The sequence below is a fragment of the Staphylococcus sp. URHA0057 genome (genome assembly GCF_000620265.1).
In the GTDB taxonomy this organism is placed as follows: Bacteria; Bacillota; Bacilli; order Staphylococcales; family Staphylococcaceae; genus Staphylococcus; species Staphylococcus pasteuri.
Window position 1 is genome coordinate 57672 of record NZ_JHVS01000001.1, and the last position, 230686, is coordinate 288357.

At 31.5% G+C, this 230686-nt stretch carries 196 protein-coding genes, 1 other RNA gene, 2 pseudogenes and 1 riboswitch (1 of these 200 running past the window's edge); of the genes and pseudogenes, 87 read left to right on the forward strand and 112 right to left on the reverse strand.

What is annotated here, in order from left to right:
• From N524_RS0100300 to N524_RS0100385, 18 genes are all read left to right on the forward strand, one after another.
• Positions 1-166, forward strand: partial view of a polyprenyl synthetase family protein gene (locus N524_RS0100300; protein WP_037536644.1) — the final stretch only. It extends 794 nt beyond the left edge of the window; 166 of the gene's 960 nt are visible here — the last part of the coding sequence; the start codon falls outside the window, past its left edge; the stop codon is at positions 164-166.
• 133 nt (positions 167-299) lie between these two features.
• Positions 300-749: a nucleoside-diphosphate kinase gene (gene ndk / locus N524_RS0100305; protein WP_029055328.1), complete on the forward strand. Its 450-nt coding sequence runs from the start codon at positions 300-302 to the stop codon at positions 747-749.
• 420 nt (positions 750-1169) lie between these two features.
• Positions 1170-2336: a chorismate synthase gene (gene aroC / locus N524_RS0100310; RefSeq protein WP_029055329.1), complete on the forward strand. Its 1167-nt coding sequence runs from the start codon at positions 1170-1172 to the stop codon at positions 2334-2336.
• 24 nt (positions 2337-2360) lie between these two features.
• Positions 2361-3425, forward strand: a complete 1065-nt coding sequence (gene aroB / locus N524_RS0100315; RefSeq protein WP_029055330.1) for a 3-dehydroquinate synthase — start codon at positions 2361-2363, stop codon at positions 3423-3425.
• An 11-nt stretch (positions 3426-3436) separates the two neighbouring features.
• Complete coding sequence (aroA, locus tag N524_RS0100320; RefSeq protein ID WP_029055331.1) at positions 3437-4738, forward strand: 3-phosphoshikimate 1-carboxyvinyltransferase; 1302 nt, start codon at positions 3437-3439, stop codon at positions 4736-4738.
• 2 nt (positions 4739-4740) lie between these two features.
• Positions 4741-5985 carry a tetratricopeptide repeat protein gene (locus tag N524_RS0100325; protein WP_029055332.1) on the forward strand — a complete coding sequence of 415 codons (1245 nt, stop codon included), beginning with the start codon at positions 4741-4743 and terminating at the stop codon, positions 5983-5985.
• A gap of 15 nt (positions 5986-6000) precedes the next feature.
• Positions 6001-6576, forward strand: a complete 576-nt coding sequence (locus N524_RS0100330) for a YpiB family protein (RefSeq protein WP_029055333.1) — start codon at positions 6001-6003, stop codon at positions 6574-6576.
• The gene (locus tag N524_RS0100335) at positions 6566-7162 is read left to right on the forward strand and encodes a DUF1405 domain-containing protein (RefSeq protein WP_029055334.1); all 597 of its coding nucleotides are present in this window, start codon (positions 6566-6568) and stop codon (positions 7160-7162) included. Before N524_RS0100330 ends, N524_RS0100335 begins: the two co-directional genes overlap by 11 nt.
• Positions 7163-7206: 44 nt before the next feature.
• Complete coding sequence (locus N524_RS0100340) at positions 7207-7902, forward strand: zinc metallopeptidase (RefSeq protein ID WP_017637971.1); 696 nt, start codon at positions 7207-7209, stop codon at positions 7900-7902.
• Between the two features lie 217 nt (positions 7903-8119).
• On the forward strand, positions 8120-8437 hold the full coding sequence (locus tag N524_RS0100345; RefSeq protein ID WP_017637972.1) for a nucleotide pyrophosphohydrolase: 318 nt from the start codon (positions 8120-8122) through the stop codon (positions 8435-8437).
• 38 nt (positions 8438-8475) lie between these two features.
• On the forward strand, positions 8476-9615 hold the full coding sequence (gene bshA / locus N524_RS0100350; RefSeq protein ID WP_029055335.1) for an N-acetyl-alpha-D-glucosaminyl L-malate synthase BshA: 1140 nt from the start codon (positions 8476-8478) through the stop codon (positions 9613-9615).
• Complete coding sequence (locus tag N524_RS0100355; RefSeq protein WP_029055336.1) at positions 9608-10810, forward strand: CCA tRNA nucleotidyltransferase; 1203 nt, start codon at positions 9608-9610, stop codon at positions 10808-10810. Before bshA ends, N524_RS0100355 begins: the two co-directional genes overlap by 8 nt.
• Positions 10797-11768 (forward strand): biotin--[acetyl-CoA-carboxylase] ligase, encoded by a 972-nt coding sequence (locus N524_RS0100360; protein WP_029055337.1) that lies wholly within the window; start codon positions 10797-10799, stop codon positions 11766-11768. Before N524_RS0100355 ends, N524_RS0100360 begins: the two co-directional genes overlap by 14 nt.
• A 24-nt stretch (positions 11769-11792) precedes the next feature.
• Positions 11793-14489: a helicase C-terminal domain-containing protein gene (locus N524_RS0100365; protein WP_029055338.1), complete on the forward strand. Its 2697-nt coding sequence runs from the start codon at positions 11793-11795 to the stop codon at positions 14487-14489.
• A gap of 110 nt (positions 14490-14599) precedes the next feature.
• Entirely contained in the window at positions 14600-15892 is a 1293-nt protein-coding gene (gene asnS, locus N524_RS0100370) for an asparagine--tRNA ligase (RefSeq protein ID WP_029055339.1), read from the forward strand.
• A gap of 186 nt (positions 15893-16078) precedes the next feature.
• Positions 16079-16762 (forward strand): DnaD domain-containing protein, encoded by a 684-nt coding sequence (locus N524_RS0100375; RefSeq protein ID WP_017637978.1) that lies wholly within the window; start codon positions 16079-16081, stop codon positions 16760-16762.
• Complete coding sequence (nth, locus tag N524_RS0100380) at positions 16755-17414, forward strand: endonuclease III (RefSeq protein ID WP_017637979.1); 660 nt, start codon at positions 16755-16757, stop codon at positions 17412-17414. Before N524_RS0100375 ends, nth begins: the two co-directional genes overlap by 8 nt.
• 5 nt (positions 17415-17419) lie before the next feature.
• The gene (locus N524_RS0100385; protein WP_026083522.1) at positions 17420-17749 is read left to right on the forward strand and encodes a YpoC family protein; all 330 of its coding nucleotides are present in this window, start codon (positions 17420-17422) and stop codon (positions 17747-17749) included.
• A gap of 141 nt (positions 17750-17890) precedes the next feature.
• Here the strand turns inward: N524_RS0100385 and N524_RS0100390 are convergent, their stop codons facing one another.
• Positions 17891-20149, reverse strand: coding sequence for a transglycosylase domain-containing protein (locus N524_RS0100390; RefSeq protein ID WP_029055340.1), 2259 nt, complete (start codon positions 20147-20149; stop codon positions 17891-17893).
• Positions 20146-20772: a Holliday junction resolvase RecU gene (gene recU, locus N524_RS0100395; RefSeq protein WP_017637982.1), complete on the reverse strand. Its 627-nt coding sequence runs from the start codon at positions 20770-20772 to the stop codon at positions 20146-20148. The genes N524_RS0100390 and recU overlap by 4 nt, the downstream gene beginning before the upstream one ends.
• 322 nt (positions 20773-21094) lie before the next feature.
• On the opposite strand from recU, the gene N524_RS0100400 reads away from it, so the two are divergent.
• The 9 genes from N524_RS0100400 to ebh all read left to right on the forward strand — a co-directional run bounded on the left by N524_RS0100400 (position 21095) and on the right by ebh (position 55574).
• A complete protein-coding gene (locus N524_RS0100400; protein WP_029055341.1) occupies positions 21095-21427 on the forward strand; it encodes a DUF1798 family protein in 333 nt (110 codons plus the stop codon).
• A gap of 11 nt (positions 21428-21438) precedes the next feature.
• A complete protein-coding gene (locus N524_RS0100405) occupies positions 21439-22005 on the forward strand; it encodes a DUF1273 domain-containing protein (RefSeq protein ID WP_017637984.1) in 567 nt (188 codons plus the stop codon).
• Between the two features lie 10 nt (positions 22006-22015).
• Positions 22016-22360 (forward strand): cell division regulator GpsB, encoded by a 345-nt coding sequence (gene gpsB, locus N524_RS0100410; RefSeq protein WP_017637985.1) that lies wholly within the window; start codon positions 22016-22018, stop codon positions 22358-22360.
• 127 nt (positions 22361-22487) lie between these two features.
• An RNA gene (gene rnpB, locus N524_RS13075) (RNase P RNA component class B) lies at positions 22488-22868 on the forward strand.
• 186 nt (positions 22869-23054) lie between these two features.
• Complete coding sequence (locus N524_RS0100415) at positions 23055-24191, forward strand: THUMP domain-containing class I SAM-dependent RNA methyltransferase (RefSeq protein WP_017637986.1); 1137 nt, start codon at positions 23055-23057, stop codon at positions 24189-24191.
• Positions 24192-24316: 125 nt separating this feature from the next.
• Positions 24317-24955: an SDR family oxidoreductase gene (locus N524_RS0100420; RefSeq protein WP_017637987.1), complete on the forward strand. Its 639-nt coding sequence runs from the start codon at positions 24317-24319 to the stop codon at positions 24953-24955.
• A gap of 193 nt (positions 24956-25148) precedes the next feature.
• On the forward strand, positions 25149-28595 hold the full coding sequence (locus N524_RS0100425) for a dynamin family protein (RefSeq protein ID WP_029055342.1): 3447 nt from the start codon (positions 25149-25151) through the stop codon (positions 28593-28595).
• A gap of 18 nt (positions 28596-28613) precedes the next feature.
• Positions 28614-29492: a 5'-3' exonuclease gene (locus N524_RS0100430; protein WP_029055343.1), complete on the forward strand. Its 879-nt coding sequence runs from the start codon at positions 28614-28616 to the stop codon at positions 29490-29492.
• 363 nt (positions 29493-29855) lie between these two features.
• Positions 29856-55574 carry a hyperosmolarity resistance protein Ebh gene (gene ebh / locus N524_RS0100435; protein ID WP_029055344.1) on the forward strand — a complete coding sequence of 8573 codons (25719 nt, stop codon included), beginning with the start codon at positions 29856-29858 and terminating at the stop codon, positions 55572-55574.
• 78 nt (positions 55575-55652) lie between these two features.
• Here the strand turns inward: ebh and N524_RS0100440 are convergent, their stop codons facing one another.
• Positions 55653-56051, reverse strand: a complete 399-nt coding sequence (locus N524_RS0100440) for a ribonuclease HI family protein (RefSeq protein ID WP_029055345.1) — start codon at positions 56049-56051, stop codon at positions 55653-55655.
• A 175-nt stretch (positions 56052-56226) separates the two neighbouring features.
• Positions 56227-56931 carry a queuosine precursor transporter gene (locus N524_RS0100445; RefSeq protein WP_017638021.1) on the reverse strand — a complete coding sequence of 235 codons (705 nt, stop codon included), beginning with the start codon at positions 56929-56931 and terminating at the stop codon, positions 56227-56229.
• A 260-nt stretch (positions 56932-57191) separates the two neighbouring features.
• Here N524_RS0100445 and N524_RS13080 point away from each other — a divergent pair, with 260 nt between their 5' ends.
• The 17 genes from N524_RS13080 to N524_RS0100525 all read left to right on the forward strand — a co-directional run bounded on the left by N524_RS13080 (position 57192) and on the right by N524_RS0100525 (position 68809).
• A complete protein-coding gene (locus N524_RS13080; RefSeq protein WP_081581220.1) occupies positions 57192-57377 on the forward strand; it encodes a zinc-finger domain-containing protein in 186 nt (61 codons plus the stop codon).
• Between the two features lie 12 nt (positions 57378-57389).
• Positions 57390-57644, forward strand: a complete 255-nt coding sequence (locus N524_RS0100450; RefSeq protein ID WP_017638020.1) for a NifU N-terminal domain-containing protein — start codon at positions 57390-57392, stop codon at positions 57642-57644.
• A 30-nt stretch (positions 57645-57674) separates the two neighbouring features.
• Positions 57675-58790, forward strand: a complete 1116-nt coding sequence (locus N524_RS0100455) for a conserved virulence factor C family protein (protein ID WP_029055346.1) — start codon at positions 57675-57677, stop codon at positions 58788-58790.
• Positions 58791-58815: 25 nt separating this feature from the next.
• Positions 58816-59259, forward strand: a complete 444-nt coding sequence (gene brxA, locus N524_RS0100460) for a bacilliredoxin BrxA (RefSeq protein ID WP_029055347.1) — start codon at positions 58816-58818, stop codon at positions 59257-59259.
• A 216-nt stretch (positions 59260-59475) separates the two neighbouring features.
• The gene (locus tag N524_RS0100465; RefSeq protein ID WP_017638017.1) at positions 59476-60432 is read left to right on the forward strand and encodes a thymidylate synthase; all 957 of its coding nucleotides are present in this window, start codon (positions 59476-59478) and stop codon (positions 60430-60432) included.
• A 166-nt stretch (positions 60433-60598) separates the two neighbouring features.
• The gene (locus N524_RS0100470) at positions 60599-61081 is read left to right on the forward strand and encodes a dihydrofolate reductase (RefSeq protein WP_017638016.1); all 483 of its coding nucleotides are present in this window, start codon (positions 60599-60601) and stop codon (positions 61079-61081) included.
• Between the two features lie 11 nt (positions 61082-61092).
• Entirely contained in the window at positions 61093-61935 is an 843-nt protein-coding gene (locus N524_RS0100475; protein WP_017638015.1) for a DegV family protein, read from the forward strand.
• A 96-nt stretch (positions 61936-62031) separates the two neighbouring features.
• Positions 62032-62559 carry a peptide-methionine (S)-S-oxide reductase MsrA gene (msrA, locus tag N524_RS0100480; protein ID WP_029055348.1) on the forward strand — a complete coding sequence of 176 codons (528 nt, stop codon included), beginning with the start codon at positions 62032-62034 and terminating at the stop codon, positions 62557-62559.
• Positions 62552-62980 carry a peptide-methionine (R)-S-oxide reductase MsrB gene (msrB, locus tag N524_RS0100485; protein ID WP_017638013.1) on the forward strand — a complete coding sequence of 143 codons (429 nt, stop codon included), beginning with the start codon at positions 62552-62554 and terminating at the stop codon, positions 62978-62980. The genes msrA (N524_RS0100480) and msrB overlap by 8 nt, the downstream gene beginning before the upstream one ends.
• 12 nt (positions 62981-62992) lie before the next feature.
• Positions 62993-63493: a PTS sugar transporter subunit IIA gene (locus N524_RS0100490; RefSeq protein ID WP_017638012.1), complete on the forward strand. Its 501-nt coding sequence runs from the start codon at positions 62993-62995 to the stop codon at positions 63491-63493.
• Positions 63493-63714: a YozE family protein gene (locus N524_RS0100495; protein WP_017638011.1), complete on the forward strand. Its 222-nt coding sequence runs from the start codon at positions 63493-63495 to the stop codon at positions 63712-63714. The genes N524_RS0100490 and N524_RS0100495 overlap by 1 nt, the downstream gene beginning before the upstream one ends.
• A gap of 294 nt (positions 63715-64008) precedes the next feature.
• Positions 64009-65442, forward strand: a complete 1434-nt coding sequence (locus N524_RS0100500; RefSeq protein ID WP_231460172.1) for a S41 family peptidase — start codon at positions 64009-64011, stop codon at positions 65440-65442.
• 82 nt (positions 65443-65524) lie between these two features.
• Positions 65525-66028 carry a GNAT family N-acetyltransferase gene (locus tag N524_RS0100505; RefSeq protein WP_017638009.1) on the forward strand — a complete coding sequence of 168 codons (504 nt, stop codon included), beginning with the start codon at positions 65525-65527 and terminating at the stop codon, positions 66026-66028.
• A gap of 17 nt (positions 66029-66045) precedes the next feature.
• Complete coding sequence (locus N524_RS0100510; RefSeq protein WP_029055350.1) at positions 66046-67119, forward strand: undecaprenyldiphospho-muramoylpentapeptide beta-N-acetylglucosaminyltransferase; 1074 nt, start codon at positions 66046-66048, stop codon at positions 67117-67119.
• 13 nt (positions 67120-67132) lie between these two features.
• Positions 67133-67741 (forward strand): phosphatase PAP2 family protein, encoded by a 609-nt coding sequence (locus N524_RS0100515; protein ID WP_029055351.1) that lies wholly within the window; start codon positions 67133-67135, stop codon positions 67739-67741.
• A gap of 116 nt (positions 67742-67857) precedes the next feature.
• Positions 67858-68196 (forward strand): winged helix-turn-helix transcriptional regulator, encoded by a 339-nt coding sequence (locus tag N524_RS0100520; protein WP_029055352.1) that lies wholly within the window; start codon positions 67858-67860, stop codon positions 68194-68196.
• 115 nt (positions 68197-68311) lie between these two features.
• Complete coding sequence (locus tag N524_RS0100525) at positions 68312-68809, forward strand: hypothetical protein (RefSeq protein ID WP_029055353.1); 498 nt, start codon at positions 68312-68314, stop codon at positions 68807-68809.
• Between the two features lie 89 nt (positions 68810-68898).
• Here N524_RS0100525 and N524_RS0100530 read toward each other — a convergent pair whose 3' ends face one another.
• Positions 68899-69219 carry an antibiotic biosynthesis monooxygenase family protein gene (locus tag N524_RS0100530; protein WP_017638004.1) on the reverse strand — a complete coding sequence of 107 codons (321 nt, stop codon included), beginning with the start codon at positions 69217-69219 and terminating at the stop codon, positions 68899-68901.
• 534 nt (positions 69220-69753) lie between these two features.
• Between N524_RS0100530 and N524_RS13630 the strand changes: the two are divergent.
• From N524_RS13630 to sucB, 5 genes and pseudogenes are all read left to right on the forward strand, one after another.
• Positions 69754-69837: pseudogene (locus tag N524_RS13630) on the forward strand (hypothetical protein); the annotation flags it as partial.
• A 393-nt stretch (positions 69838-70230) separates the two neighbouring features.
• Positions 70231-70890 carry a response regulator transcription factor gene (locus N524_RS0100540; protein ID WP_017638002.1) on the forward strand — a complete coding sequence of 220 codons (660 nt, stop codon included), beginning with the start codon at positions 70231-70233 and terminating at the stop codon, positions 70888-70890.
• Entirely contained in the window at positions 70887-72245 is a 1359-nt protein-coding gene (locus N524_RS0100545; RefSeq protein ID WP_017638001.1) for a HAMP domain-containing sensor histidine kinase, read from the forward strand. Before N524_RS0100540 ends, N524_RS0100545 begins: the two co-directional genes overlap by 4 nt.
• 235 nt (positions 72246-72480) lie before the next feature.
• Positions 72481-75285, forward strand: a complete 2805-nt coding sequence (locus N524_RS0100550) for a 2-oxoglutarate dehydrogenase E1 component (RefSeq protein WP_029055354.1) — start codon at positions 72481-72483, stop codon at positions 75283-75285.
• A gap of 17 nt (positions 75286-75302) precedes the next feature.
• The gene (sucB, locus tag N524_RS0100555) at positions 75303-76589 is read left to right on the forward strand and encodes a dihydrolipoyllysine-residue succinyltransferase (protein ID WP_029055355.1); all 1287 of its coding nucleotides are present in this window, start codon (positions 75303-75305) and stop codon (positions 76587-76589) included.
• Between the two features lie 510 nt (positions 76590-77099).
• Here sucB and N524_RS0100560 read toward each other — a convergent pair.
• Complete coding sequence (locus tag N524_RS0100560) at positions 77100-77270, reverse strand: hypothetical protein (RefSeq protein ID WP_029055356.1); 171 nt, start codon at positions 77268-77270, stop codon at positions 77100-77102.
• A gap of 235 nt (positions 77271-77505) precedes the next feature.
• Between N524_RS0100560 and N524_RS0100565 the strand changes: the two genes are divergently transcribed.
• The 5 genes from N524_RS0100565 to brnQ3 all read left to right on the forward strand — a co-directional run bounded on the left by N524_RS0100565 (position 77506) and on the right by brnQ3 (position 82840).
• Entirely contained in the window at positions 77506-78315 is an 810-nt protein-coding gene (locus N524_RS0100565) for a VOC family protein (protein ID WP_029055357.1), read from the forward strand.
• A 31-nt stretch (positions 78316-78346) separates the two neighbouring features.
• The gene (locus N524_RS0100570) at positions 78347-78550 is read left to right on the forward strand and encodes a DUF6501 family protein (protein WP_002451189.1); all 204 of its coding nucleotides are present in this window, start codon (positions 78347-78349) and stop codon (positions 78548-78550) included.
• Between the two features lie 126 nt (positions 78551-78676).
• A complete protein-coding gene (locus N524_RS0100575; RefSeq protein WP_029055358.1) occupies positions 78677-79468 on the forward strand; it encodes an ATP-binding protein in 792 nt (263 codons plus the stop codon).
• A 12-nt stretch (positions 79469-79480) separates the two neighbouring features.
• Positions 79481-81370, forward strand: a complete 1890-nt coding sequence (locus N524_RS0100580; protein ID WP_029055359.1) for a vWA domain-containing protein — start codon at positions 79481-79483, stop codon at positions 81368-81370.
• A 126-nt stretch (positions 81371-81496) separates the two neighbouring features.
• Positions 81497-82840 carry a branched-chain amino acid-like transporter carrier protein BrnQ3 gene (brnQ3, locus tag N524_RS0100585; protein WP_029055360.1) on the forward strand — a complete coding sequence of 448 codons (1344 nt, stop codon included), beginning with the start codon at positions 81497-81499 and terminating at the stop codon, positions 82838-82840.
• Positions 82841-82916: 76 nt separating this feature from the next.
• On the opposite strand, the gene N524_RS0100590 is transcribed toward brnQ3, so the two are convergent.
• Genes N524_RS0100590 through N524_RS0100600 form a run of 3 tightly spaced genes read right to left on the reverse strand, consistent with a single transcriptional unit; the run spans position 82917 to position 84992 of the window.
• A complete protein-coding gene (locus N524_RS0100590) occupies positions 82917-84050 on the reverse strand; it encodes a toxic anion resistance protein (protein ID WP_029055361.1) in 1134 nt (377 codons plus the stop codon).
• Positions 84051-84073: 23 nt separating this feature from the next.
• Positions 84074-84697, reverse strand: a complete 624-nt coding sequence (locus N524_RS0100595) for a 5-bromo-4-chloroindolyl phosphate hydrolysis family protein (protein WP_017636527.1) — start codon at positions 84695-84697, stop codon at positions 84074-84076.
• A gap of 25 nt (positions 84698-84722) precedes the next feature.
• Positions 84723-84992 carry an acylphosphatase gene (locus N524_RS0100600; protein WP_026083438.1) on the reverse strand — a complete coding sequence of 90 codons (270 nt, stop codon included), beginning with the start codon at positions 84990-84992 and terminating at the stop codon, positions 84723-84725.
• A 156-nt stretch (positions 84993-85148) separates the two neighbouring features.
• Between N524_RS0100600 and msaA the strand changes: the two genes are divergently transcribed.
• From msaA to N524_RS0100635, 6 genes are all read left to right on the forward strand, one after another.
• Positions 85149-85457 carry a regulatory protein MsaA gene (msaA, locus tag N524_RS0100605; protein ID WP_017636529.1) on the forward strand — a complete coding sequence of 103 codons (309 nt, stop codon included), beginning with the start codon at positions 85149-85151 and terminating at the stop codon, positions 85455-85457.
• Positions 85458-85643: 186 nt separating this feature from the next.
• Entirely contained in the window at positions 85644-85844 is a 201-nt protein-coding gene (gene cspA / locus N524_RS0100610; RefSeq protein WP_002433901.1) for a cold shock protein CspA, read from the forward strand.
• 567 nt (positions 85845-86411) lie between these two features.
• Complete coding sequence (locus tag N524_RS13845) at positions 86412-86717, forward strand: CPBP family intramembrane glutamic endopeptidase (protein WP_225880642.1); 306 nt, start codon at positions 86412-86414, stop codon at positions 86715-86717.
• A 4-nt stretch (positions 86718-86721) separates the two neighbouring features.
• Complete coding sequence (locus N524_RS13850) at positions 86722-87123, forward strand: Msa family membrane protein (protein ID WP_029055363.1); 402 nt, start codon at positions 86722-86724, stop codon at positions 87121-87123.
• The gene (locus tag N524_RS0100630) at positions 87117-87971 is read left to right on the forward strand and encodes an ABC transporter ATP-binding protein (RefSeq protein ID WP_029055364.1); all 855 of its coding nucleotides are present in this window, start codon (positions 87117-87119) and stop codon (positions 87969-87971) included. Before N524_RS13850 ends, N524_RS0100630 begins: the two co-directional genes overlap by 7 nt.
• Before the next feature lie 15 nt (positions 87972-87986).
• On the forward strand, positions 87987-88736 hold the full coding sequence (locus N524_RS0100635) for a hypothetical protein (protein WP_051522831.1): 750 nt from the start codon (positions 87987-87989) through the stop codon (positions 88734-88736).
• 67 nt (positions 88737-88803) lie between these two features.
• On the opposite strand, the gene lysA is transcribed toward N524_RS0100635, so the two are convergent.
• The 9 genes from lysA to N524_RS0100685 form a co-directional block, all read right to left on the reverse strand.
• Positions 88804-90069: a diaminopimelate decarboxylase gene (gene lysA, locus N524_RS0100640; protein ID WP_029055366.1), complete on the reverse strand. Its 1266-nt coding sequence runs from the start codon at positions 90067-90069 to the stop codon at positions 88804-88806.
• A 2-nt stretch (positions 90070-90071) separates the two neighbouring features.
• Entirely contained in the window at positions 90072-91148 is a 1077-nt protein-coding gene (locus N524_RS0100645) for an alanine racemase (protein ID WP_017636966.1), read from the reverse strand.
• Between the two features lie 3 nt (positions 91149-91151).
• Positions 91152-92303, reverse strand: coding sequence for an amidohydrolase (locus N524_RS0100650; protein WP_017636967.1), 1152 nt, complete (start codon positions 92301-92303; stop codon positions 91152-91154).
• A gap of 169 nt (positions 92304-92472) precedes the next feature.
• Positions 92473-93192 carry a 2,3,4,5-tetrahydropyridine-2,6-dicarboxylate N-acetyltransferase gene (gene dapD / locus N524_RS0100655; protein WP_029055367.1) on the reverse strand — a complete coding sequence of 240 codons (720 nt, stop codon included), beginning with the start codon at positions 93190-93192 and terminating at the stop codon, positions 92473-92475.
• Positions 93193-93213: 21 nt separating this feature from the next.
• Positions 93214-93936 carry a 4-hydroxy-tetrahydrodipicolinate reductase gene (dapB, locus tag N524_RS0100660; protein ID WP_017636969.1) on the reverse strand — a complete coding sequence of 241 codons (723 nt, stop codon included), beginning with the start codon at positions 93934-93936 and terminating at the stop codon, positions 93214-93216.
• Positions 93936-94820, reverse strand: coding sequence for a 4-hydroxy-tetrahydrodipicolinate synthase (gene dapA / locus N524_RS0100665; RefSeq protein ID WP_029055368.1), 885 nt, complete (start codon positions 94818-94820; stop codon positions 93936-93938). The genes dapB and dapA overlap by 1 nt, the downstream gene beginning before the upstream one ends.
• A 1-nt stretch (position 94821) precedes the next feature.
• On the reverse strand, positions 94822-95811 hold the full coding sequence (locus N524_RS0100670; RefSeq protein ID WP_029055369.1) for an aspartate-semialdehyde dehydrogenase: 990 nt from the start codon (positions 95809-95811) through the stop codon (positions 94822-94824).
• 57 nt (positions 95812-95868) lie between these two features.
• Positions 95869-97074: an aspartate kinase gene (locus tag N524_RS0100675; RefSeq protein ID WP_026083466.1), complete on the reverse strand. Its 1206-nt coding sequence runs from the start codon at positions 97072-97074 to the stop codon at positions 95869-95871.
• Between the two features lie 82 nt (positions 97075-97156).
• A riboswitch (Lysine riboswitch) is annotated at positions 97157-97333 on the reverse strand.
• A 296-nt stretch (positions 97334-97629) separates the two neighbouring features.
• Positions 97630-99231: an ABC-F family ATP-binding cassette domain-containing protein gene (locus tag N524_RS0100685; protein WP_029055370.1), complete on the reverse strand. Its 1602-nt coding sequence runs from the start codon at positions 99229-99231 to the stop codon at positions 97630-97632.
• Positions 99232-99375: 144 nt separating this feature from the next.
• Between N524_RS0100685 and cvfB the strand changes: the two genes are divergently transcribed.
• The 6 genes from cvfB to phoU all read left to right on the forward strand — a co-directional run bounded on the left by cvfB (position 99376) and on the right by phoU (position 105245).
• Positions 99376-100284 carry an RNA-binding virulence regulatory protein CvfB gene (gene cvfB, locus N524_RS0100690; RefSeq protein ID WP_017636974.1) on the forward strand — a complete coding sequence of 303 codons (909 nt, stop codon included), beginning with the start codon at positions 99376-99378 and terminating at the stop codon, positions 100282-100284.
• Positions 100285-100630: 346 nt separating this feature from the next.
• Positions 100631-101596 carry a PstS family phosphate ABC transporter substrate-binding protein gene (locus tag N524_RS0100695; RefSeq protein ID WP_029055371.1) on the forward strand — a complete coding sequence of 322 codons (966 nt, stop codon included), beginning with the start codon at positions 100631-100633 and terminating at the stop codon, positions 101594-101596.
• Positions 101597-101772: 176 nt separating this feature from the next.
• Positions 101773-102699 carry a phosphate ABC transporter permease subunit PstC gene (gene pstC / locus N524_RS0100700; RefSeq protein WP_017636976.1) on the forward strand — a complete coding sequence of 309 codons (927 nt, stop codon included), beginning with the start codon at positions 101773-101775 and terminating at the stop codon, positions 102697-102699.
• Between the two features lies 1 nt (position 102700).
• Positions 102701-103630, forward strand: coding sequence for a phosphate ABC transporter permease PstA (pstA, locus tag N524_RS0100705; RefSeq protein WP_029055372.1), 930 nt, complete (start codon positions 102701-102703; stop codon positions 103628-103630).
• Between the two features lie 88 nt (positions 103631-103718).
• Positions 103719-104594, forward strand: a complete 876-nt coding sequence (gene pstB / locus N524_RS0100710) for a phosphate ABC transporter ATP-binding protein PstB (protein ID WP_029055373.1) — start codon at positions 103719-103721, stop codon at positions 104592-104594.
• Positions 104595-104597: 3 nt separating this feature from the next.
• Complete coding sequence (gene phoU / locus N524_RS0100715; RefSeq protein ID WP_017636979.1) at positions 104598-105245, forward strand: phosphate signaling complex protein PhoU; 648 nt, start codon at positions 104598-104600, stop codon at positions 105243-105245.
• 89 nt (positions 105246-105334) lie between these two features.
• Here the strand turns inward: phoU and pepF are convergent, their stop codons facing one another.
• Entirely contained in the window at positions 105335-107149 is a 1815-nt protein-coding gene (pepF, locus tag N524_RS0100720) for an oligoendopeptidase F (protein WP_029055374.1), read from the reverse strand.
• 195 nt (positions 107150-107344) lie between these two features.
• Between pepF and N524_RS0100725 the strand changes: the two genes are divergently transcribed.
• From N524_RS0100725 to N524_RS0100745, 5 genes are all read left to right on the forward strand, one after another.
• A complete protein-coding gene (locus N524_RS0100725) occupies positions 107345-107701 on the forward strand; it encodes a hypothetical protein (protein WP_029055375.1) in 357 nt (118 codons plus the stop codon).
• Positions 107702-107850: 149 nt separating this feature from the next.
• Positions 107851-108852, forward strand: a complete 1002-nt coding sequence (nikB, locus tag N524_RS0100730; protein ID WP_037555466.1) for a nickel ABC transporter permease — start codon at positions 107851-107853, stop codon at positions 108850-108852.
• Positions 108842-109657 (forward strand): nickel transporter permease, encoded by an 816-nt coding sequence (gene nikC / locus N524_RS0100735; RefSeq protein WP_029055377.1) that lies wholly within the window; start codon positions 108842-108844, stop codon positions 109655-109657. Before nikB ends, nikC begins: the two co-directional genes overlap by 11 nt.
• The gene (locus N524_RS0100740) at positions 109658-110431 is read left to right on the forward strand and encodes an ATP-binding cassette domain-containing protein (protein WP_029055378.1); all 774 of its coding nucleotides are present in this window, start codon (positions 109658-109660) and stop codon (positions 110429-110431) included.
• A complete protein-coding gene (locus N524_RS0100745; protein ID WP_029055379.1) occupies positions 110424-111119 on the forward strand; it encodes an ABC transporter ATP-binding protein in 696 nt (231 codons plus the stop codon). Before N524_RS0100740 ends, N524_RS0100745 begins: the two co-directional genes overlap by 8 nt.
• A 72-nt stretch (positions 111120-111191) precedes the next feature.
• Here the strand turns inward: N524_RS0100745 and N524_RS0100750 are convergent, their stop codons facing one another.
• The 12 genes and pseudogenes from N524_RS0100750 to N524_RS0100805 all read right to left on the reverse strand — a co-directional run bounded on the left by N524_RS0100750 (position 111192) and on the right by N524_RS0100805 (position 124934).
• Positions 111192-112208 (reverse strand): siderophore ABC transporter substrate-binding protein, encoded by a 1017-nt coding sequence (locus tag N524_RS0100750; RefSeq protein ID WP_029055380.1) that lies wholly within the window; start codon positions 112206-112208, stop codon positions 111192-111194.
• Between the two features lie 66 nt (positions 112209-112274).
• Positions 112275-113039 carry an HAD-IIB family hydrolase gene (locus N524_RS0100755; RefSeq protein ID WP_029055381.1) on the reverse strand — a complete coding sequence of 255 codons (765 nt, stop codon included), beginning with the start codon at positions 113037-113039 and terminating at the stop codon, positions 112275-112277.
• A 915-nt stretch (positions 113040-113954) separates the two neighbouring features.
• A complete protein-coding gene (locus N524_RS0100760; protein WP_029055382.1) occupies positions 113955-115214 on the reverse strand; it encodes an aminoacyltransferase in 1260 nt (419 codons plus the stop codon).
• Between the two features lie 42 nt (positions 115215-115256).
• On the reverse strand, positions 115257-116513 hold the full coding sequence (locus N524_RS0100765; RefSeq protein WP_029055383.1) for an aminoacyltransferase: 1257 nt from the start codon (positions 116511-116513) through the stop codon (positions 115257-115259).
• Between the two features lie 476 nt (positions 116514-116989).
• The gene (trpA, locus tag N524_RS0100770) at positions 116990-117718 is read right to left on the reverse strand and encodes a tryptophan synthase subunit alpha (RefSeq protein WP_029055384.1); all 729 of its coding nucleotides are present in this window, start codon (positions 117716-117718) and stop codon (positions 116990-116992) included.
• Positions 117711-118925: a tryptophan synthase subunit beta gene (trpB, locus tag N524_RS0100775; protein WP_017636409.1), complete on the reverse strand. Its 1215-nt coding sequence runs from the start codon at positions 118923-118925 to the stop codon at positions 117711-117713. Before trpB ends, trpA begins: the two co-directional genes overlap by 8 nt.
• A gap of 3 nt (positions 118926-118928) precedes the next feature.
• A complete protein-coding gene (locus N524_RS0100780) occupies positions 118929-119549 on the reverse strand; it encodes a phosphoribosylanthranilate isomerase (RefSeq protein WP_037555468.1) in 621 nt (206 codons plus the stop codon).
• Positions 119540-120343, reverse strand: a complete 804-nt coding sequence (gene trpC / locus N524_RS0100785) for an indole-3-glycerol phosphate synthase TrpC (RefSeq protein ID WP_029055386.1) — start codon at positions 120341-120343, stop codon at positions 119540-119542. The genes N524_RS0100780 and trpC overlap by 10 nt, the downstream gene beginning before the upstream one ends.
• Complete coding sequence (gene trpD / locus N524_RS0100790; RefSeq protein WP_017636412.1) at positions 120344-121342, reverse strand: anthranilate phosphoribosyltransferase; 999 nt, start codon at positions 121340-121342, stop codon at positions 120344-120346.
• Positions 121343-121918, reverse strand: a complete 576-nt coding sequence (locus N524_RS0100795; RefSeq protein WP_029055387.1) for an anthranilate synthase component II — start codon at positions 121916-121918, stop codon at positions 121343-121345. It abuts the gene before it with no gap.
• Positions 121915-123310: pseudogene (locus tag N524_RS12675) on the reverse strand (anthranilate synthase component I). The gene N524_RS0100795 and the pseudogene N524_RS12675 overlap by 4 nt, the downstream one beginning before the upstream one ends.
• Positions 123311-123899: 589 nt before the next feature.
• Positions 123900-124934, reverse strand: a complete 1035-nt coding sequence (locus N524_RS0100805; protein WP_017636415.1) for a M42 family metallopeptidase — start codon at positions 124932-124934, stop codon at positions 123900-123902.
• Positions 124935-125078: 144 nt separating this feature from the next.
• Between N524_RS0100805 and N524_RS0100810 the strand changes: the two genes are divergently transcribed.
• Complete coding sequence (locus N524_RS0100810) at positions 125079-126170, forward strand: prephenate dehydrogenase (RefSeq protein WP_029055388.1); 1092 nt, start codon at positions 125079-125081, stop codon at positions 126168-126170.
• A 101-nt stretch (positions 126171-126271) separates the two neighbouring features.
• Here N524_RS0100810 and N524_RS0100815 read toward each other — a convergent pair whose 3' ends face one another.
• Positions 126272-127534, reverse strand: coding sequence for a Y-family DNA polymerase (locus N524_RS0100815; protein ID WP_017636417.1), 1263 nt, complete (start codon positions 127532-127534; stop codon positions 126272-126274).
• 150 nt (positions 127535-127684) lie between these two features.
• Here N524_RS0100815 and N524_RS0100820 point away from each other — a divergent pair, with 150 nt between their 5' ends.
• Positions 127685-127870, forward strand: coding sequence for a 2-hydroxymuconate tautomerase (locus N524_RS0100820; protein ID WP_017636418.1), 186 nt, complete (start codon positions 127685-127687; stop codon positions 127868-127870).
• 56 nt (positions 127871-127926) lie between these two features.
• Here N524_RS0100820 and N524_RS0100825 read toward each other — a convergent pair whose 3' ends face one another.
• Positions 127927-128931 carry an LCP family protein gene (locus N524_RS0100825; protein ID WP_017636419.1) on the reverse strand — a complete coding sequence of 335 codons (1005 nt, stop codon included), beginning with the start codon at positions 128929-128931 and terminating at the stop codon, positions 127927-127929.
• A 136-nt stretch (positions 128932-129067) separates the two neighbouring features.
• On the opposite strand from N524_RS0100825, the gene msrA (N524_RS0100830) reads away from it, so the two are divergent.
• On the forward strand, positions 129068-129574 hold the full coding sequence (gene msrA, locus N524_RS0100830; protein WP_029055389.1) for a peptide-methionine (S)-S-oxide reductase MsrA: 507 nt from the start codon (positions 129068-129070) through the stop codon (positions 129572-129574).
• Between the two features lie 83 nt (positions 129575-129657).
• On the opposite strand, the gene mprF is transcribed toward msrA (N524_RS0100830), so the two are convergent.
• The 6 genes from mprF to parE form a co-directional block, all read right to left on the reverse strand.
• Positions 129658-132180: a bifunctional lysylphosphatidylglycerol flippase/synthetase MprF gene (gene mprF, locus N524_RS0100835; protein WP_029055390.1), complete on the reverse strand. Its 2523-nt coding sequence runs from the start codon at positions 132178-132180 to the stop codon at positions 129658-129660.
• Between the two features lie 261 nt (positions 132181-132441).
• Positions 132442-133650 carry an AI-2E family transporter gene (locus tag N524_RS0100840; RefSeq protein WP_176745265.1) on the reverse strand — a complete coding sequence of 403 codons (1209 nt, stop codon included), beginning with the start codon at positions 133648-133650 and terminating at the stop codon, positions 132442-132444.
• A gap of 175 nt (positions 133651-133825) precedes the next feature.
• Positions 133826-134674: a glucose PTS transporter transcription antiterminator GlcT gene (gene glcT / locus N524_RS0100845; RefSeq protein WP_017638431.1), complete on the reverse strand. Its 849-nt coding sequence runs from the start codon at positions 134672-134674 to the stop codon at positions 133826-133828.
• A gap of 205 nt (positions 134675-134879) precedes the next feature.
• Positions 134880-136346 carry an alanine/glycine:cation symporter family protein gene (locus tag N524_RS0100850; RefSeq protein ID WP_017638430.1) on the reverse strand — a complete coding sequence of 489 codons (1467 nt, stop codon included), beginning with the start codon at positions 136344-136346 and terminating at the stop codon, positions 134880-134882.
• Between the two features lie 203 nt (positions 136347-136549).
• The gene (parC, locus tag N524_RS0100855; protein WP_029055391.1) at positions 136550-138955 is read right to left on the reverse strand and encodes a DNA topoisomerase IV subunit A; all 2406 of its coding nucleotides are present in this window, start codon (positions 138953-138955) and stop codon (positions 136550-136552) included.
• Positions 138952-140946 carry a DNA topoisomerase IV subunit B gene (gene parE, locus N524_RS0100860; RefSeq protein WP_037555492.1) on the reverse strand — a complete coding sequence of 665 codons (1995 nt, stop codon included), beginning with the start codon at positions 140944-140946 and terminating at the stop codon, positions 138952-138954. The genes parC and parE overlap by 4 nt, the downstream gene beginning before the upstream one ends.
• A 208-nt stretch (positions 140947-141154) precedes the next feature.
• Here parE and plsY point away from each other — a divergent pair, with 208 nt between their 5' ends.
• Entirely contained in the window at positions 141155-141763 is a 609-nt protein-coding gene (gene plsY, locus N524_RS0100865) for a glycerol-3-phosphate 1-O-acyltransferase PlsY (RefSeq protein ID WP_017638427.1), read from the forward strand.
• Between the two features lie 283 nt (positions 141764-142046).
• A complete protein-coding gene (locus N524_RS0100870; RefSeq protein WP_029055393.1) occupies positions 142047-142343 on the forward strand; it encodes a HesB/YadR/YfhF family protein in 297 nt (98 codons plus the stop codon).
• A 72-nt stretch (positions 142344-142415) separates the two neighbouring features.
• Here N524_RS0100870 and menI read toward each other — a convergent pair whose 3' ends face one another.
• From menI to N524_RS0100885, 3 genes are all read right to left on the reverse strand, one after another.
• The gene (gene menI / locus N524_RS0100875) at positions 142416-142883 is read right to left on the reverse strand and encodes a 1,4-dihydroxy-2-naphthoyl-CoA hydrolase MenI (protein WP_017638425.1); all 468 of its coding nucleotides are present in this window, start codon (positions 142881-142883) and stop codon (positions 142416-142418) included.
• A 92-nt stretch (positions 142884-142975) separates the two neighbouring features.
• The gene (gene acnA, locus N524_RS0100880; RefSeq protein WP_029055394.1) at positions 142976-145681 is read right to left on the reverse strand and encodes an aconitate hydratase AcnA; all 2706 of its coding nucleotides are present in this window, start codon (positions 145679-145681) and stop codon (positions 142976-142978) included.
• A 297-nt stretch (positions 145682-145978) separates the two neighbouring features.
• On the reverse strand, positions 145979-147619 hold the full coding sequence (locus tag N524_RS0100885; protein ID WP_029055395.1) for a BCCT family transporter: 1641 nt from the start codon (positions 147617-147619) through the stop codon (positions 145979-145981).
• Between the two features lie 208 nt (positions 147620-147827).
• Between N524_RS0100885 and mscL the strand changes: the two genes are divergently transcribed.
• Positions 147828-148184, forward strand: a complete 357-nt coding sequence (gene mscL / locus N524_RS0100890) for a large conductance mechanosensitive channel protein MscL (protein ID WP_017638422.1) — start codon at positions 147828-147830, stop codon at positions 148182-148184.
• 75 nt (positions 148185-148259) lie between these two features.
• Here mscL and sbcC read toward each other — a convergent pair whose 3' ends face one another.
• From sbcC to sosA, 7 genes are all read right to left on the reverse strand, one after another.
• The gene (gene sbcC, locus N524_RS0100895) at positions 148260-151289 is read right to left on the reverse strand and encodes an exonuclease subunit SbcC (protein ID WP_029055396.1); all 3030 of its coding nucleotides are present in this window, start codon (positions 151287-151289) and stop codon (positions 148260-148262) included.
• A 5-nt stretch (positions 151290-151294) separates the two neighbouring features.
• Positions 151295-152419 carry an exonuclease subunit SbcD gene (sbcD, locus tag N524_RS0100900; RefSeq protein ID WP_029055397.1) on the reverse strand — a complete coding sequence of 375 codons (1125 nt, stop codon included), beginning with the start codon at positions 152417-152419 and terminating at the stop codon, positions 151295-151297.
• A 106-nt stretch (positions 152420-152525) separates the two neighbouring features.
• Positions 152526-152993 carry a CcdC family protein gene (locus N524_RS0100905; protein ID WP_029055398.1) on the reverse strand — a complete coding sequence of 156 codons (468 nt, stop codon included), beginning with the start codon at positions 152991-152993 and terminating at the stop codon, positions 152526-152528.
• 196 nt (positions 152994-153189) lie between these two features.
• On the reverse strand, positions 153190-153432 hold the full coding sequence (locus tag N524_RS0100910) for a YneF family protein (protein WP_029055399.1): 243 nt from the start codon (positions 153430-153432) through the stop codon (positions 153190-153192).
• A gap of 213 nt (positions 153433-153645) precedes the next feature.
• Entirely contained in the window at positions 153646-155634 is a 1989-nt protein-coding gene (gene tkt / locus N524_RS0100915) for a transketolase (RefSeq protein WP_029055400.1), read from the reverse strand.
• Between the two features lie 133 nt (positions 155635-155767).
• Positions 155768-156001 carry a DUF896 domain-containing protein gene (locus tag N524_RS0100920; protein WP_029055401.1) on the reverse strand — a complete coding sequence of 78 codons (234 nt, stop codon included), beginning with the start codon at positions 155999-156001 and terminating at the stop codon, positions 155768-155770.
• 178 nt (positions 156002-156179) lie between these two features.
• Positions 156180-156413, reverse strand: coding sequence for a DNA damage-induced cell division inhibitor SosA (sosA, locus tag N524_RS0100925; RefSeq protein ID WP_017637359.1), 234 nt, complete (start codon positions 156411-156413; stop codon positions 156180-156182).
• Between the two features lie 143 nt (positions 156414-156556).
• On the opposite strand from sosA, the gene lexA reads away from it, so the two are divergent.
• Positions 156557-157180, forward strand: coding sequence for a transcriptional repressor LexA (lexA, locus tag N524_RS0100930; RefSeq protein WP_017637358.1), 624 nt, complete (start codon positions 156557-156559; stop codon positions 157178-157180).
• A gap of 191 nt (positions 157181-157371) precedes the next feature.
• On the opposite strand, the gene N524_RS0100940 is transcribed toward lexA, so the two are convergent.
• The 5 genes from N524_RS0100940 to N524_RS0100955 form a co-directional block, all read right to left on the reverse strand.
• Positions 157372-158397 carry a CAP domain-containing protein gene (locus N524_RS0100940; protein ID WP_081772603.1) on the reverse strand — a complete coding sequence of 342 codons (1026 nt, stop codon included), beginning with the start codon at positions 158395-158397 and terminating at the stop codon, positions 157372-157374.
• 13 nt (positions 158398-158410) lie between these two features.
• Entirely contained in the window at positions 158411-159388 is a 978-nt protein-coding gene (guaC, locus tag N524_RS0100945; RefSeq protein ID WP_029055403.1) for a GMP reductase, read from the reverse strand.
• A gap of 157 nt (positions 159389-159545) precedes the next feature.
• Positions 159546-159815: a 30S ribosomal protein S14 gene (rpsN, locus tag N524_RS0100950; RefSeq protein ID WP_029055404.1), complete on the reverse strand. Its 270-nt coding sequence runs from the start codon at positions 159813-159815 to the stop codon at positions 159546-159548.
• Positions 159816-160016: 201 nt separating this feature from the next.
• Positions 160017-160166, reverse strand: coding sequence for a 50S ribosomal protein L33 (rpmG, locus tag N524_RS13090; protein WP_001831295.1), 150 nt, complete (start codon positions 160164-160166; stop codon positions 160017-160019).
• Positions 160167-160244: 78 nt separating this feature from the next.
• A complete protein-coding gene (locus N524_RS0100955; RefSeq protein WP_017637354.1) occupies positions 160245-161762 on the reverse strand; it encodes a catalase in 1518 nt (505 codons plus the stop codon).
• Positions 161763-161972: 210 nt separating this feature from the next.
• On the opposite strand from N524_RS0100955, the gene N524_RS0100960 reads away from it, so the two are divergent.
• Both N524_RS0100960 and N524_RS0100965 read left to right on the forward strand, forming a co-directional pair.
• Complete coding sequence (locus N524_RS0100960; RefSeq protein ID WP_029055405.1) at positions 161973-163424, forward strand: amino acid permease; 1452 nt, start codon at positions 161973-161975, stop codon at positions 163422-163424.
• Positions 163425-163621: 197 nt separating this feature from the next.
• Positions 163622-163936 carry a hypothetical protein gene (locus N524_RS0100965; protein WP_029055406.1) on the forward strand — a complete coding sequence of 105 codons (315 nt, stop codon included), beginning with the start codon at positions 163622-163624 and terminating at the stop codon, positions 163934-163936.
• A 111-nt stretch (positions 163937-164047) separates the two neighbouring features.
• Here N524_RS0100965 and N524_RS0100970 read toward each other — a convergent pair whose 3' ends face one another.
• Genes N524_RS0100970 through N524_RS0100985 form a run of 4 tightly spaced genes read right to left on the reverse strand, consistent with a single transcriptional unit; the run spans position 164048 to position 168168 of the window.
• A complete protein-coding gene (locus N524_RS0100970; protein ID WP_029055407.1) occupies positions 164048-164851 on the reverse strand; it encodes a Cof-type HAD-IIB family hydrolase in 804 nt (267 codons plus the stop codon).
• A gap of 53 nt (positions 164852-164904) precedes the next feature.
• Positions 164905-165819 carry a homoserine kinase gene (gene thrB / locus N524_RS0100975; RefSeq protein ID WP_029055408.1) on the reverse strand — a complete coding sequence of 305 codons (915 nt, stop codon included), beginning with the start codon at positions 165817-165819 and terminating at the stop codon, positions 164905-164907.
• Between the two features lies 1 nt (position 165820).
• Entirely contained in the window at positions 165821-166882 is a 1062-nt protein-coding gene (gene thrC, locus N524_RS0100980) for a threonine synthase (protein WP_029055409.1), read from the reverse strand.
• A gap of 5 nt (positions 166883-166887) precedes the next feature.
• The gene (locus N524_RS0100985; protein WP_029055410.1) at positions 166888-168168 is read right to left on the reverse strand and encodes a homoserine dehydrogenase; all 1281 of its coding nucleotides are present in this window, start codon (positions 168166-168168) and stop codon (positions 166888-166890) included.
• A 188-nt stretch (positions 168169-168356) separates the two neighbouring features.
• Between N524_RS0100985 and N524_RS0100990 the strand changes: the two genes are divergently transcribed.
• Positions 168357-169724: an aspartate kinase gene (locus N524_RS0100990; protein WP_017637347.1), complete on the forward strand. Its 1368-nt coding sequence runs from the start codon at positions 168357-168359 to the stop codon at positions 169722-169724.
• Between the two features lie 60 nt (positions 169725-169784).
• Here the strand turns inward: N524_RS0100990 and N524_RS0100995 are convergent, their stop codons facing one another.
• Entirely contained in the window at positions 169785-170378 is a 594-nt protein-coding gene (locus N524_RS0100995; RefSeq protein WP_029055411.1) for a hypothetical protein, read from the reverse strand.
• 395 nt (positions 170379-170773) lie between these two features.
• Here N524_RS0100995 and N524_RS0101000 point away from each other — a divergent pair, with 395 nt between their 5' ends.
• The gene (locus tag N524_RS0101000) at positions 170774-171634 is read left to right on the forward strand and encodes a hypothetical protein (RefSeq protein WP_037555472.1); all 861 of its coding nucleotides are present in this window, start codon (positions 170774-170776) and stop codon (positions 171632-171634) included.
• A 74-nt stretch (positions 171635-171708) separates the two neighbouring features.
• On the opposite strand, the gene nucI is transcribed toward N524_RS0101000, so the two are convergent.
• Positions 171709-172239 (reverse strand): thermonuclease NucI, encoded by a 531-nt coding sequence (gene nucI / locus N524_RS0101005; protein WP_017636439.1) that lies wholly within the window; start codon positions 172237-172239, stop codon positions 171709-171711.
• 133 nt (positions 172240-172372) lie between these two features.
• Here nucI and N524_RS0101010 point away from each other — a divergent pair, with 133 nt between their 5' ends.
• Together N524_RS0101010 and N524_RS0101015 are read left to right on the forward strand one after the other, a co-directional pair.
• Positions 172373-172555, forward strand: coding sequence for a hypothetical protein (locus N524_RS0101010; RefSeq protein WP_017636440.1), 183 nt, complete (start codon positions 172373-172375; stop codon positions 172553-172555).
• Between the two features lie 203 nt (positions 172556-172758).
• Positions 172759-172947, forward strand: coding sequence for a hypothetical protein (locus tag N524_RS0101015; RefSeq protein ID WP_029055413.1), 189 nt, complete (start codon positions 172759-172761; stop codon positions 172945-172947).
• A 77-nt stretch (positions 172948-173024) separates the two neighbouring features.
• Here N524_RS0101015 and cls read toward each other — a convergent pair whose 3' ends face one another.
• Entirely contained in the window at positions 173025-174506 is a 1482-nt protein-coding gene (cls, locus tag N524_RS0101020; protein WP_037555474.1) for a cardiolipin synthase, read from the reverse strand.
• Between the two features lie 30 nt (positions 174507-174536).
• A complete protein-coding gene (locus tag N524_RS0101025; protein ID WP_029055415.1) occupies positions 174537-174740 on the reverse strand; it encodes a hypothetical protein in 204 nt (67 codons plus the stop codon).
• A gap of 229 nt (positions 174741-174969) precedes the next feature.
• Between N524_RS0101025 and N524_RS0101030 the strand changes: the two genes are divergently transcribed.
• Entirely contained in the window at positions 174970-175995 is a 1026-nt protein-coding gene (locus tag N524_RS0101030; protein WP_029055416.1) for a threonine aldolase family protein, read from the forward strand.
• Between the two features lie 367 nt (positions 175996-176362).
• Here N524_RS0101030 and N524_RS0101035 read toward each other — a convergent pair whose 3' ends face one another.
• From N524_RS0101035 to hflX, 11 genes are all read right to left on the reverse strand, one after another.
• Positions 176363-176560: a hypothetical protein gene (locus N524_RS0101035; protein ID WP_017637898.1), complete on the reverse strand. Its 198-nt coding sequence runs from the start codon at positions 176558-176560 to the stop codon at positions 176363-176365.
• A gap of 176 nt (positions 176561-176736) precedes the next feature.
• Complete coding sequence (locus tag N524_RS0101045) at positions 176737-176988, reverse strand: hypothetical protein (protein ID WP_029055417.1); 252 nt, start codon at positions 176986-176988, stop codon at positions 176737-176739.
• Positions 176989-177042: 54 nt separating this feature from the next.
• Entirely contained in the window at positions 177043-177291 is a 249-nt protein-coding gene (locus N524_RS0101050) for a hypothetical protein (protein ID WP_029055418.1), read from the reverse strand.
• Positions 177292-177360: 69 nt separating this feature from the next.
• Entirely contained in the window at positions 177361-177519 is a 159-nt protein-coding gene (locus N524_RS13335; RefSeq protein WP_155979877.1) for a hypothetical protein, read from the reverse strand.
• Between the two features lie 367 nt (positions 177520-177886).
• Positions 177887-178084, reverse strand: coding sequence for an LSM domain protein (locus N524_RS0101065; RefSeq protein WP_029055419.1), 198 nt, complete (start codon positions 178082-178084; stop codon positions 177887-177889).
• Positions 178081-179400, reverse strand: a complete 1320-nt coding sequence (locus N524_RS0101070; RefSeq protein ID WP_051522833.1) for a minor capsid protein — start codon at positions 179398-179400, stop codon at positions 178081-178083. The genes N524_RS0101065 and N524_RS0101070 overlap by 4 nt, the downstream gene beginning before the upstream one ends.
• A gap of 612 nt (positions 179401-180012) precedes the next feature.
• Complete coding sequence (locus N524_RS13635) at positions 180013-180135, reverse strand: hypothetical protein (protein ID WP_225880629.1); 123 nt, start codon at positions 180133-180135, stop codon at positions 180013-180015.
• 561 nt (positions 180136-180696) lie between these two features.
• Positions 180697-182037 (reverse strand): type I glutamate--ammonia ligase, encoded by a 1341-nt coding sequence (gene glnA / locus N524_RS0101080; RefSeq protein WP_029055421.1) that lies wholly within the window; start codon positions 182035-182037, stop codon positions 180697-180699.
• Positions 182038-182056: 19 nt separating this feature from the next.
• Entirely contained in the window at positions 182057-182425 is a 369-nt protein-coding gene (locus tag N524_RS0101085; protein ID WP_026083534.1) for a MerR family transcriptional regulator, read from the reverse strand.
• Positions 182426-182660: 235 nt separating this feature from the next.
• Complete coding sequence (locus N524_RS0101090) at positions 182661-183899, reverse strand: methionine gamma-lyase family protein (protein WP_029055422.1); 1239 nt, start codon at positions 183897-183899, stop codon at positions 182661-182663.
• 14 nt (positions 183900-183913) lie between these two features.
• The gene (gene hflX, locus N524_RS0101095; protein WP_029055423.1) at positions 183914-185155 is read right to left on the reverse strand and encodes a GTPase HflX; all 1242 of its coding nucleotides are present in this window, start codon (positions 185153-185155) and stop codon (positions 183914-183916) included.
• A gap of 109 nt (positions 185156-185264) precedes the next feature.
• On the opposite strand from hflX, the gene N524_RS0101100 reads away from it, so the two are divergent.
• Positions 185265-185741, forward strand: a complete 477-nt coding sequence (locus N524_RS0101100) for a glutathione peroxidase (protein WP_029055424.1) — start codon at positions 185265-185267, stop codon at positions 185739-185741.
• Between the two features lie 246 nt (positions 185742-185987).
• On the opposite strand, the gene hfq is transcribed toward N524_RS0101100, so the two are convergent.
• From hfq to N524_RS0101185, 17 genes are all read right to left on the reverse strand, one after another.
• Positions 185988-186215, reverse strand: coding sequence for an RNA chaperone Hfq (gene hfq, locus N524_RS0101105; RefSeq protein ID WP_017638332.1), 228 nt, complete (start codon positions 186213-186215; stop codon positions 185988-185990).
• Positions 186169-187167 (reverse strand): tRNA (adenosine(37)-N6)-dimethylallyltransferase MiaA, encoded by a 999-nt coding sequence (gene miaA / locus N524_RS0101110; protein ID WP_029055425.1) that lies wholly within the window; start codon positions 187165-187167, stop codon positions 186169-186171. Before miaA ends, hfq begins: the two co-directional genes overlap by 47 nt.
• A 1-nt stretch (position 187168) precedes the next feature.
• On the reverse strand, positions 187169-188104 hold the full coding sequence (locus N524_RS0101115) for an alpha/beta hydrolase (RefSeq protein ID WP_017638333.1): 936 nt from the start codon (positions 188102-188104) through the stop codon (positions 187169-187171).
• A 238-nt stretch (positions 188105-188342) separates the two neighbouring features.
• Positions 188343-190016: a glycerol-3-phosphate dehydrogenase/oxidase gene (locus tag N524_RS0101120; RefSeq protein WP_029055426.1), complete on the reverse strand. Its 1674-nt coding sequence runs from the start codon at positions 190014-190016 to the stop codon at positions 188343-188345.
• Positions 190017-190188: 172 nt separating this feature from the next.
• On the reverse strand, positions 190189-191688 hold the full coding sequence (gene glpK, locus N524_RS0101125) for a glycerol kinase GlpK (protein WP_017638335.1): 1500 nt from the start codon (positions 191686-191688) through the stop codon (positions 190189-190191).
• A 142-nt stretch (positions 191689-191830) separates the two neighbouring features.
• Positions 191831-192649, reverse strand: coding sequence for an MIP/aquaporin family protein (locus N524_RS0101130; protein WP_017638336.1), 819 nt, complete (start codon positions 192647-192649; stop codon positions 191831-191833).
• Between the two features lie 269 nt (positions 192650-192918).
• Entirely contained in the window at positions 192919-193452 is a 534-nt protein-coding gene (locus N524_RS0101135) for a glycerol-3-phosphate responsive antiterminator (protein WP_029055427.1), read from the reverse strand.
• A 14-nt stretch (positions 193453-193466) separates the two neighbouring features.
• Positions 193467-195431 (reverse strand): DNA mismatch repair endonuclease MutL, encoded by a 1965-nt coding sequence (mutL, locus tag N524_RS0101140; protein WP_029055428.1) that lies wholly within the window; start codon positions 195429-195431, stop codon positions 193467-193469.
• 11 nt (positions 195432-195442) lie between these two features.
• Positions 195443-198070, reverse strand: coding sequence for a DNA mismatch repair protein MutS (gene mutS / locus N524_RS0101145; RefSeq protein WP_026083535.1), 2628 nt, complete (start codon positions 198068-198070; stop codon positions 195443-195445).
• A gap of 204 nt (positions 198071-198274) precedes the next feature.
• A complete protein-coding gene (gene thiW / locus N524_RS0101150) occupies positions 198275-198766 on the reverse strand; it encodes an energy coupling factor transporter S component ThiW (RefSeq protein WP_017638340.1) in 492 nt (163 codons plus the stop codon).
• Positions 198767-198787: 21 nt separating this feature from the next.
• Positions 198788-199153 (reverse strand): RicAFT regulatory complex protein RicA family protein, encoded by a 366-nt coding sequence (locus N524_RS0101155; protein WP_017638341.1) that lies wholly within the window; start codon positions 199151-199153, stop codon positions 198788-198790.
• A gap of 2 nt (positions 199154-199155) precedes the next feature.
• On the reverse strand, positions 199156-200700 hold the full coding sequence (miaB, locus tag N524_RS0101160) for a tRNA (N6-isopentenyl adenosine(37)-C2)-methylthiotransferase MiaB (RefSeq protein ID WP_017638342.1): 1545 nt from the start codon (positions 200698-200700) through the stop codon (positions 199156-199158).
• Between the two features lie 199 nt (positions 200701-200899).
• On the reverse strand, positions 200900-201196 hold the full coding sequence (locus N524_RS0101165) for a thiamine-binding protein (protein ID WP_017638343.1): 297 nt from the start codon (positions 201194-201196) through the stop codon (positions 200900-200902).
• Between the two features lie 57 nt (positions 201197-201253).
• A complete protein-coding gene (locus tag N524_RS0101170; protein ID WP_017638344.1) occupies positions 201254-201877 on the reverse strand; it encodes a poly-gamma-glutamate hydrolase family protein in 624 nt (207 codons plus the stop codon).
• Between the two features lie 174 nt (positions 201878-202051).
• Complete coding sequence (locus N524_RS0101175; protein WP_029055429.1) at positions 202052-202918, reverse strand: 2-oxoacid:ferredoxin oxidoreductase subunit beta; 867 nt, start codon at positions 202916-202918, stop codon at positions 202052-202054.
• Positions 202919-204679, reverse strand: a complete 1761-nt coding sequence (locus N524_RS0101180; RefSeq protein ID WP_029055430.1) for a 2-oxoacid:acceptor oxidoreductase subunit alpha — start codon at positions 204677-204679, stop codon at positions 202919-202921.
• A 142-nt stretch (positions 204680-204821) separates the two neighbouring features.
• Complete coding sequence (locus N524_RS0101185) at positions 204822-205616, reverse strand: TIGR00282 family metallophosphoesterase (RefSeq protein ID WP_017638347.1); 795 nt, start codon at positions 205614-205616, stop codon at positions 204822-204824.
• 163 nt (positions 205617-205779) lie between these two features.
• On the opposite strand from N524_RS0101185, the gene N524_RS0101190 reads away from it, so the two are divergent.
• A complete protein-coding gene (locus tag N524_RS0101190; protein WP_017638348.1) occupies positions 205780-205995 on the forward strand; it encodes a hypothetical protein in 216 nt (71 codons plus the stop codon).
• A 139-nt stretch (positions 205996-206134) separates the two neighbouring features.
• On the opposite strand, the gene rny is transcribed toward N524_RS0101190, so the two are convergent.
• The 22 genes from rny to rimP form a co-directional block, all read right to left on the reverse strand.
• The gene (gene rny, locus N524_RS0101195) at positions 206135-207694 is read right to left on the reverse strand and encodes a ribonuclease Y (protein WP_017638349.1); all 1560 of its coding nucleotides are present in this window, start codon (positions 207692-207694) and stop codon (positions 206135-206137) included.
• A 260-nt stretch (positions 207695-207954) separates the two neighbouring features.
• Positions 207955-209001 (reverse strand): recombinase RecA, encoded by a 1047-nt coding sequence (gene recA / locus N524_RS0101200; RefSeq protein ID WP_017638350.1) that lies wholly within the window; start codon positions 208999-209001, stop codon positions 207955-207957.
• 172 nt (positions 209002-209173) lie between these two features.
• Positions 209174-210319: a CinA family nicotinamide mononucleotide deamidase-related protein gene (locus N524_RS0101205; protein ID WP_029055431.1), complete on the reverse strand. Its 1146-nt coding sequence runs from the start codon at positions 210317-210319 to the stop codon at positions 209174-209176.
• Between the two features lie 165 nt (positions 210320-210484).
• Positions 210485-211060, reverse strand: a complete 576-nt coding sequence (pgsA, locus tag N524_RS0101210; protein WP_017638352.1) for a CDP-diacylglycerol--glycerol-3-phosphate 3-phosphatidyltransferase — start codon at positions 211058-211060, stop codon at positions 210485-210487.
• Positions 211061-211091: 31 nt separating this feature from the next.
• Entirely contained in the window at positions 211092-211484 is a 393-nt protein-coding gene (locus tag N524_RS0101215) for a helix-turn-helix domain-containing protein (protein WP_017638353.1), read from the reverse strand.
• A 19-nt stretch (positions 211485-211503) separates the two neighbouring features.
• Positions 211504-212340: a YmfK family protein gene (locus tag N524_RS0101220; protein ID WP_017638354.1), complete on the reverse strand. Its 837-nt coding sequence runs from the start codon at positions 212338-212340 to the stop codon at positions 211504-211506.
• A 133-nt stretch (positions 212341-212473) separates the two neighbouring features.
• Positions 212474-213178 carry an elongation factor P 5-aminopentanone reductase gene (gene ymfI, locus N524_RS0101225; RefSeq protein WP_017638355.1) on the reverse strand — a complete coding sequence of 235 codons (705 nt, stop codon included), beginning with the start codon at positions 213176-213178 and terminating at the stop codon, positions 212474-212476.
• On the reverse strand, positions 213178-214464 hold the full coding sequence (gene yfmH, locus N524_RS0101230; protein ID WP_029055432.1) for an EF-P 5-aminopentanol modification-associated protein YfmH: 1287 nt from the start codon (positions 214462-214464) through the stop codon (positions 213178-213180). Before yfmH ends, ymfI begins: the two co-directional genes overlap by 1 nt.
• Positions 214464-215741, reverse strand: a complete 1278-nt coding sequence (yfmF, locus tag N524_RS0101235; protein WP_029055433.1) for an EF-P 5-aminopentanol modification-associated protein YfmF — start codon at positions 215739-215741, stop codon at positions 214464-214466. The genes yfmH and yfmF overlap by 1 nt, the downstream gene beginning before the upstream one ends.
• Before the next feature lie 26 nt (positions 215742-215767).
• Positions 215768-216481, reverse strand: a complete 714-nt coding sequence (locus tag N524_RS0101240; RefSeq protein WP_029055434.1) for a GntR family transcriptional regulator — start codon at positions 216479-216481, stop codon at positions 215768-215770.
• Between the two features lie 2 nt (positions 216482-216483).
• On the reverse strand, positions 216484-218886 hold the full coding sequence (locus N524_RS0101245; RefSeq protein ID WP_029055435.1) for a DNA translocase FtsK: 2403 nt from the start codon (positions 218884-218886) through the stop codon (positions 216484-216486).
• 254 nt (positions 218887-219140) lie between these two features.
• A complete protein-coding gene (rnjB, locus tag N524_RS0101250) occupies positions 219141-220814 on the reverse strand; it encodes a ribonuclease J2 (protein ID WP_029055436.1) in 1674 nt (557 codons plus the stop codon).
• A gap of 173 nt (positions 220815-220987) precedes the next feature.
• A complete protein-coding gene (gene pnp / locus N524_RS0101255; protein ID WP_029055437.1) occupies positions 220988-223087 on the reverse strand; it encodes a polyribonucleotide nucleotidyltransferase in 2100 nt (699 codons plus the stop codon).
• Positions 223088-223222: 135 nt separating this feature from the next.
• A complete protein-coding gene (gene rpsO, locus N524_RS0101260; RefSeq protein WP_017638362.1) occupies positions 223223-223492 on the reverse strand; it encodes a 30S ribosomal protein S15 in 270 nt (89 codons plus the stop codon).
• 112 nt (positions 223493-223604) lie between these two features.
• Entirely contained in the window at positions 223605-224576 is a 972-nt protein-coding gene (ribF, locus tag N524_RS0101265) for a riboflavin biosynthesis protein RibF (protein WP_029055438.1), read from the reverse strand.
• A gap of 12 nt (positions 224577-224588) precedes the next feature.
• A complete protein-coding gene (gene truB / locus N524_RS0101270) occupies positions 224589-225506 on the reverse strand; it encodes a tRNA pseudouridine(55) synthase TruB (protein WP_029055439.1) in 918 nt (305 codons plus the stop codon).
• A gap of 163 nt (positions 225507-225669) precedes the next feature.
• Positions 225670-226020, reverse strand: a complete 351-nt coding sequence (gene rbfA / locus N524_RS0101275; protein ID WP_017638365.1) for a 30S ribosome-binding factor RbfA — start codon at positions 226018-226020, stop codon at positions 225670-225672.
• A gap of 131 nt (positions 226021-226151) precedes the next feature.
• The gene (gene infB / locus N524_RS0101280) at positions 226152-228326 is read right to left on the reverse strand and encodes a translation initiation factor IF-2 (protein ID WP_029055440.1); all 2175 of its coding nucleotides are present in this window, start codon (positions 228324-228326) and stop codon (positions 226152-226154) included.
• Positions 228327-228330: 4 nt separating this feature from the next.
• Positions 228331-228645 (reverse strand): L7Ae/L30e/S12e/Gadd45 family ribosomal protein, encoded by a 315-nt coding sequence (locus tag N524_RS0101285; RefSeq protein ID WP_017638367.1) that lies wholly within the window; start codon positions 228643-228645, stop codon positions 228331-228333.
• Positions 228645-228929, reverse strand: coding sequence for an RNase P modulator RnpM (rnpM, locus tag N524_RS0101290; RefSeq protein ID WP_017638368.1), 285 nt, complete (start codon positions 228927-228929; stop codon positions 228645-228647). Before rnpM ends, N524_RS0101285 begins: the two co-directional genes overlap by 1 nt.
• A gap of 19 nt (positions 228930-228948) precedes the next feature.
• Positions 228949-230181 (reverse strand): transcription termination factor NusA, encoded by a 1233-nt coding sequence (gene nusA / locus N524_RS0101295; RefSeq protein ID WP_017638369.1) that lies wholly within the window; start codon positions 230179-230181, stop codon positions 228949-228951.
• Between the two features lie 20 nt (positions 230182-230201).
• Complete coding sequence (gene rimP, locus N524_RS0101300; protein WP_017638370.1) at positions 230202-230669, reverse strand: ribosome maturation factor RimP; 468 nt, start codon at positions 230667-230669, stop codon at positions 230202-230204.
• Positions 230670-230686 lie beyond the last annotated feature (17 nt).

Sequence of the window (230686 nt, forward strand, 5' to 3'; positions counted from 1 at the left end):
AAAATGTATAGATATTATACGCAATTCAAATAATATTCAAGTTTCAAAAGATATAAGTGAAAAATACTTGAATAAAGCGCTCAATCTAATTGATGAATTAGATGATAATCAAGCCCGAAACTTATTTAAAAAGTTAATTAAAAAAATGGGTTCTAGAAATGTGTAAATCATGTAAATCAGCTTGAAAGCGCTTTAATTAATTGGTAGTATATAAGTTAGCTACTTTATAATTAGCGGACAAGTTAATTTATACATACTTCAGAAGCTTGTTATTTTAAATTACAGGGGGACAACACAAAGTGGAACGTACATTTTTAATGATTAAACCAGATGCAGTACAAAGAAATCTTATCGGAGAAATAATTTCTCGTATTGAGAACAAAGGATTAAAACTTGTAGGTGGCAAATTAATGCAAGTACCACAAGAATTAGCTGAAAAGCATTATAGCGAACATGAAGGTAAACCTTTCTACAACAATTTAATTTCTTTCATTACTTCTGCACCAGTTTTTGCAATGGTTGTTGAAGGTGAAGATGCTGTAGCGGTTTCTCGTCATATCATCGGAAGCACAAACCCATCTGATGCTACTCCTGGATCTATTAGAGGAGATTTAGGTTTAACAGTTGGTAGAAATATCATTCATGGTTCTGATTCAGTGGAATCTGCTCAAAGAGAAATTAGTTTATGGTTTAATGATGAAGAAGTAAATAGTTATGAATCTCCTAGAGATGCTTGGTTATACGAATAAAAAAATAAAATTTAAAAAGTAATTCATTTTATCCATAGAGCCTGAGACATAAATCAATGTCTCGGGCTTCAATTATATATTAGCAGTTGTTGCATTAGTTATAACTTATTGAATACCTTAACTAAAACTAATGCATAAGTACCACTAACCTAATTTAGGGATTGGTACTTTATCACTTTTTTATTTGGTTGGTTAACGAAATAATATGTAAGTATTTATAATTCAATCAAAACTTGTTCAAAATAATATCATCTGTGATCAATCAATTAATTCCATTTAGAAATAACTCTTAAACTCATATTTTTGATTTGTAATAAAAATGACGGTAGCTCGATAAACTTATATTGATTTATTGATTGTGATATTATTAAACACATATAATAATTCATAAAAGAACTAAAGAGAAAGGAGTGTGCTTTAGTGAGATATTTAACTTCAGGAGAATCACATGGCCCACAACTAACAGTAATAATTGAAGGTGTTCCAGCTAATTTAGAAATTAAAGCTGAAGATATTAATAAAGAAATGTTTAAACGACAAGGCGGATATGGTAGAGGTCGTCGTATGCAAATTGAAAAAGACGCTATCGAGATTGTTTCAGGTGTAAGAAATGGCTATACACTAGGTAGTCCGATTACATTAGTCGTTACGAACGATGATTTTACTCATTGGAGAAATATCATGGGTATTAAACCGATTAGTGAAGAAGAACGAAAAAATATGAAACGTACTATTTCTAAACCAAGACCAGGACATGCTGATCTTGTTGGCGGAATGAAATATAACCATAGAGATTTACGCAACGTCTTAGAACGTTCTTCAGCTAGAGAAACAGCTGCTCGTGTAGCAGTAGGTGCTGTTTCTAAAATATTATTAGCTCAATTAGATATTCATATATATAGTAGAGTTGTAGAAATCGGTGGCATAAAAGATGAAGGCCTTTATGATGCAGAGACATTTAAATCTAATATCGATAAAAATGACGTTCGAGTTATTAATGAAGATATTGCTCAACAAATGAGAGATAAAATTGATGCAGCTAAAAAAGAAGGCGATTCAATAGGTGGCGTGGTTCAAGTAATGGCAGAAAACATGCCAGTAGGAATCGGAAGCTATGTTCATTATGATCGTAAACTAGATGGTCGTATAGCTCAAGGTGTAGTAAGTATTAATGCATTTAAAGGAGTTAGCTTTGGCGAAGGATTTAAAGCCGCTGAAAAGCCTGGTAGCGAAATTCAAGACGAAATTATGTATAACGAAACTCAAGGATACTATAGAGCTTCAAACCACTTAGGTGGATTTGAAGGTGGTATGTCAAACGGAATGCCTATCATTGTTAATGGTGTAATGAAACCTATTCCTACATTATACAAACCATTAAACTCAGTAGATATCAACACAAAAGAAGATTTCAAAGCAACGATTGAACGCTCTGATAGTTGTGCTGTTCCAGCAGCAAGCGTTGTTTGCGAACATGCAGTCGCTTTTGAATTAGCTAAAGCATTATTAGAAGAATTCCAAGCTAATCACATTGACCAACTAAAAGCACAAATCGCAGAACGTCGACAGTTAAATATCGAATTCTAATCCTCATAAATCAGGTGAATAAATATGAAATTAAATACAACTTATCAAGATAATAATTATCCAATTATTGTTGAGCATGGTGCTATTAATCAACTACAAGATTTCACTCAATCTTATGATCAGTCATTTTTTATCATTGATGAAACAGTGTATCAACATTTCAAAGATAAAATAGATCACTTTATTAGTGTGAATCACGCTCATAAAATAATCATTCCATCGGGTGAACAAACGAAATCTTTTAATTACTTCCATGAAATTGCCGAACATATTTTAAGCTTTCAAATTACGAGAAATACAGCAATTATTGCTATTGGTGGAGGCGCAACAGGTGACTTTGCAGGATTTATAGCTGCAAGTGTATTAAGAGGCGTGTCATTTATACAAGTCCCAACAACTATCTTAGCCCATGATTCAAGTATTGGTGGTAAAGTTGGAATTAATTCTCAACATGGTAAAAACTTAATCGGTGCATTTTATCGACCTAAAGCTGTTATTTATGATTTAGATTTCTTAACAACATTACCTTATAGTGAAGTACTAAGTGGTTATGCAGAAGTCTATAAACATGCATTACTAAATGGTCAAGAAGACACTAGCAATATTGAACAACATTTTCCTAATAAAGAAGTATTAGCGTCATTAGATGATATTGAAACATATATTTATAAAGGTATCGAAACAAAGCTAAATATCGTTGTGAATGATGAAAAAGAGCAAGGTATTCGTAAGTTTTTAAATTTAGGGCATACATTTGGCCATGCTATTGAATATAAATATAAAATTCCACATGGTCATGCTGTGATGATAGGTATTGTTTATCAATTTATCGTGTCTAATCAAATATTAAAAACCACATATGATATTGATCATTATCTTAATTATTTAGACTCACTAGGATATCCAATTAACATTATAAAAGAGTTAGAATTCGATGATATTTATCAATATATGCTTTTAGATAAAAAGAATAACCAAGATGGCATTCAAATGGTTCTAATGAAATCATTAGGTCATGCAGTTGTAGAACACGTAAACAAATCTACACACTTAGCTGCATTTAACGAACTTCAATCAAAAATAAAGTAGGTGAATAAATGATGTCGATTACACAAACAATTGATATTAATGGTCCTTTAACAGGGAACATTGAGGTGCCTGGTGACAAATCCATCACGCACAGAGCAATTATGCTCGCATCATTAGCAACAGGACAAACAACTATATATAAACCATTATTAGGTGAAGATTGTAAAAGAACGATGGCCATCTTTGAACTTTTAGGTGTAACAATCACCGAAGAAGAAGATCGTATTATTGTTGATTCACCTGGTTATCAAAATTTTAAAACGCCACATCAAGTTCTGTATACAGGTAATTCAGGCACAACAACACGTTTATTAGCCGGATTGTTAAGTGGTGTTGGTCTGGAAAGTGTATTATCGGGAGATGTTTCAATCGGTAAACGTCCAATGGATAGAGTATTAAAACCATTACTAAAAATGAACGCACAAATTAGTGGCGTGGATGGTAATTACACACCCTTAATTATTAAGCCTTCAAACATTAAAGGCATGCAATATACTATGGAAGTAGCTAGTGCCCAAGTAAAAAGCGCTATATTATTTGCTAGTATCTTTTCTAAAGAATCTTCTAGCATCACAGAAATAGATGTTAGCCGTAATCATACAGAAACTATGTTTGAACATTTTAATATTCCTATTTCAGTTAATGATAAAACGATTACTACCAAACCATTAGCAGTACAACATATACAACCACGTGATTTTCATGTTCCAGGCGATATTTCTTCTGCTGCATTTTTCATCGTTGCAGCCTTAATCACACCTGGCAGTGATGTTACAATTCATAATGTTGGCATTAACCCAACTCGTTCAGGTATCATAGACATCGTTAAACAAATGGGTGGTCATATTGAACTTAGTGACATAACAGAAGAATCGGAACCGACTGCATCTTTACGTGTGCGTTATACACCAAATTTAAAACCCATTCAAATATATGGAGAACTTGTACCGAGAGCAATTGATGAATTACCCGTCATTGCATTACTTTGTACACAAGCGTCAGGTACGAGTGTGATTAAAGATGCAGAAGAATTAAAGGTTAAAGAAACAAACAGAATTGATACGACAGCAGATATGCTAAATCAATTAGGTTTTGAATTGCAACCAACAAATGATGGTCTTATAATCCATCCTTCTGAATTTAAAACTAGTGTCACAGTTGATAGTCAGACCGATCACCGTATAGGAATGATGTTAGCTGTTGCATCACTACTCAGCTCAGAACCTTTATCCATAGAACAATTTGATGCAGTTAATGTTTCATTTCCAGGTTTCTTACCAAAATTCAAGCTTTTAGAAAATGAGGGAAAATAGTAATGGAAGATATCTACAAATTAATAGACGATATCAATTTACAAAAATTAACAAATTTAGATACTCGTGTAAATGAAGTGCTGAGTTCAAATAACGATGATGCATTATTCATTTTAGGTGAAACACTTTACAACTTTGGTTTAACACCACAAGGTTTAGAAGTATTCCGAACGCTTTATCACAGATATCCAGACGAAAGTGAATTACTTATTTACTTTATTGAAGGGCTAATGTCAGAGAACCAAACTGACGAAGCGTTAGAGTATTTAAGTCAAGTTGAAGAATCTACAGAAAAATTAATGCTCGAAGCAGATTTATATCAACAAATTAATATGCTTGAAGTCGCTATCGATAAAATTCAAGCCGCGATTCAATTAGAACCTAATGATCCAATTCTACATTTCGCTTTAGCAGAATTACTATATTTCGATGGGCAATATTTACGTGCTAGCACTGAATATGAAACAGTACTTGAAACTGGTGAATATGAAGTCAATGGTATTAACTTATTCTCTAGACAAGCAGATTGTAGCTTACAAAGCGGAAATTATAGTGATGCTATTCGCCTATATGATGAAATTAATGAAACTGAGATGAATTCTGAAGATTATTTCAAAAAAGCAATTGCTTATGAAAAAAATGACATAACACAAGAAGCCATTAAAATAATGAAAACGTTATTAACGAAAGACCCTGATTTCTTACAAGGTTATTTCTATTTACAATCATTATACGAAAACGAAAAAAATTATCCGGATGCTATTGAAATTGGTAAAGAAGGATTACGTTTAAGTCAATTTTATAAAGAATTAATGGTTTCAACAGGTAGTATAGAAATTGAACATGGCGATGCGAATGAAGGTGTCACTTTATTAAAACAAGCACTAGAAGTAGATAATGCATATCATGAGCCATTATTGATTTTAAGTGATTTATATAGAAGTGAAGAAGATTATGAAGCACTTATCGACTTGCTCACATATGTAGATGAAGAAGATTTAGACCCTGTGTTTATGTGGCATTTAGCCTATGCCTACGGACAAGAAGAACGTGACAAAGAAGCACAACATTTCTTTGAATTAGCTTATCCAACTTTAAAAACACAATCTGAATTCTTAAGCGACTACTATTTCTATCTCGTAGAAATAGGGCAAAAAGAACAAGCTAAATCTATTCTTGATCAACTACTTGAAATGGATCCAAGCAATGAAACATGGCATGATGAAGCAATGCGTTTACAATCTTAAAAGGAATGGTACGAAATGAATAGCTCCCTTACAAAAATGAAACAAAGTTTTATCGAATATTTGCTATTCCATTATGAATTTAAATCTCGTATTTCAGTATGGGTATTAAATTATTTAAAAGCTAGTCCAAAAAAACTACAACGTATACATTTCGTCGAGGAAAAAATACAACAACATATGACATTACAAATTGCAGAAGTAAATTCAGATGCTTCTGCAATTCAATTTAACGACCATCAACAAGCACTCGTTAACACAAATGAAATTTTCGAAGTTATTGCAAATAACGATATGACTTTTGATATCCAATTGCATTTTTCTTCTGAACATCAACGTGAAAGTCGATTAGACGATTTAATTTTAGCGCAATTAATCCATTCGCCACATTATACATCGTATGTTCAAGATTTGTATTCAATCTCTATGAGTGATCGTAAACAAACAACCTTAATTGAAACACTTCAAGATAATATAGATTTAAGTCTACAGATGAAAGAACAAGAAAGATTTTACCAACTTACACAAATACTTAATATTTTAAAAGCTAAGAAAACTAAACATGATATCGGAGATAACAATAATGACTATTAAACAATACTGGGAAGTTTCATTATATTATCGACCGTTTTTAATATTTTTACTTGTATGTAATGCGATAGGTACAATATATGGCTATGACTGGTATAGTGGTCAGTTGTATATAACACCATCTTATTTTGTTCCTTTTGTTCCAGATAGCCCAACCGCTTCGTTATTTTTAACTATATCCATTGCATTATTGTTATTAAATAAATCATCATCCATAATTGAAGCTTTAGCATTCGTAACTTTAATAAAATATGGTGTTTGGGCAGTGATTATGAACTTGATTATGTTTGTAATAGATGGAGAGGTAACTATTAATGGATTAATGCTTTTGATATCACATGGCATTATGGCATTACAAGCATTTTACTTTTATCCTCGCTTTAAAATAACTATTTTGGGTTTTTTAATTTCATTAATTTGGGTGTTTTTAAACGATTATATGGACTATGTTAAAATGCAATTTCCTTATTATAAGTTTATTGCTTCCCATGTTATTGAAATTGGGGTATTATCTATTTGTCTAAGTATCATTTCGCTATTTTTATATTTATTTCTTAAACAAGTATTGAAAGTTAAATCATTTGATTAAAGTGCATTTTGACAGTAAAATATGATTAAAGGAGAGTGAGTTTATTGTCTTTAATATCAATGATTATTTATTTTGTAATATTAATGGTCATTCCAATGTGGGCTCAACATAAAGTTAAATCTAACTATGAAAAATACTCACAAGTTAGATCCACAAGTGGTAAGACTGGTCGTGAAGTAGCTGAAGAAATCCTACATGCAAACGGCATTTATGATGTCGATGTAGTTAAAGGTGATGGTTTCTTAACAGACCACTATGACCCAAATAAAAAAGTTGTTTGTTTATCTCCTGCAAACTACGATAGACCTTCTGTTGCTGGTACAGCCATTGCAGCCCACGAAGTTGGTCACGCAATTCAACACCAACAAGGTTATGTATTCTTGAGATTCAGATCAGCATTAGTACCTGTAGCTAACTTAGGTAGTTCATTAAGTTACATTGTTATTATGTTAGGTATTGTGTTAACTGCATTAGGTAGTGCCTTTGGATCTACTGCATTATGGATTGGTGCTGGATTAATGTCACTAGCAGTTTTATTCTCAATCGTGACATTACCCGTTGAATTTGATGCCAGTTCACGTGCAATGAAACAAATTACAGCATTGAATATCGTAAATGAGAAAGAGTACAAACACGCTAAAAAAGTATTATCAGCTGCAGCAATGACTTATGTTGCATCAACAGCAGTTGCATTAGCTGAATTAGCACGTATTATTTTAATCGCTAGATCAAGTGATTAATAACTATATGATTTAAATTTAGACACATCCACTGGTTGATATTGTCATACAGACATTATTAACCAGTTTTTTTTATGCTTTTTCATATTAATCATCATTAATCACCATCCCAATAAGCAATAAAAATAAATTACCAACCTTAAATTGCACTAAGAATGCATATCACTTTATTTTGATATATACTATATTAGAAATGCATTCAAAGGAGAGAATTTAATTGAAATCAATGACTCAAATGCAAAAAGAAGTAGATGATTATATTAGTCAATTTAAAGCAGGTTATTTTTCTCCCTTAGCTAATCTCGCTAGACTAACAGAAGAAGTTGGAGAACTTTCTCGAGAAATTAATCATCATTACGGTGAGAAGAAAAAGAAAGATACTGAAGAAGATAATACGATTAAAGCAGAGTTAGGCGATAACTTATTTGTATTACTATGTATTGCCAATTCATTAGGAATCGATATGACTGAAAGTTTTGATGAAACTATGCAAAAATTCAATACACGTGATTATAATCGATTCGAGAGAAAGTAACTATTTTATAAATTGATAATAGAAAGGATGGGACATAAATGAAGATAGGAATAACGTGTTACCCGTCCATGGGTGGCTCAGGTATCATTGCCACAGAATTAGGTATTAAAATGGCTGAGCGAGGTCATGAAGTTCATTTTATTACATCAAACATACCATTTAGAATCCGCAAACCATTACCTAATATCATTTTCCATCAAGTTGAAGTAAACCAATATGCCGTTTTCCAATATCCACCATATGATATTACGTTAAGTACTAAAATTTCAGAAGTGATAAAAGAGTATGACTTAGATATTTTACATATGCATTATGCTGTGCCACATGCGATTTGTGGTATTTTAGCAAAACAAATGTCAGGTAAAGATATTAAAATTATGACGACACTTCATGGTACTGATATAACAGTTCTTGGCTATGACCATTCACTTAAAGGTGCTATTAAATTCGGTATTGAAGAGAGCGATATCGTTACAAGTGTCAGTCATTCATTAGCAGAACAAACTAAAGAAATTATTCATACTGAAAAAGAAATCATACCTATATATAACTTCGTTAGAGAAAATGAATTTCCTACTCGTCATGACGAAAGCTTCAAATCTGATTATGGTATTGAACCACATGAAAAGGTATTGATTCATGTTTCTAACTTTAGATCAGTAAAACGAATTGATACAGTCATTGAAACATTTGCTAAAGTTCATCAACAAATCCCAAGTAAATTAATTTTACTAGGTGATGGCCCAGAACTCATTGATATGCGTCAAAAAACACGAGATCTTGGTGTAGAAGAGAATGTTCTCTTTTTAGGCAAGCAAGATAACGTTAGTGCATTCTATCAATTATCAGACTTAGTTTTATTATTAAGTGAAAAAGAGAGCTTTGGATTAACGCTTTTAGAAGCTATGAAAACAGGTGTCGTTCCTATTGGTTCAAATGCAGGTGGTATTAAAGAAGTCATTAAACACGGTGAAACTGGATTTATTGTCGATGTAGGTGACAGTGACAAAGCGGCTGAATATGCACTTAAACTATTACAAGACAATGAGCTTTATCAACAATTACAATCACAAATGTTATTAGATATAGAACAACGATTTGGCTCAGAATTGATTACAGATCAATATGAACATTATTACCGTCAAATGTTAAATAAAGGTGAGAACTTGCATGAGTAATGAACTATTTGAAAAAGCCAAACCCATATTAACTCAAATACAACAACAAGGATTTCAAGCTTATTTTGTAGGTGGCTCTGTAAGAGATTATCTCATGCATAGAGAAATTCACGATATAGATATTACTACAAGTGCAACACCAGATGAGATTGAATCCATTTTCAGCCATACTATCCCAGTAGGAAAAGAACATGGTACGATTAATGTAGTATTCAATCATGAAAATTATGAAGTAACAACATTTCGTGCTGAAGAGGAATATATTGATCACCGTCGCCCAAGTGATGTTCATTTCGTAAGAGATTTATACGAAGATGTTCAAAGACGTGATTTTACAATAAATGCAATTGCAATGGACACTGAGTATAAGACATTTGACTATTTTAATGGTGAAAGTGATATTCATCAAGCCATTATAAGAACAGTGGGTAATCCTTCTGAAAGATTTGCCGAAGATGCACTTCGTATATTAAGAGGTTTACGTTTTCAATCTCAGCTTAACTTTTCAATAGAAGATAACACGTTCCAAGCTATGGTAAATCAAATTGAAGATATCAAATATTTATCCATTGAACGTATTATCGTTGAACTCAAGAAATTAATCAGTGGTCAAAATGTTGCTACTAGCTATCATCATTTAATTCAATTAGATGCTTTTAAATATATTCCATATTTTGAAAAATTAGACATGCAAAATTTAATAATTGATGAACCTATGCAGTTTGATGTATGGATTGCTATACTTAATGCGAAAATGAATAATGAAGAACCATTATCAAAACTTAAAATAAGTAATAAAGAGCAATCACATATTAAGCATCTGGTTTCAATCATCAATCAATTACCGGAAGTCAATTCAAAATCAGATTTAACAATGATGGTGTATGATTATGATATTAATGATATTTTAACTATTATTAAGCATACGCCAACTCTTTCTAAAAATCACATTAAAACTGCAAGTCCACTGATTATAAATCAACAGACAATTAAAGATTCATATCAACAATTACCTATTAATCAACGACAACAACTAGCTATAAACGGGAATGATTTGATGCAACATTTAAATCAACAAGGTGGTCCTTGGGTCAAAGATGTCTTAAGAAAAGTAGAAGTTGCCGTCGTAACTAACAAAGTAAGCAATACGTATAATGAAATAATGAAATGGGTGGATAGTCATGTCAAAATATAGTCAAGATGTTGTAAGAATGCTATATGAACATCAACCTGAATATATTTCAGGTCAATACATAGCAGATCAACTTAATATTTCAAGAGCAGCTGTTAAAAAAGTCATTGATCAATTAAAATTAGATGGTTGTGATATTGAATCTATTAATCATAAAGGGCATTTACTAAAAACACTCCCAGATCATTGGTATAGTGGTATTGTTAATCCGATTATCGAGCAACGTGATTTATTTGATCAAATAGAAGTAATGAGTACAGTAGATTCAACACAATTAAAAGCGAAACAAGCGTTAGTAGGTAATCATGATACCTTTTTAATATTGAGTGATGAACAAACAAAAGGGCGAGGTCGCTTTAATCGAAATTGGGCTTCTAGTAAAGGCAAAGGTCTTTGGATGTCACTAGTACTTCGTCCTGATGTACCGTACGCAATGATTCCGAAATTCAATTTATTTATGGCATTAGGAATTAAAGATGCGATTCAACAATTTTCAACTGATGATGTTACGATTAAATGGCCTAATGATATATACATAGATGGCAAAAAAGTGTGTGGTTTCCTAACAGAAATGGTTGCCAATTACGATGCGATTGAAGCAATTATTTGTGGTATCGGTATTAATATGAATCATCAAGAAACTGATTTTGATGAAGAGATAAGACATAGAGCAACAAGTATGCGTATACATTCAGAATACGATTTTAATCGTTATGAATTTTTAGATATATTAATTAAAGAAATTGAAAAGCGATATAATCAATTCTTAAAAGTACCTTTTGAAGATATTCGTGAGGAATATATTGCAGCTACAAACATGTGGCAAAGACCATTACGTTTCACAGAAAATAATGAACAATTTATCGGTGAAGCCATTGATATTGATCATGATGGTTTCTTAATGGTTAAGGACAATCAAGGACAACTTAGAAGGTTAATTAGTGCAGATATAGAATTATAACAATGTAAACTAGGAGAGATAGCTATGGGAATAGCAACATATGCAGTTGTTGATTTAGAAACTACAGGTAATCAACTTGATTACGATGATATTATTCAAATCGGCATTACTTTCGTTCGACAAAACAAAATAATAGGCACATATCATTCAATGATTCGAACTGATTTAGAAATACCTCCGTTTATTCAAGCACTTACTTCAATTGAAGAGACAATGCTTGAACAAGCACCGTATTTCAAAGATATTGCTAATGATATTTATCAACAACTTAAAGACTGTGTATTCGTTGCTCATAATGTCGCGTTTGATTTAAACTTCATTAAAAAAGCATTTAAAAATTGCAATATCAAATACCGACCTAAACGTGTTATGGATACGTTAGAATTATTTAAAGTTGCCTTCCCAACAGATAAAAGCTATCAATTAAGTGAACTAGCCGAAGCACATAATATTCCTCTAACAAACGCACATAGAGCGGATGAAGATGCTACAACCACAGCTCACTTAATGATTAAAACCTTTGAAAAGTTTGAACAATTACCGCTTGATACATTGAAACAATTATATTATTTAAGTAAAGACTTAAAATATGATTTATATCACATTTTATTCGAAATGGTAAGACAACATAAATCCGCAACATTAGATCAACAATTTGGTCAATTTGAGCAAATTATTTATAAAAAGCAAGTAGATTTAAAAGGACCTGTGACTGAATTTAATGGCACATTAAAGACGCTATATAAAAAAGCAACTAAACAATTAGATCTAACATATCGACCACAACAACTTTATTTATCAGAAATTATTTTAGAACAACTTATGCATGGTGAAAAAGCCATGATAGAAGCACCACTTGGAAGTGGCAAGTCTCTAGCATACCTTTTAGCTGCGTTAATGTATAATATCGAAACTGGTCGACATGTTATGATTTCAACAAATACAAAGTTATTACAAAGTCAATTATTAGAAAAAGATATACCGGCTTTAAATAACGCACTCAATTTCAAAGTCAACGCAACACTTATTAAAAGTAAAAATGACTATATTTCACTTGGACTTATAAGCCAAATTTTAAAAGAAGAAACTAACAATTACGAAGTTAGTATACTTAAAATGCAATTATTGATTTGGATTACAGAAACGGATACAGGTGATATTCAAGAATTGAACTTAAAAGGCGGACAAAAAATGTATTTCGATCAGAAGATTGAAACTTATGTTCCAGTTCGTCATGATATTCATTACTATAATTACCTCAAACGCAATGCTCAAAATATCCAAATTGGCGTTACGAACCACGCTCATTTAATTCATTCTGATGCTGAAAATTCAATTTACCAGCTATTTGACGATTGTATTATTGATGAAGCACATCGCTTACCTGATTATGCACTTAATCAAGTTACAAATGAATTAAACTATGCAGATATTAAATATCAGTTAGGGCTTATCGGTAAAAATGAAAATGAAAAATTATTAAAAGCCATAGATCATTTAGAACAACAACGTATTTTAGAGAAATTAGATATAGCTCCAATAGATGTGTTTGGTCTGAAATCAAATATTAACGATATTCATGAACTTAATGAACAGTTGTTCAATAATATTTACAATATTGTACAAAACGCAGACGTATATGACGATGACATACACAAATATCATTATGTTTACGAATTTGACAATGATCAGATTATCAAAGATTTACATCGTTTAATACACAAATTAAACAAAACATTAGAAGTGTTTAATGGCATGAGTCACAAAACTATAAAGACTATGAGAAAGCAATTATTATACCTAAAAGAGCGTTTTAGACAAACAGAACAAAGTTTGAAAGATAATCATACAAGCTTTATTTCAATTAAAAATTTAAGCCAAAAATCAACGATTCGTTTACTTGTAAAAGATTATGCTGTTAAAGATATTTTGACACAACAAGTCTTAGATAAATTCAAATCCTTAACATTTATTTCAGGAACATTAACGTTTAATCAGTCGTTTGACTCCTTTAAAAATTGGTTTAACAAAGATTTTAAATTTAATACGTACGAAGTGGCATCAGCATTACAAAATACTAAAAACACTAATGTATTTATTCCGTCGGATGTCGCACCATACAACTATAAGAATGTCGACGATTATGTAGCATCAATTGTTAATTATGTTATTGAATATACAACGACAACAGAATCTAAATGTTTAATCCTTTTTACAAGTTATAAAATGATGCATATGGTTCAAGATATGCTTAATGAACTGCCTGAATTTGAGGATTATGTCATATTAACGCAACAACAAAATCAAAATTATAAAATTGTTCAACAGTTTAACCACTTTGATAAGTCTATTCTTTTAGGTACTTCAACATTCTTTGAAGGTTTTGATTTTCAAGCTAATGGTATTAAATGCGTCATGATTGCGAAATTACCGTTTATGAATAAAAACAATGCTAAATATTGGTTAATGAATTCTGAATTTACATCAACTTTTAAAGATTATGTATTACCTGATGCTGTGACACGTTTCAGACAAGGTTTAGGACGCTTAATACGACATGAAAATGATAAAGGATTAATTGTGTCATTCGATGATCGTCTCATCAATAGTAATTACAAAAGTTTCTTTGAACAAACATTAGAACATTACCGCCAGAAAAAAGGTGACATTAATCAATTTAGTAAATTATTATCACAAATCCAAAAATCAGTGGATAAATAAAAGTTGTGTGATAGGATACACATACTTTTAATTCAACTTGTAGAAGTTGGTAATATATTTTGTTAAAATAAATAAGTATTGAAAAAAGATAAAATAATAGGAGACTGGTTATGAATACAACGATTAAACAAGCAAAACAACATCTTAACCAAGAAGTGACAATTGGCGCTTGGTTAACTAACAAACGTTCTAGTGGTAAAATTGCGTTCTTACAATTACGTGATGGCACTGGATTTATGCAAGGTGTAGTAGTGAAATCAGAAGTAGACGAAGATGTTTTTAATTTATCTAAAGAAATTACACAAGAGTCTTCTTTATATGTAACTGGTACAATCACTGAAGATAACCGCTCAGATTTAGGCTACGAAATGCAAGTTAAATCTATCGAGGTTATCCATGAGGCTCATGATTACCCAATTACACCAAAAAATCACGGTACTGAATTCCTTATGGATCACCGTCATTTATGGTTACGTTCTAAGAAACAACATGCTGTTATGAAAATTAGAAATGAAATTATTAGAGCAACTTATGAATTCTTTAATGACAATGGTTATACAAAAATTGATTCACCAATTTTAACTGCAAGTGCTCCAGAAGGCACAAGTGAATTATTCCATACTAAATACTTTGATGAAGATGCATTCTTATCACAAAGTGGGCAACTATACCTAGAAGCTGCAGCTATGGCTCACGGATATGTATTTTCTTTCGGACCAACTTTCCGTGCAGAAAAATCAAAAACAAGACGTCATTTAATTGAGTTTTGGATGATTGAAGCAGAAATGGCATTTACTGAACATGCAAGAAGTTTAGAAATTCAAGAACAATTTGTTGCACACGTCGTACAATCAGTACTTAAAAACTGTAAATTAGAATTAAAAACATTAGATAGAGACACATCAAAACTTGAAAAGGTTGCTACGCCATTCCCTAGAATTTCTTATGACGATGCAGTTAAATTCTTAAAAGAAGAAGGATTTGATGATATTGAATGGGGCGAAGATTTCGGTGCACCACACGAAACTGCTATCGCTAATCATTATGATTTACCAGTATTTATCACTAATTATCCTACAAAAATTAAACCATTCTATATGGAACCTAACCCTGAAAATGAAGACACAGTATTGTGTGCTGATTTAATTGCTCCAGAAGGTTATGGTGAAATTATCGGTGGATCAGAACGTATCAATGATTTAGAGTTACTTGAACAACGTATTAATGAACATGAATTAGATTCAGAAGCTTATAGCTATTACTTAGATTTACGTCGTTATGGTAGTGTACCTCACAGTGGCTTCGGTTTAGGATTAGAACGTACGGTTGCTTGGATTTCAGGCGTAGAACATGTACGTGAAACTGCACCATTCCCACGTTTATTAAATCGTTTATACCCATAAGCATCATTCATTTAAATTTAAGTTATTATATTACATGTCGTCCAGTCGTATAAATAGACTGGGCGTTCATTTTTATCTTATACTAATTTATAATGATGCATTGCATTTTATTAAGGGCATCCATAAAAATCCTTCTATTTAATCAAATATAATGAAGGTCTAAATTTTAATGATAGGAGGGGTACAATGGACAAGTTTCAATTAAAAACTCGACCTGTTGTGATTCGTCGTGAATTATTAGATCATTACAGTGAACTAGGTATAGATGAACAAGATTTAATCATTTTAATCAAACTTATTTATGCATCAGAAACATCAAATAAACAACCATCCATTGAATCACTTCAACAGGGATCTACGATGCAACCACGTGAAGTTACTGCAGTCATTCAAAATTTAATTCAACGAGAATTATTAGAATTAAACGTTAATAAAGATGAAGAAGGTCGCTTCACAGAATATATGAATTTAGATCCTTTTTATGAAAAACTAAGTCAATTGCTTAAAAAGCAAACAATTGATACCAATGAACAAAGTGATAAAGAAAAGTTTAAAACATTATTCCAAATGATAGAACAAACATTTGCTAGACCATTGTCACCTTATGAAATTGAAACGTTGAACCAATGGATTGATGTTGATAAACATGATATATCAATTATTCAAGCTGCTCTTGATGAAGCAAATAGCCAAAATAAATTAAGTTTTAAATATATGGATAGAATATTGTTAAATTGGAAGAAAAATAATGTCAAAACAATTGATGACTCAAAAGAAATTAGAAAGCAATTTAATAAACCAAAAATGAAACACACTGTTAAGAAAGTACCAAAATTTGATTGGTTAAATGGAGAGAAATCAGATGATTAGTAAGAAAAAAGCACTTGAAATGATTGATGTAATTGCCGATATGTTTCCAGATGCAGAATGTGAACTAAAACATGATAATGCATTCGAATTAACAATTGCAGTACTTTTATCTGCGCAATGCACCGATATATTAGTTAATAAAGTTACTCGTTCATTATTTGCCAAATATAAAACACCAGAAGATTATCTAAATGTAAGTGATGAAGAATTACAACAGGATATTCGTTCCATTGGATTATATAGAAATAAAGCTAAAAATATCAAAAAACTTTGCCAATCTTTACTTGATCAATTTGATGGAAAGATTCCACAAACACATCAAGAACTAGAAAGTTTAGCTGGTGTTGGACGTAAAACTGCAAATGTCGTAATGAGTGTCGCTTTTAATGAACCTTCACTCGCTGTAGACACACATGTGGAACGTGTTTCTAAACGTTTAGGTATTAATCGCTGGAAAGATAATGTAAGACAAGTTGAAGATAGACTTTGTTCTGTCATACCAAAAGACCGTTGGAATAAAAGCCATCATCAACTTATTTTCTTTGGTCGATATCATTGTCTCGCTCGTAAGCCAAAATGTGATATTTGTCCATTGTTCAAAGATTGTAGAGAAGGTCAGAAAAGATACAAAGCAAGTTTGAAAGAAGCGTGAAACATTTGATAACTAAACAAGACTTTGAAGAGTTAGAACAACAACTCGATCAATTCGCAAGCCAAAAACAATTAAAATCAGCAGAAGCAAAACCAGTTATAGATGCTTATTTCGAAATGATTATAAGTTATTTTAAACAAATAAATGAAATCAATGAGTTAAATCTAAATGAGCTTGATAACTATCCAGTTGTTCCTATGAATTTTGGTGAGCGCTATCAATACATGTTAGCAAGAAAATATCATTTTATGGGTTATAGACAAATGAAAACATTAAAATCCGAGTTAATAAAAATGAATGCTTCGTACCAAATTCGTAAAAAAAGAAACCAATAAATGTATTGTGATTCACTAATCATTTCATACTTATAATAAAGTTGAAGTACCCACTGGTTAAATCTAGTAGGTACTTTTTAATTTATATAAAAACAAAAAAACGCCCAAATCCTATTTTAGGATTTGGGCGTTTCGTCTATATTATGAAGCTTTATTATTAAATATTGAATTAAAGCTGAATAGACTAGTTAGGGCATTTCCGTTTTGTTGGGAACTACTATTTGAACTATTTGAGCTGTTAGAGCTTGATGAACCATTTGATGATGATCCATTACTTCCATTGCTGTTACCGCTATTAGAAGATGTTGATGAATCACTATCACCATGTGTGCTCTTATTAGTTGTATTACTATCTGAATGTCCTTTTACTGATAATGAATCAGGGTCACTACCTTCAACTGAGCTTGGTTTTTTAAAGTCTTTACCATCTCTTGAAGAAATGTCTGACATGACTTCTTCAAATAGATATTGTGGATATTCTTGTTCAGAATGTCCTACGAAAGAGTTAGTTCCGTATTCTTTAACTTTGTTGAAGCCCATCCACACTGACATAGTGTATTGAGGTGAGAATCCGTTGATCCAAACATCTTTGGCTGCATTATCAGGTAAGTTATATTGACTATAAACTTCAGCACCGTAAGTACCAGTACCTGTTTTAGCACCCATATTAACACCAGATACGCCGTGACCATAAGCTGAACCATAGGCTTTAAATGTACCTTTAAGCATTTCAGCTAACATATAGGCTGTAGAATCTTTCATTGCTTTATGGCTAGTATGATCATATTCAATAGTGTCACCATCGTGAGTAACAACTTTTTGAATTGAATGAGCATTGTTATAAGTACCACCATTTGCTAATGAAGCAAATGCAGATGCTAATTGAGTTGGTGAGAATTCTGATGAAGAACCACCAAGTACTTCAGATGGTCCAATTTTACCATCGTAATCTAAACCAACTTTAGATGCGAATTTCTTAGGTGCATCGTTACCTGCGCTAGATTTAGTTTGTTGCCAAGTTTTAAGGGCAGGGATGTTGAAACTTTGTCTTAATGCATCATATGCAGAGACAGTTCCGTGACTCTTCGTATCATAGTTTCGGAATGTTGAACCGTCTACTTGATATGAAGATTCGTCTTGAATAGCATGATTAGTTGCCCAATTCATGTTTTCAATAGCTGGACCATAAGCTAAGAATGGTTTTAATGATGAACCAGTAGGATGTGGATCTGTAGCTTGGTTTCTGTCAACGACGTCTTTATAATTACGTCCACCAGAAATGGCTACTAAACCACCAGTTTTACTATCTAAGATAGTAGCACCAACTTGTTGGTCATCGTTTTTGTAGAAGCTACCATTGTTAATCTTATCTTGAAGCGTTTGTTGAACATCTTTATCCATATTTGTATAGATCTTAATACCACTTTGAAGAACGTTACCTAAGTTTTCTTTCTTGAAGTGTTTGTTATTCATTAATTCTGATTTAACAAAGTTCACATAAGATGCTAACTCTGGGTTTTTATCTTCTGTAGTATTTTGACGTTCTTTATCACTTCTTTGAACTAAGTTAGCTTTAACATCGATTTTCTTAGCTTTCTCATATTCTTTATCGCTTATTCTATGATGATAATGCATTAAGTATAATACAGTGTCTTTACGATCTTCAGCTTGTTTAGGATGATCGTAAATATTGTAATTATTTGGTACTTGAGGTAAGCCGGCTAGGTAAGCTTCTTCAGCTAAGTTTAAATCTTTAAGGTCTTTATTAAAGTAATACTTAGCAGCAGCTTTAACACCAGTTACACCATCAGAGTAGTAAATTTTATTCAAGTAAACTTGGAATATTTCATCTTTACTGTACTCTTGTTCTAATCGGTATGAAAGGTAAGCTTCTTGAGCTTTACGACCGATAGATTTTTGTTGTGATAAGAATGAATCTTTAACAACTTGTTGAGTTAAGGTAGAAGCACCTTGAGCCCCAAATCCACCAGTTAAGTTTTTACCTATTGCACCGAATAGACGTTTATAGTCCAAAGCACCGTGATCATAGAAGCGATTATCTTCTGTAGCTAAGACGGCATCTTTCATACTTTGTGGTACATCTTTGATATTCACATGTTCATGACGTTGACCATAATCTAACGTCTTAACTAAGTCACCGTTTTTATCATAAATCTTAGCAGGGATAGGATCCTCTAACTTAGATTCAGTGAATGCAGGTGCTTTCCATGCGTAATATGCAAATAGTAAGATACCGAGTAACAATAGAACAATAAAGGCAATAAACATAAAGCCAATAATCTTAATAATCGTTCTCTTCACATTTCTATTCTTTTTTTCGTCGGACTTCCCATTATTGCCTTTATTTTTAGGCTGAGAAGACCCTTTGTTTTCCGTCATACGCGGTCCTCACTTTCATCTAATATCAACTTATCAACTGCTTTGAGGTAATTCAATCTAGGTTGATACTGATAAGGAATATGGTAACCATTTTTTCGTATTTCTTCAACTGTTATCGATTTTTTAATATCTTTTTTGTATCTATCCCAAAAGAATTCAAATTTAGAATAGGGTAATAGATAAACTTCATCAAGTGATTTAAATCTTATCATTAAAAAAACAATACCTCGTTGTTGGTATGTGTTCTTCATATGATCAACTTGATGATCATGGATATTATTCAAGGGGAAAGAAGTTTTATTCTTCGTTTCCTTTGCTTCAAAATCGATATAATAGCCATTATAGACACCATTATAATCTGTTGTTGAAGGCGTACGAAAATAAGCTTCATTTATCACAGCTTTACTCCGTTTTGGATAGTGAACATTGACTATCTGTACAGGAGTAGGTTTCTTGTGAATGACTGCGATGCCACTTTTTAAATAGTAAGCATTAGAATGCTCAATATCTTTTTCCAGTGACATACCTCGTCCACCATATTCAATATTACTTGAGTATGATGACGATTTGCGTCCGTCCAAAGTCTTATTTTCTTTGTATGGTTGACCATTAGGATAATTCATATATTTCACCACACAAGTCTGGTAGTAAACTGCGATTATTATACACAAGATTTTACAATTAACCAAACTTTTATAAAATTAATGCATTTTTCACTAACCTAAAATACATCAAACCTTATTTTAACGTGCTTTCATTAAATAAACAATAAAAATAGACACATTTATTTCCTTTGTATGCTTATTTAACACGTTTATTTTTATATAAAGCATAGTAAACAGGTAGTTTTTTTATTTAACGTGCAATTTATAACTATAAAAACAATACGTCACGTATGACGGGGGATAAACAATATGATAGATTAATAATGTAGGAGGCTACTAGATGTTAGATATCATTAAAAATTTAATATTAGAAGTCAATCATATGGGCCAAAAATATGAACGAGTTAGAGAAAAAGAGGAAGACGAAGATTTTCATAAAGTTGTAGAACCATATGTTCGAAATATAGATACACAGCTCAATCAACTGAGAGACTATGAACAATCACTCGTTAATACTACATATATGAACAAGAAGAAAGTTGATTTATTATTTAAAAATATTGAAGAACTTTCCGTAGAATGCCATTTTAAACGAACAAGTCGAAAGCTTTTTACAGAAAAAATGAAAGCTGTACAATATGATTTGAATAATATTTTAAAATATAATGTTTAAAGAGGGAAATTATGGTTAAAACTGTTTATATCACTGGATATAAATCTTATGAATTAAATATATTTAAAGATGATGCTCCAGAAGTTTACTATCTAAAGCAATTTATTAAACATAAAATTGAACAGTTATTAGATGAAGGTTTGGAATGGGTATTAATACAAGGTCAGATGGGCATTGAATTATGGACTGCAGATGTTGTTATTGAATTAAAAGAAATATACCCCGAACTTAAACTAGGTGTGATAACGCCTTTCGAGGGACATACATCTAAATGGAATGAACAAAATCAAGCTAAGTACATGAATATTATTAATAACGCTGATTTTACTGAAAGTGTTTTTCATTCTGAGTATCAGGGGCCGTTTCAATTTAAACAAACCGACCAATTTATGCTAGACCATACTGATCAAACTTTATTAATATACGATGAAGAACAAGAAGCAAGTCCTAAATTTTTTAAATCTATGTTAGTTGATTTTATGGAAAAAACAAATTATACTTGTGATATTGTGACGTTTGATGAACTCACTGACTTCATCAACGACTTGCAGTGGTCTCAAGATCAAAGTTTCGAATGAGGTGGAAAAAATGTCAGATGTTTCATTAAAATTATCAGCAAAAGATATTTATGAGAAAGATTTTGAAAAAACTATGGCTCGTGGCTATAGAAGAGAAGAAGTAGATGCTTTTTTAGATGATATCATTACAGATTATCAAAAAATGGCAGACATGAATAATGAAGTTGTAAAACTTTCAGAAGAAAACCACAAATTAAAAAAAGAACTTGAAGAATTAAGATTACGTGTTGCGACAACTAGACCACAAGAGAATAAAAACTTTTCTTCAAATGGTTCTAACAACAACGCATCATCAAACAATGTAGATATTTTAAAACGTATCTCTAACTTAGAAAAAGCAGTATTTGGTAAATAATATTTGAATTGGTTTAGACAAAGCTTTCTATTAGTGTGAGCGTAACACTTTGTTTCCATTTAGATGGGGACTTAAATTTTAAAAGGCTTTGTCTAGACCCTTTTTTATGTTATACTCTCAAAGGTGATATTTTGGGTAATCGCTATAGTGATATAGAGGAAAGTCCATGCTCACACAGTCTGAGATGATTGTAGTGTTCGTGCTTGATGAAACAATAAATCAAGGCATTAATTTGACGGCAACGAAATAACCTACGTTCTTTGAATAGGGTTAGAATAGTTTGAAAGTGCCACAGTGACGTAGCTTTTATAGAAATATAAAAGGTGGAACGCGGTAAACCCCTCGAGTGAGCAATCCAAATTAGGTAGGAGCACTTGTTTAGCGGAATTCAACGTATAAACGAGACACTAACATTTTAAATGTTATGGTAGACAGATGGTTACCACCAACGTACCAGTGTGGCTAGTGCACGTTTAGAGTACAATGGAACAGAACATGGCTTACAGAAATATCACAACTAGTTTAGCTCTCCCATCAAACGGAGAGCTTTTTTTAATGATATATTTACTTAAATCAATTTTACCAAAAATATTTTAATTCACTTTATAAAAATAAATGACTATGTATGATTAAACTTTAAAAGTATCTTTGTTAAAATAAACATAAATCAAATGAATCTAAAGGAGAACAATGCATGTTTCAATTATTAGCAGTATGTCCAATGGGATTGGAATCAGTAGTAGCTAAAGAAATACAAGAATTAGGCTATGAAACACAAGTAGAAAACGGTCGTATCTTTTTTGAAGGTGACGAAAGTGCTATTGTTAAATGTAACTTATGGTTACGTACAGCAGACCGTGTCAAAATCGTTATGGGGCAATTTAAAGCCACAACATTTGATGAACTTTTTGAAAAAACTAAATCATTACCATGGGAAACAATTATTGACCAACAAGGGAGTTTTCCAGTGCAAGGACGCAGTGTAAAATCAACACTTTATAGTGTGCCAGATTGCCAAGCTATCACTAAAAAAGCCATCGTTGAATGTCTAAAACATGCATATAATGAAAAAGGCTGGTTAAATGAAACAGGGGCTAAGTACCCAGTAGAAGTTTCTATTTTAAAAGATAATGTATTACTTACAATTGATACATCTGGCTCTGGATTAAACAGAAGAGGTTATCGTTTAGCTCAAGGTGAAGCGCCAATTAAAGAAACGCTAGCTGCAAGTTTAATTAAATTAGCCAATTGGACTGGCGATACACCATTAATTGATCCGTTCTGCGGTTCAGGGACTATTGCTATCGAAGCATGTCTAATTGCACAAAACATTGCACCTGGGTTTAATAGAGACTTTGTATCTGAAGAATGGAATATCATGCCACCAAATATTTATGATGAGATGCGAGATGAAGCTGATAAGCAAGCTGATTACGATAGAGAGATTCAAGTTTATGCTTCTGATATTGATCCAGAAATGGTTGAAATTGCTAAGCGTAACGCTGAAGAAGTTGGCTTATCAGATATTATTCAATTCAACGTTAAAGACGTCAATACATTAACGATTGATAGTGAAGAACCTATCGCATTAATTGGTAATCCACCGTATGGAGAACGTATCGGTGATAGAGAAGAAGTAGAAGAAATGTATCGTTATATGGGTACATTGATGAAACAACACCCATATCTATCTACTTATATCTTAACAAGTAATAAAGAATATGAGTTTTTAGTTAATAAAAAAGCAACAAAACGTCGTAAGTTATTTAATGGTTACATTGAATGTACTTATTATCAATATTGGGGTAAGAAACCTCAAACGAAAGATTAAATTAATCAAACAGTTCATTAGCACTCTCATTGCAACTATAGTAAAGTTGTTTTGAGAGTGTTTAAATTTAAATTACTGATGAAATTAATAAATAATATAATCAATAGATGAGAGGAGTAATATATATGAAGAATGTTTTAATTATTGGAGCTAATGGTAGAGTGGCCATTGAAGCAACCAAAATTTTCTTAGAAAACTCAAATTTTAATGTAAATCTATTTTTAAGAAATGCACACCGTATTCCAGATTATGGTTCAAACAGAGTAACTGTATTTGAAGGTGACGCTAAAAATCAAAGCGATTTAGAGAAAGCATTAGATAATATCGATATCGTATTCACTGGAACATCTGGTTCACTTAATCGTCATGCTGAAACGATTGTAAAAGCCATGGATGCAAAAGGAATTAAACGTTTAATTTTAATTGCTGCCCCAGGAATCTATGATGAATTACCTGAACCATTTAATGAATGGAACAAACAACAATTTGGCGAGAAACTTAATTTATATCGTCAAGCTGCAGATACAATTGAACAATCAGATTTAGATTATACAATTATTAGACCAGGTTGGTTAACTGATAAAAATGAAAACATTTATGAAATCACTACAAAAGATGGCCAATTCGAAGGTACTGAAGTATCTAGAAAAAGTGTCGCAAACTTAGCAGTACAAATAGCAAAACACCCTGATTTACATTCAAAAGAGAATATTGGTGTATTCAAGCCAGGCACTGAAGGCGACAAACCAGCTTGGTTTGAATAATCCTTCCCTAAATTCATAGGTTTTGAGTAATATATATGATAATATTTTAAGTAATATCATAATCTATGATTATTGGCTTACTCAAAAGAGGTTATGACAAAGTATCTTACATTAAAATTGCGTTTTGGATTTTAAGTCGTTTTGTCTTGACCTCTTCTTTTTTTATCGAAAGAACTAAAGGGGATTAAAACGTATGACACACACTGAACAATTAGACATTTTATATAAACTAAAAAAAGAAGTCGAAAAATCAAACAACACTGCTTTATTAAACACAATTAATCAAGTTATTAAAAAGGTATACAAAAATCAATTTACTACTTCATTTGTTGGTCACTTTTCAGCAGGTAAATCAACACTAATTAATTTGTTATTAGAACAAGATATTTTACCTAGCTCTCCAGTACCGACAACAAGTAATACAGCAATCGTCTCAGTTTCTGATTCAGAAGACATTATTGCGAATTTACCGGATCAACAATATACAAAATTAAAAACCTACGACGAAGTAAAACAGATGAATCGCCAAAATATAGACGTAGAGTCTGTAGAAATCAACTTTAAGTCTGATAAATTTGATAATGGCTTTACATTTCAGGATACACCCGGCGTTGACTCTAACGTAGCCACTCACCAAACTACAACTGAACAATTTATGTATACGAGTAACGTGTTATTTTATACTGTCGACTATAACCATGTTCAATCAGCGCTCAATTTTCAATTTATGAAACGAATTAATGAAGTAGGTATCCCTGTTGTGTTCATCATTAATCAAATAGACAAACACAATGAAGACGAACTTTCATTTGATACGTTTAAATCTAGAGTTGAAAAATCAATTAACGAATGGGAAATTAAATTAGAACATATTTATTATGTAACTAAATTTGACCATCCTGAAAATCAAATCAAGCAATTATCTGATTATCTCTTATATTTAGACGAAAATAGAGAATCAATGGAAGATTATATTGAACGCACAGTATCATTTATTACTGATGCACAATTATCATATATCCAAAATGAAATGCAAAGTATTTTAGAATACTTAAATATTGAAGAAGAAGAATTTGAACAAGCATATTTAAATTTCCAACAAACACAATCTGTATCAGAAGAAGCACAATTACTAAATGATAAAGATAAACTAAAGTCTTATCTCAAACAAAAACGTAAAGACATTTTAGAAAATGCTTATATTATGACTCATGATATGCGAGAACAATTAAGATCGTATTTAGAAAGTAAGGCTACAGATTTTAAAGTAGGTGGATTTTTCAATAAATCTAAGAAGAAGGAAGAAGCACAAACAGAACGTTTAAACAAAGCAGTTGATATGCTTCAAGAAAAGATAAACACCCAAATTCGCCAACCTATGAGAGAAGATATGTCATTTTTAACACGATTTATTAATCAGAAAAATATTAATGAACATATTTTAAATCAGTCTTATGATATACCAAACGATTTAGTTTCTTCTTTATATCAACCACAAACAACTATAAGTAATACGTATGTATTAACATTTTCTGATGAAGTGGTTAAAGCAATTAATCAATTTGTTGAACGCCAATCAAATCCATTATTTGAAAAGGCCATTCAACATGTTCAAGCTAACGAAATAGAAACTGAAGATAGTGAAGCATCAGAAGAATATCAACGATATATGAAATTAAATAATTTGAAAGAATCTCTAACAACACGCAATTATCAACATTACTATATACATTTAGAAGATTCTTTAGATAAATTAACAGGACGTACTGAAGCTAACTTCACGATTAAACAACAAAATGATACAACACATCATCAAAATAGAGATTCAATTCAATCAGAAAGCGATGATGTCTCAAGTTCACAAATTGATATTGAAAAGGCATTAAATGTAATCGAAGATATACCGTTATTTGAGCGAACTCAAATGGACATAAAGCAAACATTAACTCGTCTAGATCAAAAAATCACAAAAATTGGCGTATTTGGTACATTCAGCGCAGGAAAGAGTAGCTTAATTAATGCCTTATTAGGTGGTCAATATTTAGTAAGTTCACCAAACCCAACAACAGCGGCGACAACCGAATTGACTTACGGTGAAAACAGCAGTATTACTTTAAAATCATCAAAGCAATTACTTCAAGAAATTAACCAAATGCTTGAATACTTCAATCAGTCATTCGATTCACTTGATGAATTTATTAATAGTGATATAACGCAATTAAAATCAAAATTAGAAAAAAATCAACTTGCGTTTATTTCTGCTGTAGAAAAACATTATGACATGTATATCAATATGTTAAATGATGGAGAAGTACATCAAATCGACCAAGATGATGTTAAAAAATGGTCTGCAGAAGATGAATATGCAACATTTGTTAAAACAGTTCATTTACAAGTACCTGTTGAATGGCTTAAAGGAAAAATTATTGTCGATTCACTTGGTTTACATTCAAATAACCAACGACATACAAATGAAACAGAACAAATACTTACTTCTTCAGATTTAATTTTATATGTTAGTTACTTCAATCATTCATTTACTGACAATGACAAAGCCTTCATTGAACATATGAAAGATATGAATCAGCTAAACGAAAATCAAGCTTTCAAAATGATTATCAACGCGGTTGATTTAGCTGAGAGTGAACAAGATTTAGATGCTGTTAAAGATTATGTTGCTGATGCACTTAATCAAGTACAGTTACAATCAGACGTTTTTGGTGTATCTAGTCGAGAAGCATTAAAATCTAACGATGAAGGTATCAATCAATTGAAAGAAAGCATTCAACACTTTGTCGACATTGAATCTAAGACAATTCTAGAACAACAAATGATTCATCAACTACAACAAATCGACAAGTCATATGTTGAAATGATAGAAGAATTTGAATCTAATAAAGATGATATTGCTAAGCGTCAACAAAAATTAGAAACATATAAAGACCAACAAAGACTTGGTCATCAACTAATAGATACAACATCACAATATACGAATAATGAAGTTGAAGAACAAGTTTATCATTTAAATTCACGACTAAAACTTCAATTAATGGACGATATTAAATCTGTATATAACAGTCAAATGACTCAAAATAGTGATTTTAATGAAGAAAAGAAAAATTCGACTAAAATTTATTTAGATCAAATTCATCAAAGACTGTTCTTAGAACAATCATTAATTACTGAAAGAATTAAAAGATACTTTAATCAACAATTAGATGAACAAGTGGCACCTGTGTTACAACAATTAAGTCAATTGCATATCATAGTTAATCCACGTTTCAATTTACAACCAGATGTCATTAATAAACCGTTACTTCATATTGAACTTAACGATATGATGAGTGAATTACCTAAACAATTAACAAAACGTAAAATCCTTAATCCAAATTCACAGAAAGAAATTCACGAATATATTTGTCAAAGTACATTAGAATTGCTTCAATCAAATTTCAATCAGTTAAGACAGCAATTGGAATCATATGTTGATCAAATGTCTTCAGAAGCAGAAGAACAATTTAACAGTATCGAAGAAAACATTCAAAGTCAGATTAACGAACTGTTATCATTTAACTTGGATGAATCATTAATTACACAACTCAAAGATAAACACCAACAATTAGAAGCAATCATTTATTAAGAAAGAAGGATTACAAAAATGCCTAACAAAGTTTTACTCGTTGATGGCATGGCATTATTGTTTAGACACTTTTTTGCAACTAGTCTACACAGTCAATTCATGTATAATTCAAAAGGCGTGCCTACTAACGGCATTCAAGGATTCGTTCGCCATATCTTCTCTGCTATCAAAGAAATTCAACCAACTCACGTGGCTGTTTGTTGGGATATGGGACAATCAACATTTAGAAATGATATGTTTGATGGTTACAAACAAAATCGATCAGCACCTCCAGAGGAATTGATACCTCAATTTGATTATGTAAAAGAAATCTCTGAACAATTTGGCTTCGTTAATATTGGTGTTACTAATTACGAAGCAGATGATGTGATAGGAACATTAGCAAAATCATATTCAACAGATAATGACGTTTATATTATTACTGGCGACAGAGATTTACTTCAATGTATTAATGAAAATGTGGAAGTATGGCTAATTAAAAAAGGATTTAATATTTATAATCGTTACACATTAAATCGATTCAATGAAGAATATCAATTAGAACCTCAACAATTAATTGATATTAAAGCGTTTATGGGTGATACTGCAGATGGTTATGCTGGAGTAAAAGGAATAGGCGAGAAAACAGCTATTAAATTAATTCAACAATATGGCAGTGTAGAAGAAGTCATCAATCAAATTGACGCTTTAACACCCGGACAAAGAAATAAAATTAATGACAATATGAATGAATTACATTTATCTAAACGTTTAGCTGAAATTCATACAGAAGTTCCTTTAGATAGTGAACAAATATTTATGGATATGGCTTTTGCCACAACATTAAATCATATTCTATCTATTTGTAATGAACACGAACTATACGTTTCAGGAAAATATATTTCAAGTCATTTATAAATTTTAGCAATCGAATTCATCATATAGACTTTATAGTTTATATAGAATTCGATTGCTTTTTTGTATTTTTAACGCAATTTTAATAATAATAATTATAATTTGTAACAATTTTAATTACACATAAATTATATTTTGTGCTATTATAATTTAGAGCATAACTAAATTGTTCAACAACATGCTGTAATGTATTTTTATAGTCTGACTTTTAATTTCAAAAAATGTAAGACATAGATTTAAATTTCATTATCCATTACCAATTAGTGAGAATTATTATCATAATACATTACATTTTTATCAGGCAATTATACATTCACAACAAACACATCAGAGAAACAACATCAAGACAAGGAGTGAACAATAAAAATGAACGATCGTGAGAAATTACAAAAGTTTAGTATTCGTAAATATACAGTTGGTACATTTTCAACTGTAATCGCAACATTAGTATTTTTAGGATTTAACGCATCTAATGCACAGGCTGAAGAAACAAGCGCCAAGGAACAAACTAAAAATCAAACTTATCAGCATCAAGATGGACAACAGTCAAACACATCTGATTTAGCTAAACAAGAAACAAATACAATTTCACAGACAACCGATAAAGCAAATACTAATGTAGAAACTTCTATCGATAACTCAAGTCAAGAGTCTACAAAAGTAGCAAATTCAAAGAAATCTAATCAATCAGAACAAAATAGTTCTAAAGCACCGATTCAAAATTCTGAAAATACTGTAAATAAGAATCAAGAAGTTACAAATTCATCTGATTTAGAGCAGGGTAACACATTACAAAATGAACAACTTAATCATGCTGAGAATAAATTAACTGCACATGTTGAAGATAGCAATCGTCAAATTGATATAAACAATGACAATGCTCAACATTCACAAATTGATAAAAATGCTTTACAAGCATTTTTTGATGCAAATTACCATGATTATCGCTTTGTTGATAGAGAGAAAGCTGATAAAACGGCTTTCAATCAAGTAAAAGCAGCATTCGATAAAATTAATTTATTATTAGGAAGTAATGATGAATTAGACAATAAAACATTGCAATTAGCATATAAAGAATTAGAACAAGCTGTTGCAACTATTAAAACTCTACCTAAAAGACAAGCTCAAGTACGACGTAATCACCGTATTGAAGAACGTTCTGTAGAGCCAAGAGTAGGTTCTGATTATCAAAATGCATTATCAGAGTACTATGTTGAAAATTCAAATGATGGTTCAGGATATCCAGTTGGTACTTTTATTAGTGCATCTAGTCATGACTTCCCTACAGTTCCAGCACGTGAACATTGGAATATATTACATGCAGCTGATTCTAAAGAATTTGTATTAATGTCAGCTAAACCAGTACGTGATGGTTATGAATGGACAATTCAATTTAACCGAGCTTATACGAGACATGCAAAAATGGTATTTTGGTTTGGCTTGCCTGAAAATCAAACTCCTGTTGGGGAAACAAGAATTGACATTGTTGATCGTAATCAAAGCAATTTAATTAGCAGCACTGGTGCAGGCGGTGGTTTAAATAAATCATTACCTGAATTTTGGAGAAATGGTGATCAAATTGATAGTAGAAGAGCTAATTCTTTTAATCAGGGTGCACCAAATGGATATACCTTTTATGAAATGAGTGATATTCAAATCCGTAGTTTTGATGACTTTGCACGGGCAGGGGACTATTTCAATCAAACAGGTGCAAGTGAAACAGCAAAATCTAACGGTTATAAAAATTTCACTCTTTTAAATGGTGGAGATCAAAATCAAATACCAGGTTTAAATAAAATCTATTCATTTATTGGACAGGGGGAAAATAGTTATACAATTAAATTTAAAACTGTTGGTCCAACTACTGACAGATTATATTATGCAGCAGGTGCACGTGCTTATGAATATAATAATATGTCTAACTATACTCAACTTTACGTAGAGCCAAATAAGCAACATCAAGACAGAATTAGTAGCTTAACTCAAACTATAAATAGAGTACTACATATTGATAATACTAAAACTGTATACGATCCAAATGTTGGAAGGAATGTAACTAAATATATTTTAGATAGTAATTCTAATGTTATTGACTATGCAAGTGATCCTTTAAGCTATGTCAAAACACCAAGTAATACAGTTTTAGGATTTTTCGATCCAGATTCGGATTATAACCATAAGCGAAATTCAGATCCTGTTCAATTAAACTTATTCCAAATCCATGATATATTTAGTGAAGCTAATTTAACTGAACATAGCCGTACAGGACGACCTATAAGATTAATGATTGGGTTTGATGTTAAAGATAGATATGAAAATAAACAAACATTAGTGCCTGCTCAATTAACAGTCAAACCTGCATTACGTAATATCATCAATTTCTATACAAATAACGAAACTTTGGATAGAGGGGAACAACAAATATCTAAGGCAGTAAACCATCCTGTATTTGCAGTAAATCCTGGTGAAATGCAAAATAGTACATCACAAGTTGGAAATAAAACTGTATATAATCAACCATTACGTATTAATTTGGTTAGTAATGAACCATTTACTGATAAAGATTGGTCTATAATCGGTTTACCAAATACTCTTAGAATTGAAAATTCTGTCGATCGTGTGAATACAAATTATGAAAAAAATATTGAATTGGTAGGAACTCTTAAGCCAGGTGATTATTTTAGTACAATAAGATTTGGTAGAAAAGAACAAACATTTGAAATAAGAGTAAAACCAGCGCCTCCTCATATTGACACTACTGCAGAGCAATTACGTGGTAAAGGCGGAACAAGAGCAAATGTAGTTATTTCAAATGTACCGTTAGACACTAATGCACTAGTATATCTCATTAATACTGGTCCACAAGGTCGGAATGGTACAAATGATCCAAATACCGTTCCCGTTAATTACAACATTTTAGCAACTGCTACACCTGATGGAGAACACAGTACTGTAACAATTACTAAGAATGATTACACTGTATTCCCACTCCCAACAAGCGGTAATATTAAGGCGATTGTATTTTATAATGATAATGTTAAATCTAATTGGGGCAATGAAGTAGAAATCTTACCAGATGTTACACCGCCAACAATTAGTGACCCTATAAATAAGAAAGATAAATATTATAGAGGAGACCATGTTAGTTTTACTGTTAATGTGTCAGACGAACAATATGGTTCCGGACTAAAAAATACTAATATTGCAAATTTACCAAGTGGATGGACATCTAACTTTGTTAAAAATTCAGATGGACGAACAGGAGTTTTAACTATATCAGGTACAATACCTAACAATCAGGCTTTTAATAGTCACATCACTTTTACGATTACAGCAAATGATAATGCAAACAACATAAGCCAAGGTAAGCAAATATCAATAGATGTTGGAGAAATGAGTCAAGATTTTCATCCTATAGGTCTAGATAATGCTGAAAAAATAAAAGTTTCAGATCCAAGATCGGTAACAGATCTTGAAAATATACTTAAAATATTACAAGCGCTTCGAAGCAAAAATGCAACTATAATAGATAAATTAGCTCAAAGAAATCAGATTGTTGTTAATTCAAATGGTTCTGCTAGATTTACTTATTTAGATGGGTCTACAGATAACATGCCTGCTTCAGATATAATCACTTACAATCCTATTAGAAATACAGCATTTGCTAGTGGAGATAATTTAAAACAAGCTACAATTGTTATCGCTAAAGGGCAATCATATAATATTGGTGATTTAAAACAATATTTTGCGCTAGAAGATGGATCTGCGTTACCAAATGATTCATTTTACAATATTTCAGGGGATAATACATTACCTACTGCATCACAAATTTCACGTCTTGATGCAGGAACATATGACTATCAAGTTCTAGCTGCTAATGCGTATCATCAAACTCAAGCACCGTTAACTTTAACTTTAAAAGTTATAGATGTTCAACAACCAACAGATGATCAAAGGGTATATAGAGTATCAAATTATCAATTAACTGATGAAGAAGTTACTCGCGTTAAACAAGCGTTTATTAATGCTAATAGTCAAGTACTTCCATTAACAGAAAATGACATCACTGTAAATAACCCTGATGCTAGACAAGGTGTAAGTACTGTAACTGTGACAGTATCTAAAGATAGATTAGTTAAGACATTTACATCTAATTTGAATAATATGTCATTCCTTCGTTGGGTTGACTTTCCAAATGATTACCAAGTCAGTTGGACTAATCCTAAGATAGCAAATAGACCAACTGATGGGGGACTTGAATGGACACCTGATCATAAATCTTTAATTTATAGATATGACGCTACTTTAGGCCAAGATTTTAATACAAATGAAGTATTAAACTTATTAGTTGCTAATACTAATATTCCAGGTTTAAGAACTAACATTGTCGGTACTGAAAAAGAAGCTGCAGAAGCTGGTAGAAGAGCATCTAATACAACAGGATACTCTTTATCTACACCAAAGACAGATGGTCAAAGTTTATATACACTCGATGGCCAAGTTATTCAAGTACTTGATATTGTAACAACTAATACCGGTATCGGTGGACAAACAATTACTTATTCTAATTTGAGTAACAATAGTCAAAATTCAACATTAGTGAATGTAGACAAACCAGCTATTAATGGTGCAGGTGCATTTACTATTGATAAAGTTATTAAAAACAATACAATTAGCAATGCACATCATTCGATTTATCGAGCTCAATTATATTTATCACCTACAGGTCCTAAACCTTATATTGAATATTTACGTTCAAACATGGATCGTACAACTGACACTATTAATGTGTACTTTGTTCCAAGTGATAAAGTTAATCCAACGATTTCAGTTGAAAATTCAAATAATCAGCAAGTTTATTCTGGGGAAACATATACAAATCATATTACTGCTAATGATAATTATGCATTGCAAGATGTTACAGTTGCACCTACCTCGCAATTAACGGGGAATGTATCAAATAATAATCAACAAGCGTCGTTTACAATACCGAATGTAACTAGTTCAACGTCTAAAACAATTAACTTAATTGCAACAGACACAAGCGGTAATAGTACTGAACATTCATTCAATATAGCAATCAAACCATTAAAAGATAAATATCGTGTTTCAACAACTTCTACAGCTCAAAATCCAGTCAGAATCGCTAATATTAGCAATAATGCGAGTATTTCACAAGAGGACCAAGAAGCTATTACAAACTCAGTTATTTTGACAGAAATAGTACCTAATAGAAGTTATGCCACAGCATCAACAAATGAAGTTCAAAGTAAAACTGTAAGTAATGTTCGTAGACGCGGTAATAATGCTGATGTAACTGTTACAGTAACTTATACAGATGGAACTTCATCAACTGTAACCGTACCAGTCAAGCACATTCTTTATAATGTGATTGCTTCACCAAAATTTACAATACAAGGTCAAAATTTTGTTAGTGGTAAAGGATCAGCTCCAAGTGATTTCTTCACATTAGATAATGGAGACCCTGTACCTGATGCGACAATCACATGGTTACCAAATAACACACCTAATAAAAATAATGCTCAAATAGGTGAAAGCATCACAGTTAGAGCTAATATTTTATTTGATGGTGAAACTTCACCAATTGAAAAAGAATCATCGTATATGGTTGTAAAGACTGTGCCTAAACAAGTATTTGTTGCACCTAAATTGGGAACATTCCCTGATATTACTGACGTCAACAACCCTAAAGAATTTTTAAAACCTATTAATAACTCATGGTCTAACCAACCTGAAAATATGAGATTTGAGTTTATTGGCAATAATGGCTTAGGACCAAATACACGTCAAATAGGATTCCAAACTAGACTAGTACGTGTAACTTATGCTAATGGTCAAACTGAAAATGTTAGATTCTTATCTAAAGTACGTCCAGACCCACCAATTATTGATGCAAATTCTGTAAGTTACAAAGCTGGATTAACAAATCAAGAGGTTAAGTTATCTAATGTATTACCAAATTCAACAGTCCAATTATTTAAAGCAGATGGCACACCATTAACAATTACAAACCCACAAATTGGCGACAATCGTACACTAGTTGTTACTGTCACTGATGCATTACCTGATGGTGAAATTAAAGCTACTGCAACGTTGTCAGAAGGTAATCTTTCTTACACATCTATAAATGATCGTGGCCAAGTTACAAATGAAAGACACTCTGAAACTGTAGATTCGTTAGATAGTGATAGTGTTCGAGTAACAACACAATTACAAGCCATTGACGAAGGAGCAGTATTAGTTAAAGGTGGAAATAACTTTGATTTTGATCATGCAGAACGTTTTATTAAGAATGTACCAAGTGGCACAACAGCTACATGGCAAGATAATCCTGATAATTGGAAAAATAATGTAGGCTCATTTACTAAAACAGTTACAGTCACATTACCAAACGATCAAGGCACTAGAACTGTTGATATACCAGTCAAAATTTATCCATCAGCAGTCGCAATTAGTCCTGCTCGTGATAAAAAGGGTACAAATCTTACTCACGGCACTCAAGCTATTAATTATATAATTTTTGAACCAAATCAAAATACAACAGGAATTACTGCTGAATGGGCTAATAATTCTGCACCAACTTCTAATACTGCAGGCGTACAAAACTTAAAAATTAACGTAAATTATCCTGGTATACCTACACCAGTGCAAGTACCTGTAAAAGTGTATGTATATCAATTTGATTTCCCTCAAAGTGAATATACAACAACAATAGGTACAACATTTGCGTCAGGCATTGATGCTTCTCAATATGCTCATAATGAAAATGGTGATGGCCTACCTACTGACGGATTCACATATCATTGGAACAAAACTGCAACTGGTACTAATAATGCAAGCTGGTCAGCTATGAACAAACCAAATGCAGCTAAAGTAGTAAATGCTACATATGATGTTTTATACAATGGTCGAACATTTGCGACATCTCAACCAGCTAAATTTATTGTTAAAAATGTTCAACCAACTAAACCAACTATCAGTGAAACAGCTCAGGGTGTATTAACAATTGCACCAGGTAATGATCAACGTATTAATACAAGTTCTGGTAATGTTACAACTTATGCCGATAGATTAGTAATTAAACGTAATGGAAATGTAATTACTTCATTTAGTAGAAATAATAATAGAAGCCCTTGGACTAAGGAGCAATCTGCTCATACTGTAGCAGGAATCGTAGGTACTGCTAATGGAATTACTGTTACAGCAGGAACATTTAACCCAGCTGATACAATTCAAGTTATCACAACTCAAGGTAGTGGAGAATTAACAAGTGCTGAACAACCAAGTGATGAATTCACAGTTGTAGCACCACAACCAAATCAAGTTTTATCTACTGCATGGGACAATGGTCAATTAGACATTACACCTAATAACCCAACAGGCAATTTAGTTAACCCAACAAATGCTGTTGACATTTCTTACACTGAGAAAATTGCTAATAGTGCTGAACAAAATAAAATATTACATGTTGTTAAAGGCGCAAATGGCAAGTGGTCTATCGCTGATCAACCAAGTTACATTACGTTAGACAGTGCAACTGGTAAAGTAACGTTTAATGCTAATTCAATTAAACCTAACTCAGAAGTAACTGCGGTTGCTAAAGCAGGCTCTGGTAATGCAGCAAGTTCTAATTCTAGAACATTAACATCACCATCAGAGCACACAGTAACAACGGATCAAATTATTAAAGAATTCGGCGACAATATTACTGCTGACGAAATTAACAATGCTGTACATGTTAATAACAAACGAAATGCAGCAATTAAACAAGGTACAAATATGCCTACAAGCTTAGCTGGCGGTAGCACAACAACAATTCCTGTCATCATTACTTATAACGATGGTAGTACTGAAGAAGTAACTGAAACAATCTTTACGAAATCAGATAAACGTGAGTTAATTACTGCTAATGCTCATTTAGATGATGCAATTAGTACTGACGGTAAAACACCATCAAGTATTAATCAATATAACCAAGCAATGACAGCTGCCGAGCAACAAATCAATGCTGCTAAAGCTGAAGCAAATCAAGTCATTCAAGATCAATTTGCGTCACCTCAACAAGTTAGTGCTACTTTAACAAAAGTACAAGCAGCTCAAACGAAAATTGATCAAGCAAAAGCATTATTACAAGATAAAGCTGATAATAGTGAACTAGTAACAGCGAAAAACAACTTACAAGCAGCTGTTGATCAAGTACCTTCAACAGACGGTATGACTCAACAAAGTATTGATAATTACAATACGAAGCAACAAGTGGCTCAAGTAACTATTACTAATGCACAACAGGTGATTGATAATGGTGATGCCACTGAACAAGAAATTGCTGATGAAAAAGCAAGCATAGAACTTGCATTAACTGAACTTAACGAAGCAAAAGCTAATTTAACTGCTGATACTACTGCATTACAACAAGCAGTACAACAGCTTAATAGAACTGGTTCAACTACTGATAAGAAACCAGCTAGTATTACAGCTTACAACCAAGCAATGCAAGCACTTAATAGTGATTTAACTAGTGCTCGTAACAAAGCGAATGCCATCATTAATAAACCAATTCGCACTGTACAAGAAGTACAAGATGCATTAACAGCAGTAAATAGAGTCAATGAACAAATCACTCAAGCTATCGATCAATTACAACCTTTAGCAGATAACAGTGAATTAAAAGCAGCGAAAGCAAAACTTGATGAGGAAATAAATAAATCTGTATCAACAGATGGTATGACTCAAGAATCAATCAATGCTTACCAAACAGCTAAACAAACGGCTCAAGCTGAATCAAATAACGCACAACAAGTCATTGATAATGGAGATGCAACTGACCAAGACATCGCAGCTGAAAAAGCTAAAGTTGAAACTCAATACAATAACTTAAAACAAGCTATTACTAACTTAACGCCAGATAAAGCACCGTTAGAAGCAGCGAAAAATGAGTTAGAAAATGATATTAACCGTTCGACAAGCACAACTGGTATGACTGCGGATTCTGTCGCTAACTTTAATGAAAAACGCAATGCTGCACAACAAGCTTTAGAAGCTATTACTCAAGTACTTCAAGGTAATCCAGATGTAGCAACAATTAGAGAAAATGTGACTCAAGCTAATAACGCTAAATCTGCGCTTGATACTGCACGTGATGGTTTAACTGTAGATGAAGTGCCATTAGAAAATGCGAAAAATGAGTTACAACAAAGCATCACTCAAGCTGAAAGCACAAGTACAACAGGTATGACTCAAGATTCGGTGAGTGCATTTAATACAAAACTTTCTGCAGCGAAAGAAAAACTAAATGCTATTACTCAAGTATTAGATGGCAATCCTTCAGTTGACGACATCAATACAAATACAACCCAAACTAATAGTGTTAAATCTGAATTAGATCAAGCTAGAACAAATCTAACGCCAGATAAAGCACCACTAGAAGCGGCTAAACAAGCGTTAGAGCAAAGTATTAATCAACCAACAGATACTGTTGGTATGACAACCGCTTCACTAAATGCATATAACGAAAAATTAGAAGCAGCACGTCAAACTTTAAATGCAGTGAATCAACAACTTGCTGGCCAACCATCAGTTCAAACTATCAATGATAAAGTGACTCAAGCAACTAACGCTCAATCTGAGTTAGATCAAGCAAGAGCTGGTTTAACATTAGATCGTCAACCAACTTTAGAAGCATTACAACATGCAACAAGTCTTAACCAAGCTCAACAAGATAACTTTAGAGAGCAAATTAATGATGCATCAAATCATGCAGGTCTTGAAACAATTCGAAATAGCATTAATGCATTAAATACTGCTATGACATCATTACGAGAGAGCATTAATGATAATGATTCAATCAAAACTGGTATTAACTATACTGATGCAACATCATCTAACAGAACAAATTATGATAATGCAGTAAATGCAGCGAAAGACATTATTGGAGAACAAAATAGTCCAACAATGTCTCCTGACACAGTTAATCAAAAAGCAAATGCTGTTAATTCAACTAAAGTTGCCTTAGACGGAGAGCAAAACTTACAACGTGCTAAACAAGAAGCGATTGATACAATTACTAACGCTAATGACTTAAATCAAGCGCAAAAGAACGCTTTAACACAACAAGTAACGCAAGCTCAAAATGTACAAGCAGCTAATGATATTAAACAAAATGCGACTGCTCTAGATACAGCTATGGCCAATTTAAAACAAGGTGTCGCTAACCACGATCAATTAGTTCAAGACGACAACTATGTCAATGCAGATACTAATAAGAAAAATGCTTATGACACTGCTTATAATCAAGCAAATACAATCATTAATGGCAACGCTCAAAATCCAACGTTAATACCTAATGATGTAACTAACGCATTACAACAAGTATCACATGCTGAAACTGTATTAAATGGTTCTGATAACCTAAATCATGCAAAACAAGAAGCTCAAACAGCACTTGCTCAATTAACGCATTTAAATGACGCTCAACGTCAACAGTTACTGTCACAAATCAACGATGCACATCAAGTTGATTCTGTTAATGCAGTGAAACAACTTGCGTCTAATTTAGATACGGCAATGGATAACTTACAAAATGCTATCGCTAATAACGATACAGTGAAACGTGGCGAAGATTACTTAGATGCAGATAATGAAAAGCAAAATAACTACAATCAAGCAGTTTCAAATGCTAAACAAATCATTAGTGAAACTACGCAACCAACAATGACTGTTGATGCAATTAACCAAGCGATAAATCAAGTTACTTCAACAAAAGATGCATTAAATGGTGAAGAAAAGCTTGAACAAGCAAAACAACAAGCAAACAATGAGTTGAATACACTATCTCATTTAAATAATGCTCAAAAAGCAAATATCGCTTCTAAAATTAATGATGCAACTAATATTGCTAACGTTAATTCAGTGAAACAAAATGCCAACGATTTAAATACTGCAATGAGTAACTTACAAGATGCAATTAACAGCGAAAATGACACGTTAAATAGTCAAAATTATCAAGATGCATCATCTGATAAACAAACTAACTACACAACAGCAGTTAATGAAGCTAAAGCAATCCTAGCTCAAAACGGTCCTAATAAAACTCAAGACCAAGTTAACGCAGCTATTGCTAAAGTGAATACAGCTAAGAGCGAATTAAACGGTAACCGTAATTTAGAACAAGCACAACAAACTGCTAAACAAGCATTATCACAATTAACTCATTTAACTGATGCTCAAAAAGATCATTTAACAACTCAAATTAATAACAGTACAACAGTGGCAGATGTTCAAAGTATCCAAGGTAATGCGAATACGTTAGACCACGCGATGGATACATTAAGACAAAGCATTGCTGACCAAAATACTGTAAGAAATAGTGAAGATTATAACGATGCATCACCTGATAATCAAAATTCATATAATAACGCAGTAACTTCAGCTGAAGACATCATCAATGCTTCAACTAATCCAGAGATGAGTGCTGATACAATTAATGCGAAAGCTCAACAAGTGCTTCATGCTAAAGGCGATTTAAACGGTGACGAAAACTTATCAGCTGCTAAACAAAATGCACAACAGTATTTAGATACGTTATCTCATATTACTAACCAACAAAAAGATAACTTAAATACTCAAATCACTAATGCTCAAAATATTAGCCAAGTTGAACAAGCAAAACAAGTTGCTCAAAGTTTAGACACTACAATGAATAACTTACAAGATGCTGTTAATAATGAAAATCAAGTAAAAGCAACAGAAAATTACACTGATGCAGATACTAATAAACAAACAGCATACGATGAAGCGATTGCAGCTGCCAAAGCGATTTTAAATAAAGATGCAGGTCCTAACACACCACAAAATGATGTAGAAACAGCATTACAAAGAATTACTAATGCACAAAATGAATTGAATGGTGATCATAAAATTAATGATGCTAAAACAGCAGCTATTCAACATTTAGGTACATTAAATCATTTAACTACTGCTCAACATAACGCATTAGAAAATGATTTCAACCAAGCAACTAATCTTGCTGGCGTTGAACAAGTAAAACAAAATGCTGATGCATTAAATACATCAATGGGACAATTACAAACATTAGTTGATGATAAAAATAATGTTCAAAATAGTCAAAACTATTTAGATGCAGATTCACAAAATCAATCAAATTATGATATGTATCTTGTAACTGCTGAATCAACTGTAAACAAAGCGACTGGACCTAATACTTCTAAATCAGATGTAGATACTTTAGTTAACCAAATTAACCAAGCACAACAAGCATTAAATGGTCAACAAAACTTAGATCAAGCTAAACAAAGTGCAATCAATACAATTGATCAAAGCACTAACTTAAATACTGCTCAAAAAGACGCTTTAAAAGCTCAAGTTACTAGTGGTAATCGTGTTGCTGATGTAAATGGCGTTAAGCAATTAGCAACAACACTTAATACATCAATGGGTAACTTAAGACAATCGATTGCTAACAAAGCAGAAACTTTAACAAACGGAAATTATATCAATGCAGATAACGATAAACGTAATGCATATGACACTCAAGTTGCTAATGCAGAATCTATTATCAATGGTACAAATAATGTTGTTCTTGTACCAACAGATATCGATAATGCTACAACTTCAGTAACAAATGCTTATAATGCGTTAAATGGTGATAATAATTTACGTGTCGCAAAAGAAAATGCTAACAACACGATTGACGGATTAGCACAATTGAATAACGTTCAAAAAGCAAATCTAAAAGAACAAGTTCAAAATGCTCAAACATTACCTAATGTTCAAACAGTTAAAACCAATGCACAAACACTTAATGATGCAATGAGAACATTAAGAGATAGTGTTGCCAATGAACAAACAGTTAAATCAAGTCAAAACTATACTGATGCAAACCAAGACTTGCAACAGGCATACGACGCTCAAGTTAATAATGCGAACAACATTATTAATGAAACTGGAACACCAACAATGGATCCAAATACAATTACTCAAGCAGCAACACAAGTGACAAATGCAGAAGGTGCATTGAATGGTGCTCAAAATCTTGTAAATGCTCAAAACAATGCGAAAGCAAACTTAAACACGTTATCTCATTTAACAAATGCGCAAAAAGAAAGTATTACTAATCAAATTAATAGCGCATCTCATGTGAATGATGTAACTACTATTCAAAATGATGCGACTCAACTGAATAATGCTATGGGAGAATTAGCTCAAGCGATTCAAGATCAAGAATCTACTAAACAACAGGTTAACTACACTAATGCTGACCAAGCTAATCAAGAAGCATACAATAATGCAGTAGCTGAAGCAGAACGTATTTTAGATAAAGAACATGGCGCGAATACATCACAAGTTGATGTTCAAACAGCAATTCAAAATGTTCAACGTGCTAAACAGGCATTAAATGGTGACCGAAATGTTGAAATAGCTAAGACAAATGCTAAAAATGCATTAGAACAACTTACATCACTTAACAATGCTCAAAAAGCAGCGTTAACGACTCAAATCGACAATGCACCAACAGTTGCTAACGTCGAGCAAGTATCTAATACTGCAACACAGTTAAACCAAGCTATGGCTGAGTTACAACAAGGTATTAACGATAATAATGATGTAATACAAAGCGTTGATTATACTGATGCTGATCAAGCTAACCAACAAGAATATACAAATGCGGTTACTCAAGCTAATGCAATTCTAAATAAAGGTCAAGGTACAAATGCAGACATTACTCAAGTTCAAGCAGCATTAAATCAAGTTACAACTGCTAAAAATGCATTAAACGGTGAAGAAAAAGTTGCTCAAGCTAAAGAAGCTGCTAAACAAGCATTAGCAACTTATAATCACTTGAACACTGCACAAACAAATGTAGCAACTGAACAAATTACTAATGCAACTACACTTGCACAAGTCGCTCAAGCACAAAATACAGCTAATGAATTAAATACTGCGATGGGCGAATTACAAAATAGTATTAATGATCAAACTACAGTGAAAAATAGTGTTAACTTTACTGATGCTGACTCAACTAACCAAGACGCTTATACAAATGCAGTTACTGAAGCGGAAAGTATTTTAGATAATGCACACGGTGGTAACTTAAATAAAGAACAAGTTGAAGCGGTAACTAATAAAGTGTCTACAGCTAAAGACAATTTAAATGGTGATGCTAAAGTTCGTGAAGCGAAAGCTGATGCACTGAATAACTTAGGTACACTAAATCAATTAAACGATGCACAAAAGGCACATTTAACTAACGAAATTAATAGTGCCTCTACAGTTGATGGCGTTAACCAAGTTAAAACAACTGCTCAGAACTTAAATTCAGCTATGCAACAATTACAACAAGCTATCGCGAATAAAGACGAAACTTTAAACAGTCAAAACAACTTAGATGCTAATACAGATAAGAAAAATGCATATACTGGAGCAGTAGCAAATGCCGAAAGTATTTTAGACAAAACGAGTGGCACAAATGCTGATCAAAACGCAGTTGAACAAGCAATTCAAAACGTTACTCAAACTGCTAGTGAATTAAATGGTATTCAAAACTTACAAATAGCTAAAAATGATGCAACACAAGCAATTGAAAACTTAGCACATTTGAATACACCACAGAAAAATGCACTAAAAGAGCAAGTTAACCAAGCTCAAAATGTAGTAGCTGTTACTGACCTTCAAAATAATGCTAATGCATTAGACACTGCAATGGATCAATTACAACAAGCTGTAGCTGACCATAATACAATTGTTACTGATGGTAATTACACTAATGCAAGTGCTGAGAAACAAGGTAACTATACTGATGCTTACCAACACGCACAAAACTTAATTAACGGTTCGCCAGATGTTGTTACAAATCCAGCAGACATCAATACTGCTACACAAAATGTAATCAGTGCTGAAAATGAATTAAATGGTAATACAAATCTTACAAATGCGAAACAAGAAGCAACAGAAGCACTAAGTCATTTAACAGATCTCACTGATGCACAACGTCAAAGTATTACAAACCAAATTAACAGTGCTACACAACTTGATCAAGTTGCTAATATCAAGTCAAATGCAAATGCACTTAACAATGCGATGACTGATTTAAGACAAGAAATAAGCCATCAACAAGCAGTTAAAACAAGTCAACCATTTGTCGATGCTGATAATGATAGACAAACTGCTTACAACGATGCGATTAACCATGCTGAAAGTATTGTTAGTGAAACTACTCAACCAGAACTTAATCCTTCAAACGTTTCGCAAGCAATGCAACAAATTAAAACAGCAGAAACTGGTTTAAATGGTGCCGCTAACTTAACTCGTGCTAAAGAAAATGCATTACAAGATTTAAATCAACTTACTCATTTAAATCAAGCACAACGTACAGACTTTACTAACCAAATTAATGATGCTCAAAATATTGCAACAGTAAATCAAGTTACTTCTATTGCATCATCACTTAATCAAGCAATGGGGCAATTGATTGATGCTGTTAATGACCAAACAGATGTTAAACAAAGCGTCAATTACACTGATGCAGAACCATCTAAACAACAGGATTATAATAACGCAATAACAAGTGCTGAAAGTATTACGAACCCAACAACAGGTTCTAATGCAAACCAAGCACAAGTTGAAACAGCATTGTCAGCAATTAATACTGCTAAACAAGCTTTAAATGGTACGCAAAAAGTCAATGAAGCTAAAAATAATGCATCTCAAGAATTAAATGGTTTAGATAATTTAAATAATGCTCAAAGAGAAAATGTAGCTCAAAAAATTAATCAAGCTCAAACAGTTGCTGAAGTAGAGAAAATTAAACAAGATGCTCAAGATTTAAACACAGCTATGACTAAATTAAAAGAAAGCTTGGCTGACAAAGACAATACGTTAGATAGTCAAAATTATGTAGATGCTGATAATAATAAGAAAACTGATTATACAAATGCAGTGACAAATGCTGAAAATACTTTAAACCCTACACAAGGTACAAATCTAACTAAAGAACAAGTTGAAGCTGCAACTAACCAAGTTAATTCAGCTAAGAATGATTTAAATGGTACTCAAAACTTAAATAACGCTAAACAACAAGCTACAACAAATATCGATGGATTAACTAATGTTACTGATGCTCAAAAAGAAGCACTTAAACAATTAGTTGGAAATTCATCGAATGTAGCAGAAGTTCAAGCTAATTTACAAAAAGCTCAAGACGTTGACCAAGCGATGAATCATTTAAAACAAAGTATTGCAGATAATACAGCAACTAAGAATGATCAAAACTACTTAGATGCGTCACCAAATAAACAAGAGGCATATAACAATGCAGTTGATAGTGCAAAAGATATTATTGATAACACTTCTAATCCATCATTAGATCCGACTGTTATTAATCAAGCCACAACTAACGTGACAAACGCTAAAAATGAATTGAATGGTAATGATAATCTGAACCAAGCAAAACAAGAGGCTAATCAAACAGTAGGTGGACTTGATAACTTAAATAATGCACAACAACATGCTTTAAATGAGCAAATTAGTCATGCAACATCAGTTGATGAAGTAAATCAAATTAAAAACAATGCTCAAAATCTAAACAATGCTATGGCTGGTTTAAAACAAGCAATTGCCGATAAAGATTTAACAACATCAAAAGTTAACTTCACTGATGCTGATCCTGAAAAGCAAGCTGCTTACAATCAAGCTATTACGAATGCTGAAAATATATTAGATAAAGCTAGTGGCAGTAACGTATCTCAAACTGAAGTTGAACAAGCAATTCAACAAATCAACAATGCTAAACAAGCATTAAACGGTAATGCAAACGTTCAACAAGCTAAAGACGAAGCAACTGAACTCATCAATAATGCGAGTGACTTAAACCAAGCTCAAAAAGATGTATTAAAAGGTCAAGTGAATAATGCTACAACTGTTGCTGAAACAAATGGTATTAAACAAACTGCTCAAGACTTAAATAATGCAATGACACAATTGAAACAAAGTATTGCAGATAAAGATCAAACTAAAGCTGATGGTAACTTTACAAATGCTGATACTGATAATCAAACTGCATACAACAATGCTGTCACTCAAGCTCAACAGTTAATTGACGGAGCTCCAAATGTAGTTGTAACACCAAGTGAAATTACTGATGCGCTTAACCATGTTAATCGAACTAAAGACGAATTAAACGGTAATACAAACTTAGCTAATGCTAAACAAACAGTTACAAATGCAATTGATCAATTACCAAACTTAAATCAAGCTCAACGTGATGAATATAATAAACAAATCACACAAGCTACAGCAGTTCCAGATGTAAATGCGATTCAAACAGCTGCTGAAAAGCTTAACGAAGCTATGACAAACTTGAAACAAGGTATCGCTAACAAAGACGATATTTTAGCAGGCGAAGACTATCACGATGCAGATCCAGATAAACAAGCAGCATTTAACGATGCTATCTCTGCTGCACAAGATTTATTAAATCAAACAGCTAGTCCAACAATGGATCCAACTCAAGTGACTAACGCTTTAACGAAAGTTCAAGAAACGACTCAAGCATTAAATGGTAATGAAAATCTTGAAACTGAAAAGCAAAATGCAAAAGCAACGATAACTACACTTGATCATTTAAATAGTGCACAACAACATGCTCTAACTGATCAAATTGATCAAGCACCAGATATCGAACATGTTAACCAAATCAAACAAGTAGCGGAAAACTTAAATAATGCTATGACAGCCTTATCTAATGGATTACAAGATAAGACAGAAATATTAGGCAACATCAATTACACAGATGCTGATCAAGATAAGAAAGATGCATATGATGCTGCTATTGCACATGCTGAAAATATCTTAGATAAAGCTAATGGTGGCAATGTACCTCAAACTGAAGTTGAACAAGCATTACAACAATTAACTGATGCGAAACAAGCATTAAATGGTAATAACAATGTTCAAAATGCCAAAAATGAAGCAATTCAAGCTATTGAAAATGCAAGTGAGTTAAACCAAGCTCAAAAAGAAGCGTTAAAACAACAAGTAGATTTAGCTACTACAGTTGATAAAGTCAATGGTATTAAACAAACAACGCAAGATTTAAATCAAGCAATGGCTGATTTAAAACAAGGTATTGCAAATCATGACCAAGTGATTACAAATGGTAATTACTTAAATGCAGATCAAGATAAACAATCAGCATATTCTGATGCAGTAAATCATGCTCAACAAATTATCAATGGAACTCCAAATGCTATAGTTAATCCACAAGAAGTAACTCAAGCATTACAACAAGTGACTCAAACTAAAGGCGAATTAAATGGTGATCAAAATCTTCAAACCGCACAACAAAATACGACAACAATGATTGATCAATTATCTAATTTAAACACACCTCAAAAAGAGGCGCTTAAACAACAAGTAACTCAAGCAGGTTTAGTTCCAGATGTTGATCGTGTAAAACAAACTGCTAATGATTTAAATACTGCAATGGGTAATTTGAAACAACAACTTCAAGTTAACAGTCAAGTGCCGCAATCAATCGATTACACTCAAGCAGATAACAGTAAGCAAGTTGCTTATGACAACGCTACAAATCTAGCGCAACAAATCGTAGATGGCACACCAACAGCTGTATTAAACGTTGAAGATGTTAATCAAGCACTAACAAATGTTAATCAAGCTAAAGACGAACTTAACGGTAATGAAAACTTAGCTCAAGCTAAGCAAGAAGCAACAACTCAACTTGGTACATTACAAGATTTAAACCAACCACAACATGATGCACTTGCTGAACAAATTAACCAAGCACAATCAATTGATGCTGTTAACCAAATTAAACAAACTGCACAAGAAGTTAATAATGCAATGAATCAATTAAAACAAAGCATTGCTAATAAAGATGAAGTATTAGGTAGTGAAAATTATCACGATGCTGATGCAGACAAACAAATAGCATACACGAATGCAGTGAACCAAGCAGAAGCTATTATTAATCAATCATCTAATCCGACGTTAAATGCTAGTGACATCGAGAACACGATGAACCAAGTTAATAACACACATAACGAGTTAAACGGTGATGCAAAACTTGCTACTGAAAAGCAAAATGGCAATACAGAAATTAATGCAATGTCTCATTTAAACGATGCTCAAAAACAAGCACTCACAACTCAAATTGAACAAGCACCAGATATTGCAACAGTAAATCAAGTTAAGCAAACTGCTCAAAATCTTGATCAAGCAATGAATCAATTAGCTCAATCAATTAATGATAATGCACAAACATTAACTGATGGTAATTATTTAAATGCTGATCAACAAAATCAAGAAGCGTATAACCAAGCAGTTGCTAATGCTGAAAATGTATTAAACCAACATGCTGGCACAAATGAACTTCAAGATGCAGTTGAACGTTTAACAAATACAGTTAATAATGCGAAACAAGCGTTGAATGGTAATACAAACTTAGCTCAATCTCAACAAGAAGCTACTCAGTTTGTTAATCAATTACAACATCTTAACGATGCTCAAAAGCAAAATTACAATACTCAAATTAACCAAGCACCATTAGTTACAGATGTTTCAACAATAAAACAAAACGCTCAAGCGCTTGACCAAGCTATGGAACAATTGAGAAACAGTATTGCAGATAACCAAGATACATTAGCTTCTGAAGACTATCATGATGCAACAACTGAACGTCAAAATGACTATAACAATGCAGTAAATGCAGCAAATAATATCATTAACGAAGCTACTTCACCAATCATGGATCCAAATGATATCAATTCAGCTACATCTCAAGTGAACACAACTAAAGTAGCTTTAGATGGTGACGAAAATCTTGCAAACACTAAACAACAAGCTACTGAAACAATTAGACAATTGAGCCATTTAAATCAAACTCAAGTCCAAGCTTTAGAAGCTCAAATTACTCAATCGTCAGACATTGCTACAGTGAATCAACACTTACAAACTGCACAAGATTTAAACAGTGCAATGGGTAATTTAATTCAAGCTATTGCTAACCATAATGACATTGAACAGCAAGGTAACTTTACAAATGCGGATAATGATAAACAGACAGCATACACTGATGCAATTGCGAATGCAGAAAGTATCATTAACCCACAAACGGGTCAAAATGCATCACAAACAGAAGTAGAGCAAGCAATTACTCGTGTTCAAGATGCGTTACAAGCATTAAATGGTGATCAAAACTTACAAGATGCAAAAGTCAATGCTGAACAAGCAATTAATGCACTAGTTGATTTAAACGATCCACAAAAACAAGCTTTAATACAACAAGTGAATGGTGCACCATTAGTGACTGATGTTCACCAAATTGAACAAAATGCTAATACACTAAATCAAGCTATGCATGGTTTACGAGAAAGCATAAAAGATAACGCAACAGTCAAAACTAATAGTATTTACATTAATGAAGATCCAACAGAACAACAAAACTATGATCAAGCAGTTCAACATGCGCAAGATATCATCAACGAACAAACTGCTACGTTAGATGGAAATACTATTAATCAAGCTACTGAAGCAGTTAACAATGCTAAGCAATCGTTACATGGTGATGTGAAATTACAAAACGACAAAGACCATGCCAAACAAATAGTTAGTCAGTTATCTCATTTAAATGATGCTCAAAAACATATGGAAGATGCATTAATAGATAGTGAAACTACAAGAACAGCTGTTAATAATGACTTAAACGAAGCACAAGCACTTGATCAATTAATGGATACGTTACGTCAAAGCATTGCTGACAAAAATGATATTCATGCAAACAGTCAATATATTAATGCTGAACCTAACAAACAACAAGATTATGACACTGCTTTACAAAATGCTGAAAATATCATTGCTGGAACTAATAACCCAACAATTAATAAAGGTGATGTATCTCAAGCAACTCAAGCTGTCGATAATACGAAACAAGCATTAGACGGAGTTCAAAGATTAGAAGAAGATAAACAAAATGCAGGTACATCATTAAATCAATTTGATCATTTAACACCTGCTCAACAGCAAGCTATAGAAAATGCTATCAACAACGCTTCCACTCGTGATGAAGTTGCACAAAAACTTGAAGAAGCACAAGCACTTAATAATGCAATGCAAGCTTTAAAAGATAGTATTCAAGATCATGCACAAGTTGAAGCGAGCAGTAAATTTATTAACGAAGATCCTACTCAAAAAGGTGCTTATACTGATGCAGTTAACCATGCTTTAGACATTATAAATAATGATTCAAATCCAATACTAGATAAGTCTGCGATTGAACATGCAACTCAAGCAGTAAATAATGCTAAAGATGATTTACACGGTGATCAAAAATTAGCTAATGATAAACAACATGCTAATGAAACTCTAAATCAATTAAATAATCTTAATACTGCTCAACGTGATACGCTACAAAATCAAATTAATGGTGCATCAACTAGAGATGAAGTTGCACAAATTATCAATCATGCTCAAGCACTTGATTTAGCAATGGAAAATCTAAAAGTAAGTATTAAAGACCAAGCTCAAACTGAAGCGAGTAGCAAATTTATTAATGAAGATCCTGCACAAAAAGACGCATATACACAAGCAGTACAACATGCTCAAGACTTGATTGACCAAACGTCTAATCCTACATTAGATATCACTCAAGTTGACCAACTAACTCAAGCAGTGAATAATGCCAAAGATAATTTACATGGTGACCAAAAACTTGAGCAAGCGAAACAACGAGCTTTAGAGAGCTTAAATAACTCATCTGATCTTAACCAACCACAACGCCAAACGCTTGAAACACAAATCAATCAAGCAACAACTAGAGATGACATTAATCAAATCTTAGTAAATGCTGCTGACCTTAATACAGCAATGGGCAATTTAAAAGCAAGCATTAATGACCAAGCACAAGTTGAAGCAAGTAGTAAATTTATTAATGAAGATCCTGCACAAAAAGATGCATATACTGAAGCAGTAACTAATGCCAAAGATTTAATCAATCAAACTTCAAATCCAACAATGGATACAAACCAAATTGAACAAAAAATCCAAGAGGTTATCAATGCTAAAGACAATCTTCATGGTGATCAAAAACTTGAACAAGACCAACAGCAAGCAATAACTACTGTTGATAGTTTAGATCATTTAAATCATGCGCAACAACAAGCTGCTAAAGATGCAATTGCTGGTGCTACAACAAGAACAGAAGTAGCACAATTGGTTCAAACAGCAACTCAACTTGATCAAGCGATGAAATCATTAAAAGATCAATTGAATCAAATTAATACTGATAAAGCTGAGCCTAATTACACTGAAGCTTCAATAGATAAACAAGATGCATTAAATCAAGCAATAAGTAATGCTGAAAATATCGTTAACCCAGCACAAGGTACAAATGCTAATCAAACTGAAGTTGAACAAGCTTTAACACAACTTCAACAAACTGCAAATGATTTAAATGGTGATCAACGTGTTGCAGATGCTAAAGCACAAGCTAAAACAGACATCGATCAATTAACACATCTTAATAACGAACAACAAACTGCTATTAAACAAAATATTGATAATGCTACTCAACTTCAACCAATTGCTCAAATAGTTGAACAAGCAACTCAATTAAATACAGCAATGCAACAATTACAAGATGCAGTTAATGATCATACTAATGTTGAAAATTCAGTTGATTACAGCCAAGCAGATAACGATAAACAACAAGCATATCAACAAGCAATAACACATGCTCAACAATTACTTACAGAAAATGCATCGCAACAACAAGTTGAACAAGCTTATCAGGACATACAACAAACTAAACAAGCATTAAACGGTGATGAAAGAGTAGCTGAAGCGAAAACTCAAGCTAACCAAGCTATCGATCAACTCAATGCTATTAATGATTCACAACATCAATCTTTAGTTGAAAGAGTTAATCAATCAAATGACTTAAATGAAATTCAACAAATTGTTGATGAAGCTACATCATTAAATACAGTCATGAATCAGCTTCAACAAACTATCACTAATAATGAAGCATCAACTAAAAATAGCGGTAATTACATTAATGCTGAAGCTCAATTAAAACGAGACTTCGACCAAGCAATTACTAACGCTAAAGATGCAGTTGATAAAGCAAATGGTCAAAACTTACCTAAAGATCAAATTCAACAATTAATTGAGGCTATTTCAACTACAAAAGATGCACTAAATGGTGATCAAAGACTTAGTGATGCGAAAACTAAAGCGTTAGAAACATTAGACCAATTAACTAACATTAATAACGCTCAAAAGCAATTAGCTACATTACAAATCGATAATGCTGATACATTAAATAAAGTGACTCGAGCTATTAATAAAGCAACAGCAGTAGACCAAGCGATGAATGCTTTAAAACAATACGTTCAAAATAATGAACTACCAATAAAATCTAGCTCAAACTTTATAAATGCCGATGATGATTTAAAAGCCCAATTCAATAAAGCTATCACTAACGCACAAAATGTATTAAATAAAGATAGTGGAAATGCATTAACAAATACTGAAGTGGAAGCATTAAAACAAGCTATCATAGATGCAGAAAATGCATTAAATGGTGACCTTAAAGTTACAAATGCTAAATCAAAAGCTGATAAATTTATAGATAGTTTAGATCAACTTAACCAACCACAAAAAGTGGCAGCACATGAAGCAATCAAGAAAGCTAATGATTTAGATACTATAAATGACATTATCAATAATCAAATAGATTTAAATGATGCAATGGCTGAACTTAGAGATCTCGTTGAAAATACTATTCCAAACAGTGAAAATAGCATCAACTTCCAAAACGCCGATCAAAGTGCAAAAGATAATTTGAATGAAGTTAAATCAAATGCACAACAAATGCTAGATGGAAACAACAATAAAGGTACAGATGTTAACGATGTTCGTGGAATGATAGAATCAATTAAAGAAGCAATTAACCAATTAAATGGTGAAGAGAGATTACAAGAAGCTAAAAATGATGCCATCCAAGAAGTTAATAAAGCTTTAGCAGATAAATTGAAAGAAATTAATGCATCAAACGCTACTGAGCAAGATAAGACTGACGCTATTAATAAAGCCAAAGAAATTGCTAACCAAATTATTAATGATATTAATAATGCGACTAGTAACGATCAAGTCAATAAAGTTCAACAATCAGGCAACAAAGCAATCGATGAGATTCATGCAAATGAAATACCTAAAGCTAAAATCGATGCTAAAAATGATATTGAACAAAAAATCAATGACCTTATTACTAAGATTACAAATAACCCTGATTTAACGGATACAGAAAAACAACAGTTAATTAATCAATTGAATCAGTTAAAACAACAAAGTAATAATGATATTGATAATGCAACGACTAAAGAAGATATTGATCGAATTAAGCAAAAACTAGAAGATGCTGTTAATAATATTTCTAACTATGTCACAGCTAAAGTTGATGCTAAAAACGAAATCAAAGATGCTGCTGCAGCTAAAATCAAAGAAATTGATAATAATCCTGACTTAACGCCAGAACAAAAAGCTGCCGCTAAAGACGAAGTCAATCGTCTAAAAGAACAAGCATTGAAAGATATTGACAACGCGAAAGACTTAAACGGTATTGATGAAGCGAAATCTCAAGCACGAGATACTATCAGCAAATTTGATCCAAATCAATTCACGATTGATCAAGCAAAAGACAAAGCGAAACAAGCTATTGAAGAAGCAGCTAACAACAAACTCAAAGAAATTGATAATAACCCTGACTTAACGCCAGAACAAAAAGCTGCTGCTAAAGACGAAGTCAATCGTCTAAAAGAACAAGCACTTAAAGATATCGATAATGCGAAAGACTTAACTGGCATTGAGGAAGCGAAATCTAATGCGCAAGATACTATCAGCAAATTTGATCCAAATCAATTCACGATTGATCAAGCAAAAGACAAAGCGAAACAAGCTATCGAAGAAGCAGCCAACAACAAACTCAAAGAAATTGATAATAACCCTGACTTAACGCCAGAACAAAAAGCTGCTGCTAAAGACGAAGTGAATCGTCTAAAAGATCAAGCGCTTAAAGATATTGATAATTCAAAATCACTTGAAGATATAACTAAACAACAACATAAGTTTATATCTCAGATTATTTCTGTAAATCCAATTAAAGATTTAGTGAAACGTAAAGACGATGCTATTAAAAATATCAATAAAATATCAACACAAAAAGCTAATGACATAAGAAACAGTAGATTTGGTACTGCAAGTCAAAAACAAGATGCTTTAAATAGAATTAATAGCATAGTTAATGACACGATTAGAAGAATCAAAAATGCTCACACACCACAAGAAGTGGATGATGCATTGAGAGATGGTATTAATCGTATCTTAGCTGTTCAAATCAATACAAATATTGGCAGAAACAGAAATCAATTCAACAATACTTTAAATAGACCTTTCGATTTAACTAGAGTAGTTAGAGCTAATCAAACTAATGCTACTACTATCTTCGGAAATGGAACTAAAGAAAAATTAAATGGCAGCATACCTAGCGATAAATCTAAACAAAACAAAGATAAAAATAACAATCATCAAAATACACATAGTGTGACAGATTCAATTGCTAATGTACTTAAAAAGACACTAGGATTTGTAGGTATTTCTGGATTATTAGCTAGTTTCTGGTTTGTAATGGCAAAACGCCGTAGAAAAGAAGAAGAAGATGAAATGTTGAATCATAAAGATACTATTAAAGATGAAAAAAAACATTTATTGAGTGATAATGACCATGAACCATTGTTATTAGCTAAACAGAAAAAAGATGAAACAGAAACTAACAAACAATCTTCAAATTCATCAAAAGAGAAAAAGCTTAAAGGTAATGATAAAGATGCACCTATATTAATTGCTAAAAAGAAACAAAATCGTAAAGATAATGAAAATAAAGCAAAAGGTAAATCAACATCTAATAACAAAAAAGTCACAAACTCAAAAAAGAAGAAAAAGAATAATAAAAAATCTTCAAAACGTAAAAAATAAAACTCAATAAATTTATCCTAATTCTTCAAATAGAAGGAGCACCGATTGAATATTCATCAATCGGTGCTCCTCTTTTTACTATTTACGCTTTAACAATTTAAATAAAGCCTGTTGTGCATGTTGGTTAGCTTCTTTATTTTGTTCTCTAGGAACCCATTTTACAAACAATAACTCAAAATCTCTTTCCAATAATTCTAATTGTTCAAAATAGGGTTTAAATTTAGCATTTTTAATATATCCCGCATCAACACTATCCGCTATCAACTTCGAATCTGTGTATAGAAGGGCATTACTTACTTTTAGTTCTCTTGCATGTTCCAATGCATGAATGCACGCTGCCCATTCAGCACTATGATTATCCATTTCACCTAATTCATGAGTGAAAATATGATGTTGATCATCTTCTTTAATGACGATAGCACAAGTACTCATTCCAGGATTACCTTTTGTCGCTGCGTCAAAATTAATTTTTGCCATTTTCACACCTGCTTATATCAAAATTCCTTACAATCTAAATCATAATATCTATTTTAATCAAAAGAACAGTAATTTAAAAATACTTCAATTAAAAACATCAAATTATGGATTTATATAAATAAAAAACACGCTTCAACTCAATTATAAATTAAGTAAAGCGTGTGGCCACTATATATTAATAACCTTCATCCAATTTACTAATTTTACCTTTACGATAAAATGATTTCGCAATATAGCCAAATGGCACATTGAAAATAGTAGATACAAGTTTTAATACATATGTTGTTATGAATATTTCAAATACTGCCATACCAGGTAAACTTCCGATAAATGCGATAGATACGAAAAGGGCAGTATCAATGATAGAACTAATTACAGTACTACCATATGCTCTTATAATAAATGTTTTATCAGAACTAAATATTTTTTTAATTAGTGAGAAGATAAACACATCTATATGTTGTCCGATAATATATGCAACGATTGAACCTAATGCAATTCGTGGTACGACATCAAAAATGGCATGAAATGCGCTTTGAGCTGTGTCTTCTGGAGCAGGGATGAAATGTAATGACATTTGCATGACAATAATCATAACTAATGTTGAAGAAAATCCTAACCACACTGCGCGTTTAGCTACCTTTCTTCCATAAATATCATTCAATATATCAGTAGCCAAATAAATAGACGCAAACATGACATTACCTAAAGTAGCTGAAATACCAAATATTTCTACAGTTTTGATGACTTGAATATTAGCAATAATTGTACCAATTGCTACCCAAGCTATTAAACCATGTTTACCAAACAATCGATACATCACTACCATTAAAATAAACGTTACTAAAAACGTAGCTATTCCAAAAATTTCATTATACATATACTTTTCCTCCTAAATTTTGTTAATGCGGGTGTTTAGAAACCGCTAAAATAACTTAACCATTTTACTTGAAAAATGTTACTAATGCAATACGTAACGTTAATTAAATTTGTGGTTCTTAATAGCAAATTGATTATTGTTAATCCATCCATAATAAATGCTATAATGTTTACATGTGAATGATTGAGGTAGTATTAAAAACTAAATGTATCTCTTTATTTGCGACATAATAAACGCTATAGCTAAAGGGAGTTGAGAATATACTTACTTATTCCGAACAACAAGCTATAAATCGAATTGATCAATTATTGACTACGTATTGTCATCAATGTCCATTAAAGTCGCATATAAGAAAGACTGAAAATAAGACGCAGGCACATCATTTTTGTATCAATGAATGTTCAATTGGTAAACAAATCAAACAAATTGGAAACGAACTTCAATAGGAGGTAGTTAATATGGAAATTGTTTCAATTTCAGAAACACCAAACCACAACACTATGAAAATCACTTTAAATGAATCACGTGAAGATATGAAATCAAATACTTATACAGAAGCTCAAGAAGGGCAACCTGAATTCATCAATGCATTATTCGACATCGACGGTGTGAAATCTATTTTTTACGTTATGGATTTCATCTCTGTAGATAAAGAGGATCAAGCTGATTGGAATACACTTATTCCTCAAATTGAAGATAAATTCAACCAATAATTAAATTAAATTTCATGGAGGGACACATTTATGGAAATTTTACGTGTAGAACCTACACCGAGTCCTAATACTATGAAAATTGTTCTATCTGAAAAGAGGCAAGATAATAAATCAAATACTTATACTGAGGTAAACGAACAACAACCTCAATTTATTAATGATTTATTAAATCTTGAAGGTGTTAAGTCTATTTTCCATGTTATGGATTTTCTAGCTATAGATAAACAACCTAAAGCCGATTGGGAGAATGTTTTGCCATTAATTACATCTACTCTAAATAATGAAAAAAATGAGAATCAAGAGTATCAACCAGATGAACATTATGGCGAGATTAAGGCAGAAGCATTAATGTTTAAGGGTATACCATATCAAATTAAATTATCAACTCAGCAAGATGAAAAACGTAAACAATTGCCAGAGTTTTATGTAGACAATATGCTAAAAGCTCAAAAAGATAATGATAATGTCGTTTTTCTAAGAAAATGGGAAAATTTAGGCATACGATATGGCGACATAGATGAAGTCATGGATGACGTTTATGAAGAAATATTAGCGTTATACCCAGCGTCAAGAATAGAACAATTAGTTAACGAAGCACTAGAAACAGATATTGTTATCCCCGAAAGTCATTATAAACATGTAACATTAGCTGAATTTCAACAAGCTTCTGATTGGAAAGAAAAATTACGTATGCTTAAAGCATTTCCAACGCCGACTTTTGACGATATTCCTTTATTAGATTATGCATTAAATGAGGAAAAGATTCCGCTTCGTCGTGAGGCTGTAGTTTTACTAGGTATGGTTGAGGATAAAGACATTTTACCTTATATTTATAAAGGGTTACACGATAAGAGTCCTGCCGTACGACGAACTGCAGGGGATTGTTTAAGTGACTTAGGTTATAAAGAAGCACTTCCAGAAATGGAAAAAGCACTAGATGACCCTCAAAAAATCGTTCGTTGGAGAGCTGCTATGTTTATTTTTGATGAAGGAAACGAGCAACAGCTAGATAGCTTAAAAGCACATGCTAATGATCCAGCGTATGAAGTTAAATTACAAATTGAAATGGCCATTTCTAGAATAGAAAATGGGGATGAAGCCCTAGGATCAGTTTGGAAACAAATCGCTAATAGAAATAAATCCTAATAATTACTAAAAGGAGCATAAAATTATGAATGCCTATGATCAATATATGAAAGAACTTGCACAACAAATGCGTTCTGAACTTACAGATCATCAGTTTGAAAGTTTAGAATCTAGTGAATCAGTAAATCAATATATGAATAATGTAAATGAAGACGATACAACATTTGTTGTTATTAATTCTACTTGTGGTTGTGCAGCAGGTTTAGCACGCCCAGCAGCAGTAGCAGTTGCTGAACAAAATGAAGCTAAACCAACTCATAAAGTAACTGTCTTTGCAGGACAAGATAAAGAAGCTACTGAAACAATGCGTGAATATATTCAACAAGTACCTTCAAGTCCTTCATTCGCATTATTTAAAGGACAAAATCTCGTTCATTTCATGCCTAGAGAACATATCGAAGGTAGAGATATTAACGATATCGCAATGGATTTAAAAGATGCATTCGACGATTATTGTGAAACAAAATAATGCTGATTAGAGTGATACGGGAGGCTCATATTAATTTGAGTGTCCTGTATCGCTTTTTTATTAATAAGAAAAATTGACCCTTCATTAATTTTATCAAATATCTTGTTTCATACTTTTTTATGCGTCTAATTACAAGTATAATAATATTAATGTGACTATTGAAAGATAATAGGATTCCACTTCATTACATAAAATATAGAAAGGATGTATACAACCATGTTCAATTCATTCGACGCAGCATATCACGGTCTTTGTGAAGAAATCTTAGACATTGGAAATCAACGAGATGATCGTACACATACAGGCACAATTTCAAAATTTGGTCATCAACTAAGATTTGATTTATCCAAAGGCTTTCCTTTATTAACGACTAAGAAAGTTTCGTTTAAACTTGTAGCTACAGAATTATTATGGTTTATCAAAGGGGATACAAATATCCAATATTTATTAAAATACAATAATAATATTTGGAATGAATGGGCTTTTGAAAATTATGTTAATTCTAATGATTATCATGGTCCAGATATGACAAATTTTGGCCATCGTTCATTACAAGATAGTGATTTTAACGAATTATATAAAGTTGAAATGAAGAAATTCAAAGAGAAAATTTTAACTGATGATACGTTCGCACAAAAATATGGTGATTTAGGAAATGTATACGGTAAACAATGGAGAGATTGGGAAGATAAAGATGGCAACCATTTTGATCAACTTAAAACTGTTATCGAGCAAATTAAACAAAATCCTAATTCACGCCGTCATATCGTTTCAGCTTGGAACCCAACTGAAATCGATACAATGGCATTACCTCCGTGTCATACGATGTTCCAATTCTATGTACAAGATGGAAAATTAAGTTGTCAATTATATCAACGTAGTGCAGATATCTTTTTAGGTGTTCCATTTAATATTGCAAGCTATGCCTTACTTACTCATTTAATAGCTAAAGAATGCGGTTTAGAGGTTGGGGAATTTGTCCATACTTTTGGTGATGCACATATTTATTCAAATCATATGGATGCTGTACAAGAACAACTTTCTCGTGATAGTTTCAATCCACCTCAAATCAAAATTAACTCAGATAAATCTATTTTTGATATCGACTATGAAGACATAGAATTAATTAACTATGAGTCTCATCCAGCTATCAAGGCACCAATTGCAGTATAATTTTTAAATTAATCTTAATATTGATAAGTATTTTACAAATTTTCAAATTTATCTTTAGAAAACTTCCTTAAATACTACCTAATAGTAACGAATTGTATTCAATTTATGTTACATTTAATTTATGAAATCGATACACTAATGCCCACATATCAAGGAGGACAATGAAATGACATTATCTATTTTAGTCGCACATGATCAACAAAGAGTCATAGGTTATCAAAATCAATTACCATGGCATCTTCCTAATGATCTTAAACATGTTAAACAATTATCTACAGGTCATACATTAGTTATGGGAAGAAAAACATATGAATCTATAGGCAAACCTTTACCTAATAGACGTAACGTTGTTTTGACTAATAATAAGTCATTTCATCCTGAAGGTGTGGACGTTATTCACTCTTTTGAAGAAATAAAAGATTTAACAGGTCATGTGTTTATATTCGGTGGCCAAACTTTGTTTGAAGAAATGATTGATAAAGTAGACGATATGTATATAACTGTGGTTAATGGTAAGTTTCAAGGAGATACTTTCTTTCCTCGTTATACTTTTGAAGATTGGGAAGTTGAGTCCTCAGTTGAAGGCGAACTAGACGAAAAAAATACTATTCCACATACATTTTTACATTTAATAAGGAAAAAATCATAGGGGGACTATTTATGGTTAAGCAAGTTATCGTTACAGATTCTACTTCAGATTTACCTCAAAGTTATTTAAAAGAAAACGCAATCCATGTCATCCCATTAAATCTTACAATTAATGGTAAATCTTATGTTGACCAAGTTGACATTACATCTTCGGAATATATTGACTATTTAGAACAAGATGCTGATGTTAAAACAAGTCAGGCTTCTATCGGTGAAATAATTAACGTTTATGAAAAACTTGGGAAAGATGATGTAGAAATTATTAGCATACATTTATCTTCTGGTTTAAGCGGTATGTATAATACAGCTTACCAAGCTAGTCAAATGGTAGATGCTAATGTCACTGTAATTGATTCCAAATCTATTTCTAACGGTCTAGCTTATCAAATTAAACATATCGTTGAACTTATCGAAGAAGGTACGTCAACATCTGATATTGTTGATAGTGTTAAAAAGTTGCAAGACAACACTAAGTTATTTGTAGTAATTGGCCAATTAAATCAATTAATTAAAGGTGGACGTATAAGTAAAACTAAAGGACTTATAGGTAATATCATGAAAATCAAACCTATAGGTACGCTCAATGATGGTAAATTGGAACTCGTTCACAACGCTCGAACACAAAACACTAGTATCAATTATTTAAAAAAAGAAATTTCTGAATTCATTGAAAATCATAAACTTAAATCAGTAGGTATTACTCACGCAAATGCCATGGATTTTGTAGATAAAGTTAAAAATACATTTACAGAAGCTTTTAATTTCCATAATTATGATGTAAATGTTACAACACCTGTCATTTCAACACATACAGGTAAAGGCGCTATTGGATTGGTTGTTGTTCGCGAAAACTAATCCAATATATAGATATTTATAAACTTTTGAGCGTTTATCTTTATTTCTTTAATATAATATCGTAAATTATTAACAAAATAGGAAGGAGGCAATCAAATGGCTTATGCAACGTTAGCTGGAGGTTGTTTTTGGTGTATGGTAAAACCATTCACATCATATCCTGGTATTAAATCAGTTGTTTCTGGATATAGTGGTGGCCATGTAGAAAATCCTACTTATGAGCAAGTATGTACTAATCAAACTGGTCATGTAGAAGCTGTGCAAATTACCTATGATCCTGAAATAACTTCATTTGAAAATATTTTAGATGTTTACTTCAAAACATTTGATCCTACAGACGATGGGGGTCAGTTTTTCGACCGTGGTGAAAGTTATCAACCTATCATTTTTTACCATGACGAAGAACAACGTAAAGCTGCAATACTGAAGAAACAACAAATTGATGAACAAGGTATTTTTAAGAAACCTGTTATTACTCCAGTTAAACCATATAAAAACTTCTATCTTGCAGAAGACTATCATCAAGATTACTATAAGAAAAATCCTGAACATTACGAACAATATCAACGAGGTTCAGGCAGAAAAGCATTTATAGAATCACATTGGGGGTCTCAACATGATTAAGAAGAATAAAGATGAACTAAATGATATGGAGTATCTTGTTACACAAGAAAATGGGACAGAACCTCCATTTCAAAATGAATATTGGAATCATTTTGAAAAAGGTATATATGTCGATAAATTGTCTGGCAAACCATTATTCACTTCAGAAGAGAAATTCGAATCTGATTGTGGTTGGCCTAGCTTTTCGAAAGCAATCGACGATGAAGAAATTATCGAGCTAGTAGATAAAACGTTTGGTATGGTTAGAACCGAAGTACGTTCTGAAGATGCAAATAGTCATTTAGGACATGTATTTAACGATGGCCCTAAAGATAAAGGCGGTTTAAGATATTGTATCAATTCAGCATCAATTCAATTTATACCATATGACAAATTAGAAGAATTAGGTTACGGTGACTTAATACAACACTTTGAGAAATAGGAGTGGAACAAAATGTTTAAAAAATTATTCGGTAAAAGTAAAGAAGTAGATAAAAATATTCAAGTTTATTCACCATTATCAGGTGAATACGTTAAAATCGAAGACATTCCAGACCCAGTATTTGCTCAGAAAATGATGGGCGAAGGATTTGGTATTAACCCAACAGAGGGTACTGTGGTATCACCAATCGAAGGTACAGTAGATAATGTTTTCCCTACAAAACATGCTATTGGTCTAAAAGCTGAAAATGGACTTGAATTATTAGTTCATATCGGATTAGATACTGTTCAATTAGACGGTGAAGGTTTTGAAGTATTAGTAGATAGTGGTGACAATGTTAAAGTTGGAGATCCAATTATCAAATTCGATGTTGAATACATTAAAAATAATGCAAAATCAGTTATTTCTCCTGTAATTATTACTAATTCTGATCAAGCAGCATCAATTCATTTTGATGATGTTCAAGCAGCAGTTAAAGGTGAAACAAAAGTCATTGATGTGACAATGAACTAATGAAAAATTATTCATTTTATCAGTTCGCTATGACAGTTAGAGGTAGAAAAGATGATAAAGGGAAATTGGCTGAACAAATATTTGAAGATTTAGCATTCCCACGCCATGAGAATGATTTCAACGAACTATCTGAATATATCGAAACTCATGGTGATTTTACTCTATCTATGTCAGTCTTCGATGATTTATATGAAGAATATACTGAATGGCTTAAATTTTAATAATTATGTATTTATCGCCTGTGACAATAGAATTTTGTTACAGGCTTATTTTAAATTCTTTTTAACTTTATCATGTTATATTTCAGTTGATTTTGAAGAATAATCCATACATACTGTAAGTATCATTTTGAAAGCAAATGATTAAATGTATTAAATTGAATTTAAAATAAAGATAAAGTTATCATAAAGATGTTTCACTCAAAGACATCAAATTGAATTGTCGCCATTTTTAAAAGGAGTGATTATGTGACTAATAATAAAGACGATCAAACGACAGATGAGCAACAAAATTCAATACAAAATAAGAAGAAAGATAAACCAAAAAAACAAATTAATCTTAAATTATGGCAACTGATTACATTACTAATTGGTATTATCGTTATAACTGCGGCTATTACCGTTGCAACAACAATACTAATTAGTCATCAAATGAGTGGTTTAAATAAGGAACAACGTGCAAATTTACATAAGATTGAATATGTGTATAAAACTTTAAATAAAGATTATTATAAAAAACAAAAATCTGACAAACTATCACAAGCAGCTATAGACGGTATGGTTAAAGAATTAAAAGATCCTTATTCAGAATATATGACTAAAGAACAAACGAAATCATTCAATGAAGGTGTGTCCGGTGATTTTGTCGGTATAGGCGCTGAAATGCAAAAGAAAAACGATCAAATTAGTATTACTAGCCCTATGAAAGGCTCCCCAGCGGAAAAAGCAGGGATCAAACCGAAAGATGTTGTTACAAAAGTTAATCATAAATCAATAAAGAATAAGCCACTAGATGAAGTCGTCAAAATGGTTAGAGGTAAAAAAGGAACAAAAGTAGTCTTAACGATTAAACGAGGCTCAGTAGAAAAAGATATTTCAATTAAACGTGATACTATTCATGTTAAAAGTGTTGAATATGAGAAGAAAGATAATGTTGGCGTAATCACAATTAATAAATTCCAAAACAATACTTCTGGCGAACTTAAAAATGCTGTCAAGAAAGCACACAAACAAGGTGTACGAGATATTGTTTTAGATTTACGTAACAATCCAGGTGGGTTATTAGATGAGGCTGTGAAAATGGCAAATATTTTCATAGATAAAGACAAAACCGTTGTCCAACTTCAAAAAGGTGATGACAAACAACAACTTAAAACAGAAAATGACCCATTAAAAGAAGCTAAAGACATGAAAGTTTCAATCCTAATTAATGAAGGTTCAGCAAGTGCATCAGAAGTATTCACTGGCGCACTCAAAGATTATCACAAAGCTAAAGTCTATGGTTCTAAATCATTTGGTAAAGGTATTGTTCAAACAACACGTGAATTTGATGATGGTTCACTATTGAAATATACAGAAATGAAATGGTTAACACCTGATGGCCATTATATTCATGGTAAAGGTATTCAACCAGATGTAAAAATAGAAACTCCAAAATATCAATCTCTAAATGTCATACCTAATAAGAAAACATATAAAATCGGTGATGAAAGCAAGCATGTTAAAACAATGAAAATTGGGTTAACTGCATTAGGATTCAAAGTTGATAACGAATCTAAAACATTTGATTCAAGCTTAGAATCGGCTATTAAGAAATTCCAAGAAGACAACAATTTAAAAGTAACAGGTGAATTTGATAAAGAAACAAATGATAAATTCACTCTAAAATTAGTCGAAAAATCTAATAAAAATGACACAGTTTTAGATAAATTAATCAAGAAGTTGAAATAAGTTTAAAAAGATGAAAATATGTGAATTAAATGATGAAAGCTTTTTAACCTATAACTATAAATACAAAGAGGTGTTTTAGATTATGATTAGATTAGCAACAAAAAATGATCTTTCAAGTATTGAGAATTTAGTAGAAGAAGCAAAAGAAATTATGGAGAAATTCAACAATAATCAGTGGGATGACAAATACCCTGTCACTGAACATTTTGAAGAAGATATCGAATCTGAAACACTTTATGTATTAGATGTTGATAATGAAATTTATGGTTTTATTGTCATCGACCAAAATCAATCAGAATGGTATGATGAACTAGAATGGCCTATTGATCGTAAAGGGGCATATGTGATACACCGTTTAGCTGGTTCTCAGTCTTATAAAGGTGCTGCTACTGAATTATTCCAATTTGCAGTAGATATGACAGAAGAGCACGGTGTTCATGTCATTTTGACTGATACATTTGCACTTAATAAACCAGCTCAAGGATTATTCGAAAAATTTGGCTTTACAAAAGTGGGCGAAGCCGAAATTGATTATCATCCTTTCGATCGCGGTGCACCATTTTACGCATATTATAAAAACATATAAGAATAGAGGTTATATTTATGACTAAAATCGCATTTACAGGTGGAGGAACAGTTGGACACGTTTCAGTTAACTTAAGTCTGATTCCAACTGCAACAGACAAAGGCGATGAAGCTTTTTATATTGGATCAAAATCTGGAATAGAAAGGGAAATGATTGAATCTCAATTACCAAATATTCCATATTATCCAATTTCTAGTGGTAAATTACGACGCTATTTATCATTTGATAATGCTAAAGACATCTTTAAAGTTTTAAAAGGTGTTTTAGATGCTCGCAAAATTCTAAAAAAACAAAAGCCAGATTTATTATTTTCTAAAGGTGGGTTTGTTTCTGTACCAGTAGTGATTGCAGCTCGTTCTTTAAAAATTCCTACAATCATTCATGAGTCAGATTTAACACCAGGTTTAGCCAATAAAATTGCATTGAAATTTGCTAAAAAAATCTATACAACATTTGAAGATACATTAAATTACTTACCTAAAGACAAAGCAGACTTTGTTGGCGCAACAGTACGTGAAGATTTAAAACAAGGTGATAAACAACGTGGTTACCAATTAACTGATTTTAAACAAGACAAAAAAGTGTTACTTGTTATGGGTGGTAGTTTAGGAAGTAAAAAATTAAATGACGCTATAAGAGAAAATTTAGAAGCTTTATTACAACTATATCAAGTTATTCATCTTACAGGTAAAGGATTAGTAGATAATTCAATAAATAAAGAGGGATATATACAGTTTGAATTTGTTAAAGATGATTTAACTGATTTATTAGCTATTACTGATACTGTTGTCAGTCGTGCAGGTTCAAATGCAATATATGAATTTTTAACATTAAGAATACCAATGTTATTAATTCCTTTAGGTTTAGATCAATCCCGTGGTGATCAAATAGATAATGCGAAAAACTTCGAAACTAAAGGTTATGGTCGAGCTATTCCTGAAGATGAACTTACACAAGTAAGATTGATACAAGAACTTAACCATATCGAATCTAACCGTGATGACATCATTAAACAAATGCAAACTTACAAAGAAAGTTACACTAAAGAAGATATATACGATAAAATTATCAAAGATGCTTTGAATCAATAGGGGGAATATTGCAATGAGTCGATTAAAACGAATTTCATTACTTATCATTTTTACTTTGATATTCGGTATCATTGCATTCTTTCACGAATCTCGATTAGGTAAGTGGATTGATAATGAAGTATATGAGTTCATTTATGCCTCAGAAAGCTTCATCACTACATCTATTATGTTAGGTGCAACAAAACTCGGTGAAGTTTGGGCAATGGTATGTTTATCTTTAATACTAATCGCTTATTTAATGTTAAAACGTTTAAGAATAGAAACACTCTTTTTTGTAATTGTGATGAGTTTATCTAGTATTTTAAACCCTGTATTAAAAAACATCTTTGATAGAGAAAGACCAACGTTATTACGTTTAATCGATATTACTGGTTTTAGTTTCCCAAGCGGTCATGCAATGGGATCTACTTCTTATTTTGGTAGTATCATTTATATTCTTAATAGAACTGATTCAGGTTTATCTAAAGGCGTACTTATTGGCTTAGCAGCCTCACTAATATTAATGGTGTCAACATCTCGTGTATACTTAGGCGTACATTATCCAACAGACATTATCGCTGGTATTATAGGCGGAGCCTTTAGTATTGTTTTATCAACATTGATCTTAAACAATAAATTATAAAGCACTTAAATTTGAAGAGATACTATTTTACTTAGAGGGGCATATATCTAAATTAACATTAGATATATTCCTCTCATTTTTCTATATATGTATATAACTAAGAAAGGAGCGAAAAGATGACACATAAAACATATAACTGTCCAGTAGAAGCAGTAATTAGTTTAATTGGTGGAAAATATAAACCTATTATATTGTGGTACCTCCTAAATAATACTTTACGTTTTAATGAAATCCAACGATTACTACCTCAAGCTTCTCCAAAAATGTTAAGTCAACAGCTTAAAGAACTACAAAAAGAAGGGTTCATTGAAAAGGTCATTTACCCAGAAGTACCTCCTAAAACAGAATATTATATGACAGACTACGGAAAAACATTGGAACATATTTTAAATGAAATGTGTAATTGGGGAGAGGAGTTTATGGGAGATTATATTGTTAAGCCAACAGATAGTTAGTATCTATTAATCCATACTTACCTTTTGGATACTATCTTACATTAAAGTGCGTTCTTCTCAAGTTAAATATGTAATGCTACTATTAATTAAAATCAATTGGGAAGGAATGACTTAAATGTTAAATGAAATTAAATGGCCAGAAAAATGGTTACCAGGTACAACAGATAATTTTGCTTCAAATGAAATCATCGTTAAAGATTTATCATTTGATAATGTTATAGAGAGTTTATTAAACACTTCTAAATGGGAAAATTACTATTCAAATAGTAGCGATATTTATATGTATAATCAAGATTCTCCAGTTTTAAAACAAAATACACGTTTTAAATTTAAAACATTCGGTTTTGATATAGAAGCTGAAGTTGAAGAATGTATGGTTGAAGATAATATTGCAAGAATCGCATGGCATGGCTGGAATAATGCAACAGGTGATGAATTCTTAGATGTTTATCATGCTTGGCTTATTGAAAAATTATCCCATAACAGACTAAGAATTTTAACTCAAGAATCACAAATTGGTAAACCAGCGAAAGACATGGCTAGTGACAACACTTATCCTATGATTAATGGACATCAGGAATGGATAACTACATTAGCTAACTTTTCAATGTAATATATTAATATCATAAAGAATAGAGCATTAAGATGATTGAAATCAAAGTCATCTTAATGCTTTTTTTTTAATATCATTCACTATAGATTTTAATCAAAAAGTTCATACTGTTTTAGAGTTTTTTCTATTTTATTTTTGAGACTGTCTTGTTGCTCTTTTTCTTCTTTTCTCATTTTTTTATGTTCTTCAACATGACTTGGTCTGGACACCCAATTTTGGAATGATTTTTTCTCATCCCATTTTGATACAATAGAATATTCTATTTTTGATTTTGTTTCATTTTTCCATACTTCAGCATCAATTAAACCTTCGAATCCTTCAAAATCAGATTTCGCATTTTCGGCTTTTTTTAATAAAACTTCTTTTGCAGATTCATCTGATGTAGAAAAAGTAACTTGTGCAATAAACATTTAAAAATCCCTCCAATAGATTTATCGTATCAATTAATTGAAATACATTATCAATTATAATCAACTTTTACAGAATTCTCTAACGATTGAATTCTAATAACTCTTCGGTTCGCATGAGCTTTCCTCATGCATAACTCCCTCTAACGAATAAATTCGTAAGGTTTCTAGGTTCGCATGAGCCTTACTCATGCATAACTCCCTCTAACGAATAAATTCGTAGGGTCTTCGGTTCGCATGAGCTTTTCTCATGCATAACTCCCTCTAATGAATCAATTCGTAAGTTTTCTCAGTTCGCATGAGTTTCCTCATGCATAACTCCCTCTAACGAATCAATTCGTAAGGTTTCTCGGTTCGCATGAGCTTTCCTCATGCATAACTCCCTCTAACGAATCAATTCGTAAGAGGGAGTAAAAAAAGTAGTAAACCTCAAGTGTCTAAAGGTTTACTACTTTATTTGAACGTCGTCTCCAACGTTAGTCTTTTACGGGCATATAAAAGGGGATTATGAAAATGACCAATACATAAGAACGAAATATATGTGGGGGGAAAGTTCTTTTTGGTATTGATAATCATTTTCAATTATTATTATACACGACTGAGAATCGTTGTCAATTAGAATACTGAAAATTTTATGATTTATTATTAAAAGGATTAAGAAATCCCTCAACCAAAGCATTTTTGGTTAAATATCCCTACAAAAATAGTTCTCAATACTGATAATAACACCATTGAAAGTATGATAAAATTTAGTTAACAACATAACTCGTTATGACAATACATAATAATGCGTTGAACTCTTTCAATTTACCTAAGATTATTACGTTTTAAAGTAGGATGTATAAACAATACTTTTATATTTTACTTAATAACAAAAGACATTGAAATGAGGCCACTTTGACATAAACAAAAATAATCACATTAACTTTTACATATTTATTAATTTATGATACATATTTATAACATACAAAATATTTATTTCAAACATATATAGTCATATTAAGAGGTGCAAAAATGACAAATATTTTATTAGTAGAAGATGAACAAAATTTAGCTCGGTTTATCGAACTTGAATTAACACATGAAAATTATCAAGTTGATATTGAAAATGATGGTGCCACTGGTCTCGAAAAAGCACTAAATAAAACATATGATCTTATTATCTTAGATTTGATGTTACCAAACATTAATGGACTTGAGATATGTAGACAAATTCGTCAAGAACAAACCATACCTATAATTATTATTACAGCTAAAAGTGATACTTATGATAAAGTCGCTGGACTGGATTATGGCGCCGATGATTATATTGTTAAACCATTTGATATTGAAGAATTACTTGCTCGTATTAGAGCAATTCTGCGACGCCAACCTCAAAAGGATACTATTAATATTAATGGTATTGTTTTAGATAAAGAAGCATTCGAAGTAACAGTTGATGGTACACAACTCGACTTAACTAAAACTGAATATGATTTATTTTATATCCTGGCAGAAAATAGAAATCACGTATTACAACGTGAACAAATATTAGATCATGTTTGGGGTTATAATTCTGAAGTTGAAACCAATGTAGTAGATGTTTATATCAGGTATTTAAGAAATAAACTCAAACCTTTTGGTAAAGATAAAGTGATTGAAACCGTTCGCGGTGTTGGGTACGTGATACGATGATGAAACAACGAAAACTCAAATACAAATGGATGTTAATTACAACTTTAATTACGTTTGTCACAATTGTTCTATTTTGTTTAATCATCATCTTTTTTCTGAAAGAAGCACTACATAATAGTGAATTAGATGAAGCAGAGAAAAGTTCCAATGACATTATCAATTTATTACACTCTAAGCCACCAGAAGATATATCTGCACTAGACTTAAACGCGTCACTAGAGAATTTTCAAGAAGTGTCTATATTTGATGATAAAGGTAAAAAATTACTTCAAACAACTAGTGAAAATTTACCTACAATACCTTCAAATGTAGGACTATCACATCCAGAACGTGTAAAAGTCGTTAATTATAAAGGCGTTGACTACTTAGTCATCACCGAACGCATTCATTCCAAAAAGTTCGATGGTTATAGTATATTGGTTCATTCATTAGAAAGTTATGAACATCTTGTTCAATCTTTATATATTGTTGCAATAGCATTTGGTTTAATTGCGACATTTGTCACAGCTATGGTGAGTTACATTTTCTCATCTCAAATTACAAAACCAATTGTCACAATGTCTAATAAGATGAATCAAATTCGACGTGATGGCTTCCAAAACAAACTAGAACTAACTACCAATTACGAAGAAACAGATAATCTAATATGCACATTTAATGAAATGATGTTTCATATTGAAGAATCTTTTAATCAGCAACGTCAATTTGTGGAAGATGCGTCTCATGAACTTAGAACGCCACTACAAATTATCCAAGGTCATTTAAACTTGATTCAAAGATGGGGGAAAAAAGATCCTGCAGTATTAGAAGAATCTCTTAATATTTCACTTGAAGAAATGAATCGTATTACTAAACTTGTAGAAGAATTACTTTTATTAACAAAAGATAATGTAAATAGCGGACAATCTCAAGAAGAACTTGTAGATATTAATTCTGAAATATTATCTAGAGTTAAATCTTTAAAACAATTACATCCTGATTATACTTTCGATATCGATTTAGATGAGAAACCGATTAAACTTCAAATGAATCGACATCAATTTGAGCAACTCATTTTAATTTTTATTGATAATGCGATGAAATATGATAATGAAAATAAATATATCCAAATACGCACTCAATTAAAAAATAAACAAACGAGTATTGAAATCACTGACCATGGTCTTGGTATTCCTAAACAAGATTTAGAATTTATATTCGACCGTTTCTACCGTGTTGATAAATCACGTGCACGTAGTCAAGGTGGTAATGGCTTAGGCTTATCAATTGCTGATAAAATTGTTCAATTAAATGGTGGATTCATTCAAGTCGAAAGTGAAGTCAATCAATTTACAACCTTTAGAATTATCTTCTAAAAACAAATCATTAAACGTTGACTTTATATCATTGATTTTTATATTTAACTATTTAAATTCAAAATGTATATTAAGCAACCGTTCACCCAATCAATTCATATATTTCAATTAATTCAGAACCAAAATTATCTTGGTTCTGTTTTTTTACAATAATAGGTAAATCCACTTTAACAAAATTTGAAATAATGCTATTATTGTGTTGTAAGCGTTTCAACATTTTTGTGGAGGGTGTAATATGACAAAGGACAAGAGAGAAGTTACAGAGGCACCTGTAAACTTCGGCGCAAATCTAGGGTTAATGCTAGATTTATATGATGATTATCTACAAGATCCTTCATCAGTACCCGAAGATTTACAAGTCCTATTTAGTACAATTCAAACAGGGGAAGCTCATATCGAGGCTAAACCAGCCGCAAATGGCGGTGGTTCACAATCTGGTGACAGCACAATTAAACGTGTCATGAGATTAATCGATAATATTAGACAATACGGACATTTAAAAGCAGATATTTATCCAGTCAATCCTCCAGAGCGTAAACATATTCCTAAATTAGAAATAGAAGATTTCGATTTAGACCAAGCCACTTTGGAAAACATTTCAGCTGGAATCGTATCAGAACATTTTACTGATATTTACGATAATGCTTATGAAGCCATTGTTCGTATGGAAAAAAGATACAAAGGACCAATTGCGTTTGAATACACGCATATTAATAATAATAAAGAGCGTGTATGGTTAAAACGCCGTATCGAAACACCTTACAAAGCTACATTAAATAATCAACAAAAAACAGAATTATTTAACAAATTAGCTCATGTAGAAGGATTCGAAAAATATCTACACAAAAACTTTGTAGGTGCTAAACGTTTTTCAATCGAAGGTGTTGATACGTTAGTTCCAATGTTACAACAAACAATCACTCGTGCTGGTGAAGAAGGTATTACTAATATTCAAATTGGTATGGCACACCGTGGTCGATTAAATGTATTGACTCACGTTTTAGAAAAACCTTATGAAATGATGATTTCAGAATTCATGCATACTGATCCAATGAAGTTCTTACCAGAAGACGGTAGTTTAGAACTAACAGCTGGTTGGACAGGCGATGTTAAATATCACTTAGGCGGTATTAAAACAACTGACTCATACGGTATTGAACAACGAATTGCTCTAGCAAATAATCCAAGTCATTTGGAAATTGTAGCACCCGTTGTTGAAGGTCGTACGCGTGCTGCCCAAGATAATACTCAACAAGCCGGTGCACCACAAACTGACTTCCATAGAGCGATGCCAATTATTATTCATGGTGATGCTGCATATCCAGGTCAAGGTATTAACTTTGAAACAATGAACTTAGGAGATCTTGAAGGTTATTCTACAGGTGGTTCATTGCACATCGTTACAAATAATAGAATTGGTTTCACTACTGAACCAACAGATGGTCGCTCAACAACATATTCTACTGACGTTGCAAAAGGCTATGACGTGCCAATTTTACATGTTAATGCTGATGACGTAGAAGCAACAATCGAAGCGATTGATATTGCAATGGAATTCCGTAAAGAATTCCACAAAGATGTCGTAATTGATTTAGTTGGTTACAGACGTTATGGACATAATGAAATGGATGAACCATCTATCACAAATCCATTACCATATCACAATATCCGCAAGCATGATTCTGTAGAACTTGTTTATGGTAAGAAATTAGTCGAAGAAGGCATTATCAGTGAAGACGAAATGAATCAAATCATTGATAACGTTCAAAAAGAAATGCGTGCAGCGCATGACAAAATCGACAAATCAGATAAAATGGATAATCCAGATATGGAAAAACCTGAGGCATTACAACAACCATTGCAAAGTGATGATAAAGAATTCTCATTCGATCACTTAAAAGAAATCAATGATGCAATGTTAACTTATCCTGAAGGTTTCAACGTTCTGAAAAAACTAAATAAAGTTCTTGAAAAACGTAGAGAACCATTTGAAAAAGAAGATGGCTTAGTTGATTGGGCTCAAGCTGAACAACTTGCTTTTGCTACAATTTTACAAGATGGAACGTCAATTCGATTAACTGGTCAAGATAGTGAAAGAGGTACATTCAGTCACCGTCATGCGGTACTACACGATGAAGAAAATGGGGACACATATACTCCGTTACATCATGTACCTGACCAAAAAGCGACATTCGACATTCATAATTCACCATTATCAGAAGCAGCAGTTGTAGGTTTCGAATATGGTTATAATATTGAAAATAAAGGTAGCTTTAATATTTGGGAAGCACAATACGGGGACTTCTCAAACATGGCTCAAATGATGTTTGATAACTTCTTATCAAGCGCACGTGCAAAATGGGGCGAACGTTCAGGTTTAACATTGTTCTTACCACATTCTTATGAAGGACAAGGTCCAGAACATTCATCAGCACGTCTTGAAAGATTTTTACAACTTGCAGCTGAAAATAACAGTACTGTAGTTAATTTATCAAGTGCAAGTAACTACTTCCATTTATTACGTGCACAAGCAGCAAGTTTAGATTCTGAAGAAATGAGACCATTGATTGTAATGTCACCTAAAAGTTTATTACGTAATAAAACAGTGGCTAAACCAATTAATGAGTTTACATCTGGTGGTTTCCAACCAGTTCTTGCTGAAGAATATGATGCAAATAAAGTGAAAAAAGTTATTTTAGCGTCAGGTAAAGTATTTATAGACTTAAAAGAATATTTAGCTAAAAATCCAGATGAGTCTGTATTACTTGTAGCTGTCGAAAGATTATATCCATTCCCAGAAGATGAAATTAAAGCTATTTTCGATGAATTACCAAACCTTGAGACAGTGTCTTGGGTACAAGAAGAACCTAAAAACCAAGGTGCATGGTTATTCGTTTATCCATACCTTAAATCACTTGTTGGCGATAAATATAATTTAAGTTATCATGGAAGAATCCAAAGGGCAGCACCAGCTGAAGGTGACGGTGAAATCCACAAACTTGTTCAAAATAATATTATTGAAAGTAGCATTACTAAATAAATAGGGGGAAAAATAAAATGCCAGAGGTTAAAGTTCCAGAATTAGCAGAATCAATTACAGAAGGTACCATTGCAGAATGGTTAAAAAATGTTGGAGATAGCGTAGATAAAGGTGAAGCTATTCTTGAATTAGAAACAGATAAAGTTAACGTAGAAGTTGTATCAGAAGAAGCAGGTGTATTATCAGAACAACTTGCTAACGAAGGCGACACAGTTGAAGTAGGTCAAGCTATCGCAGTTGTTGGTGAAGGAAGTGGTAATGCTTCAAGTGGTTCATCAGACAATCAAACTCCACAAAATAATGATGAAACTAATAAAGACGATCAACAAGCTAAAGAAACAACTCAACAATCAAATGATAATAATCAATCATCTGATCAATCACAAGATGATTCATCTAATAACCAATTTGTTAAAGCAACACCTTCAGCGCGTCGTCATGCACGTGCAAATGGCGTTGACTTAAACGAAGTGGCTGGAAAATCAAACGACGTTGTAAGAAAAGAAGATATTAATAACAATCAAAACCAACAACAATCATCACAAAGTGATAACAAACCTTCTGGTAATGAAGCTAAAAAATCAAGCGACAAACCATCTAAACCAGTTATTCGTGAAAAAATGTCACGTAGAAAGAAAACAGCTGCTAAAAAATTATTAGAAGTATCTAATAACACAGCAATGTTAACAACTTTCAATGAAGTTGATATGACTAACGTTATGGATTTACGTAAACGTAAGAAAGAACAATTCATTAAAGATCACGATGGTACTAAATTAGGTTTCATGTCATTCTTCACTAAAGCTGCAGTAGCTGCACTTAAAAAATATCCTGAAGTTAACGCTGAAATTGATGGCGAAGACATGATTACTAAACAATACTATGATATTGGTATTGCCGTTTCTACTGAAGATGGATTACTAGTACCATTCGTAAGAGATTGTGATAAGAAAAACTTCGCTGAAATCGAAGAAGAAATCGCAAACTTAGCTGTTAAAGCACGCGACAAAAAATTAGGCTTAGACGATATGGTTAACGGTTCATTTACTATTACTAATGGTGGTATCTTCGGTTCAATGATGAGTACACCAATTATTAATGGTAGCCAAGCTGCAATTTTAGGTATGCACTCAATCATTACACGTCCAATTGCAATCGATAAAGATACAATTGAAAATCGTCCAATGATGTACATTGCTTTAAGTTATGACCACAGAATCATCGATGGTAAAGAAGCAGTAGGATTCCTAAAAACAATTAAAGAATTAATTGAAAATCCTGAAGATTTATTATTAGAATCTTAATTTTAAGATTTATATCTTAAAATTAGTTTGAAACAAAATAGCAGTAAGGTGACTTATAAAATGAAATCACCTTACTGCTATTTTTATATCCAATACTTCGTATTATATGACTTCGCTTTCCTAGGGTGCCGTCTCACTTGGTCTTCGACTGGCGCTGCTCCCTCAGGAGTCTCGTCATAAATACTTTATATAAATACATAATTTTTAATATAAAAACTAATAATATAATTGAGGTATGTATATGACAATTGATTGGACAATTTTATCTAACCCTTAAGTATCTATTTATGGTGCAATTGGAGGTTGGCTTTTAAAACAACTTACTAATAAAATGAAAATGAATCCTGAAAAAGGTATCAACGATATTTAATAAATCGTATGGAAATTTGTATTAATTCAATAAGTAAATAAAAAAACGTCCTAATACTGTTTGAATTTAACTGTTAAAAGCATAGCTTACTATGTCGCTATTAACATCATTCAAAGATTAGGACGTTTTATAATTATATTTTAATAAAGCATGAAGACTTCAATAATTGCTAAAATAAGAAACACAACAAAAGCAATTAGAAAATATTTAAAACTTGGTTTTTGTTTATTTTGTAAATTTGTAAAAACTTGTATACCTGAATAAACAGCAATTAATACAGTAATTGCAAATATAATCCACATACTGGACATATGATATGCCTCCTTCACTAATCTCTATATTTACATTTTAATATACTTTCTCGATAATACCAAAATGAATTTTTGTTCAAATATGAAAAATTAATTACAAACCACTTTACACATGGTGAGAATTTTGAAATTTATATACGTTTCAAGTCATTTTCTCTTAGAGTTCATCATATAAATCACGGTTAAAATACGTTATAATAATAGAGTAAAGATAAATGATTAGGGGTGTCAGTAGATGAGCGGAATTAGAAGCGTCACGTTAGGTACAAGTGACTTATCTAAAACGAAAGAATTATTCGAAAATATATTAGGTTTAAATTCATCTGAGAAAGGCGACAACGCATTAAGATTTGGCGATGCTGATTTAAATCCAGGAACACGTATACACTTTGTTGAAGTTCCAAACAATGACTATCAAAACTCACATATAGATAGTGTAGGTTTAAGAACACCGTCAGATTCTGGTTTGGATGAATATCAAGATATATTAAATCAACATCAAATATCTTTTAGCTCAATTACTGAACTCAATGGTAATATGCACTTTAACTTTGAGGATCATAACCAACAATTGTTTGATATCTATTCTAACGAACATAATACAGGTGTCCCTTTAGGTATGCCATCATTTGATAGTACTGTGAACCCATTACATCAAATTCAAGGCTTAGGTCCTGTTATTCTTAAAGTTAATGAATTATCTATTACAGCTTCAATTCTTAATAAAGTATTTGGTTTACATATATTTGCTGAATATCTTCCTTCTGAAGAAGCTACTCAGGCCATTCAAGTATTTAAAATTGGTGAAGGTGGACTTGGAGGTGAGCTTCATTTGTATGAAGCAGAGAGTGACATTACTAATCAAGATAATGAAATGATAGAACAGGTTGAATTTTCAACAAATAGTAAATCTGATTTTGAAAATGCGAAACAAACTTTAGAAGATATTGGCATTCCATATCAGACATTACAACAAGATGATTCCGAATCATTAAGAATCACTGAAAATAGTGGTATTTCATTTATATACACACTAGATAAATAACTTAAATATTCATAAAGGTAGGGAACAATAAATGTTACATGAAACATGGAAAGAACGCACACCTATTAAAAAAGTTGAGGTTACAAATACAGATGCTAAAAAATTCACTGTATCTGATATGTTAACTGTTGGTAAGCAATATGATGTAATAAATGAAACAGAAGAATATTATCAAATCATTGATAATTCTGGTTTAGTTGGTGGCTATTATAAAACATACTTTAAAGAAGTTTAATTTCATAAAAATCTTAAGTTAACTTTACTAAAAGTAGATAAAACAATAGTCAACAAGACTAAGACAATTGGAAAGTACAACCCACATGTCTTAGTCTTTTTCATATTAAAAAGGAGCATGCAAATAATGGCACAATCACAATATAAAAACTCAGATATTTCCGTATTTAACGATGCGAAAGCACTATTTGATTTAAATAAAAATATATTATTAAAAGGGCCTACAGGTTCTGGTAAAACTAAACTTGCCGAAACATTAAGTGAAGTTGTAGATACACCAATGTATCAAGTTAACTGTTCAGTTGATTTAGATGCTGAAAGTTTATTAGGCTTTAAAACAATTAAAACTAACGAACAAGGTCATCAAGAAATAGTATTTATAGATGGACCAGTAATCAAAGCAATGAAAGAAGGCCATATTCTATATATTGATGAAATTAACATGGCTAAACCCGAAACATTACCAATTCTTAATGGTGTATTAGACTATCGTCGTCGAATTACGAATCCATTTACAGGTGAAGTGATTCAAGCTAAACCTGGATTCAACGTTATTGCAGCAATTAATGAAGGCTATGTCGGTACATTACCGATGAACGAAGCACTTAAAAACCGTTTCGTAGTTATCCAAGTTGATTATATTGATGGAGACATTCTTAGCAACGTTATTAAAGAGCAAAGTCGTTTACAAGATGATGCCATCATCAAACAAATTATTAAGTTCAATGAAGATCTACGCACGATGTCAAAACAGGGTCAAATTTCTGAAGAAGCAGCCAGTATTCGTGCCCTCATTGATTTAAGTGATTTAATAACAGTAATGCCAATTGAACGTGCTATCAAACGTACCATCATTGATAAACTAGAAGACGAAAGAGAACAACAAGCAATTATTAACGCAATAGAACTAAACTTTTAGAGAGGGATTATTATGAGCGACCGTTTCATAAAATTTAATGATGAACAATTAGATGCTAAACAGGTTATGATGTTGCAAGACTTAGCTCGTTTACTTTTAAAAAATGAACAAACGCAAGTCAAAATTCAAAAATTCCCTTTTTATAATCCATTTAACAATACACTAATTACCAGTTGGTTTTGGTCACACCGCTCAAAGCCTGTTGAAGAAGCAGGTCTAAAAACGGATGTTATGTTAGCTGCTTATGGATATTATATGATGGATGTAGATATTACTAACGAAGTACTTCATAACGATGAATTTAATCATCCTAAATTTTTCCAACAATTATTCAAATTATTGGAAGATATGCGCATTTTTAATGAAATCAAAACTATGCGACCAAGCACAGCAAAATATATTGATTTACGATTGAAAACTAGACTCACATTTACTGAATCACAAATTAATGTATACAAAACAAAAACACTTTATACAGACTTATTATTTTTATATTTAGAACATGCTTTTATAAATCAAAACTTCTTTGATATTCCATCAATTCACCCTAAATTCGATGATGTATTAGTAAATATGTATCAATATTTACCTAATTTTTTCCAAAACGAATCTTCAGAAGACAATATGTATTTAGCAGAACGTATATTATATCAAGTTGACGATTTATTGAAAGAAGATATGTTAAACGAATATTATTATATTCCTAAAAATTTATACGAAGATATTCAAGCTGAAACATTCGAAGATTTGAAACGTACAGATGCAGCAAATACTGATGGTCATGATCAAACACAAGAAGATACTGATGCAGTTACGGCAGAAGCTGAAACTAAATCTGCAGACAGTCAATCTGAAGGTGGCGCTTATTTAGAAATGGAACTTCATGAAGGTGAAAATAGTGATGTTATGGCAGATAATGATACTGCTAGAGAAGGCGACTCGTCTGATGATATGACAGACATGATGACCAAAAAAGGGAAAGGATCACAAAATACATTAGACCGTGAAGAAGGCGGGTTTATTGGACAAAATAGTGCATTCGCATTAGAAGGTATCAATCAAAATGTCGAAATTGAGTGGAAAGTCCCTGATATTTTACCTGAATATCTTCAATTATATGAAGACGTTAAACATGATGTTCAATTTGAAATTAAAGATTTAATTAAAATTATTAAAAAGACAATCGAAAGAGAACATCAAGATGAACGTCATAATTTAACTAAAGGTCGACTACAAAAAGACTTAATTAATTGGTTTATAGATGATCAATACAAATTATTTTATAAAAAACAGGACTTAAGTCAATCGTTTGATGCAACGTTCACTTTATTAATTGATGCTTCTGCAAGCATGCATGACAAAATGGATGAAACGATAAAAGGCGTTGTACTTTTCCATGAAACATTACGAGAATTAAATGTTAAACATGAGATACTTGCATTTAATGAGGATGCTTTCGACTCTGATGATTCTAAGCAACCCAATATTTTTGATGAAATCATTCATTATGACTATTCTACAATGAAAAAAGATGGTCCTCGTATTATGGCACTAGAACCACAAGATGATAATCGTGATGGTGTAGCCATACGCGTTGCTAGCGATAGACTGATTCGACGCAGTCATAACCAACGATTTTTAATTGTCTTTTCAGATGGGGAACCTTCTGCATATAATTACAGTCAAGATGGTATTATAGATACTTATGAAGCAGTGGAAAATGCAAGAAAATACGGTATTGAAGTCTTTAATGTATTTTTAAGTCAGGAGCCAATAACAGAAGATATAGAACAAACGATTCATAATATCTATGGTCAGTATTCTATATTTGTTGAAGGTGTAGAAAATCTTCCTAGTTTATTATCTCCATTATTGAAAAAACTCTTACTTAAATCTTTTTAAAAATTTGTCTAATTATGAAATTTAAATGAAGTAAGTGTTTAAATTTTCTGAAATTATATAGACTTACAAATTATATTTATGCTAGAATATTTAATGTTGCATATTTAATTATAAAGGAGCAGCATTATGAATAAGAATACATGGATTGTAGGGTTCATGCTATTTGCTATGTTCTTTGGTGCAGGTAATTTAATCTTCCCAACGAATTTAGGTTTAGATAGTGGACACTTTTTCTGGCCGGCGATTCTCGCTTTTGCATTAACTGGGATAGGATTGCCTTTACTTGGCGTCGTGGTTGGTGCACTTGATAAACAAGGTTATATTGGCGCATTTAATAAAATTTCACCTATATTTTCAATTATTTTTTTAATTGTTATTTACTTAACTATTGGACCTTTGTTTGCCATACCTCGTACGGCATCAACATCATTTGAGATGACAATAACTCCAATTGCACATTCACATGGTAATCTAACATTATTTATTTTTACGTTAATATATTTCATTATCGTATTATATTTATGTATCAATCCTAATAAAATGGTTGATCGTATAGGTTCATTATTAACACCTTTATTATTAATTACTATATTAGCTATGATTATTAAAGGGTTTATTGATTTTAGTAGTCATTCTTCAAGTCATGGGAAAACAGAACTGTTTAACAATAATATCGGTAGTTTTTCACAAGGCTTTACACAAGGTTACTTAACTATGGATGCTATTGCTGCAATAGCATTTTCTATGATTGTAGTTAATGCGATAAAAGCCACTGGTGTTAATCACGCAAATAAAATTTTCAAACAAACGTTAATTGCTGGATTAATAGCAGCTGTAGCATTAGTTTTTATTTATATATCACTTGGATTTATCGGAAATCATATCGATGTCTCAGATGCAAAATTAAAAGCATTAGCCGCGAAAGACCAAAATGTAGGTACATATTTATTAACTACTATGGCATCAACAGGTTTCGGAACATTTGGTAAGTATTTATTAGGTATTATTGTTGCATTAGCTTGCTTAACAACGGCATGTGGATTAATTGTAGCTGTTAGTGAATATTTCCATCGAATTATTCCTAAAATATCTTATAAGACATATGTTGTGTTCTTTACAATTGTTAGCTTCATTATTGCTAATCAAGGTTTAAATGCAGTGATTACAATGTCACAACCCGTTCTTAGTGTTATCTATCCAGTAGCGATTACAGTAGTTTTATTAATATTATTAGCTAGATTTATTCCAACAAAGCCAATTACACAACAAATTACTGTAATAGTAGTTGCAATCGTATCGATTTTAAGTGTAATTCACACACAAGGGTGGTTAAAACTTAACTTTATGGATTATCTTTGGTTAAAAGATTATTCATTAGAATGGTTCCCAATTGCTGTTATTACAACAATTATTGCATATATTATCGGTGCATTTATTAAACAACAACCTATCGTGTATCAAAAAGAATAAATCATAGAAAAATAGCCAGTAAAATGAGTCATTTTAAAACTCATTTTACTGGCTTCTTTATTTATCATGCTTTGTGCTATTCTTTTCTCATTGATAATAGATGTTGTTTTAAATCATTTTCTAAGCCTGATAGTTCTTTTTCGGCAGCTTGTCGTTTTTGTCGACCATCATGCTGAATTTGCAATGTTTGCTCGATTGTATCAATAATATCACTTTGAGTTTGTTTTAATGTTTCAATATCTACAACACCACGTTCATTTTCTGTGGCTGTTTCAATAGCATTTTGTTTTAACATCGCTGCATTTTGAGTTAGTAGATCGTTCGTAGTATCTGTGACTGCGCGTTGTGCAGATACTGCATTTCTTTGTCGCATGAGCGTTAGGGCAATAGCCATTTGATTTTTCCAAAGTGGAATACTTGTTAAAATCGAACTTTGAATTTTTTCAGCTAAGGCCTGATTAACATTTTGAATCATACGGATTTGTGGGGCAGTTTGTATTGCAATTTGTCTTGAAAGTTGTAAATCATAAATTCTTTTTTCTAATCTATCTACAAATTGTTCCATATCTGCAACTGCTTGTATATCCATTTGATTACCTGATTGTTCTGCTTTATGTTGTAAATTGGGAATCGTTGTTTGTCGTATCTCTTGTTTTTTACGTTGAGCAGCTGCAATATATACCGTTACTTCATCAAAATATTGTTTGTTTTGGTCATATAATCCATCTAATAAATCGATATCTTTTGTTAAATTACCTTTATGCTTTTCCAACTGAATTGTTATACGATCAATTTGAGAACTAACAGATTGCATTTTGGAAAATATTTCATTAATTGAGGCTTGAGTTCTTCTAAAGATACGTTTTAATTTAGATTGTTTGCTTGGGTCTAAATCATTTGGATTAACTGATTTTAATTTACTCATCAATTGATTTAATGAGTCACCGACAGGTCCCATGTCTTTGGATTGAACATCATCTAACATTTGATGAGAGAATTGAGACATATTTTGTTGTAAATTAGTACCAAATGATAATAAGCCATCATGATCTAGTGGTTTAATTTGCTCGCTAATTTGATTGATTTTTTGTTGGTCTTTCTCAGTAAATTGATGTTCAAAATCTTCGACAACTGTATTTGATTGCCCAGTTTGATTATTAATATACTGATCAAGAGGATGTGAGGCCTCACGTTCTAGTTCATTTGACATAGCCATTAATGCTCCTTTCTATATTATTTTTGTCTACGTTGTTGCTCTAATTTGTTTAATTCCATTTCGACATCTAATCGTTCATAATCTTCTTCATTTAATTGCTTTAAGTCTGCTACTAATGTGCGTTTAACCTCATCAAGAGTAATACGCGTTTGTTCTAACTTTTGCTTTTCTTCATGTGATTTCTTAGGCATTTTCGTTAATCTAGTATACGAATCCACTAAATTCAAAGCATTATCTATATGTGAATAGAAAAATCCTTCTACTTTAAAAAACATACCTGGACGTTGTTTCACACTCATATAAATAGAGCGAGATATTCTATAGATATCATTTACTTGTCTGAAGTCTTTAATAGATCGAATATTAATAAATGATTTTAAAATCATTCGAATTTTAGCCTGCGCTTGATTCAATTGACCTCTAACATATCTATATTCTCTTCTAGTTAAACCTATTTCATTTAAATACTTCCGTGATGTTAGCCGTTGGGTAGGGAAGTATGACACTATAAACCCACCCAAACCAATAACAGCATCTATGATAAATGACAGATCTAATCCAAAGATACTAATCATCCAAGCAATAATCGCTACAGGAATACCTACCATCATTCCAAATATTCTTGAAATATTATATCTCAACTGCCATCTTCCTTTTTAAATTAGTTTAAATCGTTTTAAAATCTTTCAATGATTCATCAACATCAAGTGTTTCAATATCATAATTGGTTACATTTGAGGCAGGAGAAGCACCTGAAACAACACTATTAATAAATTGATCTAAACTTTCTGTATCTCCTTGTGCATATATATCTACATAATCATCAACATTTTGTACTGTTCCTTTAATATCATGTTGATTTGCTATTTTCTGTGTATAAAATCTAAAACCGACACCTTGAACTGTTCCGAATACTTGTATATGTTTGCGTTCCACCATAATCACCTCTTAATATCATTATAAGGATAAAACGTTAAAAAAACTAATAATAACTACACTACGTATCGGCCAAAAGTATGAGTCTTCAAACTTGATTTTGTTATACAACAAGTTAAAATTAGCATATAGAATTATACAAAGAAGGGGATACATATGTGGACAGTTGCAAAAATTAGAGCTGACTACGAGGGTTGGTGGTTATTTGAAGATTGGCCAGAAAAAATCGTAAAGCAATCTGAGTTTTCATCATATGATGAGATGTTAGAAGAATATCAAGATTTAATTAAAGCTTGCCAAGCCTATTATGATAACTGTGTAATGGGAAAATATAATATGTACGCATTTTACAATAATTGTGATTTAAATTTCTGCGAAGATTGTGATGAAGATTTACAAATATTTTATAGTTTTATTGTTTTAAAAAATAATGAAGTATATTATAATCTTCCAAAAATAGTTTAAATGATAATTTCCTATAATTGTATTGCAATTTTGCTATTTTTAAACTATAATATTAATTAAGCAATAGTTTTATTCCATATTGCAAAAAGTATTTGCTATTATCGTTATGACTAATTAGACCATGTATTTTTTGTAATATGCGAATAACGCATATTGAATGAATTTTAGTCTTGGAGGTTTCAGATTATGAAACAAGGTACAGTTAAATGGTTTAACGCTGAAAAAGGATTCGGCTTCATCGAAGTTGAAGGAGAAAACGACGTATTCGTACATTTCTCAGCAATTAACCAAGATGGTTACAAATCATTAGAAGAAGGTCAATCAGTTGAATTTGAAGTAGTTGAAGGCGACCGCGGACCACAAGCTGCGAACGTTGTAAAACTATAATAAATAGATTGTAAAAATTGACTTTATTAACTAACACCTTACCAAGATGTAAGGTGTTTTTTATTGGAGTTTTTATATAAAATTAGCGGTTAGTGATCATAGGGTCACTAACCGTTTTTTATTTGAGGAATAGAAGTATATTAAAGAATAATAATGTAGACAATTTTATATAAATATTATACAATAATTATAACAACTAAAGGGAGGGATTAAAATGGAAAGTTTATTCAAATTATTACATGTATCAATTGGACGCTTTCATATTGGCTATAGAGGCAGACGTGTTAAATGGTAATTAATACACCTACTTTAGAGAATAAGATAAAAATCATCTTATTCTCTATTTTATTAGTAATATTTTCCTCTGCTTCATTAAGTATTTCCATAGGCATTTTTTCTATATTAATAAAAAATGAATTTGTACTTCAACTATGTACACTACTATCATTTATAATAAGTTTTATAATAATACCAATTCTTTTTATTAAACTTTTTAAGTTAAATAGTGTTGAAGGTTTATCTATTAATGTGAACAAATGTCTGTTAATATTTTTATGTTTTATTTTTATGTCATTTATTACTAAAGACTATTTAATAACATTTTATTTCCTATGTGTAGCTATTGGAGAGGAATATTTATTTAGACATATAATATACAAAATACTTAGTAAGGAATTTAATATAGTACTTATATCGATAATTGGTTCAATTTTATTTGGTTTTTTATTACATCTAAATGAACCTTTTTTAATTAATTTGATTAATAGGTTTCCAAGCAGTATAATATTATATTTTATTCGTTATAATATAAATTTAAGTTTTAGTATAATTACACATTGGATTTATAATTTACTATTAACTTATTTGGGGTGAATTAATGAAATATTATTTTTCTACTTTTATTTTAATTTCAATATTTTACGGGATAATGTGTTATTTTCAATTCAATATTAATGTTTACCTTGCATCAATATTAACGCTTTTAATTCCTACTATTATTACGGGTGTTTTTATTTTTTACTGTAACAAACACTATCAATTTGTGATTACAAATAGTCTGTTTAATTTATTATGTTATATCTTATACAGTCTTTATATAATGAATTTACCTAATTATGATTCTTATATTTTAAATTCTAAAAAAACGAATGATCAATTTGAAATTTCTATTGATGAGAATATGATAGCTATACCTCAATTAATTTTTATATTTTTATTTATGACTTCCGTTTTATTTTTAATAATACTTATCAAAAAAAGGAGGGGTTTTAAATGCTAAAATTACAGAATATTAAAAAAACTTATGGTTCTACAACTATCTTAAATAATATTAATTTTGATATGAATAATGGCGATATTATTGGTTTAATTGGTAAAAATGGTGCGGGTAAAACCACTCTAATGAAATTAATTGCTAAAATGCAACGACCTTCTGAAGGGACTATTTCATACAATAACCAAGATATACATATAAATGAAAATATACTTACTGACTTTGGTTTTATGATTAATCAAGTATATTTTCCTAATTATAGCGCGCGTCAAAATTTAGAATTTTATTTAAAAGTAAACAATCAAAATCAATATCTCGATAAAATAAGTGATATTTTAACTTTTGTTGCTTTAGAAGACAATAAAAAGAAGGTTAAAGACTATTCATTTGGTATGAAGCAAAGACTATGTTTAGCAATGTGCTTAATTACAGAACCTAAAATAGCAGTTCTAGATGAACCGTTTGTTGGTTTAGATCCAGTAGGTATTGATCAATTAATTCAACTTTTACAACAATATGCTGCAAAATATCAATCTATATTTTTAATTTCTAGTCATCAGATTAATGAATTAAAACAAATATGTAATCGTTATTTGTTCCTTAACAATGGTGAAATCAAAGAATTAAAATCTACACAATTTGAAAATCGACAATTACTTACATATACAAATCCAATAAAAGATATGCAATCAATCAAACAACAATTTGATTTTATTACGCATATAGATGGCAATACTATAGAAATTATTGACCAAGAAGATAATCTGAAATTAATTCAAAATTACATAGGTAATGATAATACTTTACTCAACATCAAAAATATTGAAGCAGATTATATATCATTATTTAAATAGTTAGGGGATTAAACAATGTTAAACGAAATTTTTAAATTTACAGTAAAGTTAAAGTCATTTTGGGTCTTATTATTAATCAGTTTATATCCATTACTTATTTTTATAGCAGAACTAACACATAGTGATTTTGTTTCATTATCATCAACTGAAAAAAATAGTGTCTCGTTTGCAGAATTACTGATTGCTATTTCTGATACAGAACTTAAATTTTTATTACCCATTGTATTAATAGGTATGATGATTGGTCAAAATTTTAATGATGATATTAAATCAGGCCGCTTAATCTTATTTAAAGATCAAAATAGGGATAAGATATTTAACTATAAATTTTTATCTATTTTATTATTAGTTATTATCTCACGAATAATATTAATCATTTCTAGCATTATCGTATATCTATTCTTTGTTAATAAACACGACTATTCTTCACACTCATTATTCTTAAATGATACATTAGTGAATAAAAGCTTTATATTATCATTAGTAGGTATTTTCAGTACGATTATTATTTTGTTATTTTTAGGAATTTTATCATCAATTAAATTTAATTCAGCTTATACAATTATGATTATGGTAATTGGATACATATTAACTAAAATCGTAGAAATGCTACCTAAATTTAAAGTTCTACCAGTTTCTTTTATAAAACTAGAACATGTTCAAGATTTTAATTTTCAGTTAGGTATGATGATAGGGCTAACATTCCTCTACATTATTATTTTTTACGTCATCGCTCGTACATTATTTAAAAAATTACAGTATTAATACAAAATTAAAGGTTCAATACAAGATAATCATTAATTGGTTGTCTTATATTGAACCTTAATTTTTTCTATTTTGTATCATTAATAATCAGTTGTCTTAATGATTGACGTTTAATGACTTCACGTGCTTTGCCATCTTTAATAAAGAACACTGATGGCTTTTGCATTTGGTTATAATTTGAAGCCATAGAATAGTGATAAGCACCAGTGGATAATATCGCTAAGTAATCTCCACGTTGTACTGAACTTGGAAGCTTAGCATTTTTAATAATAATATCTCCCGATTCGCACAATTTACCTGCAATTGTCATAGTATCATCCGCTTCTTCATGACGATTAACAAGTAACGCTTGATACTCGGCATCATATAATGATGTTCTAATATGATCACTCATACCGCCATCTATAGATACATATTTATTAACTCCTGGAATGACTTTCGTTGTGCCTACTTCATATAATGTTATACCAGCTTCACCAACGATTGAACGTCCTGGCTCAATGCCGATTTCAGGTGTATCCATATTTAACTTGTTAACCTCTTCTTTAATAGCATCTGTAATTTCAGCAATGCCAGTTTCAATAGGGAAGCTAACGTCGCCTTCAACATACTTAATACCAAAACCACCACCAAGGTTAAGCAGTTCAACATCAATATTGTTGTCATTTAACCAGTTCAACACAATTTTAGCTGTTTCAATCATTGCTTCAGTGCCTTCAATTTGTGAACCAATATGGAAGTGAAACCCTTTTAAATGAAGATGTTTTGTTTGTTTAATTTTATCTACCGCTTCATTAACTAATCCATAACGGATTGAAAGGCCAAATTTACTATCTTCTTGACCTGTTTGGATAAATTCATGTGTATGTGCTTCTACACCAGGATTGACTCTTAATACGACTTGTACTGTATCATTTGCATAGCGATCAATTAAATCAATTTCTTCTAAAGAATCTATAACAAAATAGCCAATGTTATTTTCTAAAGCATATCGGATTTCATGCTTTGTTTTATTATTACCATGGAAGTGAATACGACTTGGGTCAAAGCCTGCTTCAAGTGCTGTATATAATTCTCCTTCAGAAACCACATCTAAATGTAAATCTTCTTCTTGAACCAATTTAACCATTTGTATACATGTAAATGCTTTAGAAGCATATGAAATATTATATTTTAACCCGCTTTGTTGAAATGCTTGATGATAACGACGCATTTGATTACGAATTTGATCTTCATCATAAACAATGGTAGGGGTACCAAAGCTTTGAGCCACAGTTTTAAGACTTGTACCTCCTAATGTTAATTCGCCGTATTCGTTATATTCTACTGTCATATTTATCTATACTCCTTTATAAGAGAATCGTGATTCATTGCGCTAAGTTGTTCAGAATTTGCTCCCACACCCTTAAATGTGTATTCGTCTATGCGCATATTTTCATTATATAATACAACTTGATCTTGTGCATGTACGTTATCATCAACTTCCACGAACATATGACTCATCATTAAAGCACGAATAGGGTAGCGCTTTCCATTAATAAGTGCTTCATGTTGTGCTCTCGTTCTTAAAATACCATCACCATAACCAACATCTACTACCGCAAGTTTCGTATTATCATTCTGTGTTTCAAATGCCCAACTGTAGCCACAATAGTCTCCTTGCTGAACATCACGCACTTGTATGACATTTGCTTTTACAGTTAATGATTGCTGAATCACTTCTTCACCTAAACCACTATATGGGCGAGAACCATATAATGCAATACCAACTCTTGCGTGCGTATGGTGGGGAAGTACGACTTGACCTTCACGATAATAACTTGCACTATTTTGAGCGTGAATGAAATCAAACTGATAGCCTTCATTTAATAAAGTATTTAATACTTCTAACCATGCAGCACGTTCACGGTCATATTCAGGTACACCGAATTCATCAGCATAACCAAAATGAGTCCATAATCCTGAAATAATCATTTTATCTTGATTTGAATTTTGTTGGTGATCATGTAACACTTCTTGAATTTCAGTTAATGTTTTAAAACCGGAACGATGTAGCAAATTTTCAAATTCTAAATGTATATGAATATCATGCAAATCTTCTTTATGCTCATAATAATATTTCAAAGAAGGTAACGTCATATGAATTTGATTATCACGCACTGTATCAAAATCATATACTGCATTCATAAGAAATACCGTTGCATTTGGAGCTAATTCACGTACTCTTACAGCTTCTTTTAAAGAAGTCGTACTAAATGTATCAATACCTGCACTTAAAAACTGCTTTACTGCAAATTCTAAACCATAATGATAGGCATTATTTTTAACAACAGCCATAATAGGTTGTTGATTTTTAACTTTCTTTGCATTATCCAAAAATGCTTCTGAATCGACTGACCAAATTGCTGTCAATAGTTACACCTCTTTGTAATTTAGTAATAAATGTTCATAATAATTGGCTACATCAATTAATACCTTTTCATCAAAATTTAAATGAGATGTATGTAATCCTGTTACATAGCCTTTATCTGTATTTCGTGTACCTACAAAAACAAAATATGCTGGTGCTAATAATTGACCATAAAAACTAAAATCTTCGCCAAATAAAAATGGAGTAGGCTTTTCAATCACTTCTAAATGAGCATCTTTAAGTGCTTGTTCTACAGGTTTACGTAATTTAGGATTATTAATCGTAGCAGGGTATCCTTCTTCAAATTTCACTTCACAATCTACGTTAAATAACAATTTGACACTGTCAGCTATTTTTTGCATTTGATTTTTAACAATAGTTAAATCATCAGCATCATATGTACGAATAGTTCCTTCTAGATAACCATGACTTGGTACTGTATTAATCGCTTCACCAGCTTCAAAATGTCCCATATGTACGATATTACGTTTTAAACCATTTAAATGATATTGTTGAATTTGACCAACTTGCGTTAACACGTGATGTAATGCTTCACCACAAGAATAGCCTTGTTCTTTATCTGCAACATGGCTAGATAAACCTTTTAAATAAAAGCGATATTCAGTCGCACTAGCAGTAATTTCTTCATCTCTGATTACTACTGTGCCTTCATCTGAGAATGGATTTACATGGATACCAAATACTGCTTCAATAGGATATTGATCAAAGGCTTTGGCATTAATAAGACGATGTGCACCGCCACCTGTTTCTTCAGCAGGTTGGAAAATAAACACAACATTATGAGGAAGGGTACCTTGATCAGCCATTGCTTTACAACGTTGTACAAACAACATCAGGGCAGTTGTATGTCCATCGTGTCCACAAGCATGCATCACATTATCATTTTGACTTCGATAGTCTACATCATTTTCTTCAAAAATCGGTAAAGCATCAATATCTGCTCTATATGCAATCGTATGATTACTATTACCTTTTAAATAGGCGATAGCACCTGTTTCTAGTGGGCGTTCATATGTTACACCTAGTTCATTTAAAAATTGAGTGATATATTCAGTTGTTTCGTATTCATGTAAACTTAATTCAGGATGTTGATGTAAATGTCTTCTATGAGTAGTTACAAATTCTAATTCATTCATCAAAATCATTCCTTTCTCTAAAAATTCCCTAATGACGTTATCATATTTAATGATAATAAAAAGTCGAAACGAAAGGGTGGGGAGCTATCTGTTCTCAAGAAGTTTGAAATCTACTTCTTTAAACTGCTCAACCACGTCTTCGTTTCAACTTACTTTCATTTACGATATATTAATCGTTTAATTTTCTTAATGCAGACACAATCTCACGTTTAGAATCTTCAACTTCAGAAGTCTGTTTAATCACTTTAGCAGGTGTACCTGCAACAACTGCACCTGCAGGAACATCTTGTGTCACAATAGCGCCAGCTGCAACAATTGCACCTTCACCGACACGTACACCTTCTAAAATAACTGCATTTGCTCCGATTAAAACATTATCTTCGATGACAACTGGTGATGCGCTAGGTGGTTCAATAACACCTGCTAATACTGCACCTGCACCAACATGTACATTTTTACCTGTAGTAGCACGCCCCCCTAAAGTTGCATTCATATCTACCATAGTACGTTCGCCAACAACTGCACCGATATTAATCGTAGCGCCCATCATTACGACAGCACCATCTTCAATAATCGCTTGTTCACGAATAAAGGCACCGGGTTCAATTCTAGCATTCGTATTAGTTAAATCTTTTAAGGGAATCGCAGAATTACGACGGTCCATTTCAATCTCAACATCTTCAAATTGACCTTGATGTTGTTCATAGAATGGTTTCCATTCGTCTGCTTCTACAAAAATCACTTTAGAATTATCTGAACCAAATACTTTAAACGATTCAGGGAAAGTTACATTGTCAAAATTACCGTTAACATAAACTTTTAATGGTGTTGATTTTTTTGCATCACTAATATATTGAATTATTTCTTGGGCTGATAAATGTTGTACCATAATTTCGCTCCTTCAGTTGAATTATAAATTATCGAAAGTATAAAAACCTTTGTCTTTGTGAATTAATTTTTCAGCAGCGCCAATTGCTCCATTGGCAAAGATATCTTTTGATTGTGCTTTATGTGAAATAGTAATTGTTTCATCAGTACCAGCGAATAATACATCATGTTCTCCGACAATTGTACCTCCACGAACTGCATGAATACCTATTTCATCAGGTGTTCGTTTTTCTGATTTATCATGACGATCATATACAGGCGTTGTTTTTTCACGTAATCCTTCAATGACATCATATAGTTTAACTAACGTACCACTAGGGGCATCGACTTTTTTATTGTGATGCGCCTCGGTAAGTTCAATATCAAAATCTTGTAATAGGGGAACAGCCGCTTCTAGAATTTTGGTAAGCGCGTGTATGCCATAACTCATATTCGCACTGAAAAATACTGGCATGTTTTTCCCTAAATCTTCTAGTTTTTCAACTAATTTTTCTTTTTCACCAGTAGTTGCGATAACTAATGGTAATTTGAACGATTCTTCTAATAATGGGAATAATAAATTAGGATTAGAAAAATCTATCGCAACATCGGCATCTTTTGCGTCAGCAATGTGTTCGTATTGTTGATAAGGTGTTGAATCTTTCGGTGTGTGTTCGATAACGCCTACAATTTCATGGCCTTTTTCTTCAGCTAATCTAGCAACTCGTTGGTTCATAGCCCCATAACCAATTAAAAGAATTTTCATTATTTTTCACCTGCTTTAAATGTTTCATAAGCTTGTACTAATTTTTTACGATCATTTTCTTCTAATGGTAGAAGAGGTAAGCGTAGTTCATAGCTTCCAAAGCCTTCATGAGCAGTTAATGCTTTGATTGGTATAGGATTAACATCTACAGATAGAGCATCTAACAATTGTCCAATTGGCTCGAACGCTTTAGTGATATCGTCCCCGTTTTGTTTAGCATCATATAAATGTTGGAATTCTTTTGGAATAACATTAGCAATTACTGATATAACGCCATTACCACCACGTTCATAGAAATCAACTACATTGTCATCGTTACCACTATAAATTGCAAATTCGTCTTGATTAACTCGTTTTTTAACTTCTTCAAAGTAATCAAAATCATTTGTAGCATCTTTAAGTGCAACAATATATTGATTTTTACTTAACGTTTCAACTGTCTCTGGTTCAATCGTCATATTTGTACGAGAAGGCACATTATATAATACAACTGGTAATTCAACCGCATTTGCAATTGTTTCAAAATGTTGTACTAAACCGCGTTGATTCGTTTTATTATAATAAGGTGTAATTAACATGACTGCATCAGCGCCTAATTGTCTAGCTCGAACAGATGCTTGAATTGATTTTTCAGTATTATTTGTGCCAGTACCTGCAATTACAGGTACTTGTTTATTCACTAAATTTACTACAGTTTCTAATACATGTTCCTTTTCATCGTCATTTAAAGTAGGGCTTTCAGCCGTAGTACCATTTACAATAATTGCTTGAGCATTATTTTCTAATAAAAATGAAACGTGACTTCTTAAAGCATCATAATCTACCTCGTTATTTACGAATGGTGTAGTTAATGCTACACCTACGCCTTTAAACATGTGTGCCATATTAAAGAACTCCTTTCAATTTTAAAACTTGTTCTAAAACTTGAACTGCGTTTAATGCTGCACCTTTCAATAAATTATCTGATGTACACCATACATGGAATGTATTGTCTAAAGAATCGTCTCTACGAATACGACCTACAAACACTTCGTCTTTACCAGTAGAATGTATTGCAAGTGGATATTCATTATTAGCTGGATTATCTACAAGAACTACTCGATCATCTTTGTCAAATAGAGCTTGAATTTCTTCTACAGTTGTATCTTGATCGAATGTGACATCCATTTCCACGCTATGACTATCTTGAACAGGTACACGAACACATGTAGCAGTTACTTTTAAATCTTTATCATTTAAAATCTTACGTGTTTCATCAATCATTTTTTGCTCTTCTTTTGTATAACCATTTTCTAAAAATACATCAATGTGTGGTAACACATTATTATAAATAGGGTGAGGATAAGCTACAGGTTCTTTACCATTGGCGCCCTCAGATAAATCTCTCTTACCCTTAATACCAGATCCTGAAACCGCTTGATATGTTGTATAAGCAACACGTTTTAAACCAAATGCTTCTTGTAATACTTTTAAAGGTACAACTGATTGAATTGTAGAACAGTTTGGATTTGCAATGATTCCTCTAGTGAACTTAGGTTCATTAACTTCTGGAACTACTAAATCTACATCTTCTGCCATACGCCATTGACTAGAATTATCAATCACTATAGCACCAGCTTGTTCAAACAGTGGGGCGAAATGTTCACTTGTACCACCACCTGCACTCATTAATACATAGTCAAAATGTTCACTTGCTGCTTCTTCAGTTAATTCTTGTACTGTATATGTTTGTCCTTGAAAATCTATATTTTGACCAGCAGAACGTGCTGAAGAAAATAACACTAATTCGTCAAAGGGAATTGCTTTTCTATCTAATGTTTCTAACATTTTTGTTCCTACTAATCCTGTTGCGCCAACTACTGCTAATTTTGTCATGTGTAAGTCACTCCGTTTTCAATATTATTAATATTGTGAAAAATTAAGTTAAATCAATTATATATCAAAAGCACCGTATAGTTCTTCGACAGCTTTTTCACCATTTTCAGCATCAATGACATAAGAAATACTAATTTCTGATGTGGTTGTTTGGTAGAAGGGGATTTTAGCATTAATTAAAGTTATAAATGCTTTAGATGCAACACCTGACATATCTCTCATACCAGAACCAATTAAAGAAATTTTGACATAAGCTTCGTTAATTTTATAATCAAGAGCTTCAAAATTAACTGCTAACTGTTCTAAAATTTGTGAGATTTGATGTACATCTGTGTCTTTAATACTAAATGATAATTGTAATCCTTCATGGTTAACGATTTGGGAAATCATATCCACGTTAACTGAGCCTTCTTCTAATTCAGTGAATAATTGTGTTAATAAACGATTATCTGGTAGGGGATATGTGATTGTAACATGCATCATGTGTTTATCTAATGCGACCCCAGTTACTGCTTTTTTCTCTAATAAATCACTTCTAGACATAATCCATGTTCCTTTCACATTTGATAAAGTTCTTCCTAAATATAGTGGAATATTGTAATTTTTAGCCAATTCAACACTGCGCGTCTCAAGCACGCCAGCACCAAGTGCACTCATTTCCATCATCTCTTCATAAGATACATACTCTAAACGTTTAGCATGACTTAAAATTCGAGGATCTGTGGCATATACACCATCTACATCTGTATAGATTTCGCAAGGTATGTTATTGCTAGCTGCTAATGCCACTGCTGTAGTATCAGAGCCACCTCGACCTAATGTAGTTAATTCATGGTTCTCATTAATTCCTTGAAAACCAGCAATCACAAGTACATTATGTTGCTCAAATGCATCAGTGAAGGTTGAAGGGTTAATTTCAGCAATTTTACTTTTTAAGTGATGTCCAATTGTTTTAATTCCAGCTTGGTATCCAGTCATAGCTTTAGCACTAACACCAATATCGTTTAGCACCATAGACAAATACGAAACTGTTTGTTGCTCTCCAGTTGTTAAAAGTAGGGCAAGTTCTTGCTCTTTTGGAGTTGACGTTAAGGATGATACATTTTCCATCAATTGATCTGTAGTTTTACCCATAGCACTCACTACAACAATCAGTTGTTCATCTTGTTCAACTCGATCTTTTAACATGTTTGCTATATTTTTAATCTTTGTAAAATCGCTGACGGAAGATCCGCCAAATTTCAAAACACTTCTATTCAAAATTTGTCCTCCTCAGTTAGTAGGGAGGCCCACCTATTCAATAAAAAAAGAACAAGTCTGGAATGCGACTTGTTCTACATTTATGTACAAGTGATGCACTCCATTATTATCAAATAATGACAAACTCTTAGCTCTTAACCAAAAAGTCCAACAAATGATATCTGCTATTATCATTCGTTTCGGCATTGCCCCCTTTCAATATTAGCTGTTAGCAGACAGTAATCTAATATTTACTCATGTTTAATGCGCCTCATCAAAATCTTATTCAATTGATATGTTTTTATTATACATATCTGACATGTGACTGTAAACCGATAATTGCGATTTTTTCAAATAAACAGAAAATTTTAAAGCCACTTTCTTTTAGCAAAGATTAGTGGCTTTTATGCAAAAGTTTGATTAAAACTTTTGTATTCCTTAAAACCTTATAGCATTTTAATGCTTAGTATCGTTTGTGCAATCGTTTGTTTAAGATCTTAATAAAATAGGGGACTAAAATCCCATAAAAAAACCCTTAAGTGACATCAACATTCACTTAAGGAAAAATAATCATTTATTCTATTGTAATACTCCAATTTCTTGTAAGTACTCTTCATAAGGAATTTCTTTTGAAACAGAACCCTGTGGATTTAAATCAATCACACGGTTAGCAATAGTGTTAATGAATTCAAAGTCATATGACGTAAAAATAAGTGAACCTTTAAATGATTTTAATCCATCATTGACTGCAGTAATACTTTCTAAGTCTAAATGGTTAGTTGGTTCATCTAATAATAATACATTCGCACTTGAAAGCATCATTTTACTTAACATACAACGTACTTTCTCTCCACCTGATAACACGCTTGCTTTTTTCTTAACTTCTTCACCACTAAACAACATACGCCCTAAGAAACCACGTAAGAACGTTTCAGTCTGTTCATCTTCTGGTGCATATTGACGTAACCAATCAACAAGATTCATGTTTACACCATCAAAGTATTCAGAGTTATCTTTAGGGAAGTAACTTAATGAAGTTGTAACACCCCATTTATATGAACCTTCGTCTGGTTCCATTTCACCAGCTAAAATTTTAAGTAGGGTAGTTTTAGCAATTTCACTATCTCCAATTAAAATAGCTTTATCGTTAGGGTTCATCGTAAATGAAATATTATCTAATACTTTTTCACCGTCAATTGTTTTAGAAAGATTTTGAACACTTAACAAGTCATTACCAATTTCTCTTTCTGGAGTGAATTTCACATATGGATAACGTCTAGATGATGGTTGAATATCATCTAATTCAATTTTTTCTAATTGTTTTTTACGACTTGTTGCTTGTTTGGATTTAGAAGCATTTGCAGAGAAACGTGCCACGAAATCTTGAAGTTCTTTAATTTTTTCTTCTTTTTTCTTATTTTGTTCTTGTGCCATTTTTTGAGCTAATTGACTTGATTGATACCAGAAATCATAGTTACCAACATAAACTTTAATTTTACCAAAGTCTAAATCTGCAATATGTGTACATACATTATTTAAGAAGTGACGGTCATGTGATACTACGATGACTGTATTTTCAAAATTAATTAAGAAATCTTCTAACCAACTAATAGCTGGAATATCTAAACCATTGGTAGGCTCATCTAGTAATAGTACATCTGGATCGCCAAATAAACTTTGCGCTAATAATACTTTTACTTTTTGATTATTTTCAAGTTCAGACATCTTTTTGTCTTGTAAAGATGCGTCAATACCTAAACCAGATAGTAAGTTTGCAGCATCTGCTTCTGTGTTCCAACCATTCATCTCAGCAAATTCGCCTTCAAGTTCAGCAGCACGAATTCCATCTTCATCACTGAAATCTGGTTTCATATAAATTTCATCTTTTTCTTTCATTACTTCATATAAACGTTCGTGACCTTTAATAACTACATCAAGTACACGTTCGTCTTCATATGCAAAGTGGTCCTGTTTTAAAATTGCTAATCTTTCATCTTTACCTAGTGATACATGACCAGTTTGTGAATCTAACTCACCAGATAATATTTTTAAGAAAGTAGATTTACCTGCACCATTCGCTCCAATTAATCCATAGCAATTACCATCAGTAAATTTAATATTTACATCTTCAAATAGTTTACGATCGCCAAAACGTAAACTTACATCAGTTACTTGTAACATGCATTTGCTCCTTTTTATATCGTTATTCTAACGGAAGAATTATATCATATTATTAAGATACTTTCGACCACCTACAACTTGTAATGATAGATTACTCCGCTCATGTTATACTATAAAAGAATAAATGACTCGAAGGAGAATATAATGGCACTAGAAAAAGATATCGTAGGTTCAATTGAATTTCTTGAAGTTACCGGCTTACAAGGTTCGACTTATATGTTAAAAGGACCAAACGGAGAACAAGTTAAACTGAATCAATCAGAAGTAAATGAAGAAGATGAATTACAAGTAGGTGAAGAATATAGTTTCTTTATCTATCCAAATAGATCAGGAGAATTATTTGCAACACAAAATATGCCTGATATCACTAAAGATAAATACGATTTTGCAAAAGTATTAAAAGTAGACCGTGATGGTGCACGTGTTGATGTAGGTTTACCAAGAGAAGTATTGATACCATGGGAAGATTTACCAAAAGTTAAAACACTATGGCCAGAAGCTGGTGACAAACTACTTGTTACTCTAAGAATCGATAGAGAAAATCAAATGTTTGCTCGTTTAGCAAGTGAAGGTATTGTAGATAATATGTACACGCCAGTTCATGATGATAGTAAGCAAAATGAAATGTTAGAAGCTAGACCTTATCGTGTCTTACGTGTAGGTAGTTTCTTATTAAGTACGGAAGGCTACAAAGTCTTCGTACATGAATCAGAACGTAAAGCTGAACCTAGACTAGGTGAGTTAGTTAAAGTACGTATCATTGGCCATAATGAACAAGGTGAGCTAAATGGTTCATTCTTGCCATTAGCACATGAACGACTAGACGATGATGGACAAGTCATTTTTGATTTATTAGTTGAATACGACGGTGAATTACCATTTTGGGATAAATCAAGTCCAGAAGCCATTAAAGAAGTGTTTAACATGAGTAAAGGTTCATTTAAACGTGCTATCGGACATTTATATAAACAAAAAATCATCAATATTGAAACAGGTAAAATTAGTTTAACTAAAAAAGGTTGGTCTCGCACTGAAAACAACCAAGATAATTAATGCAAAATCTTGTTTCTTCTATTAAAAAGGTAAAATTAATTTAATAACAACTATGTATAGCGTTGATTGAAACTCATATTTCAATCAACGCTATTTTTATGTTAACAATACTTACTTTAATATTTCCTCTTCTACTGAATTTCTCCTAAATCTTTGAATAATCTCAATACGATTAAAGTCTAAAAAGCTGATATATATAAGAATTTCTAATAACTTAACATAACTAAATCTAAACTTAACAAAACATTTACATTAACATAGTTTTTAATTAACAATGATTCGTTAATATTAGAACTGTAAGAAATACATATAACATTTGGGTTATTTATATTAGGAGGATGTTTCAATGAAAAAGTGGCAATTAGTCGGTAAGACTGTATTAGGAGCTTCAGTACTTTTAGGCGCATGTGGCGGCGGTAACGGCGGTTCAGGCGAAGGTAAAGATGTAAGTGGTGAAGTAAAAGGTGACGGATCTTCAACAGTCGGTCCTATCATTGAAAAATTAAACGAAAAATTCGCTAAAGATTATCCTGACGCTACAGTATCTTCTGGTACTTCAGGAACAGGTGGCGGATTCGAGAAATTCATTTCAGGAGAAACAGATTTCTCAAATGCTTCAAGACCTATTAAAGATGAAGAAAAGAAAAAATTAGAAGACAAAGGTATTAAATACAAAGAATATAAAATTGCTCAAGATGGTGTAACAGTAACAGTAAACAAAGATAATGACTTCGTAAAATCATTATCTAAAGACCAACTTAAAGATATTTACTCTGGAAAAGCTAAAACTTGGAAAGACGTTAACTCTAAATGGCCTGATAAAAAAATCAAAGCGTTCTCTCCAGACCAATCACATGGTACATTCGACTTCTTTACTGAAGAAGTAATGGATAAAGGCGATATTAAAGCTGAGAAAAATGCTGACACTAACGTCATCGTACAATCAGTTCAAAAGAACGAACAAGGTATTGGTTACTTTGGTTATAACTTCTATCAACAAAATAAAGACAAATTAAAAGAAGTTAAAGTCAAAGATGATAAGGGCAAAGATACTAAACCAACTAAGAAAACAATCCAAGATAACTCTTATGCTTTAAGTAGACCATTATTCATCTACGCTAAAGAAAAATCATTAAAAGAAAACAAAGCTTTCCAGGAATTCATGAAATTCACACTTAAAGATGAAGGTAAATCTGCAGAAGATGCTGGTTATGTAGCACTTCCTAAGAAAGATTACAAAGATGAACTTAAAGAATTAAAAGATTACATTAAGAAAAACAGCAAAGACTCTGATAAAAAAGAAGATAAATAATTAACAATAGAGTTTGGGAATACAACGAAAATCAATACAAAGTGGGTTAATTCAGCCACTTTGTATGATTTTCTTTTCAGGTTAGCACATAAATATCATGAGTCTTTACTCTTATCAACCTGAAATATTCCCACTCTTTTTTTATAATTGGGAGATTTAAGAAGAGAGGTTTTCATATGGTTTCAAATACAAACATTAGAGAAATGATTGCTAAAAACAATGCCAAAAAGGGTGGCATGAGCGATAAAATAGTGCCAATCATTTTAGCTATCATTTCAGCAATTTCAATTTTAGTAACTTTAGGGATTTTATTTACATTACTAACTGAAACAATCACTTTCTTTACACGTGTATCAATCACAGAATTTTTATTTTCTACAGATTGGAACCCGTTCTCAGCTAAACCTTCATATGGTATTTGGGCATTAATCATTGGAACACTTAAAATCACAATTATTGCAGCTTTATTCGCAGTTCCAATTGGATTAGGCGCAGCTATTTATTTAAGTGAATATGCTTCAGATAGAGCTAGACGCATTATTAAACCAGTACTTGAGGTGTTAGCAGGTATACCAACTATCGTGTTCGGTTTCTTCGCATTAACATTTGTTACACCGATTTTAAGATCTATATTTCCTGACTTAGGTAGTTTTAACTCAATTAGTCCTGGATTAGTAGTAGGGGTAATGATTATCCCACTTATTACAAGTATGAGTGAAGATGCAATGGCATCAGTTCCAAACAAAATTCGTGAAGGTGCATTAGGGTTAGGTGCTACAAAATTAGAAGTTGCTATAAAAGTTGTTTTACCTGCAGCAGCTTCAGGTATTTTAGCATCAATTGTCTTAGCTATTTCAAGAGCAATTGGAGAAACAATGATCGTATCTCTAGCAGCTGGTAGTACACCTACAGCTTCATTAAACCTAACTGGGTCAATCCAAACAATGACTGGTTATATTGTTCAAGTTGCTACAGGAGATGCTACTTTCGGATCAGACGTTTACTACAGTATCTATGCGGTAGGATTCACGCTATTTATTTTCACATTAGCTATGAACTTACTATCACAATGGATTTCTAAACGTTTCAGAGAGGAGTATTAAAATGTCTACAACAACTACTAACGTAGCAAATCATAACAAAACATTAGTCGATCAAAATAAAGTCGAAAAAAATATTTCTAGTCGTATGACGAAGAATAAAGTATTTAAAGGTATATTCTTAGCTTGTACATTAATAGGATTAATCGTATTAGCAGCATTATTAATAGATACATTAATCAAAGGTGCTGGTCATTTAACACCTTCATTCTTCACTAACTTTTCTTCATCTACACCATCTATGGCCGGTGTTAAAGGTGCTTTAGTGGGAACATTATGGTTAATGATTACTATCATTCCAATTTCAATTATTTTAGGTGTCGGTACAGCAATTTATCTTGAAGAATATGCTCGTAAAAATCCATTTACAGACTTTGTGAAAGTTTGTATTTCTAACTTAGCCGGGGTACCTTCAGTAGTATTCGGTTTATTAGGACTTACATTATTCGTACGTGGTATGGGAATCGAGTCATTATCTCTTGGCAAATCAATTTTAGCTGGTGCATTAACAATGTCTTTATTAATCTTACCTGTCATTATCGTAGCATCACAAGAAGCTATTCGCGCGGTACCCAATTCAGTACGAGAAGCGTCATATGGTTTAGGTGCAAATAAATGGCAAACGATTTACAAAGTCGTTTTACCGGCTGCATTACCAGGTATTTTAACTGGATTTATCTTAGCTTTATCTCGTGCATTAGGCGAAACAGCGCCTTTAATTTTGATTGGTATTCCAACAATTCTATTACGTTTACCAAGCGGCATCATGGATCAATTCCAAGCATTGCCAATACAAATTTATAACTGGGCTAAAATGCCTCAAGAAGAATTCCAAAATGTTGCGTCAGCAGGCATTATCGTATTATTAGTTATCTTATTATTAATGAACGGTTTAGCAATATTCTTCCGTAATAAATTTAGCAAGAAATTTTAAAGAGAAACGAAATCTTAACATTGGGAAATGGATATTGATTATTAAGTAGACTTATTTCAACTTAATTATTTAGAAGGAGTTTTATACTATGGGTAACAAACAAGTCGAAGAAAACAAGAAATTAAATGAACTAAAAAGCAATTCAGGGCAAAGCGTTGCTACAATTGTAACTACAGATGATAAAAAAGATTCAATTTCAGATAGCGAAAGAAAAGTAGTATATTCTACTCAAAATTTAGATTTATGGTATGGCGATAACCATGCACTTCAAAATATCAATTTAGATATTCTTGAAAATAACGTCACTGCTATTATTGGACCATCAGGTTGTGGTAAATCAACTTATATTAAAGCATTAAACCGTATGGTAGAACTTGTACCTTCTGTAAAAACAGCTGGTAAAATTTTATACCGCGATCAAAACATATTTGATGCTAAATATTCAAAAGAGAAATTAAGAACTAATGTAGGTATGGTATTCCAACAACCAAATCCATTCCCAAAATCAATTTATGACAATATTACTTACGGGCCAAAAACTCATGGTATTAAAAACAAAAAAGTTTTAGACGAAATTGTTGAAAAATCACTACGTGGTGCTGCTATTTGGGATGAATTAAAAGACAGATTACACATGAATGCGTATGGTTTATCAGGTGGTCAACAACAACGTGTTTGTATCGCTAGATGTTTAGCGATTGAACCTGATGTTATTTTAATGGACGAACCTACATCAGCATTAGACCCAATCTCTACTTTAAAAATAGAAGAATTAGTTCAAGAATTAAAAGAAAATTATTCAATTATTATGGTTACACATAACATGCAACAAGCAGCGCGTGTTTCTGATAAAACTGCTTTCTTCTTAAATGGTTATATTAATGAATATGACGACACTGACAAAATTTTCTCAAATCCTGCAGATAAGCAAACTGAAGATTATATTTCAGGACGATTCGGATAATAGATGGCAGTTATTAGACAAAAATACGAAGATCAACTAGAAGGCTTAATCAAAGATTTACGCCGACTAGGTCTTCGTGTTTATTTTAATATTGAGAATGCCTTAGTGTCGTTAAGTGAAGAGAAGAGAACATTTGCCAGAGAAACTATTCAAAAAGATAAAGAAATCAATCATCTAGATCATGAAATTAATGAAAAAGTGATTATGTTGATTACAAAACAGCAACCAATAGCTACAGATTTGAGAATGATGATGTCAGCATTAAAAATTTCTACAGATTTAGAGCGAATGGGAGACAATGCAGCTAATATCGCTCATATTAGACTTCGAGTCAAAATAACTGACCATTATGTATTAACTAGATTAAAAACAATGGGTAAACTTGCTATGTTAATGCTTGAAGATTTAAATACAGCTGTTAAAAATGAAGATATTACTTTGATTAAAGAAATTATCGAACGCGATCAAGATATTGATGACTTATATATCAATATCGTTAATACTACTTACTTAATTGATAATGATCCTTTCGTTGCTGGACAAGCTCATTTAGCCGCTAGAAACTTAGAACGTGTAGGGGACCATATTAGTAATATTGCTGAAAGTGTATATTACTTCTTAACTGGTAACCGTTATGAAACATCACATTAATCTACCTATATAATCCAAATTAACAAATAAACATATAATATCCCCTCAAATGAATGGTGATTCTTTCATTTGAGGGGATATTTTTATATTTATTTTGATTGACCTTCAATCTCATCAGTTAATGCAATTGCTTCATCTACTAATTCAGAAATATAGCGAATAGTATCTTTTAATGGCGCTTCAGTTGTAATATCTACACCTGCTTGTTTAGCTAATTCAACAGGAGATAAACTGCCACCTGATTTTAACGTATTTAACCAAGCATCGACTGCTGGTTGACCTTCATTTTTAATTTTTTGAGAAACAACCGTACCTATTGTTAAACCTGCAGAATAAGTATATGAATATAATCCCATATAATAATGTGGTTGTCTCATCCAAGTTAACTCGGCACCATCAGTCATTTCAACTGCGTCACCGAAAAATGTTTGGTAAACATTTAACATAATATCATTTAGTACTGGAGCAGTTAGAGATTCTCCATTATCTACTTTTTTATAAACTCCCCGTTGATATGCCGCTTCAAGTAAGTGTGTCACCATATTATGATAATAAGTACGTGATAAAATTGAGCCAATCACCCAACGTTTAAAACGCGGGTCATCACTATGGTTAAATAAATAATTGGCCATCAACATTTCATTCATAGTAGACGGGGCCTCTACAAAATACATAGACGCTTCAGATTCTAAGAAATTTTGATGTGTTTGTGCTAATGTAAAATGTCCAGCGTGTCCTAATTCATGTGCTAATACAAATGTTTCAGCCATTTTACCCGTCCAAGAAATAAAGACATATGAATGTGTAAAATATGGACTAGCACAAAAAGCGCCAGTATCTTTACCTTTATTTTGAGCAAAATCTATCCAACGATTCTGATAAGCAGATTCAAGCATTGAAGTATAATCATCACCCAACACATTTAATGCACCATAAATATATTTTTTAGATTCTTCTATTGAAATATCTGGTTCATAAGTAGGATCTATTGAAATTTTCAAATCTTCAAATCGCATTTTATCTAAACCATGAACACGTTGTAATAATTTGGCATATTTTTGCATTACTGGTGCTAAATCACTCATAATTACATCAATTTGTCTATCAAACATGTCTCGTGTCACTTCTTGTTCTTGTAACAGATAATCAATAACAGAATCATAGCCTCTTAAATCTGCTTCAATTTTTTCTTGTTGAACTTGCATATTATAAGTTGCTGCAGTTGTATGTTGATATCGTTTAATAGCATCACTAAATGATTTGAAACTTTTCTTTCTGAATTCTGCATCAGCATGATCTTCATATTCATTTTCAAATGTTGCGTAATCCATTGGATAATCTACATTTTCATGTTCAAACGATTCAAATGCGATATCTAGCATTTTTGTCGTACCATATAAATCATAAGGTTGATTAATAGTAGGGGATAAACTAGCTAAAGTTTGTTCTACTTTAGGATCTAGTTGATATGGTTTACGCTGAATGAGTTGCTGAATATAGTGTGGATATTGTGTTTCAGCTAGTAAGTGTTGTAATTCATCATCATCTAAATCTAATATTTCCGATTCTAAAAATGATAGCTGACTTGCGATTTTACCATATGAAATATTTAATTTCGCATTTAATTGTTGTGCTTTTTCATCACTAGTATCTACACTTAGACGTAATTCTGAATAGTTTCCTAGACGATCTAATTGTATTAATAGAGTCTCATACTCATGTAATGCTTTTTCAGCAATTTGATAGTTTGTTAGTTGACCAGCAAATCGTTTATTAAAATCTATAGTTGAAGCCATTATTTCTTCTAACGTTTCGTAAAAGGCATCATCATTTTGGAATAAGTCTTTTAAATCCCAGATTTCTGAACTTGATACATCTTTTCTATTAGGTAAGCCTTGAGACAATATGTTTCACTCCCTGTTTGTTAATATACGTCATATTATACATTAGTTATTTTTCTTACGCAGTTGATTCAGATAGGAAAATCAAACTTTAATTAAAAGTGTTATTAATGAGATATACTACTATAGTAGGTTTAGTTGTTAGTTAGAAAATAGTATAATAAAAATAGTGTTATTTTAAATAAGGAGAATTCGTATATGACAATTTTTGATATGCCCAATTTCCTATGGATTACTATATTAGCGGTCATCATACTAACAGTGTTTTGCACTTTAGTATTACATAGATGGTTTATTGCGGCAGTAATTTCATTTGTGGTTTTAGGTGTGTTGGCATTCTTAATCCCTAACTTTCAAGATATTACATATCAACCGTTATTAGGATTTGCTGCTTTTATGGCAATAATCAGTTTAATTATTAGTTTCTTATTATGGTATTTCACTCGTAATTGGAGACGTGAAAGAAAGAAAAAACGACTCGAAAAAGATATGCGTAGATATGAACAATTTGAACATGACTATAATGATGATTTCGATAAATATCGTCGTCGTTAAATATAATTTTCATAACCCGATTCTGAATATAACTAACAGAGTTGGGTTTTTAATTTTGATGTAACTAAACATTTTTACAATATAAATATTAGCGTCTATAAACTTTGGCGTTATTAATTTAATATCATCATTTTTATGGAGAGATATCAATGAATATTTTTAAAATAATCACTGCAAAGTGCATACAAATGATTGTTGTGCTGTTAGTTTTATCAACGATTACTTTTTTATTGATGAAATTATCACCGGGTAATCCAGTTGATAAGATTTTACACTTAGATACTGCACAAGTTTCAAATACACAAATTAAAGCAACAGAGGACAAACTTGGACTAAATGATTCCATATTTATTCAATGGTGGCATTGGATCAATCAAATTTTACATTTGGATTTAGGTGTTAGTTATCAAACAAATGAGCCAGTTACTCAAGAAATCACTAACTATGCAACCCAAACTTTAATTATAACTTTAGGTACACTTGTTGTTTCTATTATTATTTCATTACTATTAGGTATCTTAGCAGCAATCCATTATCATCGCCCAATTGATAAAATAATAAGAATAGGTACTTCATTATTGGTCAGTTTACCTGCATTTTTTATAGGTATACTTTTATTATATATATTTGATTTGAAATTAAACATCTTACCACCAGCTAGTGATGGTCAATTTGTTTCATATATACTTCCAATTTTAACAATGAGTATTGGTATGTGCGCATACCTCATTAGATTAATTAGATCTAATTTGTTGGATTTATATCAAAGTCCGATCGTACAAGTTTCTCGATTACGAGGTATGTCTGAACACTATATTCTATTTCATGATTTATTAAAACCTGCACTTTTACCAACCATTCCATTGATTGGGTTATCAGTAGGTAGTTTAGTCGGAGGTACGGTGGTTATTGAAAATCTATTTGAAATACCTGGTTTAGGTGCTTTTTTAGTCGATAGTATTCGTTCTAGAGATTATCCCGTTATCCAAGGCGTTGTTTTATTTATCGGCACTTTAGTCATTATTATTAATACCTTAGCTGATTTATTAAGTGTAATGTTAGACCCAAAACAACGTTTGGCTTCACACCATAATACAAAGAAATCGTCTCAAGGATATGAACAAAAGGAGGCGACACCTCATGAAAATTAAATTCAACAAGAAAAACTGGATATTTTATGTATTTTTCATTTATATTTTAATCATTATTCTGATGCAATTTTTTGTAAATGATGAAACTGCTATAAAAGTTAATTTATCTCAAACATTTGAGCCAATGAGTGGAAAACACTTTTTAGGAACTGATGATTACGGAAGAGATTTATTTACACGTTTAGTTGTTGGTGCACGTTCAACTTTGTTGGTAACAGTATTAACACTTATCATTACAGTCATTATTGGCGTTCCACTTGGTTTATTAGCAGGTTATAAAAAAGGTTGGACAGACAATATTATTATGCGTGCAATCGATATCGGATTAAGTATTCCAGAATTTGTTATTATGATTGCTTTAGCAAGTTTCTTTCATCCAAGTATTTGGAATTTAGTTATAGCTATTACAGTTATAAAATGGATGAATTATACAAGAGTCACAAGAGGAATAGTTAACAGCGAGATGCATCAATCTTATATACGTATGGCACAACTTTTCAAAGTACCTACATCGAAGATTCTTTTTAAACATTTATTGCCTAAAGTATTACCATCAATATTAGTATTAGTCATTGTAGACTTTGGGAAAATTATTTTATATATTAGTTCGTTATCATTTTTAGGTCTTGGTGCTCAACCACCTTCACCAGAATGGGGCGCGATGTTGCAAGCAGGACGTGATTTTATAACTTCTCATCCTATTATGATGATTGCACCTGCAACGACTATTACTATTACAATCTTAATATTTAATTTAACCGGTGATGCTTTACGTGATCGTTTATTAGAAAGGGGAAATCGATAATTGAATACTATAGACATTAAAAATCTCTCAATTGAAGACGAACATAGAAACCAACTAATAACAAATGTCGATTTTACTATATATGATAAACAAGTAAATGCCATCATTGGTGAAAGTGGGGCAGGAAAAACGCTATTGATGCGTTTTATATTAAATCAACTACCGTCGCATTTTCGAGTTAATTGTGATCATTTTCATTTTAATGATCACTCTCATGGCACTATTCAATACCAATTAGGTAAAGATATCGGGTATATTTCTCAAAATTATACACAAAGTTTCAATGACCACTCTAAACTAGGTAAACAACTTGTTGCTATTTATCGCACTCATTACGATGTAACAAAACAAGAGGCTATTTCTAAAGTAAATAAAGCATTAGGATGGGTGAACTTAGAAGGTGAATTTATATTACAACGTTATAGCTTTCAATTATCAGGAGGGCAGTTAGAACGTGTATATATCGCTAGCGTACTTATGCTTGACCCAAAACTCATTATTGCTGATGAACCTGTTGCTTCTTTGGACGTCGTAAATGGACAACAAATTATGGATTTATTACAACATATTGTTAATGATCATCATCAAACGCTTTTAATCGTTACTCATAACATGAGTCATGTTTTAAAATATGCAGATTACATTAATGTTATGAAATTTGGACAAATCATAGATTATGGCGACCTTAACTATTTTCAAAGTCACCATATCAATCCTTATTCTCAACAATTATTACATTCTAGAAGTCATTTAAAGAGGGATGAACATGATTAAATTAGACAATGTTTCTTTCAATTACCATAAAAATCTACCTGTGTTGAAACATATTAATTTAACAATACAAGATAATGAAATCGTTGGTATTGTTGGGGAAAGTGGGTCAGGGAAGAGTACACTTGCCTCATTATTAATGAATGAACACAGCCCATCAGAGGGATTTATTAAGTCAGATACTCAAGACATACTACCTGTATTTCAACATGCTTCAGAAAGTTTTAATCCTAATATGACTATCCAACAGTCATTGTCTGAACCTTTGATCTACTATAAAAAGTATAATGATAATGATATTGATAAAATCATCAACGATACAACACAATCATTTAATTTACCATTATCTTTACTAACAAAATATCCTAGTGAATTAAGTGGTGGTCAGCTACAACGTTTTAACTTGATGCGTACGTTACTCGCAAAACCACAAATATTAATTTGCGATGAAATTACATCCAATTTAGATGTTATCGCAGAACAACACATGTTAGATATTTTAAAAGAAAATTATCAAAAACATATACAAACTTTAATTATGATTTCACACGATTTGTCTGTCATTCAGCGGATGTGTCAACGTATGATTGTATTACAAAATGGCGAAATTGTTGATGATTTTGAAACTGGATTGTTATTTAATGAGGACCGACATCCTTATACTAAACAACTTGTTCAAGCATTTGAATAAATAAGTTAAAAAGTGAGTGGGGAAGGCATTACATTGCCAACCTCACTCACTTTTTTATTGTTTTATTGAATGTTACTTTTTATTTTTAAAGGCATCTTGTATATGGTCAAGTTGATCAATTGTAAGTTGATGTCCACCTTCACCAAAGTACCATGCATTTGATTCAAATTGATATACTTCATCATTTTTAATTGCTTTAACATTCTTAATGACTTTATTATTTAATTCTTTAGGTATAGTTTTGTCATTACCATCTTTAGTACGGTTAATTACGAATATTTTATCAGGATTAATTTTATTTAAGTATTCATAACTCACTTGATTTCCCGCTGAATTTGCTTTCATATTGTCATCAGCATGTTGAATACCTAGATCTTTATTTAAAAAGCCACCAAAACGACCAGTATTAGCAAATGCTTTCATACCTTTATCATCAACCAACAATAATAATACTTTGTCTTTAGTAATTACACGTTGTGTTTCTTTAACTTTATCTTTCAATTGTTTATTTAAAGATTTGGCTTTTTGCTTTTTATCAAATATTTTACCAAGTTGATTTGTCGTATTTTCAATTGAAGAAATATAGTTATCGTTATCTGGGCTTACAAATAAAATTTTAGCATTAGGTGCAGCCTTCTTCATTTCATCAACAGTTTTCGTATGTGCTTGTCTGAAAGAAGCAAGTATTAAGTCTGGTTTTGCTTTAGCTAAGTTATCATAATTAGGGCGCCCAGGATTTCCTAAATTAATGTATTTTTTATCTTTAAATTCAGATAAAGAGTGGGGTAAAAAGCTATTACCTTGACCTTTAGCAATTGCTTTAATATGACTTTGAAGACCCATTTGTTGCATAATATCTAAAGCACCGTAGTCCATAACTGCGACATTTTTAGCATTTTTAGGTACCTTGACTGTCTCAGTTTTCTTATCTCCTTTAGAGTGGGTATTGTTTTTATCTTTAAATTCATATGTATTCTTTATAGTAACTGTGTCTTTATTTTGTTCCTTTGATTTATGAGAACCTTGACTACAAGCTACTAAAGTTAATCCTATCATTAAAATAAATAATAATTTACATGTATTTTTCATAATCATCCTCCTTATCAATATTATAATTGAAAATGAGAATCATTATCAATAGAAATTTTACTTATTTTACAACCATTTATCTATTACTTCACATACGGCTTCATTAGTATTTTCAATTAATGTAATATTAGCATTATTGATGAATGTTGTATGCTCCATATGTTCATTAGTGACAAAGTAGCCTTGTGTAGCATGTTCTAGCATCTGAATATCGTTATGATCGTTACCAAAAGCTATATATTCAGTGGCATTACCAATGAGTTCTTGGATAGTAGTATGTTTATCAATATCTTGAGCTGTAATATCAATATATCGTTCATTAAGATGATGTATAAGTTCAACAGATTTAGATTTTTCAGCTAAAATCGTAGCAATTTCTTCAAAATCATCTTTACGAATTTCTAATATAATGGCTTTAATTGGTTGAGAAATATCATTCATATCTAAAGCATTTGCAGTATTATTAGGGTCAATTCGTTGAAATAGTTCATTTGTAGCATCTAAATTCGTTGAATAGTTGTATTTATCATCAAATATGTATTTTAGTTGGTATGCATTTACAATATCTTTAATTAATTGCAAATCATCGAGTTGGATTGATTTAATAACTTCAATACGACCATTTTGAGAAATAATTGAGCCATTGCCACCAATAAGTGTAAAATCTTCAAATTCTGGAATAACTGGTAATAAATCTCTAATTGGACGTGCTGATGCAAATATAACTTGATGACCGTTAGCATGTAGTTTAAATATACGATCGATAATACGTTGATCTACATGTAGACCATCAAATGAAATCGTACCATCAATATCAAAAACAAAATTCATAAAACAAAACTCCTAAACTAAAAAGATGAACTTATTATAGCATAGTGTAAGTTAGCGTTAAAAAACGAAATTCTTTTGTAATAAACAGAAAATAGTGTCCCCTGTATCGAATATCTATAACTTCCTATAATATATATTATGTAAACTAAAATCAAAAAATAACTTAGTCTCCTTGGATTATTCTTAAATTCTAAATTTCATTACCGTATTTTATATTTTACAATTCGTTATATTTTTAAGTAGTTTTGTTTTTGTATGACTTATAACTATTAAACCTTAATTTATCCTGTATTGATTTTTATAAGTCTATAGTTAATAATATCCATTAGCTTGTTAATCTCAATATAAGATAAATTATTACTTTGATACAGACCATCAAATAATTTCTATTAAATGCTAACTGTTATAATCTCACAGAAACTAAGACTATTATGTGAGATACCAATAAATGCTACAACTTCAGGTTATGTCATATCGCATGACTGACATATCTATTGATATTAACAATTAATCATCTATATGAATTCTTTTTACACATATATTATTAATGAAATTTAACATATAAAATCATATAACTCTAAACTTCGGTACACGATTATTAACACTAATCTATTTATACACATTTTCAACTTAAATAATAGTTTTAAACATTCATGTACGTAGTTTGTTTTATTTTTGCTAATTTTAGATATATTCCACTTATAAATAATTTATTAAAAATTTCGCTATAACTATTGTTGTTAAGCGATTCTATTATGCTATGATTATTTTAGTAGGGTGCAATATGATTATAAAAATTAGAATTTTTATAATATTTATTTGTAGATTTTAACTTTTGAACAAAGTAGATAAATAAAAAAAGAGATTGAGACACATGTCCCAACCTCTTAAATACAATAAATTATTTTATTTAACTTACTTTTTCACTTTTCTACGAATACGATCTAATGTAGTGAATAACCAATATTTCACTTTGTTAATTGGCTTATAAAAATCTCCTATTAACTCTTCAATTTGAACATTAAAGCCTCGTTTAAAGCGATAAACACCGTAGTCCTCACTATTTTCAGTAAAATCACCAGATAAGCCATAAAAATTGTAACGATCATAGCCATTATCGAAGCAATAATTAATCATGAACCAATGCATCATGTATGGACCCATGTATTGATTGAATTTTTCTGATGAACCACCTGAGAAGTAGTTAACTTCATAAGCATTAGCAAAGTATACACCTGAAGCAAGATTCAATATTGAACCATCAGTTTGACGAATTTCACTCGCTTGAAGCATTTCTTTTTTGTCATGCTCAATTTGTTTGTCTAACTCACTAATTTTCTTAAGTTGCTTATCACTTTTATTTTCGTTAGCCATCATTTGATCGCGGCGGCTTTCTTTATCATTTAGTGAATGCTGTAATGATTCAATATATTCATCTAAATCAATATATGCTAAAAGAACTAATACTTTATCTCCATAATGGTCTATAAAATTATAAAAGTATTGATCCGTTTTAGAAGCAAAACCAGTTCTTTCTTCAGTTTCACGATAAAGTTCTAAGAAGAGATCAAATTCGTCCCTACTTAAAAATCTTACTTTAACTCCGTAGTTTATCGCTTTATTAATATTTCTTTTACGTTGACTATCAAATTCTTTTTTCAATGATGCAGGTGTTTTCCCCTCTAAATTTAATACACCCATCCATCTTACTTGACTGAAATTATCATATGTTGTTGTAAATCCATGATGCTCATAGCCATGTGATTTAAATAAATTAACGAGTGCATCATTTTTTTCATGATTATCTAGAGGTTTAATATCTTTATCATAAATTTGATAAATCCAATATGGGTCCATTTTGACATATAAACATTGATGTTGTTGTAAGTATTTTTCTAACTCTCTCAAATAAAAGTCAACTAGTCCTAAGTCAGAATAATCCATAACAGGGCCGCGGTTTGAATAATAAACGTAACTACCCATTGTTGAAATTTTAGAAAATAGACTTGCTGCAATGACCTTATTACTTTCATCTTTTATACCTAATAATACAACCTGAAAACCATCTGTTTCACGAGTAGCAATATTTTCTTTTACTTGAAAATAATGACTTTCTAAAGATGGATTTTGTACAAAGTTCTCAAATTCTTTAACTGTCAACTCTGTAAATTTCATATTTAGATAATTCCCTTCCTAATAAAAATTTATTATTTATGTTTATTTTTTAAGTAATTTCTTTAATGTAGTATAAACAGTGTACATAGGTTTATTTATTGGTTTAAGAAAATCTCCTACATATTCAATGACATCAGCATTATAGCCTTTTTTAAATTTGATTACACCAGCATCTTCTGCATCTTCTGTGAAGTCCCCACTGATTCCATAGAAATTATAACGGTTGATGCCATGTTCTAGTGCATAATTAATCATTGTCCATTGTACAGCATAACTACCTGCGAAGTGTCGATATTTGTTTGACGTACCGCCTGCATAGTAAACAACCTCGAAAGGATTAATAAAGAAGTAACCTGCAGAAATTGGTAATTCATTACCATGTTCTGCTTGAAGTCGTTGTGCTTCATCTAATTTCTGTTGATTAGCAGCTATTTGTTGCTCTAAGTTAGCCTTTTTATTATGTGATTTTTTATTATCTGGGCGCTTTTCAATATCTTTGATGGCTTTATTTAAATCTTTGTTTAGTGTCTCTTTTTCATTATTTAACTCTTCAATATATTCATCAAAATTAATATATGCTAATGGCACTAAAACTCGATCTTTGAAATGTTTAAAACGATCATAATAATAATTATCGTCTCTATCTTGGAATTCTTTAGTTTCTGATGTATCTTCCATAAATGATCTAAATATTGGTAATTCTTCTTCGGATAAGAATTTAACTTTCACACCATTTTTTTGTACCTTTTTAGTATTACGTTTACGTAAATTATCCATTCCGTCTAAAACATCTTTAGCAGTCTTGTCTTTTAAGTCTAATACTGAATGATATCTAACTTGTAATACTGGATGAAAGCCTTTATGAAAACCTTCATGTTTAAACCCTAGTGATTTCATTTTATCAAATATCCAATCATGGCCGGCATTTCCAAGGACTTCCCCATCATGATTTAAATATTGATACGGTACATACGGATCTACTCTTAAATAAAGACAGTTATGTTTTTTAACATATTTAGTTAATTCATTAAAAAAGTAATGAACTAATTCTTTATTATCATAATCAATGACTGGACCTCTATTAGTATAGAAATACTTGAAGAATTTCAACACTGGTACTGCTGTTAGTAAACATGCTGCAATGACTTCATTGTCATTATTCTTAATACCAACTAAATGTGACTCTGTACCTTCAGCAAGTTTCAATTCATAGTTACCTATCATTTGTGTGAAATGGGTGTAAGGCATTTGGTCTGTAAAATCGCCAAATTCCTTCGCTGTTAAGTTTGTAAACTTCATTATCATAACTCCTATTGTTTTTATCTCTATTTTTATCTCTGTTAAGAATTCGATTTAAGTTCAAATTATACTATGTTCAAATGATGTTACTTTCTATGTATATAATATCTAATAATACTTAAATATGTGCAATATAAATATTGCTATTTATGGTGTCCATATAAGTTATTACTGGTACACCTTAAAAATTAATTGTTTTAATAATATTAAGAATGCCTTTCATAACCTTTTTCAACTTATTTTGACTAATTGTAATAAATAATAGTATGAGTTAAATATATAAACCCATACTATTAATGTATTATCATCTATTATTTTAATGCATTTACAAACCTATTGCCAATGACTTCCCTTAAAACATTGTAAAATTTATGCAATTTGATTAAGTTCTATCATAATACGTGTATTAAATTACATATATCCTTTATAATTACATTTTTCTGATTTATCATGCTATGAATTAAAATCCATTTAAATTATTGATTTAGTGCATGTCGTATCGAATTGAAATATTTAATATTCTCTTCAGTTGAATCATTAGCGAAGCGTCTTACTATTTCACTACCTATAACTACACCATCTGCTATTTGTGAAATATCTTTAACATGTTGCACATTTCTAATTCCAAAACCAGCGACAACCGGAACTTGAGCAGTTCGTTTAATTAAATTAAGTTTGGATTTTAACTCTGGATGGAATTCACCATTTTTTCCAGTAGTTGCATTCATTGTAACAGTGTAAATAAAACCTTCAGCTTTTTCAGCTATTAGTTTCATTCGTTCTTCAGACGTTGTCATAGCAATTAAAGGAATTATTTTCACATTACTTTCATATGTTTGTTGTTTTAATTTTTGAGCAAGTTCAAACGGTAAATCAGGTATAATCACTCCATAAACACCTGCTCGTTGACAAGCTTCAAAAAATGCTTTTTCACCGTAATTACAAATAATATTATAGTAAGTCATTAACACATACTGACTTTTAATTTCTAATTGATGTAATTCTAGTTGCTCGAAAATGTATTCAATTGTAATACCTTCTTCTATAGCTTTTCCACCAGCTTCCATTATTGTCGGTCCATCTGCCACTGGATCTGAAAATGGTACACCAACTTCAATAATATCTGCGCCACACTGACTCAACACTTTCATATGTTCTATCATTTTAGAATTGCCCATAATATATGGAATAAATAGTTTACTCATTTGTGTCACCTCTTTGTTGTGTGTATTGACGTATCGTATTCATATCTTTATCACCACGACCAGAAAGTGTTACAACAATGATGTCATCTTTATTCATAGTTGGAGCTAGTCTTTCTACATAACTTAATGCATGCGCACTTTCAATGGCTGGAATAATTCCTTCAGCTTTAGTGAAACGTATTAAAGCTTCCATAGCCTGTTCATCACTAGCTTCGGTATAAGTTACACGTCCAATGTCGTTATAATAAGAATGCTCAGGACCAATACCTGGATAATCTAAACCAGCTGAAATGGAATGTGCTAATTGCACTTGTCCATGCTTATCTTGAATTAAATACATTTTGGCACCATGTAAAACTCCAGGATTCCCTTTACCAATTGCAAGTGCATGTTTATCAGTATTTTTGCCTTTACCTGCTGCTTCAACACCATATAGTTTCACTTCATCTTGAATAAATGGATAAAATGTGCCGATAGCATTAGAGCCACCACCAATACAAGCAACGATTGCATCCGGTAATCGATTTTCTTTGTTCAATATTTGAGATTTAATTTCTTTTCCTATTACGCTTTGTAAATCTCTAACTATTGTTGGAAATGGATCTGGCCCTAATGCAGATCCTAAAAGATAATGTGTATCTTCAACATGACTAACCCAATATTGCAATGCTTTGTTTACTGCATCTGATAAAGTGCCTTGACCTTCTTCAACCGAAACAACTTTAGCGCCTAACAATTCCATTCTAAAGACATTTAATTGTTGTCTTTGAATATCTTCTTTTCCCATAAAGACAATGAGTTCCATATCGAATAATGCAGCAACTGTTGCACTAGCCACACCATGTTGTCCAGCACCTGTTTCAGCTACTAGTTTACGTTTACCCATACGTTTTGCTAACAGTGCTTGTCCAAGTGCATTATTAATTTTATGCGCACCAGTGTGGTTAAGGTCTTCTCTTTTTAAATAAATTTTTGCTCCACCTAATTGCTCTGTATATGCTTTGGCATAAGTTAAGGGTGTTTCTCTACCCACATATTCTTTTAAATAATATTGAAGTTCATCTTGAAATTTTTGATCATTTTTAGCTTTTTGGTATGCTTGTTTTAGTTCTATGATTGCTGGCATTAATGTCTCCGGTACATATTGTCCACCATATTCTCCAAAGAACCCTAATTCATCTGCTTCCGTTTGTATTTGTTTAATCATAACTCATTCCCCTTTCACTATATTAAAGATTGTTTTCATTTTGCGTTTATCTTTTCGTTCATTTGTTTCAATACCAGAGGCGATATCATAACCTAAATGTTTTAAAGGCATATGTTGAATCGTCTTAATATGTTCATCATTGAGACCACCTGCTATTAAAAATGGTGTATCTTCAATATGTTTTATTAAATTCCAATCAAAAGTTTGACCTGTACCACCATATTCAATAGATGGTGTATCTATAATAAATAAATCAACATACGGTTTATATAAATCAAGTTGACTATTGAGGTCTTGAGTAGCGGGTAACGCTTTAAAAATTTTAATATTTGGATATTGGTGTTTAACCCATTTGATAAGTTCAATGTTTTCATTACCATGAAATTGGATTGTATCAATATTAGTAAGCGTAACTATTTGTTGGATTTGCTGCTTATCTGGATTCACTACAACAACTACACGTTGTATTTTCTCAGGAACAAGCGCTGACAAATGCTTGATTTCATTAATTTCTAGATGACGTCGACTTTTGGAAAAATGAATAAATCCTATCGCATCGATATTACATTCAATTGCCTTTTTCACATCGTCTTCATATCTGAATCCACAAAATTTTAAATACATGATTTCACCTTGTTTAACTTAAGTGTTGGTAGAAATTGACTTAAATCATCACATTTCATTAAAGCTTCTCCAATAAGTAATCCATCGATACCTGAGTTAATAATTTGTTCTATATCAGACTTATTATGAATGCCACTCTCAGAAATATAATAAAATCCATCTTTCCTTTCTGCTAAAATGTCATTTGTATGATTAACATCAGTTACAAATTGCTTTAAGTCTCTATTATTAATTCCTATTATTTCTGGCTGTATTTGATACGCTCTATTAAGTTCATCTTTGTCATGAACTTCTACTAACACTTCTAAATTGAGTTGTGTCGCATATTGGTATAATCGTTGAAGTTGTTCGTCAGACAATATATTAACAATAAGCAAAATAATCGACGCCCCTGCAGTTTTTGCTACATCTATTTGAATTTCATCAATGATAAAATCCTTACATAAAATGGGTAATGTTGTTTGTGGTGCTAACTTTTGTAACCTTTCAAAGCTTCCACCAAAATATTGTTCATCAGTTAGAATTGATATTGCATTTGCCCCATACTTTTCATAGTCTTTAATTTGCTGTGATAAATCTCGTTCTGGTAATTGATTTACAGAAGGACTTTTAGATTTTATTTCTGCAATGATAGAAAGTTGGTTATCATTAGCTAAACTTTCTTTTAATGTTTTTTTCTTTAGGTGTGGCGTGTGATCATTGTTGTATGATTTGAGTGATATTAATTTTTCTTGATAATAATGAGACGATAATAATTTCTTTTTATAACTTACAATTTCATCTAAAATTGTCATTTAATTTCCCACCATTCTTAAATATTGTTTCATTGCTAAGCCACTATCTATTAAGTATTGAGCAAGATTGATACCTGTCTGGATATCATTAACTTTTTCTGCAACATATAAAGCTATACCTGCATTCAACACAACAACATCTCGTTTACTTGTATGATCTTGTCCATTCAATATATTTACTGTAATTGCTTTATTTTCCTCAGGTGTGCCGCCTTTTAAAGTATTGTTAGAAGCATTGCGTAATCCGAAGTCTTTTGCATTAATAGTATATGTTTCTATATCTTTACCTGTGGTTACTTCATAAATTAAGTTTTCTCCTGATAAACTTGCTTCATCCATACCTCCTGCCCCGTGAAGTACAATTGCTTTCTTACGACCCAAGTCTTTTACTGTTTGTGCAACATTACCTAATTGATTGGGATCATAAATACCCATTACTTGGTATGTTAATTTAAATGGATTAATTAACGGTCCCACTAGATTGAAAATAGTTGGCTTTGACATCATTTTTCTAATAGGTTGAATATATTTCATAATTGGATAGGATTCTGTAGCGCTGACAAATGCTAAGTTATATTGTTGTAATGTGTTAATCACATCGTTAACTTTTGTAGTATTTATATTTAATTGATTGAGTAAATCTGTGCTTCCAGAATTAGAAGTGATACTCTTGTTTCCGTGCTTCACAATTAAAGCTCCTGCACTAGCAACTATAAATGAAGCGGTCGTCGAAATATTAAAACTTCCTGACTTGTCCCCTCCCGTACCACATACACACATTGCGCCTTCATAATAAGGTTGTTCTTTATACATTGTTTTAATTAAACTTTTAGCTAAAAATGTTAACTCCGTTTGCTGCATTTCTTTATCAGTATATGTTTTTAATGCCTTATATTTAACTTGATTTTCAACTTCTGGATTAATCATTAAATTTATAAATGATTTCATATCTTCTTCATTTAAGTGTTGTTGCTTTTCTAGTTGTTGTAAAATTTCCATCTAATCACCCTTTACTGCTAAATTAATAAAGTTTTTAATAATATCTTCTCCGTGTTCTGTTGCAAAAGATTCTGGATGATATTGAATTCCAAAATGCAATTGATTTTCGTGTTCAAATGACTGGATACAATCATTTGTTGTTCCAGTTATAATTAGTGACTTAGGAAAATGTTTTGCGTCACTAACTAATGAGTGGTATCGCATGACATTAAAGTTTAGAGGTAAGTCTCTATATAGTATGGAGGTACCATTTTGCTTTATTTCATCTACTTTTCCATGCATTACAGTTTCACCTTTTATTACTTTTCCGTCGTAATAACACGTGAGTGCTTGTGCTCCTAAACAAACGCCAAGTATGGGTTTATCTTTATAACGTTCAATAATATTAACTAACCATTTATTATCCAATGGATGGCCTGGTCCAGGTGAAATAATGACACCATCTACATCTTGTTTCATTACCTTTTCATCATCTGGATATAATACAGTGACATCATCTTCGTTTGGCATATACTGCGTGACGATATCAACTAAGTTATAAGTAAATGAGTCATAATTATCGACAATTAATATCATGGTGACACCTCCAATAAACTTTTAGCTTTTAATTTAGTTTCTTCTAATTCCTTCTGTGGTTCAGAATCATAAACAACGCCACAACCTGCTTCTACATTGATATATGTGTCATCAATCATCATTGTTCGTATTGCAAGTGCAAAGTCTAAGTTGTGATTACAATTGATATAACCAATGCCACCACTGTATACACCACGTTTGTTGGGCATAACTTCATAAATTCTTTGTATTGCTCTTAGTTTTGGTGCACCAGAAACTGTTCCGGTTGGTAATAAACTTGCTATCACAGACATTGGTGAAATATCTTTTTTAATTTGCCCTGTGACTTCGTTTACTATATGCATTACGTGTTCATATTTCTCTATTTCCATCAATTTCTTAATATGAGACGTTCCATTTCGGCATATCCTGTGAATATCATTTCTACCTAAGTCTACTAACATACTATGTTCGCTGCGTTCTTTTTCGTCATTAATGAGCTGATGTGCATTAGCTTCATCTTCTTCTAGTGTCCGTCCTCTTTTGATAGTTCCAGCAATTGGGTTGGTTTCAACTAAACCATCATGCACTTTTACAAAACTTTCAGGCGAACTACCTACAATAATTGGTTCACTCATATTGATGTAATACATGTATGGACTTGGATTTTGTCTTTTTAAATTTTGATATAACTGAAATGATAATGATTGACGTTGATTTTCAAAATGATGTTTATAGCGATAAATCCTTGAAGGTACCACTTGAAACATGTCCCCTTCAGTTATTTTCTTTTTAAAATCACTGACAATTTCCATGAAATGTTGTTCACTTATGTTGGTTTCTATTTGTTTGTCCTTAGGTTTAAATTGAATACTTGGTTGATATACTTGAATCGTTTTGAGTTGATTGATTCTTTCCTTTACACGTGTAATTAATTTTTCTCGAGCTACTTGAGAGAATAGATTTGTACTAATGACATATAATTCTTCTTTGTAATGATCAAATATATAAACGTCTTCTATCATGTGAAAATTAACATCATGTTGTGGATGATCATCTAAATTTATGTTTTGTAATATAGGAAATTCATGTCTTACTAAATCAAAACTGCATGTTCCAATAAAACCTGAGATAAAAGGTAATTCTTGTAAACTTTTATCTTCTATATCTTCATAGTACTGATTAACAAATTGTTTTAAATATTGATATGGTTTATTCGTTTTTGTGTTGAGTACTAATATGAACTTGATTGTTATCTAGCGTGATTTGTCCATAACTATCAAATACAACAATGGAATACCTTCCCTTAAGTTTATTCTGACTCGAACTTTCTAAAATGATTTTTCGGTTTTTGAGTTGAGCTAAAGTTTCTGGTGTTATATTGGCTTGTAGCTTTTCATAATATATTTCCACTTTTGAATACTCCTTTATGATTAATATTGCTTTCTTACTCATGTTTATCTTTTAGTTTGTTTTATTAGATTGCTTATTTCTGAAGAATGATTTTTATGCAAATAAAAATCAGCCTCCTATAAAAGGACGCTGACGCGTGGTACCACCTTAATTAACGCAATATTCTTAACATTCAGAATATTAAACGTTCACTCATTTTCTTTATTTAATTATTTGTCTTTATTTGCAAAACCCAATTTCATTTATAGAGGTGTTAGTTCTCATCACACACTAACTTTCTGTCACTACCTTGCTACAAACTACTACATTTTGCACCAATGAAAAAAGCACCACGAAACGCGTAAAATCAATAAGGACGCGTTACCGTGGTGCCACCTTAGTTAACAAATTATTATTGCTCACTTTTATACTATTTAATTTTATATTCGAAAGCCCAATTCACTGAATATGTTGTGCTAATTTACATTAACCATTAGCTTTCTATTTGCTACAAATCACATTCGCTACTTTATCTTCCGAATTGTTTAACAATTCTAATTATTTAGTATAATACATTCCACTCTAATATTTGTCAACGTAAAATCAAAATTTATTTTGAAATTTGCGACATACAATACGCATACAAAAGATTCTGTGTTGCTTCAATAGATTCAATATGTGTTCTTTCTAATGCATGTGAAGATTCTATTCCAGCTCCAAATAACCCGTGGCGAATATCAGCTCCTGCTTTCAGTGCTGTTGTAGCATCAGAAGTATAATAAGGATAAATATCTACTTTATATGGTATGGCATTTAATTTGCATAATTGTACTAATTGAGATCTCAATCCTTTATGGTATGGGCCTGAGCTATCTTTTGCACATATTGAAACTGTATATTCATCAGATGATTGTCCATCACCTAAAGCGCCCATATCTAACGCAATAAAATCCACAATGTTATTTGAAAGTGACGCATTTGCACCATAGCCAATTTCTTCATTATTAGAAATATAAAACTGTGTAGTATGAGGTAAATTAATATTATCTTGCTTAATTTTTTTCAATAACTCAATAATCATTGCTACACTTGCTTTATCATCAAGATGGCGTGACTTAATGAAACCAGATGTTGTAATTTGTGTTCTAGGATCAAAGCTAACAAAGTCCCCTACTTCAATACCTAAATCTTTAGTTTCTTGAACTGAATTTGTCTTTTCATCTATTCTTATTTCCATATGTTCTAAATCTCTCGGTATTTCATGATTATCTTTATATACGTGTACACTCGTTTCGTGTAAACATATCGTTCCTGTATAGACATCACCAGATTCTGTTTGGATTTCACAATACTCACCTTCTATAGCATTAAAATGAAATCCTCCAATTAAATCTATAGCTAATCTTCCATTTTCTTTTATTTCTTTAACCATTGCACCTAATGTATCAACATGAGCTGTAATACATCGCTGTTGACTTTGATTGTCTCCATCTACTGTTATAATCAAAGCACCTTTGTTAGTGAGTTCGGTTTGATAACCTAAATCTTCTGCTATATCCTTTACAAAATTTATTGCTTTTTCAGCATTGCCTGATGGACTATTAATTTCTGTTAATGTCTTTATAGTTTGTAAAATATTACTCATCTTATTTACCCTTTCCTGCATAATATGTTTAGTTTCAGTTTAGACTATTTAACTAATATATTCTAATATATATTTCTATTGATTCCGTTGCTCTCGTCTTTTACAATATTAGTATTCTGAAAATTTCGAAATAGGTGGTCATTCATGAAAAACATATTATTCGTAGGACTTGGTTTGATTGGTGGGAGTTTAGCAAGTAATTTAAAATATTATCATTCAGACATTACTATTACAGCTTTCGATGCAGACGAATCACAGTTAGATAAAGCCTTATCAATTGGTATTATCGATAAAAAAGCTATTCATTATACCCAAGCTGTTGAAAATGCCGATATGATTATCTATGCTACGCCTGTTGAACAAACCGTCTACTATCTTAAACATTTAACCAAATTAAATACTAAACCCCATTTAATTGTTACAGATACTGGTAGTACTAAATCAACAATTCAATCTTTTGAAAATGAGTTGTTAGAACATGATATCCATCTAGTTGGTGGTCATCCAATGGCTGGTAGTCATAAATCTGGCGTATTAAATGCAAAAAAACATCTTTTCGAAAATGCCTATTATTTACTTGTCTTTAATCAAAAGGCAAATAAGAAAGCTGCTGAGAAAATCCAAGAACTATTAAAATCAACGTTAGCTAAATTTATATTCACTGACGCTAATGAGCATGATTTTGTTACTGGTATTGTTAGTCACGTACCACATATAGTTGCGTCCAGTCTAGTTCACTTAAGTGCCGACCACGTAGAAAAACATCATTTAGTACAACAATTAGCTGCAGGAGGATTCCGTGACATAACTCGAATTGCTAGTAGTAATGCAGAGATGTGGAAAGATATCACATTAAATAATAAAACTTTCATTCTAGATATTTTAGAAGATTTACAAAATCAAATTAGTTCTGTTATGACAATGATTTCATCTTCAAAATCTGAAGATATTTATCAATTTTTTGCTAATGCTAAAGACTACAGAGATCAACTACCCGCTAAACAACGAGGTGCGCTATCTACGGCGTATGATCTATTTGTTGATATTCCGGATAAACCGGGTATGATTAGCAAAGTTACTCACATTCTAAGTTTACATAATATTTCTATAAGCAACCTTAAAATTTTAGAAGTCCGTGAAGATATTTATGGTGCCTTACAAATTAGTTTTAAAACTCCTGAAGATCGGGAAAGTGCTATTCAAGCACTAAGTCAATTTGATACTTATATTGAATAATATTTATGATTCAATGATTTTAACCTGAGACTTTAATTAATACGTCTCAGGTTAAAATATGCTTATTACGTTTTAAAAATAATATTTCTATTAGCGTTTTATTACATTTTATGACCTGCCATAAGTCCTAGTCGTCCATGTTTCGTACCAGCTTCTGTATACGATGTTGCCTTGGAAACAATACCTTTTCCATATTTCAAATGTAAATGGTCAATCGTTTTTGCTAATTTTTCGTCTCGTTTCCGTTCATATTCGTCAATAAACAAGTTCATTTGTCTTTCATTTTCATTTATAAATTGAGTTAGTGACACACTTAATGTCCGGTATAATGCTTGTTTATCACACAATTTGTTCGCAAAATAGTTAACTACTTTGAAAATATCTTTTTCTAAATTAGTTCCTTCTTCCAAGGTATATTGCTTATGTACGCCACCTTCATCACTATAACCAAATGAGAAGTGTATGGTACGTGCCAATTGTTTTCTTGCTCGAACCCTACTTGCTACATCCTCAATTAACTCTTGCATAACAACTTTGGCTTCTTCAAATTCATAATCTCTCATCAATATCTGACTTTTACATATTGATGGATTATTGACTTTATATTTTTCTCTCATTTTACTTTGATCAATACCATTAGCATGAAGATGCATATCCACACCTAATATCCCAAAATCCCTTTTTAAATATTGATACGGATATTGAGCTAAATCACCTATAGTAAAAATTCCTCTTTTATTTAATTTAGCTTCTGTCTTTCTATTTATTCCCCAAAATTCTCTTAATGGTTGAATTGGCCATAACTTTTCAGGTACATGCTGATAACGCCATTCAGCAATACCGTTTTTTGTATGCTTGGCTTCAATATCCATTGCTACCTTACTTAGTAACATATTGGAACCTATACCAATAGTACATCTAATACCTGTTTCTTCATGAATTTCTTTCTGTAACCTTTCGCAAAATGCTTCAACAGTTGAATTAAATCTATGATAACTATCAGTCACATCCATAAAAAATTCGTCAATACTATACTGATGTAAATCTTCTGGTGGCACATAACGTAAAGCAATCTTAGATATAGTTACTGAAACATTAAGGTACTTTCGCATACTTGGATTAATAATATATATATCGTTGCGATGTGGTATTTCAAATAACCTTGATCCCGTTTTAACACCTAATTCTTTAAGTTTAGGTGTCGCAGCTAATACGACTGAGCCTTGTCTTTTAGTATCAGCAACTACTGCTAATTTTGTTGTTAAGGGATCCAATCCCTTTTCTATACATGACACACTTGCGAAAAAGCTCTTTTGATCAATACATAGTACATCTCTATCTTCTAATAAATGATAGTCATACATCATTACCCCTCCCTAATACATTTTCATTATATACGAACAAATGTTCTTATTCAAGTATATAACGAACAAATGTTCTAAAAGGAAAATGTTTTTTTATTAACTATTCATGCTATACTAAGAGTGTAATAAATATCATTGGAGGAATGACATATGCCAATCGTAAACGTTAAATTATTAGAAGGTCGTTCAGATGAACAACTTAAAGACTTAGTTACAGAAGTAACATCAGCGGTAGAAAGAACAACAGGTGCTAATAGAGAGGCTATCCATGTAGTCATTGAAGAAATGAAGAAAAATCATTATGGTGTTGCAGGAGTTAGAAAATCAGATCAATAAGTTGATAAATAAAATAAAGCCACGCACTTAACAACTTGTGCGTGGCTTTATTCGTATTATTTTTTATCATTTTTGTCATCAAAAAAGTCTTGAATTGCTTTTTTGTTTTTTGCTTTATCAATTTGCAATGCACTACCATCGTTATTAGTAGTAATATCTTGATAAGAATTTTTAATAGGAACAGTTAATGAATCAACATTTTTGTCTCCTCGAATACCAAAGCTTATTCCAGTTTGGAACATAGCTGAATCAGGCATATCTGTATTCACATATCCTCGAAGAATACCAGCTACTTTAGGTAGCTTAGCAACTGTACCAAAATTCACTAATTCAGATTTAAGTGTTTGCATCACCTGTTGCTGACGACGTACACGTCCGAAATCGCCTTCTGCATCATGACGAAATCTTGCGTAACCAAGTAACTCTTTACCATTTAAACGATGATGACCTTTTTTCAATGATACTCCAATATTTTCAGACATATCTTTTTCTACATCTATAGGAACACCATTAGGTTCTAATTCATCTATCATTTTTTCAAAACCAGTAAAATCAACCACTGCGTAATATTCAGGATTAATTCCTAAATTTTTATTTAATGTTTTTCTTAGTAATTCTGGACCACCAAGAGAATAAGCAGCATTAATTTTATATTTATCATATCCAGGTATGTCTGCATATATATCACGCATGACTGACATCATTTTCATTTTTTTATGAATGTAATCATATTGTACAACCATAATGGAGTCTGTACGTGATTTACCACCCTGAGCTTTATCTGCGCCTAAAACCAATACAGAAATTTTACCGTCGTTTTTCACTGGACCGTTAAATTGATGTACTTTAATGTCTTTAGCATGCTTTTCAGCATACTTCACACCACTATTATATCCATGAACAATATAAGCAATAATAATGATGAAGATAATTAAAATTAATAAAATAATAAAAGGTAATTTGCGCACTCTTTTTTTCTTTCGTCGCCTAGAAGGTGTAGTTGATGTACCTGCTTGTCGTTTATACTCAGTTTCTTCTCTGTTATCCTTCTCGTCTCTCATATTTACCTACCTTATACCTTTAAAATTATAATACTATCATCTATAATTAATATGTATTAACGTTATAGAAAAAGTATTCAAAAAGCAAGGTTTTTTTTAATAAATGGTACTAAGGTCCAATGAAAGGGTGTCATAAATGAATATAAATACTGCATATTTTGCGGGTGGGTGCTTTTGGTGTATGACGAAACCTTTTGATACATTTGATGGAATAGAAAAAGTTACATCAGGATATATGGGTGGAGACATTGCTAATCCTACATACGAGCAGGTTAAAAGTGGCACTACTGGACACTATGAAACTGTAAAAGTAGAATATGATGTCGCATTATTCTCATACAATAAATTATTAGAAATCTTTTTTTCTGTAATTGATCCTTTAGATGATGAAGGACAATTTCAAGATAGAGGTTCTCAATATCAAACGGCGATTTTCTATTCCAATGAACATCAAAAGAAACTAGCCGAAGACTATATCAAGGCAATGCAAAATACAATCAACGCTGATAAAGCGATTGCTACTAAAATTTTACCTGCAACGACGTTTTATGAAGCAGAAGCATATCATCAAGATTTTTATAAGAAACAACCTGAAAGATATGCTAAAGAAGAACAAGATCGTAAAAATTATAAAAAAGACTAACTGTTAATTCAGAGAAAGTTGTATAAACATACAAAAATAGCGATTGATGAAATCATTTATTTTCATCAATCGCTTTTATTATATTATTTGTGACGTATAACTCTCATTACTTTAATCATAGATTGCCATAACGAGGCATCTTTTCTATAAACTAAAAATCTTGGCTCCCATTGTGGACCATACTTTTCTTTATAACGTCTTAAACCTTGGAAACGATATAATCCATTAAAATGTTCAAATACTCTTCCAGCTAATCGTTCTCTAAGATATGAATAATGTAGTTGTCCTACATTAGATAGCGTCGCCATACCTAAGTTAAATGATTGATATCCTTTTTCTTTACTCCACGATAGCATGTGTAAATACAATCCATCCATTAATGGTAAATCTAATTCCGGCAACCAACGAATTAAATCAACCGAAATAGCATCATTAAAATATGTTGGCATTAGAGTACAGAACGCTATAATTTTTCCTTCTTCATTTCGCATAATACCAATCGGCGCTTTAGATAAATAATCTTCACTAAATTGACCTACTGAAAAATGCATTTCACTTCTACCTTCTAACCATTGATCACTCACATTTTTTAATGTTTCGAACATATCTTGTGAAAATGGCGGCTCAATTATTTCAAATTTGATATTTAAATCTTCAAATTTATTTAAAGTTGCTCTAAAACCACGACGCTTTTTACCAGAAGTAGTAAATGTAGTTAAATCAATAATTGCTTCTTCCCCAAGTTTAAAGAATTGATTACCAAAATTATGATAAAGTGGCATGAATCTATCACTTACTTGATAAAAAATAATATCATAGCCATAATATTCAGCGTATTCATAAAATGCTTCTAATAAAGATTCGAACGATGCAGTATCCCCAATTGGATCACCTAATACTACTAAAGCATTAGATTTATATCGATACATCAAAAAGGCTGATTCGTTTTCATGAATAAAATAATTTTTATCTCCACTATAAATAAGATGCGTTAAATAATTACCACCATATTGTTGAATAATTTGTTCACAAACAGCTAAATTTTTATTTTGACTTGATTTAATAAATCGATAATCAAATAGCCATGCAATAAGTGCAACAATAATAGTAATTAGAGCTATCGTTATCCAGAAATAATATCTAAGCACTGTCGTATCTACTTCAATATTATAAACATCGAGTGCATATAACGTGCTAGAGATAATAACATGATTAATATAAAGTACGATGATACTTATTAATATAAATAAGAAGGCATTTTTTAATCTTAATGGTCTCTTAAGCACTTTTGATTGACGATAAGCAATAAACAAGAGTACTAACATAACCAAAAGCCATGTTAAAAGTATGAATGACGCATACGTATAAACTGTTGCTGCAAAAATTAATAAAATCGAAATAATCGCAAAAATAATTGCACGTCGACTTTGCTTAAATATTCCTTTTACATTTAACATTAATAATAAACAAGCACTTGTATGAATAGATAATGTTAAATAGTAAGCCAAATGATTATCGTCATATAATCCGTCATATATGATTGTTAAATTATTAATAAAGAAAATAACACTTGCTAAAAATACTAAAATCGCTAATGAAAAAGATGGAATTTTAGATAAAATATCCTTTTGATATGACATTAAAAATGACGTAACATCTTTTGCAGGAACAAAATATTTAGATTCTTCGATATATTTTCTAGCTGTATTACCAAATTCAAATGTAGATAATACTAATGCAATGGCTACAGGTACGAAATAATAAGCAAAACGATATAGTAATAAAGCTAATAAAATGTTTTCCTCATTTATACCAAGTGATTTAAGACCGAGTAGTACTACTAAATCAAATGCACCAAAGCCTCCTGGAATAAAACTAACTAATCCAGACAATGCTGCAATAATGAAAATACCAATAAAATTCATAAAGGAAATATCAATACCTACAATTAATGCAGAAAAATATAAAACAACTGCAGCAGCTAACCATTCAACACAAGAAACTAACGTACAATATACGCCCATATATCGGTTATTTGTATCCGCAGGTTTCACAATCGTATAAATAATAAATACTGGTAAAAATAAAGCAACAATATATAAAACCCAACGTACCCATGATATTTTATCTAACATATCAGATGCGTTAAACACATGAAGAACAACTAAAATCGATAACAAGCTCAAACCTGTTAACATCGAAATGAGTATGATAGATATATAGTGAACGAGTTTCTTATTATTTTGGGTATAATTTTTATAAATAAATGCTCTTAAACCTGCTCCGATAAACCCACCAAAGCCTACAATGGCATTTAAAGCATTAATAATATAACTCACTCTTAATACTTTTATTAAAGGAATTTTTAACTTAAGTGATTTAACAAGAATGACATCATATAAAGATAAAATTAATAAAGACGCTCCCCCGCTAATAAACAATAATACAATCCATAAACGATTGATTTTACCAAATTGCATTAAAGTATTTTTGAAATTAATGGAAGATAATTCTCGATATAACGTGAAAACTACAAACGTAAATAGTGCAGCAGCAAACACAAATTTTAATATAGATAATAATTTACTTTTCTTTTCCTGGGTCATTTTTTCACTTCAATTCTATTTAATTCTTCTATCTAGAAAAATATATCATAAGAATAAGATAAATAGAATATAAATAAAGTCAATTATGCATAACATTATTGTCATACTCAATGTAAGGTGCAAATCTTTTGTAGATAAAAGGATTGTACTTCTTTAAAAACAAAAAAGGATATCTTAGAAATTAAGTATCCATATGCCACAAATTGATGGCATAAAAGCTACTTGAAATAATTTCTAAAGATATCCTTGTACAAAGATAGATTATTCTTGTTCTTTATTTAACTTATAATTTCCTGCATCTTCTCCATAATATCTATTATATCTACGCTTGAATAATAAGAACATATGAGAAACTAAAACTTTCAACACTGCATAACCAGGAATACCTAATATAACCCCGACTATACCTAACAAATTACCTGCACTTAGTAAGATAAAGATAATTGTTAGCGGGTGAATTTGTAATGTTTTACCCATGATATTTGGAGAAATGAAGTGTCCTTCAAAGAATTGAACTAAAGTCCATACAATCGCTAATTTGAGTAACATTATTGGAGACGTAATTAAAGCAATAATGATAGCTGGTGAAATCGCTATTGTAGGTCCTAAATAAGGTACCACACTTGTTACAGCAGCTATACAAGCTAATATTAAACTATATTTCAATCCAATAATAGAATAACCAATAAATAGTAAAACACCTATACAGAATGACACAATGATTTGTCCTTGTATGTAAGAACCTACTTGAACACTCATTTTTTCAAGTAAATCATGAAAATCTTTTCTAAATTTAGGTGGCATAATATTAGTAGTGAAATCTTTGAACTTATGACCATCTTTTAACATAAAGAATAAAACAAATGGTGTAGTCACAATAACTACTCCAACATTAGCTACTGCTTCAACGAATGATGCTAATTTTGAACCAAAGCCATCAAAATAATCTGAAAGCATAGATGGTATCTTTTTAGTTAATGAGTTCAATTGATCATTAATTTGATCATAATAACCAGCAAAAATTGAATTACTTGTTACTTTATTAATTGTATTAGTTAACTTTTTAAAATATTGAGGAGAGTTATTAATGAAACTTCCTAATTGTGAACTAATTAGAGGAATTAATAAATTAACAATCAACACGATTATGCCTACAATCGCAACATAAATAATCAAAACCCCTACTAATCTTGGAATTCGATAACGTTCCATCAAATTAACAAGAGGGTTAAATAAATAAAATATAATCAATGAAACTATAATTGGTGCAGCAATAGTATTGAATACTATAATAAATGGTTGAAACACGTATGATACTTTATCAAAGATAAATATAACTATCCCTAAAAGCACAAGTGCTAACAAAGCATAAATTAAATCATTGCCGCCTAAAAATTTCATGAATCTTGTTTCAGACATACTGAAAATCGTTTTAAACTTTCTAGATGTCTTCTTTTCGGAAGATTTCATTTCATTCGACATTCGACATCACCATACTTTCATGTTACCTCGCTTTATAAAAATCATAAAAATGAGTTACTAAAAATTTCTAACACTAATCATAACATAATTTTACAAAACTAAGGAATATTAAAAACTAGTCTATATAAAAATTAAAAGTACTTATGAGAGCGCATAAGTACTTTTAATCCAACTTCATTTGGGCTTCAAAATGATGGATATGTAATGTTAAATAAATGATTTCAACATCATTAACAGTAATATCAAATTCCATCTGAATCATTTTTAATATTTTAAAAGCTGTAGAATAGCAACTAGGATATTGATTTTTAACCATATCAACAAAATCATTTTGAGCATGTAATGTTTCATTATTTCTTAAACGACGAATGAGAAATTGTACATGTCTAATAAAACGTTGATATTGTATTGAGGATTGATCAACTTGATGTTGTAAATCCGTTTCAATAATAGTGATACTTTTATTGATTAATTGATTAATTAACGCCATTTCTCTCATAGATAATTCTTCAGAGTTCGAAGCAATATGTAATGCGATAAAACCAATTTCATCTTCTGGAAAATCAACATCTAACTGTTCATTTAGTCTATCAATTACTTTTTCAGCTATTTGATAAGCATCTCGATATAAGTATTTTGTTTCCATGGCAAAAGGGTTGCTAATTATTTGATTTTGTTTTAAACGTTTATACGCAAAAATAATATGATCTGTTAGCGCAACAACTAGATTTTCATCATTAACATCTAGAGTCGTATTTGTAATTAAATTAACAGCTTCAATCACTGCTTGTAGAACATGGTCATCAGCCATCTCAACTAATGTCTTATAGTGTTCTTTATGCTTATCTAGATCAAGTTTATAAACTTTTTCAATGGAAGCTGATTCATCTAACGTATAGCCTTGCTTTTTATTAAAACCTATACCTTTTCCAATTAAAACAACTTCCTGGTTTTTATTCGTGCATATGATAACGTTATTATTGAGAATTTTACTAATTTTATACTTCCCCATCATTATCACCTTTCTTACTCCATTATTAAAATTATAAGGCTTAATGATATAAATGAAAAGAAAATAACTTATTAAATACTTTCATGAGTAAAATTAATTTTTAGTATATTAAACAATTTTCTACCTCTTTATAATAAATAATAGATATAATTATAAATTTCAAATTAAAAAGCTTGAGTATCCTTACGACACTCAAGCTAATCATTTATTTTAAATCTTTATTTGATTTGTTTGCATTAATTCCCCAAGATTCAATACCAAATAAATTAATTTCAAGATTCTCTGGTTTGAATACAGGCTTTTTACCTGCTTTACGTTGTACTTGGTAATCTTTCATTACTGCAAATGCAATATTGGAAAGTCCAATAATGGAGACAATATTCACTATGGCCATTAAGCCCATGAATAAATCGGCTGTACTCCAAACTGTTTCAGTTTTAGCAACCGCACCAATAAATACAAGCACAACTACTAAACATCTAAAGATGAAAATAATTGTTTTGTTATTAGATAAATACTCAATGTTAGATTGTCCATAATAGTAGTTACCTACAACTGAAGAAAATGCGAATAATGTTATTGCCACTGTTAAGAAAATACCACCAGCTGAACCTAAATGTTCATTTAAAGCTGATTGAGTAACTGCAACACCTTGAGGAGCGTTTTCTCCAAATTTTAAACCTGAATATAATAAAATCATTATTGCTGTAGCTGTACATACTAGCATTGTATCAAAGAAAACACCTAATGATTGAATTAAACCTTGTTTTACTGGATGAGGGACTGCTGCTGTTGCAGCTGCGTTAGGTGCTGAACCCATACCTGCTTCGTTTGAGAATAAACCACGTTTAATCCCTTGTAAAATAGCAGCACCAACTGCACCACCAGTTACTTGTTCAAAACCAAAAGCACTTTTAATAATTGTACCAATCATTGGAACAATTTGGTCTAAGTTTAATAACAAGATAACTAAAACCATACCAATATATATGATAGCCATAATTGGAACAATTAATGATGATAAAGTAGCAATACTTCTAACCCCACCAAAAATAATAATGGCTGTTACAACTGCTAATACTATTCCTGTAATCACTGGACTAATATGATATTGAGTATTTAATGATTCCGCAATCGTATTAGATTGCACTGTATTAAATACAAATGCGAAGGTAACTGTAATTAATATCGCAAACACAATACCAAGCCATTTTTGGTTTAAACCTTTAGTTATGTAATAAGCTGGTCCACCACGGAAACCACCATCTTTATCATGAACTTTATAAACCTGAGCTAAAGTAGCTTCCATAAAAGCACTTGCCGCACCTATAAATGCAATAATCCACATCCAAAATACCGCACCAGGACCACCAAGTACAATTGCTGTAGCAACACCGGCAATATTTCCAGTACCTACTCTTGAACCTGCACTAATCGCAAATGCTTGGAACGGTGAAATACCTTTTTTACCACTTTCTAATGTTTCTGGTTTCTCGACCAACGCTCTAAACATTTCTGGTAACATTCGTAGTTGTACAAACTTAGAACTGATAGTGAAAAAGAATCCTGCTGTAAGTAACAATCCAATTAGATACTGAGACCAAATTAAGTCGTTACCTACTTGTACAAAATCTTTAAACCAACCAGGAATTAAACTATCAAAATCTTTCAAATAAATCCCTCTCATCTATAAATAAAATTCATATCTTAAAAATATCAAGAGATTCATATTGGCATATGAAAGTCTAATTAAGCAATGTATCAAATAACAAATACTAAAATAGACAGTTCAATTGAGAATATAAACCTCTTGAATGATTTAATTGTGATTATTATATTTTATTTTATCATCTTATGCATGTGTTGCATATACTTTTATTGTAAGTACATTCCTTCAACTTCTCCGAAATCATCTACATCTACTATAAATGAACCATTAGTATATTGTTCTGATTTATGAACTGAAGCGATATCATTAGTTTCTTGGTCTTTAGCTGAATATAAAGTATATGTTGTATTGTCAGAACGAACAACATCTGCTGCCACGATACGATGTGGTGCTTTTTTCAATTCTTTAAGTAAGGTAATACCTCGTTGTGCTCGTTTCGCTTCTTGTAATACTTTAAATCCAATATGTTTAACAGCACCACGTTGTGTAGCCATAAGGATAGATTCTTTATTAGTGATTGTTTGCGTCATAATAACGTAGTCTTCATCTTTTAAATTAATAGATTTCACACCAGCCGCACGTAAGCCTGTATCAGATAATTCGTTTGTAGAGTATGTTAATGACATTCCTTTATGTGTAATAACAGTAATAAGTTGATCTTCTTCAACACGTAATACATTAATTACCTCATCTTGATCTTTTACTTTCATGGCAATTAATGGTTTATTATATCGTGTTGTTTTAAACAACGGTACAGTACTTTTCTTAATCATACCGTTACGAGTAGCCATAATATAGAATGCTTGTTGTTCTTTGAAGTCTTTTTCATTAAATACGTCAATAACTTGTTCATCTTCATCAATAGAAACAATTTGAGATACGTGTTGACCTAATTCTTTCCATCGGATATCAGCTAGTTTATGAACTGGAATAAACAAGTATCTACCTTTATTCGTAAATACAAGCGCTGTATCTTGTGTATTTACATCAAGGTATTTTAATAAACTATCGCCATCTTTCAAACCGACTTCAGAAACGCCGCTAGCATTAAAGCTACGTGTAGATGTACGTTTAATATAACCATGTCTAGTTAAACTTAATACTACATCTTCACTAGGCACCATCACTTCTTTATCAATTTTAATTTCAGAAATTTCCGCTTCAATTGTTGATAAACGATCAGTTTTAAAATTCTTTCTAATTTCTGTTAATTCATTTTTGATAACATTCAATAATGCATCGTGATCATCTAAAATATGACGTAAATCTTTAATTAAATTAGATAACTCATCGTGCTCTTGTTCTAAAGCAACGATATCTGTGTTAGTTAAACGATAAAGTTGTAACATAACGATGGCTTCTGCCTGAGCTTCAGTAAAGTCATATTCAGCAACTAAGTTATCTTTAGCATCTTTTTTATTTTTAGAATTACGAATTAAGGCAATCACTTCATCTAAAATAGATAAAGCTTTCATTAAACCTTCAACGATATGCATACGTTTTTCAGCATGTTCTAAATCAAACTTAGTTCTGTTAGCCACAACTTCAATTTGATGGTTAATATAACTATCAATGATTTGTTTAATACCCATTAATTTAGGTCTACCATCACTGATTGCAACCATATTAAAGTTATAAGATATTTGAAGGTCCGAATTTTTGAATAGGAAATTTTTAATTGCTTCACTATTCACGTCTTTTTTAAGTTCTATTGCAATACGTAAACCAGTTCTATCAGTCTCATCTCTAACTTCAACAATACCATCAACTTTTTTATCAGCACGTAATTCATCAATACGTTTAACGAGATTACTTTTATTCACCTCATATGGTATTTCAGTCACGATAAGTTCTTTACGTCCATTACGTAATGTTTCTTCATCTACTTTGGAACGTACAACAACTTTACCTTTACCAGTTTCGTATGCTTTTTTAATACCATCAATACCTTGAATAATACCACCAGTTGGGAAGTCTGGACCCTTCATGTATTTCATCAATTGACTCACTGTAATATCAGGATTATCAATATATTTTAATGTTGCTTGAATCACTTCACCTAAATTATGTGGTGGAATATCAGTAGCATAACCTGCTGAAATACCTGTAGAACCGTTAATTAATAAATTAGGAAATCTTGCAGGTAATACCATAGGTTCAAGTGTTGTATCATCATAGTTTGGTATAAAAGAAACTGTTTCTTTATTAATATCTCTTAATAGTTCTTCAGATAATTGACTTAATTTTGCTTCTGTATAACGCATTGCTGCAGGAGGGTCATTATCGATACTACCGTTATTACCATGCATTTCTATTAAAACATGTCTTAATTTCCAGTCTTGGCTTAAACGAACCATGGCATCATATACTGAAGAATCACCATGAGGATGATACTGTCCGATGACATCCCCGACAGTTTTGGCACTTTTACGGAAATTTTTATCGAATGTATTACCACTTGAATACATCGCATATAAAATACGACGCTGTACTGGTTTTAGTCCGTCTCGAACGTCAGGCAAAGCACGTTCCTGGATAATATATTTACTATATCTTCCAAAACGGTCTCCAATTACATCTTCAAGTGATAGATCTTGAATTATCTCACTCAAATCGTTTCATCCTCCTCATAGTTTTCACTTTCTAATATCTGAACTTCTGTATTATCTAAAATGCTTGAATCTTCCTGCATACCAAACTCAACATGACTTTCAATCCATTCTCTACGTGGTGCTACTTTATCACCCATTAACGTTGTAACACGTTTTGAAGAACGCACTTCATCTTCAACTTGAACACGTATTAAAGTACGAGTATCAGGATTCATAGTTGTTTCCCATAATTGTTCAGGATTCATTTCACCTAAACCTTTATATCTTTGTAATGTGAAACCTTTACCAAGTTGCTTTTGTAATTTATCTAATTCATCATCTGTCCAAGCATATTCCACTTTTTTAGATTTACCTTTACCTTTTTCTAATTTGTAAAGTGGTGGTAATGCGATAAATACTCGACCTGCTTGTACTAATGGTTTCATATATTTAAAGAAGAAAGTTAGTAACAGTACTTGAATATGTGCACCATCTGTATCAGCATCGGTCATAATAATAATTCGACTATAATTACTGTCTTCAATTTTAAATTCATTACCGACACCTGCACCTATAGTATGAATAATCGTATTAATTTCTTCGTTTTTGAAAATGTCTTCTAAACGAGCCTTTTCAGTATTAATAACTTTACCTCGTAATGGCAGAATCGCTTGGAACTTACGATCACGTCCAAGTTTAGCTGAACCACCTGCTGAATCACCCTCAACAAGATAAAGTTCATTTTTTTCTGTGTTTTTACTTTGAGCAGGTGTTAATTTACCAGATAAAAGTGTATCTTTTCGTTTATTCTTTTTACCAGAACGTGCATCTTCTCGTGCTTTACGTGCTGCTTCTCTAGCCTGTTGTGCTTTAATTGCTTTTTTAACAAGTGACTTAGATAATTGACCTTTTTCTTCAAGGTAAAATGGTAATTTCTCGGATACAACTGAATCTACAGCACTTCTAGCTTCTGACGTTCCTAATTTAGATTTAGTTTGACCTTCAAACTGTAGTAACTCTTCAGGAATTCTTACAGATACTATAGCTGTTAATCCTTCACGTATGTCATTACCGTCTAAGTTTTTATCTTTTTCTTTTAATTCATTAATGCGTCTAGCGTAATCATTGAACACACGTGTCATCGCTGTTTTAAAACCAACTTCATGTGTACCACCATCTTTAGTACGTACATTATTTACAAAACTTAATATACTTTCTGAATATTGGTCATTATATTGAAATGCAACATCTACTTCTATACTGTTAGATGTTCCCGTAAAAGTCGTAACATCATGAAGTACTTCTTTACCTTCATTGACATAACTTACAAATTCTTTGATCCCTTCTTCATAGTGGTAAAATTCTTCTCTTTCTTTACCACGACGTAAATCGATTAATTTAATCTTTAAGTTCTTTAATAGAAAAGCAGATTCTTGTAATCGCTCACTTAGAACGTCAAAATTAAATGATGTTGTTGCTTTGAAAATTTCAGGATCTGGTTTAAATGTAACCTTAGTACCTGTTTTCTTTGTCTTTCCTTCTTTTAGTAAACCTGTTGCTGGCACACCGCCATCTTTAAATCTTTGTTTATAAATATTTCCGTCTCTATGAATCTCAACTTCTAACCATTCACTAAGTGCATTTACTACTGAGGCACCAACACCATGTAATCCACCAGATGTTTTATAGCCACCTTGGCCGAACTTACCTCCAGCATGTAAAATCGTAAAAATAACTTGCACAGTTGGTTTTCCTGATGCATGGATACCAGTAGGCATTCCACGACCGTTATCTTCTATAGAAATACTATCATCTTGGTTAAGGATAACTGTTATTTCATCCCCATAACCATTTAATACTTCATCGACGGAGTTATCGACAACTTCATATACTAGATGATGCAATCCACGTTTATCAGTTGATCCTATATACATCCCCGGTCTTTTTCTAACTGCTTCAAGACCTTCTAAAACTTGAATAGAATCATCTGAATAATGATTTTGTTTATTCATTGCCAATGATTTCGCCCTCCTACAAACGTACGTTCGTTTTTAAAACTATACAATAGTTATTCTTATATAAATCAGAATAAATTGCAAGTGTCATCTTGATAAAACAGTTTATTTTACTGATTATTCATATTCAAAATGTAATTTTTATTGTTCTAATATGAGATGGATATGGTAAAATAGTGCTAAGTTATTAAAGGATGTGTATTTTATGATGATTGTCGTCATGTTAATACTAAGTTATCTTATAGGAGCTTTTCCAAGTGGTTTAGTTATTGGAAAGTTATTCTTTAAAAAGGATATAAGACAATTTGGTAGTGGCAACACTGGAGCAACAAACAGTTTCAGAGTATTAGGAAGACCAGCAGGTTTTGTAGTTACATTCTTAGATATCTTTAAAGGATTCATAACTGTTTTCTTCCCTATATGGTTACCTGTACATGCAGATGGACCTATAAGTACATTCTTTACCCATGGCCTGATCGTAGGATTATTTGCTATTGTGGGTCATGTATATCCAATTTATTTAGGATTCAAAGGTGGTAAAGCTGTTGCAACAAGTGCTGGGGTAGTTTTAGGCGTTAATCCTATTCTTTTATTAATTTTAGCAGTTATTTTCTTCGCTGTATTAAAATTATTTAAATATGTGTCCTTATCAAGCATCATAGCAGCTATTTGTTGTGTTATTGGTTCGCTCATTATTCAGGACTATATATTACTAGCAGTAGGCGCAATCGTTGCCATTATATTAATCATACGTCATAAAACAAATATTGTTAGAATCTTTAAAGGTGAAGAACCTAAGATAACGTGGATGTAAATAAAAAATCTAAAACTTAATAATCAATACAAAGCATTTAGTATGATATATGAAATTTATATCACACTTAGTGCTTTTTATTTTGTTAAATGTTTTGATTTATGATGATGTTATTAGTGAGTTTTATATAGTTTGATATACCTTTAGTCTTTGATAGTGGCTTATAACTCATTAAGTTAAAATAATTATATTAGGATATTAAGCTATGCTATAATTCTACTATCAATAAAATTCACAATTTAACCCCTAAAAAATATGGATAATTAATATGGAGGAACTATTTATGAAAATCGAGCTTACCCAACCAGCAGTTCAGTGGTTTAAAGATGAGTTTGACTTACCTCAAGATGACAAAGTATTACACTTTTTTGTACGTTATGGTGGAGAATTCCAATTAAAACAAGGGTTTAGCCCTGCATTTAATGTTGAAAATAAAGCCGATGTAGAAGTGCCATATGAAGAAGAATTTGACGGACTCACTTTAGTCATCGCTGAGAAAGATTTATGGTATTTTGAAGATGATCATATTGTAGTAGATGCAGTTGATCATGAAGATGAAATTTCTTACAGTAAAAAGTAATTTAAAAACAGCCTAACAATGCCACTAAAGTGAGCAATGTTAGGCTATTTTCATTTTCTGATGCTAATTTAATTACAAATGATCGATACCATTTGTTACTTCTTCATCTATACCTTCTTTATTTAAAGCTTCAACTTTACTATATACTTCGTGCCAATCAGCAAAATAACGATCCAATCTAATAGGTTTAAATGTATCAGCTTTCATACAAATCAATTCAGTGTAACCTGTTGTAGCTAGTTCACCTTGTTCGTTAAATAATTCATAACGATATATTGAACGTAACCTTGAGTACTTTTCTACCCATGTCTTAATCGTTACTTTTTCAGGATAAAAAATAGATTTTTTATATTTAATATTTAAGTCGGTAACTGGAGAAATGATTCCTTGCTTTTCCATATCAGCATAATTAAATCCTAATTTCCCAATATAATCTGTACGGGCAACTTCAAACCATGTTGCGTAATTACCGTGATAAATCACACCCATTTTATCTGTTTCTTGATATCTTGGTTCAATTTCAGTCAAACTATAAATCATTGAATTCCAATCCTTCCTTAACTTATACATTACATATGTATTTTAGCATAAAAAAACTGTGCTAACCTAAACGTTAGCACAGTTGATTTTTATTATTGAGCTAATTTATTTCTTAATACCATTTGTAAGATACCACCATGACGATAGTAGTCTAATTCAACTAATGAGTCAAAACGAACCATTGCTTCGAAATCAACAACTTCTCCGTTTTCTTTTTTAGCATGAACTGTAACTAAATCATGAGGTTTTACATTTTCATCGATATCTACTGAGATTTCTTCTTTACCTTCTAAACCAAGAGAATCAGCTGATTCACCTTGTTTAAATTGTAATGGAAGTACACCCATCATAACTAAGTTTGAACGGTGAATACGTTCATAACTTTGAGCGATGACTGTTTTAACTCCTAATAAGTTTGTACCTTTAGCAGCCCAGTCACGTGAAGATCCCATACCATAGTCGTTACCAGCTAATACAGCTAAGCCAGTGCCATTTTCTTTATATTTCATAGCAGCATCATAAATAGGCATAACTTCGTCTGTAGGCCAATAAGTTGTAAAGCCACCTTCAGTACCTGGAGCTAATTGGTTTTTAATACGGATATTAGCGAATGTACCACGTACCATTACTTCGTGGTTACCACGTCTAGAACCGTAAGAGTTGAATTCTCTAATTGGAACATTGTGGTCAATTAAATACTTACCTGCTGGTGTATCTTTACCGATTGCACCTGCTGGAGAAATATGGTCAGTTGTTACTGAATCTCCAAATTTACCCATAATACGTAAGTCTTTTAATGGTTCAATTGTTCCTGGTTCTTTAGATAATCCTTGGAAGAATGATGGATTTTGAATATATGTTGAATTTGGATCGAAATCATATAGTGGTGCATCTGTTACATCGATTTCATTCCACATTTCATTATTTTCATAAACATTTGCATATTCTTCTAAGAATAATTCTGGTGTTACTACACTATCAACTGTGTCAGCAACTTCTTTAATACTTGGCCAGATATCTTTAAGGTAAACATCTTCGCCATCTTTACCTTTACCAATAGCTTCATTTTCTAAGTCAATATCTACAGTTCCAGCTAATGCATAAGCAACAACCAATTGAGGTGAAGCTAAGTAGTTAGCTTTAACTAATGGATGGATACGACCTTCAAAGTTACGGTTACCTGAAAGTACAGATGTTACTAATAAATCTTCGTCAGCAACAGCTTTTTCGATTTCTGGTAATAATGGACCAGAGTTACCGATACATGTTGTACAACCATAACCAACTAAGTTGAAACCTAAATCATCAAGATATTCTTGTAATCCAGAATCTCTTAAATAACCTGTAACAACTTTAGAACCTGGAGCTAATGATGTTTTAACGTATTCAGGTACTTTTAAGCCTTTTTCGATAGCTTTTTTAGCTACAAGACCTGCACCTAACATAACGTAAGGGTTTGAAGTGTTTGTACATGAAGTGATAGCTGCAATTGCTATATCACCAGTTTTCATAGTAGCTGTTCTGCCATCATTGAAACTGATATTAGCTTGTTTATCAAACTCACTTTCATCTAGGCCATGACCTTGGTTACCAGCTGGTGCTGTAACTGATTTTTCAAATTCAGTTTTCATGTCACTTAAGAAAATTAAATCTTGTGGACGTTTTGGACCAGATAATGATGCTTGTACTGTAGATAGGTCTAAGTCAATAACTTCAGTATATTCTGGATCTTCATTTTCAACTTGGAAGAACATATTATTTTGTTGTAAATATTCTTTAACAAGTTCAATATGATCAGCTTTACGGCCAGTTAATTTCATGTATTTAAGTGATTCTTCGTCAACTGGGAAGAAACCACAAGTTGCACCGTATTCTGGAGCCATGTTAGCGATTGTAGCACGGTCAGCTAATGGTAAGTTTGTTACACCAGGACCAAAGAACTCTACGAATTTACCTACTACACCACGTTTACGTAACTCTTCAGTTACACGTAAAGCTAAATCAGTTGCAGTAGAACCTTGAGGTAATTCATTACTTAATCTAACACCAATTACTTCTGGAATTGGGAAGTAAGAAGGTTGTCCTAACATACCTGCTTCGGCTTCAATACCGCCGACACCCCAACCTAATACACCAATACCATTAATCATTGTTGTATGAGAGTCAGTACCAACTAATGTATCAGGGAAAGCAGTTTGTTCACCTTCAACGTCACGAACATGAACAACATTTGCTAAATATTCTAAGTTTACTTGGTGAACGATACCAGTTGCAGGTGGTACAGCATTATAATTGTCAAATGCTTTAGTTGCCCAGTTTAAGAATTGATAACGTTCATAGTTTCTTTCGAATTCTAATTTCATATTACGTTCTAATGCGTCTGGGTTAGCGTAGCTATCTACTTGTACAGAGTGGTCAATAACTAAATCTACTGGTACTTCTGGGTTGATTTTGTTAATATCTCCACCAACATCATTCATTGCTTTACGTAAAGACGCTAAGTCAACTACTGCTGGTACACCAGTGAAGTCTTGTAAAATAACACGAGATGGTTTGAAAGGTACTTCACCTTCATTATCTTTTTTACCGAATTCTGCTAACTTTTTAATGTGATCGTCAGTGATTACAAAATCATCTTCCTGACGTAATACAGATTCTAATAATACACGAATTGAATAAGGTAATTTAGAAATTTTAGTTAAACCTTGTTCTTCTAATGATTTCAAATCATAGTATGTGTATGATTGGCCATTTAAATCAAATTGTTTCTTTGCTGTTTCTTTAAAATTAGAAGCCATTTGATATCCCCCTTGAAAATCTTTATATTTTATATGCCTTATTTAAATTGTATTATTATATGTTTTCGAAAACAACTATATAAGAGTAGAAAGACGTCGATTTTCATTTCGCATTTTTAATCAGGTAGTATAAGCAAAACTTATCATAAGACGTTAGTGCAATAAGTAAATTTTATTAATTGAGAATGGTTATCAATCGCAAGTATTAGTTTTCATTTTTATAGATAAAAAAATACTACCAGCCCTATATAGAGCCGGTAGTATCTTCACTCATTTCTAAAAGAATTAATTATTGAATTATTCTTCTCTTTCACGGTTTCTTCTTGATTCACGTTTTTCTAAAATATCAGATTCATAATCTTCTTGTTGATATTTAACGTACTCTTCTAATCTGTGTTTATTAGGCGTTAATGTTAAGCCTAAGAATTTACGTTCTTTGTTGGCATCTTTGTAAAAGCTTATCATCATCAGTATGACGACAAAGGAGAATGGGAACGCACTAATAATGGCGGCACTCTGAATCGCGTTGAGTGCTTTTGTTCCATCTCCGCCACCAGCTAATAATAGAACGAATGCAATAAGTGCTTGAGCAATTCCCCAAGTTACTTTAACTGCACTGTTTGGATTTAATGAACCAAATGTTGTCTGCATACCTAAAACGAATGTTGCAGAGTCAGCTGATGTGATAAAGAATGAAGCAATTAAAATAAGTGCTATGAATGATAACACTATACCTAACGGAACGTGGTGGAATACACCAAATAATTGTGTTTCTGGAGTCATATCAAATAATTTTGGATGTTTTTTACCTGTTTCAATACCAAGAACACCGAATACACTAAACCAGATGAAACTTACAATTGCTGGTACTAATAGTACACCTGAAATAAATTCTCTGATTGAGCGTCCTTTTGAAACTCTGGCAATAAATACACCAACGAATGGGCTCCAACTTAACCACCAGCCCCAATAGTATAATGTCCATGTTGACATCCATTCACGTTTTTGACCATTTAATGCTGCAGTGTCAAAGCTATTGAATAAGAATGTATTTAACAAGCTACCTGTTGAACTTGTCATCATATTAAGGATTAATACAGTTGGTCCAATGATTAATGTAATAATCATTAATATGGCACCTAAACCAATATTTAAATTACTTAAATACTGAATACCTTTACTTAAACCTGACCAAGCACTAGCGATAAATAATATCGTTACAACAACGATAATAATTGCTTGAACCCAAGTTGTATTTGGAATTCCGAATAAGTAACTTAAACCACCATTAATTTGTAATGCACCCATACCTAGTGATACAGCTACACCTACTAAAGTAGCAAATACAGATAAAACATCAATAAATGTTCCAATAGGTCCTTCTACTTTATCTCCTAAAAGTGGTCTTAGCGTTCTTGAAAGTAAACCAGGTTCACCTTTACGGAATTGAGAATATGCAAGTGCTAATGCTACTACACCATATACTGCCCATGCGTGGAATCCCCAATGGAAGAATGTAGAACGTAACGCTTCTGTATATGCTTCAGTAGTCTTTGGATCAGCATCAGGTGGTGAAGCAAAGTGTGACATAGGTTCAGCTGCACCATAGAAAACTAAACCAATACCCATTCCTGCACTGAATAACATTGCAAACCAAGAAATTGTATTAAATTCTGGTTTATCATTTGGTTTACCTAACTTAAGTTTCCCTATAGGGCTAAAGATTAGGAAAATACAGAAGAAAACAATAACTGTAGTTAATATTAGGTAATACCAACCTAGTTTATCAGTAATCCACATTTTGACTTCATTAGTAACCGTGTCAAATTGAGATGGGAAAATGGCACCAATTAACACAACAATTGCTGCGACAATGGCACTGTAGATAAACACCGGAGAAATCTTCTTACCATTTTTTTCTTCAGAAGAAGAATTCATAATTAATTACTCCCTTCTTATTATTAAATTTTCAAACTAGTAAAATTAAATTATTATTTTTTTATCTTAAAACAATTAACTTTACTAAAACACTACTATAGGATAACAAAGCTCCATATTAGAATCAAATTTGATTAAAATTACTATTTTCTAAATTAATTATATGATGTATAATGACGAATATATTGTTATGAAAAGATTTTTTTATATACTTAAAGAGTTTAAAGAGTTTGCATTAAAAGGCAATGTATTAGATTTAGCTGTAGCCGTAGTTATGGGCGCTGCATTTAATAAAATTATCACTGCATTAGTTCAATACATTATTATGCCATTAATTGGTAAAATATTTGGTTCTGTCAATTTCGCAGAAGACTGGGCTTTCTGGGGAATTAAATATGGTTTATTCATACAATCAATAATTGATTTTATAATCATAGCTTTTGCATTATTTATCTTTGTGAAAATCGCAAATACATTAATGAGAAAAGAAGAACCAGAAGAAGAATTAGAAGCAAACACTGTTCTTTTAACAGAAATCAGAGATTTATTACGAGAAAAAAATTAATAATTATTAATTAAAACGATTTATCAACCTAATTTATAGAAGTTGATAAATCGTTTTTTTATAACTTTATGATTATTAATTCCATTTAAATTGTGTTGTGCTTTGGTATTGATTAGATGTCACTTCTAAAATGAGTGGTATTCGTTGTTTCAATTCACTTACATGAGATATGATTCCTACCATTCTACCTGTAGATTTCAAATTAACTAATGTATCTAGTGCTGTTTCAAGTGTTTCTTGATCTAAAGTACCGAATCCTTCATCAATAAATATAGATTGTAATGAAATTCCTCCAGATTCTTGTTGTACAATCTCACTTAAACCTAATGCTAAAGCTAATGACGCTTGGAACGTTTCCCCTCCTGATAACGAACTTATATGTCTAGATTTATTTGAGTAAAAATCAAATACGTCAATTTCAAGACCACTAAACCCTTGTGATAAAGCTGCTCTTCTTTGTAACTGATATCTTTGACCGCTCATAGTTGCAAGACGAATATTAGCTTGAGCGATTATTTTTTCTAAATAATATACAAGAACGTAATTTTCTAAGGTTAACTTTTGACTATTTTTACCTGACAAAATTTCAGACAGATTAAAGATATCTTGTTGTTCTTTTAACTCTTTATTCAAGTAATTTATATTAGATTCAACTTCATTTCCTTTTTGTTCATTTAATTTGATTTGATACTCTAGCGTTGCTATCTCATTATTTAATTGATTCAATTGTTCTTTTGTCTTTGATAGATTTTCTTGTATTTTATCGATATCTTCCAAATTTCTATCTGAAACTAGCTTCGTTAGCCTATTTATTTCTACTTCATACATATGCAATTGTTTATTAAAATCATTAATTTCTTTCTCGATTGATTCCTTTTCATTAACGATTTCTATAATGCTTTGGATTTGTTCTATTGAAGATAAACTTAATCTATTCATTTCATTTTCAATTTCTTTTTGAGTTCGTTTAAGTTCATCTTGGCTTTCATTTAATGAAGTGGTATGATGCTTAACATTGTTTTCTTCAATACTTAGTTTTTGAGAAATATCACTCATGGCATGTTTATACTTCTCGGTTAGTTGTTCATATTCAGTAACATTATTTTTTAATTGTTCATAGTACAATTTAAACTCTTTAATGTTAGTAAATTGAGATGTCGTTTCAAAATCATTAATTCTAATTTCACATTGTTCAATTTTTGCATTTGTATCTTTCATATCATTTTCTATTTCATATATTTCTTGCTTTTTTTGTTCAATTTTTTTATTTATTGATAAGATACGGTCATTTTCTTTTTGGTGTCTTACTTTTTCTTTCTCTTTTTCTCTATGTTTAGTATTAAGTTCATCTATATTAAGGATTGATTTTTCATCTACATTAATATTTTTTAATTGTTCAGTAAGGTGATTAATTGAATTTTCAAATTTAGCTTTGTTTATTTTATGCTCATTTAATTCTTCTTGTAACGACTTTAATAATCTTTGCTTTTCATTAATGCTTTCGAAGTCAATATGTTGATCTAAAGAAGTAATTTCATTACCACAAACCGGGCAAGTATCCCCTATTGATACAACTTGCTGTAATTGTTCAACTAACGTTTCTTTATTGTTTAAATTAATTTCATTTTGATTGATATCAGCTATTTCTTTTGTTAATTTTTCAATTTCTTTATCCGTTTTCTCATTAGAAACTTTAATTTCACTAATTCTGGAATTTAGATTTTCTTTGTTTTTTACTTCTTCCAATTGCTTTTCAGTTGTTTGAATATTTTTTTCTAGTTTGAAAATATCTTGAGATAATTGTTCAACTACTTCGTAATCAACGTCTTTCGAATCAATAGAATCTTTTAATTGATAAAATTCTTTTTCGACTTGCTCTTTCTTTTCTTTTAATTTTTCCAATTTAGATGAAAGTTTTTCCTTATCTTTATAACTTGAATCATATTTAGATAAATTAACAAAGAAAGTATATGTTTTTTCTAAAAATGCTTTTTCTTTGTTTATTGATGCTTCACTTTCAGTTAATTTTTTTAATTGGTTTTGATAGTCCTCATGTTCTTGATTTAACTGCTTAATTGATTGTTTAGATGATTCAACAGAATTTTCTATTTGCTTTAATTTTTTGTTTGTTTCATTTTTTCTATCAAGCAATTGTGATAAAGGTTTAATTTCGTTGATTTTATTTAGCTTTTCCTTTTGTTTATTGATGCTTTCTTCTTGTTCTTTTAATTGATTAAATTGATTTTTGTTTTTCTCTAATTCTTTTAAATTTGATTCCAGCTCTTTATTTTCATTCAAATTATGTTCAATCTTCGAAATCTTGTTCTCTAAAATATTTTTATTTTCATATTTACTTTGAGCCAATTTTTTACCGAATTCATTGAATTTTGGCAATGCGTTTATTAACTTTTCAGTTTGCTGAACATTAATCGTTTTTAATTCTTCAAGGCTTTCACTGTCAAAGGTGTTGATATCATTCCATAATCTTTCAATATTCTTATATCTATCTTCAATTTGTTTTTTTTCATTTTTAACATCTTCACTCAAAGCTTTTTCAATTTGTTCAAATCTTTCACTATTAAAAAGAGTTCTTAATATACCTTGCTTTTCTTTACTATTAGATAATAAGAATTTTTTAAATTCACCTTGTGGTAATATAAATAATTGTCTAAATTGTTCAGCGTTAACGCCAATTAAATCAATAATAAATTGATTTCCAGCACTCACCATACTTTCACGTAAATCAAATTCATTATCATTGTATTCAAAAACATTTAGCTTTGCTGGTGTTTTAGTTGTATTTCCTTCTTTAATATAAGGTCCAGTTCGAACTATTTTAAAGATTTTGTTATTTAGTTCAAATTCAAAAGTAACTTGCATGGCTGAATTACCATCAGCAAAATGACTTCTTAAATCACTTTCTTTTCTATTTTTAGTTGAAGCTTCCCCATATAACGCATATACTATGGCATCAAATATCATAGTTTTACCAGAACCGGTCTTACCACTTATCAAAAATAATTGATTTTGATCTATTTTATGAAAATCTATTGTCTCATTTAAGAAAGGTCCAAAATTAGTTAAAGTTAACTTAGTAGGTTTCAATTTAATTAATCTTCCTTTCTCATCAAATTATTAATAATTTGATTAATTTTCTTTTCTTGAATATCACTTAGTTGCTCATTGGTTATGTTTTCATAAAATTTATTTATAATCGAAATGTCACTTTCCTGTTTTATTTCAATTTGTTCGATCGCATCATAATATTCAAATGTCTCATTAGTTAATGCCAGTGTATTGGGATAAATTTGTTTCAAATTGATAATTGGATCTGATATATGAGACATATTTTTCAATTTAAAATGTATGTAATTATTTTTATTAGTAATATCTACCTTTTCTTGAATAACATCTTCGTAATCTCCAACTACTATTTCTAACTTTCTCGTTGGTTCTATTGGAACGAAATAATCATTTATATTTTCTTTATTATTAAATTTAACAACACGATAACCTTTAGGTTGTCCAACTTCAGAAAATGAGTATTGTAAAAGTGAACCACTATACTTAATCCTATCTTCATTAATACTAAATGGATGATGCAAGTGACCTAATAGTACAAAATCAAATATATCAAACGATCTTTTTTCCACTGTCTCTACAGTTCCAATAGTTAATGGTCTTTCAGAATCTGATGTTTTGCCACCTTGGACAGTTAAATGACCAATTAAAACATTAATGCTACTCTTATCTAGCGTTTCTGACATATACATTACACATTTATCAAGTGCTTGTTGATGTGTTTGAATTGTTTCATCTTTAAAAAAGTGTTGCACTTCTGTTACTGTCGCAAATGGTAATGTATAAAAATTAACTCCCTTAATATTTATAGGCTCAATCATACTTTCTAATTTTGTTCTAATATATAAGTTACTATGTTCAAACCAATTTGCCCCGTAATTCAAACATTCTTTTCCATCATGGTTTCCACTTATCATAACTACTGGTATTTTCATTTCAATATTAAGTTGTGAAATTGTTTCTTCAAATAGTTTTATCGTTTCTTTACCTGGATAAGTAGTATCATATAAATCTCCTGCAATAACGATGACATCAGGTTCTTCATCTTTCATTTTCTTTATAAACTGTTCTAATACATACCTTTGGTCCTCTAACAATTGCTTACCATTCAAAATTCGCCCTAAATGCCAATCTGCTGTATGAATTATTTTCATTTTTTACCTCCAAATAGAACGTTTGTTCGTAACTATTTTATAATTTTTTAATCTATATATCAAGTAAAAAACCACTCATCTCTAAAGATAAGTGGCTATAATATATTTAATGAACAATTGATTTTTTTACTTTTTTATACTGATAATACATTGCTAATCTCCATGGTACTATCATACAAAATGCTAATAAGAAAAACATACCCGCTATCTCACCTGGATCGATTTCGTTACTAATAAAGATTTTTAGAACAGTACGGATAACTAATAGAGAAATTAAGATAATCGGAAACGCTTTTGATCGTTTCATATAAATTTCGCTACCTTTAACTTCAAATCTAGATGTCCAAATTAACACTGTTGAGAAAAGTACACCTAAAATAAGTGACTCTAAAATCTCGGTACCAGTCAATCTAAAATATGGTACTACATACATTAGAGCACCTGTTGCCATAAAAAATGGAGGCAATATAATTTTCTTTTCATTAACTGGGAATTTTTGTGCTTTCATTCGAATCACAATAACAATTGCACCCATAAAGAATGCAACTACTATAGAAAATACTAAATATGCCACGCTTACACCTTCTCATATATTCTAAACTTTAATACTCTTTTTAATCACGTGTTAGTATATCATTAAATCAAGTCATTTTCATAGTTTTTAAATTAATAAATTCTAGCTATTTTATAAATTAAATTGTTTTCTCTTTCTCCATAAAAAAGGGATTAAATCAACGTTAACATTGACTTAATCCCCACTAATATTTATCTTATTTCTTTTGACCTTTCATGCCTTGGTCCATATTTTTGTTCATCATAGTCATCATTTGATTGATTTTCTTTTGAGAAGGTTTTTGACCCATTTGCATCATCATCATACGTAGCATTTCTTCATTAATAGGTGGGTTTTTTTTCAAATAATCCATCATATATTTTCTTGCTAAGAAGAAACCACCAGCTAAACCTGCGATTAATGCTATTATAATTAAAATAATTGCTAACCAAATTGCCATTGTTTCACCCACTTTCTTTATCCTAATGAATTTTACTAGATTCAAATATTTATTTCAAGACAAATTTGTATCTTAAAATAACGCACATCAAAAATAATAACAAATTTTCAATATATATTAAATGTACTTTTGAATATTAAAGTTAACATTTAAAAACTGCTAGTTTCGCATAAGCTTAACTAGCAGTTTATTTGAGTTTAAATTATTGATTAACTAAAATTCACGAATTTGGTTTAAAACATTTTCTTTAGTAAATCCATATTTTTCAACTACTAAATCGCCAGGAGCACTTGCACCGAAGCCATCGATACCAATAACTTTACCTTGTGTTCCAACGTATTTATGCCAACCAAGTGGTGAAGCCATTTCAATAGCAACACGTTTAGTAATATTTGAAGGAATAACAGACTCTTTATATTCTTCAGATTGTTGTTCGAAAGCGAACCAGTTTGGCATAGAAACAACTCTAACACCTTTACCTTGAGCATCTAAGTCTTTTGCAGCCTCTACTGCTAAGCTTACTTCAGAACCAGTTGCTAATAATAGATATTCAGGAGTTTCTTTAGATTCATATACAATATATGCACCTTTACGTACACCTTCTTCGACAGTTTCTTCAGAAACATCTAAAGTAGGTAAATTTTGACGTGTAAGTACTAATGATGTTGGCGTGCCTTCTGATTCTAAAGCAACTTCCCAAGCAACTCTAGTTTCATTACCATCAGCAGGACGAATCACATTCATATTTGGAATTGCACGTAATCCAACTAATTGTTCAATTGGTTCGTGTGTTGGACCATCTTCACCAACTGCGATGGAATCATGTGTAAATACAAATGTTGAATTTAATCCCATAATTGCAGATAAACGTAAAGCTGGTTTTAGGTAGTCACTGAATACGAAGAATGTTGCACCATATGGATGTAAACCTCCATGTGCAGCCATACCATTAACAGCAGCGCCCATTCCAAATTCACGAACACCAAACCAAATGTTTTTACCGTCACGATTATTTTTATCATAATCTTTAGCTTCTTTAACATTTGATTTATTTGAACCAGCTAAGTCAGCTGAACCACCAAAGAATGAAGGTACATGTTTACTTAACGCTTGAATAACTTCACCAGAATCTGCACGTGAAGCTGCATTATGATCTGAATCAAATTTAGGTAAAGCTTCTCTGTAATCTTGAGGTAATTTACCACTTACAGCTAATTTAAATTCTTCCGCTAATTCAGGATAAGCTTTACTATACTCTTCAACTTTATTTTTCCAATTTTCTTCATTTTCATTAGCACGTTTTAACATTGTTGAATTGAAAATGTCGTAAACTTCTTGTGGTACATTAAATCTCTTTTCAGGGTCTAATCCATAAGCTTCTAAAGTTAATTTACGTTCTTCGTCGCCTAGAGGAGCACCATGAACGCCATTTGTACCTGATTTATTAGGCGCGCCATAACCAATTACAGTTTTAACTTCAATGATTGTTGGACCTTGTTGAGATTTAGCTTTATTAATTGCATTATCAATTTCTTCTAAATCATTACCATCTTTAACAAAAATGTAGTTCCAACCATATGATTCGAAACGAGATTTAGTATTTTCAGAGAATGCTTTATCTAAATCTCCATCTAATGAAATATCATTTGAATCATATAATACGATTAATTTATCTAATTGATTATGACCTGCAAATGATGCAGCCTCATGAGAAATACCTTCCATTAAATCCCCATCAGAAGCTAGAACATAAGTATAATGATCTACAACATTATAGTTATCTTTGTTAAATTTACCAGCTAAATGACTTTCAGCTAAAGCCATTCCGACTGACATTGCAAATCCTTGACCAAGAGGTCCTGTTGTCACTTCTACACCATCAGTGTGTCTGAATTCAGGGTGACCTGGAGTTTTAGAATCCCATTGTCTAAATTGTTTTAGTTCATCCATTTCTAAACTACCAGAAACGTGTAATAAACTATATAATAAAGCAGAACCATGACCTGCAGATAATACAAATCTGTCTCTATTGAAATAGTCTTTAGATTGTGGGTTGAAATTTAGGTGTCTTGTCCATAGTGTGTAAGCCATTGGTGCTGCTCCCATTGGTAAACCTGGGTGACCTGAATTGGCCTTTTCTATTGTATCGATACTTAATGCACGAATTGTATCGATTGCTAATTGATCTTCTTTATTGAACATTATATATTCTTCCCTTCTAATAATAATACTTAATGCCAATTATAACTTATTTTAATATAAATTCATAAAGAAAAATCTGAAAAATTTTTAATTTTCCATATTAATCTATATTTAAAATTCAGTAATTAGCATTCTATTTTTCTTTATTTTGTCGTTGAATTTGTTTTAATTTCTCAGGAGTAACATCATTTCCCTCAGGATCAATGACCTTAGTACTTTCAAGTTGTTGTTTGAACCCTTTTCTAAATGAATCAAGATACTGTTTTCTTAATTTAGATTGTTCTTTTGCTTCTTCATTGGTCAAACCTTTTTCTTTTTTCTTTTTAGCTAATTCATTAATTCTATCAATATTTAAATTATTAGACATTTTAGCTCCTACTTTCGTTTGTTAATCGTTTAAATTGATAATTTGTTAGAAAATAACCTACTACAAATTATTTCAATAAGTAAAATGGATTTACTCTGTGTATATACCTTTTGTAAAATATAACAAAAAAAGGAGCGTAACCAAATCGTTACGCTCACATAAACTATTAAATATGATATTAGTTAATTGATGCGAACACTGATCCTGAATTTTGTTCGCTATCATCTTGTTTATTTAAAGATTGATTAGTATTATGATTAACGTTTTGATGTATTTCATGGTCTGTCATTTCGTACGTTTGTTCTGAATGCTCATTTTGGTTAACACTTAAGAAAAATACTAGAAAAATAAGACAAGATATTAAAAATACTGATATATAAGTTAAAAATGTTTTTGTTTGTTTTGTTAACATTGCATCTCACTCCTAGAACGTTTGTTTGTATTATTAATTTAACAGAACAGATGTTCCATGTCAACACTTTAACGAACAAACGTTTGTTTTTTGTTTATGTAGATGCTATAATATAATCAAATAAAATTAGGGAGTGCCTATATATGAGAGAGTTAACGAAAAGACAAAGTGAAATATATGATTACATTAAACATATTGTTCAATCAAAAGGGTATCCACCGAGTGTTCGAGAAATCGGAGAGGCTGTAGGATTAGCTTCGAGTTCGACTGTTCATGGTCATTTATCAAGATTAGAAGAAAAAGGTTACATTAGACGAGACCCTACTAAACCAAGAGCAATTGAAATTGTTAGCGAACAATTAGGCGACAATATTAATATGGAAGAAACGATTCACGTTCCTGTTATAGGTAAAGTAACGGCCGGAATTCCAATTACAGCAGTCGAAAATATTGAAGAGTATTTCCCACTACCCGAACATTTAACATCTACACATAACAGTGATATTTTCATATTAAATGTTGTAGGTGATAGTATGATTGAAGCAGGTATTCTAGATGGAGATAAAGTAATTGTTCGTAGTCAAACAATTGCTGAAAATGGAGATATTATTGTTGCTATGACAGAAGATGATGAGGCTACAGTTAAACGATTCTACAAAGAAAAAAATCGTTATAGATTGCAACCTGAAAATAGCACAATGGATCCAATTTATTTAGACAATGTCATAGTAGTTGGTAAAGTTATCGGTTTATATAGAGAAATGTAATCATATTTTATGCTCATAACCCCCTATAAATAATAAAAGGATTAGGCGATTGCCTAATCCTTTTTATTTTGATTCTTTTTTAAAACTTCTTTTACTTTATCTAAGATATCAGGTTGTTGTTTTGATTTAGTTGACATTCTATCTACTTCCTTACAACTAATTATTACCCAAAGATGATTAACTCTAAACGATTAACCAGTATAATTTTCTGTCCAATACGGTTGTCGACGATCATTAAAATCAACACCTACGCCTAAAGTAGAAAAGCTATCATTTAAAATATTTTTTCGATGACCTAATGAATTCATTAATCCTTCATGTGCAAATATACTACTTTGTTGTCCATACGCTAAATTTTCACCAGCATAACTAAAATCATGATGATCATCTTTCAAACGATCAAAAGGTGATTTCCCTTTTAAATCTGTATGATCAAAGTAGTTATTGTCCGCCATATCTTGACTATGCTTTCTAGCAGTATTAGAAACTGAAGCTGAATATTTTAAAGTTGGTAATTGATGTTGTTTACGTTCAGCATTTACGATGTCAAAATTTTGTAATTCAAAACTCTTTTCTAATGATTTGGAAGGTGCACCATATTGTTCTTGTAATCTATTTTCCATAGCTTCACTCACTTGATATAAAGCTGTTACGCCATTTTTTTCATGTTTATCGTAAAATACTGTTGTGTAAATGTGATTTTTATGGAAAATATCGTACTCGTCATTTTTAACTTCAAAACGTTTGTTACCTTTACTTATTTCTTCTATAGGTTTACCTAAACGATCTCGAACTGCCTTTTTAGGTGTAGCATATTTAATTTTAGACTGTGAAGATATTAAATTTTGATTCGTATACATGCCATTGACACGATTTTTAATATAACTAATCATTATGAATTGATTATAATCATTATCATAATACGTATACCAATGTGTACCGTATTCATTGGAAGTTATGCGTTTTTCTTTACCTAATTTATCCTCAACGTCTTTTTTTGTCATATTCATTTGAATATTATTAATCGCAAATTCTTGTTTGTCAGGAACATCTAAGCTTAAGTCTTCTTCATTCGAATTACCATATGCCCATTGATCAACTTGCTCTCTAACTTCTTGTTGTAAATGCTCTGTAAATTTGAACTCATTTAATGGTAAGAAAATAACGAGACACAAGAAGAATATAAAAAATACTAGAAATCTTTTAATTTTAGCCACCTACCGTATGATATTAATCTCTATCCCCATTAAAAATTGAATTTCTAACAATGACATAATCCACTGTTCGAAGAGATTTCAAATCTTTGCCACCTGCATAAGAAATAGAACTTTGTAAATCTTGTTGCATCTCTTTTAAAGTGTCTTTTAATGAACCTTTATGTTCAACAAACATTTTTTTACCTTCAACATTTTTATGTTCACCTTTTTGGAATTCTGACGCACTACCAAAATATTCTTTATATCGCTTACCTTCTAATTCAACAGTTTCTCCAGGAGATTCTTCATGTGCTGCAAATAGTGATCCTATCATTACCATAGAAGCACCAAATCGAATAGACTTAGCGATATCACCGTGTGTACGTAATCCGCCATCTGCTATGATAGGTTTTCTAGCTGCTTTACTACATAAATTAAGTGCAGATAATTGCCAACCACCTGTACCAAATCCAGTTTTTATTTTTGTAATACATACACGTCCCGGACCGATACCAACTTTTGTAGCATCAGCACCAGCATTTTCTAATTCTCTTACGCCTTCAGGTGTTCCTACGTTTCCTGCTATAACAAAAGAATTAGGTAGTTTTGTTTTGATATGTTTAATCATATTAATTACTGAGTCTGAATGACCATGAGCGATATCAATAGTAATATACTCGGGTGTTAAATTTTCATTTGATAACTGCTCAATAAAGTCAAATTCTGATTTCTTTACGCCAACTGATATGGATGCAAATAGATTATTTTGTTGCATTTTATTGATAAACGGAATTCTAGCTGCTTCATTAAAACGGTGCATGATATAAAAATAATCATTTTCAGCAAACCATTGAGCTAATTCTTCATTCATTACTGTTTGCATATTAGCTGGTACTACTGGAAGTTTAAAGGTACGAGGACCAAATTTTATCGATGTATCGCATTCTGATCTACTTTCAACAATACATTTGTTTGGTATTAGTTGTATGTCTTCATAATCAAATATTTTCATATTAATTAAATAGCCCCTTTTTAAAAACAATAATATTAGGATAAATAGCTAAAATCCGAATAATCATAGTTTTATCAGTTGTTTTATTCAGAAATTCATTATCCTTATTAACTGTACATTGTTTTATTGTTCTTGTAAATGGACTTTAGGACTAGTTTTACCAACTAGATTTTTTAACACCTGGTATTTGACCTTTATGTGCGTGTTCTCTAAAAGCAATTCGTGACATTTCAAATTTACGTAATACGCCTCTTGGTCTTCCTGTCACTTTACATTTGCGAGTTAAACGTGTTGGTGATGAATCACGTGGTAATTTTTTTAATGCTTCATAATCACCTTTAGCTTTCAATTCTTTTCTTAATTCAAAATATTTATCTACAAGTTCTTGTCTTTTTTGTTCTTTTGCAATCTTAGATTTTTTAGCCATTTCCATTACCTCTCTTTTTATAAATCGTAATAATTACGTTTTATATATTAGCACGATTTTCTCAATTTGCAAATCTAAAAGTTCTATAACAAACATATTTATTTTTTAAAATGACATTTTCTTGTAGAAAAAAAAGAGACCTTTTCCCAATGAAAAAGGTCTCTTAAGCCATTTCAAATTGTCGTATTTGAAAGATAAGATTTATTTAGTTTCACGATGTAACGTATATTTATTTAATCTAGGGCAGTATTTTTTCATTTCAATACGCTCAGGATTATTTCTTTTATTTTTTGTAGTGATATAGTTACGATCGCCACACTCTGTGCATGCTAATGTGATATTTACGCGCACGTTAAACACCCTTTCTAATTAGGAATACTTACGATTTAAAATTTTATCATAAATTTGTTATGTGCGCAATCTTCAATTTTATTTATTAAAATTTTCGTAAGTTTCGTCTTGTTCGCCTTCTAAATCAACTGTATTAATATCAATACCTAATGCTTTCGCTACACCTTTACCATAATCAGGATCAGCTTTATAACAATGACGGATATGACGACGTTTTACATCTTCAGTAACACCATCCATAGCGTTCGCTGTATTTGTAAAAATACGTTCTTTCGCTTCATCAGATTGTAATCTAAATAATTTACCAGGTTGTTCGAAGTAATTATCATCATCTTGTCTTTGATTATATTCGTAACCATCACCATCTACAGGGAAAGCTGGTTTTTTGAATTCTGGTTGAGAATCATATACGCCTTGATTATTTGGATAATAGTGAGGTCCTCCACCTTGGTTATCGTCTAAAATACGCATCTGACCGTCACGACTAAATGGACATAAGTTTTCAATGCCTACACCTTTAGGTTGGTTAACAGGAATTTGCCAATGGTTTACGCCTAATCTATAGCGTTGAGCATCTCCATAAGAGAATAAACGTCCTTGTAACATTTTATCTGGTGAGAAGTCTAAACCAGGTACAATGTTAGTTGGCGCAAATGCAGCTTGTTCTACATCTTGGAAATAGTTATTAGGATTACGGTTAAGTTCAAATTCTCCAACTTCGATTAAAGGATAATCGCCGTGGTACCAAACTTTAGTTAAATCGAATGGATTATCTTTATGATTTTTAGCTTGTTCTTCAGTCATCACTTGGATATACATTTTCCATTTTGGATAGTCTCCATTTTCAATGGCATTAAATAAATCACGTTGAGATGAATCACGATCTGTAGCAATTATGTTAGCCGCTTCATCATCAGATAAGTTTTCAATACCTTGTTGACTTCTGAAGTGATATTTAACCCATACACGTTCGCCTTTATCGTTATACATTGAATAAGTATGAGAACCGAAACCATGCATATGACGTAAATCTTTTGGAATACCTCTATCAGACATTAAAATTGTAACTTGATGTAATGATTCAGGTAATCCTGTCCAAAAGTCCCAGTTATTTTGTGCACTTCTCATATTTGTTCTAGGATCTCTTTTAACTGCTCTGTTTAAACTTACAAATAATTTAGGATCTCTAAAGAAGAATACAGGTGTATTGTTCCCTACTAGATCCCAGTTACCTTCTTCAGTGTAGAATTTTAAAGCAAATCCACGAATATCACGTTCAGCATCTGCTGCGCCTCTTTCTCCTGAAACTGTAGAAAATCTTGCGAACATTTCAGTTTGTTTACCTACTTCTGAGAAGATTTTAGCACTTGTGTATTTAGTAATATCATTCGTTACAGTAAAAGTACCAAATGCGCCTGATCCTTTTGCATGCATACGTCTTTCTGGAATAACTTCACGATCAAAGTGAGACATTTGTTCTAAAAAGTATATATCTTGCATCATTAATGGTCCACGTGGGCCAGCTGTCATGCTATTTTCTCTATCTGATACAGGTGCTCCAAATAAACCTGTTAATTTTCCATCTTGTTTGGACATGTGTATATCCCCTCCACATAAATTAGAATAATTATAATTTAATATCTATTATAAAGTATTCCCTCAAAAAAAGAAACTAAAACTACTCATTTTATTTAGAATTATCAGAAAATTTGTTGTTTTTTCACTTTAAAGTGCTAATTAGTATTGAATACTAGGTTCAAAAGACTTAAAATGATGGATATATTTAAAATAGATGGGAGACAGTATATGGAAGATAATAATATGAAAAGAGGTTTAACCTCCAGACACATAACCATGATTGCTATCGGTGGCGCCATTGGAACAGGATTATTCGTCGCTACTGGTAGTGTCATTTCTGAAGCAGGACCTGGTGGTGCTATACTAGCCTACTTATTAATTGGGATTATGCTTTATTTCTTAATGTCATCAATTGGAGAATTAGCTACCTTCTACCCGGTATCTGGTTCTTTTAGTTCTTATTCATCTAGATTTATTGATCCGTCACTAGGTTTTACCATGGGATGGTTATACTGGGGAATGTGGACACTCGTAACTAGTGTAGATGTTATTGTAGCTTCTAATGTTTTAAAATTTTGGGATGTTTTCAATTTCTTTAGCCCATTAACTTGGAGCCTAATTTTTATAACGCTACTCTTACTTTTAAATATCTTTTCAGTAAAAGCTTTTGGTGAAACTGAATTTTGGTTATCTCTCATCAAAGTAGTTACTATTATTGTATTTATTATATTGGGATTATTAATGATTTTTGGTATTTTAGGTGGCCATACATATGGCTTTGAAAATTATACTAAAGGACAAGCACCTTTTGTTGGTGGTATTTCTGGTATTTTAAGTGTTTTATTAGTTGCTGGCTTTTCTGTTGGTGGGACTGAAGTGGTCGCAGTTACTGCTGGAGAATCTAGTGATCCTAGTAAATCCATGCCTAAAGCAATTAAGCAAGTATTTTGGAGAATTTTATTATTCTATGTATTATCTATAGCAGTTATTGCCGCTATAATCCCATATACTGATCCATTGCTATTAAACGAAAGCCAATCTGTAACACAAAGTCCATTTACGATTGTATTTGATAAAATTGGTATCGCCTTTGCAGCTTCAGTTATTAATGCTGTAATACTAACGTCACTACTATCAGCAGCAAATTCAGGTATTTATACTACAAGTCGAATGCTTTATTCGTTAAGTGTAGATAAACAAGCACCTCAATTCTTTAAAACATTAAATAAAACAACGAAATTACCAATTAGAGCCATTTTAACTACTTATATTTTAGTTGTAGCAGTAGTTATATATGCTAATTTTAATTCGAATGCGGTATTCAATTTATTAAATATTATTGGCTCAATGGTCATCGTCGTTTGGGGATCAAGTATCTGGGCACAAATTAGAGTACGCAGTGCAATTAAAAAGCAAGGTAAAAACATTAATGAGTTGTTACCTTATAAAGCTCCATTTTATCCATTTGGCCCAATTATAGTTATAGCAACTTTACTATTTTTATTATTTGGTAGTTCATTTGGAAGTATTGTTTCAGGAGATTGGGTAAGTGTTATTCGAAACTTTACACCACTCATTATTTTGGCAATTATTTTCATTGTCCATAAACTCATTAAGAAAACTAAATTTGTAAAACTTGAAAATATGGATTTAAGTTCTCATATCTTTAAAAATGAATAGTTAATATATCTATAGTTTAAATATTTTATACCTTTCAATTCAAGCCGATTTATAGGTTTTTAATTGGAAGGTATTTTTATTTAAATTTTCTATACAATAATCAATAAATTACAATTAATTCCTAGTTAATCTTTATTTTCTGAGCGCTCGTAATCATGTATAATAAAATTAAGAAATAAGGCTTAGAGGTGGTTAAAATGATTGGTCAAACAAATTTGTTCGATGATGTGATTAAAAATGATGAACGTTTTGTAATTGTTGTACAAGCTTTAGAGGAAAAGAATGGTCAATTAGTAAAAAATACATTAAGAGAATACCCAAGTTTAAATCATGACCAAATGAGTAACTTATTCACACATCTTAAAGAAGTATATTTAGAGGAAAAATTTCAAGATAACCAATCAGCTTTTACTATAACTGTATATACTAACCTTGACTATGCAGCAGATCAAGTTTATGCACATGTTAAGCGCTATAGAGGAAAAAAAGATTGGACTCACACAGCTAAATAAATTCAATAGACAAAAATAGACTTAGGTATCTTTACTTGGATTAGGTTTATAGCATTCATTATTTAACGCTATTTAATTATCCTTAAAAATACCTAAGTCTATTTATTTACATTATAGTAGTTTTTTTAGAGTATGTGGTATACCATTCGAATCATTATCTAATGTGACTTCATCCGCTTTTTCTTTTAACTCGTCACTTGCATTACCCATTGCAACAGCATATCCTACAACATCTAACATAGATTGGTCATTTAGACTGTCGCCAAATGCGATAACTTCCTCAAGTGGTATATCTAATTTTTCACATAAAGCAGTAATTGCGTTTCCTTTTGAAACGTCTCTTGCCATAAATTCTAAGAAGAATGGTTTACTAGTCGTAACGTCAATTTCTTCATTGAAATAACCATTTAAATCAATACGTGCTTCAGTAATATTACCAACATAATCAACACCCATTACTTTTGGTACACCATGTGTAATATATGATTTAATATCATCAACACGTTTCATAGGCAGTCCAGTAAGTTCAGATTCAATATTCATATATTCATGTTCACCATCATAAATAATATGTCCATCATCATAAGTTAATACTAAAAACCCTTTTTCTCTACAGTAATCGACAATTTCATCGAAGTTCTCTTTCGAAACGGTTTTACTTACTTCTACCTTTTCAGAAATCATGTTAATTGTTTTACCGCCATTATAACTAATAATATAACTTTCATGTTCATTTAATTTTAAAGTTCTCGCAACGGGAATCATACCTTCTGTTGGTCGTCCGGAAGCTAATACAACTTTGTAACCTTTGTCTTGAATGTCGATAAGATAAGATTGTGTTTCTGGAGATACCTTATTCTCACTATTCATTAGTGTGTCATCCATATCCATAACAACTACTTTATATTTGCTCATATTATTCCGAATCTCCTTTCAATGACTTATCTATATTTTACATCAAAACGAGCTTATTGGTACACTACTTCTTCAATTACACCAACCTCATTTATCGTTACTAATTCTGAAATACAATGCGACATTTCATTCTTTAACGTTCTTACTATTTCACCACTATGTTCCCTAGGGCTCAAAGTTAGTACAGTCGGTCCAGCTCCACTTATTACGGTTGCATATGCATGGTGTGCTTTAGAAATATTTCTAATCTTTTCAAATTCTGGAATTAAATGCTGTCTATATGGTTCATGAAAACCATCTTGTTCCATCATTTTTCCAGCTAATTCATATTTATGTTGTATCAATGCACAAATCATTGTATTACTTATCGCGCTATTTTTGACAGCATTAGCATGGGAAAATGTATCTGGTAATGCCTTACGTGATTCTTCAGTTTTAAGTTCATAAGGAGGAATCGTTAATATAACATCTACCTTAGGTACATCTATTCGAGCAACATCCGTTACTTTTGATTCTGAGTTGTAATAACCAGATATTAAACCTCCATAAATTGTAGGCGCAACATTATCAGGATGACCTTCTATTTCAGTCGCTAATTGAAGTAATTCATATTGTGATAGTTGAATATTACCAAAATGATTAGCAATATATAGCGCACCTACTAATGCTGAAGCTGAAGAACCTAAACCTCTTGCTAAAGGTATATCACTTCTCATATCAATATTTAAAGCTGGCAATTCAACTTGATATTTTTTAGCAACTAATTGTGCAACTTTATAGATGTAATTTGAATTATCTTTAGGTAAAGTCTCTAATTCTTCATTAAAGTAGTTAAATTCCCATTGATCACCTTGAATCTCTTTTATATCCATATACAGATACTTATCTAAAGCCATACCAATTGAGTCAAAACCAACGCCTAAATTTGCTGTTGAAGCGGGAATTTTCAACTTTAATATTGCTTCCATTTTAAAGTGCCCCTTTAATATATTTAATGATACTTTCTTTATCGTTTGGAAGTGGTTGAATAGGATTATCTAATAAAGAAATGGCAGTATCAGGATCTTTTAATCCATTTCCAGTTAGAACAGCGACTACTTTTTTACCTTTAGGCAAACGTCCTGCACGGTGAAGTTTAATAAGTCCAGCTATAGATGCATTACTTGCTGGTTCACTAAACACACCTTCTTTAGAAGTCATCATTTGATATGCCTCTAATATCTCTTCATCTGTAACGCTGTCAATTAAACCTTGAGATTCTTGTAATGCATTTGTTGCTTTATCCCAACTAGCAGGGTTACCGATACGAATGGCAGTCGCTACTGTTTCTGGATTTTTAATCACTTTATTCTGAACAATTGGTGATGCACCTTCAGCTTGGAAACCAAATAATTGTGGAAGTTGACTGCCCTTTTTTTCATGATATTCTTTGAAACCTTTCCAATAAGCTGTAATATTTCCTGCATTACCTACTGGAATGGCTAAAATATCTGGTGCTTGACCGTCTAATTGTTCTACTAATTCAAAGGCACCTGTTTTTTGACCTTCAATTCTGAATGGATTCACAGAATTAACTAGTTCAATATCTCCATTTTTAGCGATTTCTTTAACAATTTCTAAGGCTTCATCAAAGTTGCCTTCTATAGAAACAATTTCTGCACCATACATAACAGCTTGAGATAATTTCCCTAAAGCAATTTTACCTTCTGGAATTACAACAATTGCTTTTAAACCAGCTCTTGCTGCATAAGCCGCTGCAGATGCAGATGTATTACCTGTTGAAGCACAAATCACGATTTTTTTACCTTGTTCTTTGGCTTTAGTTACAGCCATTACCATTCCTCTATCTTTAAAAGAACCAGTAGGATTTGCACCTTCATATTTTACATATAATTCTATACCTAACATTTCAGACATGTTTTCACAATAAATTAAAGGTGTGTTTCCTTCGTTCAATGTTAAATGAGGTGTGTTTTCATTTACCGGTAAATACGTATCGAATTCTTTAACTAATCCTTGCCATCTTTTCATAAAAATTAAACCCCTTCTACAGGATAAATTTTACTTACTTCAAATCCTGCGTCATTTAATAGTTGTTCTGGTGATTGATCTAACCCTATAATAACCGTTGCAAATGTATCTCCGTCTCTTTTAGTTATTTTCAATGATTTATGGAACGGTAAATGTGCTTTGAGTTCATTTTCTAACTTTTCTTCAGAATTGTGTTGTGCTTTAAGAACAACATAGAAGTTAAGTTTTTCTTGTTTTAACACTGCTTTATCATTATCCATCATTTCTCTAGTTTCTTCTGTTTTCAATTCAAAATGAGGCGGTAGTGTATGTAAATTCGACTCAAAGAATAATGCTACATTTAGTAAATCACTAACAACTGCGCTACCTGTAGCTAAACTTCCTGCACCTTTACCATAAAACATTGTGTCCCCTACAGCATCACCGATAACGTATATTGCATTATATTCATTTTCAACTGCAGCAAGTTGATGATTTTCATCGATTAACGTCGGTTCGACTGATGCATTAACCTTTCCATTACTATATGTACCTTTACCAATTAATTTGATTTTATATCCTAAAGATTTAGTTGCATTAATATCAGATAATGTTGTTTCTCTAATACCTTTTAATTTAACCTCATTTAACTTAATTACCTGATTAAATGATAAATAAGATGTAATAACAACTTTTCTAGCGGCATCAATACCATCAACGTCATCAGTAGGATCCGCTTCTGCAAAACCGAGACGCTTTGCTTCTTCAAGAGCATCTTCAAATGATGTTTGGTCTTGAGTCATTTTTGAAAGAATAAAGTTTGATGTTCCATTCAGAATACCCATAAATTTTGAAATGTTATTAGCATTTAATCCATTATTGATTGCATTCACAATCGGAATTCCACCTGCTACACTTGCTTCGAATTTTAATGCAACGCCATTAGTTTCGGCTAAATCTTCCAACAATTTTAAATGTACAGCCAATAAATCTTTATTTGCCGTAATAACATGCTTCTTATTTTTCAATGCAGTACGAAGCCAATCAACTGTTGGTTCGATACCACCCATTACTTCAACGACAATATCAATAGAATCATCTTCTAAAATTTCATTAACATCGTCAGTTAAGTGATATTGGCTAATATTTAGCGGTCGCTTTTTTGACTTATCCCTAACAAGTATATGTTTGATAACAATATCTTTATTAAGTGTATCCTTAATTTGTTGCCTATTCTCTTCGATAATTTTAACAACACCTGATCCGACCGTACCTAAACCAAGTAATGCTATATTTAATTCTTTCATTTAGCTGTACCTCCTTGTTCACTTGAGAAAAACAAATGTATCGTTGAAAAATACTATATGATGGTATAGTATAGAATTATTCTTAATTTTTGTAAAGTTCGCAATAATAGAAATATAATTTTATATTACCATTCTCTAGACAAAAACTGAATGAAATTTTCTGATTTTTTAGAAAGGTTGTTTTATTTATGAAAGTAGCTAAATTTGGAGGCAGTTCTGTTTCCAACGCCAAACAAATTAAAAAAGTATTAAAGATAGTTAATGAAGATCCAGAAAGAAAAATTATTATCGTTTCTGCACCAGGTAAAAGATCAAAAAACGATATTAAAACGACAGATTTATTAATTCGCTTGTATGAAAAAGCGATAAATAACATTGATTATCAACATAAAAAACAAGAAATTATTCAAAGATACGCTGATATCGTTGATGAGCTCGATATGGATCGTGATATTCTCGATACAATCGATCATACTCTTGAACATTATATTCATGAACTTAAAGATAAACCCTCTCGACTATACGATGCGATTGTGTCATGTGGTGAAGACTTTAACGCTCAACTCATTGCCACATATAATAATAGTCAAGGTATCCCAACAAGGTATATTTCACCTAAAGAAGCAGGTATTTGGGTAACAGATTTACCAAAACAAGCTCAAATATTGGATTCTTCATATGAACAGATTTATAAATTAAATGACTATAAGGAAAAATTAATTATTCCTGGCTTCTTTGGCGTTTCAAAACATAATTTTATAGTTACTTTCCCAAGAGGTGGTTCAGACATAACCGGCGCTATTATTGCACGTGGTGTTAGAGCCTCACTTTATGAGAACTTTACTGATGTTTCTGGTATTTATAAAGCTAACCCAAATATCATCAAAGATCCTGAAATTATTGAAGAAATTACTTATAGAGAAATGCGTGAGTTATCTTATGCTGGTTTCAGTGTATTTCATGATGAAGCGCTTCAACCATTACATAAAGATCGTATTCCTGTAGTTATAAAAAATACTAATCGACCAGAAGATAAAGGGACATATATATTACATGACCGAGAAATTAATTCTAAAAATGTCATTAGTGGTATTAGTTGTGATAAGGACTTTACAGTAATCAATATCAAAAAATATTTAATGAATAGACAAGTAGGTTTTACTAGAAAGGTTCTAGGTGTATTTGAAGATTACAATATTTCATTCGATCATATGCCTTCTGGAATTGATAATATCAGTATAGTTATGCGTTCCAATCAAATTAAAAATATTGAAAGTCGGGTATTAAACGATATTCAAAAACATTGTGATGTCGATGAATTAAGTATCGACCATGATCTAGCTATCCTTATGATTGTTGGAGAGGGTATGAACAGAGTTGTAGGTACAGCTAGCAAGATTACACATGCTCTAGCTGAATCTAATATTAATTTAAAAATGATAAACCAAGGTGCTTCAGAAATATCTATGATGTTTGGAATTAAAGTGGAAGATGCAGAAAAAGCGGTTAGATCAACTTATGAATTCTGTTACCATGGCGTGTGTATTAAAGAATAGCTAAAAATAAAGCAACTTTCTATTATGGAATGGATAAGATTCCAAATAGAAAGTTGCTTTTTATGATTCTAATATCTTTTTATTATTAATAATTGCCTCTTTTATCCTTTTCTCGCCTACTACAAGTTTGAGAATAAAGAATTGGTAATAACTTAATGAATCAATCACTCGTTTATAGTTTGAAAATTGATGGTAATTTTGATTGTCTAATAAATCATACATTAGAACAATTTCGGGTTTAATATAATCCACACCATTATTTAATGAGTGGAAATATATATTATCCTTTGGTAAACGAATTTTATTATCTAATCTAAATACCCATTCATCATTTACAACATCATAAACAAAAATTTCCATGATATGTTGTTGGTCATCATATACATTTACATGGGTAATATCCTTTAAAGCTATGTTACGATTTTTAAAACATTCCCCTGCTTTATTATATAAACAAACTGTGAATGTCTTAGGAATTGCTTTTACAATTTCTATTAATTTTTTACGTTCTACACAAATATCTACTTTTGAAGGTAGTTCAAAATCATCACTTAAAAACAATTGCATGGCAACTACACCATGAAATTTGAATGATTGAGATGAAGTTTGAATTAATTCTTCAACTAATGTTTTAGTGTTTAAATGTTCTTCCATGTATAAGCACACCACCTTCTTAGTAAACGCTTTCATAAGATTGATTATACCTATATACTTAAAATTTTTCAATTGGTTATTTGTGAACAATTAGTAAAATCTATATTTAATGCTATAAAATTTTATTATATCCACAGTTTTAATTGAGTGTCGTAAAATATTACACCCATCATATTAAATTATAGGAAGTTTTAGATTAAAAGTTCATACAATATTCTTAATTTCACCTGCTATAGATTGAACATCATTAACCGGAAGTTTATAATTTATATTGTGTTATCAAGTGTGTAATTACGATAATATTTATGTTTGCGTTACTTTAAAATTAAATATATTTATCGTAATCATTCATTTGTATTTTTTATTTAAAAATTAAAGAGATTCGGGTGAAAATTATGTCAACATTATCGATAATTCTAATAATTATCATCATTGTTTTGATTATTGTATTTTTCTTGAATCAACAGTATTTAAAAAGTAGAGTTGAAACAGAAGAATACGCTAAAAATCAAATCGTTGCAAAAAATTCAGCTTTAAGTGAAGAAAATCTTTCTTTAAAAAATCAAATGCTTAGTACTAACAAAGACATTAGTCCTCACGCTTTAAAAAATGCTAAACGTGATTTAAGAGGTATTTTGGACAAATTTATCGAGGATGATCAACTAAAATTCTATAACATCATTACTACAAGTAATTTGGCAACAAAACATCCTTTATTTGAATATGTGAGATCTTTCGATTTCATTATTGTAACAGACGTTGGTTTAATCAATGTCGATGTTAAACATTGGAACCAAAAAACGTTCTATCATTTCGATGTTCCAGATAAACATATCGATAAGGATCAACAACCTTTAGATAGAGACAAAATAGTAGGTCATTACATTAGTGAACAATATCATGAACAATTTAATACAACTCGTGAAGGCGTATATACATTTATCGAAACCCTTCAAGATAACCGTGTTATTTTTGAATTTTATGATTATGATCCATATCAACAAGCTGCTAATAACGCTAAAGCGCTTAAAGACCAAATTGAAGGACAATTTAACTTTAAGATTCAAAGTATTGGTGTCATCTACTTTAACGATGGATCAGTAAATATTATCGAAGGTTCTGGAGAAAGCGATAAATACGTAGACACTGTATCAACAAAATCTTCTTTAGAAAAAGTAATCAAAGATGCAGTTCATTTATCAAAACATCCATTGACCGAAGATCAAGTGAATCAAATTACCGAACAATTCAATTAAAGTGGACATACCAAAAGACCAGTTCAAAACATTTAATCATTTTGAACTGGTCTTTTATTTATTATTTTATCTATTTAACTCCAAAGATTAACTTTCTTTTTCTTAGCTTCATTTTGAGCTTTAATAAACATATCTCTATACTTACCATTCGGTGCAAAGTATTTCTCTCTTGCTAATCCTTTATCAACTAACTCCTTGTTAAACATATGGTCTTTATCTAACCATACGTATGCTAAGGTTCTACCGTATCTATCATTCTTTTCTTTATCATATTCTAGATATACATCTTTATCAGATAATGTTTTCTTACTATAATTAGACGCTTCTTTTCCATAAGGTTGAACTGGCGTATTAGGTTTGACAGTTTCAGGTGTATCTACACCGATTAATCTCACTTTAATACTTTTATTACCTTGTTTGGCGACAAAGGTATCTCCGTCAACGACTCTTTCTACATGAACTTTTTCTTTTCCTTTTAAATCCGTACTAGAAACTTCAGATTGATTACCACTAAATGGTCCTGAATGATTAATATATTGAAACAATAATACAAAGATAGCTATAATTACCAACGCGAGTGTTGATAGAGATTTTTTTGATTTCATTGATGTCACCCATTCTTACTTTTTTATCCTGACTAATCATAATGAAAAATAAACATAGCGTCAATATTAATTATGAATTTTTAATTAATGATTACCGTGATATAATACTGTATGTTAGGAGTGAATAACCCGTATGTCTAGTGAAAATAGAGTTACACTTATAGCTGTTATTGTAGCAGTGATTGTAGGTATTGTGATGCAAGTTGCATTTAAATTTCCAACTATTGTATCTGCAGTAGTTTCAATCTTTTTAGGTATCTTTGTAGGGTTTATTGTTTATTTAATAACTAATTTTATGAACAAAAGAAAAAGATAACCTAATAGTAATGAAAGAACCTTATAACACACGTATTTTAAAGCAGACAATTGATGTTTAATTCAATTGTCTGTTTTTAATTTATTTAACTGTACAAATTTAATATTTAAATAAAGAATTAGTGAATAATTTTAAATTTTAGTGGTATATATACATTAATAAACCGCTTAATTCCAATTCTTAAGACTTTAAAAGGAGGAAAAATGGAAATTATTGATTGTATCATTGATAGCCACCAAGTAACCTATCGCGTTAAAACTGCTCAAAACCACACCTTTGAACATACTTTAAGTATAGAAACACCTACTTACAGAGCCATTGAAATATTAAAATTGCTATCTACACACGTAGATAAGAAAAATGAACCATCTAAATCCATCCTTTACTCTTAAAACTCTTATATTATACTTAACATAATATTAATATCGTAAAATAAAAAATCTGCCACTTTATGTGACAGATTCTAAGGTTATAATATTGGTGAAATTAATTTCGCCAAATCTTCTTTAATCTTAATTTTTAGAGAACGATTTTTATATCCTTCTAGTGTAAGTTCATTTGACTTTTTAATGTCTTCTTTATATGCATGCTTGATCTTTTTAGCCATTTTTTCATCATAAACAAATGCATTAACTTCAAAGTTAAGTTCGAAACTTCTATAGTCCATATTAGCAGACCCTACAGAAACAACTTCATCATCAATTAAACATACTTTAGAATGTAAGAATCCATTTTCGTAAGTGTAGATATGTACTCCACTTTCTAATAACTGTGCTGCATTAGCAAATGTAGCCCAGTATACGAATGGATGGTCAGGCTTACTAGGAATCATCATATGTACTTCGATACCAGTAGCTGCAGCCATTTTGATGGCATTAATATAAGAATTATCTGGTATAAAATAAGGTGTTTGAATATAAATAGATTTCTTAGCACTCATAATCATTTTAGTATAACCAAATTCAATTTGATGCCAATCTTCCGCTGGACTACTTGCCACAATTTGCATTGGTACATGTCCATCTTGTACTTGTTTCTTCGGAAAATACTTATCATTATATTCAAATTGAGGTCTATGTGCTTGAGAATTCCAATCCATCATAAATCGTGTTTGCAATCCATCTACAGCATTCCCTTTAATTCTAAAATGAGTATCTCTCCAGTAACCTAATTTACCTAAACCTAAATAGTCATCACCTACATTAAACCCACCAATATAACCAACTTGGCCATCGATAACAACAATTTTACGGTGATTACGGTTATTCATTCTAAAGTTAATGATAGGTAATTTAGAGGCAAAGAATGCTTCCACTTCTCCACCTAGCTCATTGAAATGTTTAAAGTTAGCTCTACTAATCTTTTTAGATCCAACATCGTCATATAGTAACTTAACTTCTAATCCTTCTTTAAGTTTTTCTTCCAAGGCTTTGATGATACGTTTTCCTAAACCATCTAACTCAAATCCAAAATATTCTAAATGTATGTAATCTTTCGCATTGCGAATATCTTCAAGCATTTGATCATAAAATTCATGTCCATCAGTAAATAAATCTAGATGGTTATTTTCAGTAATAAAACCATCTTGGTTCATTAATAACATTCGAACTAAATCATGATGTTTCTTTACTAATTGATTGTCGGTATCATAAGTTTTTTCATCAAATTCTTTGATTTGTTTATCTATAAGTTCATTAAATGCATCTAATTCATTACCGTTATTTTTATCTAATTTTCTTTTAGACACTGTGCGTCCGAAGAATAAATATAGAATAAAACCAATTAATGGTAATACAAATAATACAAATAGCCATGCCCAAGTTGAACTAGCACTACGACGATTTCTTTCTAAAAATATAATTATAAACGCTAAAATAATATTAATTACAAAACCTATAACTAATAATATTGTAAATAGCATACCCAAATCATGAGAAAACCTTAGTTCCATAAACATAATCTCCTAACAACATTTTATCTTTTAATTTTTATCATTTTTAACTAAAGTCACAACCGCATTAAAATCTTCTTCAATATTCGGAAATCTGTGTTCTTCAGTCTCTTTAATCGTAATATTTAATAACTTATAACTTGCACCTTCATCTGATTGTAAATATTGATTCACACTATTTTCTAATTTATCTAAGCTACTTTCTGTAAAAGTTTTAAATTTAATTTGCTCCATTTTCAATTCCCCTTTTCACTTTGATGATTAAATGATAAGTCTTTTTCATTAATAATTCAATTAATATTGAAGTTTAACCATGTCAATACGATTTGCATTAAAATTATATTGTTCGGAATATATTTGAAATAAATTTAAAATAAGATATAATATATTCATTCGTGTAAGTAATAAGAAAAATATCGCTTATTTGAAAAAGTATTTCACTGATTTATTGGAGGGAAAGTAAATGCTATCTTTTGAAAATGATTATTTAGAAGGTGCACATGAAAAAGTATTAAATCGTTTAGTAGAAACAAATAGAGTCCAAGCAGCAGGATATGGATTCGATCATTTTACAGAACAAGCTATCCAACAAATTAAAAATAGAATCAATTGTCCTAAAGCGACCGTTCGATTTCTTGTCGGTGGGACACAAACAAATCAAGTTGTCATTAATTCAGTACTTGAAAGTTATGAAGGTGTAATTTCAGCAGACACAGGACACGTCGCCGTACATGAAGGTGGCGCTATCGAATATAGTGGGCATAAAGTTTTAGCAATACCTTCGTCTGAAGGAAAAATAACTGCAAAAGGTGTTGAGGACTATTTAGACACTTTCAATAGTGATTTCAAACGTGATCACATGGTATTTCCAGGAATGGTCTATATTTCACATCCAACCGAGTATGGTACTTTATATACAAAACCAGAATTAGAATCTTTATCTAAAGTATGTCAAAAACACAATCTCCCTCTATTTATGGATGGCGCAAGATTAGGATATGGATTAATGAGCGATCAATCAGACTTAACTATTGAAGACGTAGCTAAGTATTGCGATATATTTTATATTGGTGGTACAAAAATTGGTGCACTTTGCGGAGAAGCAATAGTATTTACAAAACAAAATGAACCAAAACAATTTACAACCCGCATTAAACATCATGGCGCCCTATTAGCTAAAGGTAGATTAACAGGTATACAATTTCTTGAATTATTTACTGATGATTTATATTTCAAAATTAGCCGTCATGCAATTGAAATGGCAAATAAAATGAAAGCCGGGTTCCTAGAAAAAGGTTATCAATTATATTTTGATTCACCTACAAATCAACAATTCTTTATATTAAATAATGATAAAATTGTTGAACTAGAGCAAAAAGTGAAATTCGCAGTTTGGGAAAAATACGATGATCAGCATCGAGTTGTGAGATTTGCGACAAGCTGGGCAACTACTGAGGAAAATGTAGATCAATTGTTAGCGTTGATATAGTAGTTATATGGAAGTTTTATTTTGAGCATCATTCTATTATAGGGTGATGCTTTTTTATTTGAATTAATGGTTAGGAAGTTTAGTAAGTATATATGTTTGAGAAAGTTGATATCTATTTTGTATTTTATTGTCATCAGTATGTTTTGGGTAATAAAAAATAACCTTTACATTGGAAAGTTAAAAGAATATATAAATAGCATCACTTTCTCTTTATCTATGCTGAAAGGATGCTACTAATCTTTTGATTTTTTGTTTTTCTAATTCTATCGCTTTCTTATATTCTTTTTCCAATAATTCTTGCGACTATTTATTGGTTATTTCACCATCTAACTGTGCAAAATGCATAATAACCACTTCCTAATAAAATTTACTTTTCTATAATTTCAATTTGTTTTATATCGGATTCATCAATAGAGTATGTACACAAATCTGTCTTAAGATCCATATCATAATTGCCAGTGTCTGTTTCTAATGGGTTTTCATAATCAATTACTCTACCTTTTAATTCATCTCCATTTGTTAAAATTACCTTTACATTATGACCATAAGCATCTCTTATATGCAATATTCTCACCTACATTTTTATAAGAATATAAATCATATCTTAATTCTGATTGTTGTTACTATTCATTTTCTTCATTTAATTTTTTCAAATCCTCTTGCAAGTCTTCTATTAAATCCTCTATAAGTATATTACCATCTAATTGTAGTATTACCATTTATATCACCCACATATATATTTTAATACCAAGCAACAGTATATTTTTCTGGAAAATAACCATTCATATTAAATTTTTTAATAGCATGATACACATGATTTCTATATATCAAAATATCATTATCTATTTCTAATTTCGACAAAGTATAACTATCAACTCTATTATTATTTTTATTTACTATTACTTGGCCATATCCATTGCTTATTTTATTTTCAGGCAAATATTTATATTCAATTTGATTGTCACTTTCTTTGACTTTGTATAATTCTACCATAATTTTTACTCCTTTAAATAATTAAAAAATAAGCTAAATCACTGTATAAGTGTTTTATCCCCATGCTACAAGTTCAGAATCAGGAAATAATCGCTTATTAGTATTCGTGTGTATTCTATCAATTGCATGTATGAAATAATTATCTATTGTATTATTCTCAATACCAGATTTTTTGGCATTGAGAATTTGAAGACTATCTATATCCATTTGAATAACACCAGGTTTAATATTTTCATCATCATTTGGATAATATTTATATGTAACACTTTTATCATTTATTTCTTTAATTTTTAAAGTTAGCAATCACTTTCACCTCTGATCAACAAAACTAATAACATTACCTATTAACCTACTATTAATTTTAAAAATTACTCATTCATCTATAGTTTTAATTGAGTCTTCATCAGTCAATTCTTTCATTTCGTTTTCTTGTTTCTTTTCGACCGAATATTCTTCGATATCTATATTTAAAAAATCAAATAGTTCTTCTTTTGTCATCTCACCATCTAACCTTAATATAGGCTTCTTCATATAATCAGCTCATTTTGAATTTTGTTTTGAAAATCATTGTTCTTTTTCTTTCTCTTTTTTTATCTATCTTAATTTCGTTGTCCAAAATTTCACGTAATTCTTTCATTATTATATTTCCATCTAGTTATGTAAAAACTATTTAAACACCTTTGAATACTGAAATTTTATAAAAATATTATATTATAAATATATAATAACTACAATAGTTATTTTTTTAGTTGTGGTATTCAATTACAATTTCTAAAGTTAATTGGATACTAAAATGTCATCAGCACGTTTTGGACAATAAAAAATAACCTTCACATTGGAAGGTTAAAAAAGAGTATAAAAATAGCACCACTTTCTCTTTATTTGTGCAGAAAGGGTGCTATGCAGAAATTATATTTATATCTTCAATCTCGGATTCATCAATATCATATAATAAATCACCCACTGCTAAGTGGATAGAATTCTCGCCACTTTCATTGTCTAAGTGGTCATCAAAATTAGTAACTTTTCCCATAAGTCGTTGTCCATCAGTAAAATCTATCACTACTTTTTTACCAATATATGTCCACAATTTCAATTTTTATCTTCCTTTCCATTTGGAATAATGTGGCTCCCAGTTTTTGAATAATGTACTGTGCCACATTGAGTATTTATAAATTTTCCATCAATATAATCTTTCCCTATAATTTTGCCAAAATCAATTATTTCTTTATTTTTCCATTTACCTTGCCTATTAGTTACTAATTTTCCACTACCAAATTTTTGCAGTATCAATTCATTTAATTCATCATTTTTTAAAATTATATAACTTGGTATTAAATTCCTGTTCCGCAAATTTTTTAACTTATATTCATCATATAATTTATGACCTAACAAATGTCTATTTTGTTTCTCTGGGTTTAGTTCTACTTTTATTTTACCATTACTTATCATTTCAAGCATTTCTTTTTTAGCTTTTTCTTGTAATTTTTCTCTTTCAGATACTTTGTCTTCTACTTGATACTTACCTTTACGTTCTTTAAAGAATTTCTCTCTCCAGTTACCTACTTTTGGTATAGTAGTACTTCTACACCATGGATGCATTGGAGGGGCATTCACACCAGGAACCATATCTTTAACTTTAAATGTTTTACCATTTAATGAGTGACATACTTTAGATGTTTTCCCATCTAATTTAGCTACATAATCGTATTCACCTTCTTCACCTAAATCTTTAAGATATGCTATCTTCTGTGATTCAGATTGTACCCGTGCTGATTCAGTGACTAACAATCTACTGGCATTATAAGAAGTAGTATTGAATTGCTTTTTAAATTCAGTAACAAATTCATTTGGATGTCGACCTCGAATGACGACATGACTTGTTACTCGTTCAACTTCCTTTTGAACAAGTTCCATATCATTCCATAATCTCGTTGACCATTTGACACCTTTAAAATTACTATTCACGACTGCTTTCACTTCAGTGTCATCAATTTGAACATGTTCACCTAGAATATGTGCTTGTCTCTTTACTTCTCTATTAACTGCGTCACTTAACTTATCTTCAATTTTATTTTGAAGATCTAAACTAGAATCTTTCACAATCAAATCTAGCTGCTGCTTTAATAGTTTTTCTCTAGAAACTTTCATCGTTAAGTTGTATTGTTTGAGCGATTGATTTGCCTCATCACTAAAGTCTTTACACTCAACAAATTGTTTCGCTTTGTTACTAAACGCTAATACATCAAAGCTATCAGCCATTTTCTTAACTTCTTGAATACTTAATCCAGTATCTTTAGCATATTTTGCATAAAAGGCTAATAATTCTTTTGTAATTTCGGCATACATCAATAGAATGATACGTTCAATTTCAATGATTGCTTGTGCATCGACTAAAGATTCAGCGTCCATAACGTTTTTAGCACGTTCTAGCCAATATTTGGAAATTAAAAAAGACGCATCATCGGATGACACGTCTAGTTAAATCTTTAGTTTAGATATTTAATTAATAGAATGATACTAACAACCACAAGTGATCCAACTAAGAAATCTAATTTTTCTTTTTTTGTAGTTTTTCGTACTTTTACAGTTACTTTCACAATCTTCACCTAAATACAAACGCTATTATTCGTCTCCCTTTCTATTTATTTTAAAAATTTTTCTAATACTTTTGATACTTATAAACTCTATTCGGCATTTCAAATATATACACATTAAATAGTGCTTTCACTTTCCTCAATCAAATATACACCATTTTAATATAACAATAATTTTATGAATTTAATAACCAGATATTTCACTATTTATTAGTATTTACATTATTTTTTAATACACCATTTTATCTACTTCCATTCTTTTTATCAAGATAATAAAAATGGATCTTTCTGCCAACAAAAAGCAATAATAGAAAGCATAAAGTACATAAAGATAAATAAATTTGAATTGTCACAATTGAAAACCTCTGAAAAATATTATAATATAATTGTGTAAGGAGGAGCCTTATGGCTCCGATAATCATTAAGCTTATATTTTAGGCTTCCGATCCAAGTAACCGAGATGCCATAGTCTAAGCTCTTTTATTACTCCTGGAGTAATCAGTGCTACCCACACTGGATATTCTAGGAGTTTTATTATGATATCGGTCAAGGCTTTTCACCCCCTAACACAATAGCGTTGTAAGTCATCTCTATTTCTTACTAATATAATTTTACTACATACTAATTCAGCAATAAAGTTTTATTATACTTTTTAATTTAATGAAAATTATATTGTACGCTCTTTATATACTCCTTATTTATCTCTTACTGATAACACAATTAAGTCTCCGCTATCTATTTATTAAAATGATTTGTATATTTCATTTAAAAATTAAGTAACTCTTATGTGAAAAGCCACACTATAAATTAAATTTTTTCAAAGTTCTTTATAATGTATGACTTACATTAATTTCCTTTTGTAGAACTGCATAAAAATGATACTTCCCAAAATCTACCTTTCACTTCAAAATATTTCCATATTTTAAAGATAAATAACTGTTTGAGTTATAGCAAAATTAATCCTTTACATTGTAGTTGTCCAAAAGTTGCCCAGTTATCAATTTTATCGTTAAATTTCTTATATTAGTTGCCCAGTTTTAATTAAAAAAGAGCTAAAGCAAAAATGCTCTAGCCCTTGATATAACAATATTCCCCAATATTGTTTAGCGCTTTAGTATTGTTTCATGTACTGATCTCTTTCCCATTCAGATACTTGGGTTCTATAGTAATCCCATTCAATTGATTTTGAATTAAGGAATTGGTTATAGATATGATTACCTAAAGCTTTTTTGATTGTTGGATTTTCACGCATAGCTTTTAACGCAGTGTATAGTGTTGAAGGTAAGTCTTCAATACCTACAGCTTCACGTTCTTCGCGATTCATTTCGTAAATATTTTGGTTTACTGGTTTAGGAACTTCTAATTTGTTTTTAATACCGTCTAGTCCAGCTTCTAAGATTGCTGCTAATGCCATGTATGGGTTAGCTGCTGGGTCTACTGAACGTACTTCAACACGAGTAGATAAACCTCTTGAAGATGGTACACGTACTAATGGTGAACGGTTTTTACCACTCCATGCAATGTAACATGGTGCTTCGTAACCTGGAACTAAACGTTTGTATGAGTTTACTAATGGGTTACAAACTGCAGTGAATCCACGTGCATTTTTAAGAATACCAGCTGTAAATTGGTAAGCTGTATCTGTTAATTCCATTTCGCCATTTGGATCATAGAATGCATTTTCTTTACCTTTGAATAATGATACGTTAAAGTGCATTCCGCTTCCGTTTACACCGAATAATGGTTTTGGCATAAATGTCGCATGTAAGTTATGTTTACGAGCGATTGTTTTAACAACTAATTTAAATGTTTGGATATTATCACATGCTGTTATCGCATCTGCATATTTAAAGTCAATTTCATGTTGTCCAGGTGCAACCTCATGGTGACTTGCTTCGATATCAAAGCCCATGTCCTCTAATTCAAGAACGATATCACGACGACAGTTTTCACCTAAGTCTGTTGGTGCTAAGTCGAAGTAACCACCATCATCATTTAATTCTAATGTTGGTTCGCCTTTTTCATCTAATTTGAATAAGAAGAATTCTGGTTCAGGTCCTAAGTTGAAATCTGTGTAACCTAAATCTTCCATTTCTCTCAATACACGTTTTAAGTTATTACGTGGGTCACCTTCAAATGGTGTACCATCTGTTTTGTATACGTCACAGATTAAACGTGCAACTTTACCTTGACCAGCTGTCCATGGGAAGATTACCCATGTATCTAAGTCAGGTTGTAAGTACATGTCAGATTCTTCGATACGTACGAAACCTTCGATAGATGATCCATCGAACATCATTTCGTTATCTAATACTTTCTCTAATTGGCTTACTGGTACTTCAACATTTTTAATTGTTCCTAATATATCTGTGAATTGTAATCTTAAATATCTTACGTTCTCTTCTTCAGCAAACTTACGAATATCATCTTTTGTAAAACTACGTTTAGGCATACTTAAAATCCTCCAAATTTTATTTTATAAATCGGGATAAATCTCCTCGATTTATTGGCAAAGTTTCGCCATGTGGTTTTTGAGTTGCATCTACAATCATTCTTTTTCTAGTTTCTTGTTCGTCTGATGTTAAGTGATTTTGTTGATTATGAATAATTTGTTTAATACCTTTAATATTAAATCCTTTTTCAATTAAAGATTTAATTTCTAATAATCTTTCCAAATCATTCAGCGAAAATAATCTCTTATTTCCTTCAGTTCTTGCCGGCATAACTAGTTCATGTGTTTCATAGTAACGAATTTGTCTTGGACTTAATTCCGTTAATTGACTAACAACACTCATGGAGAATACGGCCATATTTCGTCTGATTGAATCATTAGACATCAATAACCTCTCCTCCACTTTTGAACTTGTACTTAATTTAGCATAGTTTAACTCATATTACAAAAATATGTTAGGTTTTCTGACATATGCTCTCAAAATACTGATTTTATTGCATTTTCCAACCCTAAAAGTATCTCTTTTTAACCAAATACCCTATATTCCGAAAAATAAATTTAAAATTTTCTGATAAAATAAGAAAAATCTCGAAGTTTTAAATTACTCCGAGATTATCTCAATGTTACACAAGCCCTTGTTCTTTTAATTGTTTGACTGCTCGTGTGACTGCTAGTTTAACATGTTCATATGTTAATCCACCTTGAACATAAGCTTCATATGGTTCTCGTATAGGACCATCAGCAGATAATTCAATTGAAGATCCTTGTACAAACGTACCTGCTGCCATTATCACGTCATCTTCGTACCCTGGCATATAGCTTGGCTCAGGACTAAAGTGTGCATTAATTGGTGACGCATGTTGTATACTCTGACAAAATGATATCATCTGTTCTTTTGTATCAAATGTCACTGTTTGTATTAAATCAGTACGTTTAACATTATATTTTGGTGATGTTGTCATATTTAATTTTTCTAATAATAGACTAGTAAATAAAGCACCTTTTAAACTTTGACTTACAACGTGTGGTGCTAGGAAGAAACCTTGATACATTTCTTGTAATGAATTTAAAGAGGCGCCCGCTTCTTTACCAATACCTGGGGCAGTAAGTCTATAACCGCAACGCGCTATTAAATCTTTTCTCCCTGCGATATAACCTCCAATTTTAGCTAGCCCACCACCAGGATTTTTAATTAATGAACCAGCAATTAAATCAGCGCCTACTTCGATAGGTTCTTGTTCTTCAACAAATTCACCATAACAATTATCTACAAAAATAATTACGTCAGGATATTGTTGTTTAATTGCTTCTATTGCTTCTTTTATTTCATCAACTGGAATAGATGGTCGTTGATCATAACCTTTAGAACGTTGTATTGCCACAACTTTAGTTTGTTTATTAATAGATTTCAGAACCTCTGGTATATCAATTTTACCTTCATTTAATGCAACTTCATTATATGTAACACCATGTTCTTTTAAACTTTCAATCCCGTTTCCGTTCACGCCTATAACTTCTAGTAACGTATCATAAGGACTTCCAGTGATATATAATAATTCATCACCATATTTTAAATTACTTTGTAATGCTAATGTGATTGCATGAGTACCAGAAATAATTTGTGGACGTACGATAGCATCTTCGGCTTTAAATGTTTTGGCATATATTTCTTCTAAATGATCCCTACCAAAATCATCGTACCCATAACCAGTCGTACCTAATAAGTCACTTTCTGTCGCTTTCACCGCATGAAACGCGTCTAAAACTTTTTCCTGATTAGTTAAAGCAACACGTTCAATTTCTTTAAAATATGGAGATAATGTATTTTCAACGTCTTCAATAAGACTTGTCATGTCTGTCATCTTGCTAACTTCCTTTATATTTTTTTATATCCTTTAATTTCATATGTCGCATCATTTTCATTAAATTCTAATTCACTTACTAATGTATGTTGTTTTAAGAAATATAATCGATCAGCATCCGAACTTGGTACAGTTTCTTCATAGTAAGTTAAATTATCTTTAATTTGATTAATTAATAAGTCTTTAACTTTATCTTTGTCACTATCGTAGCGACTTGATACAAATACATATGGATTGTTTGAAACTGGTAAATCCATTTGACTATCACACTGGTCTTTTTTATTAAAAATAACGGCTTGTGGAATTTGATCCATATCTAATTGTTTAATTAATTGATTAACCGTATCATATTGTGAGCGATATTCTGAATGACTAGCGTCTACCACATGTAATAATAAATCTGCACCTTTTGCTTCTTCTAACGTTGATTTAAAAGCAGCAACTAATGTAGTAGGTAACTTTTGTATAAATCCAACTGTATCAGAAATAATTAAGTTAAAGCCTTCATTGATTTGAATTTGTCTTGTTTTAGGATCTAATGTGGCGAACAATTGGTTCTTTTCATAAGTTGTTTCATTAGCTAGTACATTAAACCATGATGATTTACCAGCATTGGTATAACCTACTAAAGCAATTTGAAATACTTGATTCTGTTCACGTTTACTACGATAACGGTCTCTATGTTCTACTACCGTTTGTAATTGATGTTTAATTTCATTCATTCTAGTGCGAATATGCCGACGGTCCATCTCAAGTTTCGTTTCACCAGGACCTCTAGTTCCAATTCCACCACCAAGACGTGATAAGCTACGTCCATGTCCTTGTAATCTAGGTAATAAATAATCAAGTTGTGCGAGTTCAACTTGTAATTTACCTTCTCTACTTTTAGCTCTTAGTGCAAATATTTCAAGTATTAACTGTGTTCTATCGATAATCTTAATGCCCAAATTACCATTTAATGTTTTAGATTGAGCTGTCGTTAATTCATCATTCGTTACTACGACATCAATATCATGAAATTCTATGAAAGCTTGTATTTCTTCAATTTTCCCTTTTCCAACATAGTATTTATGGTCTACTTGTTCTCTATTTTGAGTAATTTGACCTTTTACATTTAATTGGCAAGTTTCTGATAAAGCTTCTAATTCTTCCATTGTTGATTCAAAATTAAATTGATTATCATTTTGAGCATGTACACCGATTAGTACAGCCGTTTCCAATTTTTTCTTTGTATCATGCGTTGATAGCTGTGCCATGATATACATCTCCTTTATATTTTCTTCTTAAGTATTTTATCATAGTGCCAATATAAAGACTATTCGTCCATATTATGTTAAATTGTAAGTAATTCGAAAGGGTGGTATTATGGAAAATATTTATGATTTCGTAGTAGAAAAAAATACTGGTGAAACATACAAGTTAGAAGATTATAAAGATTATGTTATGTTAATCGTTAATACTGCAAGTGAGTGTGGTTTCACACCTCAATTTGAAGGATTACAACATCTATATGAAAAATATAAAGATCAAAAATTTATTATTTTAGGATTCCCATGTAATCAATTTGGTGGGCAAGAACCTGGTTCAGGTGAAGAAGCTGCACAGAATTGTAAATTGAATTATGGTGTTACTTTCCCTATTCATCAAAAAATCGATGTTAAAGGTGATAATCAACATCCATTATTCCGTTTCTTAACAGATGCTCAACACGGTATGTTTAATGAAAAAATTAAATGGAATTTCACAAAATTTTTAATTGATCGTAATGGTAATGTGGTTAAACGTTTCTCTCCACAGAAAAAACCAGCACAATTAGAAAATGAAATTGAAAAATTACTTTAATCAGATTACTAAAATAAAATTATAAATTTAAAAGCTTCAATTAAAGTTGGTTTCGTGAGCTAAATGTTAGCTCTGCCAGCTTTAACTGAAGCTTTTTTACATGAATTAATACAAATACGATAAAGCACGCATGAGAATGATATTAGAAACAAAAATAATCCAATATTGTGCTGTTACCATTCCCACTAGTATGTAACTATTGCTACGTTCATTGAAAGTTGTGCTTTAATGCACTTCAATTATTACTTATTCTTCTGATGTTGATTCATTTTCGTCATCAATCATGAAAGTGCTGATCGCATGTTTGTAAATCAGATGTTGTTTTCCTTGAGAAACCAGACGAATTACCTGATCATCGAAATCTTCAATAGTTCCTTTCATTTGGAACCCATTTAGAAAGAAGACAGTAACTTCTGTTTTTTCTGATTTAAAGTTCTCTAGTGCTTGATCTTGGATGTTTTCGTTTGCAATCATGTTCAGTACTCCTTTTATTTATTTGGGGTGTAATCTCATCTAACATCATTTGAAGCGACATTTTCTCTCTATCTAACCAGTGAACGTTCATTTTATTTTTAAACCAAGTCAATTGACGTTTCGCATATTTTCGCGAATTTTGTTTTAACTTTTCAATGGCTGTTTCTTTATCCATGTTCCCTTTAATAACAGGTATAAGTTCTTTGTATCCAATTGCTTGCATACTTTGACTTGACTCATAACCTTGTTCAACTAAGTATTGCACTTCTTTAAATAATCCGTGGCTCAACATAATATCAACACGTTTATTTATTTTTTTATATAATGTTTCACGCGACATTTCAATCCCTAATAATAATGTATCATAATTTTCGGTGAATTGTTGAACTTTCTTGCGATAACTTAAAAGTTTTTTTGTTTTTAAATAATATTCTATCGCTCTCAATACTCTTTTTCTATTATTTGGATGTATATTCGAAGAAGATTCAGGGTCAAATGTATTTAGATAGTCATGTAATTCAATATTATTTAATTGTTCCAATTCTTTTAATTTAGTATTAACTTCATTCATTTTCTCTTCTGATACTGTTTCGTCTTCAAATTGATAGTTATAAAGTAAAGACTGAATATATAATCCTGTACCACCTGCAACGATTGGTGTTTTACCTCTATTAGTTATATCTTTAATACATGCTTCTGCTCTTTCTTTAAATGCATAAGCAGAGAATGATTCATCTGGATTTAATATATCAATTAAGTGATGTGGAATACCATCCATTTCTTCTTTAGTAACCTTAGCAGTACCGATATCCATGTGTCTGTATACTTGCATTGAATCACCGCTAATGATTTCGCCATTACATCGTTTGGCTAATTCTATACTTAATTCTGTTTTACCGGATGCTGTTGGTCCAACAATGACGATTAGAAATGGTTTATCTGTACTATTCATGCTACTCACTCACTTTATTTTTCTTTAAAATTTGTTTTTTAATCCATTCAAACATATGTTGCCAAGTTGACAAATAATCGTCTTCAAATAAAATTTCATGCCGTTTATTTTTATATAATTGTACGGTGATATGTTTAATACCCGCTTTTTTATAAATTTTACCTAATTTTTTAATTCCCTTACCATATTCACCAAAGGGGTCGTCTTTTCCTGAAATTAAAAGAATAGGCAGATTGTGATTCATTTGTTTTAACGATTTTACATTTGCAGTATCCATCATGTATTTAACGGTTTGATATATAAGTTGATTAGATACTCTGAAGCCACAATATTCATCATCAATAAATTTATTAACTTCTTCTCTTTTTGTAGAAAGCCAATCACTTTCTGTCTCAGGTTGGTCAATTTTTTTGGTGAATGATTTGTTCATTAATCGATTAACCCATCTAATACGACGACGTTTTCCAGCAACAATTGTAAGTAATTTTAACAGGATCATTGTTGGAATGCCTTTCCATTTTGGGAACATACCTGTACCAGTTAATATAAGACCATCTGCAAATTGAGGGTATTGTTTTACAAATAGTCTTGCAATGATTGAGCCCATTGAATGACCTAAAATAATGTATGGTAATTCAAAATGACTATCGTATAACGTTTCAACTATTTCGTATGCATCGGCAGCGACTTGAGACATATCATCAAAATGACCTCTTTCTTTTTCATCAATATTTTTACCATGTCCTCTGTGATTATGTCTGATAACATCATAGCCTTGTAAATTTAAAGCTTTGACTAATTCATCATAACGATCCATATGCTCAGCCATACCATGAAAAAGATGAACAATGCCTATAGTTTCATTATTTGCTTTGTCTATTTTCACTTCAATCATTGTTCCATCTTCCACTGTGATATTGAATTGACTTTGACTCACATATATACCCCCAAAATTTCTAAAGTTCATTTATATTATTTACGTTAAACAACCATATTATATTCAATATACCTTTTGATAACATTGTAATCAAATTGTATGCATAATAAATAGTTATCTACTTATAAGATGTTTATTTTGATTAAAAAAAGTTGTATTACAAAGTATAACATTTCGCATAAAAAAACTACTAGTATTGAGAGTATATCTCAATACTAGTAGTTCAACATCATGATATTTATTCTTTAACTGCAGGTTGATTATTACCTGATTGTGCTTCATCAATCGCTTTATTTACTTCTTCAGTATAAGCTTGTTTTTGAGCATCGCTATATTGAAGCATATCTGCTAAAACATCAATAACTGCATCTTTGTAGTTAAGTACATCATCAATATTAAAGTATAATTTACCAGAACGACGTACTAAGAAGTCAGTTGGTTTAAATACCATTTCTTGTTGAATACCATAAATTAATTCAACATAAATTTCTAATGGTAATTTACTGTTATGATATTGTGCTGTTTGAGCAATATTGAATAAATCGTCAACGTTAGAACCATATTTACTTGCTAAACGATAAGCAACGTCTTCGTCAATGCCAAATCCTTTAGCTGCGTCAACTTTTTGTTTAACGAAATTGTCGAAGTTTTTACTTCCGCCTACGTCACCACCAGAGATTTTTAATTCTTTAGTTGCACATGGTTTGAATGTTAAACCGTATTCTTTTTTAAGACGTTTAGCTAATAAATCTACAATTTCTAATGCCATATGACGGTATCCTGTTAACTTACCACCAGCGATAGTTAGTAATCCAGATTCACCTTCCCAAACTTCATCTTTACGAGAAATTTCTGAAGGATCTTTACCTTCTTCTAAAATTAATGGACGTACACCAGCCCAAGTTGATTCGATATCTTCATCTTTAACTTTAACTGATGGGAACATGTAATTAATAGCTTCGATTAAATAATCTCTATCTTCTTGAGTAGTTAATGGTGTAGCTTTTTCATTATCATAGAATGTATCAGTTGTACCAACATACGCTTTTCCTTCTCTAGGAATAGCAAAGATCATTCTGCCATCTTTTTCAGTATCAAAGTATACTGCTTGTTGTAATGGGAATTTAGATTGATCAATAACAACATGAACACCTTTAGTTAAACGTAATTGTTTGTTGTTTCTTGCATAGTCTCCACTTCTTACTTCATCAACCCATGGTCCTGAAGCGTTAATAACTTTTTTAGCTTTAATAGGATAAGTTTCATTATCAATCATATCAACGACTTCAATACCATTTACTTTTTTATTTGAGTCATAAGTGAAATGTTCTGATTTAGTATAGTTAATGATTTCAGCACCTTTTTCGGCAGCTTTTTTCATAACTTCGATTGTTAATCTTGCATCATCTGTGCGGTATTCAACATAATAACCGCCACCTTTTAAGCCATCTTGTTTAACTAATGGTTCTTTATTAAGCGTATCTTGTTTAGATAGCATTTTTTTACGTTCTGATTTTTTAACGCCTGCTAAAAAGTCATACATTGTTAAACCAATAGCAGTAGTAAATTTACCGAATGTACCGCCTTTATGCATTGGTAATAACATCCATTCTGGAGTTGTTACGTGTGGACCATTTTCATAAACAATGGCACGTTCTTTACCTGTTTCAGCTACAACACCTACTTGAAGTTGTTTTAAATAACGTAACCCACCATGTACTAATTTAGTAGAACGAGAACTTGTACCTTGTGCAAAGTCTTGCATTTCTACTAATGCTACTTTCATTCCACGGTTACTTGCATCAAGTGCAATCCCTGCACCTGTAATTCCGCCACCAACGATGACAACATCATATTCTTCATTTTTTAAATTTCTTTTTATGTGATCCCTTTTAAGTGTTGATAAACCCATAATTCAACGCCTCCTAATTAGTATAAAAAAAGAGAGACTTATCCCACAATTACCATTTAATTGTACGAATAAATCTCTCATGTCTCGATTTCTTTATTAACTTATTTTAAGTATAACATAAATAAGAAAATCAAGTCTATCTTATGCTTACAAATTATTAATATATTAATTCCTAGTCTTCTAGTTTAAATACTTGTGTAGCTTCTACAGCTTTTTTCCAACCTTTATATAGTTTCGCGCGTTGCTCTTCTTCCATTTTTGGTTCGAATTCTTCTTCAAGTTTCCATCTGTTAGCAATATCATCTTTGCTTTCCCAGAAGCCTACAGCTAAACCAGCTAAATAAGCAGCACCTAACGCAGTTGTCTCTTGAATTTCTGGACGTTCAACTGGTGTATCAACAATATCAGCTTGGAATTGCATGATAAAGTTATTTTTAACTGCACCACCGTCTACACGTAAGTTTTGAACTTCGATGCCTGAGTCTTTAGACATCGCTTCCATAACATCGCGTGTTTGATAACAAAGTGATTCTAATGTTGCACGGATGAAATGTTCTTTTTCAGTACCACGTGTTAAACCAAAGATAGCGCCTCTTGCTTCAGAATCCCAATAAGGTGTTCCTAAACCAACGAATGCTGGAACTACATATACACCTTCAGTTGAATCTACACGTGTAGCATAGTTTTCAGTTTGTGGCGCTGAATTAATCATTCTTAATCCATCACGTAACCACTGAATTGCTGAACCGGAAACAAAGATTGATCCTTCTAAAGCATAATTTACTTTACCGTCAAGACCGTATGCAATTGTAGTTAATAAACCACTGTCAGATTTTACCGCTTCTTCACCAGTGTTCATTAACATGAAACCACCAGTACCATAAGTGTTTTTCACATCTCCACGATCAAAGCATGCTTGACCGAATAAAGCAGCTTGTTGGTCACCTGCGATACCAGCAATTGGTACATTTTGACCAAAGAAGTGATAATCCACTGTATGTGCATATACCTCACTAGAAGGTTTAACTTCAGGTAACATGTTTTCGGGAACTTCTAGAATATCTAATAATTCTTTATCCCATTTTAATTCATGGATATTAAACATTAATGTACGACTAGCATTAGTATAGTCAGTAATATGCGCTTCTCTACCTGATAACTTCCATACTAACCAAGAATCAATTGTGCCGAACAGTAAATCACCGTTATTAGCTTTTTCTCTTGCACCCTCAACATTATCTAAAATCCATTTTACTTTTGTACCAGCAAAATACGGATCTAATAAAAGACCAGTTTTATCACGGAATAAATCTTCATGACCTTGTTCTTTTAAATCATGACAAATACTTTGAGTTTGACGAGATTGCCATACAATAGCATGGTAAATTGGACGGCCAGTATTTTTATCCCATACAACTGTTGTTTCACGTTGGTTTGTAATACCTATACCTTCAATTTGCTCAGCTCTTACATCTTGTTCATTCATGACTTCTGCCATTACAGATAATACAGATGTCCAAATTTCATTAGCATCATGTTCTACCCAACCAGATTGTGGAAAATGTTGTTTGAATTCTCGTTGTGCTACACCTTTGATTTCTCCGTCTTTATTAAATAAAATCGCTCTTGAACTAGTTGTTCCCTGGTCTATTGATAAAATGTATTTTTCCATAATTATTTGACTCCTTTTGATGTCATAAATATAGATAAAAGATGATTAATACTAATCATTTATATTTTATATTCACGAATCATGTTTATATTCTATGCTTATTTTCTAAAATTAATTCTAACGATGCTACTTAAGTTCTCTTTTAATAGATAGATTCGATGTCATTGCTTTTAGACGCTCTATTTAAAACTACACCTAATACTAATGTTATGATAACTAAAATAATGCCCACTGCACAACTTACATTAAATGTTTGTTTGTAAAATACTTCGTATATGACAGCACCTAACATACCACCAGCGATTGGTCCAAGTACAGGTACGATAGCATATGACCAATTTGAACCACCTTTACCAGCGATTGGTAAAATCGCATGAGCGATACGAGGTCCTAAGTCACGTGCTGGGTTAATAGCATAACCTGTTGTTCCGCCTAAACTTAAACCAATTGCGACAATTAAAGCCCCAACAATTAATGGGTTTAATCCATCAGCAATTTTATTAACACCAATAAATAATATACCTAAAGTTAATGCAGTTGTACCAATGATTTCACTCATAAAGTTAGCAAAATAGTTTTTGATTGCAGGTGCAGTTGAGAATACACCTAACTTAGTGGCTTGATCTTCTGTTGCTTTCCAATGTGGTAAATACATTAACCAAACTAGTGCACCACCTACAATACCACCAAGCATTTGACAAATGATGTATCCAGGCACTTGCGCCCAACTAAATCCTCCATCCATAGCTAACGCAATTGTAACGGCTGGATTCAAATGTGCTCCTGAGAATTTACCAACTGCGAATGCGCCCATGGCAACGGCTAGTCCCCATCCTGTAGCGATAACAATCCAGTCAGCGTTATTACCTGCACTACGTTTTAAATTAACGTTAGCACAAACGCCACCACCGAAAAGTATGAGGATGGCTGTACCTAAGAACTCTGCTAAATAAGCATTCATATAATTATTCCTCCCAAAATAGATAGGGAGACCCCTACAAAGCGATAAAGCTGTAGAAATCTCCCCTTCTCTGTTCTAATATTAACTTTTAATAACTTGTTTATATATTACAATTACGTTGTAAGCGTTGTCAATGATTTTGTTGAAAATTTGTCAAAAATATCAAACTTATATTCAATAAAATTGACCAAACATTTATAAAAAATAGAGGGATTAATAGATCATTATTTCACCATTAATCCCTCTACTTATTCTTTATAAGTTTTTATTTACCATAATTTTTGATTACTAGTCGTAATATATTTAGCGCCATTTTTAATAGCTTCATCTACTTCAGAAACATCACTAATTAATCCACCAGCAATTACAGCTGTATCGGTTTCTTCTTGAATACATCTTACTGCTTTATGAGCAATACCTGGAAGTACTTCGACAAAATCTGGTTGAACCTTTTGAATTAATTCAATACTTCTACTTAAAGCTTGGCTATCAATAATAAATACTCTAAAGATAGTTAAAGTATTGAGCGATTTCGCTTTTTTAATGACTTTCGTTTTAGTAGATACGATACCTTTAGGCTTATATTGTTGTATAATATATTCACATGAATATTCATCATGACTAAGACCTTTTATTAAATCAATATGGATATAACATTCAATTCCATTATTTTTTAATAAGTCTAAAATGCTTTTTAGATGACCTATATGCATGTCTAACAATACACATGATTTATATTCCGTTTTAATGAGGTTATCTAAATCTTTCATATTTCTAATTGCTGGGAGTATATTTTCTTTCAAAGCATTGCTCCTCTCTACATGACACGTTTAAATAATTTTTCTAATTCGTAATTTGAAAAGTTAATAATAATTGGACGTCCATGCGGACAAGTAAATGGATCTTCCATTTCACGCAGTTGATCAATTAAATCTGCCATTTCGTTATTTTTTAAATAATGATTAGCTTTAATTGATTTTTTACATGACATCATAATCGCTGCATCTTCACGCATTTTTTTAACATCTATTTTTTTATTTTCTAAAACTAATTCAATCATATCTTTAATAATTTCTTCCGCTTCTGCTTTTGGAAACCACACTGGATAACTATTAACAATATAATCATGACCTCCAAAATGTTCAAGATGTACACCGACTCTATCTAGTTCTTCTTTATATTGGTCTATAATCAATTGTTCATCCTTAGAAAAATGGAAAGTCATTGGTATCAATAAGTTTTGTACTTCATTTGATACTTCTCCAATTTTATCTCTAAAATATTCGTATTTAATACGCTCTTGTGCAGCATGCTGGTCAATCATAAACATACCATTTTCATTTTGAGCTATGATATATGTTCCATGAACTTGTCCAACAACTTCCATATAAGGTACACGACGTCTCGTTGAAGCACTTATAGCACCTTTAATGTCTTGATTATCTTTAACTTCATCATCTAATTCAAATGTATTATCGTTATTATCTAATTCGTTTAAAATTTCTTTTTGATTTTCGAAGTAATTATCATCATTATCACGGTTAATATTATTAGAGGAATTAAATGATTCACTTTCATCATTTTCTTGTACATTGGATGAAAGGCTTTGGCTTGTTTCTTCGTTATACCGTTGTTCATTTGTGGCATGATCTGATTTATTTTCAGAGTCATTCATACCGTTATGATTATTTGCTTCTTCTTTTTGTCTACGTTCAAAGTCTAACTTTTGTTGTTCAAAACTATTTAACACTTTGTTTTTCTTAGAATGTTGGTCTAAATCATTTTTAGGTATTAAAATTTTATCTTTAAATGCTTCTTGAATTTTTTCAACAATTAATTTGTATAATTGTTCTTCCTTAGATAATCTGACTTCAAGTTTAGTAGGATGAACATTAACATCTACTAGTATGGGATCCATTTGGATATTGATGTAGCAAATAGGGTATCGACCAATTGTTAATAATGTATGATAACCTTCAACAATTGCTTTATTTAAAACAAAGTTTTTGATATATCTACCATTGATAAAAATAGAAATATAATGTTTATTACTTCTTGAATGCTCAGGTCTAGCAACATAACCTTCAAGATGATAATCGCTTGTATCACCAGTGATATGTACTAAATCTTTTGCTACTTTCATTCCATATATTTCTGCCATAACTTCATTTGTTTTACCAGAACCATTAGTTTTTAAAAGTGTTTTACCATCAGAAACTAATGAAATTCTTATATCAGGATGACTCATTGCCATTCTATTAACAATATCTGTAATTTTGCCTAGTTCTGTATATAAACTTTTAATATATTTTAACCGAGCTGGCGTATTATAGAATAATGACTCAACAAGTATATCTGTCCCTTTTTTAGCTTTAGCTGGTTTTTGATCTTTAATCAAACCATTTTCAGCATATATTTCATGACCACTTTCATTATCTGTACATGTACGTAAAGTCACTTTGGATACTGAAGAAATACTCGCTAATGCTTCTCCACGAAATCCTAATGTTCTAATATGGAATAAATCATCATCTGCATCTAATTTACTAGTAGCATGTCTGTGAAACACCAGACTTAAATCATCTTGTTCAATACCAGTTCCATTATCTACAACACGTATTGAAGCTATACCTGATTGTTCCACTTCTATATTAATTTCGGTTGACTTGGCATCAATAGCATTTTCTAATAATTCTTTTACAACCGAACTGGGTCTTTCGACTACTTCGCCAGCTGCAATTTTGTTAGCTAAGGAGGTTTGTAGTTCTTTAATTTTTCCCATTTACAACACCTCTATTTTAATTGATTTTGTAATTCGCTTAATTTTACTAAAGCTTCTATTGGAGTCATATTTGATAAATTTAAAGATTTGATTTGTGCTTCTACTTCGCTTTGTTGTACTTCTGCATCAAATAAATTAAATGCCGCTTGTTCAAATGAAGACGTATTTTCTTGATTATTAGTATGTTGTACTGCATCTTGTGTCTCACTATTTGAGTTTGAATCTATAGCATCATCTTTTACTTCACTTTGTACAATCATTGGTTCTGGATTATCAGACTTCTGTTCGAATTCATCTAATATAACTTGTGCTCTTTGAATCACTTTATCAGGTAGATCAGCAAGTTTTGCTACTTGAATACCATAACTGTCATCAACAGCACCATCTTTTACTTTGTGTAAGAAGATAAGTTCACCTTTATATTCATTTGCAGCAACATGAACATTTTTCAAACAAGGTAATAACTGATCTAAAGTTGTAAGTTCATGATAGTGTGTAGAGAATAGTGTCTTAGCGTGAGACGTTTGAGCAACGTATTCTATCATGGCTTGTGCGAGTGCTAAACCATCATATGTTGAAGTCCCCCTACCTATTTCATCAAAGATAATTAAACTATCTTCTGTAGCATAAGTTAATGCTTTTTGCGCTTCTAACATTTCTACCATGAACGTACTTTTACCTGATACTAAATCGTCTGCAGCACCAATTCGTGTAAATATTTGATCAAAAATTGGTAGCACTGCTGATTCACAAGGAACATAAGCACCCATTTGAGCCATAATGCTAATAATAGCGATTTGTCTCATATACGTTGATTTCCCTGACATATTAGGACCTGTAATTAAGTAAATGAATGTATCATTATCTAATTCACAATCATTTGGAACATAATCGTTATAATCCATGACACGTTCTACAACTGGATGTCTAGAGTTTTCAAGTTTTAATGTTTTGTTATCGCTAAATTGTGGTCTAACATAATTATATTTTTGAGCAATTTCCGCAAAGCTTTGTAAACAATCTAATTCTGAAATGATTTTTGCCTGCTTTTGAAGTCGTTCTGTATACGACTTAATATGTTCTCTCAATTTTACAAATAATTGATATTCTAATTCTATAGCTTTATCTTCTGCGCCTAGAATAATATCTTCTTTTTCTTTTAATTCATCAGTAATAAAACGTTCAGCATTAGATAAAGTTTGTTTACGATTATATCCAAATTCAGAAGGTTCAAATCCTTGTAAATTGGCGCGAGTAATCTCTATAAAATAACCAAACACTTTGTTAAAACTAATTTTAAGAGATTTAATACCTGTGCGTTCTCTTTCTCTTGCTTGTAATTCAGCAAGCCAAGATTTACCATTACGAGATGCTTCTAAATACTCATCTAATTGTTGATTAAAACCTGTTTTGAACAATCCGCCATCTTTAACTGAGATAGGAGGCTCTTCTACTAAGCTATTTTCAAGCACTTCTAATAAATCATCTAATGGTTCTAACTCATCAAATTGAGTTATCTTGTCGCTTTCAAGCTGACTTAATAATTGTTTGATATTAGGAATCTCACTAATTGAATGTTTTAATTGTATTAAATCACGTGCATTAACATTACCGTAACTCACTCGACCTACAAGTCTTTCAATATCGTAGACTTGATTCAAATAATTTCTTAAGGTATCACGTTCAATAAAGTGGTTAATAAACTCATCAACTATATTCAATCTCTCTTCAATTTGCTGTTTATAAATTAATGGTCGGTCTATCCACTGTTTAAGACGTCTAGCTCCCATTGGTGTTTTTGTTTCATCCATTAACCATAACAGTGTTCCTTTTTTGGATTTCAATCTTATACTTTCAGTTAATTCTAAGTTTCTTTTAGCATAGAAATCCATTTTCATGAAATCAATAGCAGCATAATGTTGCACTTCTTCTAAATGTGATAAGTCTCTTTTTTGAGTATGGTGGATGTAATCTAATAATAATTGAGTAGATTGATACATACCTTCATGTTCATTATTGTTTACGGAAAATGATTGGTTAGATATCTCCTCACGAACTGTTATCGTTTCAGTAATCATATTAATTTGTCGTTGCATGTTTTCAGATAAAGTTTCATTTACTACAATTTCATTAGGATTAATCGTTGTAATTTCATTTAGTAAAGTAGCTTCATCTTTAAAATGTGTAGCTTTTAATTCACCTGTTGAAATGTCACAATAACTTAATGCATATTCTTGCCCTTGCTTAATAAAACTTAAAATATAGTTGTTTTGCTTTTCATCAACGCCACCTTGATCCATCACTGTTCCTGGAGTTACTATTCTAACTACTTCTCTTTTAACCATACCCTTTGTCTGTTTAGGGTCTTCCATTTGTTCACAGATAGCTACTTTATAGCCATTATTAATTAATGTTTCAATGTAACTATCAGCGGAATGATAAGGTACACCGCACATCGGTATTGGGTCTTCTTTTTTGGCATCTCTTTTAGTAAGCGTGATTTCTAATACTCTTGACGCTTCTTTAGCATCTTCGAAGAACATTTCATAAAAGTCTCCGAGTCTAAAAAATAATAAACAGTCATCATATTCTGATTTAATTTTTAAATATTGTTGCATCATTGGTGTCACATTCGACATAAAGTTCTTCACAACCCTTATTTTATAGTCTTTTTATTTTTATGAATTGAATCATTTTATGTAATTTTTACGTTCTTTTAACTCATCTATTTTAACATATTGAATATATTCTAGCCTATGAAGTTAATTTGATAATTAAAAAAGTACGTACAAACATTGAACTGAGTCATTTCAGTTTCACTATGTATTGTACGTACTTAATTGCTATTTTTGAAATCTATCTAAAAGACCACGTTTTTTTAATATAATTAATAACACGTAGCTAATTGCGGCACCAATAATACTAGACACGATAAATGCAGTCATTAATGGTTTAACAAAGAAGTTTTGTAAATTAAGTATCCATGCTAATGGAATACATATTAAACTTCCAATGATGCCTGTTCCAAGAACTTCTCCAACTGCTGCCATAAATATATGTTTACGATACATGTAAAAGAGGCTAGCTAAGAATACACCTATCATACTGCCCGGAAATGCAAATACACTTCCAGTACCAAACGTAACACGTAAAATGGAAGAAATTAAAGCTTGTGCAAGTCCATACCATGGTCCTACGAACACTGCGCAAAGTACGTTTACTAGATGTTGCATAGGCGCTGCCTTGATTGGACCAAGAGGGATGACAATGATACTGCTTAAAATGACATTTATTGCTATTAATAGCGCTGTTATTGTAAGTTTTCTAATATTCAATGCATTGTCTCCTTATCCAATTTATTTGTTATGATAACTTTCATTATGTTCATTCAAACGGTTTTCCATTGTTTTAATCATCATTTGTAGAAGATAATTGGCTTCATATTGAGATGTACGAAATTCTTCAACTATTGGTAATTCATTTATTTCGTTTTCCAACTGATGAATTTGGTTCTCTGATTGATTAAATGCTGTTGATTTACCATAGTTTTGTAAGTTTACTGATTGTTTTTGTTGCTTTTTCAATCGGTTCATTTTCTTTTCAATGGTTTTATTATTGTGAATTTGTGTTTCGATTGTTTGATAGTCTTTAATTACTTCAAGATTTTTTATCTTTTGGGCAAGTTGATCAGCATTCGATAGTATGTCCTCTTTATTATACATTATTATTGCATCACCAATTCTTTTTGATGTTCTCCTACGAAAGTACCATTTAATGAATATTGTTTCGCTTCATCTATTTTAACATCAACTAATTTACCAATCATTTCTTTTGGTGCTTTAAAGTTAACAAGTTTATTTTTTTCAGTATAGCCTGCTAAAACTGTATCATCTTTTTTACTTGATCCTTCACATAAAACCGTCACAATTTCGTTCTCATACTGACTCATTGCTTTTTGTGAGTATTCTCCAACTTTTTTGTTTAAACGTTGAAGTCTCTCTTTTTTTACATCAGTTGGTACATTATCTTTCATTTTAGCTGCAGGCGTACCGTCTCTTTGAGAATATAGATATGTGTATGCATGTTCGAATCCAACTTCATCATATAAAGTTAATGTTTCTTCAAACTGTTCTTCAGTTTCATTTGGATAACCTACAATGATATCAGTCGTTAATGCGATTTGAGGAATTGCTTCTTTAATACGGTTTACTAAGTCTAAATAACTTTCTCTCGTATATTTTCTTCCCATAATTTTTAGCACAGCATTGTTTCCTGATTGTACTGGTAAATGAATATGAGGTACAATGTTTCCTCCGTTAGCAATCACTTCAATCATGCGATCTGTAAAGTCCCAAGGATGACTAGTTGTGAATCTTACTCGAGGAATATCAATTTTTGAGATATCCTCTAATAAATCACCTAATCCATAGTCAAGTCCCTCGATATCTTTTCCGTAAGAATTAACATTTTGTCCTAACAATGTAATTTCTTGATAGCCTTCTCTAGCTAATTCTCTTACTTCATCAATAATATCTTCTGGTCTACGGCTACGTTCTTTACCTCTTGTAAAAGGTACTATGCAATATGTACAGAATTTATCGCAACCATACATAATATTCACCCATGCTTTAATATGACCGTCACGAACTTTAGGAAGATTTTCAATGACATCTCCTTCTTTAGACCATACATCAACAACCATTGCTTTAGATAGATAAGCTTCTTCTAATATTTCTGGTAGTTTATGAATATTATGAGTTCCAAAAATCATATCTACATTTTGGTATGATTTTAAAATTTTATTAACAACAGATTCTTCTTGTGACATACAGCCACATACACCTATTAAACAATCTGGTCGTTCTTTCTTAAGATGTTTTAAATTACCAATTTCGCTAAATACTTTATTTTCAGCATTTTCACGAATCGCACATGTATTAATTAATATAATATCTGCTGTGTTAATATCTGATGTTGCACTATATCCTAAAGCTTCTAATATCCCCGCCATTACTTCAGTATCATGTGCATTCATTTGACAGCCATACGTTTTAATTAAAAATGAACGTCCTTTACCCATGTCTCGATATTTTTCATCAATTTGAAAGTCTCGATTATATTTTATCTCTTGTTTACCACGTTTTTTAGCTTCTTTTAAACTAGGTGGTTGATACACTTGTTCAAAATATTTACTATAATCCTTTTCTTCTTTACGATCACGTTCTGCTAAAATATTTATCGAACCAGCTTTTCTTTGCTCTTCATTCACTATTAAAAATCCTTTCTATATGCCCATATATCATTTCTACATTATATTAAATTTAACCACAAAGTGCAAAAAGCGTCTTATCAATATTTACTTCACAATGAATAAGGCTAAGACAACATTGATGCCTTAGCCTCTACTTTAGTCTATCTAATTCTAAAAGTAAGATTATTATCACAGTGATTATAAAATTGTCATAAATCTATGCTTCGTCATACTTTCCTGTTAATGTTTCAATTTCAATACCTTCTGGTACATGATAAAACTTAACTTGACTAATTATACTAGGACATTCTAATTCTACCATACGTTGGTTTAAATTTTGGATTAATATTAGACATTCATTCATATCTCCTTGTACGGATGTTTCAAGTGGTCCGACACGATAGTGCATTCCCGATTGATCTATAATCTTAATTGCTTCATCTACATAAGGAATGACGTCTTCATTATTTGGTGTTTTAGGTATAATTTGAATACTCATTAATGTATCAACCATTTAATTTAGCTCCCATCTTATCTTTATTTATAATACTAGTTTAACATTTTTATTAAGTTAATCATGTAATCCTTCAACTGCCTTTACCAAAGCATTTGCAAATGTATATAAAAATTCATCCCAATTATCTTGATCTTCTCTGCTTTTACGATTTAATTTTCCATCTTTAAAAAAATGTTTCCTTAATGCATGCGTTATTTCAAGTTGAACTCCTGCTTGTATTTGAGTTTGATTAACTATATTTTCCTTTTGTTTACCCGACATCGTATGCGGGGCATGTTGAACGTCTACTTCAATATCTTTTAATTCAGAAGTTATTAACTTAATTAACTGTTTATCTTTACCGCCTATGTAAACGATTGATTCTTGGCCTGTACAACCATGTAATGAGATTGCGCGTTGACTTTTTTGAGTTAAGTCTTGTGCTATTTCATTATCATAGTGAATTGATGTGACATGTAACTCATTATTACCATGTCGTCTATCTCCCTTAAAGGTAAAATAGTTATATTCGTTGGTTTGTGCAGTCACAAAAGCAAGCTCACTAGTTGCAGGTTCGATACCTCCACCGTGTATAGCTAATATTGTAATGTCACTGTTATTATCTTCAGTTTCAATATGCCAATCTTTATCTTCTATTGTATTTTCTTGTAATTCTTTCATAGAAATAAATTTGTCCATATACCTTCTCCTTATATGACCTTTATTATCTATTCCACAATGTACAGTATTTTAATGTATATTTACAGAAAATTTATAATTTAATTCTATAGATTAATATGTTGTTTGCTTATAAGCTAATAATAAAATAGCTGCCAAATACCATTCTATTAATGGAATTGACAGCTATCCTCTCTATACAAATTGTTTAGTTAATTCATTAAACTTGTCTTCTGATATATGAATATCTTTCTTAGCTAATGGCGTTCCTTCCATTTCTTCAATCTGTGATTCATATGAAGGTGTTTCTGTATCTTGATAAACAATACCTTTTAACATAGATTCATGTTCTAAAACTGTTTGTATAGCTAATTGTTTATCCGTCGTATCATAATTTTCAATGTCATCAATACTTGTTAGATTTTCTTTGAACCAATCATAAGTATTAATTTTGTTATAAGTAACACATGGTGAGAATACATTTACGAATGAAAATCCATCGTGATTAATAGCATCTTCGATAAGTTTTGTTAATCCTTTAATATCACTTGAAAAACCTTGTGCTACAAAAGTCGCTCCTGAAGATAATGCTAATTCTAAAGGTGCTACATTTTTTTCAATGTTACCTTTAGGTGTAGATTTAGTCACAAATCCAACCGCTGAAGACGGTGAAGTTTGTCCTTTAGTTAAACCATATATTTGGTTATCCATAACGATATAAGTCATGTTCATATTTCTACGTAAGGCGTGAATAGTATGACCCATACCAATCGCATAACCGTCACCGTCACCGCCAGAAGCAATAACTGTAAGATCTCTGTTAGCCATTTTAACGCCTTGTGCTAACGGTAAAGCACGACCATGTATGGCATGTACACCATAGGCATTTATATAGCCTGATAATCTACCTGAACAACCAATGCCTGTAATAAGTGCAACTTCTTCTGGTTCTAACCCTACATTTGCGGCTGCTTTTTGTATAGCAGCTTGAACAGAGAAATCACCACAACCTGGGCACCAGTTTGGCTTAACATTATTTCTAAAATTTTTAAATGTAGCCAATTAGACCAACTCCTTTATTTCTTTTGCAACTTCGATACCTTTATCAACTATTTCATGTGGTAAGAATGGTGTACCATCATATTTAGTTTGATTTACTAATTTATTTTGAATATTCACGTTCATTTTAATAATATTTGCTAATTGTCCTTGATAGTTATGTTCTGCAATAACGACTTTTTGTGCTTTATCAATCGCACTTTGAATCGTTTCAGTTGGGAATGGATGTAATTGTCTGATTTGTAGTGTATTAACAGCGATATTTTGATCATTTAATCGTTGTGCACCTTCTTCGATAGCACCTTTACTTGAAATGAAACCAATATATAAAATATCAGCTTGTTCGTGATTTTCAGTATAGTCTACTGGTTTTTCTATAAGAAGATTTTTAGTTTTGCGCATACGTTTGTCCATTTGTTGTTGACGATTTTGTGCAGCTTCGCTTGTTTTACCTTCTTCGTTATGTTCAACACCAGTAACATGGTGAATACCACCTTTAGTACCAGGTATTGGTCTAGGTGAAATGCCACTTCCTGTTAATGCATATCTTCTGAAATATGATTTGTCATCTTCTTCACGTTCGATATCAGATTGAATTAATTCTCCACGTTTAATTTTGATTTTATCATAGTCTAATTCTTTAACTGTTTGTTTACCTAATGATAATTGTAAATCACTTAAAATAATTACTGGACATTGATATTCCTCAGCTAAATTAAATGCTTCCATTGTTAAATAAAATGCATCTTCCGCATCTGTAGGGGCTACTACAATTTTTGGAATATCACCATGAGTACCATAAATCATTTGCATTAAGTCAGATTGTTCTTGTTTAGTTGGTAAACCTGTAGAAGGACCTCCACGTTGTGTATTTATGACAACAAACGGTGTTTCAGTCATACCAGATAAGCCAATTGATTCCATCATTAGAGATAATCCTGGTCCAGCACTTGCAGTAAATCCACGAACACCTGCATAATTAGCACCGATAGACATTGTCGCGGCAGCAATTTCATCTTCAGTTTGAACAACTGTTCCGCCAACTTTTGGTAAATTAGCAATCATGTACTCCATAATTTCAGAAGCTGGTGTAATTGGATAAGCTGACATAAATCTTGATCCAGCAGAAATTGCACCTAATCCAATTGCGTCATTACCAATCATATAAAGATGAGGATTTTCACTACTTTCTTGAAGTTCGAAATCGCCTTGAATATCTTCTAAATATTCTTTCATTAATTGATAACCTTGATTTAAAGCTTGTATATTCATTTCAACAACTTTGTCACCTTTTTTAGTGAACATGTTTGTAATTAATTCTTCAAATGTAGATGTATCTAGGTTCATTAATGCAGATGTAGCACCAATCGCTACCATGTTCTTCATTAATGCAGTTCCTAATTCTTTTGCAGTACTAGTAAACGGTAAATCTATAAGTTGTGCCTGACAATCATCAGGTTTTACTGGTTTTGCTTTTGAATCAGCAATAATGATACTATCTTCGCGCATTTCATGATAATTAACTTCTATTGTTTCTTGGTCAAATGCGATAAGTATATCTAAATCATCACTAATAGCATGCACTGGAGAAGTAGAGACTCTAATTTTATTATTAGTATGTCCACCTTTTATACGACTAGAAAAGTGTCTATAACCATATAAGAAATAGCCTTTTCTATTCATTGCAGTAGCAAATATTTCTCCAGTTGATTCAATTCCTTCACCTTGTTGTCCGCCCACTTTCCATGATATTTGTGATTTCATATCATAAGCCTCCTGTGGTTTTTAATTCATATTAAATGATAACAAAAATAACCACCGTATTACTATGTAAACAGTGGCATGTTTATAATTTCATACTAATGGACGATAGTCTTTTGTAACTATAATGTCACAAACATTTACTTTATAATTTCATAGGATTATCGTCATTAATTAATATTCTTTCAATATTTGTTGTTTTACCATTTTTATCTAAATCAATGATAACACCAGAAAGAACACTGCGTCCATTATCTGGTACAACATGACGTTGTGGTAAACTCGTAATAAAGCGCTCTATCACTTCATCTCTATTGATGCCTAATATACCATCATAAAAACCTGTCATGCCTACATCAGTAATATAGCCTGTTCCACTTGGTAAAATACGGTTATCAGATGTTTGAATATGAGTATGTGTACCCACTACTGCACTTACTCTACCATCTAAATACCATCCCATTGCATTTTTTTCTGATGTTGTTTCAGCATGAAAATCAACAAATATATATGGCGTTACTTTTTGAGCTTCTTCAATTAGTGCGTCAGCTTTTTTAAAAGGGTCATCTATATCCTGCATGAACGCTCTTCCTTGCAAATTAATTATAGCTAATTTTATTTCATTAATTTGAATAAAGCGCATCCCTACTCCAGGTGCTTCATCAGGAAAGTTGGCCGGTCTAACCATTCTTTTAGCATCATCAATAAATTCGTATATTTCACGTTGACCATAAGTATGGTTACCCATAGTCATAAAATCGACACCCTCACGAAGCAATTGCTTATATATCTTTTCAGTTAGTCCTTTACCATGTGCTGCATTTTCAGCATTTACAATGGATACAGTAGGACGATATTCTTGTTTTAATTTAGGTAAATATGTAGTTATTGCGTTTCTGCCAATCTTACCTACAATATCCCCAATAAATAATATTCTCATGCCTTGTTCATCCTCTCATATCATTAAGTTTAATAGATAGAACACTTTATTTAAAGTACTCTTTGTAAAATTATTTATCTGAATGTTAACTGTCTTTGCTTTTTTATCAATATATATTATGTTAGTATATGTTTATAAAATATTTAGGAGTTGTAAATAATAAATGTCTATTAATATCGATCCTGAAAAGTTTGCAGAATTAGTAGTAAGTTCTAACCCATCTAAATCAGAAGATGCAGAAGATATTGCTAAAGAAAGTTTAAAATTATACATCAATGCATACCGTTTAGCAGAAAGATACGCTAATATCGCTACTAATTGCTATGACACAGCTGAAATTATTCAAGAATTGAAGAAAACAGATTTACAATTGAAGTAAAATTTTTAATACAACATTATGATTATACGAATATCTGACGATTGATTTATTTAACATCAATCGTCAGTTTTTTTATATAATCACAAATTTTGATAATAACTAAACCCCTAACTACACAATGAGTAATTAGGGGTTTAACTTATTTAGCATATTCTACTGCTCTAGTCTCTCGAACAACTGTCACTTTGATATGACCTGGATATTGTAATTCATCCTCAATTTGAGTTTTAATATCTCTAGCCAATCGGTATGATTTTAAATCATCTATTTCTTCAGGTGAAACTACTACACGAATTTCTCTACCTGCTTGAATTGCGAATGCTTTTTCAACACCATCATAACTTTCTGAAAGTGTTTCTAAACGCTCTAATCGACGAATGTAGTTTTCTAATGTCTCTTTTCGAGCGCCAGGACGAGCGGCTGATAATGCGTCAGCTGCTGCAACTAAAATCGAGATAATTGATGTTGGTTCAACATCACCATGATGGGAATGAATAGCATTAATAATTGTTTCATTTTCACCATATTTTTTAGCTAATTCAACACCTATTTCAACGTGACTACCTTCAACTTCGTGATCGATAGCTTTACCAACATCATGAAGTAATCCAGCACGTTTCGCTAACGTAACATCTTCACCAAGTTCTGCTGCTAACATTCCTGATAAATGTGCTACTTCAATAGAATGTTTAAGCACATTTTGTCCATAACTTGTACGATAATTTAAACGTCCAAGTATTTTAACTAAGTCAGGATGCATGTTATGAACATTGATTTCGAATGTAGCTTGTTCACCGGCTTCTCTAATAATATCGTCTACTTCTTTTCTAGCTTTTTCGACCATATCTTCAATACGACCAGGATGAATTCTTCCATCAGAAACTAAGTTAACTAATGCTGTTCTAGCGATTTCTCGTCTAATAGGGTCAAAACCAGATAAAATGACAGCTTCTGGAGTGTCATCGATAATTAAATCGATGCCCGTAAGTGTTTCAAGTGTACGAATATTTCGTCCTTCACGTCCGATTATTCGACCTTTCATTTCATCATTTGGCAAGTTTACAACTGATACAGTTGATTCAGTTGTATGATCTGCTGCTAACCTTTGTACTGTAGTAGCTAGCAATTCTTTTGCTGTTTTATCAACTTTTTCTTTAGCTTCTCTTTCTTTTTCCTTAACAAGTATAGCAATATCTTGTGACAGTTCTTCTTCTACTCGTTGAAGTTGCTCATTTACAGCTTCTTCTTGAGTGAGACCGGAGATGCGTTCTAATTCTTGTTCATGCTTCATTATTAATGTTTGAACACTACTCTCTTTTGCGTCTACTTGTTGTTGTCTTTCTTCAATTTTTGATTCTTTTTGCTCTAAAATCTCATCTTTTTTATCTAATAGATCAGATTTACGCTCTAAGTTCTCTTCTTTTTGAAGAAGTCGGGTTTCTTGTCTTTGTAATTCACCACGTCTTTCACGTAGTTCATTTTCAGTTTGTTCTCGTAAAATTTGATTTTCTTCTTTTGCCTCAAGCAATTTTTCTTTCTTAGTGTTGTCGGCTTCTTTGTGCGCTTGATTGACAATATCATCGGCTGTCTGTCTAGCCTGAACCTGCTTTTGATGCAATAAATTTCGGGCAACAACATACCCTACAACAACGCCTAGAATTATACCCAGCAAAATGAGTAGGAGGCCTAATAAATTCACATAAACACCTCCTTTATCTAGGGTTTGCTCTGTATATCAAAATCAATATGATTATATGAAATTATATAAGAATCATACATACTAATTGTACGGTTTTACACTCAGAAGTGTCAAGATATCAATGCTAACTTATAAGTATTATAAAGAAATTGAGTTGTTATTTTACAAAATGTTATTTTGATTTCTTTCAGTTAATTATAAATAAAAAGCAGTTTCTATATAATATCTATAGAAACTGCTTTTGAAAAATCCAATTTATTTTATTCTTCATCAAATAAAGACTTTGGCGCCTCTTCTTCTTTTTCTTCTACGTCGCCATCAAAAATTCCAAGTTTTTGACGTAATTTTTGGTCAATTTCTTCTTTAATTTGTGGATTTTCTTTAAGGTAGGATTTAACATTTTCTTTACCTTGTCCCATTCTATCTCCATTGTATGAATACCATGCACCAGATTTATCTACAATTTCATTTTCAACACCAAGATCAATAAGTTCTCCTTCTTTAGAGATACCTTGACCATACATGATATCAACTTCTGCAACTCTAAATGGTGGCGCAACTTTATTTTTAACTACTTTAATCTTAGTTCTATTACCAACAATTTCTTGTCCTTGTTTTAATTGTTCAGCACGACGAACTTCTAATCGAACAGAGCTATAGAATTTTAACGCTCTACCACCAGGAGTTGTTTCTGGGTTACCAAACATAACACCAACTTTTTCACGAATCTGGTTAATGAAAATTGCTGTAGTGTTAGATTTAGAAATAGCACCAGATAATTTACGTAACGCTTGTGACATCAATCTAGCTTGTAAACCAACGTGTGTGTCTCCCATTTCACCTTCAATTTCAGCTTTAGGTGTTAATGCAGCTACTGAATCGACTACAACGATATCTACTGCACCACTACGAACAAAAGCTTCTGCAATTTCAAGGCCTTGTTCCCCGTGGTCAGGTTGTGAAAGATATAAATTATCAATATCCACACCTAATGCTTGTGCGTATACAGGATCTAAAGCATGTTCAGCATCAATAAATGCTGCAACGCCGCCATTTTTTTGTGTTTCAGCAATAGCATGTAATGCTACTGTTGTTTTACCAGAACTTTCTGGACCATATATCTCAATAATTCTTCCTTTAGGATAGCCACCTACTCCTAATGCGTTATCTAACGTAACTGAACCACTTGATGTACTTGAAACTCTACGGCCTTTATTATCGCCTAATTTCATTACTGCACCTTTACCAAATGATTTTTCCATATTTTTTATTACTGTATCTAGAGCTTTTTGACGTTCGTTATCCAAAGCGAGACCTCCTAAATTGGGAATGTTTTCTGTTTAATATCTTAATTCATACTATACAAGCTTTTAAATAAAATTACAAGCGATTTGCGAATATTTGTTCGTGTTATTTTATAAAACACACAAACAAAAACGAACAAACGTACTATAAAATAGTACTGAAACTAATATAATTTTATTGTTCTAGCCATTTTAATAATTTTATTAATGCATAATTTTGACTTCTGCTTCTTAATAAATTTCTATTTTGAGACATTTTAAATGATTCAATATCTAATTTATCATCATTGAGGATACCCAAATAAACATCTTTTTCATTATGCAATAAAGTAATACCCTTCTCTGTTTTAAATAAATCTTTTACATATTTAGCAGTCATATATAATTGTTCATTTATATCTAGTTCATGATCAACAAATTGTGGTGAATCTGGTAATGCGCCTTTTAATTGATCTTCTGTATCTTCATTTTTTAAACGTGTATATAACGCTCCATTGGTAACACCATCATAAATTGAAAATGTACTATCCATGTGATTCATTACAGCCGCTTCTAATGTTGTATCGTCTGAACCATAATAATATTCGCCAATGCGATTTAATACTTCTTCTTTTATTGGTTGAATTAAATCTCGACATTGCTGTTGGGTTTCAGCATTTGCTGTTAATCTGATATATACTTCATGAGAACCAGCTAGTGGCGCAATAGTAGGATTTGTTTGCTTATCAATTAAATCCATTAAGATTGTTTCTACTTTAGATTCGCCAATGCCAGCAAATTTAAGTTGTTCTGAAAAAATAACTTTATCATCATCAAGAATATATGGTAGTAATTCATTTTTAGCCATAGGTTTCATTTCTTTTGGCGGTCCGGGTAATAATACTACCCTTTTACCTTCATTTTCAACTAACATACCTGGTGCCATTCCATTTCTATTAGGAAGAACAATTGAATCTTCTATTACTAATGCTTGCTGTTTATTATTAGGTGTCATTTCTTGACCTTGGTCTTCAAAATAACTTTTAATATAATCTAATGAGGCTTCATCAGTAACTAAATCTTTGTTTAAAACTTTTGCGACTGTATGTTTCGTTAAGTCATCTTTTGTAGGTCCTAAGCCGCCTGTCAGAACAAGCATGTCAAAACGTTCTAAACCTTGACGAATAATATATTCTAAACGCTCTGGGTTGTCACCAATAACTGTATGTTCTACAACATTTTTTCCAACACCATTAAATAATTTAGACAAATATTGTCCATTAGTATTTGCAATTTGTCCTAACAGTAGTTCTGATCCAACAGCTATAATCGAAATATTCATAACACATTACTCCCCTTTAATTCTCGAATGTATGCAATATCACTATTATAAACGCTTATAATAGTAAAATCTAAGAATGAGGATTCCACATCAAACAAGATACTGAATCTGTTGTAAAATATAAAAAAACGAGTTGAAACGATACCATTTCAACTCGTTAATTATTTAATGTTTAAATACATCTCTGCCTTTGTAGAAGTATTCAATACCAGAAAGAATTGTAAAGAATACACCGATATATAATAAAACTTGTCCAATTGGGAAACCAATCCAAGTTGCTAATGGATCACCTAATAAAATCCAAATAATAGCAACCATTGTTACTGCAGTTTTAATTTTACCTAGTTGCCCTGCAGCACTTACAAAGCCTTGTTCAATTTGTAGTAATCTAAGACCTGTAACTGCAAATTCTCGTGCAATTATTATAATTGCTACAACAGAGTTAGTTAAATCTAATTGAACTAATACAATCAATGCACTAGCAACTAATAATTTATCAGCTAAAGGATCTAAAAATTTACCCATATTAGTTACTAACTGCCATTTACGTGCTAAATATCCATCGGCAAAATCACTTAATGATGCAATAATGAAAATAATTGCTCCGATAAATAGTTCTATTTTTATATCATATCCGCCTAAAAATGACATTTTCCCAAAACCAAAATTAACTAAAGCAAATAAGATAAACACTGGTATAAGTATAACTCTGAATACCGTAATCTGATTCGGTATATTCATTTTTCAACCTCATTTCTTAATACATTTTTCTTTAAAATAATAATACTGCTAAAATCCATAAAGCTAATGTTACTAATGTAACTAAAACAATAATAGCTGCAACTTGCAATGGTTCCATAGATTTACTTCGATAAGGAGGCGCTTCTTTATTAGCGAACGAAGTTATCATGTCGTCTAATTGAATATGATGTTGGGGTATTTCATCTTGATGTGCTTGGATTAGTTGGTTGGGTTCAATATTAACAACATTGGCATACTTTCGAATGAAACCTTCAGCATAATTACTATTAGGTAATTGATTAAATTCATTGTTTTCTATTTGTTCTAGTGTATGACGTTTAAGTTGCGTTCGTTGCTCCAATTCATTAAGAGTCATTCCTAATCTTTCACGTCTACCTTTTAATACTTCGCCTATCGTTTTCAAAAATATGCCTCCTTAAATCCTATTCAAAAAATCCAAATCCTCCACCAAATGGATCACCAAAATCTAAATTATTTTTACTTTTAGTTTGAGCTGTTTGTTTCTTCATTTCTTCATATTGAATTTCCTGATCTTTATTTTCACGTAATTCAATAATATAGTCAAAATCATCCATGCTATAGTCACATGATTCAACAAATAAATCTGGATGCTCCACTACTTTCACTGAAGGAAGTGTCATTATCTCTCTAACTAAATCTTGGTGTTTCGTATTAGATTCTCGAGCTGTAACTGCTCCGTCTATAATATAAACATGGTTCGAATCATATTCGCCTTTAATTAATGAACTTCTAACTGTTTGTTTAATTAATGTTGAGCTGATAAATAACCATCGTTTATGGGCACAAACACTACCTGCAACGATTGATTCCGTTTTACCAACTCGTGGCATACCACGAATTCCGATTAATTTATGTCCTTCTTCTTTGAATAATTCTGCTAAGAAGTCAACAAGTAAACCTAAATCTTCACGTTCAAAACGAAATGTCTTTTTATCATCGGCATCCTGTTCGATATAACGACCGTGTCTAACAGCTAATCTGTCTCGCAATTCAGGTACACGTAATTTAGTTATATCGATTTCATTAATTTCTTTAACGATTTGTTCGAATCGTTGAAATTTTTCTAATTTATCAGTTTTAATTAATAATCCACGTTTACCTTGATCAACGCCATTAATAGTAACGATACTAATGCCTAACATCCCTAATAAACTCGAAACGTCTCCTAGCAAACCAGCACGATTCATTGTAATTTCGTATTCTAGATACCATTCTTTTCTTCTCTCAGCCACTGACACGAGAATCCACCCCTTGTTTAAACACAACTATAAAATAGACTATACTTTGATTAATAATACTCACATTATAACATCGAATTCAATATCATGTACTACAAAGTTCATGCAAAAATTTGGAGCTTACAAGTAGTTATTACAAATACCAACCACCGTTAACTTTTTGAATGGTGCCAGTAATACTTTTAGCCATAGGATGATATAAATATGAACAAGCATAAGCTATTTCATTAGGTGCAATCATACGGTGTTGAGGAAGTTCATCTAAAATTTGGTTGAGTTCATCTTCAGACCATTTGTCACTCATATTACCTGATACAAAACCTGGCGTAATTGCATTAACAGTCACTGATGTTTGTGATAATTCTTGACTTAATGATTTTACGAACCCTAGCTGAGCACTTTTCATTGTCGCATAAATTGTTTCCATACTCGCACCAGTTTCTCCCCAAATTGAAGAAATAACAATGATTCTTCCATTTTCACTTTGTCTCAATGTATCTACAAAATAACGACTTATTCTGATGAGTTGGTGGACGTGAATCTGATAAGTCATGTCAATTTGTTCATCAGTCATGTCTTGAAGCATACCGTATAATGCATTTCCTGCAGCATAAATAATACAATCAAGTTGCTGAATATGCCCAAATAAATGGTCTAAATTAACATTACCTGATAAATCGCATTGAATTAAATTAACTTTTTTATTTTGATACTGTGCCTTTAATTGGGTCTCATCGGACGTGTTAAATTGTAGATCGACTTCATATCCATCAATTAATAATTGTTCAACAATCGCTGTTCCTATTGAACCTGAACCACCTAATACTAGAGCTCTCATTATGGTTTAATCTCCAAGCGACTATCAACGATTTCATCTAAATTTAAATATAGTTGTGATGTCTCGTTGACACTTTCAAGCGTAATATTTTCAACAATATCTAACATATCAAAGACACTAACTCCTTCAAAGTATAGCTTTGCGTATTGATTCGCAATGTACTCAGGAGAATTAAGACTCGAAATAAATTCGCCGATAAATTGTTTTTTCAGTAATTCAAAAGCTTCAATATCTGAGAGATTACCTTGATTTTGTTTCAATTGATTTAAAAGCAATTGTTTTAATTGATCTGGATTAGTTGTGGCACTTGTAATTATAGAAAAACTATACGTCGGTTCTAAAACAAATTGATATCCAAATGTTTCATCAATTAAATCATTATTAAGTAATTCTTGATAAAATTCAGTCTCTTCTCCAAAAATAAGTTCATAGAAAAATGTCATTTCTAAATCACGTTGTACATATTTTTCAGGAGATTCTTCTAATGGTTGATTTTTAAATCCAAGCATCAATTTAGGGGATTGTAGTTTCATTTCTTCAGTTACAAAATGTTGATTCACAGATTGAGGTTCATCAATTTTAGCACGTTCGATTTCAGGTTGATTTGTTTTATTTCGCTGATTTTCATGTTCCTCTACAATATCAACAATATATTCTGGATCTACGTCACCTACAACAAAAAGTACCATATTAGATGGGTGGTAGAATGTTTCATAACATAAATATAAGTCATCTTTAGTAATGTCATAAATACTTTCAACACTACCCGCAATATCCACTCTAATTGGATGATTTGTATACATCGCTCTTAATGTATTAAACATTAATTTATAGCCAGGTTGTTCTTGATACATTTTGATTTCTTCTGCAATAATACCTTTTTCTTTATCTACAGTTTCTTTTGTAAAATAAGGCGTCTCAACCATAGTCAGTAATCGTTTAATATTATTTTCTAAGTGATCAGTAGCACTAAATAAGTAACTTGTACGATCAAAACTTGTAAATGCATTCGCTTGTGCATTTTCTTCAGCAAAAGCAGTAAATAAATCTTCCTCTTCTTTTTCAAACAATTTATGTTCTAAAAAATGTGCTACGCCATCAGGGACTGTCACAAATTCATTCTGGCCAAGAGGTTTAAAACGACTATCTAGTGAGCCAAATTGAGTAGTATACGTTACAAATGTTTTTTGAAATCCAGGTTTAGGAATGACAAATAAACGTAAGCCATTTTGTAATTCATGTTCATAAACTTTTTCATCTATGACCTCATAGTAATGTTGTTTCACTACTCATTTCCCCCTTTCGTTAATACATAAATCGAATCTAAAACTGCTTCATTTACAAGATCTACGATATCTTTCTTAGTAACTTGATTTATGTTATTCAAAAAGTCTTCGTCAGTTTGTGGTTCATCTAACAGAATCTGATTATGTAATATTTCTATAATACTTTTGGGTCTATCTGTAGATTCGTGTCTTTGGGACGTAATGATTTTTTTAGCTAATTCAATTTTACCTTCTTCAAATTCACCTTTTTTAAATTTATCGAACTCTTCTAAAATTGTTTGTTTAGCAACTTCATATTTATCTGCTGATACACCACTAAGCACAAATAGATAACCATTTTTACCATCAATTTGTGAATGAATAGAATAAGCTAAACTTTGTCTTTCACGTACCTCGTTAAATAGTACAGATGAAGGATCTCCGCCAAACATAATATTAAACACTATAAAAGCATAGTAATTATTTTTACCATAATGCGTTGGGAAACGATATCCTAAATTTAGCTTTGCTTGATCAACATCATCAGTCTCAACAATTGGATTCGGTATGTTGCTAGCATTTTCTAATTGTTTATTATCATTTGAAGTTGTCTCAAAAATAAATGGCTCAATATTAAATTTAGTATTGATTTGGTCAATAACTTGTTGTTGATTAACATTACCTACAACATAAACAGCACAATAATCATTTTGAATCATTGATTGATATGTATTATATAAGGAATTTGGAGTCACTTTAGATATTTGTTCAATTTGACCTGTCGCTAAATATCGATAAGCTTCATTTTCAAACATATTTTCTAACAATTTTAAGAATGAATATTGCGCTTTATTATCAATCATAGCTTCTATTTTTTTACTAAGTAGTGATTTTTCTTGTTTAACAAATTTTTCGTCAAATTGTTGATTATGTATTAATGGATTCCATATTAATTCATTTAATAAATCTAACCCTTGTTCAAATAATGGGGTTTGGTCTTTGAGATAGCGTTCATTTACGATTTCAAGGGAAATTGTAATAACATGTTTATCTTTAAATTTAGAAACAAAACTATTCACATAAGCGCCATAAAGTTCAGACAATCGACGATTCAAAGCCTTATCGTCTTGCCACTTTTGAGAAGCTCTTACTAGTACTTTACTAAGCACTGATCGTTCAGTAATTGTTTCATAATCAAGTGGTGCCATAAATTTAAATGTTATCGTTGTAGTTTTAAATTTTTCAGTTGGCATCACATGAATATGTCTATTTTTATTATTTTGCTTTTCTTTATGCAACTACTTTACCTCCAATGACTTTATCATTATTTTTCTTTTGTAATTCTAAATTTCACTAAACTACTTTTCATATAATTTAAAGAATATAAAATCGGATTCTTTTCTTCATCATAATGTGTTACTTTGAGTAACATTAATCCTTCATGTGGTGAGGCATTAAGTAATTCTGATATATGAGGTTCATAATTAACCGCTTCTAAATCAGTTTCTGCATAAGTTACTATATGACCTGTTGCATCTTTAATTGCATTTAACATTGAACCATTACTTTCTTGGTAACCCGTACATGTTAAATAGTCCTTCGCAATTTTATCTAAACAATACACAACCGGTTGGTGATTGGCAGTTTTTAATCTTTCTATAATAGTAACTGGTTGTTTTTCGCCAATTCCTAAACGTTTAGCATCTAAAATGGTTGCTGGTTGTTCATCAAAATTTAAATATTCAGTCCCAGATTTAAAACCAGCACTTTTAATCATTTCAGTTATACTAATCAATTCATTTAAGGGATAAAAGAAAGGGGACAGTGATTTCACACTTGTACCCTCTTCAAAATTATCAACTATCACTTGTTCAGTGATAAGTTCATTTATCCCATCATAAACATCATCTGTTTTTATTTGAAGTTCACGAGCAATTGATAAATTACTTGGTAATTTACTTCCATACTCTAACTCTCCAGATTTAATTTTATTTAAAATGTATTGTTTTACTCTATATTTAGCATTCATTTCCGACATAATTACACCTCATCTTTATCAATATCAACTAAAATTTGTCTTGGTTTACTTCCCTTTTGAGGACCTATAACTTGATTTCTCTCAAGATCATCCATGAGTCTTGATGCTCGGTTATACCCAATTCTAAACTGTCTTTGTAATAAAGATGTACTTGCTTTTTGTTTTTCTATAACAAATAAGTAGGCTTCATCATATAACGCATCTTCACTTTTCATTTCTGACTTATCTACTGGTGCATCAGGTTCCATTTCTTTAACATAATTAGCTTGTTGTTGTTCCACTACATAGTTGACTACATCCTGTACTTCTTGGTCACTTAAGAATGCACCCTGTATTCTTGTTTTAGTTGAATCACCATTTCCAACGTATAGCATATCACCTTTACCTAGTAATTTTTCAGCTCCTCCAGAACCTATAATCGTTCTTGAGTCTGTTTGTGAACTTACAGCAAAGGCAATTCTTGATGGAATATTATTTTTAATTATACCAGTAATAACATCTACGGACGGTCTTTGTGTAGCAACAATTAAATGAATACCTGCTGCACGTGCCATTTGGGTGATACGTTGAATAGCATTTTCTACTTCTTTACCAGCAACCATCATTAAATCAGCTAATTCATCTACAATTACAACAATATAAGGTAATTCTGCTTGTTTTTCATCTAATTCTTTATTTTGATTTCTAATATATTGATTATATCCTTCTATATTTCTTGTAGAAGAATGTTGGAATAAATCATAACGTCTTTCCATTTCCGCTACAATCTTTTCTAAAGCTTGTGCCGCTTTATGTGGGTTAGTTACAACTGGTATTAATAAATGCGGAATACCATTGTACACATTTAATTCTACCATTTTAGGATCAATCAACATAAGTTTAACTTCATGTGGCTTAGCATTTAATAACAAACTAGTAATTATTCCATTAATGCAAACAGACTTACCACTTCCGGTAGAACCCGCAACTAATAAATGGGGCATTTCGTTTAATTGAATAGTAATTGGATCTCCTGAGATATCTCTACCCAATCCGACTTCTAATTTATCATTAGAAGGGAATTTTTCTTCTAATACTTCTTTCAATGCAACTAAAGAGATCTTATCATTTGGCACTTCAATACCTACAGCTGAACGTCCTGGTATAGGTGCTTCAATACGTACATCCTTTGCAGCTAAAGCTAAAGCAATATCATTATGCAAATTAACGATTTTATTTACTTTCACTCCTTGTGCTGGTTGAACTTCATATTGTGTAACGGCTGGTCCGATTTTAATTTGAGTAACTTTTGCATCAACACCGAAGTTTTTCATTGTAGATTCTAAAACTTGACCTTTACGTTTAACTTCTGCTTTTGACGTTGATTGTTTCTGAGCTGGTTGCTTTAATAATGATAATGGCGGTACTACATAAGAAACATTCATTTCTTCTCCAGCTTCAGAAATAGAATTTTCATTTTGGCTATCATCATTTTCATTATTTGTTGATTGAGTTTGATGTTCTATTTCAGAACGATCATTATTCGTCTGTTGTTCTTTATTGCTTGGTGTATTGTCATTTGCTTCATGATCAAATAATCGTTTTTTACGTTTTGGTTGTACTGTCTCTTTCTCAGAATCACTATGACCATATATAGGTATATCACTGTCTTGTTGTACTTCTGGTAAATCTGTAACGTCTTTTACTACATCATTTTCTTGTGAACGATGGCGCTTTTCGATTCTTTCTGCTTTATTTTTGGCTTTTTCTTCTTTTTTAGATTTATTATTTTGTCGGTTTTCTTTTAAATTTTGAGAAGCTGATACTGTAGTAGTTTTTATACCTTCTAATATTTTTTTAGATACAACACGATGTCTTAAGTTTAATAGCAAAATAATGCTTGATGCTAAAAGTAAAATCGTAATAATGATAACACCGACAATAGAAATGAGCGGAATACAAATTTCTAGTAAATAATAGCCAATCAATCCGCCACCAAAATTTGGAAAATGATTATGTTCATATGATTTATAAACATAAGACAATACTGGTTCTCTTTCAGAAACGATACCTTTACTAAAGTGATAATATAGCTGAGCTATAAATAGTAATGCAAATTGTAATGTAATTGAACCTACTGTTCTTCTTGTTTTAGGTATTTTCTTAGAATATGTGATAAAACCTGTTGCTAATAAAATTAAAATATATGTTAAATATCGACTCATTCCTACAAAATAATTAAAGAAACTATCAATCATTCGTCCTATGATGCCTAATTGAAAAGCACCTAAAATGATTAAAATAACCACAACGATAGCAATAATATATCTTAATGGACTCTCAGTTTGCTTTTTCTTTGTGGTTGTTTTCTTTCTAGTTGTATTTGTTTTTTTCTTTGTCGGCGATTTTTTCTTTGCTTGTGGCAAATTGGTACACCTTCTTTTTATAATCTTTCATATGTATAATAAATAACTTTTGTGCCAATAATTTAAGGCTTTTTTAATAAGATGAAAGAGGCAAGGACACTTACACTCATAATAGAAACATTTCGTAAAATAAAGAATGTATTCGAATCATTCCTTATACTTACAATAGCCTATTGAAGTTCAAAGTCATATATTTCAAATGACTAAAAACAATGTGAGTATGTCCCAACCTCTTTAAATTATATTTATAATGATTATATTTCTGAAATGACTGGAATAATCATTGGACGACGTTTAGTACTTTCGAAAAGTAATTTGCTAATTTTGTCTCTCATATTTTGTTTAATATCTGACCATTCAATACGTTTTTCTTGTAATCCTGCTTCAACGATTTCACGTACTTTTTCTTCAGCTTCTTTTAATAAGTCTTCGCTTTCTCTAACGTAAACAAAACCTCTTGATTGTATTTCAGGTCCCGCTGCAATTCTGCGATTTTTAGGATCAAGTGTAACTACTGCAATAAAGATTCCGTCTTCAGCTAATAAATGGCGATCTCTTAATACAATATTACCTACATCACCGACGCCGATACCATCGATTAATATATTACCTGAAGGTACTTTTTCATTTAATACCATATTTGTACCGTCATAATTAATAACATCACCTTTTTCAACAAGGAAAATCTTTTCAGGTGCAACACCTGCTTCAGCTGCTAATTTAGCATGCGCAATTTGCATTTTAAATTCACCTTGAACAGGTATAAAGTATTCTGGTTTCATAATATTAATCATCATTTTTAGTTCTTCCATACATCCATGACTTGATGCATGAATCTTTTTATTATTAGGAATAATATGTGCACCTGCACGTACTAATTCATTTAATGTATTAGCGATAATAACTTCCATATTAGCTGATGCTGTAATTGCTAAAAATACTGAATCACCTTTTTCGATGTTCATAATTTTATGTTTTTGTTGAGCCATTTGACTTAATGCTTCTACAGGTTCACCTTGCATACCTGTTGCAATAATAATGACTTCATTTTTAGGATAATTTTCTACTTCGCTAATTGGAATAAGTAAATCTTTCGGAATATCAAAATAACCCATTTTACGTGCAATATTAAATGAACTTTCTAGTGAACGTCCTAAGAAAGATACTTTACGATTTAATTGGCTCGCAATATTTAATACTTGTTGTATTCTTATAAAGTTTGAAGCATAGCATGATACAATAAGACGTCCATTTACTTTAGCAAATGCATCGTACATGTGATGTTCAATCACGTTTTCAGGTGTATTGTATCCTGGTTTTTCAGCTTCAGTAGAGTCACTGATTAAAGCAAAGACTCCTTCTTCTCCAATTTCAGCCATACGTTTAAAGTCTGGTGAGTATTGTCCACTTAAACTTTGATCAAATTTGAATTCACCTGTGTATACAATTGAACCATAAGATGTGTGAATACAGATACCTAAACTATCGGGGATACTATGTGTTGTATTAAAGAAACTAATATTCACATTTTTAAAACGCATAACTGATTCATGGTTAACTGAATAGTAACGAACTTTTTTATTAATATTACGTGATTTCATACTCTCTTTAACAAGGGCAATTGTTAATTTAGACCCGTAAACAGGAGCATCAACTTGTTCTAATATATAACTTACGGCACCCATTGCATGTTCATGTCCATGTGTTAGGAAAATGCCTTTTAATTTTTCTTTATTTTCAATGACATATTGAATGTCTGGAATTACGATATCTACGCCTAACATTTCATCTTCTGGAAACATTAAACCAGCATCAAGTATAAACATCTCATCGTCTACTTCAACGATATACATATTTTTCGCAATTTCTCCTACACCACCAAGTGGTATGATGCGAATGTCTTTATTTTTTTTCTTTATTAAACTCAAAATGTTACCTCCTATATTTTATCCCCGTCCATATATAAACTCACCATTTATTATAAGTTAAAATGGGCTTGATGTACACTATTAATCAATGTCATCACTGCTTTAATATAAAAGGTTAGCGAAATATAAACAGATTGGAACCCTTTATAAAGATTCCAATCATTTAAACAATATTATTTTTCATTTATAGCTTTATGTGAAGCGTTGACACGACCTTGTTTGTCAATTTCAGTTACTTTAACTTCAATTGTGTCTCCAATTTTCAACACGTCTTCTACTTTATTAATACGTTCAGTAGAAATTTGTGAGATGTGTAATAACGCATCTTTACCTGGGAATAATTCAACGAAAGCGCCGTATTTTTCAATACGTTTAACTTTAGCATTGTATACTTGACCAACTTCAGCTTCACGAGTAATTTCTTCAATTATTTCACGTGCACGATTAATCATTTCTTGATCTACTGCACCAATAAATATTTGACCGTCTTGTTCGATATCAAGTTTAACGCCTGTTTCATCAATAATTTCATTGATTTTTTTACCGCCTGGTCCAATGACATCTCTAATTTTTGATGGGTTAATATTCATTGTAACAACTTTAGGTGCATAGGCACTTAGTTCATTTCTAGGTTGATCAATAGTTTGTAACATATGATCCATAATAGCTAAACGACCTTGACGTGCTTGTTCTAAAGCTTCTTCAATCACTTCACGAGTTAAACCGTCAATTTTAATGTCCATTTGAATAGCAGTAATACCTTCTTTAGTACCTGCAACTTTAAAGTCCATGTCACCTAAAGCATCTTCCATACCTTGAATATCCGTTAAAATAGTATAACTATCTTCACGAGTAACAAGTCCCATAGCGATACCGGCAACTGGTGCTTTAATTGGCACACCTGCATCCATTAAAGCTAATGTTGAACCACAAATAGACGCTTGTGAAGATGAACCATTAGATTCTAATACTTCACTTACGATTCTTACTGTATAAGGGAAATCAGAAGTATCAGGTATGATGTGCTTAAGTGCTCTTTCACCTAATGCACCGTGACCAATTTCACGACGTCCTGGTGCTCTTACTGGACCCGTTTCACCAACTGAGAAGTTAGGGAAATTATAGTGATGCATAAAACGTTTTTCTTCTTCTGGTCCTAGGCCATCAATTAATTGATAATCTCCTAAAGCACCTAATGTTAATACAGATAATGCTTGTGTTTGACCACGAGTGAATAAACCTGATCCATGTGCTCTTGGTAAGAGACCAACTTCAGATTCTAATGGACGAATTTCGTCAGGTTTACGACCATCAGGACGAATTTTTTCGTCTGCGATTAAACGTCTTACTTCTTCTTTAACCAAATCATTTAAGATTGCATAAACTTCTTTAATTAAAGTTTCGTTATCAGGATCTTCTTCATCGATAAATTCAGCAGCAATGTCTTCTTTTAATGCATCTAAATTAATGTCACGTTGTTGTTTATCAAATGTTAATACAGTATCTTTTAAACCTTTTTCTTCTGTTAAAGATTTAACCTTTTCAACAAGTGCTTCATCTCTTTCAATTGGAATAAATTCTTGTTTTTCAGGTTGAATATGGTCAATAATTTCTTGTTGAAATGCAACTAAGCGTTTAATTTCATCATGACCAAAGAAGATTGCCTCAAGCATTTCGCTTTCAGTAATTTCGCTAGCACCCGCTTCAACCATGTTAACAGCGTCTTTATGACCTGCAACTTCTAGGTCTAAACGTGATACTTCTTTCTCTGCAACAGTTGGATTGATAACATATTTTCCGTCAACATAACCCACATTTACACCAGCGATTGGTCCTTGGAATGGAATATCAGAAACACTTAATGCCATAGATGAACCTATCATTGCAGCCATTTCAGGTGAGCAATCTGGGTCTGCACTAAGTACAATGTTCATAATTTGCACATCATGTTTGTAACCTTTAGGGAATAATGGACGAATTGGTCTATCAATTAAACGTGCAGTTAAAGTTGCATCATCACCTGGACGTCCTTCTCTCTTTTTAAATCCTCCAGGAATTTTACCTGCAGCATACATTTTTTCTTCATAATTAACTGTTAATGGGAAAAAGTCACCATCACGTGGCTCTTTAGAAGCAGTTGCAGTTGATAATACAACTGTATCACCATAACGAACTAAAACAGCACCATTAGCTTGTTTGGCTAACTGTCCTGTTTCAATTGTTAATGATCTGCCAGCCCATTCAGTTTTAAAAACTTTCTTCTCTTGAGACATTATGAATCTCCTCTCTAAATTCTATTACTTATATCATATCACTTATTACTTTCAATTTATATTAGTTCTTATTTGTTAGAGAATAAAAAAAGGAAAGTACCAATCGAATGGTGCTTTCCTAATTTATTATTAAGATTAACGACGGATACCTAATGATTTAATTAATTCACGGTAACGTTGAATATCTTTACCACGTAAGTAGTTTAATAAATGTCTACGACGACCTACCATTTTTAATAATCCACGACGTGAATGGTGGTCTTTTTTGTGCTCACGTAAATGCTCGTTTAAAGCTGAGATTTCAGCAGTTAAGACAGCGATTTGAACTTCTGGAGATCCAGTGTCTGCTTCGTGAGTACGGTATTCTTTAATTAATTCATTTTTACGTTCTTGTGAAATTGCCATTATCAATTTCCTCCTTTATTGTATATACACCTTTATCCGAGTTAGGCGTCGGAGTCTCGACCTACTAAGAAAAAGGTTGTGGTTAAAACGAATCAACTCGTTTTAATCAACTTTATATATTATATGATACATCATCACCGAAATCAACTGATAATAAATATTTTGCACGCGCTTTATCATCATTCATTTGTTCAACCAATGGATCTATACCATCAAATTTTATTTCCGGTCTTAAGAAATGATGCCAATAAACAACTACACGTTCACCGTAAATATTTTCATCGAAATCGAAAATATTTACTTCGATAACTACTTCGGCTTTAGCTGGGTCATGGAAAGTTGGTTTAACACCTACATTAGCAACTCCACGGAACAGCTTTTGTTCTGCTCCGATTTCCATACTTACAGCGTATACACCTTTTTTTGGTAATAAGTAATCATCGCTAGGATGAACATTTGCAGTTGGAAAACCAATAGTACGGCCTCGTTTTTCACCTTGAACTACAGTACCTTTGATTTTATATAAGTAACCCAATTCTTCATTGGCTTTTTGTAGTTCTCCATTTTGCAATGCTTCTCTAATAGCAGTTGTTGATATTTTTTCTTCGCCTAATTCTTGTCTACCAACTATAGTAGTGTTAAAGTCTTCTACCTCATTTAACACTGACATGTTACCTTTACCGAATTTTCCAAATGTAAAATCAAATCCTGCAATAACTTCTTTAACATTATTTTTAATAATATATTCTTCTATAAATTCTTCAGAAGTAACATTAGCAAATCTAGATGAAAAATTGATGACAATACAGTAATCAACACCATGTGCTTCAATCATGTCAATTTTATCAGAAAGTGGTGTTAAATAAGTTGTTCTTTTACGTTCTGGATTTAACACAACTGATGGATGCGGATCAAAGGTCATAACTGCTTTTTTCAATCCGTGTGATTGCGCTTGTTCATCTAAAGTTTGAAAAACTTTATCGTGCCCTTTATGCATACCATCAAAGAAACCAAACGCCATCGCAACGTTTTCATTTATTCTTTGATTTTCTTGAATTGGATGGGTAATTTCTATCACTTTCATAATAAATCTCCTTTAATTAAATACTTTTTTAGGTTTTAATTCTCCTGGTTTATCTGGATGTATGATATATATAGCCAACACTTTTTGTGATGCATTATCTACAAATACAAATTGATCATCATTAATGTTTTCGAACTGCTTTTTATAAAATTTTTGTCCGTTTAGGATGCGTTGTTTGATTTGATCATCTGTAACCATTTGTTGTGGTAAACCTTTCAAACCATATTCTATAGGAAACAATTTATCTTGTAACGAATCATGCTCATGCAAATTTTTAATATCTTCTAATGACAAACTTTGTTCTAAATTAAAGCCTCCAGATTCAATACGAGTTAATAATGACATATGAGCAGGATACCCTAGTTTAGCACCTATATCAGTAGCTAGTGTTCGTATATATGTTCCTTTACCACAACTAACTGCTATATCAAAGTGACATTCTTCCCCATCAAAACGTAATGGTGATGTACGTTTAATAATTTTTATAGTGGCTTGTCTTATTGGTCTTTCAACCGTTTCATTATTACGTGCATATTCATATAATCTTTTGCCGTTAACTTTAACGGATGAGTACATAGGTGGAATCTGTTCAATTGTACCTTCGAATTGTTTAATAACATGATCTACTTGTTGTTCAGTCAAATCAGTTTCAGTAATTGATTTATGTTCAACTGTTTCTCCTGTCTGGTCTTCTGTAGTTGTACTTCTTCCAATGGTTACTGTTGCTTCATATGCTTTCCCCATCTCCATAACATAATCGCTTACACGAGTAGCCGGTCCTACACAAATAGGCAATACGCCTGATACTTCAGGATCTAATGTTCCAGTATGACCTATTTTTTTAGTATTAAGTATTTTTCTTAACTTAAATACTACATCATGGCTAGTTAAGCCTCTTTCTTTAAATACTGGTAATATACCGTTATACATGGTTTCACACCTTTTTAATTATCAATATTAATATCCCTGGCTATTATACCACTACTAATTAGTAATATGATTTGTTTGATAGATAATTAAAATCTATTCAGTCATTTTATATGTATTTAGCCTGAGAAAAAAGTTTCCCAGGCTAAGTGTTGTCATACTATATTTATTTATCTTGTTTGTGTAAATCTTGAATCATTCGTTCGATTTTATTTCCGTATTCAATGGATTCATCATATTCAAATGATAATTCTGGAATGATACGTAATCTCATACGTGATCCAAGCTCAGATTTGATAAAGCCTTTAGCTTTTTCTAATGCTTTAAATGTGTTGTCGACTTCTTTTTTATCGCCTAAAACTGTTAAATAAACTTTTCCTTGAGATAAATCATTTGTTAATTCAACATCAGTAATTGTGATAAAACCAACACGTGGGTCTTTCACTTTATTGTTAACGATATCCATGATTTCTTTTTTCATTTGTTCGCCAACACGTTCTGCTCTCATATTGCTCATCTTTGTCACCCTTTCTAAATTTTTCTTTAGTTAAAATAAGAGGTGAGATCAAGGCAATTTTCTTTTTAGAAACTTAACGTTGTTTCAAAAAGTGTCGCCAGTCTCAACCTCGAATAAATCATTAATATAAATTATCTTTTAATTTCAACCATTTCGAATGCTTCAATAATGTCGCCTTCTTTTAGGTCATTGTATTTTTCAATTGTAATACCACATTCATAACCTTGAGCAACTTCTTTAGCATCGTCTTTAAAACGTTTTAGTGTATCTAATTCACCTTCAAATTGTACGATACCATCACGGATAACACGTACACCTGCATTACGTGTAATCTTACCGTCAGTAACATAACTACCTGCAATTGTACCAACTTTAGATACTTTAAATGTTTGACGTACTTCTGCTTGTCCAATCACTTGTTCTTCAAATTCAGGATCAAGTAGACCTTTCATTGCTGATTCAATTTCTTCGATAACGTTATAGATAACGCGATGTAAACGCATATCTACATTATCAGCTTCAGCAGCACGTTTTGCTCCTGAATCAGGACGAACGTTAAATCCGATGATAATACCATTTGATGCATTGGCTAATGTTACATCTGATTCATTAATCGCACCTACAGCAGTGTGAATGATACGTACGTTTACACCTTCAACATCAATTTTCATTAATGATGCAGCTAATGCTTCAACAGAACCTTGAACGTCACCTTTAATAATCACGTTTAAGTCTTTCATTTCACCTTGTTTCATTTGTTCAAACAAGTTATCTAAAGTAACATTTTTACTTTCTTGACGTTGTTGGATAACACTTTCTTCATGACGTGCTTCACCAATACGACGAGCTTGTTTTTCGTCTTTAAATACTACAAAGCGATCGCCTGCTTGAGGTACATCGTTAATACCAGTAATTTCAACTGGAGTTGATGGACCAGCAGTTTTAATACGTTGTCCTAAATCATTTACCATAGCACGAATACGTCCATACGTATTACCAACTACGATAGAATCACCTTGGTGTAATGTACCGTTTTGTACTAATAGTGATGCAGCTGGACCACGTGATTTATCTAATTCTGCTTCAATTACTGTACCTACAGCTTGTTTTTCTGGGTTAGCTTTTAATTCTTGTACTTCTGCTACTAAACCAATCATTTCTAATAAATTATCGATACCATCACCGCTTAAAGCTGAAAGTGGTACAAAGATAGTATCGCCACCCCAGTCTTCAGGAATTAAACCATATTCTGTTAATTCTTGCATAACACGGTCTGGATTTGATGTTGGTTTGTCAATTTTATTAACTGCTACAATTGTTGGAACATTGGCTTCTTTCGCATGGTTAATTGCTTCAATAGTTTGAGGCATAACACCATCATCAGCAGCTACTACTAAAATTGTAATATCTGTCACTTGAGCACCACGTGCACGCATAGTAGTGAAAGCTGCGTGTCCTGGTGTATCAAGGAAAGTGATTTTTTTACCTTCATTTTCAATTTGATAAGCACCAATATGTTGAGTGATACCGCCAGCTTCACCTGCTGTTACTTTAGTGTGACGAATTGAGTCTAGTAATGTTGTTTTACCGTGGTCAACGTGTCCCATGATTGTTACTACTGCTGGACGCTCAATTGCATCTGGATCTTGTGATTCATCATCGAAATAAATTGATAAGTCTTCTTCTTCAATAACAACTTCTTCTTCGATTTCAACACCATAGTCATCTGCAATTAACTCTAATGTCTCTTGATCTAATGATTGATTAATATTTGCAACAATACCTAATAAGAATAATTTTTTAACAATACCTGAAGATTCAACATTTAACTTATCAGCTAATTCGCCAACTGTAATACCTTCTTGGTACGTAATTTTTGATGGCATTTCTTTAGGTTCTGCTTGTTGTTGGTTGTTTTGTTTTTGGTTGTTCTTTTTATTGTTTTTATTATTTTTGTTATTCTTATTATTTTTCTTATTATTGTTGTTATTTTGATTATTTTGGTTGTTTTGTTGTTTACCTTTGTTGTTTTTATTCTGACCACTTTGATTATTTGATTTATTATTATTTTGTTTCTGATTGTTTTGTTGTTTGTTTTCAGATTTTTTGTGATTATTTTGAGTATTTTTAGTGTTTTCTTTGCTTTGTTCTGGCTTGAACTTTTTGTCTAAAGCTTTAATTTGGTCGTCTTCTAAAGCTTGCATGTGATTTGACACTTCAACGTTCATACTCTTTAATTCATCTATAATCTCTTTACTCTTTAGATTTAATTCTTTCGCATATTCGTAAATTCTTTGTTTACTCATATAATCACTCCTCACGATATTCATCTATCATAGATAGCAATTTTTTGGCAAAACCTTGATCAGTTAAACCTACGTTCACCCTCTCACCTTTACCAATAGCTATCCCTAACTCTTCTCTAGTTCCAAATACCCTTAATGGCACTTTATAACTCGAAGTTTTATTTTGTATTAATTTCATAGTGTTAGGAGAAGCATCATTAGCTAATATAACTAATTTTATATTGCCTTTTTGCATATCATTGACAATAACTGATTCACCCGTTTTCACTTTGCCAGCTCTCATTGCAAGCCCTAAAAAATTAAATATCTTCTCATTCATTATTTTGGAATCTCTTCTCTATAAATTAAACGAATAACCTCTTTATAAACAGGTTCTAATTGTTCTTTTGACGCTTTAAAATATTTTTCTAAAACTTCTTTTTGTTGTGCGTTTTCTACTAATTGGACATCTTTTGAAACATAAGCACCTCGTCCTTGTTTCTTACCAGTAGCGTCAGCAAAAATTTCGCCTTCTTTATTGATCACAACTCTAATCATATCTTTTTTAGGATGCATTTCATTCGATATGATACATTTACGCATTGGAATTTTTTTCTTTTTCATGTTACATCATCACTCCAACCTATTTTTCTGTATCTTTATCTTCAACAGAAACGTCATCTGTTTCTTCTAATTCTTCATCTGTCTCAGCAGCTAATTCTGCAGTTGTTAAATTAGATTCTTCTAAATTCACATCATCAAATTCAACATCTTCGTCACCTGTATTGACTACTTCGTCCGCAATAGGTTCAGTTTCAATAACAGGATAAATACCCGCTTCACGTGCATCGCTTTCAGATTTGATATCAATTTTCCATCCAGTCAGTTTAGCAGCTAAACGTGCATTTTGACCACGTTTACCAATAGCTAATGACAATTGATAATCTGGAACGACAACAACTGTTGATTGATTTTCTTCATCAACAATGACTTCTAATACTTGTGATGGACTTAACGCATTTCTTACAAATACTTTAGGATCTTCATTCCATTGAACGATATCAATTTTTTCTCCACCTAGTTCTTCAACAACCGCTTCTACACGTGCACCTTTAGAACCTACACATGCACCAACTGCATCAATATCAGGATTTTCAGAATAAACACTGATTTTAGAGCGATCGCCAGCTTCACGTGCAACAGATTTAACAATAACTGTACCGTCAAAGATTTCAGGTACTTCTTGTTCAAATAAACGTTTTAGTAAACCTGGATGGCTTCTTGAAACATAAATTTGAGGTCCTTTAGTTGTCTGTTCAACTTTATTAACAAATACTTTGATTCGTTCATTTGGAATGTAACTTTCATTAGGACTTCTTTCAGCCTCAGATAATACTGCTTCAATACGGCCTAAATTTACGTATACATATCTATGATCAACACGATCAATAACACCTGTTAAAATGTCTTCTTCTTTGTCGATAAATTCATCATAAAGAATTTCTCTTTCAGCATCTCTTAAGCGTTGCATAACAGCCTGTTTTGCAGCTTGAGCACCTACGCGTCCGAAATCTTGAGGTGTTACGTCTTCTTCGTAAATGTCACCAATTTCATATGCTGGATTTTTAACTAATGCTGTACTAATATCCACTTCTTCTCTGTCATCGAATACTTCTTCAACAACTTCTTTTCTTGCTATAACTTTGAAAGTACCTTCATCCATGTTTAACTCTACTCTCACGTTTCTAGCACTATCATAGTTTTTCTTATATGCTGTAATTAAAGCTGCTTCAATTGCATCAATTAAAACTTCTCTAGGAATTTTCTTTTCCTTTTCTAAATATTCAGTAGCTAATAATAATTCATTACTTGACACGATTTTTCCTCCTCACCACGTTAAAGCATTACTGCGTGACGTGCTTTTGCAATTTTATTGCGTGGTATTTCTATCGTTTTAGTTTTAGATTTTTCTTTAACTTCTATTAGTATAATATCCTCTTTGACATCTTTTAAAATACCTAACCATTCTTTTTCTTTTTCAATAGGTGCATAAAGTGATACAAAGATAGGATGTGTAATTGCATCTTTAAGTGCTTTTTCATTTTTAATAGGTCTTTCAGCACCTGGAGAAGCAACATCAAGGTAATACATTTCAGGTATAGGATCGTTTTCATCCATTGCTTCGCTGATTTTTTCAGATGCTAACGTACAATCATTTAAATCAACGCCACCATCTTTATCTATAGAAATTCTTAAAAAATGATCTTTACCTTCTTTAACATACTCAATTTCAACTAGTTCAAAGTTAAGGTCATCTAATACGGGTTGAATAATAGGTTCTACTTGTTCAGCTATTTTACTCATACAGGCCTCCCTTTTAG

Excerpts from the sequence above, each read along its gene's own strand:
- aroB (WP_029055330.1), top strand. The coding sequence starts at position 2,361 with ATGAAATTAAATACAACTTATCAAGATAATAATTATCCAATTATTGTT.
- aroA (WP_029055331.1), top strand. The coding sequence starts at position 3,437 with ATGTCGATTACACAAACAATTGATATTAATGGTCCTTTAACAGGGAAC.
- N524_RS0100325 (WP_029055332.1), top strand. The coding sequence starts at position 4,741 with ATGGAAGATATCTACAAATTAATAGACGATATCAATTTACAAAAATTA.
- N524_RS0100330 (WP_029055333.1), top strand. The coding sequence starts at position 6,001 with ATGAATAGCTCCCTTACAAAAATGAAACAAAGTTTTATCGAATATTTG.
- N524_RS0100335 (WP_029055334.1), top strand. The coding sequence starts at position 6,566 with ATGACTATTAAACAATACTGGGAAGTTTCATTATATTATCGACCGTTT.
- bshA (WP_029055335.1), top strand. The coding sequence starts at position 8,476 with ATGAAGATAGGAATAACGTGTTACCCGTCCATGGGTGGCTCAGGTATC.
- N524_RS0100355 (WP_029055336.1), top strand. The coding sequence starts at position 9,608 with ATGAGTAATGAACTATTTGAAAAAGCCAAACCCATATTAACTCAAATA.
- N524_RS0100360 (WP_029055337.1), top strand. The coding sequence starts at position 10,797 with ATGTCAAAATATAGTCAAGATGTTGTAAGAATGCTATATGAACATCAA.
- N524_RS0100365 (WP_029055338.1), top strand. The coding sequence starts at position 11,793 with ATGGGAATAGCAACATATGCAGTTGTTGATTTAGAAACTACAGGTAAT.
- asnS (WP_029055339.1), top strand. The coding sequence starts at position 14,600 with ATGAATACAACGATTAAACAAGCAAAACAACATCTTAACCAAGAAGTG.
- N524_RS0100375 (WP_017637978.1), top strand. The coding sequence starts at position 16,079 with ATGGACAAGTTTCAATTAAAAACTCGACCTGTTGTGATTCGTCGTGAA.
- nth (WP_017637979.1), top strand. The coding sequence starts at position 16,755 with ATGATTAGTAAGAAAAAAGCACTTGAAATGATTGATGTAATTGCCGAT.
- N524_RS0100390 (WP_029055340.1), bottom strand. The coding sequence starts at position 20,149 with ATGACGGAAAACAAAGGGTCTTCTCAGCCTAAAAATAAAGGCAATAAT.
- recU (WP_017637982.1), bottom strand. The coding sequence starts at position 20,772 with ATGAATTATCCTAATGGTCAACCATACAAAGAAAATAAGACTTTGGAC.
- N524_RS0100400 (WP_029055341.1), top strand. The coding sequence starts at position 21,095 with ATGTTAGATATCATTAAAAATTTAATATTAGAAGTCAATCATATGGGC.
- N524_RS0100405 (WP_017637984.1), top strand. The coding sequence starts at position 21,439 with ATGGTTAAAACTGTTTATATCACTGGATATAAATCTTATGAATTAAAT.
- gpsB (WP_017637985.1), top strand. The coding sequence starts at position 22,016 with ATGTCAGATGTTTCATTAAAATTATCAGCAAAAGATATTTATGAGAAA.
- N524_RS0100415 (WP_017637986.1), top strand. The coding sequence starts at position 23,055 with ATGTTTCAATTATTAGCAGTATGTCCAATGGGATTGGAATCAGTAGTA.
- N524_RS0100420 (WP_017637987.1), top strand. The coding sequence starts at position 24,317 with ATGAAGAATGTTTTAATTATTGGAGCTAATGGTAGAGTGGCCATTGAA.
- N524_RS0100425 (WP_029055342.1), top strand. The coding sequence starts at position 25,149 with ATGACACACACTGAACAATTAGACATTTTATATAAACTAAAAAAAGAA.
- N524_RS0100430 (WP_029055343.1), top strand. The coding sequence starts at position 28,614 with ATGCCTAACAAAGTTTTACTCGTTGATGGCATGGCATTATTGTTTAGA.
- ebh (WP_029055344.1), top strand. The coding sequence starts at position 29,856 with ATGAACGATCGTGAGAAATTACAAAAGTTTAGTATTCGTAAATATACA.
- N524_RS0100440 (WP_029055345.1), bottom strand. The coding sequence starts at position 56,051 with ATGGCAAAAATTAATTTTGACGCAGCGACAAAAGGTAATCCTGGAATG.
- N524_RS0100445 (WP_017638021.1), bottom strand. The coding sequence starts at position 56,931 with ATGTATAATGAAATTTTTGGAATAGCTACGTTTTTAGTAACGTTTATT.
- N524_RS0100450 (WP_017638020.1), top strand. The coding sequence starts at position 57,390 with ATGGAAATTGTTTCAATTTCAGAAACACCAAACCACAACACTATGAAA.
- N524_RS0100455 (WP_029055346.1), top strand. The coding sequence starts at position 57,675 with ATGGAAATTTTACGTGTAGAACCTACACCGAGTCCTAATACTATGAAA.
- brxA (WP_029055347.1), top strand. The coding sequence starts at position 58,816 with ATGAATGCCTATGATCAATATATGAAAGAACTTGCACAACAAATGCGT.
- N524_RS0100465 (WP_017638017.1), top strand. The coding sequence starts at position 59,476 with ATGTTCAATTCATTCGACGCAGCATATCACGGTCTTTGTGAAGAAATC.
- N524_RS0100470 (WP_017638016.1), top strand. The coding sequence starts at position 60,599 with ATGACATTATCTATTTTAGTCGCACATGATCAACAAAGAGTCATAGGT.
- N524_RS0100475 (WP_017638015.1), top strand. The coding sequence starts at position 61,093 with ATGGTTAAGCAAGTTATCGTTACAGATTCTACTTCAGATTTACCTCAA.
- msrA (WP_029055348.1), top strand. The coding sequence starts at position 62,032 with ATGGCTTATGCAACGTTAGCTGGAGGTTGTTTTTGGTGTATGGTAAAA.
- msrB (WP_017638013.1), top strand. The coding sequence starts at position 62,552 with ATGATTAAGAAGAATAAAGATGAACTAAATGATATGGAGTATCTTGTT.
- N524_RS0100490 (WP_017638012.1), top strand. The coding sequence starts at position 62,993 with ATGTTTAAAAAATTATTCGGTAAAAGTAAAGAAGTAGATAAAAATATT.
- N524_RS0100495 (WP_017638011.1), top strand. The coding sequence starts at position 63,493 with ATGAAAAATTATTCATTTTATCAGTTCGCTATGACAGTTAGAGGTAGA.
- N524_RS0100505 (WP_017638009.1), top strand. The coding sequence starts at position 65,525 with ATGATTAGATTAGCAACAAAAAATGATCTTTCAAGTATTGAGAATTTA.
- N524_RS0100510 (WP_029055350.1), top strand. The coding sequence starts at position 66,046 with ATGACTAAAATCGCATTTACAGGTGGAGGAACAGTTGGACACGTTTCA.
- N524_RS0100515 (WP_029055351.1), top strand. The coding sequence starts at position 67,133 with ATGAGTCGATTAAAACGAATTTCATTACTTATCATTTTTACTTTGATA.
- N524_RS0100520 (WP_029055352.1), top strand. The coding sequence starts at position 67,858 with ATGACACATAAAACATATAACTGTCCAGTAGAAGCAGTAATTAGTTTA.
- N524_RS0100525 (WP_029055353.1), top strand. The coding sequence starts at position 68,312 with ATGTTAAATGAAATTAAATGGCCAGAAAAATGGTTACCAGGTACAACA.
- N524_RS0100530 (WP_017638004.1), bottom strand. The coding sequence starts at position 69,219 with ATGTTTATTGCACAAGTTACTTTTTCTACATCAGATGAATCTGCAAAA.
- N524_RS0100540 (WP_017638002.1), top strand. The coding sequence starts at position 70,231 with ATGACAAATATTTTATTAGTAGAAGATGAACAAAATTTAGCTCGGTTT.
- N524_RS0100545 (WP_017638001.1), top strand. The coding sequence starts at position 70,887 with ATGATGAAACAACGAAAACTCAAATACAAATGGATGTTAATTACAACT.
- N524_RS0100550 (WP_029055354.1), top strand. The coding sequence starts at position 72,481 with ATGACAAAGGACAAGAGAGAAGTTACAGAGGCACCTGTAAACTTCGGC.
- sucB (WP_029055355.1), top strand. The coding sequence starts at position 75,303 with ATGCCAGAGGTTAAAGTTCCAGAATTAGCAGAATCAATTACAGAAGGT.
- N524_RS0100560 (WP_029055356.1), bottom strand. The coding sequence starts at position 77,270 with ATGTCCAGTATGTGGATTATATTTGCAATTACTGTATTAATTGCTGTT.
- N524_RS0100565 (WP_029055357.1), top strand. The coding sequence starts at position 77,506 with ATGAGCGGAATTAGAAGCGTCACGTTAGGTACAAGTGACTTATCTAAA.
- N524_RS0100570 (WP_002451189.1), top strand. The coding sequence starts at position 78,347 with ATGTTACATGAAACATGGAAAGAACGCACACCTATTAAAAAAGTTGAG.
- N524_RS0100575 (WP_029055358.1), top strand. The coding sequence starts at position 78,677 with ATGGCACAATCACAATATAAAAACTCAGATATTTCCGTATTTAACGAT.
- N524_RS0100580 (WP_029055359.1), top strand. The coding sequence starts at position 79,481 with ATGAGCGACCGTTTCATAAAATTTAATGATGAACAATTAGATGCTAAA.
- brnQ3 (WP_029055360.1), top strand. The coding sequence starts at position 81,497 with ATGAATAAGAATACATGGATTGTAGGGTTCATGCTATTTGCTATGTTC.
- N524_RS0100590 (WP_029055361.1), bottom strand. The coding sequence starts at position 84,050 with ATGTCAAATGAACTAGAACGTGAGGCCTCACATCCTCTTGATCAGTAT.
- msaA (WP_017636529.1), top strand. The coding sequence starts at position 85,149 with ATGTGGACAGTTGCAAAAATTAGAGCTGACTACGAGGGTTGGTGGTTA.
- cspA (WP_002433901.1), top strand. The coding sequence starts at position 85,644 with ATGAAACAAGGTACAGTTAAATGGTTTAACGCTGAAAAAGGATTCGGC.
- N524_RS13845 (WP_225880642.1), top strand. The coding sequence starts at position 86,412 with ATGTCATTTATTACTAAAGACTATTTAATAACATTTTATTTCCTATGT.
- N524_RS13850 (WP_029055363.1), top strand. The coding sequence starts at position 86,722 with ATGAAATATTATTTTTCTACTTTTATTTTAATTTCAATATTTTACGGG.
- N524_RS0100630 (WP_029055364.1), top strand. The coding sequence starts at position 87,117 with ATGCTAAAATTACAGAATATTAAAAAAACTTATGGTTCTACAACTATC.
- N524_RS0100635 (WP_051522831.1), top strand. The coding sequence starts at position 87,987 with ATGTTAAACGAAATTTTTAAATTTACAGTAAAGTTAAAGTCATTTTGG.
- lysA (WP_029055366.1), bottom strand. The coding sequence starts at position 90,069 with ATGACAGTAGAATATAACGAATACGGCGAATTAACATTAGGAGGTACA.
- N524_RS0100650 (WP_017636967.1), bottom strand. The coding sequence starts at position 92,303 with ATGAATGAATTAGAATTTGTAACTACTCATAGAAGACATTTACATCAA.
- dapD (WP_029055367.1), bottom strand. The coding sequence starts at position 93,192 with ATGGTACAACATTTATCAGCCCAAGAAATAATTCAATATATTAGTGAT.
- dapB (WP_017636969.1), bottom strand. The coding sequence starts at position 93,936 with ATGAAAATTCTTTTAATTGGTTATGGGGCTATGAACCAACGAGTTGCT.
- dapA (WP_029055368.1), bottom strand. The coding sequence starts at position 94,820 with ATGGCACACATGTTTAAAGGCGTAGGTGTAGCATTAACTACACCATTC.
- N524_RS0100670 (WP_029055369.1), bottom strand. The coding sequence starts at position 95,811 with ATGACAAAATTAGCAGTAGTTGGCGCAACAGGATTAGTAGGAACAAAA.
- N524_RS0100685 (WP_029055370.1), bottom strand. The coding sequence starts at position 99,231 with ATGTTACAAGTAACTGATGTAAGTTTACGTTTTGGCGATCGTAAACTA.
- cvfB (WP_017636974.1), top strand. The coding sequence starts at position 99,376 with ATGGCACTAGAAAAAGATATCGTAGGTTCAATTGAATTTCTTGAAGTT.
- N524_RS0100695 (WP_029055371.1), top strand. The coding sequence starts at position 100,631 with ATGAAAAAGTGGCAATTAGTCGGTAAGACTGTATTAGGAGCTTCAGTA.
- pstC (WP_017636976.1), top strand. The coding sequence starts at position 101,773 with ATGGTTTCAAATACAAACATTAGAGAAATGATTGCTAAAAACAATGCC.
- pstA (WP_029055372.1), top strand. The coding sequence starts at position 102,701 with ATGTCTACAACAACTACTAACGTAGCAAATCATAACAAAACATTAGTC.
- pstB (WP_029055373.1), top strand. The coding sequence starts at position 103,719 with ATGGGTAACAAACAAGTCGAAGAAAACAAGAAATTAAATGAACTAAAA.
- phoU (WP_017636979.1), top strand. The coding sequence starts at position 104,598 with ATGGCAGTTATTAGACAAAAATACGAAGATCAACTAGAAGGCTTAATC.
- N524_RS0100725 (WP_029055375.1), top strand. The coding sequence starts at position 107,345 with ATGACAATTTTTGATATGCCCAATTTCCTATGGATTACTATATTAGCG.
- nikB (WP_037555466.1), top strand. The coding sequence starts at position 107,851 with ATGAATATTTTTAAAATAATCACTGCAAAGTGCATACAAATGATTGTT.
- nikC (WP_029055377.1), top strand. The coding sequence starts at position 108,842 with ATGAAAATTAAATTCAACAAGAAAAACTGGATATTTTATGTATTTTTC.
- N524_RS0100745 (WP_029055379.1), top strand. The coding sequence starts at position 110,424 with ATGATTAAATTAGACAATGTTTCTTTCAATTACCATAAAAATCTACCT.
- N524_RS0100750 (WP_029055380.1), bottom strand. The coding sequence starts at position 112,208 with ATGAAAAATACATGTAAATTATTATTTATTTTAATGATAGGATTAACT.
- N524_RS0100755 (WP_029055381.1), bottom strand. The coding sequence starts at position 113,039 with ATGAATTTTGTTTTTGATATTGATGGTACGATTTCATTTGATGGTCTA.
- N524_RS0100760 (WP_029055382.1), bottom strand. The coding sequence starts at position 115,214 with ATGAAATTTACAGAGTTGACAGTTAAAGAATTTGAGAACTTTGTACAA.
- N524_RS0100765 (WP_029055383.1), bottom strand. The coding sequence starts at position 116,513 with ATGAAGTTTACAAACTTAACAGCGAAGGAATTTGGCGATTTTACAGAC.
- trpA (WP_029055384.1), bottom strand. The coding sequence starts at position 117,718 with ATGAGTAAACTATTTATTCCATATATTATGGGCAATTCTAAAATGATA.
- trpB (WP_017636409.1), bottom strand. The coding sequence starts at position 118,925 with ATGATTAAACAAATACAAACGGAAGCAGATGAATTAGGGTTCTTTGGA.
- N524_RS0100780 (WP_037555468.1), bottom strand. The coding sequence starts at position 119,549 with ATGTATTTAAAATTTTGTGGATTCAGATATGAAGACGATGTGAAAAAG.
- trpC (WP_029055386.1), bottom strand. The coding sequence starts at position 120,343 with ATGACAATTTTAGATGAAATTGTAAGTTATAAAAAGAAATTATTATCG.
- trpD (WP_017636412.1), bottom strand. The coding sequence starts at position 121,342 with ATGGAAATTTTACAACAACTAGAAAAGCAACAACACTTAAATGAAGAA.
- N524_RS0100795 (WP_029055387.1), bottom strand. The coding sequence starts at position 121,918 with ATGATATTAATTGTCGATAATTATGACTCATTTACTTATAACTTAGTT.
- N524_RS0100805 (WP_017636415.1), bottom strand. The coding sequence starts at position 124,934 with ATGAGTAATATTTTACAAACTATAAAGACATTAACAGAAATTAATAGT.
- N524_RS0100810 (WP_029055388.1), top strand. The coding sequence starts at position 125,079 with ATGAAAAACATATTATTCGTAGGACTTGGTTTGATTGGTGGGAGTTTA.
- N524_RS0100815 (WP_017636417.1), bottom strand. The coding sequence starts at position 127,534 with ATGTATGACTATCATTTATTAGAAGATAGAGATGTACTATGTATTGAT.
- N524_RS0100820 (WP_017636418.1), top strand. The coding sequence starts at position 127,685 with ATGCCAATCGTAAACGTTAAATTATTAGAAGGTCGTTCAGATGAACAA.
- N524_RS0100825 (WP_017636419.1), bottom strand. The coding sequence starts at position 128,931 with ATGAGAGACGAGAAGGATAACAGAGAAGAAACTGAGTATAAACGACAA.
- msrA (WP_029055389.1), top strand. The coding sequence starts at position 129,068 with ATGAATATAAATACTGCATATTTTGCGGGTGGGTGCTTTTGGTGTATG.
- mprF (WP_029055390.1), bottom strand. The coding sequence starts at position 132,180 with ATGACCCAGGAAAAGAAAAGTAAATTATTATCTATATTAAAATTTGTG.
- N524_RS0100840 (WP_176745265.1), bottom strand. The coding sequence starts at position 133,650 with ATGAAATCTTCCGAAAAGAAGACATCTAGAAAGTTTAAAACGATTTTC.
- glcT (WP_017638431.1), bottom strand. The coding sequence starts at position 134,674 with ATGGGGAAGTATAAAATTAGTAAAATTCTCAATAATAACGTTATCATA.
- parE (WP_037555492.1), bottom strand. The coding sequence starts at position 140,946 with ATGAATAAACAAAATCATTATTCAGATGATTCTATTCAAGTTTTAGAA.
- plsY (WP_017638427.1), top strand. The coding sequence starts at position 141,155 with ATGATGATTGTCGTCATGTTAATACTAAGTTATCTTATAGGAGCTTTT.
- N524_RS0100870 (WP_029055393.1), top strand. The coding sequence starts at position 142,047 with ATGAAAATCGAGCTTACCCAACCAGCAGTTCAGTGGTTTAAAGATGAG.
- menI (WP_017638425.1), bottom strand. The coding sequence starts at position 142,883 with ATGATTTATAGTTTGACTGAAATTGAACCAAGATATCAAGAAACAGAT.
- acnA (WP_029055394.1), bottom strand. The coding sequence starts at position 145,681 with ATGGCTTCTAATTTTAAAGAAACAGCAAAGAAACAATTTGATTTAAAT.
- N524_RS0100885 (WP_029055395.1), bottom strand. The coding sequence starts at position 147,619 with ATGAATTCTTCTTCTGAAGAAAAAAATGGTAAGAAGATTTCTCCGGTG.
- sbcD (WP_029055397.1), bottom strand. The coding sequence starts at position 152,419 with ATGAAAATAATTCATACAGCAGATTGGCATTTAGGGCGAATTTTGAAT.
- N524_RS0100910 (WP_029055399.1), bottom strand. The coding sequence starts at position 153,432 with ATGGCAATTTGGTTAGCAATTATTTTAATTATAATAGCATTAATCGCA.
- tkt (WP_029055400.1), bottom strand. The coding sequence starts at position 155,634 with ATGTTCAATAAAGAAGATCAATTAGCAATCGATACAATTCGTGCATTA.
- N524_RS0100920 (WP_029055401.1), bottom strand. The coding sequence starts at position 156,001 with ATGTCTAATAATTTAAATATTGATAGAATTAATGAATTAGCTAAAAAG.
- sosA (WP_017637359.1), bottom strand. The coding sequence starts at position 156,413 with ATGTTAACAAAACAAACAAAAACATTTTTAACTTATATATCAGTATTT.
- lexA (WP_017637358.1), top strand. The coding sequence starts at position 156,557 with ATGAGAGAGTTAACGAAAAGACAAAGTGAAATATATGATTACATTAAA.
- guaC (WP_029055403.1), bottom strand. The coding sequence starts at position 159,388 with ATGAAAATATTTGATTATGAAGACATACAACTAATACCAAACAAATGT.
- rpsN (WP_029055404.1), bottom strand. The coding sequence starts at position 159,815 with ATGGCTAAAAAATCTAAGATTGCAAAAGAACAAAAAAGACAAGAACTT.
- N524_RS0100955 (WP_017637354.1), bottom strand. The coding sequence starts at position 161,762 with ATGTCCAAACAAGATGGAAAATTAACAGGTTTATTTGGAGCACCTGTA.
- N524_RS0100960 (WP_029055405.1), top strand. The coding sequence starts at position 161,973 with ATGGAAGATAATAATATGAAAAGAGGTTTAACCTCCAGACACATAACC.
- N524_RS0100965 (WP_029055406.1), top strand. The coding sequence starts at position 163,622 with ATGATTGGTCAAACAAATTTGTTCGATGATGTGATTAAAAATGATGAA.
- N524_RS0100970 (WP_029055407.1), bottom strand. The coding sequence starts at position 164,851 with ATGAGCAAATATAAAGTAGTTGTTATGGATATGGATGACACACTAATG.
- thrB (WP_029055408.1), bottom strand. The coding sequence starts at position 165,819 with ATGGAAGCAATATTAAAGTTGAAAATTCCCGCTTCAACAGCAAATTTA.
- thrC (WP_029055409.1), bottom strand. The coding sequence starts at position 166,882 with ATGAAAAGATGGCAAGGATTAGTTAAAGAATTCGATACGTATTTACCG.
- N524_RS0100985 (WP_029055410.1), bottom strand. The coding sequence starts at position 168,168 with ATGAAAGAATTAAATATAGCATTACTTGGTTTAGGTACGGTCGGATCA.
- N524_RS0100990 (WP_017637347.1), top strand. The coding sequence starts at position 168,357 with ATGAAAGTAGCTAAATTTGGAGGCAGTTCTGTTTCCAACGCCAAACAA.
- N524_RS0100995 (WP_029055411.1), bottom strand. The coding sequence starts at position 170,378 with ATGGAAGAACATTTAAACACTAAAACATTAGTTGAAGAATTAATTCAA.
- N524_RS0101000 (WP_037555472.1), top strand. The coding sequence starts at position 170,774 with ATGTCAACATTATCGATAATTCTAATAATTATCATCATTGTTTTGATT.
- nucI (WP_017636439.1), bottom strand. The coding sequence starts at position 172,239 with ATGAAATCAAAAAAATCTCTATCAACACTCGCGTTGGTAATTATAGCT.
- N524_RS0101010 (WP_017636440.1), top strand. The coding sequence starts at position 172,373 with ATGTCTAGTGAAAATAGAGTTACACTTATAGCTGTTATTGTAGCAGTG.
- N524_RS0101015 (WP_029055413.1), top strand. The coding sequence starts at position 172,759 with ATGGAAATTATTGATTGTATCATTGATAGCCACCAAGTAACCTATCGC.
- cls (WP_037555474.1), bottom strand. The coding sequence starts at position 174,506 with ATGGAACTAAGGTTTTCTCATGATTTGGGTATGCTATTTACAATATTA.
- N524_RS0101025 (WP_029055415.1), bottom strand. The coding sequence starts at position 174,740 with ATGGAGCAAATTAAATTTAAAACTTTTACAGAAAGTAGCTTAGATAAA.
- N524_RS0101030 (WP_029055416.1), top strand. The coding sequence starts at position 174,970 with ATGCTATCTTTTGAAAATGATTATTTAGAAGGTGCACATGAAAAAGTA.
- N524_RS0101045 (WP_029055417.1), bottom strand. The coding sequence starts at position 176,988 with ATGGTAGAATTATACAAAGTCAAAGAAAGTGACAATCAAATTGAATAT.
- N524_RS13335 (WP_155979877.1), bottom strand. The coding sequence starts at position 177,519 with ATGAAGAAGCCTATATTAAGGTTAGATGGTGAGATGACAAAAGAAGAA.
- N524_RS0101070 (WP_051522833.1), bottom strand. The coding sequence starts at position 179,400 with ATGGACGCTGAATCTTTAGTCGATGCACAAGCAATCATTGAAATTGAA.
- glnA (WP_029055421.1), bottom strand. The coding sequence starts at position 182,037 with ATGCCTAAACGTAGTTTTACAAAAGATGATATTCGTAAGTTTGCTGAA.
- N524_RS0101090 (WP_029055422.1), bottom strand. The coding sequence starts at position 183,899 with ATGACAGACATGACAAGTCTTATTGAAGACGTTGAAAATACATTATCT.
- hflX (WP_029055423.1), bottom strand. The coding sequence starts at position 185,155 with ATGGCACAGCTATCAACGCATGATACAAAGAAAAAATTGGAAACGGCT.
- N524_RS0101100 (WP_029055424.1), top strand. The coding sequence starts at position 185,265 with ATGGAAAATATTTATGATTTCGTAGTAGAAAAAAATACTGGTGAAACA.
- hfq (WP_017638332.1), bottom strand. The coding sequence starts at position 186,215 with ATGATTGCAAACGAAAACATCCAAGATCAAGCACTAGAGAACTTTAAA.
- miaA (WP_029055425.1), bottom strand. The coding sequence starts at position 187,167 with ATGAATAGTACAGATAAACCATTTCTAATCGTCATTGTTGGACCAACA.
- N524_RS0101120 (WP_029055426.1), bottom strand. The coding sequence starts at position 190,016 with ATGGGTTTATCAACACTTAAAAGGGATCACATAAAAAGAAATTTAAAA.
- glpK (WP_017638335.1), bottom strand. The coding sequence starts at position 191,688 with ATGGAAAAATACATTTTATCAATAGACCAGGGAACAACTAGTTCAAGA.
- N524_RS0101130 (WP_017638336.1), bottom strand. The coding sequence starts at position 192,649 with ATGAATGCTTATTTAGCAGAGTTCTTAGGTACAGCCATCCTCATACTT.
- mutL (WP_029055428.1), bottom strand. The coding sequence starts at position 195,431 with ATGGGAAAAATTAAAGAACTACAAACCTCCTTAGCTAACAAAATTGCA.
- mutS (WP_026083535.1), bottom strand. The coding sequence starts at position 198,070 with ATGTCGAATGTGACACCAATGATGCAACAATATTTAAAAATTAAATCA.
- N524_RS0101155 (WP_017638341.1), bottom strand. The coding sequence starts at position 199,153 with ATGTATAATAAAGAGGACATACTATCGAATGCTGATCAACTTGCCCAA.
- N524_RS0101165 (WP_017638343.1), bottom strand. The coding sequence starts at position 201,196 with ATGGTTGATACATTAATGAGTATTCAAATTATACCTAAAACACCAAAT.
- N524_RS0101170 (WP_017638344.1), bottom strand. The coding sequence starts at position 201,877 with ATGGACAAATTTATTTCTATGAAAGAATTACAAGAAAATACAATAGAA.
- N524_RS0101180 (WP_029055430.1), bottom strand. The coding sequence starts at position 204,679 with ATGAAATCACAAATATCATGGAAAGTGGGCGGACAACAAGGTGAAGGA.
- N524_RS0101185 (WP_017638347.1), bottom strand. The coding sequence starts at position 205,616 with ATGAGAATATTATTTATTGGGGATATTGTAGGTAAGATTGGCAGAAAC.
- N524_RS0101190 (WP_017638348.1), top strand. The coding sequence starts at position 205,780 with ATGTCTATTAATATCGATCCTGAAAAGTTTGCAGAATTAGTAGTAAGT.
- N524_RS0101205 (WP_029055431.1), bottom strand. The coding sequence starts at position 210,319 with ATGAATATTTCGATTATAGCTGTTGGATCAGAACTACTGTTAGGACAA.
- pgsA (WP_017638352.1), bottom strand. The coding sequence starts at position 211,060 with ATGAATATACCGAATCAGATTACGGTATTCAGAGTTATACTTATACCA.
- ymfI (WP_017638355.1), bottom strand. The coding sequence starts at position 213,178 with ATGAGAGCTCTAGTATTAGGTGGTTCAGGTTCAATAGGAACAGCGATT.
- N524_RS0101240 (WP_029055434.1), bottom strand. The coding sequence starts at position 216,481 with ATGTCGGAAATGAATGCTAAATATAGAGTAAAACAATACATTTTAAAT.
- pnp (WP_029055437.1), bottom strand. The coding sequence starts at position 223,087 with ATGTCTCAAGAGAAGAAAGTTTTTAAAACTGAATGGGCTGGCAGATCA.
- rpsO (WP_017638362.1), bottom strand. The coding sequence starts at position 223,492 with ATGGCAATTTCACAAGAACGTAAAAATGAATTAATTAAAGAATACCGT.
- ribF (WP_029055438.1), bottom strand. The coding sequence starts at position 224,576 with ATGAAAGTGATAGAAATTACCCATCCAATTCAAGAAAATCAAAGAATA.
- truB (WP_029055439.1), bottom strand. The coding sequence starts at position 225,506 with ATGTATAACGGTATATTACCAGTATTTAAAGAAAGAGGCTTAACTAGC.
- rbfA (WP_017638365.1), bottom strand. The coding sequence starts at position 226,020 with ATGAGCAATATGAGAGCAGAACGTGTTGGCGAACAAATGAAAAAAGAA.
- infB (WP_029055440.1), bottom strand. The coding sequence starts at position 228,326 with ATGAGTAAACAAAGAATTTACGAATATGCGAAAGAATTAAATCTAAAG.
- N524_RS0101285 (WP_017638367.1), bottom strand. The coding sequence starts at position 228,645 with ATGAATGAGAAGATATTTAATTTTTTAGGGCTTGCAATGAGAGCTGGC.
- rnpM (WP_017638368.1), bottom strand. The coding sequence starts at position 228,929 with ATGAAAAAGAAAAAAATTCCAATGCGTAAATGTATCATATCGAATGAA.
- rimP (WP_017638370.1), bottom strand. The coding sequence starts at position 230,669 with ATGAGTAAAATAGCTGAACAAGTAGAACCTATTATTCAACCCGTATTA.